Source organism: Rhodococcus sp. JG-3 (genome assembly GCF_000482405.1).
GTDB lineage: Bacteria > Actinomycetota > Actinomycetes > Mycobacteriales > Mycobacteriaceae > Rhodococcoides > Rhodococcoides fascians.
This window is the reverse complement of the sequence record NZ_KI519398.1, coordinates 1,944,588-2,175,273: the sequence shown is the minus strand read 5'-3', so window position 1 is coordinate 2,175,273 and position 230,686 is coordinate 1,944,588. Positions and strand designations below refer to the sequence as shown.

General features: G+C 64.2%; 221 protein-coding genes, 4 tRNA genes and 2 pseudogenes (2 of these 227 only partly in view). 95 read left to right on the top strand and 132 right to left on the bottom strand.

Annotation, left to right across the window (positions count from 1 at the left end):
• Positions 1-1,309, top strand: the 3' portion of a protein-coding gene (locus K414_RS0111795) for an APC family permease (RefSeq protein WP_027496137.1). 245 nt of this gene lie to the left of the window's left edge; the window shows 1,309 of its 1,554 coding nt (coding positions 246-1,554); its start codon lies off the left edge, out of view; it ends in the stop codon at positions 1,307-1,309.
• Between the two features lie 91 nt (positions 1,310-1,400).
• Here K414_RS0111795 and K414_RS26720 read toward each other — a convergent pair whose 3' ends face one another.
• On the bottom strand, positions 1,401-1,811 hold the full coding sequence (locus K414_RS26720) for a MarR family transcriptional regulator (protein ID WP_051365066.1): 411 nt from the start codon (positions 1,809-1,811) through the stop codon (positions 1,401-1,403).
• A gap of 67 nt (positions 1,812-1,878) precedes the next feature.
• Between K414_RS26720 and K414_RS26715 the strand changes: the two genes are divergently transcribed.
• Entirely contained in the window at positions 1,879-2,793 is a 915-nt protein-coding gene (locus K414_RS26715; protein WP_161631799.1) for an SDR family NAD(P)-dependent oxidoreductase, read from the top strand.
• 86 nt (positions 2,794-2,879) lie between these two features.
• Here K414_RS26715 and phnA read toward each other — a convergent pair whose 3' ends face one another.
• From phnA to K414_RS26705, 3 genes are read right to left on the bottom strand one after another with little or no spacing between them, the layout of a single operon-like run.
• Entirely contained in the window at positions 2,880-4,238 is a 1,359-nt protein-coding gene (gene phnA, locus K414_RS0111780; protein WP_027496136.1) for a phosphonoacetate hydrolase, read from the bottom strand.
• Positions 4,153-5,163 carry a LysR family transcriptional regulator gene (locus tag K414_RS28205; protein ID WP_027496135.1) on the bottom strand — a complete coding sequence of 337 codons (1,011 nt, stop codon included), beginning with the start codon at positions 5,161-5,163 and terminating at the stop codon, positions 4,153-4,155. Before K414_RS28205 ends, phnA begins: the two co-directional genes overlap by 86 nt.
• On the bottom strand, positions 5,160-6,551 hold the full coding sequence (locus K414_RS26705) for a cation:dicarboxylase symporter family transporter (RefSeq protein ID WP_161631798.1): 1,392 nt from the start codon (positions 6,549-6,551) through the stop codon (positions 5,160-5,162). Before K414_RS26705 ends, K414_RS28205 begins: the two co-directional genes overlap by 4 nt.
• 299 nt (positions 6,552-6,850) lie before the next feature.
• On the opposite strand from K414_RS26705, the gene K414_RS0111765 reads away from it, so the two are divergent.
• Positions 6,851-8,014, top strand: a complete 1,164-nt coding sequence (locus K414_RS0111765; RefSeq protein ID WP_027496134.1) for an epoxide hydrolase family protein — start codon at positions 6,851-6,853, stop codon at positions 8,012-8,014.
• 53 nt (positions 8,015-8,067) lie between these two features.
• On the opposite strand, the gene K414_RS0111760 is transcribed toward K414_RS0111765, so the two are convergent.
• Both K414_RS0111760 and K414_RS0111755 read right to left on the bottom strand, forming a co-directional pair.
• On the bottom strand, positions 8,068-8,925 hold the full coding sequence (locus tag K414_RS0111760; RefSeq protein ID WP_027496133.1) for a MerR family transcriptional regulator: 858 nt from the start codon (positions 8,923-8,925) through the stop codon (positions 8,068-8,070).
• A 385-nt stretch (positions 8,926-9,310) separates the two neighbouring features.
• Positions 9,311-9,961, bottom strand: coding sequence for a TetR/AcrR family transcriptional regulator (locus tag K414_RS0111755; protein WP_027496132.1), 651 nt, complete (start codon positions 9,959-9,961; stop codon positions 9,311-9,313).
• 86 nt (positions 9,962-10,047) lie between these two features.
• Here K414_RS0111755 and K414_RS26700 point away from each other — a divergent pair, with 86 nt between their 5' ends.
• Positions 10,048-11,484, top strand: a complete 1,437-nt coding sequence (locus tag K414_RS26700; protein ID WP_037219156.1) for an MDR family MFS transporter — start codon at positions 10,048-10,050, stop codon at positions 11,482-11,484.
• 134 nt (positions 11,485-11,618) lie between these two features.
• Positions 11,619-12,254, top strand: a complete 636-nt coding sequence (locus K414_RS0111745; protein ID WP_202595062.1) for a hypothetical protein — start codon at positions 11,619-11,621, stop codon at positions 12,252-12,254.
• A 28-nt stretch (positions 12,255-12,282) separates the two neighbouring features.
• Here K414_RS0111745 and K414_RS0111740 read toward each other — a convergent pair whose 3' ends face one another.
• The 3 genes from K414_RS0111740 to K414_RS0111730 all read right to left on the bottom strand — a co-directional run bounded on the left by K414_RS0111740 (position 12,283) and on the right by K414_RS0111730 (position 15,133).
• Positions 12,283-13,527: a globin domain-containing protein gene (locus K414_RS0111740; protein ID WP_152530405.1), complete on the bottom strand. Its 1,245-nt coding sequence runs from the start codon at positions 13,525-13,527 to the stop codon at positions 12,283-12,285.
• A gap of 41 nt (positions 13,528-13,568) precedes the next feature.
• On the bottom strand, positions 13,569-14,009 hold the full coding sequence (locus K414_RS0111735; RefSeq protein ID WP_027496129.1) for an Rrf2 family transcriptional regulator: 441 nt from the start codon (positions 14,007-14,009) through the stop codon (positions 13,569-13,571).
• A gap of 95 nt (positions 14,010-14,104) precedes the next feature.
• On the bottom strand, positions 14,105-15,133 hold the full coding sequence (locus K414_RS0111730; protein ID WP_027496128.1) for a nitronate monooxygenase: 1,029 nt from the start codon (positions 15,131-15,133) through the stop codon (positions 14,105-14,107).
• A gap of 98 nt (positions 15,134-15,231) precedes the next feature.
• Here K414_RS0111730 and K414_RS0111725 point away from each other — a divergent pair, with 98 nt between their 5' ends.
• Positions 15,232-16,095: a LysR family transcriptional regulator gene (locus tag K414_RS0111725; RefSeq protein WP_027496127.1), complete on the top strand. Its 864-nt coding sequence runs from the start codon at positions 15,232-15,234 to the stop codon at positions 16,093-16,095.
• Here K414_RS0111725 and K414_RS29380 read toward each other — a convergent pair.
• A complete protein-coding gene (locus tag K414_RS29380; RefSeq protein ID WP_027496126.1) occupies positions 16,073-16,306 on the bottom strand; it encodes a hypothetical protein in 234 nt (77 codons plus the stop codon). The genes K414_RS0111725 and K414_RS29380 overlap by 23 nt on opposite strands.
• 134 nt (positions 16,307-16,440) lie before the next feature.
• Complete coding sequence (locus K414_RS0111715) at positions 16,441-16,980, bottom strand: TetR/AcrR family transcriptional regulator (protein WP_027496125.1); 540 nt, start codon at positions 16,978-16,980, stop codon at positions 16,441-16,443.
• Positions 16,981-17,167: 187 nt separating this feature from the next.
• On the opposite strand from K414_RS0111715, the gene K414_RS26695 reads away from it, so the two are divergent.
• Positions 17,168-18,676 carry an MFS transporter gene (locus tag K414_RS26695; protein ID WP_237606474.1) on the top strand — a complete coding sequence of 503 codons (1,509 nt, stop codon included), beginning with the start codon at positions 17,168-17,170 and terminating at the stop codon, positions 18,674-18,676.
• A gap of 74 nt (positions 18,677-18,750) precedes the next feature.
• Here K414_RS26695 and K414_RS0111705 read toward each other — a convergent pair whose 3' ends face one another.
• From K414_RS0111705 to prpD, 6 genes are all read right to left on the bottom strand, one after another.
• Positions 18,751-19,779 carry a methionine synthase gene (locus K414_RS0111705; RefSeq protein ID WP_027496124.1) on the bottom strand — a complete coding sequence of 343 codons (1,029 nt, stop codon included), beginning with the start codon at positions 19,777-19,779 and terminating at the stop codon, positions 18,751-18,753.
• Between the two features lie 26 nt (positions 19,780-19,805).
• Positions 19,806-20,777: a putative oxygenase MesX gene (locus K414_RS0111700; RefSeq protein ID WP_027496123.1), complete on the bottom strand. Its 972-nt coding sequence runs from the start codon at positions 20,775-20,777 to the stop codon at positions 19,806-19,808.
• A 230-nt stretch (positions 20,778-21,007) separates the two neighbouring features.
• Positions 21,008-21,961, bottom strand: a complete 954-nt coding sequence (locus K414_RS0111695; protein WP_027496122.1) for a LysR family transcriptional regulator — start codon at positions 21,959-21,961, stop codon at positions 21,008-21,010.
• A gap of 130 nt (positions 21,962-22,091) precedes the next feature.
• Complete coding sequence (locus K414_RS0111690) at positions 22,092-23,204, bottom strand: bifunctional 2-methylcitrate synthase/citrate synthase (RefSeq protein WP_027496121.1); 1,113 nt, start codon at positions 23,202-23,204, stop codon at positions 22,092-22,094.
• A complete protein-coding gene (gene prpB, locus K414_RS0111685; protein ID WP_027496120.1) occupies positions 23,201-24,115 on the bottom strand; it encodes a methylisocitrate lyase in 915 nt (304 codons plus the stop codon). Before prpB ends, K414_RS0111690 begins: the two co-directional genes overlap by 4 nt.
• The gene (prpD, locus tag K414_RS0111680; RefSeq protein WP_027496119.1) at positions 24,115-25,617 is read right to left on the bottom strand and encodes a 2-methylcitrate dehydratase PrpD; all 1,503 of its coding nucleotides are present in this window, start codon (positions 25,615-25,617) and stop codon (positions 24,115-24,117) included. Before prpD ends, prpB begins: the two co-directional genes overlap by 1 nt.
• 180 nt (positions 25,618-25,797) lie before the next feature.
• Here prpD and K414_RS0111675 point away from each other — a divergent pair, with 180 nt between their 5' ends.
• Positions 25,798-27,225 (top strand): short-chain fatty acyl-CoA regulator family protein, encoded by a 1,428-nt coding sequence (locus tag K414_RS0111675; protein WP_027496118.1) that lies wholly within the window; start codon positions 25,798-25,800, stop codon positions 27,223-27,225.
• Between the two features lie 143 nt (positions 27,226-27,368).
• Here K414_RS0111675 and K414_RS0111670 read toward each other — a convergent pair.
• The 7 genes from K414_RS0111670 to K414_RS0111640 form a co-directional block, all read right to left on the bottom strand.
• Positions 27,369-27,445: transfer RNA gene (locus K414_RS0111670), tRNA-Leu, on the bottom strand.
• Positions 27,446-27,489: 44 nt separating this feature from the next.
• A complete protein-coding gene (locus K414_RS0111665; RefSeq protein ID WP_027496117.1) occupies positions 27,490-28,926 on the bottom strand; it encodes a TIGR00366 family protein in 1,437 nt (478 codons plus the stop codon).
• 116 nt (positions 28,927-29,042) lie between these two features.
• Positions 29,043-29,987 (bottom strand): Ppx/GppA phosphatase family protein, encoded by a 945-nt coding sequence (locus K414_RS0111660; RefSeq protein WP_027496116.1) that lies wholly within the window; start codon positions 29,985-29,987, stop codon positions 29,043-29,045.
• Positions 29,984-30,514 carry a DUF501 domain-containing protein gene (locus K414_RS0111655; protein WP_027496115.1) on the bottom strand — a complete coding sequence of 177 codons (531 nt, stop codon included), beginning with the start codon at positions 30,512-30,514 and terminating at the stop codon, positions 29,984-29,986. Before K414_RS0111655 ends, K414_RS0111660 begins: the two co-directional genes overlap by 4 nt.
• The gene (locus tag K414_RS0111650; RefSeq protein ID WP_027496114.1) at positions 30,511-30,999 is read right to left on the bottom strand and encodes a septum formation initiator family protein; all 489 of its coding nucleotides are present in this window, start codon (positions 30,997-30,999) and stop codon (positions 30,511-30,513) included. The genes K414_RS0111655 and K414_RS0111650 overlap by 4 nt, the downstream gene beginning before the upstream one ends.
• Before the next feature lie 259 nt (positions 31,000-31,258).
• On the bottom strand, positions 31,259-32,545 hold the full coding sequence (gene eno / locus K414_RS0111645; protein WP_027496113.1) for a phosphopyruvate hydratase: 1,287 nt from the start codon (positions 32,543-32,545) through the stop codon (positions 31,259-31,261).
• An 88-nt stretch (positions 32,546-32,633) separates the two neighbouring features.
• Positions 32,634-33,356: a lytic murein transglycosylase gene (locus tag K414_RS0111640; protein WP_152530404.1), complete on the bottom strand. Its 723-nt coding sequence runs from the start codon at positions 33,354-33,356 to the stop codon at positions 32,634-32,636.
• Positions 33,357-33,533: 177 nt separating this feature from the next.
• Here K414_RS0111640 and efeU point away from each other — a divergent pair, with 177 nt between their 5' ends.
• From efeU to K414_RS0111620, 4 genes are all read left to right on the top strand, one after another.
• A complete protein-coding gene (gene efeU / locus K414_RS0111635; protein WP_027496111.1) occupies positions 33,534-34,415 on the top strand; it encodes an iron uptake transporter permease EfeU in 882 nt (293 codons plus the stop codon).
• Between the two features lie 14 nt (positions 34,416-34,429).
• Entirely contained in the window at positions 34,430-35,569 is a 1,140-nt protein-coding gene (efeO, locus tag K414_RS0111630; RefSeq protein ID WP_027496110.1) for an iron uptake system protein EfeO, read from the top strand.
• On the top strand, positions 35,550-36,800 hold the full coding sequence (gene efeB / locus K414_RS0111625; RefSeq protein ID WP_027496109.1) for an iron uptake transporter deferrochelatase/peroxidase subunit: 1,251 nt from the start codon (positions 35,550-35,552) through the stop codon (positions 36,798-36,800). Before efeO ends, efeB begins: the two co-directional genes overlap by 20 nt.
• 96 nt (positions 36,801-36,896) lie before the next feature.
• Positions 36,897-37,538, top strand: a complete 642-nt coding sequence (locus K414_RS0111620; RefSeq protein WP_027496108.1) for a dihydrofolate reductase family protein — start codon at positions 36,897-36,899, stop codon at positions 37,536-37,538.
• A 114-nt stretch (positions 37,539-37,652) separates the two neighbouring features.
• On the opposite strand, the gene K414_RS0111615 is transcribed toward K414_RS0111620, so the two are convergent.
• A complete protein-coding gene (locus K414_RS0111615) occupies positions 37,653-38,021 on the bottom strand; it encodes a metalloregulator ArsR/SmtB family transcription factor (protein ID WP_027496107.1) in 369 nt (122 codons plus the stop codon).
• An 89-nt stretch (positions 38,022-38,110) separates the two neighbouring features.
• Here K414_RS0111615 and K414_RS0111610 point away from each other — a divergent pair, with 89 nt between their 5' ends.
• Positions 38,111-40,090 carry a heavy metal translocating P-type ATPase gene (locus K414_RS0111610; RefSeq protein ID WP_081701696.1) on the top strand — a complete coding sequence of 660 codons (1,980 nt, stop codon included), beginning with the start codon at positions 38,111-38,113 and terminating at the stop codon, positions 40,088-40,090.
• Here the strand turns inward: K414_RS0111610 and K414_RS0111605 are convergent.
• The 4 genes from K414_RS0111605 to K414_RS0111590 form a co-directional block, all read right to left on the bottom strand.
• Positions 40,079-40,993, bottom strand: a complete 915-nt coding sequence (locus K414_RS0111605) for a MazG family protein (RefSeq protein WP_027496105.1) — start codon at positions 40,991-40,993, stop codon at positions 40,079-40,081. The genes K414_RS0111610 and K414_RS0111605 overlap by 12 nt on opposite strands.
• Positions 40,994-40,995: 2 nt before the next feature.
• Positions 40,996-44,661 carry a transcription-repair coupling factor gene (gene mfd / locus K414_RS0111600; protein ID WP_037219143.1) on the bottom strand — a complete coding sequence of 1,222 codons (3,666 nt, stop codon included), beginning with the start codon at positions 44,659-44,661 and terminating at the stop codon, positions 40,996-40,998.
• Positions 44,662-44,848: 187 nt separating this feature from the next.
• Positions 44,849-45,493, bottom strand: coding sequence for a ScbR family autoregulator-binding transcription factor (locus K414_RS0111595; protein ID WP_027496103.1), 645 nt, complete (start codon positions 45,491-45,493; stop codon positions 44,849-44,851).
• Between the two features lie 188 nt (positions 45,494-45,681).
• Positions 45,682-46,320: a TetR/AcrR family transcriptional regulator gene (locus K414_RS0111590; RefSeq protein WP_032364106.1), complete on the bottom strand. Its 639-nt coding sequence runs from the start codon at positions 46,318-46,320 to the stop codon at positions 45,682-45,684.
• Positions 46,321-46,573: 253 nt separating this feature from the next.
• Between K414_RS0111590 and K414_RS0111585 the strand changes: the two genes are divergently transcribed.
• The 9 genes from K414_RS0111585 to K414_RS0111545 all read left to right on the top strand — a co-directional run bounded on the left by K414_RS0111585 (position 46,574) and on the right by K414_RS0111545 (position 55,084).
• A tRNA-Gln gene (locus tag K414_RS0111585) sits at positions 46,574-46,644 on the top strand.
• A 53-nt stretch (positions 46,645-46,697) separates the two neighbouring features.
• Positions 46,698-48,170 carry a bifunctional UDP-N-acetylglucosamine diphosphorylase/glucosamine-1-phosphate N-acetyltransferase GlmU gene (gene glmU / locus K414_RS0111580; protein ID WP_027496101.1) on the top strand — a complete coding sequence of 491 codons (1,473 nt, stop codon included), beginning with the start codon at positions 46,698-46,700 and terminating at the stop codon, positions 48,168-48,170.
• Positions 48,167-49,150, top strand: a complete 984-nt coding sequence (locus K414_RS0111575) for a ribose-phosphate diphosphokinase (protein ID WP_027496100.1) — start codon at positions 48,167-48,169, stop codon at positions 49,148-49,150. Before glmU ends, K414_RS0111575 begins: the two co-directional genes overlap by 4 nt.
• A 148-nt stretch (positions 49,151-49,298) precedes the next feature.
• A complete protein-coding gene (locus tag K414_RS0111570) occupies positions 49,299-49,940 on the top strand; it encodes a hypothetical protein (RefSeq protein WP_027496099.1) in 642 nt (213 codons plus the stop codon).
• A gap of 18 nt (positions 49,941-49,958) precedes the next feature.
• Positions 49,959-51,158, top strand: a complete 1,200-nt coding sequence (locus K414_RS0111565) for a sensor histidine kinase (protein ID WP_027496098.1) — start codon at positions 49,959-49,961, stop codon at positions 51,156-51,158.
• Entirely contained in the window at positions 51,155-51,814 is a 660-nt protein-coding gene (locus K414_RS0111560) for a response regulator transcription factor (RefSeq protein ID WP_027496097.1), read from the top strand. The genes K414_RS0111565 and K414_RS0111560 overlap by 4 nt, the downstream gene beginning before the upstream one ends.
• 81 nt (positions 51,815-51,895) lie before the next feature.
• The gene (locus K414_RS0111555; protein WP_027496096.1) at positions 51,896-52,651 is read left to right on the top strand and encodes an ABC transporter ATP-binding protein; all 756 of its coding nucleotides are present in this window, start codon (positions 51,896-51,898) and stop codon (positions 52,649-52,651) included.
• Positions 52,648-54,030, top strand: a complete 1,383-nt coding sequence (locus K414_RS0111550; RefSeq protein WP_027496095.1) for an ABC transporter permease — start codon at positions 52,648-52,650, stop codon at positions 54,028-54,030. Before K414_RS0111555 ends, K414_RS0111550 begins: the two co-directional genes overlap by 4 nt.
• Before the next feature lie 196 nt (positions 54,031-54,226).
• Complete coding sequence (locus K414_RS0111545; protein ID WP_027496094.1) at positions 54,227-55,084, top strand: DUF559 domain-containing protein; 858 nt, start codon at positions 54,227-54,229, stop codon at positions 55,082-55,084.
• A gap of 107 nt (positions 55,085-55,191) precedes the next feature.
• On the opposite strand, the gene egtD is transcribed toward K414_RS0111545, so the two are convergent.
• From egtD to egtA, 4 genes are read right to left on the bottom strand one after another with little or no spacing between them, the layout of a single operon-like run.
• Positions 55,192-56,157 (bottom strand): L-histidine N(alpha)-methyltransferase, encoded by a 966-nt coding sequence (gene egtD / locus K414_RS0111540; RefSeq protein WP_027496093.1) that lies wholly within the window; start codon positions 56,155-56,157, stop codon positions 55,192-55,194.
• A gap of 9 nt (positions 56,158-56,166) precedes the next feature.
• Positions 56,167-56,907 carry an ergothioneine biosynthesis protein EgtC gene (gene egtC / locus K414_RS0111535; RefSeq protein WP_027496092.1) on the bottom strand — a complete coding sequence of 247 codons (741 nt, stop codon included), beginning with the start codon at positions 56,905-56,907 and terminating at the stop codon, positions 56,167-56,169.
• Positions 56,908-58,212, bottom strand: a complete 1,305-nt coding sequence (gene egtB / locus K414_RS0111530; protein WP_027496091.1) for an ergothioneine biosynthesis protein EgtB — start codon at positions 58,210-58,212, stop codon at positions 56,908-56,910.
• A complete protein-coding gene (egtA, locus tag K414_RS0111525) occupies positions 58,209-59,450 on the bottom strand; it encodes an ergothioneine biosynthesis glutamate--cysteine ligase EgtA (RefSeq protein ID WP_027496090.1) in 1,242 nt (413 codons plus the stop codon). The genes egtB and egtA overlap by 4 nt, the downstream gene beginning before the upstream one ends.
• A 143-nt stretch (positions 59,451-59,593) precedes the next feature.
• Between egtA and K414_RS0111520 the strand changes: the two genes are divergently transcribed.
• A complete protein-coding gene (locus K414_RS0111520) occupies positions 59,594-60,763 on the top strand; it encodes an aminotransferase class V-fold PLP-dependent enzyme (protein ID WP_027496089.1) in 1,170 nt (389 codons plus the stop codon).
• 45 nt (positions 60,764-60,808) lie between these two features.
• Here K414_RS0111520 and K414_RS28545 read toward each other — a convergent pair.
• A pseudogene (locus tag K414_RS28545) lies at positions 60,809-61,639 on the bottom strand (DMT family transporter); the annotation flags it as partial.
• 74 nt (positions 61,640-61,713) lie between these two features.
• Between K414_RS28545 and K414_RS0111510 the strand changes: the two are divergent.
• The 3 genes from K414_RS0111510 to pth all read left to right on the top strand — a co-directional run bounded on the left by K414_RS0111510 (position 61,714) and on the right by pth (position 63,845).
• The gene (locus K414_RS0111510) at positions 61,714-62,322 is read left to right on the top strand and encodes a TetR/AcrR family transcriptional regulator (RefSeq protein WP_027496087.1); all 609 of its coding nucleotides are present in this window, start codon (positions 61,714-61,716) and stop codon (positions 62,320-62,322) included.
• 185 nt (positions 62,323-62,507) lie between these two features.
• Positions 62,508-63,170: a 50S ribosomal protein L25/general stress protein Ctc gene (locus K414_RS0111505; RefSeq protein ID WP_027496086.1), complete on the top strand. Its 663-nt coding sequence runs from the start codon at positions 62,508-62,510 to the stop codon at positions 63,168-63,170.
• 81 nt (positions 63,171-63,251) lie between these two features.
• On the top strand, positions 63,252-63,845 hold the full coding sequence (gene pth, locus K414_RS0111500; RefSeq protein WP_027496085.1) for an aminoacyl-tRNA hydrolase: 594 nt from the start codon (positions 63,252-63,254) through the stop codon (positions 63,843-63,845).
• Here the strand turns inward: pth and K414_RS0111495 are convergent, their stop codons facing one another.
• Positions 63,846-65,480 (bottom strand): fatty acyl-AMP ligase, encoded by a 1,635-nt coding sequence (locus K414_RS0111495; protein ID WP_027496084.1) that lies wholly within the window; start codon positions 65,478-65,480, stop codon positions 63,846-63,848. It lies immediately after the preceding gene.
• Positions 65,481-65,609: 129 nt separating this feature from the next.
• On the opposite strand from K414_RS0111495, the gene K414_RS0111490 reads away from it, so the two are divergent.
• From K414_RS0111490 to K414_RS0111480, 3 genes are all read left to right on the top strand, one after another.
• Positions 65,610-67,292: a peptide chain release factor 3 gene (locus K414_RS0111490; protein ID WP_027496083.1), complete on the top strand. Its 1,683-nt coding sequence runs from the start codon at positions 65,610-65,612 to the stop codon at positions 67,290-67,292.
• 9 nt (positions 67,293-67,301) lie between these two features.
• On the top strand, positions 67,302-67,955 hold the full coding sequence (locus tag K414_RS0111485) for a nicotinamide mononucleotide transporter family protein (protein WP_027496082.1): 654 nt from the start codon (positions 67,302-67,304) through the stop codon (positions 67,953-67,955).
• A 147-nt stretch (positions 67,956-68,102) separates the two neighbouring features.
• On the top strand, positions 68,103-68,714 hold the full coding sequence (locus K414_RS0111480) for a hypothetical protein (RefSeq protein WP_027496081.1): 612 nt from the start codon (positions 68,103-68,105) through the stop codon (positions 68,712-68,714).
• Positions 68,715-68,725: 11 nt separating this feature from the next.
• On the opposite strand, the gene K414_RS0111475 is transcribed toward K414_RS0111480, so the two are convergent.
• From K414_RS0111475 to K414_RS0111460, 4 genes are all read right to left on the bottom strand, one after another.
• The gene (locus K414_RS0111475; RefSeq protein ID WP_027496080.1) at positions 68,726-69,724 is read right to left on the bottom strand and encodes an enoyl-CoA hydratase/isomerase family protein; all 999 of its coding nucleotides are present in this window, start codon (positions 69,722-69,724) and stop codon (positions 68,726-68,728) included.
• Positions 69,725-69,769: 45 nt separating this feature from the next.
• Entirely contained in the window at positions 69,770-70,453 is a 684-nt protein-coding gene (locus K414_RS0111470; protein ID WP_027496079.1) for a DUF4166 domain-containing protein, read from the bottom strand.
• A 79-nt stretch (positions 70,454-70,532) separates the two neighbouring features.
• Positions 70,533-72,329: an ABC-F family ATP-binding cassette domain-containing protein gene (locus K414_RS0111465; RefSeq protein WP_027496078.1), complete on the bottom strand. Its 1,797-nt coding sequence runs from the start codon at positions 72,327-72,329 to the stop codon at positions 70,533-70,535.
• Positions 72,329-73,264 carry a 4-(cytidine 5'-diphospho)-2-C-methyl-D-erythritol kinase gene (locus K414_RS0111460; RefSeq protein WP_027496077.1) on the bottom strand — a complete coding sequence of 312 codons (936 nt, stop codon included), beginning with the start codon at positions 73,262-73,264 and terminating at the stop codon, positions 72,329-72,331. The genes K414_RS0111465 and K414_RS0111460 overlap by 1 nt, the downstream gene beginning before the upstream one ends.
• A 182-nt stretch (positions 73,265-73,446) precedes the next feature.
• On the opposite strand from K414_RS0111460, the gene K414_RS0111455 reads away from it, so the two are divergent.
• Positions 73,447-74,436 carry a YafY family protein gene (locus tag K414_RS0111455; RefSeq protein ID WP_027496076.1) on the top strand — a complete coding sequence of 330 codons (990 nt, stop codon included), beginning with the start codon at positions 73,447-73,449 and terminating at the stop codon, positions 74,434-74,436.
• Between the two features lie 12 nt (positions 74,437-74,448).
• Positions 74,449-75,264, top strand: coding sequence for a DNA/RNA non-specific endonuclease (locus K414_RS0111450; RefSeq protein WP_027496075.1), 816 nt, complete (start codon positions 74,449-74,451; stop codon positions 75,262-75,264).
• A gap of 10 nt (positions 75,265-75,274) precedes the next feature.
• Here the strand turns inward: K414_RS0111450 and rsmA are convergent, their stop codons facing one another.
• The 3 genes from rsmA to K414_RS0111435 all read right to left on the bottom strand — a co-directional run bounded on the left by rsmA (position 75,275) and on the right by K414_RS0111435 (position 78,236).
• Entirely contained in the window at positions 75,275-76,150 is an 876-nt protein-coding gene (gene rsmA, locus K414_RS0111445) for a 16S rRNA (adenine(1518)-N(6)/adenine(1519)-N(6))-dimethyltransferase RsmA (protein ID WP_027496074.1), read from the bottom strand.
• A gap of 28 nt (positions 76,151-76,178) precedes the next feature.
• Positions 76,179-77,306: a resuscitation-promoting factor gene (locus tag K414_RS0111440; protein ID WP_027496073.1), complete on the bottom strand. Its 1,128-nt coding sequence runs from the start codon at positions 77,304-77,306 to the stop codon at positions 76,179-76,181.
• Positions 77,307-77,408: 102 nt separating this feature from the next.
• Entirely contained in the window at positions 77,409-78,236 is an 828-nt protein-coding gene (locus tag K414_RS0111435; RefSeq protein WP_027496072.1) for a TatD family hydrolase, read from the bottom strand.
• Positions 78,237-78,257: 21 nt separating this feature from the next.
• Here K414_RS0111435 and metG point away from each other — a divergent pair, with 21 nt between their 5' ends.
• Positions 78,258-79,808 (top strand): methionine--tRNA ligase, encoded by a 1,551-nt coding sequence (gene metG / locus K414_RS0111430; protein WP_027496071.1) that lies wholly within the window; start codon positions 78,258-78,260, stop codon positions 79,806-79,808.
• A gap of 52 nt (positions 79,809-79,860) precedes the next feature.
• On the opposite strand, the gene K414_RS0111425 is transcribed toward metG, so the two are convergent.
• On the bottom strand, positions 79,861-81,240 hold the full coding sequence (locus tag K414_RS0111425; RefSeq protein WP_027496070.1) for a wax ester/triacylglycerol synthase family O-acyltransferase: 1,380 nt from the start codon (positions 81,238-81,240) through the stop codon (positions 79,861-79,863).
• Positions 81,241-81,427: 187 nt separating this feature from the next.
• Here K414_RS0111425 and K414_RS0111420 point away from each other — a divergent pair, with 187 nt between their 5' ends.
• Together K414_RS0111420 and K414_RS0111415 are read left to right on the top strand one after the other, a co-directional pair.
• Positions 81,428-82,432, top strand: coding sequence for an alpha/beta hydrolase (locus K414_RS0111420; RefSeq protein ID WP_051365061.1), 1,005 nt, complete (start codon positions 81,428-81,430; stop codon positions 82,430-82,432).
• 14 nt (positions 82,433-82,446) lie between these two features.
• Complete coding sequence (locus K414_RS0111415; RefSeq protein WP_027496068.1) at positions 82,447-82,875, top strand: SRPBCC family protein; 429 nt, start codon at positions 82,447-82,449, stop codon at positions 82,873-82,875.
• A gap of 3 nt (positions 82,876-82,878) precedes the next feature.
• On the opposite strand, the gene rsmI is transcribed toward K414_RS0111415, so the two are convergent.
• The gene (gene rsmI / locus K414_RS0111410; protein WP_027496067.1) at positions 82,879-83,703 is read right to left on the bottom strand and encodes a 16S rRNA (cytidine(1402)-2'-O)-methyltransferase; all 825 of its coding nucleotides are present in this window, start codon (positions 83,701-83,703) and stop codon (positions 82,879-82,881) included.
• Positions 83,704-83,810: 107 nt separating this feature from the next.
• Here rsmI and K414_RS0111405 point away from each other — a divergent pair, with 107 nt between their 5' ends.
• The gene (locus tag K414_RS0111405; protein ID WP_027496066.1) at positions 83,811-85,322 is read left to right on the top strand and encodes a phospholipid carrier-dependent glycosyltransferase; all 1,512 of its coding nucleotides are present in this window, start codon (positions 83,811-83,813) and stop codon (positions 85,320-85,322) included.
• Positions 85,323-85,346: 24 nt separating this feature from the next.
• Here K414_RS0111405 and K414_RS0111400 read toward each other — a convergent pair whose 3' ends face one another.
• The 3 genes from K414_RS0111400 to K414_RS0111390 form a co-directional block, all read right to left on the bottom strand.
• Positions 85,347-85,769 (bottom strand): DoxX family protein, encoded by a 423-nt coding sequence (locus K414_RS0111400; RefSeq protein WP_027496065.1) that lies wholly within the window; start codon positions 85,767-85,769, stop codon positions 85,347-85,349.
• A gap of 69 nt (positions 85,770-85,838) precedes the next feature.
• Entirely contained in the window at positions 85,839-86,207 is a 369-nt protein-coding gene (locus tag K414_RS0111395; protein WP_027496064.1) for a GntR family transcriptional regulator, read from the bottom strand.
• Positions 86,208-86,214: 7 nt separating this feature from the next.
• Positions 86,215-86,883, bottom strand: a complete 669-nt coding sequence (locus K414_RS0111390; RefSeq protein WP_027496063.1) for an SDR family oxidoreductase — start codon at positions 86,881-86,883, stop codon at positions 86,215-86,217.
• 63 nt (positions 86,884-86,946) lie between these two features.
• On the opposite strand from K414_RS0111390, the gene arsC reads away from it, so the two are divergent.
• A complete protein-coding gene (gene arsC / locus K414_RS0111385; protein ID WP_027496062.1) occupies positions 86,947-87,294 on the top strand; it encodes an arsenate reductase (glutaredoxin) in 348 nt (115 codons plus the stop codon).
• A 13-nt stretch (positions 87,295-87,307) separates the two neighbouring features.
• Here the strand turns inward: arsC and K414_RS0111380 are convergent, their stop codons facing one another.
• On the bottom strand, positions 87,308-88,546 hold the full coding sequence (locus K414_RS0111380) for an arginine deiminase (protein WP_027496061.1): 1,239 nt from the start codon (positions 88,544-88,546) through the stop codon (positions 87,308-87,310).
• Positions 88,547-88,610: 64 nt separating this feature from the next.
• On the opposite strand from K414_RS0111380, the gene soxR reads away from it, so the two are divergent.
• The gene (gene soxR, locus K414_RS0111375) at positions 88,611-89,111 is read left to right on the top strand and encodes a redox-sensitive transcriptional activator SoxR (protein WP_027496060.1); all 501 of its coding nucleotides are present in this window, start codon (positions 88,611-88,613) and stop codon (positions 89,109-89,111) included.
• Here the strand turns inward: soxR and K414_RS26690 are convergent.
• From K414_RS26690 to K414_RS26665, 11 genes are all read right to left on the bottom strand, one after another.
• Positions 89,027-89,929 (bottom strand): SDR family oxidoreductase, encoded by a 903-nt coding sequence (locus tag K414_RS26690; protein WP_032407705.1) that lies wholly within the window; start codon positions 89,927-89,929, stop codon positions 89,027-89,029. The genes soxR and K414_RS26690 overlap by 85 nt on opposite strands.
• A gap of 74 nt (positions 89,930-90,003) precedes the next feature.
• Complete coding sequence (locus K414_RS29375) at positions 90,004-90,159, bottom strand: hypothetical protein (RefSeq protein WP_167329154.1); 156 nt, start codon at positions 90,157-90,159, stop codon at positions 90,004-90,006.
• A 57-nt stretch (positions 90,160-90,216) separates the two neighbouring features.
• Positions 90,217-90,891 (bottom strand): ScbR family autoregulator-binding transcription factor, encoded by a 675-nt coding sequence (locus tag K414_RS0111360; RefSeq protein WP_027496059.1) that lies wholly within the window; start codon positions 90,889-90,891, stop codon positions 90,217-90,219.
• 190 nt (positions 90,892-91,081) lie between these two features.
• Complete coding sequence (locus K414_RS0111355) at positions 91,082-91,516, bottom strand: AraC family transcriptional regulator (protein WP_027496058.1); 435 nt, start codon at positions 91,514-91,516, stop codon at positions 91,082-91,084.
• Positions 91,516-91,968, bottom strand: coding sequence for a GyrI-like domain-containing protein (locus K414_RS0111350; RefSeq protein ID WP_027496057.1), 453 nt, complete (start codon positions 91,966-91,968; stop codon positions 91,516-91,518). The genes K414_RS0111355 and K414_RS0111350 overlap by 1 nt, the downstream gene beginning before the upstream one ends.
• 163 nt (positions 91,969-92,131) lie before the next feature.
• Complete coding sequence (locus K414_RS28540; RefSeq protein WP_237606169.1) at positions 92,132-92,755, bottom strand: SGNH/GDSL hydrolase family protein; 624 nt, start codon at positions 92,753-92,755, stop codon at positions 92,132-92,134.
• On the bottom strand, positions 92,641-92,901 hold the full coding sequence (locus K414_RS29115; RefSeq protein ID WP_051365059.1) for a hypothetical protein: 261 nt from the start codon (positions 92,899-92,901) through the stop codon (positions 92,641-92,643). Before K414_RS29115 ends, K414_RS28540 begins: the two co-directional genes overlap by 115 nt.
• A 219-nt stretch (positions 92,902-93,120) precedes the next feature.
• The gene (locus K414_RS26680; RefSeq protein WP_161631796.1) at positions 93,121-94,005 is read right to left on the bottom strand and encodes a glycosyltransferase family A protein; all 885 of its coding nucleotides are present in this window, start codon (positions 94,003-94,005) and stop codon (positions 93,121-93,123) included.
• 167 nt (positions 94,006-94,172) lie between these two features.
• Positions 94,173-94,793, bottom strand: coding sequence for a DapH/DapD/GlmU-related protein (locus K414_RS26675; protein ID WP_235580006.1), 621 nt, complete (start codon positions 94,791-94,793; stop codon positions 94,173-94,175).
• Positions 94,790-95,632: a glycosyltransferase family 2 protein gene (locus tag K414_RS26670; protein WP_094714916.1), complete on the bottom strand. Its 843-nt coding sequence runs from the start codon at positions 95,630-95,632 to the stop codon at positions 94,790-94,792. Before K414_RS26670 ends, K414_RS26675 begins: the two co-directional genes overlap by 4 nt.
• Before the next feature lie 261 nt (positions 95,633-95,893).
• Positions 95,894-97,027 (bottom strand): hypothetical protein, encoded by a 1,134-nt coding sequence (locus K414_RS26665; RefSeq protein ID WP_179274384.1) that lies wholly within the window; start codon positions 97,025-97,027, stop codon positions 95,894-95,896.
• 82 nt (positions 97,028-97,109) lie between these two features.
• Here K414_RS26665 and K414_RS0111320 point away from each other — a divergent pair, with 82 nt between their 5' ends.
• Positions 97,110-97,658, top strand: coding sequence for a hypothetical protein (locus tag K414_RS0111320; RefSeq protein WP_027496056.1), 549 nt, complete (start codon positions 97,110-97,112; stop codon positions 97,656-97,658).
• 49 nt (positions 97,659-97,707) lie between these two features.
• Here the strand turns inward: K414_RS0111320 and K414_RS0111315 are convergent.
• The 5 genes from K414_RS0111315 to K414_RS0111295 all read right to left on the bottom strand — a co-directional run bounded on the left by K414_RS0111315 (position 97,708) and on the right by K414_RS0111295 (position 101,790).
• Positions 97,708-97,780 (bottom strand) — tRNA-Ala (locus tag K414_RS0111315).
• A 56-nt stretch (positions 97,781-97,836) separates the two neighbouring features.
• Positions 97,837-98,709 carry a gephyrin-like molybdotransferase receptor GlpR gene (gene glpR, locus K414_RS0111310; RefSeq protein ID WP_027496055.1) on the bottom strand — a complete coding sequence of 291 codons (873 nt, stop codon included), beginning with the start codon at positions 98,707-98,709 and terminating at the stop codon, positions 97,837-97,839.
• A gap of 149 nt (positions 98,710-98,858) precedes the next feature.
• Complete coding sequence (locus tag K414_RS0111305) at positions 98,859-99,506, bottom strand: GNAT family protein (RefSeq protein WP_027496054.1); 648 nt, start codon at positions 99,504-99,506, stop codon at positions 98,859-98,861.
• Positions 99,507-99,543: 37 nt separating this feature from the next.
• Complete coding sequence (glp, locus tag K414_RS0111300; protein WP_027496053.1) at positions 99,544-100,803, bottom strand: gephyrin-like molybdotransferase Glp; 1,260 nt, start codon at positions 100,801-100,803, stop codon at positions 99,544-99,546.
• Between the two features lie 33 nt (positions 100,804-100,836).
• Complete coding sequence (locus K414_RS0111295; RefSeq protein WP_027496052.1) at positions 100,837-101,790, bottom strand: UTP--glucose-1-phosphate uridylyltransferase; 954 nt, start codon at positions 101,788-101,790, stop codon at positions 100,837-100,839.
• Positions 101,791-101,896: 106 nt separating this feature from the next.
• On the opposite strand from K414_RS0111295, the gene K414_RS0111290 reads away from it, so the two are divergent.
• The 4 genes from K414_RS0111290 to mscL all read left to right on the top strand — a co-directional run bounded on the left by K414_RS0111290 (position 101,897) and on the right by mscL (position 104,307).
• Complete coding sequence (locus K414_RS0111290; RefSeq protein WP_051365056.1) at positions 101,897-102,493, top strand: 5-formyltetrahydrofolate cyclo-ligase; 597 nt, start codon at positions 101,897-101,899, stop codon at positions 102,491-102,493.
• 143 nt (positions 102,494-102,636) lie between these two features.
• Positions 102,637-102,981 carry an FmdB family zinc ribbon protein gene (locus K414_RS0111285; RefSeq protein ID WP_027496050.1) on the top strand — a complete coding sequence of 115 codons (345 nt, stop codon included), beginning with the start codon at positions 102,637-102,639 and terminating at the stop codon, positions 102,979-102,981.
• Positions 102,982-103,070: 89 nt separating this feature from the next.
• Positions 103,071-103,733 carry an RcpC/CpaB family pilus assembly protein gene (locus K414_RS0111280; RefSeq protein WP_027496049.1) on the top strand — a complete coding sequence of 221 codons (663 nt, stop codon included), beginning with the start codon at positions 103,071-103,073 and terminating at the stop codon, positions 103,731-103,733.
• A 94-nt stretch (positions 103,734-103,827) separates the two neighbouring features.
• The gene (gene mscL / locus K414_RS0111275; protein ID WP_027496048.1) at positions 103,828-104,307 is read left to right on the top strand and encodes a large conductance mechanosensitive channel protein MscL; all 480 of its coding nucleotides are present in this window, start codon (positions 103,828-103,830) and stop codon (positions 104,305-104,307) included.
• A 109-nt stretch (positions 104,308-104,416) separates the two neighbouring features.
• Here mscL and K414_RS0111270 read toward each other — a convergent pair whose 3' ends face one another.
• The 8 genes from K414_RS0111270 to K414_RS0111230 form a co-directional block, all read right to left on the bottom strand.
• Positions 104,417-104,866: a hypothetical protein gene (locus tag K414_RS0111270; protein ID WP_027496047.1), complete on the bottom strand. Its 450-nt coding sequence runs from the start codon at positions 104,864-104,866 to the stop codon at positions 104,417-104,419.
• A 125-nt stretch (positions 104,867-104,991) separates the two neighbouring features.
• Complete coding sequence (locus K414_RS0111265; RefSeq protein ID WP_027496046.1) at positions 104,992-105,882, bottom strand: MspA family porin; 891 nt, start codon at positions 105,880-105,882, stop codon at positions 104,992-104,994.
• Between the two features lie 565 nt (positions 105,883-106,447).
• Positions 106,448-106,639: a hypothetical protein gene (locus K414_RS0111260; protein WP_027496045.1), complete on the bottom strand. Its 192-nt coding sequence runs from the start codon at positions 106,637-106,639 to the stop codon at positions 106,448-106,450.
• An 8-nt stretch (positions 106,640-106,647) separates the two neighbouring features.
• Positions 106,648-107,145 carry a MogA/MoaB family molybdenum cofactor biosynthesis protein gene (locus K414_RS0111255; protein WP_197077495.1) on the bottom strand — a complete coding sequence of 166 codons (498 nt, stop codon included), beginning with the start codon at positions 107,143-107,145 and terminating at the stop codon, positions 106,648-106,650.
• Between the two features lie 89 nt (positions 107,146-107,234).
• A complete protein-coding gene (locus K414_RS26660; protein ID WP_081701581.1) occupies positions 107,235-108,770 on the bottom strand; it encodes a trypsin-like peptidase domain-containing protein in 1,536 nt (511 codons plus the stop codon).
• Between the two features lie 100 nt (positions 108,771-108,870).
• Complete coding sequence (locus K414_RS0111240; RefSeq protein WP_094621741.1) at positions 108,871-110,265, bottom strand: HAMP domain-containing sensor histidine kinase; 1,395 nt, start codon at positions 110,263-110,265, stop codon at positions 108,871-108,873.
• Positions 110,266-110,321: 56 nt separating this feature from the next.
• Positions 110,322-111,008, bottom strand: coding sequence for a response regulator transcription factor (locus tag K414_RS0111235; protein WP_027496041.1), 687 nt, complete (start codon positions 111,006-111,008; stop codon positions 110,322-110,324).
• A 76-nt stretch (positions 111,009-111,084) separates the two neighbouring features.
• Complete coding sequence (locus K414_RS0111230) at positions 111,085-111,699, bottom strand: trimeric intracellular cation channel family protein (protein WP_027496040.1); 615 nt, start codon at positions 111,697-111,699, stop codon at positions 111,085-111,087.
• Between the two features lie 114 nt (positions 111,700-111,813).
• Between K414_RS0111230 and K414_RS0111225 the strand changes: the two genes are divergently transcribed.
• Positions 111,814-112,095 (top strand): PASTA domain-containing protein, encoded by a 282-nt coding sequence (locus K414_RS0111225; RefSeq protein ID WP_027496039.1) that lies wholly within the window; start codon positions 111,814-111,816, stop codon positions 112,093-112,095.
• Here K414_RS0111225 and K414_RS0111220 read toward each other — a convergent pair.
• Complete coding sequence (locus K414_RS0111220; protein WP_027496038.1) at positions 112,092-112,520, bottom strand: VOC family protein; 429 nt, start codon at positions 112,518-112,520, stop codon at positions 112,092-112,094. The genes K414_RS0111225 and K414_RS0111220 overlap by 4 nt on opposite strands.
• Positions 112,521-112,598: 78 nt before the next feature.
• Between K414_RS0111220 and K414_RS0111215 the strand changes: the two genes are divergently transcribed.
• Together K414_RS0111215 and K414_RS0111210 are read left to right on the top strand one after the other, a co-directional pair.
• Entirely contained in the window at positions 112,599-113,615 is a 1,017-nt protein-coding gene (locus K414_RS0111215) for a magnesium and cobalt transport protein CorA (protein WP_027496037.1), read from the top strand.
• 144 nt (positions 113,616-113,759) lie between these two features.
• Positions 113,760-114,959, top strand: coding sequence for an IS481 family transposase (locus tag K414_RS0111210; RefSeq protein WP_027494531.1), 1,200 nt, complete (start codon positions 113,760-113,762; stop codon positions 114,957-114,959).
• A gap of 91 nt (positions 114,960-115,050) precedes the next feature.
• Here K414_RS0111210 and K414_RS0111205 read toward each other — a convergent pair whose 3' ends face one another.
• Positions 115,051-116,769: a metallophosphoesterase gene (locus tag K414_RS0111205; protein ID WP_027496036.1), complete on the bottom strand. Its 1,719-nt coding sequence runs from the start codon at positions 116,767-116,769 to the stop codon at positions 115,051-115,053.
• Positions 116,770-116,955: 186 nt separating this feature from the next.
• Here K414_RS0111205 and K414_RS0111200 point away from each other — a divergent pair, with 186 nt between their 5' ends.
• Together K414_RS0111200 and K414_RS28535 are read left to right on the top strand one after the other, a co-directional pair.
• The gene (locus K414_RS0111200; RefSeq protein WP_027496035.1) at positions 116,956-117,426 is read left to right on the top strand and encodes a helix-turn-helix domain-containing protein; all 471 of its coding nucleotides are present in this window, start codon (positions 116,956-116,958) and stop codon (positions 117,424-117,426) included.
• Positions 117,427-117,444: 18 nt separating this feature from the next.
• The gene (locus tag K414_RS28535) at positions 117,445-118,455 is read left to right on the top strand and encodes a PIN domain-containing protein (protein ID WP_081701580.1); all 1,011 of its coding nucleotides are present in this window, start codon (positions 117,445-117,447) and stop codon (positions 118,453-118,455) included.
• A gap of 161 nt (positions 118,456-118,616) precedes the next feature.
• Here the strand turns inward: K414_RS28535 and K414_RS0111190 are convergent, their stop codons facing one another.
• The 4 genes from K414_RS0111190 to K414_RS0111175 form a co-directional block, all read right to left on the bottom strand.
• On the bottom strand, positions 118,617-119,681 hold the full coding sequence (locus K414_RS0111190; protein WP_027496034.1) for a VIT1/CCC1 family protein: 1,065 nt from the start codon (positions 119,679-119,681) through the stop codon (positions 118,617-118,619).
• Positions 119,682-119,758: 77 nt separating this feature from the next.
• Positions 119,759-119,926: a 50S ribosomal protein L32 gene (rpmF, locus tag K414_RS0111185; RefSeq protein ID WP_027496033.1), complete on the bottom strand. Its 168-nt coding sequence runs from the start codon at positions 119,924-119,926 to the stop codon at positions 119,759-119,761.
• A gap of 3 nt (positions 119,927-119,929) precedes the next feature.
• Positions 119,930-120,190 carry a type B 50S ribosomal protein L31 gene (locus K414_RS0111180; protein ID WP_027496032.1) on the bottom strand — a complete coding sequence of 87 codons (261 nt, stop codon included), beginning with the start codon at positions 120,188-120,190 and terminating at the stop codon, positions 119,930-119,932.
• Entirely contained in the window at positions 120,187-121,419 is a 1,233-nt protein-coding gene (locus K414_RS0111175) for a GTP-binding protein (protein ID WP_037219133.1), read from the bottom strand. The genes K414_RS0111180 and K414_RS0111175 overlap by 4 nt, the downstream gene beginning before the upstream one ends.
• A 137-nt stretch (positions 121,420-121,556) precedes the next feature.
• Between K414_RS0111175 and rpmB the strand changes: the two genes are divergently transcribed.
• The 7 genes from rpmB to K414_RS0111140 all read left to right on the top strand — a co-directional run bounded on the left by rpmB (position 121,557) and on the right by K414_RS0111140 (position 124,654).
• Positions 121,557-121,793, top strand: coding sequence for a 50S ribosomal protein L28 (rpmB, locus tag K414_RS0111170; protein ID WP_027496030.1), 237 nt, complete (start codon positions 121,557-121,559; stop codon positions 121,791-121,793).
• A complete protein-coding gene (rpmG, locus tag K414_RS0111165; protein ID WP_170944568.1) occupies positions 121,790-121,960 on the top strand; it encodes a 50S ribosomal protein L33 in 171 nt (56 codons plus the stop codon). The genes rpmB and rpmG overlap by 4 nt, the downstream gene beginning before the upstream one ends.
• 3 nt (positions 121,961-121,963) lie before the next feature.
• Complete coding sequence (rpsN, locus tag K414_RS0111160; RefSeq protein ID WP_027496028.1) at positions 121,964-122,269, top strand: 30S ribosomal protein S14; 306 nt, start codon at positions 121,964-121,966, stop codon at positions 122,267-122,269.
• Between the two features lie 14 nt (positions 122,270-122,283).
• The gene (gene rpsR / locus K414_RS0111155) at positions 122,284-122,538 is read left to right on the top strand and encodes a 30S ribosomal protein S18 (RefSeq protein WP_008719028.1); all 255 of its coding nucleotides are present in this window, start codon (positions 122,284-122,286) and stop codon (positions 122,536-122,538) included.
• An 80-nt stretch (positions 122,539-122,618) separates the two neighbouring features.
• The gene (locus K414_RS0111150; RefSeq protein WP_027496027.1) at positions 122,619-123,545 is read left to right on the top strand and encodes an AEC family transporter; all 927 of its coding nucleotides are present in this window, start codon (positions 122,619-122,621) and stop codon (positions 123,543-123,545) included.
• Positions 123,546-123,591: 46 nt separating this feature from the next.
• On the top strand, positions 123,592-124,056 hold the full coding sequence (locus K414_RS0111145) for a hypothetical protein (RefSeq protein ID WP_027496026.1): 465 nt from the start codon (positions 123,592-123,594) through the stop codon (positions 124,054-124,056).
• 25 nt (positions 124,057-124,081) lie between these two features.
• Complete coding sequence (locus K414_RS0111140; protein ID WP_027496025.1) at positions 124,082-124,654, top strand: DUF1707 domain-containing protein; 573 nt, start codon at positions 124,082-124,084, stop codon at positions 124,652-124,654.
• Here the strand turns inward: K414_RS0111140 and K414_RS0111135 are convergent, their stop codons facing one another.
• The 11 genes from K414_RS0111135 to K414_RS0111085 all read right to left on the bottom strand — a co-directional run bounded on the left by K414_RS0111135 (position 124,655) and on the right by K414_RS0111085 (position 137,577).
• On the bottom strand, positions 124,655-126,601 hold the full coding sequence (locus tag K414_RS0111135; protein WP_032365919.1) for a VWA domain-containing protein: 1,947 nt from the start codon (positions 126,599-126,601) through the stop codon (positions 124,655-124,657).
• Positions 126,601-127,986, bottom strand: coding sequence for an ATP-binding protein (locus K414_RS0111130; RefSeq protein ID WP_027496024.1), 1,386 nt, complete (start codon positions 127,984-127,986; stop codon positions 126,601-126,603). The genes K414_RS0111135 and K414_RS0111130 overlap by 1 nt, the downstream gene beginning before the upstream one ends.
• Before the next feature lie 116 nt (positions 127,987-128,102).
• On the bottom strand, positions 128,103-128,972 hold the full coding sequence (locus K414_RS0111125; RefSeq protein WP_027496023.1) for a DUF559 domain-containing protein: 870 nt from the start codon (positions 128,970-128,972) through the stop codon (positions 128,103-128,105).
• 150 nt (positions 128,973-129,122) lie between these two features.
• Positions 129,123-130,679: a bifunctional phosphoribosylaminoimidazolecarboxamide formyltransferase/IMP cyclohydrolase gene (purH, locus tag K414_RS0111120; protein ID WP_027496022.1), complete on the bottom strand. Its 1,557-nt coding sequence runs from the start codon at positions 130,677-130,679 to the stop codon at positions 129,123-129,125.
• The gene (purN, locus tag K414_RS0111115) at positions 130,676-131,290 is read right to left on the bottom strand and encodes a phosphoribosylglycinamide formyltransferase (RefSeq protein ID WP_027496021.1); all 615 of its coding nucleotides are present in this window, start codon (positions 131,288-131,290) and stop codon (positions 130,676-130,678) included. The genes purH and purN overlap by 4 nt, the downstream gene beginning before the upstream one ends.
• 79 nt (positions 131,291-131,369) lie before the next feature.
• Entirely contained in the window at positions 131,370-132,842 is a 1,473-nt protein-coding gene (locus K414_RS0111110; protein ID WP_202595061.1) for a DUF6350 family protein, read from the bottom strand.
• Between the two features lie 72 nt (positions 132,843-132,914).
• Positions 132,915-134,123: a DUF5336 domain-containing protein gene (locus K414_RS28195; RefSeq protein ID WP_051365055.1), complete on the bottom strand. Its 1,209-nt coding sequence runs from the start codon at positions 134,121-134,123 to the stop codon at positions 132,915-132,917.
• A 93-nt stretch (positions 134,124-134,216) separates the two neighbouring features.
• Positions 134,217-135,341 (bottom strand): dimethylsulfone monooxygenase SfnG, encoded by a 1,125-nt coding sequence (gene sfnG / locus K414_RS0111100; protein WP_027496019.1) that lies wholly within the window; start codon positions 135,339-135,341, stop codon positions 134,217-134,219.
• Between the two features lie 107 nt (positions 135,342-135,448).
• On the bottom strand, positions 135,449-136,672 hold the full coding sequence (locus K414_RS0111095) for an acyl-CoA dehydrogenase family protein (protein ID WP_027496018.1): 1,224 nt from the start codon (positions 136,670-136,672) through the stop codon (positions 135,449-135,451).
• Positions 136,673-136,737: 65 nt separating this feature from the next.
• Positions 136,738-137,079 carry a DUF2200 domain-containing protein gene (locus K414_RS0111090; protein WP_027496017.1) on the bottom strand — a complete coding sequence of 114 codons (342 nt, stop codon included), beginning with the start codon at positions 137,077-137,079 and terminating at the stop codon, positions 136,738-136,740.
• A 9-nt stretch (positions 137,080-137,088) separates the two neighbouring features.
• Entirely contained in the window at positions 137,089-137,577 is a 489-nt protein-coding gene (locus K414_RS0111085; protein ID WP_027496016.1) for a hypothetical protein, read from the bottom strand.
• Positions 137,578-137,732: 155 nt separating this feature from the next.
• Between K414_RS0111085 and K414_RS29110 the strand changes: the two genes are divergently transcribed.
• A complete protein-coding gene (locus K414_RS29110) occupies positions 137,733-137,906 on the top strand; it encodes a hypothetical protein (RefSeq protein WP_161631795.1) in 174 nt (57 codons plus the stop codon).
• Between the two features lie 120 nt (positions 137,907-138,026).
• Here the strand turns inward: K414_RS29110 and sucD are convergent, their stop codons facing one another.
• From sucD to K414_RS0111065, 3 genes are all read right to left on the bottom strand, one after another.
• Complete coding sequence (gene sucD, locus K414_RS0111075) at positions 138,027-138,938, bottom strand: succinate--CoA ligase subunit alpha (protein WP_027496015.1); 912 nt, start codon at positions 138,936-138,938, stop codon at positions 138,027-138,029.
• A gap of 8 nt (positions 138,939-138,946) precedes the next feature.
• Positions 138,947-140,110, bottom strand: a complete 1,164-nt coding sequence (gene sucC, locus K414_RS0111070; RefSeq protein WP_027496014.1) for an ADP-forming succinate--CoA ligase subunit beta — start codon at positions 140,108-140,110, stop codon at positions 138,947-138,949.
• A 146-nt stretch (positions 140,111-140,256) separates the two neighbouring features.
• Positions 140,257-142,119, bottom strand: a complete 1,863-nt coding sequence (locus K414_RS0111065) for a hypothetical protein (RefSeq protein WP_152530403.1) — start codon at positions 142,117-142,119, stop codon at positions 140,257-140,259.
• A gap of 232 nt (positions 142,120-142,351) precedes the next feature.
• Between K414_RS0111065 and K414_RS0111060 the strand changes: the two genes are divergently transcribed.
• Positions 142,352-143,356, top strand: coding sequence for a M23 family metallopeptidase (locus K414_RS0111060; protein ID WP_027496012.1), 1,005 nt, complete (start codon positions 142,352-142,354; stop codon positions 143,354-143,356).
• A gap of 74 nt (positions 143,357-143,430) precedes the next feature.
• Here K414_RS0111060 and pcrA read toward each other — a convergent pair whose 3' ends face one another.
• Positions 143,431-145,920, bottom strand: a complete 2,490-nt coding sequence (pcrA, locus tag K414_RS0111055; protein WP_027496011.1) for a DNA helicase PcrA — start codon at positions 145,918-145,920, stop codon at positions 143,431-143,433.
• 328 nt (positions 145,921-146,248) lie between these two features.
• Here pcrA and K414_RS0111050 point away from each other — a divergent pair, with 328 nt between their 5' ends.
• A complete protein-coding gene (locus K414_RS0111050) occupies positions 146,249-146,539 on the top strand; it encodes a chorismate mutase (protein ID WP_027496010.1) in 291 nt (96 codons plus the stop codon).
• Positions 146,540-146,583: 44 nt separating this feature from the next.
• On the opposite strand, the gene K414_RS0111045 is transcribed toward K414_RS0111050, so the two are convergent.
• On the bottom strand, positions 146,584-148,035 hold the full coding sequence (locus tag K414_RS0111045) for an NAD-dependent succinate-semialdehyde dehydrogenase (RefSeq protein ID WP_027496009.1): 1,452 nt from the start codon (positions 148,033-148,035) through the stop codon (positions 146,584-146,586).
• Positions 148,036-148,118: 83 nt separating this feature from the next.
• Between K414_RS0111045 and pgi the strand changes: the two genes are divergently transcribed.
• The gene (gene pgi / locus K414_RS0111040; RefSeq protein WP_027496008.1) at positions 148,119-149,768 is read left to right on the top strand and encodes a glucose-6-phosphate isomerase; all 1,650 of its coding nucleotides are present in this window, start codon (positions 148,119-148,121) and stop codon (positions 149,766-149,768) included.
• 138 nt (positions 149,769-149,906) lie between these two features.
• Positions 149,907-150,875, top strand: coding sequence for a type IV toxin-antitoxin system AbiEi family antitoxin domain-containing protein (locus tag K414_RS0111035; RefSeq protein ID WP_027496007.1), 969 nt, complete (start codon positions 149,907-149,909; stop codon positions 150,873-150,875).
• Positions 150,876-150,940: 65 nt separating this feature from the next.
• Here the strand turns inward: K414_RS0111035 and K414_RS0111030 are convergent, their stop codons facing one another.
• Positions 150,941-152,557, bottom strand: coding sequence for an acyl-CoA dehydrogenase family protein (locus K414_RS0111030; RefSeq protein ID WP_027496006.1), 1,617 nt, complete (start codon positions 152,555-152,557; stop codon positions 150,941-150,943).
• Positions 152,544-153,146 carry a TetR/AcrR family transcriptional regulator gene (locus K414_RS0111025; RefSeq protein ID WP_027496005.1) on the bottom strand — a complete coding sequence of 201 codons (603 nt, stop codon included), beginning with the start codon at positions 153,144-153,146 and terminating at the stop codon, positions 152,544-152,546. Before K414_RS0111025 ends, K414_RS0111030 begins: the two co-directional genes overlap by 14 nt.
• 60 nt (positions 153,147-153,206) lie before the next feature.
• Here K414_RS0111025 and K414_RS0111020 point away from each other — a divergent pair, with 60 nt between their 5' ends.
• Genes K414_RS0111020 through K414_RS0111010 form a run of 3 tightly spaced genes read left to right on the top strand, consistent with a single transcriptional unit; the run spans position 153,207 to position 155,486 of the window.
• Positions 153,207-153,971, top strand: a complete 765-nt coding sequence (locus tag K414_RS0111020) for a crotonase/enoyl-CoA hydratase family protein (RefSeq protein ID WP_027496004.1) — start codon at positions 153,207-153,209, stop codon at positions 153,969-153,971.
• Positions 153,968-155,224 carry a hypothetical protein gene (locus K414_RS0111015; protein WP_051365053.1) on the top strand — a complete coding sequence of 419 codons (1,257 nt, stop codon included), beginning with the start codon at positions 153,968-153,970 and terminating at the stop codon, positions 155,222-155,224. The genes K414_RS0111020 and K414_RS0111015 overlap by 4 nt, the downstream gene beginning before the upstream one ends.
• A 16-nt stretch (positions 155,225-155,240) precedes the next feature.
• Positions 155,241-155,486, top strand: coding sequence for a DUF2630 family protein (locus K414_RS0111010; RefSeq protein WP_027496002.1), 246 nt, complete (start codon positions 155,241-155,243; stop codon positions 155,484-155,486).
• 101 nt (positions 155,487-155,587) lie between these two features.
• Here K414_RS0111010 and K414_RS0111005 read toward each other — a convergent pair whose 3' ends face one another.
• Positions 155,588-156,346 carry an SDR family oxidoreductase gene (locus K414_RS0111005; RefSeq protein ID WP_027496001.1) on the bottom strand — a complete coding sequence of 253 codons (759 nt, stop codon included), beginning with the start codon at positions 156,344-156,346 and terminating at the stop codon, positions 155,588-155,590.
• Positions 156,347-156,375: 29 nt separating this feature from the next.
• Between K414_RS0111005 and K414_RS0111000 the strand changes: the two genes are divergently transcribed.
• The gene (locus K414_RS0111000) at positions 156,376-157,806 is read left to right on the top strand and encodes an NAD(P)/FAD-dependent oxidoreductase (protein WP_027496000.1); all 1,431 of its coding nucleotides are present in this window, start codon (positions 156,376-156,378) and stop codon (positions 157,804-157,806) included.
• Positions 157,807-157,811: 5 nt separating this feature from the next.
• Here K414_RS0111000 and K414_RS0110995 read toward each other — a convergent pair whose 3' ends face one another.
• Positions 157,812-159,218 (bottom strand): APC family permease, encoded by a 1,407-nt coding sequence (locus tag K414_RS0110995; protein ID WP_027495999.1) that lies wholly within the window; start codon positions 159,216-159,218, stop codon positions 157,812-157,814.
• Between the two features lie 60 nt (positions 159,219-159,278).
• On the opposite strand from K414_RS0110995, the gene K414_RS0110990 reads away from it, so the two are divergent.
• Together K414_RS0110990 and K414_RS0110985 are read left to right on the top strand one after the other, a co-directional pair.
• Positions 159,279-159,887, top strand: a complete 609-nt coding sequence (locus K414_RS0110990) for a TMEM175 family protein (RefSeq protein ID WP_027495998.1) — start codon at positions 159,279-159,281, stop codon at positions 159,885-159,887.
• A complete protein-coding gene (locus K414_RS0110985; protein WP_027495997.1) occupies positions 159,884-160,657 on the top strand; it encodes an IclR family transcriptional regulator in 774 nt (257 codons plus the stop codon). The genes K414_RS0110990 and K414_RS0110985 overlap by 4 nt, the downstream gene beginning before the upstream one ends.
• Here K414_RS0110985 and K414_RS0110980 read toward each other — a convergent pair.
• From K414_RS0110980 to K414_RS0110960, 5 genes are all read right to left on the bottom strand, one after another.
• The gene (locus K414_RS0110980; protein ID WP_027495996.1) at positions 160,645-161,634 is read right to left on the bottom strand and encodes a D-glycerate dehydrogenase; all 990 of its coding nucleotides are present in this window, start codon (positions 161,632-161,634) and stop codon (positions 160,645-160,647) included. The genes K414_RS0110985 and K414_RS0110980 overlap by 13 nt on opposite strands.
• Complete coding sequence (locus K414_RS0110975; protein ID WP_027495995.1) at positions 161,631-162,554, bottom strand: hydroxymethylglutaryl-CoA lyase; 924 nt, start codon at positions 162,552-162,554, stop codon at positions 161,631-161,633. The genes K414_RS0110980 and K414_RS0110975 overlap by 4 nt, the downstream gene beginning before the upstream one ends.
• Entirely contained in the window at positions 162,555-163,766 is a 1,212-nt protein-coding gene (locus K414_RS0110970) for a CoA transferase (RefSeq protein WP_027495994.1), read from the bottom strand.
• A gap of 29 nt (positions 163,767-163,795) precedes the next feature.
• Positions 163,796-165,187: an SLC13 family permease gene (locus K414_RS0110965; RefSeq protein ID WP_027495993.1), complete on the bottom strand. Its 1,392-nt coding sequence runs from the start codon at positions 165,185-165,187 to the stop codon at positions 163,796-163,798.
• Between the two features lie 125 nt (positions 165,188-165,312).
• The gene (locus K414_RS0110960) at positions 165,313-165,873 is read right to left on the bottom strand and encodes a hypothetical protein (RefSeq protein WP_027495992.1); all 561 of its coding nucleotides are present in this window, start codon (positions 165,871-165,873) and stop codon (positions 165,313-165,315) included.
• 74 nt (positions 165,874-165,947) lie between these two features.
• On the opposite strand from K414_RS0110960, the gene K414_RS0110955 reads away from it, so the two are divergent.
• Positions 165,948-167,492 (top strand): carboxylesterase/lipase family protein, encoded by a 1,545-nt coding sequence (locus tag K414_RS0110955; RefSeq protein WP_027495991.1) that lies wholly within the window; start codon positions 165,948-165,950, stop codon positions 167,490-167,492.
• Here K414_RS0110955 and K414_RS0110950 read toward each other — a convergent pair.
• Complete coding sequence (locus K414_RS0110950) at positions 167,485-168,351, bottom strand: DNA-formamidopyrimidine glycosylase family protein (protein WP_027495990.1); 867 nt, start codon at positions 168,349-168,351, stop codon at positions 167,485-167,487. The genes K414_RS0110955 and K414_RS0110950 overlap by 8 nt on opposite strands.
• Positions 168,352-168,380: 29 nt before the next feature.
• Here K414_RS0110950 and K414_RS0110945 point away from each other — a divergent pair, with 29 nt between their 5' ends.
• The 3 genes from K414_RS0110945 to K414_RS0110935 are packed head-to-tail and all read left to right on the top strand — an operon-like array spanning position 168,381 to position 170,068.
• Entirely contained in the window at positions 168,381-169,181 is an 801-nt protein-coding gene (locus tag K414_RS0110945) for a thymidylate synthase (RefSeq protein ID WP_027495989.1), read from the top strand.
• On the top strand, positions 169,178-169,687 hold the full coding sequence (locus K414_RS0110940) for a dihydrofolate reductase (RefSeq protein WP_027495988.1): 510 nt from the start codon (positions 169,178-169,180) through the stop codon (positions 169,685-169,687). Before K414_RS0110945 ends, K414_RS0110940 begins: the two co-directional genes overlap by 4 nt.
• Positions 169,688-169,741: 54 nt before the next feature.
• Complete coding sequence (locus K414_RS0110935) at positions 169,742-170,068, top strand: cupin domain-containing protein (RefSeq protein ID WP_027495987.1); 327 nt, start codon at positions 169,742-169,744, stop codon at positions 170,066-170,068.
• Here K414_RS0110935 and K414_RS0110930 read toward each other — a convergent pair.
• Both K414_RS0110930 and K414_RS0110925 read right to left on the bottom strand, forming a co-directional pair.
• Positions 170,061-170,921: a universal stress protein gene (locus tag K414_RS0110930; protein ID WP_027495986.1), complete on the bottom strand. Its 861-nt coding sequence runs from the start codon at positions 170,919-170,921 to the stop codon at positions 170,061-170,063. The two genes, K414_RS0110935 and K414_RS0110930, sit on opposite strands and share 8 nt — an antisense overlap.
• A 103-nt stretch (positions 170,922-171,024) precedes the next feature.
• Entirely contained in the window at positions 171,025-171,930 is a 906-nt protein-coding gene (locus K414_RS0110925) for an acyl-ACP desaturase (RefSeq protein ID WP_027495985.1), read from the bottom strand.
• 334 nt (positions 171,931-172,264) lie between these two features.
• On the opposite strand from K414_RS0110925, the gene K414_RS0110920 reads away from it, so the two are divergent.
• The 6 genes from K414_RS0110920 (at position 172,265) to K414_RS0110895 (ending at position 179,065) form a co-directional block, all read left to right on the top strand.
• Positions 172,265-173,497: a helix-turn-helix domain-containing protein gene (locus K414_RS0110920; RefSeq protein ID WP_027495984.1), complete on the top strand. Its 1,233-nt coding sequence runs from the start codon at positions 172,265-172,267 to the stop codon at positions 173,495-173,497.
• A gap of 74 nt (positions 173,498-173,571) precedes the next feature.
• Entirely contained in the window at positions 173,572-174,276 is a 705-nt protein-coding gene (locus K414_RS0110915; RefSeq protein ID WP_176456678.1) for an ABC transporter ATP-binding protein, read from the top strand.
• A complete protein-coding gene (locus K414_RS0110910; protein ID WP_027495982.1) occupies positions 174,273-176,744 on the top strand; it encodes an FtsX-like permease family protein in 2,472 nt (823 codons plus the stop codon). Before K414_RS0110915 ends, K414_RS0110910 begins: the two co-directional genes overlap by 4 nt.
• 152 nt (positions 176,745-176,896) lie before the next feature.
• A complete protein-coding gene (locus tag K414_RS26645; protein WP_161631794.1) occupies positions 176,897-177,523 on the top strand; it encodes an isochorismatase family protein in 627 nt (208 codons plus the stop codon).
• Between the two features lie 115 nt (positions 177,524-177,638).
• Positions 177,639-177,714 (top strand) — tRNA-Arg (locus tag K414_RS0110900).
• A gap of 124 nt (positions 177,715-177,838) precedes the next feature.
• Complete coding sequence (locus K414_RS0110895; RefSeq protein WP_027495981.1) at positions 177,839-179,065, top strand: hypothetical protein; 1,227 nt, start codon at positions 177,839-177,841, stop codon at positions 179,063-179,065.
• Positions 179,066-179,207: 142 nt separating this feature from the next.
• Here the strand turns inward: K414_RS0110895 and K414_RS0110890 are convergent, their stop codons facing one another.
• Positions 179,208-179,390 (bottom strand): hypothetical protein, encoded by a 183-nt coding sequence (locus K414_RS0110890; RefSeq protein WP_152530402.1) that lies wholly within the window; start codon positions 179,388-179,390, stop codon positions 179,208-179,210.
• 152 nt (positions 179,391-179,542) lie between these two features.
• On the opposite strand from K414_RS0110890, the gene K414_RS0110885 reads away from it, so the two are divergent.
• Together K414_RS0110885 and K414_RS0110880 are read left to right on the top strand one after the other, a co-directional pair.
• Positions 179,543-180,898: an HNH endonuclease signature motif containing protein gene (locus tag K414_RS0110885; protein WP_152530401.1), complete on the top strand. Its 1,356-nt coding sequence runs from the start codon at positions 179,543-179,545 to the stop codon at positions 180,896-180,898.
• Between the two features lie 223 nt (positions 180,899-181,121).
• Complete coding sequence (locus tag K414_RS0110880; protein WP_027495978.1) at positions 181,122-182,504, top strand: DEAD/DEAH box helicase; 1,383 nt, start codon at positions 181,122-181,124, stop codon at positions 182,502-182,504.
• A 29-nt stretch (positions 182,505-182,533) separates the two neighbouring features.
• Here the strand turns inward: K414_RS0110880 and K414_RS0110875 are convergent, their stop codons facing one another.
• Positions 182,534-183,790 carry an MFS transporter gene (locus K414_RS0110875; protein WP_037219122.1) on the bottom strand — a complete coding sequence of 419 codons (1,257 nt, stop codon included), beginning with the start codon at positions 183,788-183,790 and terminating at the stop codon, positions 182,534-182,536.
• 39 nt (positions 183,791-183,829) lie between these two features.
• On the opposite strand from K414_RS0110875, the gene K414_RS0110870 reads away from it, so the two are divergent.
• Together K414_RS0110870 and K414_RS0110865 are read left to right on the top strand one after the other, a co-directional pair.
• The gene (locus K414_RS0110870) at positions 183,830-185,860 is read left to right on the top strand and encodes a DUF2232 domain-containing protein (protein WP_027495976.1); all 2,031 of its coding nucleotides are present in this window, start codon (positions 183,830-183,832) and stop codon (positions 185,858-185,860) included.
• Positions 185,857-186,594 (top strand): energy-coupling factor transporter transmembrane protein EcfT, encoded by a 738-nt coding sequence (locus tag K414_RS0110865; protein WP_027495975.1) that lies wholly within the window; start codon positions 185,857-185,859, stop codon positions 186,592-186,594. The genes K414_RS0110870 and K414_RS0110865 overlap by 4 nt, the downstream gene beginning before the upstream one ends.
• A 1-nt stretch (position 186,595) precedes the next feature.
• On the opposite strand, the gene K414_RS0110860 is transcribed toward K414_RS0110865, so the two are convergent.
• The 14 genes from K414_RS0110860 to K414_RS0110795 form a co-directional block, all read right to left on the bottom strand.
• Entirely contained in the window at positions 186,596-188,251 is a 1,656-nt protein-coding gene (locus tag K414_RS0110860) for a VWA domain-containing protein (protein WP_027495974.1), read from the bottom strand.
• 103 nt (positions 188,252-188,354) lie between these two features.
• Positions 188,355-189,986 carry a substrate-binding domain-containing protein gene (locus tag K414_RS0110855; protein WP_027495973.1) on the bottom strand — a complete coding sequence of 544 codons (1,632 nt, stop codon included), beginning with the start codon at positions 189,984-189,986 and terminating at the stop codon, positions 188,355-188,357.
• Positions 189,987-190,006: 20 nt separating this feature from the next.
• Positions 190,007-190,438, bottom strand: a complete 432-nt coding sequence (locus K414_RS0110850) for an SRPBCC family protein (RefSeq protein ID WP_027495972.1) — start codon at positions 190,436-190,438, stop codon at positions 190,007-190,009.
• Between the two features lie 84 nt (positions 190,439-190,522).
• Entirely contained in the window at positions 190,523-192,157 is a 1,635-nt protein-coding gene (locus K414_RS0110845) for a cation acetate symporter (protein ID WP_027495971.1), read from the bottom strand.
• Complete coding sequence (locus K414_RS0110840) at positions 192,154-192,453, bottom strand: DUF485 domain-containing protein (protein ID WP_081701694.1); 300 nt, start codon at positions 192,451-192,453, stop codon at positions 192,154-192,156. The genes K414_RS0110845 and K414_RS0110840 overlap by 4 nt, the downstream gene beginning before the upstream one ends.
• Positions 192,454-192,654: 201 nt before the next feature.
• The gene (locus K414_RS0110835; RefSeq protein ID WP_027495969.1) at positions 192,655-194,397 is read right to left on the bottom strand and encodes a cation acetate symporter; all 1,743 of its coding nucleotides are present in this window, start codon (positions 194,395-194,397) and stop codon (positions 192,655-192,657) included.
• A 5-nt stretch (positions 194,398-194,402) separates the two neighbouring features.
• The gene (locus tag K414_RS0110830; protein WP_027495968.1) at positions 194,403-194,762 is read right to left on the bottom strand and encodes a hypothetical protein; all 360 of its coding nucleotides are present in this window, start codon (positions 194,760-194,762) and stop codon (positions 194,403-194,405) included.
• A 13-nt stretch (positions 194,763-194,775) separates the two neighbouring features.
• Complete coding sequence (locus K414_RS0110825; protein ID WP_032381697.1) at positions 194,776-195,579, bottom strand: LytTR family DNA-binding domain-containing protein; 804 nt, start codon at positions 195,577-195,579, stop codon at positions 194,776-194,778.
• The gene (locus K414_RS0110820) at positions 195,576-196,748 is read right to left on the bottom strand and encodes a histidine kinase (protein ID WP_027495966.1); all 1,173 of its coding nucleotides are present in this window, start codon (positions 196,746-196,748) and stop codon (positions 195,576-195,578) included. The genes K414_RS0110825 and K414_RS0110820 overlap by 4 nt, the downstream gene beginning before the upstream one ends.
• A complete protein-coding gene (locus K414_RS0110815) occupies positions 196,745-197,944 on the bottom strand; it encodes a lipase family protein (RefSeq protein WP_027495965.1) in 1,200 nt (399 codons plus the stop codon). The genes K414_RS0110820 and K414_RS0110815 overlap by 4 nt, the downstream gene beginning before the upstream one ends.
• A gap of 29 nt (positions 197,945-197,973) precedes the next feature.
• A complete protein-coding gene (locus K414_RS0110810) occupies positions 197,974-199,599 on the bottom strand; it encodes a Na+/H+ antiporter (RefSeq protein WP_027495964.1) in 1,626 nt (541 codons plus the stop codon).
• Between the two features lie 76 nt (positions 199,600-199,675).
• A complete protein-coding gene (locus K414_RS0110805; RefSeq protein ID WP_027495963.1) occupies positions 199,676-199,864 on the bottom strand; it encodes an antitoxin in 189 nt (62 codons plus the stop codon).
• Between the two features lie 41 nt (positions 199,865-199,905).
• Complete coding sequence (locus tag K414_RS0110800) at positions 199,906-202,302, bottom strand: HAD-IC family P-type ATPase (protein ID WP_027495962.1); 2,397 nt, start codon at positions 202,300-202,302, stop codon at positions 199,906-199,908.
• A gap of 20 nt (positions 202,303-202,322) precedes the next feature.
• Positions 202,323-203,438 (bottom strand): MBL fold metallo-hydrolase, encoded by a 1,116-nt coding sequence (locus tag K414_RS0110795; protein WP_027495961.1) that lies wholly within the window; start codon positions 203,436-203,438, stop codon positions 202,323-202,325.
• 94 nt (positions 203,439-203,532) lie between these two features.
• On the opposite strand from K414_RS0110795, the gene htpG reads away from it, so the two are divergent.
• The 4 genes from htpG to K414_RS0110775 all read left to right on the top strand — a co-directional run bounded on the left by htpG (position 203,533) and on the right by K414_RS0110775 (position 208,789).
• Positions 203,533-205,458, top strand: a complete 1,926-nt coding sequence (gene htpG / locus K414_RS0110790; RefSeq protein ID WP_027495960.1) for a molecular chaperone HtpG — start codon at positions 203,533-203,535, stop codon at positions 205,456-205,458.
• 107 nt (positions 205,459-205,565) lie between these two features.
• Positions 205,566-207,008, top strand: a complete 1,443-nt coding sequence (locus K414_RS0110785; protein WP_027495959.1) for a carotenoid oxygenase family protein — start codon at positions 205,566-205,568, stop codon at positions 207,006-207,008.
• Positions 207,009-207,314: 306 nt separating this feature from the next.
• Positions 207,315-208,172, top strand: a complete 858-nt coding sequence (locus tag K414_RS26640; protein ID WP_051365050.1) for a histidine kinase — start codon at positions 207,315-207,317, stop codon at positions 208,170-208,172.
• A 29-nt stretch (positions 208,173-208,201) separates the two neighbouring features.
• Positions 208,202-208,789: a response regulator transcription factor gene (locus tag K414_RS0110775; protein WP_027495958.1), complete on the top strand. Its 588-nt coding sequence runs from the start codon at positions 208,202-208,204 to the stop codon at positions 208,787-208,789.
• Between the two features lie 61 nt (positions 208,790-208,850).
• On the opposite strand, the gene K414_RS0110770 is transcribed toward K414_RS0110775, so the two are convergent.
• Both K414_RS0110770 and shbA read right to left on the bottom strand, forming a co-directional pair.
• Positions 208,851-210,497 carry a membrane protein gene (locus K414_RS0110770; protein WP_027495957.1) on the bottom strand — a complete coding sequence of 549 codons (1,647 nt, stop codon included), beginning with the start codon at positions 210,495-210,497 and terminating at the stop codon, positions 208,851-208,853.
• A gap of 113 nt (positions 210,498-210,610) precedes the next feature.
• Positions 210,611-211,192 (bottom strand): RNA polymerase sigma factor ShbA, encoded by a 582-nt coding sequence (gene shbA / locus K414_RS0110765; protein ID WP_027495956.1) that lies wholly within the window; start codon positions 211,190-211,192, stop codon positions 210,611-210,613.
• Positions 211,193-211,388: 196 nt separating this feature from the next.
• Here shbA and K414_RS0110760 point away from each other — a divergent pair, with 196 nt between their 5' ends.
• Positions 211,389-212,336, top strand: a complete 948-nt coding sequence (locus K414_RS0110760) for an alpha/beta hydrolase (protein ID WP_027495955.1) — start codon at positions 211,389-211,391, stop codon at positions 212,334-212,336.
• A 67-nt stretch (positions 212,337-212,403) separates the two neighbouring features.
• On the opposite strand, the gene K414_RS0110755 is transcribed toward K414_RS0110760, so the two are convergent.
• The 3 genes from K414_RS0110755 to K414_RS0110740 form a co-directional block, all read right to left on the bottom strand.
• On the bottom strand, positions 212,404-213,078 hold the full coding sequence (locus K414_RS0110755) for a hypothetical protein (RefSeq protein ID WP_027495954.1): 675 nt from the start codon (positions 213,076-213,078) through the stop codon (positions 212,404-212,406).
• 192 nt (positions 213,079-213,270) lie between these two features.
• Entirely contained in the window at positions 213,271-214,605 is a 1,335-nt protein-coding gene (locus K414_RS0110745; RefSeq protein ID WP_027495953.1) for an ammonium transporter, read from the bottom strand.
• On the bottom strand, positions 214,602-215,333 hold the full coding sequence (locus K414_RS0110740) for an enoyl-CoA hydratase (protein WP_027495952.1): 732 nt from the start codon (positions 215,331-215,333) through the stop codon (positions 214,602-214,604). The genes K414_RS0110745 and K414_RS0110740 overlap by 4 nt, the downstream gene beginning before the upstream one ends.
• Before the next feature lie 55 nt (positions 215,334-215,388).
• On the opposite strand from K414_RS0110740, the gene K414_RS0110735 reads away from it, so the two are divergent.
• On the top strand, positions 215,389-216,462 hold the full coding sequence (locus tag K414_RS0110735) for an NAD(P)-binding domain-containing protein (RefSeq protein WP_027495951.1): 1,074 nt from the start codon (positions 215,389-215,391) through the stop codon (positions 216,460-216,462).
• On the opposite strand, the gene K414_RS0110730 is transcribed toward K414_RS0110735, so the two are convergent.
• Positions 216,459-217,280 carry a uroporphyrinogen-III synthase gene (locus tag K414_RS0110730; protein WP_027495950.1) on the bottom strand — a complete coding sequence of 274 codons (822 nt, stop codon included), beginning with the start codon at positions 217,278-217,280 and terminating at the stop codon, positions 216,459-216,461. The genes K414_RS0110735 and K414_RS0110730 overlap by 4 nt on opposite strands.
• Before the next feature lie 102 nt (positions 217,281-217,382).
• Positions 217,383-218,231 (bottom strand): aldo/keto reductase, encoded by an 849-nt coding sequence (locus K414_RS0110725; RefSeq protein ID WP_037220022.1) that lies wholly within the window; start codon positions 218,229-218,231, stop codon positions 217,383-217,385.
• Between the two features lie 57 nt (positions 218,232-218,288).
• Between K414_RS0110725 and K414_RS0110720 the strand changes: the two genes are divergently transcribed.
• The gene (locus tag K414_RS0110720; protein ID WP_027495948.1) at positions 218,289-219,953 is read left to right on the top strand and encodes an ABC-F family ATP-binding cassette domain-containing protein; all 1,665 of its coding nucleotides are present in this window, start codon (positions 218,289-218,291) and stop codon (positions 219,951-219,953) included.
• 61 nt (positions 219,954-220,014) lie between these two features.
• Here K414_RS0110720 and K414_RS0110715 read toward each other — a convergent pair whose 3' ends face one another.
• Positions 220,015-220,845 carry an alpha/beta fold hydrolase gene (locus K414_RS0110715; RefSeq protein WP_051365049.1) on the bottom strand — a complete coding sequence of 277 codons (831 nt, stop codon included), beginning with the start codon at positions 220,843-220,845 and terminating at the stop codon, positions 220,015-220,017.
• A gap of 80 nt (positions 220,846-220,925) precedes the next feature.
• Here K414_RS0110715 and K414_RS0110710 point away from each other — a divergent pair, with 80 nt between their 5' ends.
• The 7 genes from K414_RS0110710 (at position 220,926) to K414_RS0110680 (ending at position 226,408) form a co-directional block, all read left to right on the top strand.
• On the top strand, positions 220,926-221,381 hold the full coding sequence (locus K414_RS0110710) for a MarR family winged helix-turn-helix transcriptional regulator (RefSeq protein ID WP_027495946.1): 456 nt from the start codon (positions 220,926-220,928) through the stop codon (positions 221,379-221,381).
• A 64-nt stretch (positions 221,382-221,445) separates the two neighbouring features.
• Positions 221,446-221,718, top strand: coding sequence for a helix-turn-helix transcriptional regulator (locus tag K414_RS0110705; protein ID WP_027495945.1), 273 nt, complete (start codon positions 221,446-221,448; stop codon positions 221,716-221,718).
• Entirely contained in the window at positions 221,715-222,242 is a 528-nt protein-coding gene (locus tag K414_RS0110700) for a hypothetical protein (protein WP_027495944.1), read from the top strand. The genes K414_RS0110705 and K414_RS0110700 overlap by 4 nt, the downstream gene beginning before the upstream one ends.
• Before the next feature lie 4 nt (positions 222,243-222,246).
• Complete coding sequence (locus K414_RS0110695; protein ID WP_027495943.1) at positions 222,247-222,798, top strand: hypothetical protein; 552 nt, start codon at positions 222,247-222,249, stop codon at positions 222,796-222,798.
• 16 nt (positions 222,799-222,814) lie between these two features.
• Complete coding sequence (locus tag K414_RS0110690) at positions 222,815-223,708, top strand: ATP-binding cassette domain-containing protein (protein ID WP_027495942.1); 894 nt, start codon at positions 222,815-222,817, stop codon at positions 223,706-223,708.
• Positions 223,705-224,904, top strand: a complete 1,200-nt coding sequence (locus K414_RS0110685) for an ABC transporter permease (protein WP_027495941.1) — start codon at positions 223,705-223,707, stop codon at positions 224,902-224,904. Before K414_RS0110690 ends, K414_RS0110685 begins: the two co-directional genes overlap by 4 nt.
• A 10-nt stretch (positions 224,905-224,914) precedes the next feature.
• On the top strand, positions 224,915-226,408 hold the full coding sequence (locus K414_RS0110680) for a carboxyl transferase domain-containing protein (protein ID WP_027495940.1): 1,494 nt from the start codon (positions 224,915-224,917) through the stop codon (positions 226,406-226,408).
• Between the two features lie 294 nt (positions 226,409-226,702).
• Here the strand turns inward: K414_RS0110680 and K414_RS29590 are convergent.
• A pseudogene (locus tag K414_RS29590) lies at positions 226,703-226,858 on the bottom strand (diaminopimelate decarboxylase); the annotation flags it as partial.
• 192 nt (positions 226,859-227,050) lie between these two features.
• On the opposite strand from K414_RS29590, the gene K414_RS0110670 reads away from it, so the two are divergent.
• Together K414_RS0110670 and K414_RS0110665 are read left to right on the top strand one after the other, a co-directional pair.
• Complete coding sequence (locus tag K414_RS0110670; RefSeq protein ID WP_037219116.1) at positions 227,051-228,907, top strand: propionyl-CoA synthetase; 1,857 nt, start codon at positions 227,051-227,053, stop codon at positions 228,905-228,907.
• A gap of 70 nt (positions 228,908-228,977) precedes the next feature.
• Entirely contained in the window at positions 228,978-229,880 is a 903-nt protein-coding gene (locus tag K414_RS0110665) for a DMT family transporter (RefSeq protein WP_027495937.1), read from the top strand.
• Positions 229,881-229,886: 6 nt separating this feature from the next.
• On the opposite strand, the gene K414_RS0110660 is transcribed toward K414_RS0110665, so the two are convergent.
• Positions 229,887-230,686 carry the 3' portion of a deoxyribodipyrimidine photo-lyase gene (locus K414_RS0110660; protein WP_027495936.1) on the bottom strand. The gene runs 529 nt beyond the window's last position, so 800 of the gene's 1,329 nt are visible here — the last part of the coding sequence; its start codon lies beyond the right edge, outside the window; the stop codon is at positions 229,887-229,889.

Genomic DNA, 230,686 nt, shown 5'->3' with positions numbered 1-230,686 from the left:
CGAGTCTCCCGATTGCGGCGCGTCGTTCACGTGGTCGACCAAAGCATTCGGACCCTACGTCGGATGGATGTGTGGATGGGGCATGGTGATTGCGACGATCATCGTGTTGTCCAATCTTGCGGCCATCGCGGTGCAGTTCTTCTATCTGTTCATAGCGAAGTTGTTCGACACACCGTCGATCGCCGATCTACCGGGCAACAAGTTCGTCAATGTCGGTACGACGTTGGTGTTCATCGCAGCGGCCACCTGGATCGCCAGCAGAGGCATCACCACGAGCGAAAAGCTGCAGATCGTCACGGTCGGCTTTCAGATGGTGCTTCTCGTCGTCTTCGCCGTCGTTGCGCTGATTCATGTCGGAGCAGGCGACGCCCCGGGCGAGGTCACTTTCGACTTGGACTGGTTCAACCCGTTCACCGGCGTGGCCGTCGGTGCGTTCGTCATCGGACTTACGGGATCCATCTTCGCTTTCTGGGGTTGGGATACGTGCCTGACGCTCGGCGAGGAATCGAAGAACCCGAAGACGACGCCCGGTCGCGCCGGATTGCTCTGCGTGGCAACCATTCTGCTCACGTACCTCCTCGTCGCGGTGGCCGCCATGATGTACGCAGGGGTAGGCGAGGACGGCCTGGGCCTGGGTAACCCGGACAACGCCGAGAACGTCTTCGGCTCTCTGGCCGACCCGGTGCTCGGTAAATGGGGCGGGCTGCTGCTGTTCCTGGCCGTGCTGGTGTCCTCACTGGCGAGCTTGCAGACCACGTTCCTTCCGGCTGCGCGAACGATGCTGGCGATGGGTTCCTACGGTGCCTTCCCCAAGAAATTCGCCGAAGTGTCACCTCGCTTCCTGGTGCCTTCCTACGCAACCGTCGTCGCAGGGGCCATCACCGCAGGGTTCTACACAGTGGTCACGTTCCTGTCCGAGCGCACTCTGATCGACACCATCGCGGCCCTGGGCATCATGATCTGCTGGTATTACGGCATCACGGCTTTTGCCTGCATCTGGTATTTCCGCGGCAGGCTGTTCGACAGCGTCCGTAACACCGTCTTCCGCTTCCTGTTTCCACTTCTCGGTGGCCTCATGCTGCTCGCCGTTTTCGTCATATCACTCGGCGAGAGCATGAATCCCGACAACGCCAGCGGAGCCTCGATCGGCGGCATCGGACTCGTGTTCTTCCTCGGCTTCGGCATCCTCGTCCTCGGCGCGGTGCTGATGATCGTCATGAGGTTCCGCCATCCCGCATTCTTCGAGGGCAAGACACTCGATCGCAATACTTCCGCATTGCGGGACGAAAGCGATCTGGCGGGCAGATAGCCGAGGCCCGAGAACGGCCCGAGTGCCCGACCTCAGTTGTGGGGTCGGGCACTCGCGCACGAGGTGACGATCGACACTGTAGCCAGCGCGATCACCGCACCTTGCTGAGTACGTCCAGAGTGCTCACGAACAACGTCAGTTCCTCCTCGGCCAGGCTCTTCAGCGGACTGACGGACGTCAGCGCCTGGCCGAGGCGTCCTCGTGCGCGCGCTCCTTCATCGGTCAATCCGACGAGTTTGCGCCTCCCGTCGACCGGGTCGGGGGTCCGTTCGACGAAACCGCGGGCTTCCAATTGCTTGACGACGAATGTGGCATTGGAGGCATTGCATCCCAGTTGTGCGGCAACCTCGGACATCGTCAGGTCGGTTCGATCCGGGTGAACTTTCCAGAGTGCATGCGCCGTAACGAGTGTCAGGCCCTCCCGCGTGGCATACGGCAGAAAATCGTCGTTGATCCGAAGCGCAAGTTCTTGCAAGCGCAGGGTCGCCTCGAGAATGTCCACATCAGCAGACTAGCACTCCTTCAAGTCTTGAAGTACCTTGATAGTTCAAGACTTGAAGGAGATGTGGATGTTGAAACTGGATCGACTCGACGGGCGCACGGTCGCCGTCACAGGCGCTACGTCAGGAATCGGATATTTCGTTGCCGAACGGCTGGCGGGCCTGGGTGCCGAAGTTATCGTGGTGGCCCGTTCTCCGGAACGAGGACGACATGCAATCGGTCTCCTACCCCACTCCGGTCGCCACCGGTTCCTGGAGATGGACCTGACGGACATCGACTCTGTCCGTCGGGCGGGCGAAGAGTTACGCAACACCGCACAACTCGATGGTCTGATCATGAATGCAGGCTTGGTTGCTGCACCCGCATCGTTCGAGAGTGGCCCCTTCGGCGTGGAGCTGACTGTGGGCACGAATGCGCTTGCACATGTCGAGCTACTCCGTCTCGCCCTTCCATCCTTGGAACGGGCACCGGGTGCCCGAGTCGTGAGCATCGGAAGCATGCTGACGCAGCGTATTTCGTTCGATCCGAACAACTGGCTGTCACAGCAGTCCTATCGCCCGCGTGCGGCGTACGCCATGTCCAAACACGCGACGGAGATTCTGGGTTTCGAGTTGTCCCGCAGACTTCGGAGCCGGCATTCTTCGGTCGCGTCGATCGTTGCCCATCCAGGCGGAGCAATCGACGCATTGACCGCTGATCGGCCGGGGATCCACACTCGACCTGTCGTTGTCCGAGCAGCTGCCCGGGTCCTCGGGCCCGCATTCACGTCCGTGGTGCAGGGCAAGGACTCGGCTGCCGAATCAGCGGTAGCGGCAATCGCAGCTCGCGATCTACCGCTCGACGAGGTCTACATCGGTCCACAAAGGAGTGCCTCGGGCCCACCGGTGATCACCGAACCCGTTCGTACAAGCCGTGATCCGCAACTCGGCGCATTCCTCTGGAACGACACCGAACGCATCATCGGTGCCTCGATAATCGCATGACGTGGCCCGGACCATTGCCCCATAGGCAATGGTCCGGGTGCGATTCGACCTCTCCCAAGACGCACCGGACGTTGCTTGCCTGCTGCTCAGCCGGCGGCGAGAGCCTCTGCTTCGGCGACCAATGTTGTTGCTATCCAGAACGCGTCGTAGTTGTGCACCACCGCCGGCTCGCCGTAGGGCTCGTCCAGCTGCTCGGGCTGCGGCAATCGGCGGTTGATGATGAACGGGATTTGCAGTTCACCCAGCGCTCCGTGCGAGCGGAGCGGTGCGTCCAATCCGCTGAGATCGTGCCAGTCAGCGTATCGACCCACCGCTGTCCCGGCTTCGGCGAGCAGAATGATGTCTCCGATCCGGTCCGCCGGCTGGTGGTAGGTCTCCACCGCTTCATCTCGGGTGTGGACTGCCTGCACCCCGTCCAATTTCCGCAGTTGTTCGATAACAAAATTCCTGTCCACGTCGGCTGGCAGGTAGATGCTGGCGAACGAACCGAGTGCGCCGTGGTGCACCGTGTACGGGTCGGTGATCGGGAGGATCACGCGAATACCCTCTGCGCCCTCGCTATTGCCATCTGTCGGAGCGACTCCGAGAATGCGACGCACCTCGTCCTCGACATAGACCACACGCGTGACTCCGTCGGCGTCGGTCTTTGCGCTCATTCCGTGGTCGGCAGTCAGCACGACAACTGCTCCCAACGCGTCGAGTCGCGCGGCATAGGAATCGATCATCGCGTAGAAGGCGTTTGCGACGTCGGTCCCGGGGGCATGCTTGTGCTGGATGTAGTCGGTCAATGTCAGATACATCAGGTCCGCACCACGGGATTCGAGGATCTCGACTCCGGCGGCGAGCGCGAATTCCGAGAGGTCCGCCGAATACACCTGCGGCAAGGGCTTTCCGACCAGTTCGAGGACGTTGTCGATTCCATTGTCGGCCACAGTGGCTTGATCGGCCTTCTCCGCCGAGAAGCAGATGCCGGTCCGGGACGGCATTTCGAATGTCCCGCTGCCGTTCATGCTTGGTCCCTCTTCGACGAGCCCGGCACCGAGCAGCCGTCGTAGCTTGTCTTTTGCGGTGACCACCACGACGTCGAGGCCGGCGTCGTTGGCCGCTGCGAAGACGGTGGTTGCCCGGAGAAACCGCTTGTCGTTCATCAATACTTCTTCGCCGGTCGCGGTGTCGTAGATGTAGTTGCCGCTGATTCCGTGCACCTTGGGGGGATGTCCGGTGGCGATGGAGATGTTGTTCGGGTTGGTCAACGCCGGCATAGCGCAGTGCGCGGGCCACGAACTCGACTCACCATCGAGGATGTTGCTCAGCCACGGCATCAGTCCGGCCTTCATCGCCTCGACGTGATAGTCGGGCTCACTGCCGTCGATGCAGATCACCACCACCGGCGCCTCCGGCAGGACATAGGTACGGGAATTGACGCTGAACGTACGGGACTTCATGGTGTAACTCCTTGTTGTGAATGTGTCGTGGTGGGAATGCCATCGGCGACGAGAGCGAGGAAATGCCTTCGGCTCGGCTCAGGTGGCGGTCGTTACGATGTATCAGAGAGACCGGCCGGGGCGATGGCAGCGGGTCCAGGTTCAGCTCGGCAATCCTGTTCGACGCCAACGCATCTTGGCATGCCACTCGCGGCAGGAAGGACATACCCAAACCTTCCGCCACTGCGGATACGATCGCACCGGTACTCGCCAGAGTCCATGTGCGAACCAGTGGGATTTTCCAACTTTCCAGCAGCGATTCCTGGAATCGCCTTGTTGCAGATCCCTCTTCACGCAAGAGGACAACCGAGCCCCGCAGGGTTCGAGAATCACCCGACAACCCTGCCAACGGGTGCGCACGGGAGACGATGACTGTTTGTTCCTCCGGCGCGAGTGGCACGACGGTGAGCAAAGGGCTGTCCACCTCGTCGGCGAGAATTGCCACTCCGACATCACCGTCGAACACTTTGCGTAGCAATGTGGTCGAGTTCTCTACCCGCAGATCGAGAGTGACCTCCGGGTAGGCAGCTGTGAATTTTCGCAACGTAGCGGGCAGGAAAGAGCCTTCGGTGGTTGTCGTCGTTGCCCCTACGACGAGGGCCCCGGTCAACGGCCGCAGGCTCATCTTGGCCAAATCGTCCACAGCCTCGTCGGCGACAACGATCAGGCGACGGGCGTGTGCGAGCAGGACGTTGCCTGCCTCGGTCGGCGCGAAGCGCCGGCCGGTTCGTTCGATGAGCAGTGATCCCACTTCGACTTCGAGCTGCCGCAGCTGTGTCGACGCCGTGGATTGGGTGATGCCCAGAGCGCGCGCCCCGGCGGATACGCTGCCGGCATCCACGATGCCCACGTACACTCGCAGCCGTTGCAGACTGGTGAGCGTCATCGTGCCGAGGGTACAGGTTGTGGATCCGGCACGAGTGCCGTGGTGTCGAAATCCTTTGTCACCTTGTTCGATTCGAGTACGAAGCCCGGCTGGTGTCCGGCCATGATCGCGTGCACCTTGTCCGGTTCGATTTCGCCCTGCCAGCGGGCGACGACGATGCCCGCCACCGCATTGCCGAGCGAATTCACCACTGCGCGGCACTCGGACATGAACCTGTCGACCCCGAACACCAGCATGACACCGGCCACCGGTATCAGGTTCGTCGCGGAAACACTGGTGGTCAGCATGACGAATCCCCCGCCGGTGACCCCTGCAGTTCCCTTGGAGGCCAACAGCATCACCAAGAGCAGGATTACCTGTTGGCCCAACGAAAGGTCGATGCCGAGTGCTTGAGCGATGAATACCGTCGTCAAAGTCAGGTAGATACACGTGCCGTCGAGGTTGAAGGAGTATCCGGCGGTGACACTGATGCCTGCCGTGCCTTTCGTGACGCCGATATTTTCCAGTTTGCGCACGATCCCCGGCAACGCGACCTCCGACGACGACGCACCGACAGCGAGCAGAACCTCGTCTTTGAAGTAACGCAGCACTCGCCACGGCCGCAAGCCGACCAGCATGAGGATGCCGCCCAGGACGACGACGACAAACACCAGGGACGTGGCATAGAACGTCGCAATCAGTTTGGCCAGCGCACCCAACGAAGCGGCACCGAAATTTCCTGCGGTGAAGGCCATGGCCCCGAATACACCGACCGGTGCCGCCCACACCACGATTCTGACGACCTGAAAAAGCGCCTCGCTCAGCCGTTCCACACCGCGAGCGATGTCGCGTCCGCGCTCCCCCATCAGCTGGAGGCTGATGCCGAAGAGAATTGCGAAGAACAGAATCGGGAGGATGGCACCGTCTGCCAAACTGGCAATGATGTTGGACGGGATGATCTGAAGGATGTAGTCGTACCAGGAGAGGTCCTGGCCGGCGGCGATGCCGTCCGCGACCTTGTCGGTCACTTCGAGCGAGTCGACTTCCGTGTTCAGGCCCGCGCCCGGTTCGATCATATTGACGGCAAGGAGGCCGAGGCCGAGTGCGATCGAGGTGACAACTTCGAAGTAGAGAAGCGACCGCAGAGCGACCTTTCCGACCGAACCGAGATTCGCGACCGCGCCGATGCCTGCGACGACCATGCACAGCACCAATGGTGCGAGCGTCATCGTCAGAAGGCTGACGAAGGCGTCGCCCAGTGGTTTGAGGGCTTTGCCGGTCGTGGGCCAGAGGAGGCCGACCGAGGTGCCGAGGGCCATGGCGATCAGAACCCAGATGTACAGATGTCGGTACCACGGGGTTCGTCGCGCTGCGACCACAACCCGTTCCGCGCTCGATGGATATGACATGGCCAGTCCTCCTCGTGGCGATTCGGTACCGCCTGTGACCATGGTCCGAACCGAATCGGGCACACCAGTGAACGAACAATGGCCGGAGCGTGAACGGGACAACCAATCTGACCGACGACCCGATGGGCCCCTATCGCCGAACTGGATGGCCGAGGACTTCGACCCCTTCGGTATCGAATCGATCGGTAGTGGCCGAAGCTCTGTAGCGACGAAACTGACTCTGGCACAGCGGCGGACGTGACCACGTGGTCCCACCGACTCCCCTGACCCCGGCCACATCAGGACGTAGACTCCCCTTCATGACGCGTCCCGAACCATTCGTTTCGACGACTCTTGCTGCGGCGCTGGATGACCTGAGAACACGACTTCGCGCAACACGGTGGCCGGACAGTCCTGCCGATGCTGGGTGGTCACTCGGTGTCGACGTCGGTTTCCTTCGTGAACTCGTCGAATACTGGGCCGACGAATTCGACTGGGGAGCGCAGGAGTCTGCCCTGTCGAAGCATCCTCGATTCCGGGTCGACGTCGGCGATCTGGGCATCCACTTCGTGCACGCGCGGGCAGTGGCACCTGTGGGCCCGGTTCTTCCCGTGGTGCTCAGCCATGGATGGCCGGACTCGTTCTGGCGCTACTCGAAAGTGGTGTCGCTACTGACCGATCCGGGCGCACACGGTGCCGATCCCGCCGATGCATTCGACGTCATCGTGCCCGACATGCCAGGTTACGGCTATTCGGATACACCGGCAGGCACCCCTATGAATTCGATTGCGGTCGCTGGTCTTTGGGCCGAGCTGATGCACATTCTGGGGTACACCCGTTACGGGGCTGCCGGAGGCGACATCGGCAGCGCCGTCAGCCGCTACCTGGCACTCGATCACCCCGACTCTGTCGTGGCCGTCCACCGTATGGATGCGGGACTGCCCGTGTTCACCGGCGACCGCGCCGAACTGTCACCGCAGGAGCAGGACTTTCTCGACAGGTCCGCCGCGTGGGGCAGTACAGAGGGTGCATACGCGGCCATGCACCGCACGAAACCGCAGACCGCTGCCGTCGGGTTGACCGACTCCCCGGCCGGGTTGGCCGCATGGATCGTCGAGAAGCTGCGAGGGTGGACCGACGGCGACGGTGACATCGAGCGCAATTTCACCAAGGACGAGATCCTCACGAACGTCACCCTCTACTGGCTCACCGAGACCATCGGCTCGTCGATGCGTATGTACAACGCCAACGCGTCCATTCCCTCGGAGCAGCACGCCCGCCGCGTCGAGGTGCCGTCGGGGTTCTCGTTCTTTTCGGGTGACCTCTTCACGAATCCGCCCCGCGCGTGGCTCGACCGCGTCGCGAATGTCGTTCGTGTGAAAGAACTTCCGCGCGGTGGGCACTTCGCTCCGTTCGTGGAGCCCGAGCTGTACGCCCGAGAACTACGCGAGTTCTTCCGACCGTATCGCGCAGCCCTTGCGTAGAGCGCCCCAACACACCTGAATTCCTGTGCACCCAGCACCTGATTCCCGAAGCGCTACCGGGGTTCGTCGAGTTCCAGGGCCAATTCCATGCACCGCAGGCGTGCAGGAGAGAAGTCGTACGGCATCATCCGGACGGCCTCGGTGAGGCTCGTCGACCCGCACGCCGGACCGGCGTCGGCGGGAGCGGGGTGCGACTCGTCCCAGGCGTCGAACCGGGCGTCGTCGGCCTGCGCCAGGCCGGAGCTCTCGATGACCGCATGGAGGGCGGTCTCGAAGGCGTGTCGCTCGGCCGCGACCTCCGCCACGCGGGGGTCGTCGACGGAGACCGAGTCGTCGAGCGCCCCTTCGGCGGCGTCGACTCGGTCGGAATACTCCCGCAAGTCCAGGTTGGTGGCCAGGGCGATGACACGCGACGCCTGGACCGACGCGCCGAGCTCGCCGAAGATCCGCTCGGTCACGAGCAGGGTGTCCAGGTCGTCCTGCCGCACCGCTCCCTGGGGCAAGTCGACGAGGCGCTCACTCACGACATCGGAGAGCAGGCCCAACCTGCTCCCCCGCGCACGCATGCGCTGCACGGCGGTCCGTTGCCGCTCGAGTTCGGCCTGCCTGGCGACAATGACCCCTTCGAGTCGGTCGAGGATGCGCGCGACGTCGCTGTCGGAGGTGCCGGACGCGTCGGCCAACGCGTCGCGGATATCGTCGAGGGCAATGCCGGCGTCCGCCATTCGGCGGATCCACATCAGCCGAATCATCTCGTCGTAGCCGTAGCGGCGGCGGTCGTCGCTGCCCCGCTCGGGCTCCGGCAACAGACCCATCTGGTGATAGTGGCGAATCGCTCGCGGAGTGGTGCCGACGAAGGCGGCGGCTGCCCCGATCGTGACTTGGCGCGGCGGGATGAAGGACGAGAACATGTGCGAGCCTTCCTCATTGAGCGGAATATGCTCACTGCACCACATGACCCTACGGAAGGTGCAACTCGCCGCCTGATTTCGTGCGTCGGGCAACGCCGCACCGAAGCCTGAAATCGCCCTCCTGCGTTGCCAGAACAGCAAACTTTCTTGCGTATCTGCCCATCGTCGTCGATCCTGTAAAGGACACCGAACGAGATGGAGATGCCCGACAATGACCTCGACTACGAACAACGACTCGGATCACACAGGCGATGTTGTCGTCACGGAGGGCAGACATGAGCCCTTCTCGGCCGCTATGGAAGCCCTTGTGGCCGAACGCGTTCTCGGAGATCGCCGTCACGGCGTTTCCATGTGACGACTGGACCCGACTGGACAGCAACGGTCTCTAGCGCGGGGAATACGCACGAACGAAGGCGTGCACACCGTCGATCATTGTCTGGCGGATTCCCTGAGCGTCGCGATTGGCCGGGCCGGGGTGTCGGTCGAACGCCAACAGAACAGTCAATGCGAAGAAATGCTCTGCCGCCAATTCCGGACGGTCGGTCTCTACCAACCCAACGTCCACGAAATGCCCGAGACGCTCGGCGAGGGCCAGAACAACGGCGTCCGTTGCGATGTCGTCTTCGGTCGATGGCGTACGCAGTCGTTCTTGTGCGACGAGTGCGAATCCGTCGCTGTAGTCAGCCGAACCGACAACAGATTGCCCCAAGTCGATGGCAACTTCGGTGAGCGTCTGCTGCAACTGCGGCACGGTCGTGATGGGCGCCGTGTCCGACAGATGCTTGTCGAGCGCGAGCTGCACTGTCGTCAGCAGGGACTGCGAAACATCGGCGAGTATGGCCAGGAAAAGGCGGCGTTTGTCGCCGAAGTATTCGTAGACAGTCGCTTTGGACACCTTCGCACTGGACGCAACGGCATCCATGCTGACGCGATCGACTCCTTGCTGGACGAACAGCTCGCGCGCTGCGGCGACGATCGCCGCGCGCTTGAGTGGGGACCCTTCACGGACCGGCTTCGTAGCTCTGGGGTCGTTCATCCGCGTCATCTCCTTCGAATCTGCCTGCGAAGTGAACTGTACCGTACAGTCTTGCGCTACTAAACTGAACCGTCTAGTTTAGCTGCATGACATCTTTCTCACCCCCTTCTGCTGCGGTGACCGACCGCAGACTGAATGCCATCAGCCTGGTACTGGTCCTCGGTGCCTTCACGACGCTTCTCGACACCACAATTGTCAATATCGCTCTCGATCACCTGCATACGGCTTTCGGCGCATCGGTGGCGCAAACCCAATGGGTGACAACCGCATACCTACTCGCGTTCGTCGCGGTCATACCCGTCAGCGGATGGTTCTCCGAGAGAATCGGTTCGCGAAATGCGTGGATGATTGCGGTCGGAACGTTCTTGGCCGGCTCGATCCTCTGCGGAGTGGTCGACTCGCTGCCGGCGCTCATCGGATTCCGAGTGCTTCAAGGAATCGGCGGAGGCATGGTTCTCCCCATCACGATCTCGATCCTCACGCGCGCGGCGGGTAAACCGCGAATCGGTCGCGCGATGATCGCAGTGGCACTGCCTGCCCAACTCGCGCCCATCCTGGGATCGGTTCTCGGAGGGTTGATTCTGCAGTCACTGCACTGGCATTGGCTCTTTTTCGTGAACGTCCCCTTCTGCCTCGCTGCGCTCGCACTGGGACCGTGGGTTCTGCCCGCCACGTCAGGCGGCCGTCATCATCGGTTCGATTTTCTCGGCTTCGCTCTGCTCACCCCCGCGATTGTGGCGATCGCCTATGGCGTCAGCCAGGCACCGGAACACGGAGGATTCCTCGCCGTCGCAGCGTGGTCGCCCATCGCGGGCGGGATTGCACTACTGACAGCATTCACGTTCCACTCGCTGCATGCCCGACGCCCAGCGCTGCTGGACGTCCGGTTGTTCACGCGACGCAGCTTTGGCTTGACCAGCATCATCACTTTCGTCAGCGGATTTTCGGTGTACGCAGTCATGTTCTTGCTGCCGCTCTTCTATCAGCAGGTCCGTGGCGAGTCGGTGCTCGCCACCGGATTGTTGCTCATCCCGCAGGGGCTCGGAACGATGTTGTTCTTCCTCGTCCTACGCAGATTCGCGGCCGCCGTGGACGCCCGGATCGTCGTCGCCACAGGGGTGCTCATGACGATGATCGGGATCCTGCCGTTCGCTCTCGCGGGTGCGGAAGGCGGGACTGCGTTGATGCTGGCCGGCCAGGTTTTGCAGGGTATCGGTTTCGGTGCCGCAACGTTCCCGGTGATGACCCTCGCCTTCGCGAGCCTCGGTCACGACGAAGCGCCGAGAGGCAGTGCTGCATTCAGCGTGGTCCAACGTGTCGGGGCACCCTTCGGCGTCGCAGTCATCGCAATCATCCTCCAAAATCTGCTCAACGATGCCACGACTCAGGCCGGCCAGCTCGCGGCCTTCGCCCATAGTTTTTGGTGGACAATAGGTTTGAGCGCTATCCCCCTACTCATCGCATTCTTTCTGCCGGCAGCCGAAACAAGCAACGAACCGGCACCTTCTGCGTCGGTCGAGTGAAAACCCGTCAACCAACCCCGCGCCACGAGGCATCGGCGCACCCAGTCGAATCGAGGACCCCCGTGCCCCAATCACCAGCATTCATAGGAAATTTGGCACAATCGGCGTTGGGTCGACGGGCTCGCGTGCTCGACGTGAGTGCTCCGGCCCCCGGCTTCATCGAACTACAGCTGGCTGCGGACGCGCCGCCGGGCGGGTGGCACCCAGGCCACGAGATCCAATTTCGAGTGACCCCCACTCTCGGACGCCGCTACACCGTCCGAACGGTAAACAACAGCCAAGAGTTGGAACGCATCGGAATCCTCGTGGACACCACGCCATCGGGACCGGGAGCCACATGGATCAGCCGGCTGCGGCCCGGCGACGACACGACCTTGCTGGCGGGCAGGCACCGCTCGTCGTTCAGGAATGGAACCCGAAACCTCTGTCTCGGTGACGCGTGCTCTCTCGGCACGCTCGATGCCTACGGCCATGACAACCCAGGGGCCGACATAGTCATCGAAGTGAGAGCGAAAGCTCTCCCCTACTTGGCAATACGATGGCCGAAGTATCGCTTCGTGCCCGCAACCGACGCACCCGGTGATGCACTGCAGTCATGGCTGGAGACCGCCATCGTCGCCGGGGACCTCGGGCATATCAGTGGAGCCTGGCTGCTCGGCCACGCCCAATCGATCCAACGCCACAGGAAAGCACTCATCGAGGGGCTCGGCTTGGCAAGGCGCAGCGTGACTGTGCGACCGTACTGGGCCGACGGCAAGTACGGACTTTGACCGAAGGTAGCCCGGGACGCCGGCGCGGCTACCGGCCGACGCTTGCGCCGAGCAACCACTCGTCCGGGGCGAACAGTTCGCAATGGACACGCGACTTGTCGACCCCACAGTCGACGAGTTGCGATCTGACGGCCCGCACGAAACCGATACTGCCGCAGACGAAGAACGTCGCACCCTGAGGAAGTTCGACAAGAGTGAGATCCAACAGCCCATGGTGTGCATCGGCCACATCGCCGGGCTCCTCGTACCAGAGTTCGAGGACGGCGTTCGGCAAGGCGTCGACCAGTTGTCGCTGACGGGCCCGAAGCGGATGGTCGGCGGGGCTACGGTCTGCGTGGACAACCAACACCTCGGATTGCGTACCCGACAGAGCGAGATGTTCGAGAATCCCGTTCATCGGCGTGATGCCGATGCCGGCCGAGATCAATACGGTGGGCCCCGCAGAGATGTCCTCTGTCGGCAGATCACCGAACGGGATGCTGATGTCGACGAGGTCTCCCGGGCGTAGCGTGCTCGAGATCCAGTTCGACACTTCACCTGCCGGGCAGCCACCGCTGGCGACGACAGGCTTGACAGCGAACGTCAATTCGCCTGTGTCACTGCCGGAGATGAGGCTGTACTGGCGGATCTGTCGCGCGCCGTCGGGCAGAGTCACTCCGACCGAGACGTACCCACCCGGGTGCTCCTTTCGAGGCTCGGGCCAGTCGCCGGTCACACCGATCACCACTACCCCGGACGGATCTTCGGTGCGCATAGTGACGATTCCGCGGTGAAAGACCTGGCCCGCAACCACTCCCGCACTCTCGTAAAGGCGGTTCTCGAGATCGACGAGAGTGTCGGCCATCATCCAATACACCCGGTCCCAGGCTTCGGCGACTTCGGTCGTCACTGTCTCGGCACCGAGTACGTCGACGATCGCAGCGAAGAGGTGCTCGTACACGATCGAGTACTGGTCGGCGGTAATTCCGAGAGATGCGTGCTTGTGTCCGATCCGGGACAGCATTTCGTCCGGGTGCGGCAGCGTCGGGTCCACCAGATGAGTGGCGTACGTTGCGATCGACGCGGCCAGAGCTCGTTGCTGCGCTCCCTGTGCCTGATTCCCGCGGTTGAACAGATTTCGCAGCAGCTCCGGTCGTGCGGCGAACATGCGCGCATAGAAGTTTGTTGTGATGGCGTCGATATTGGCACCCACCAACGGCAACGTCGCTCTGACGACGTCGACGTGATCGGGTTGGAGCTCGTGATCGACAGTGAGGGGACCGAACGTGGACATAGGTATTCCTTCCAATGGACCACCGACATCGAAATGGCAGGTCAGGGTGAGGGAAAAGCGACCATTGCGAGTGGAATGGTCGGGGACGCGGCTAGATCGTCGATCGTGTAGCGGTCGAGTTCGCCATAGAACGCTTCCTTGGCGACGGCCAAGGCATGCCGCAATCGGCAGGCGGCAAGAAGTGGGCAGGGCCGGTCCCCTACGCACTCGACAACTTCGCGATCGCCTTCGAGCTGACGGATCAGGTGGCCCACCGATATCGATCGGCCCGTGTCGGTGAGGAAGAGCCCGCCGGTGCGGCCGCGCTGCGCACGAACGCAGCCCAATCCGACCAAGCGTGTAATCGCTTTCGCAACATGGTGTTCGGACGCGTTCACTCGAACTGCAATGGCTCCAGTGGTCATCCGGGGACCGTCCGGGCCGGCGGCTGCCAGCAACATCATCGCCCGTAGGGCCAGATCGCTGAAGCGAGTCAGTTGCATGTCTACGACGGTACTCAATCCCGTACACCCGATGCGGGTTTTGGAGCGTGGGTTCAAACACCACGATCCGTGCGGTTTTTACACCTGGACATTCCTCACAACTCCGAGGCCAATTCTTCGATAATTCGCGCTGCCGGGTCAGCGGAAGCGCTGCGGTGCCCGGCACCGGCCCACAGGTTGATGCAATGAGGGTCGTTCGCTGCGGCCTTGCGGATGCCGCCGGTCAGCGTGTTCACGGCGGGGTACTGGCGTGACGATCCGGTATCGAACCGATCGATGAACTTGTTGCGCAAGGCTCTGGCGGGACGGCCGCTGAAGGCTCGAGTGACCACCGTTTCGGTGAACCGAGGATCGACCAAGGCGGCGGCGTGGGCAGGCTTCGTCCCGGCTTCCGGCGATCGGAGCAGGGCGGTTCCGACCTGAGCCGCCACTGCCCCGTAGCCCAGGACTCGACGGACATCGGACGCGGTGGTGATCCCGCCGGCGGCCACGAGGGGAACCGACACTGCTCGGCGTATCGCAGGAATCAACTCGTCGAGGGCAATGTCCGAATTCTCGGCATCGATGCGAAAGGTCGAGCGGTGCCCGCCGGCATCGGGGCCTTGTACGCACAGGGAGTCGGCACCTGCATCGACCGCCGCGCGGGCGTCCTCTTCGTTAGTGACGGTGACGGTGACGGCGCTCCCGGCCTCGTGCAGGCGGGCGATGATGTCGGCACTTGGGCACCCGAAAGTGAACGACACGACCGGGATGGCTTCGACCACGACGATGTCGAGCTTCTCCTCCCAGTAGTCGTCGATATTTTCGGCAAGGGTGCTGTCGGCGGGGAGTTCGACGCCGAGATCATCGGCGTAGGGCTGGAGCAGCGCGCGATACCGCGCAATGTCCTCGGTGTCGACAACCTGCCCGTCCTCGGGGACGAACAGATTGACCCCGAACGTTTCTATGCCAGCACCGCGAACGGCAACGATGTCCGCGGTCAACCTTTCCGGGGTGAGATAACCCGCGGCAAGGAACCCCAGTCCACCTGAATTCCGTACTGCTGCAACCAAGTCAGGGGTCGTCGGGCCTCCCGCCATCGGCGCTCCGACGATAGGCACCTGCAACGACTCGTATCGAAACATCGAAACTCCTAGAGAAGGGTGGGGCTGTGAGTCCGAGAGTAGGAGCCATCGGCGCAGCAGGCCAATACGCCGAGCACCGGTAGATATACGCTGGACGTATGGAGGTCGAGCTGAGACACCTGCGCGCGTTGGTCGCTCTGGCGGACTGTGGCACTCACACCGCCGCAGCCGCCGAACTGCGCGTTTCGCAGCCGACACTGACGCGTTCGGTTCGTCAACTCGAACAGCGTTGCGGGCGTCAATTGATCGAGTCCCGTACTGCCGAACTGACCGAGGACGGATTGGTCGTGCTGGGGCGTGCACGCAGAATCCTGGGAGAGGTGGATTCGCTGATCGCAGATCTCGACGACCACCCGGTCGTACGGTTGGGCTTTGCATGGTTGCTCCCCGACGGATGGTTCGCCGCCACGCGTGAATCTCTTGTCCGTCAATACGCCGCTGACGTGGACGTGCGCCGAGTCGACGATCCGCTTGCGGCGTTGGATGCGCGCGAAGTCGATGTGGCGCTCTACCGAAGCCGCCCACATCATTTGGCGGCCGGAACGGTGACTCGTCAGCTCGGCAGCGAACGACGGATTCTCGCGGTCAGCCGGTCGAACCTTTCATTCGACAATGCAACCGAAGTGCGGTGGGATGCGCTCCCTCCCGGTCCATTGGTGGTCAATACGCTGTCCGGTTCGACAACAGCCGACTCCATTCCGGTTGCCGCGAACGGTGAACCGCGGGTGGTGATCACCTGCCGGAATTTCGAGGAATGGCTCGAGAACATCGCCGCCGGACGCGGAATCGGCATCGTTCCGGAACTCGCCGCACGACGGATCTCTCACCCCGGCCTACGGTTTCTCCCTATCGACGGTGCTCCGCCGACCCAGGTGCGGCTGGCGTGGCGTGAGGGGCCGATGCCGCCACGAGCCGTTCGATGGTTTCTCGACGTTGCTTTCACCGATTGGCAAAATACTTGAACTGACCGACCGCCTTCCAGTCTGATCTCCGGGGAAGGTTTTTCCGTGCGATGATCACGTAAAGCGCGGTAGCACAGGCGAGTACGACGAACGCAATGGTGAAGGCAACTCCGTAGCCATCGCCGATGACCGGCGCGACCATCAGCGGTCCTAGCATCTGCCCCAAGCCATAGACGGCGGTCAGGGGTGCTGCGGAGTTCGACTCGATCAATGCTTGTCCACATTCATGGCGTGAATCGGGCAGCGTTCGCCCCCGCAAACGGGAGGGACGCCCTTCTGGAGTCACCACCCAGCACTGCTAGCACGGTGTTCATGCAGCGTCGGGCGATGAGCCACGTGCCTCCCTCAGGGACGAGAGTCGATGAGCCTGTGTACGACGCCGACCAACGCTTCGATGTGGTCGGGCGATCGGTAGTCCGTTCCGGCCGATGCTGCAGCGAAGTAGAGGCCGTCGCCCATCAGAAGTACCGCTTCTGCGACCGCCGGATCAGCGATCTGCTCGTTCAACGCGTCCAACCAGGATTGCCGGATCCGCCCCAGGGTCTGCTGCGCGAGCGCATTCGCACCCTGACTCAGCCGCATCGTGGCAACCACAGCACGATCGACAGCAGTGTCGTGGAACGTCGATGTGCGTATGTGGTAATCCGCTGGGCCCTCTGGATGCTCCCTCATCCGTCGAACATCCTCGGCCGCGAGCTCCTCCACGACCCCCATCAAACCCTCCACCAAAGCTTCCTTGCTGGGGAAGTGGTACATCAAGCCGCCCTTCGAGATCCCGGCAGCAGCGGCAACCGCGTCGAGGGTCGCCGCCTTCTCCCCCTGCTCCAGCACGAGCTTGACGAAAGCGTTCAACGACTTGTCACGCGCTACGGGAGGAGGAGGCACAGCAAGAGTTTACGGGCGAATGTGACGTCGACTCGTTACTGCACCGTCCGGTTGGTACAGTAACGACGACCCGCCCACTCTCATCGGAAGACGGCACATGCCTGAACTCACAAGTCCGCCCACTCCAGGTCACCTCTCGCACGGCAGAACGGCGGGGGTTCGCCAATGGTGCGCGCTCGCCGTTTTGATGCTGCCCGTGTTGATCATCGCGATCGACAACACAGTACTGTCCTTCGCTCTACCTTCGATCGCAGAAATTCTCCAACCCTCTGGCGCACAACAACTCTGGATCATCGACGCCTACCCACTCGTCTTGGCAGGGTTGCTCGTCGCGATGGGCAGCCTGGGCGACCGAATCGGACGACGACGCTTACTGCTCATCGGCGCGACCGGCTTCGCAGCGGTATCCGTTGTTGCGGCCTACTCGCAGACGCCCGAGATGTTGATAGCCGCACGTGCCGGCCTCGGCTTTTTCGGTGCCACCTTGATGCCCGCGACCCTGTCTCTATTGCGCAATCTGTTCACCGATCGCTCCGAACGCCGTCTGGCGATCGCGATCTGGTCGGCCTCCATCGGAGCGGGTGCGGCTATGGGACCTGTCGTCGGCGGATTCTTGTTGGAGCACTTCTGGTGGGGTTCGGTGTTCTTGTTCGCGATTCCACTCCTGGTGCCGTTGCTGATACTGGCACCGGTTCTGGTACCCGAATCGAAGGACCCCGATCCTGCGCGTATCGACGGCATCAGCATCGCCCTGTCCCTACTCGCCTTGACCCCGATCGTCTATGCAATCAAGGATTTGGCAAGTGGAGGAAGCTTGTTCGGCACGGCGCTACCCGCGCTGATCGGAGCACTGGCAGTCTGGATGTTCGTACGCAGGCAGCTCCGCCGGCCCGACCCGATGCTCGATGTTCGCCTGTTCACCGTGCCTGCCTTCGCCGGCGCAGTGTTGGTCAACCTGCTCGCGATATTCGCGCTCGTCGGATTCTTGTATTTCGTATCGCAACACCTTCAGCTCGTCGTCGGGTTGAGCCCGATGCAAGCTGGGCTCCGCTTGCTGCCCGGCATTCTGGCGATGATCACCGCAGGCCTCCTGGCAGTCGTACTGGCACGAATGCTGCGGCCTGCCATGATCATCTCGGGCGGAATGATGTTGGCGGCGTTCGGATACGCAACGATCGCGGTGTTCGCCGAGCCGACATCGGTGTGGTCCTTCGTCGCGGCGTTCGCGGCCCTCGGAGCAGGTATCGGAGTTGCAGAGACCATCTCGAACGACATGATCTTGTCCACAGCTCCCCCGGAAAAGGCCGGTGCCGCGGCCGCTATCTCCGAGACGGCCTACGAGCTCGGTGCCGTCACCGGTACGTCCGTGCTCGGTGCAATCCTGTTGGCGCAGTACCGTGCCAACGTCGTCACGCCCGAGAACGCCGGTTTCGACACTTCCGCGGCGCGAGAAACCCTCGGCGGTGCCCAAGCCGTAGCGGACCGACTGCCGGCCGAACAGGCCAGTGGATTGCTCGACTCGGCCGCAGACGCCTTCACCAGTGGCGTGACCATCACGTCTGGTATCGCCGCATGCTTGATGGTCGTCGCAGGCGGCGCCTCCTGGCTGATCATGCGGAAGATCCCAGCAGGCCAACGCGACGACTCCGGTGATCACGCCGACATCGAGGTACACGAAACCAACCGGGCAACCTGACACCGTCGGTCGAACTCGAAGTTGTGGACGGAATCCGTCCGAAATCCATCCACAACTTCGAGTTCGGCAGAGAACTACTCGGACAATTGACGTCGCAGGAGTTCCGCGCCAGCGGTGAGCGCGACCATCTTGTCTCGTGCGACGCGTCGGTCGAGTGGCGCCATACCGCAATTCGTACTTGGGTAGAGCTTTTCTGCGTCGACGAACGGAAGTGCGCGACTGAGGGTTTCAGCGACTTCCTCGACAGTCTCGACGGTGTCGCTTGCTACATCGATCGCACCCAGCATGACCTTCTTACCTCGAAGCAGTTCGATCAAGTCGACAGGTACGCGCGAATTGTGACTCTCCAGCGACACGATGTCGATCGAAGACTGTTGCAACAGTGGGAACGACCGTTCGTACTGGCGCCACTCGGCCCCGAGAGTTGCCTTCCAGTCGGTGTTGGCTTTGATGCCGTAGCCGTAACAGATGTGTACGGCTGTTTCGCAATTCAGCCCTTCGATTGCACGCTCGAGTGTCGCAATTCCCCAGTCTTCGAGCTCGTCGAAAAACACGTTGAATGCGGGCTCGTCGATCTGAATGATGTCGACGCCTGCCGCTTCCAAGTCTTTTGCCTCTTGGTTCAGAAGAGTCGCGAACTCCCATGCCAGCTTCTCGCGACTCTTGTAGTGGTCGTCGTAGAGCGTGTCGATCATTGTCATAGGGCCGGGCAGTGCCCATTTGATCGGCTGGTCGGTCACTGCTCGAAGGCGCGTTGCATCTGCGGCAAACACTGATTGTTCGCGGCTCACCGCACCGACAACCGTCGGAACGCTCGCATCGTATCGGTCCCGAATTCGCACAGTTTCGCGTCGATCGAAGTCGACACCCTCGAGATGCTCGATGAACGTGGTCACGAAGTGCTGACGCGTTTGTTCACCATCGCTGATGATGTCGAGACCGGCACGACGCTGCTCATCAGCTGCGAGCGCCTGAGCGTCGAGTCTTCCTTCGCGCAGTTCGTCGTCTGGTAATTTCCACGGCGACCAGAGCTTCTTCGGCTCACAGAGCCACGAGGGCTTGGGTAGGCTTCCGACGATCGAGGTGGGCAGGAGTGGGAACATCTCTTATACCTTTCGGTCTCGCTCGGTCAGGCGCATCGATCGGTAGCCCACCGCTTCAGGACTGACCCATACGGTTGCATCAGATTCACGTCGGCGAACTCTGCCTGTGTCGTCGCAAGTCGATTGCGCTCGACACGGTCGTAGCTCACCTGCGGAAGTGAATAGTTTTCGTTGTCGAGACTCGGCTGGTAGACCTCCGAGGCAGCAGTATTCGCGTTGTAGATTTCAGGCCGATAGATTTTTTGGAAAGTCTCCATCGTCGCGATCGTGCCCGCGAGTGCCAGGACCGAATAGTCGTTGAGCAAGTCACCGCAGTGGTAGAACGCCAAGGGAGCGACGGACCCCTTGGGCATGAAGTAGCGAACCCCGAGACCCATTTTTCCGAAGTACTGATCGGTGATCGAGGTGCCCTCTGCCCCGTATTCGAGCCCGAGGACCGGGTGATGATTCGTGAGGCGACGGTAGGTACTGGAAGTCGACACACTGATACAGATGACAGGTGGTTGCGAGAACCGTTCACGGTACTCGGGCGAATCGACAAAACGCTGAAAGACCTGACCATGTACATCGCCGAAGTCGTTGGGAATTCCCGTCGCTCGGTGCTTCGGGAGCTGAACAACGAAATCGTGGTCGCGAATGTATGAGGAGAAGTTGTTTCCGACGATGCCCTCTGTGCGGGTGCCGGTAGTGGTATCGACTATTCCGACATCGAGAATTTCGATTACCGGAAATGCGGCTTCGGCCCCGACGGATACTAGTTGCAGATCCACCGAGATGATGTCGAGTTCGAGTGCGTAGCGGTCACCACGTGGATTGTCCCAGTGAACCACCTCGTTGAGACGGGTGTTCATCATCGTCACCGCGTTACGCAAGTTCTGTCGACCATCCTCGCCGCGTGCAAGATTCGCAAAGTTGGTCGTGCGACGCGAGTTCGTCGACGGGGTGTAATCCTCGTCGAAGCGCGTCGTGCTGATGCTGAAAGTACAGTCGTTCCTCATGCTGACTAGTAACCCCAATCACGTGCGGTGAATGTGGCGACGAACGCGTCACCACACGGGTTCACTGCCTGAGCCCTCGCGACCCTTCGACCGAGCTACTCGATGGTCGGGCCGATTTCTCAGGTCCATAGAACCGGGAGGCAGCTGTCCGAAACGGCCTGAGCAACAGCCTAAATCGACCAGTCGACATAGCCTAATCACTCTCGATTATGGCTGACCATAGGCAATGGCTAGGTCAATAGGTCGACGCCGAAACCAGACACGACGTCGCGCATCTCCGCCACGAAGCGCTGAGCCTGGACGGTCAAAGACACCGAGGCATGACCGATCCAACCGATCTCGATGCGATCGTCGACATCGAGCGGAACAGCGACGATGGACGGATCGAGATCATCCGAGACAATGCCGGTGGAGATCGTGTATCCGCCCAGACCGATCATGAGGTTGAAGATGGTGGCACGATCGCTCACCCGGATTTCTTGTTTGGACGAACGGGTGGAGAGTATCTCTTCGGAGAGGTAGAAGGAATTGTTCGCGCCCTGGTCGAACGTGAGACGCGGAAATTCTTCGAGATCACTCAGCTCCACACTCTTTCGCCCCGCCAGGGGATTCGTGCGGGCGATGAAAATATGCGGCGATGCCAGAAACAGCGGCGTGAAAACCAGACCTGCCTCGCGAATCAGCTTGTCGATGACGCTTCCATTGAACTCGCTGCGATAGAGGACACCGAGTTCACTGCGGAGCGTGCGGACATCCTCGATGATTTCCCACGTACGGGTCTCTCGAAGACTGAACGAATACTCCGGAGCCTCGGACGCTTTCACCATGCGAACAAAGGCGTCGACAACGAATGAGTAGTGCTGAGTCGAGACGGCCAGGAGTCGTCGAGCGGGCCCACGGCCGAGGTACCGCTGTTCCAAGAGTTCTGATTGCTCGACCACCTGGCGCGCGTAGCCGAGAAATTCGGTTCCATCCTCTGTGAGTGTCACCCCACGGGTCGAGCGAACGAAGAGGGTCCGACCCACGCGACGTTCCAGGTCTTTCAATGCGGCCGACATGGTCGGTTGCGCGATGTAGAGCAAGTCCGCCGCGGCACTGATGGACCCCTCGGCGGCCACTTCTACGAAGTAGCGCAACTGCTGAAGGGTAATGCCTCGCACCGTGCCCGCGACGTCCCGTGCCATGACAGAAATCATCGCACTTGTTCATCTCTCCGCACCCGAGCCGTCGACAGCGGGCTCGATCCAGCGACCAGGTCGAGAACGGCGGCCGCCCGACGTGCAGTGGGGAATCGGACCAACGGATTGGCCGGCGTCAGGCGACGACAGCGCGTTGCGGCACTCCCGAGTACTGGCTCAGTGGTCGGATCAGCGCATTCGACGCACCTTGCTCGATGATGTGAGCCGTCCAACCGGTGATGCGACTCATGACGAAAATCGGTGTGAACACGTCGATGTCGAAGCCCATCAGGTAGTACGTCGGCCCGGTAGGAAAATCGAGGTTGGGCTTGATGCCGGTGGCATCGTGCATGGTTTTCTCGAGGATGTCGTACATACGCACCCACTTGTCTCCGCCGGTCACCGCGGCGACGTCACGGAATGCTGCGTTCATCGTCGGCACGCGTGAGTCGCCGTTCTTGTAGACACGGTGACCGAACCCCATGACCTTGTCCTTGGCTGCGAGTTTGTTCTGCAGCCACTGCGCGGCCCGTTCGGGGTCGTCGATCTCGAGCATGTCTCGCATGACAGCTTCGTTGGCACCGCCGTGCAACGGACCCTTCAGCGCTCCGATGGCGGCGGTGACGGCGCTGTAGATATCCGACAGTGTCGAGGTGACCACGCGGGCAGCAAAGGTGGAGGCGTTGAAGCTGTGCTCGGCGTACAGGATCAGGGAAGCCTCGAAGGCCGTGACGATTTCCGGTTCGGGAACGGAGCCGAAGCACATGTAGAGGAAGTTCTCCGCGAATCCAAGATGCGAATGAGGGGCGATGGGATCGAGGCCGTGTCGGCGGCGATGGTCGGCGGCGACGATGGTCGGCAACACTGCCGTCATGCGCAGCGCCTTGGCCAGGTTCGCCGACACCGAATTGTCCTCCTCGGCAGGGTCTTCGGCACCGAGATAGCTGATCGCGGTGCGCACGACATCCATCGGATGACAATTGTCGGGCATTTTCGTCACGAGCGAGAGCAACGAGCGGTCTGCTCGCCGTTGGGCTCGCTCGCGCTGAACGAACAGTTCGAGTTGCTGCGGGGACGGGAGCTCACCGTGCCACAGCAAATACGCGACCTGCTCGAAGCTGCAGTGCGCGGCGAGATCCTGCACGGCGTATCCGCGGTAGGTCAGCGAGTTCGTCTCGGGGACGACCTTGGAAATAGCGGTGGTGTCGACCACGACACCGGCCAGCCCCTTGTAGATGGCTTCGGTCATGACTTCGTCCCTAACGTGAAATTGAATATTCCGGTATCGAATTCGTTGTACTTGTCGTACTCGAGCAGTTCGTACAGACGTGAGCGGGTCTGCATCCGGTCGAGGAGTCCCTTTTGCGTTCCGCGGTCGTGGATTTCACGCAGTCCGGTTTCGATGGCACCCATGGCCAGTCGCAACGTGGTGACCGGGTACAAGACGGCGTTGTAGCCGATGTCCTCGAGTCTCTGCGCGGAGATCAGCTCGGACTTGCCGAACTCGGTCATGTTCGCCAGCAGTGGGATGTCCACTGCAGCAGGGAACTTCACGAAGTCGGCTTCCTCGGCGAGCGCCTCGGTGAAGATCAGGTCTGCTCCAGCATCGGCATAAGATCTGGCTCGTTCGATCGCGGCGTCGATTCCGTCGATACCCGCTGCATCGGTGCGGGCGCAGATGACGAAGTTCGGATCTCGGCGCGCGGTGACGGCTGCACGGAGGCGTCGCACCATCTCCTCTGTCGGGACGATCGCTTTACCGTCGAGGTGCCCGCAGCGTTTCGGGTTGATCTGGTCTTCGAGGTGCAGCCCGGCGATCCCCGCATCCTCGGCCGCCAGCACCGTGCGTGCCGCGGACATCGGCTCACCGAATCCGGTGTCGGCGTCGATCAGTACCGGCAAGTCGGTGACCGCCGCGATCTGCGCACTGTGGGCAATGACCTCGGTCAACGTGGTGAGTCCGATGTCGGGCAGACCGAGCCCGGCAGAGAATGCGCCACCGGAGACATACACCCCTTCGAAGCCGATCTCCTGAATCAACTTCGCGGTCAGCGGGTTGATAGCGCCGGGAAGCCGTGTGATCGACGACGACGCAAGCGCGGCGCGCAGCGCAATACGCTTGTCCGTCGCCGAGGTCGAGGCCGCGATGAGGCCCGGCATCAGAAGATGCCCTTCGGGGTCTTCGGAGCCCTCGCGAGGACATCGTCGGCGACCGTGAAGGTCAGCTGATCGAGCTCACCCGCAGCAAGCAAGGGAGCCCGCTCGGCAGCGGAGAGGAAGCGATCCTGTTCCGCGGGGGCGACCACGCCGTCGGCCAACGAACGGAACTTCGCGATGTACTGCTCGCGGGCGAACGGGCGGGCACCGAGGGGGTGCGCGTCGGCGACCGCGAGTTCGTCGACGATGACCGTGCCGTCTTTCAGCGTGATCTCCGCGCGTGCACCGAACGCTTTCTCGTCCGGATCGACCGAGTGGTATCGGCGCGTCCACTCTGGGTCTTCTGCGGTCGAGATCTTGTTCCACAACGCGACCGTGTTCGGCCTCTGCGCGCGTTCGGGGGCGTAGGAGTGCTCGTGATGCCAGATTCCGTCCTCGAGCGCGACCGCGAAGATGTACATCACCGAGTGATCGAGGGTTTCCCGGGAGGCGGTGGGATCGAACTTCTGGGGATCGTTCGATCCGGTGCCGATGACGTAATGCGTGTGGTGACTGGTGTGCAACACGATCGTCTCGATCTGTTCGAGATCGGAGATCTTTTCCCGCATTCGTCGGGCGAGGTCGATCGGAGCCTGGCTCTGGTACTCGGCGGAGTGTTCCTTGGTATAGCTGTCGAGGATTGCATGCTTGGCTTCACCCGGGCTGGGAAGGGGCACATGGTATTCGGCGTCCGGCCCCCCGAGGAGCCACGCGATGACCCCGTCCTCACCCTCCCAGATCGGCGACGGGGCACCCTCGCCGCGCAGTGCTCGATCGACGGCTTCGACGGCGACCTTCCCGGCGAGTGCGGGGGCGTAGGCCTTCCAACTCGAGATCGACCCCTTGCGGGACTGACGAGTGGCCGTCGTGGTGTGCAGCGCTTGCCCCACTGCCTCGTAGATGGTCTCGGTGTCGAGGCCGAGCAGGGTGCCGATACCGGCGGCAGCAGAGGGCCCGAGATGGGCAACGTGGTCGATCTTGTGCTCGTGTAACGAGATTGCGTGAACGAGGTCGATCTGAATCTCGTACCCGGTGGCCAGACCGCGGATCAGATCGCGCCCCGAGCGCCCGGCGTGCTGGGCGACTGCGAGGATCGGCGGAATGTTGTCCCCCGGGTGGGAGTACTCGGCGGCGAGGAACGTGTCGTGAAAGTCCAGTTCTCGCACCGCTACCCCATTGGCCCACGCGGACCACTCGGGTGAGTACTTTCCACCGATTCCGAACACAGTGGCACCGGGGCTGTACGGGTGCGCCTGCGCCTGTGTGCGAGCACTCGTCACTGGACGGCGCACCAGCGAGGCCGCAGCCACCGAGGCATTGTCGATGATCCGGTTGACGATCATCTCGGCCGTCGCTTCGGGTACCTCCACTGCGTCGGTGGCGACCTCGGCGACCTTCCAAGCCAGGTGCTCGGACTGGGGAAAGTCCTCGGCGGATGTACGGGTGCGTACGAGATGGGTCTTCACAGAAAATCCTCCGTGCCGATGAAAGGGCTTACTACGCTTCATTCACAAGCTACGCACGAGTCCGGACCTGCGGAAGACATCGCAAATGCCTATTTCTGCGAGGCAATTCCTGCAAATCGGCAAATGTTGCGAAGTCCAGTTCGGCTACAGTGTCGACACCCGAAGGAGGCAGCGACAAAGATGCAGAAGATCTACGCAGGCGGGCGGCTGCGTCGCCTACGCGAGGAACGACAGCTGACGCAGTCCGCGCTGGCGAAGACACTCGAGCTCTCGCCGAGTTACCTCAACCAACTCGAGAACGACCAACGACCTCTGACCGTCCAGGTACTGCTCAAGCTCAACACAATGTTCGAGCTCGACCCCTCGTTCTTCGCCACCGACACCGACGCTCGCCTCGTCGCCGACCTGCACGATGTACTCACCGAAACCTCCGACCGAGGCGAGGTGTCGATGTCCGACATCCAGGAATTGGTCGCGCGCATGCCGGACATCGGGCGCACCCTCGTGTCGCTGCACCGCAAGCTCCATGCAGCGACCGATCAGGTGGATCGGCTCACGGTCGGACTCGACGGCCCCAAACCCGATGCGCCGACGAGCGGCCATGCCCCGATGCCCTACGAGGAAGTCCGAGACTTCTTCTACGACCGCCGAAACCACATCCCCGAATTGGACACTGCGGCCGAGGAACTCTTCGAGCGAAGTGGGCTCAGTATCGGGGCGCTCGATCTACAACTCGCACGGGTCATCGAAGCGGACCACGGCATCACGGTGACTATCGGCGACGACGATCCCGGCGCACTCGGCCCCAAACGAATCTTCGACGACACCGGCGGGACTCTCCTGCTCGCGCGTCGACTGACCGCCGGGCAACGCGCCTACCAGATCGCAACCCAGCTGGCATTTCTCTCGCAGTCGACGACAATCGACACGATCGTCGATGCCGATACGAACCTGAGCACTCAGGCCCGAGAGCTGGCCCGCGTCGGGCTGGCCAACTATTTCGCCGGAGCCCTGCTGTTGCCCTACGGACGGTTCCTCGCCGCTGCGGAGTCGCTGCGATACGACATCGATCTGCTGTCGCTGACCTTCGAGGTCGGCTTCGAAACCGTGTGTCACCGATTGTCCACGCTGCAGCGACCAGGGGCGAAGGGCGTTCCGTTCTTCTTCATCCGCACCGACCGAGCCGGAAACATCTCGAAACGTCAGTCCGCCAGTGCATTCCACTTCTCACGTGTCGGTGGAAGCTGTCCACTGTGGGTTGTGCACGACGCATTCGCGGCATCGGGGCGAATTCTCACACAGATCGCCACCATGCCCGACGACCGCTCCTATCTGTGGATTGCGCGCGCCACCGACAGTGGCGGACTCGGATACCGATCACCACGGAAAAGTTTCGCGATCGGCCTCGGATGTGACATCGCCTATGCTCACAAACTGGTCTACGCCGACAACCTACCGCTGCACTCCCCCGACGCATCGATTCCCATCGGTCCCGGATGCAAAGTGTGCGAACGCACCTCGTGCTCCCAACGTGCGTTCCCACAACTCGGACGCCAGCTACTCGTCGACGAGGACGTCGACACCGACCTGCCCTACCCATACACGTGACCAGGATGCCGGACGATCCGAGATCGACAGCCGACAGCCCGGCGAAAAACGTCTCGACCAGTATTGCAACTCAACTCAGTCGAACTCGACGTTAGGGACGAAATCCGCCCGAAATCCATCCCTAACTTCGAGTTCGGCGGCACTGGTGCCCCCAGTCGGACTCGAACCGACACTGTGCGAATTTTAAGTCCGCTGCCTCTGCCAATTGGGCTATAGGGGCCACCGCTGGAGTCGCGCTCCGGCGGTGACGATCATATCGGGCTGCTATTGCGCCGGGATGACCGGCGGCACGAAGTCGAAGGTCATGCCGAGGAGCCACACGAGCAGCAGGACCACCGGGAAGTGGAAGATGAACTGCAGGAACGTGAATCCGATCAGATCGCGCGCTCGCAGACCGAGCACCGCCAGCAAGGGCAGCATGAAGAACGGGTTGATCAGGTTCGGTAGCGCCTCTGCGACGTTGTAGATCTGGACGGTCCAGCCGAGGTTCATCTGCACGTCAGTCGCAGATTGCATCACGTACGGCGCTTCGACGAGCCACTTGCCACCGCCGGACGGAACGAAGAGCCCGAGTACGACGGTATAGACCGCGATGACCACGGCGAATCCGCCGCCGCTACCGATGTCGGTGAAGAAATTCGCGAGGTGTTCGGAGATTGTGACGCCTCCCCTGCCCTCCGCTTTGGTCAGCATGGCGGCCATCGCGGCGTACAGCGGGAACTGCACGAGGATCCCTGCAGTGGCGGGGACCGCCTTGCTGACCGAATCGAGGAAGCGCCGCGGGGTGCCGTGCAGCACGAGACCGAGCATCAGGAACACCAAGAGATAGCCGTTGAGACTGCTGACCACCGACAGTACCGGCAGCGTCAACAGCTGGGAGACAAGCCATCCCAGCGTCATCGCGCCGGCGAAGAGCGGAAGGATGCGGCTGTACTCGAGCCACTCCCCCGGCCTGGTGCGCGGTGCCGGCTCCGCGACGGTGTCGTCCAGATCGACCTCCATGTCGGCGGCAGTCTTGATCGCGGCACCCTTCGGGGCAGACACGTGTGCGATGACGACCGTCAACACGATGATGATGACGCACATCAGCAACGACTGCCACGTGAAGATGGTCTTACCGAAGTCCAGCACACCGGTGACCGAAAGCAGTGTCGCCGGAAGCGAACTCGCCGTCGCCTGCAGCTGAGCAGCAGAGGACGACATGCCGAGCGCCCAGACCGCGCCGAGCCCCATGAACGCGGCAGCACCCAAGGCCCGATAGTCGGTGCGCAGATCGTCACGACGCGCGATGGCTCGGGCCAGTAGACCGGCGAACACCAGGCTCAGGCCCCAGTTGAGGAAGGACACCGAGCAGGACAGCAGCGCCACGAAACTGACTGCGCTACTGGAACTCTTGGGCACCTGCGCCAATCGGGTGATCAATCTGGCGACCGGTGGAGAGGTTGCCACCACGTAGCCGGTGAGCACGACCATCGCCATCTGCAGCGTGAAGGCCGTCAGGTCCCAGAAACCGTTTCCGAATGCGTCGACCACATTCTGCGGAGACGACCCGTTGGCGAAGGCGGCAACAGCCACGACCACCACGCCGACGAGGGCGAAGATGTACGCGTCGGGGAACCACTTCTCGGTTCCCTTGGCGAGTGCTTGCGCTACGCGCGCCAGACCTTTCTCGGCCGGGGCCTGCTGGGCGGGTGTCGTCATCGGTGGTCCTAGCCTCGTCGGGAGCAGTGACGCGAGCCACAGCCCCTATCAGGCTTCACCGAAACACGAAGCGATGCAACCTACATCGCCGCAGACCGGGTCTGCAGAATTGCAGATCAGATCTTGATCGACATCGCGATGCCGTCGAGGATGTCGTGCTCACTGACCGTCAACGAGCTGACAGCCCCGCGTCGCTCGAACTCTTCGGCCAGCACGCTGCACACGATCGCTCCGCCGCCGATGACGTCGACCCGTCCGGGGTGCATGGGCCCCAATGCACTTCGCTGCGTGTGGGTCATACCGATCAGGTCCTCGCACACCTCGAAGAGCTGATCGAAGGGCACACGGGACAAGTGCACTGCGTCGGCGTCGTACTCGGGTAGTTCCTTGGCGATGGCCGCGATGGTCGTCATTGTGCCGGCCACACCCACCCAGCTCGACGCGTCGCCGATCGAGACTTCCTCGAATGCCTCCGCCAACTTCTCGCGGGCGTACTCTCGCGCACCGTTGATCTCGTCTGCGGTGGGAGGGTCCGAATGCAGGAATCGTTCGGTCAGACGCACGCAGCCGATGTTCGCCGAGAACGCCGCTTTCACGCCTTTGGCGTCGCCCAGTACGAGTTCGGTAGAACCGCCACCCAGATCGACGACCAGGAAAGGTCCTGCGGCAGAATCGAGTTCACCGACCGCTCCGGCGAAAGACAGCCGCGCTTCTTCGTCTCCGGTGATCACCTCGGCCTCGGCACCGGGAATGACCTTGCCCAGTACCTCACGCACCATCGAGAAGAAGTCCTCCCGATTCGACGCATCACGGGTGGCGGAGGTGGCGACCATGCGCACCGCGGTGGCCCCGGTCTTACGGATGATCTCCGCGTACTCCACCAATGCAACACGGGTCCGCTCGATAGCCTCGGGCACGAAGGCTCCGGCCGCGTCGACGCCTTGCCCCAAGCGCACGACCCGCATCTCACGAGCGACGTCGGCGAGCGTCTTACCGTTGTTGTCTGCGACGAGCAGGCGGATGGAGTTGGTGCCGCAATCGATTGCTGCAACCCTGGTCATGATTTCTCCGCACGTAGTTCTTCGATGGTCGGCCAATCGGCCGGAATAGCTTTGCCGCGCAACGAGTTCTCGGCTGCCAATGCCACCGACTCGTCGCCGAGCGGATTGACTCCTGGCCCCTTGGCCAACGAATGCGCGATCAACACATGCAGGCACTTGACGCGGTCGGGCATACCACCGCCGGTGAAATCCGTTCCGAGAGATTCGATCTCGTTGCGCTCAGCCAGGTACGATTCGTGTGCACGCAAATAGGCGGCAGCCAATTCCGCGTCTGTGCCCAGGCGTTCGGTCATCTCACGCATGACTCCGGCCGATTCCTGCCGACTGGCTTCCGCCGTCAATCGCGGGTCGGTCAAGTAGTACAGAGTGGGAAACGGAGTGCCGTCGGGCAACTTCGGGGCAGTTTTCACCACACCCGGCCTGCCGTCCGGAGATCGATACGCGATTTCGAGTACGCCACGCGGTTCACGTCCGAGCTGCGATGCGACCGCATCGAGATCTTCCTGCGAGACTGCCGAGGAATTCACCCGACGGGTCCCCCTTCTGGTTCTGGCACCGGCGGGGCCGGAGCGGGTTCTGGCTGTACGACGGGCATGGGCGCGGATGTGGGCTCCGACGGTTCGTCCGATCCCTGCGGCTGCACCGCGGTGTTCCACAGGTCGGTGTACCACGGCCCGGTCGGGGTGTTGTCCACCTCGAGATCCTTGGAGCTCGGCGAGTAGTCACCGGGGAGCTGCACCTGATACGGCGTCTCCCCCGGCATGACGAACCGCAGCCGCTCGCGAGCATCGGCGGCGATGCGGGACGGTTCGTTGAGCTGAGATTTCTGGGTCTCGAGCGCGTCGACCTCGTCCTGCAGGGTCTGACGCTCGGCCAACACGGACTCGAGCTCACCGCGCTGCGAGAAGTAGGTCCTGAGCGGCACGGCCAGCGTCAGCGCCAACGCGCACACCACGACACCGAGAATGACTGCGCGTCCGGTGGACAGCCCGAAGAAGGTGCGCTCGGGCATCTTGGGCCTACGAACACCGACACGTCTGGGAGCAGCTCTGCCACCCACCACGGCGTCACGCGCCTGATCCGACGGCTCCGGTGGAGTGGCCGGCCGACCGGAGGCGGTCTCGTCGCGAGACGCACCCCCGGTCGGCTTCGAGCGATTCGGAGAGGACGGACGGCCGCGGGGTCGGGGGTCCCGTCCACCTGGACTGGTCCCGGACCTCCCGCGTCGCGCCATCATTCACTCTCCACTTCGTGCATACGTATCGATTGACTCAGCCCTCGTAATTGAACCGGGGGAAAGCCAGCTCGCCTGCGTAACGCGCCGCGTCACCCAGAGCTTCTTCGATTCGCAGCAACTGGTTGTACTTGGCGACGCGCTCGCTTCGGGCGGGGGCACCGGTCTTGATCTGCCCGCTGCCGACGGCAACTGCCAGGTCAGCGATGGTGGTGTCCTCGGTTTCGCCGGAACGGTGGCTCATCATCGTCTTGTAGCCGTTGCGGTGGGCCAGATCCACTGCATCGAGGGTCTCGGTCAGCGTGCCGATCTGGTTGACCTTGACCAGCAGTGCGTTGGCCGCACCCTTGACGATGCCGTCTTCGAGACGCTCGGGGTTGGTGACGAACAGGTCGTCGCCGACGAGCTGAACCTTGTCGCCGATCGATTCGGTGAGTGCGACCCAGCCGTCCCAGTCGTTCTCGTCGAGCGGATCCTCGATGGAGACCAGCGGGTAAGCGTCGACGAGCTCGCCGTAGAAGGCCGACATCTGCTCGGCGGACTTGGTCTCACGCTCGAAGGCGTAGCCGGTGCCCGCGGTGTAGAACTCGGTGGCCGCCACGTCGAGGGCGAGCGCGACATCCTGGCCGGGCTTGAGACCGGTCTTGCCGATGGCCTCGAGGATCAGGTCGAGAGCTGCCTTGGTGCCGGCGAGATCGGGAGCGAAGCCGCCCTCGTCGCCGAGGCCGGTGGACAGGCCCTTGGCCTTGAGCACTGCCTTGAGTGCGTGGTAGACCTCGGCACCCCAGCGCAGCGACTCCTTGAACGTGGCCGCACCGATCGGCGCGATCATGAATTCCTGCACGTCGACGCCGCTGTCTGCGTGCGCGCCACCGTTGATGATGTTCATCATCGGCACCGGCAGGATGTGGGCGTTCGGGCCACCGAGGTAGCGGAAGAGCTCGAGTCCGGTGGACTCCGCAGCAGCCTTGGCGACGGCGAGCGAGACACCCAGTAGGGAGTTCGCGCCGAGGCGGGACTTGTCGGGAGTGCCGTCGAGGTCCAGGAGGGCCTGGTCGACGGTGCGCTGCTCGATGGCGTCGAGGCCGATGACGGCGGGTGCAATCTCGTCGAGCACCGCGTTGACGGCCTTCTCGACGCCCTTGCCGCCGTAGCGGTCTCCGCCGTCACGAAGCTCGACGGCCTCGTGCTCACCGGTGGATGCGCCGGAGGGAACGGCTGCACGGGTCAACGTCCCGTCGTCCAATGCGACCTCGACCTCAACCGTGGGGTTGCCACGGGAATCGAGGATCTCGCGAGCTCCGACCTGCTCAATGATGGCCACGAATGCTTCTCCTAGTAACGGGGACCGGCGGACTGTGCCGGGTGCAAGACTAGCCGCTGTTGCATGGTGCCCGCGATGCACGGAGTTTCTACGGCCTGGTGCCTACCGAGTACGCGGCCGCTCGATCTCGCACGTCACGCAGATACTGGCCCGAGAGGTTGTACGCCATCAACGCGCTCTCCCACCCCTGCGCCGTCCGCAGATCACCGCCTCGCGCGCAGAGATAACGCGCAGCCGTCAGAGCGGCGTCGTCGATGTTGTCCGGATCTGCGATGCCGTCGCCGTTGGCGTCGACTCCCCATTTCTTCCACGTCTCGGGGATGAACTGCATGGGTCCCATCGCACGATCGAACTCGGCATCGCCGTCCATCGATCCGCCGTCGGTGTCCGGGATCTCGGCGACGCCCGGGCCGCCGTCGAGTGGGATTCCGCGAATCGGGGGTGCGGCGAGTCCGTCGGGTTGCACGGAAGATCCCTGGTAGGTGCCGTGCCGACTCTCGATGTACCCGATCCCGGCCAGTGTCGTCCAGGCGATGCCGCAGTCCGCGTCGGTCTCGGCCATGATCGCGGCAGCGTGCCCGTACGACGCGAGTGCGGTCACCGAGATACCGAGCGCATCGGTCTGCGGCTCTGCCCAGGCAATGAGCAGATCGGCCGTTCGGCCGGGCGCATTGAAGTCGATGATCGGCACCTCCGTGCCTGGGCCGGGCGGAATGCCCTCGGGAATCTCGCGCTTCGGCTCGCTGCTGCCACATGCGGTGAGCGCAAGGAGTACCGATGCGGTGGCGAGCACGCAGATTCGTGAGATCACCTCACCATCCTGCACACGTAAGGTAATAGAAAGCTAAAGGCCGATAAAACCCCAGTACAACGTGCATAAGGACCAGGTTGCAGGGTGTATGTTTCTGTCAACCTTCACGCATGAGGGTCGCCTACCCTTCGCGAGGCAAGGCGTACCAATGTTCGACGCACAACAGGAGCACCTTCCGTGTCCGTACTGGCTGCCGCAGGATCTGCGCCGTCGATCGCTACCCAGATGTTCGGCAGCGGTCTGATCGGTCTTCGCGAGGGTCTCGAGACCGGCATCGTGGTGATGATTCTCGTGGCCTTCCTCGTCAAGGCGAACCGCCGCGACGCCCTCAAGTGGGTGTGGCTGGGAGTCGGCCTGGCCGTCGCGATGGTGGCGGCGATCTTCTTCGTGATCCACTACGGCACGTCCACCGTCACCGGGCTGACGGCCGAGATCATCGCGGGAGCGGCCTCGCTGGTCGCCGTCGTCATCGTCACGGCCATGGTCCTGTGGATGCGCACCGCCGCCAAGAACATCTCCGGCGAGCTGCGGGCGAACATGGAGAAAGCACTCACCGTCGGGCCTGCGGCAGTGCTGACGCTCTCGTTCTTCGCCGTCGGCCGTGAGGGCGTCGAGACGGCACTGCTCATGGTCGGGTACGCCGAGAACACCAACGGCAGCCTGTGGCCACTGCTCGGACTTCTACTGGGCATCGTCGTCGCCGCAGTACTGACGGTGTTCCTGTACTTCGGCGCGGTGCGCATCAACTTTGCCGTGTTCTTCAAGTACACCGGCATCTTCCTCATCGTGGTCGCCGCCGGAATCCTGGCCTACGGCATCCGCGCCCTGCAGATCGGCGGAGTCCTACCCGGTGGCAGCGCTGTCGCCTTCGACATCACCGCACACTTCGATGCCTCGAGCTGGTACGGCACCGTGCTCGCCGGCATCTTCAACTTCCGCCCCGAACCCACTGTCTTCCAATCGATCGCGTGGGTGCTGTACATCGTCGTCGTGTTGTTCCTCTTCCTCCGCCCGGTCCGCGTTCCCGCGGCTCCCGAGCCTGTACTTCAGAACTCCTGAAAGGCACCACCACCATGCGTCGTACCACCTACGCTCTGGCCGCGGTCGCGGTTCTACCGATGGCCCTGGCCGGATGCACCGAGAAGTCCTCGACCGAGGCCGCATCGGGCGATATCGCCGTCACGGCCACCGACTCGTCCTGCGACGTCGGTGCAACCGAGGGCACCACCGGAAACTCCACGTTCCAGATCACCAACAACGGCAGCAAGGTCACCGAGTTCTACGTCTACGGCGAGGGCGACCGCGTCATGGGCGAGGTCGAGAACATCGGACCGGGTCTGACGCGTCAGCTCATCGTCGCTCTGCCCGACCCCGGCACGTACCAAACCGCCTGCAAGGCAGGCATGGTGGGCGACGGCGTCCGCGCCGATTTCGTCGTGACCGGCGATTCGGTTCGCCAGACGGACGAGGACGGCTTGCTCACCGAGGCGGCTGCGGGCTACAAGCGCTACGTCGTCAGTCAGATCGACGCGTTGCAAGAGACCACGACGTCGTTCGTCACCGCGGTCAAGAGCGGCGACGTGGCCGCCGCCAAGGCCCAGTTCCCCATCGCGCGTAGCTATTACGAGCGCATCGAGCCGGTCGCCGAGAGCTTCCCGGACGATCTCGATCCGCGCATCGACCTGCGCGAGCCCGACGTCGAGCCCGGCGCGGAGTGGACCGGCTTCCACCGCATCGAGAAGGACCTGTGGACGCAGGGACTGCAGCCCGACACCAACGCGATGGCCGATCAGCTCGAGGCCGACATCACCGAACTCGCAGACAAGATCAAGGCCGACGACTTCACCATCGACCCCATCCAGGTCGCCGGTGGCGCACAGGGATTGCTCGACGAGGTCGCCAAGACCAAGATCAGCGGTGAAGAGGACTTCTTCTCGCACACCGACCTGTGGGACTTCCAGGCCAACGTCGACGGCTCGCAGGCAGCCATCGCGGCCGTGCGTCCGATCCTCGACGAGCGCAACGCCGAACTGGGCACCGCGATCGACGCCCGCTTCGCAGAACTCGACGCCGAACTCGCCAAGTACCGCAGCGGCGACGGCTTCGTCTTCTACGACACCGTGACCGAACCGCAGCGACAGGAACTGTCGAACAAGATCGACGCACTGTCCGCCGAAGTGAGCCAGGTGCAGGGTGTCGTTGCCGGACAATAAGACTGGACAGTTCTCCCGGCGGCGACTGTTCGGTGCTGTCGGGACCGGGGCTGCACTCGTCGGAGTCGGGGCCATCGCGGGACACGCGACGGCCTCGGGAGCCGAGGTGCCGACGTCGGACGTCGTCGAATTTCGCGGTGACCACCAGGCCGGCATCGTCACCCCGGCACAGGACCGCATGCACTTCGTTGCGTTCGACGTCACCACCGACTCCCGCGACGAGTTCGTTGCGCTGCTGAAGAAGTGGACGCTGATGGCCGAGCGGTTGGTGCATGGCGAGGAGACGTTCGACGGTGGAGCTGTCGACGGCGGCCAGTACAACCCGCCCACGGACACCGGCGAGGCTCTCGGCCTGACGGCATCGTCGCTGACGCTGACGATCGGGTTCGGTCCGACGCTGTTCGACCGATTCGATCTGGCGTCGAAAAAGCCTGCGTCGCTTGCCGATCTGCAGCACTTCCCGGCCGACAACCTCGACCCCCGCCGCTCCGGCGGAGACCTGTGCATCCAGGCCTGCGCCGACGACCCGCAGGTTGCCGTGCACGCCATTCGCAACCTCGCCCGCGTCGGGTTCGGCACCGTGTCGGTCAAGTGGTCTCAGCTGGGCTTCGGGCGCACCTCGTCCACCTCGACCACCCAGGACACCCCGCGAAACCTGTTCGGCTTCAAGGACGGGACCGCCAACCTCAAGGCCGAGGACCCGTCGTTGCTCGACGAGAACGTGTGGGTTGCTTCCGATGACGACCAGGAATGGATGGCAGGTGGCTCCTACCTCGTGGCCCGCCGCATCCGCATGCTCATCGAATCGTGGGACCGAACCACGCTCAAGGAACAAGAGCGAGTGATCGGACGCAGCAAGGGAACCGGCGCGCCGCTCGGCCAGAAGGACGAATTCGACGCACTCGATTTCGAGTCACAGGGACCGGAAGGCACCTTCATCGACAAGACCGCACACGTGCGTCTGGCGTCGAAGGAAAACCTCGGCGGTGTCCAGATCCTCCGTCGGGGATACAACTTCACCGACGGATCGGACGGCTTCGGACACCTCGACGCCGGACTGTTCTTCATCGCCTACTGCCGCGATCCCCTGACCCAATTCGTCCCGATGCAGTTGGCCCTGTCTCGCAAGGACGCACTGAACGAATACATCCAACACGTCGGGTCTGCGGTATTTGCCTGCCCACCCGGCGTCGGAGAATCCGAGTACTGGGGTTCGACGCTGTTCGAGTGATTCAATCGCCGGCCCCACCCCGTCCGGGCGGTGAGTTCGTGCACGCGGTTCGGTCTACACCGTCGTATGTTTTCGTCATCGACATCGGGAGCACATATGGGTCAGCTGGTTCGGGTACAGAATTTCACCGTCTCGAGCGACGGGATTGCTGCGGGCGAGGACCAGAGCCTCGAGAGCCCGTTCGGTCTCGACCATCTGGCACTGATGAGGTGGTACTTCGCCACCGCCAGTTTTCCTGGAAACGCCGGTTCGAGCGGTAGCCGCGGACTCGACGACTACTTCGCCCGCGACTTCGCCCGCAACATCGGTGCCGAGATCATGGGCCGACACAAGTTCGGGCCACAACGCGGACCCTGGGCCGATCACGAGTGGCAGGGCTGGTGGGGTGACGAGCCGCCGTTCCACACGCCCGTCTTCGTGCTCACCCACCACGAACGGCCGTCGATCACACTCTCCGACACCACTTTTCACTTCGTCGACGGCGAGCCCGCCGACGTACTGAAACAGGCGAAGGAGGCGGCCGACGGGAAGGACGTGCGACTCGGCGGTGGCGTCACGAGTATCCGCGAATTCCTCGACGCCGATCTGGTCGACACCATGCACATCGCCGTCACACCCATCGAATTCGGCTCGGGCCTGAAGCTGTGGGATTCACCCGACGAATTGAACGACAGATTCGAGCACGAAGTTGTCCCGAGTAGCAGCGGTATGACTCATCACCTGTTCTGGCGTAGGTAGCCGGGCCGGATCAATGCGCCTTTGTTGCACTCTGACCGACTGAAACCCACATTGATCCCGACCCGAGGGACGAGGAATACCTCCAGCGCGAGTATTGGGGCGAGTGAGAACAACTCAGGCGGAGTCTGCGTCGGAGGGGAAATCCGATGCCGACATTCCGAGGTGCTCGATGTGGTAGACGGCCTCGTCGAGCAGCATCGCGACGTGGTTGTCGTACAGGCGATAGATGACGCTTCGGCCCGAGCGTGTACCGGTGACCAGCCCCATGGCACGTAACAAACGGAGCTGATGAGATACCGCCGACTGCTCCATTTCCACTGCGTCGGCCAAATCGTTGACCCCGCTCGGCCCCTGCCGTAGCTGCGTCAGAATGCGCAGTCGGCTCGGCGTGGCCAGAGCCTGGAGGGTCGCGGCCACCGTGGCGGCAGATTCGGCATCGAGCTGCGCAGGTGGCGTACTGCGTCCCTCGACTCCATGTCCCATGCGACAACTATAGTTTATGTACACATGTAAAGGTCTTCATGTAATCCTGTACGGTGATGTTCGCACTGTCCGACGGAACGAAGGCCCGCATGACTTCCACCAGCACCGCCCCTGCACCGGCCGACGTGCGACATCCAGCCGGCGCAAGCCGCACCCGTCTCGTCGACATCGCCGAAGTGAGATGGGCGCTGGCCGCGACGGCACTGTTCGCCCTCGGACTTCTCGCGCAGTTGATCGACGCGCCGACATGGACGTACTGGGCGCTCTACCTCGCCTGCTACGCCACCGGTGGGTGGGAGCCTGCGCTGGAAGGACTCCGGGCGCTGCGGGATCGAACGCTCGACGTCGACCTGCTGATGATCGTCGCCGCACTCGGTGCCGCCGCGATCGGGCAGATCTTCGACGGCGCACTGCTGATCGTCATCTTCGCCACGTCCGGTGCCCTCGAAGCGGTGCTCACCAGACGCACCGCCGATTCGATCCGGAGCTTGCTGGATTTGGCACCCGAGACCGCGACCGTGCTCGACGCCCCCGGCCACGAACGAACAGTCGATGCATCCGACCTGCGCCCGGGCGACATCGTGACAGTGCGCCCCGGCGAACGCATTTCGGGTGAAGGCACCATCGTCGACGGCGCATCCGACATCGATCAGGCCTCGATCACGGGGGAATCGGTGCCCGTCTCGAAATCCGTGGGCGACGAGGTGTTCGCCGGAACCATCAACGGCACCGGCGCCCTACGGATCAGGATCGACGTCGACCCGTCCGACACGATCATCGCGCGCATCGTCACCATGGTCGAGCATGCGTCCGAGACCAAGGCCGAGAAGCAACTGTTCATCGAGAAAGTCGAGCAGTACTACTCGAAGACCGTCGTGCTCTGCACCGCAGCGATATTCGCGGTGCCGATGCTGCTCGGCAACGACCTCGAATCGTCGTTGCTGCGGGCGATGACGTTCATGATCGTCGCCTCGCCGTGCGCGGTGGTCCTGGCGACCATGCCGCCCCTACTCGCAGCGATGGCCACCGCGGGCAGAAACGGCGTACTGGTCAAGTCTGCCGTGGCGATGGAACAGCTGCGCTCCATCGACACGGTCGCCTTCGACAAGACGGGAACCCTGACCGAGGGAACACCGCGAGTCGAACGCATCGACGCGCTGGGTGAGTTCACCGAGCACGAGGTACTCCGCCTGGCAGCTGCAGCGGAGAACGGGAGTGAGCATCGCATCGGGACTGCCGTCGTCGAATTCGCGAAGGCTAGAGGTGTGTCGATACCGACCGCAACGCACTTCGATTCGACACCCGGCATGGGAGTCACGGCAACGGTCGACGGCCGCATCGTCACGGTCACGAAACCCGAAGCCGCACAGCACAACACGAACGCCCCGGCCGAGCGCACCGCCGCCCGTCGAGAAGCCGAGGGCATGACGGCGGTGATCGTGCACCTCGACGGAGAAGCGATCGCGGTGATCGGACTCGTCGACATCGTTCGCGCCGAAGCCGACACCACGGTCGCAGGTCTCGAACGTCTGGTCGGCACCCGACCGGTGCTCCTCACCGGCGACAACGACCGCGTCGCTCGAGCAGTGGCAGCGCGCGCCGGAATTGTCGACGTACGCGCGGGACTGCTGCCCCAAGACAAGGCCGAGGCCGTCACACAACTGCAGAACGAACGTACCGACGGCGAGACCCCGCGGCGAGTGTTGTTGGTCGGCGACGGCGTCAACGACGCACCGGCGATGGCCACGGCCGACATCGGTGTCGCCATGGGACGTCGAGGATCCGATCTCGCGCTCGACACCGCCGATGCCGTCCTGATCCGCGACGACCTCGGGGCCCTGGCGTCCGTCATCGCGCTTTCGCGGCGGGCTCACCGCATCGTGGTCGCGAACCTGGCGATTGCGGCGACGTTCATCGTAGTGTTGGTCGCCTGGGATCTGATCGGTACCCTTCCGCTACCGATCGGCGTGGCCGGTCACGAAAGCTCCACGGTCATCGTCGCTTTGAACGGGATGCGATTGCTGTCCTCGCGTGCCTGGAAGCAGAAAGCGTCCCGGTCAGCCCCGTAGACCCCAGTGTTCGATCCAATCCAACGCACTCATCTCTCCCGGCGTGACGCCCGCATTGCGGGCCGATGCCTCGGCATTACGGATCAACGCCGCGAAATCGAGTACTCGACGCCGTAATGCGTCCTCGGCACTGTCCCCGCCGTTCGAATGGTCGACGCCGATGTGGACGACCCGTAGACCGTCCGGAACGAGCTCGTCGGGCAATCCTGCTTTGCTGGCGCGTCCGATTACCTTCTGCGCCAATGCAAGTGACGGCTGAGACATCGCGATACCGTCCAGACAGGAGCCCCTGGCTTTTTCCGACGCCTTCTTCTCTTCCCACATCCGCTCCTGCTCGACGATGTCGATCGGTCCGGTGTCGGTTCGGCTCAGATGCGGGCTGCGGTGTGTCAGCTTTCGCACCAGACCTGCGGCAACGTCATCGACGTCGAAGGGGTCCTCGGCGGCGTCCTGAGCGATCCGGGAGTGAAAGAGCACCTGTAACAACAGGTCTCCCAGCTCTTCACGGAGGTCGACCAAGTTGCCGGCGGCGATGGCGTCGAGCAGCTCGTAGGTTTCTTCCAGAAGATAGCCGCGCAGCGACTCGTGCGTCTGCTGAGCTTCCCAGCCGCCGACGCTACGCAAACGGTCCATCAGCTGGACCGCCGCGATGACGTCGTCGCCTGGAAGCTTCTCGGCCGCGACGACGCGTTCGCCGCGGGCGATCCGGTTCTGTACATCGGGATTGGTCCGGTCGGTGCTCACCAATACGGCATCGACGTCGTCGGGCGCGGCGGTGCCGGAGAACAACCAGCGCACCTTCACCGGAACCTCTTCGGTGAACTGCACTGCGCCACCGAGAAATTCGACGGCGTCCACCGGTACCTGAGTAGGACGAACAGGGTCGAGCAGAACGATCGTCACCGTTACACCCCCACAGTTTGCTCCAACAGGACGGACCGAGATGGCTTCCCGTCCAAGGATAGGATGAGATCGGCGATGAACTGCACCAATTCGACATCGCGGACGCGCGCCGCTCCGACACCGCCGCCTTCGACGCGGGGCAACGGCAGCTGCACCACTCCGGTGGTCGCACGGTACGTCGCGCTCGGGTAGAGGCGCTTGAGCCTGATCTGTTTGGAATCGGGCAGGTCCATCGGAGCCAATTTCACCTGTGTCCCTGCCACATTGACGTCGGTCAGGCCGTATTCCTTGGCGATCAGACGCAGCTTCGCGATGGACACCAGGCGTCCGACCTCCTCGGGTAGCGGGCCGTAGCGATCGACGAGTTCGTCGATGACGGCGTCGATGCCTTCCGAGTCGGCCGCGGCGGCGAGTTTCCGGTAGCCCTCGAGCCGAAGCCGGTCGCTGGTGACGTAGTCCGGCGGGATGTTCGCGTCGACGGGAAGGTCGATACGCACTTCCTTGGGTGCCTCGTCCGTCGTGATCGGCTTACCGTCGGCGGCAGCGCGGTAGGCCTCGACCGCTTCACCGACGAGCCGCACGTACAGATCGAATCCGACGCCAGCGACGTGGCCGGACTGCTCGGCTCCCAGAACGTTTCCGGCACCACGAATTTCGAGGTCCTTCATCGCCACGGCCATACCGGCTCCGAGGTCGGAGTTCTGCGAGATGGTCGCCAAACGGTCGTAGGCGGTTTCGGTGAGCGGCTTCTCCGGCGGGTACAAGAAGTACGCGTACCCGCGTTCGCGGCTACGACCCACTCGACCGCGCAGCTGATGCAGCTGGGACAGGCCGAGCGAATCGGAGCGTTCGACGATCAGCGTGTTGGCGTTGGAGATGTCGAGACCGGTCTCGATGATGGTGGTGCACACCAGCACGTCGGTCTCGCGTTGCCAGAAACCCTGCACGGTGCGTTCGAGTGTTTCCTCGTTCATCTGACCGTGTGCGGTCGCCACTCGCGCCTCGGGGACGAGATCCCGAATCTTCTTGGCGGCCTTGTCGATCGAGCTCACTCGGTTGTGCACGAAGAACACCTGACCGTCGCGCAGCAATTCGCGCCGAATGGCGGCGGCAACCTGCTTGTCGTTGTAGGCACCGACGTAGGTCAGCACCGGATGCCGCTCCTCGGGCGGGGTGAGGATGGTCGACATCTCGCGAATGCCCGCCAGGCTCATCTCCAGAGTTCGCGGAATCGGGGTGGCCGACATCGTCAGGACGTCGACGTGAGTACGGAGCGACTTGATGTGCTCCTTGTGCTCGACGCCGAAACGCTGCTCCTCGTCGACGATGACGAGGCCGAGGTCCTTCCAGGCGACACCGGTCTGCAGCAACCTGTGCGTGCCGACGACGATGTCGACGGTGCCGTCGGCCAATCCGGCCATCACTTCTTTGGAATCCGCACCGTGGGTGAAGCGCGAGAGCCCTTTGACCGTCACCGGGAACGACGCCATCCGCGCGGTGAACGTCTGCAGATGCTGTTGAGCGAGAAGCGTTGTCGGGACCAGGACGGCTACCTGCTTGCCGTCCTGAACTGCCTTGAACGCGGCGCGCACGGCGATCTCGGTCTTGCCGTAACCCACATCGCCGAGGATGACGCGGTCCATCGGGACGGCCTTCTCCATGTCGGCCTTGACCTCGGTGATGGCCGTCATCTGATCGACCGTCTCGGTGAACCCGAACGCATCTTCCATCTCGCGCTGCCACGGAGTGTCGGCCCCGAAGGCGTGTCCCGGAGCCGCCTGGCGAGCGGCATACAGCTGCACGAGTTCGCCGGCGATCTCGCGAACCGCCTTGCGCGCCTTGCGTTTGGTGTTCGCCCAGTCGGACCCGCCGAGCTTGCTCAGTGTCGGCAGTTCGCCGCCGACGTAGCGCGAGAGTTGATCGAGCGAATCCATCGGCACGAACAGGCGGTCGCCGGGGTGACCGCGCTTGCTCGGCGCGTATTCGACGACGAGGTATTCGCGCCTGGCACCGCCGATGGTGCGCTCGACCATCTCGACGAACCGGCCGATGCCGTGTTGATCGTGGACGACGCTGTCGCCGGCGACGAGAGCCAGCGGATCGACCTGATTGCGACGCTTCGCCGGTAGCTTGCGCGCCTCCCCCGCCGCCGCGACACGGTTGCCGGTGAGGTCGCTCTCGGTGACGACCACGAGCTTCGCGTCGGGAAACACCAGACCGTCGTGCAACGATCCGCACAGGACGTTGACGACGTCCGGAACTGGGACGGCACCGGAATCGAGGTGTGCGGCAGGCACTTCGGCCTCGGCGAGGCGCTCGATGATGCGCTTGGCGGTGCCGGCTCCGGCCACGGAGATGACGGCCCGTCCCCCGGTGGCGATGTGAGCTCGCAGGGTGGCGTACAGCGCCGTCAACGCTTCCTCGGAACCTCGCACCTCGGGCACGGGATCGACGGCGAGTTCCACTTCTTCGCCGTTGCCCGACGCCAAGGGGCTGATGGTCCACCACGGCCGGCCGTGGACCTGGGCCGATTCGCGTACCTGCCGCAGCGAGCGGTACGCGGAGGCACCGAGATCGAGCGAGGCCCCCTCGAGGCTGGACGTATCGAGGGTGGACGTATCCAGCGGCGCGGCTCCACCGATGGATGCCGCAGTCCAGGACGCTTCGAGGAATTCCTGTCCGGTGCGGACCAAATCGGTTGCGCGAGTCCGGATTCGCTCGGGATCGCAGAGCAGGACGTGGGTCCCGGCGGGCAATGTGTCGGCGAGCAGTTGCAACTCGCCGGGTTGCAGCAGCGGCAGCAGCGCCTCCATGCCCTCCACCGGGACTCCGGCCGACAGCTTGTCCAGCATCTCGACCAACGCGGTGTCACCGGCATTGTCGGCGGCGAGCACGGCCGCGCGATCGCGAACCTCCTGCGTGAGAAGCAATTCTCGACACGGCGGCGCGATGACGAGATCGACCTCGTGATCGAGGAGCGATCGCTGATCGGAGACCGCGAATGCGCGGAGCTCGGTGATCTCGTCGCCCCAGAATTCGACGCGGACCGGATGATCGGCCGTCGGCGAGAACAGGTCGAGAATGCCGCCGCGGACGGCGAATTCGCCGCGCTTGCCCACCATGTCGACGCGCAGGTAGCCGAATTCGACGAGGCGATGGATCAGCCCGTCGAAGTCCAGATCGAGACCGACTTTGAGCGTGACGGGTTCGATCTCGCCGAGACCCGGGGCCATCGGCTGCACCAGCGATCGAACGGTGGTGACGATGACACGCAGCGGATCGCCGTAGTCGCTGTCACCGGGGCGGGCGAGACGACGGAGCACATCGAGCCGCTTGCCCACGGTATCGGCGCTCGGGGAGAGCCGTTCGTGCGGCAGCGTCTCCCACGACGGGAACATGGCGACGCCGTCACCGAGAATCTGGGTGAGTTCACTCGTCAGGTCGTCGGCTTCGCGTCCCGTCGCCGTGACGATCAGCAGTTGGGTGTGCTGTGCGATTGCGGCGGCCACGAACGGGCGCACCGAGTGCGGCCCGATCAACGTGTGCTCGGCCGTTCCGATCGCGTCGGCGACCGCGACCATCGACGCATCCGTCAACGCGACACTGGCGAGCCCCGAAAGGTGAAGCGCCGCGTCGGGAACGATCGGGGCCGGCCCGGACGTGGTCATGGCAGGCAGGGAATCGGAAGACAACAGCAATGCTCCTGAACGAGTCGAGGCGATGGCTGCGCACGCACAGTCCCGTCGAGTCTATGGGAGCGCACCGACACCGTGACACGCGGGAGATGCCGTCGAACCAGGACCGAGCCCGAGAATCAAGGCCTCGAAATCAGAGCCTGGAACTGGGGGGCCCGAACTACGGACCGAAGCGAATGACGCGACGGGCCGCGAATTCGCGGAAGTAGTCCAACTTGTTCGTCGGCACCAGCGCGGGGAGCAGGTAGTACCAGAGTCGCTCCATGCGCGAGGGCAGTTCCTCGGTGGTGGAGGTAGCGACGGCGACCATGTGAACGCCGGTGAGGATTTCGAGCACGAGCGAACCGATGGTGCTCGGATCCGAACTGGGGTCGATGTCACCCTGTGCGATGGCCTTGGCGGCGAGCTTGTCGAACGCGACGCTCCAGCCGGCCATGACGTTGCCCTCGGTGCCGCGGTAATCACCGATCTGATGGCTCAGACGCAGCATCGCCGACACCATCGGGTCGGTGACGGAGAGGTCGACGACGATGTAGGAGATCCCGATCGCAGCTTCCAGGGCCGGGATGCGCCCGTCGTTGAACTGCATGCAGGCCGTGCTCAGACGCGCATTGCCCTCGTCGATGACGGCACGTGCGAGTTCTTCCTTCGAGCCGAAATGGAAGTACAACGCGCCCTTGGTGACCTGGGACTGAGAGATGATTTCACTGAGGCTTGCGTTCGCGTACCCGAGGCGCAGGAAGACATTCGCTGCGCCTGCAAGCACGGTGTCGCGAGTGATCTCAGCGCGAGCCTGCCTGACCATAGGATCCGCCTCTGCGATTGAACTTCCACTGCGCAAATTACGCCCGAACGGTACCACTGAGCAGCTTTACGTTTGACGTCAACATGCATCGGTCCGGATGACAATCGCCCCTGATGTGTTGCGGCCCTCCCGCCCGACAAAGAGGACGATACCCCCTTTTTTCCTCGGTGAGAGCCGAAACAGAGTTGTCATTCCTCGGTCAGTCGAGGGTCCGCCTCCAGATTCGTCAGCCCGTTCCAGCACAGGTTCACCACGTGGGCCGCAACCACTTCCTTGGGCGGCGTTCGCACGTCGAGCCACCACTGGGCCGTCATCGACACCATTCCGACCAACGCCTGCGCATACATCGGCGCGAATTCCGGATCCAGACCGCGTCGCGAGAAATCCCCCGCGAGCATGTGCCCGACGCGTCCCACGGCCTCGTTGAGGAGAGACGAGTACTTGCCGTCCTCGGCCGATGCCGGCGAATCACGGACCAGAATGCGGAATCCGTCGGTGCGCTCCTCGATGTACGTCAGTAGGGCAAGCGCGACTCGTTCGACCCGAATACGCGACCGGTTGAGTTCGAGTGAACTGGTGATCATGCCCAGCAGCGTCGACATCTCGCGATCCACGATGACTGCATAGAGGCCTTCCTTGCCCCCGAAGTGTTCGTAGACCACCGGTTTGGACACGTTCGCGCGTCCGGCGATCTCCTCCACCGACGCAGCCTCGTACCCACGCTCGGCGAACAGCGTGCGCCCCACCTCGATCAACTGCTCGCGTCTCTGTGTCCCCGTCATTCGGACACGAGGTGTGCGTTCCTGCTCGGAGGCTGCGCCTGTCATCGAAAACCGCTTCCGTCACCGACCGTGGGCAATCTGGACGTCGAATCGACGCCTACTACAGACTAACGATGCCCGATCCATCCGATTTATCCGTCGCAGGGGCCGCGCCGGAACGACGCAAGTGGTCTGTTATGCGTCGCGGTTCGACTCACCGCCACCTCTCATGCGAGGATCGGTGCGCTCAGTGGGAGCGCAGCGGCTAACGAAGGCGTCGTTCGATTCGTCGGCCACTGCTGCCACCGCTGGTCGATTATCCGCCGTGGTGTAATGGCAGCACCTCTGATTTTGGTTCAGATAGTTCAGGTTCGAGTCCTGGCGGCGGAGCGAGCAAGACCATTCGTGCATGCCCGTTTCGCGTCATCGCCCCGAGGAGCTCAATGCCTGTGCAGACCGCCGTGGTCGTTCTCGCTGCGGGTGCAGGTACCCGAATGCGGTCCAAGACTCCGAAAGTTCTGCATCCCCTGGCCGGCCGCACCATGCTCGCCCATGCGCTGCACGCCGCCGCCGATCTTGGCCCGGACCACCTGGTCACCGTCGTCGGCCACGATCGCGAACGGGTGAGCGCCGCAGTTCACGATCTGGCCGCCACGTTCGGCCGCACCATCCACACCGCAGTGCAGGACCGACAGCTCGGTACCGGGCACGCCGTCCAGTGCGGCCTTGCGGCGCTACCGGACGACTTCGAGGGCACCGTCCTCGTCACTGCCGCCGACGTCCCGCTGCTCGACGGCCATACCCTCAAAGCTCTGCTCGACGAGCACCTGAGCGCTCCCCGCCCGGCGGCGGCGACGGTACTGACCTTCCTCCCCGAGGATGCCAACGGCTACGGCCGCATCGTGCGTACGAACGACGGCGAGGTGGCCGAGATCGTCGAACATGCCGACGCCACCCCCGCTCAGGTCCTCATCGGTGAGGTCAACTCCGGCGTCTACGCATTCGACGCGGTCGCTCTGCGCACGGCATTGGGCAAGCTCAGCACCGCCAATGCGCAGCACGAGCTGTACCTGACCGACGTCGTCAAGATCAGCAAGGCCGACGGCAAGGCCGTCTACGGCACCCAGCTCGCCGATCCGGACCTGGTGGTGGGCGTCAACGATCGCGTTCAGCTGGCGCACGTCACGTCCGTGCTCAACCGCCACATCATCGAACGACACATGCGCGCGGGCGTGACCGTCGTCGATCCCGCGACCACCTGGATCGACATCGACGTCACCCTCGGCGCGGACGTACGCATCGAACCCGGCGTCCAACTACACGGCAAGACGCACATCGCCGACGACGCGGTCGTCGGTCCCGACTCGACACTGCGGGACGTCGAGATCGGCGAGCGCGCGTCGGTCGTCCGTACCCACGCCGAGCAGGCCGTCATCGGACCGGATGCGACAGTCGGGCCGTTCACCTACCTGCGTCCTGGAACTGTCCTCGGCACGGGCGGCAAACTCGGTGCCTACGTGGAGACGAAGAATGCGACGATCGGCAACCACACCAAGGTCCCGCACCTCACCTACGTCGGCGACGCCACGATCGGGGAGCACAGCAACATCGGCTGCTCCAACGTCTTCGCCAACTACGACGGCGTCAACAAGAGCCGCACGGAAATCGGATCCCACGTACGCACAGGATCCGACTCGACGTTCGTCGCCCCTGTGCACGTGGGCGACGGCGCTTACACCGGTGCAGGAACAGTGGTTCGGGACGATGTTCCTCCCGGCGCACTGGCCGTGTCCGGTGGCAAGCAACGCAATATCGAAGGCTGGGTCGTTCACAACAGGCCCGGAACCGAAGCTGCACAGGCAGCGGCGCGCGCAGATCGTGCTCGGCAAGAACTAAAGGACGGCGAAAAGCAGTGACCACCCCTAATTGGATCGACAACCAGAAGAACCTCATGTTGTTCTCTGGCCGAGCACATCCGGAGTTGGCCGAGCAGGTCGCCAAGGAACTCGGAATCGACGTCACCCCGCAGACGGCACGTGACTTCGCCAACGGCGAGATCTTCGTGCGCTTCGAGGAGTCGGTCCGCGGATCGGACGCGTTCGTTCTGCAGTCGCACCCGTTCCCGCTGAACACCTGGCTGATGGAACAGCTCATCATGATCGACGCACTCAAGCGTGGATCCGCCAAGCGCATCACCGCGATCCTCCCGTTCTACCCGTACGCACGCCAGGACAAGAAGCACCGCGGCCGCGAGCCGATCTCCGCTCGCCTCGTCGCCGATCTGCTCAAGACCGCCGGTGCCGACCGCATCATCACCGTCGATCTGCACACCGACCAGATCCAGGGCTTCTTCGACGGTCCCGTCGACCACATGCATGCACACAGCCAGCTCGCCGATCACATCCGCGGCAAGTACAGCCTCGAACACATCACCGTTGTCTCCCCCGACTCCGGCCGCGTGCGCGTGGCCGAAAAGTGGGCCGACTCGTTCGGCGGCGCACCGCTCGCCTTCATCCACAAGACGCGTGATCCCCTGGTGCCCAACCAGGTCAAGTCCAACCGCGTCGTCGGCGAGGTCGAAGGCCGCACCTGCATCCTCATCGACGACATGATCGACACCGGCGGCACCATCGCAGGCGCAGTCAAGGTACTCAAAGAAGCCGGAGCGGGTGACGTCGTCATCGCCGCCACCCACGGCGTGCTGTCCAACCCGGCTGCCGAGCGCCTCGCCAACTGCGGTGCCAAGGAAGTCGTCGTCACCAATACCCTGCCGATCAGCGACGAGAAGCGCTTCGACACGCTGACCGAACTCTCGATCGCACCGCTGCTCGCCCGCACCATCCGCGAGGTCTTCGAAAACGGCTCCGTCACCAGCCTTTTCAACGGCAGCGCGTAACAGTAGGTCTGTTTCGCTCGATCCGAAACCCGCTCCGCCCGCTCCCCACCTGCACTGCATGAACTACGTCACGCCCGTGGCCGGAATATGCAGCTCGCGAGACGGGGGCGTGCGGGGCGGGTTTTGTTGTCACCTAAGATGACTCGTCGTGATCGACGCACATTCTCTCAACGCCCCGGCCGGAACTACTACCGTCAGAATCGCTCGATGGACGCCGGGCGGGTGCGTCTGGTGCGGCAGCACCGACAGCGTCGAAACCTTCCGTAACGAGCCGCGGTGCGGCCTGTGCCGAGAGAAGGAAGCCGTCATCGACGAGGCGAAGCACTTCATCGGCATGTACGGCCTGCGGCCCCTGGGTGGCACGCTCGCGTCCGACGACGAGGAGGAGCGCGAGTACCGCGTCACCGCCCGCGATGCGCGTGAGGTGCTCAACCGCATTCGTCTCGAGAAGCTCCCCGACCCGGCCGCGGTCCGCAAAGCGTTGCGGCCCAGAGCCGCTGCTGCAGTGAACGCAGCGGCGTCTTCGTCGGCGACGACGTCGGGGTCTGCTCCGGCGAAGGCACCCACCAAGAAGTCGCAGGCCGGTGTCACCGGGATCGACGCGATCGAACTGCAGTCGCGGGTGGAGAAGTTGCTGACTCAACTCACCTCGGTGGACGAACAGATCAGCGCACTGGACGGCGCGCAGGGCCTACCGGCACGCGCACGTATGAAGGATCTCGAGAAGCAGCGGACGACCGTTCTGACGACGCTGGCCGCCCTCGAGAAGGCGCGTCGCCGCACCAACTGATGCACGTAGTCTGATCGAGTGCTGCGCAAGCTATCGATCTCACGGCAGGTACTCGACGCCGCGTACGCGGTCGTGTTCGTCCTGCTGCTGCTGGCGTCCACCGTGAACGGAGTTGCCGGCACCGCAGGTGTGGGCGTTCTGGTCGGGTTCGGCGTTGCACTGGCCATCCGACGCCGATCACCACGATGGTCCTTGGCGCTCGCCTGGGTGCTGGCCGTCGTGCAGATGGTCACCGGAGTGCTGCCGCTGTCTGCGGACACTGCGATCTTCGCAATTCTGTATTGCACGGCCGCGTACGGCGACAACGTGGTTCGACGCCTCGGGCTCGCGTCCGCCGTCGGCGGCGGAGTGATCGCAGCGCTGTATCTGGCGTATGTGGACGGCAATCCGTTCGGCCCGCCGACGGAAGAGGGCTTTCAGGAACCCCGGCTCCTACAGTTCGCTTTCCTCCTCGCGGGCCTGTGGGCGATACTCGGGTTGTCCTGGGCCTTGGGTCGCTTGGCTTACGCGCGGCGCACATCGATCGAATCCGCGCACGCCCGTGAGCTCGCTGAGGTTCATCAGGCCCGCGCCGAGCACGAGGTGGCAATCGAGCAGGAGCGCAACCGAATTGCCCGCGACATGCACGACATCGTGGCGCATTCGCTGGCCGTGGTGATCGCACAGGCCGACGGCGCGCGGTACGTACGCGCTGTCGATCCCGCCGCGGTGGACACCGCACTGACCACCATCTCCGATACCGCTCGCGCCGCGCTGTCCGATGTACGGGTGTTACTCGGCCAGCTGCGGCACAGCCAAGGCGACCTGCCGAACCCGACATCGGAGGACCTGGATCGACTGCTCGCCTCGATGCGGGCCACCGGTCTGCAGATCGACGCCACCATCGACACCACCGGCTCGTCGTTGGGGGCCGGAGCGCACCTGGCGCTGTACCGCATCGCACAGGAATCGTTGACCAATGCGCTGCGCCACGGCGACCCGGACGAGCCGGTGTCCGTCACCATCGAATCCGATTCTGCCGGCGTCGAACTGACGGTCCGCAACAGTGTCCGTCCCGGCCGTTCGGTCACCGAATCCTCCGGCCACGGTGTCGCCGGCATGAAGGAGCGTGCCGGCCTGTCGGGCGGTACGTGCATCGCGTCCGGTGACGACTCGTCGTGGACCGTCACTGCGTGGCTGCCTGCCGCGTCCGAAGCCAGCAAGGGAAAAGTGTCATGAGCGCACGCATCAGAGTGGCCCTGGTGGACGACCAGCAACTGTTCCGGGCGGGCATTCGTATGCTCATCTCCTCCCAGTCCGACCTCGAGTTCGTCGGGGAAGCGGGGAACGGCGTCGAGGCCGTTGCACTCGCTGCGTCCGCAACGCCGGACGTGATGCTCATGGACGTGCGGATGCCGGTGCTCGACGGTATCGCCGCCACCGAGCAGATCCTGGCCGCATCCGAGCACCCGCCACGGATTCTGGTCTTGACGACGTTCGACCTCGACGAGAGCGCTGCACGTGCAATCCGTTCCGGTGCAAGCGGATTCGTCCTCAAGGACGCCGACCCGGAGTTCCTGCTCGCGGCGATCCGCACGGTGCACGCGGGCAACTCGGTCATTGCCGCGTCGGCGACGACCGGCCTGCTCGCGCACTTCACCCCGACTCCCGCTGTACCGAAGGCACCGGCCGAATTCGCCACTCTCACGGCGCGGGAAAAGGAGCTGTTCAGGCTCACCGCACGAGGGTTGAGCAACTCCGAGATCGCCGAGCTGGAGTATCTCAGCGAAGCCACCGTGAAGACACACATCAGCCGCATCTTCGCCAAACTCCACCTGCGTGATCGGGTGCAGTTGGTGGTCTACGCCTTCGGGCACGGACTGACTGGAGACTGACACCGAAGTCATCCTGCAGATGTACGACGCGAAGACTCGCGCCTGATTACTTCGGTCCTGCGAATTCATAGCGTTGTTGCCATGACGATCACAGCAGGCCCTGTTGCACGGGCAATCCAAGTCAGCAAGCATTTCGGCGACTCGTCCAACCCGGTGAGCGCGCTCGACAACGTCTCTCTCGACATTCACGGCGGCAGGTTCACCGCCATCATGGGGCCATCGGGTTCCGGCAAGTCCACCCTCATGCATGTCATGGCAGGGTTGGACACCCCCAGTTCCGGGCAGCTGATGCTGGCCGGAGCCGACATCACGTCGGCGGGCGACGACGCTCTGACGACGTTGCGCCGCAAGCAGGTCGGCTTCATCTTCCAGTCGTTCAATCTCGTTCCGACGCTCGACGTCAGGGGCAACATTCTGCTGCCGTTCGAGCTGGACGGCCGCGCGCCCACCGCTGAGGAGTCGGCCTGGATCGAGCAACTCATCGATACCCTGGGGTTGCAGAGCCGCGTCGGGCACCGGCCCCATCAGCTCTCGGGTGGGCAGCAGCAACGCGTCGCGATCGCTCGCGCTCTGGGTACTAGGCCGCAGCTGATCTTTGCCGACGAGCCCACCGGAAACCTCGATTCCCGCACCGGGCGTGAGGTTCTCGGCCTCCTCGCTGCGGCGGTACATCAGTACGGTCAATCCATCGTGATGGTCACCCACGATCCAGTCGCGGCCAGTTACGCCGACCGCATCGTCTTCCTCGCCGACGGCCGGATCGTCGACGAACTGGGACGTTCGACGCCGGAACAGATCTCGAACTACATGCTGGGAATGGAAGGTGTTCTCCGATGAGCGTGTCCACATCTGCTCGGGCGTCTCGGGAACACGGTGCGAGCATTCTGGTGACGGCGCTCGCGTCGTTCTTCGGCGTCGTGCTGATCCAGGCCACTGCGTTTCTGGTCGACATCTTCGACGACGGCAGCGACAGCACCGGAATCGTGGCGTTGTACTGCGTGGCCCTGGTGTTCATCGGCCTTGCCCTGTATGTCGCGGCTGTCGTCACCTCCAACACGTTCGCGACGATCGTGGCCGGCCGCACCCGCACAATCGCGCTGCTCCGCCTACTGGGTGCCCGGGCTCGCGATCTGCGTCGATCGGTCGCCCGCGAAGGCTTCCTCGTCGGGTTGTTCGGTGGCGCAGTCGGTCTGGTGCTCGGTGTCGGTGTCAGTCACCTGGCCCGCGCCGTCGCGGTCTCGGCCCGTCAGTTGCCGGATGTGCAGTACACGTCCGTACAACCGCTGGTGGTCCTTCCCGTCGTCACCGTGGTTCTGACGACGACGCTGGCGTCGTACGTCGGATCACGGAAAGTTCTGGACGTCACTCCGATTCAGGCGACCGGCGGTGCCGTCGACACCGGGATCGAGACTCCACGGTCGAGGCGGGTACGGACGGTGTTGTCGATCGTGCTCATCGCGGGCGGTGTCGTGCTGCTCGGCCTCGGTGTGCTGATCGGGATGGTCAACCCCGGCGGAGTACTGGTCGCGTTCTTCGGCGGTGTGGCATCGTTCACCGGCATCATGGTGGGTGCGTACCGCATTCTGCCCGGCGTGCTCCGACTCGTCGGAAGGATGGCGGGCCGCGGGCCGGCCGCACGATTGGCGTCCGCCAACGCAATTCGCTATCCGGATCGCAGCACCCGCACTGCAGTGGGCCTGCTCATCGGGGTGACCTTGGTGGTCACCTTCGCAGTCGCGATGTACAGCTATCGATCGATGCTCGTCGACGAGTACGACGAGGAGACCATCGGTCAAGTGCTGACGGTAACCGTCGGAATCATGACCGGCCTCATCGGTTTCTCCGCCGTCATCGCCGCGGTCGGCATGGTGAACAACCTGCTGCTGAGCATCCTGCAACGCACCCGGGAAATCGGTCTGTTGCGCGCACTCGGATTTACCCGCAAGCAGATTCGTTCCATGATCGTCTCGGAGAGCACCCAGATGGTGGTCGCGTCGATGGGCTTCGGGCTGATCCTCGGAATCGGATACGGTTGGGCCGCAGCACAATCGCTGCTGGGTTCGCTGAGCGGCGGCGGCGTGTCTGCTCCGACACTCCCCTGGGCCGTCATCGCAGGCACGGTACTGTGCGGCGGGCTTCTCGCGCTCGGAGCATCGTTGGCACCGGCGCGCCGCGCGAACAAGATCTCGCCGGTACTTGCGTTGGCGGACACCTGACCTCGAGGCTTCGGGTTGGCTACCAGGGGCATGGTTGCGCACTACGGTCGCCGATCGACGGAATTCCGTCGATCGGCGACCGTAGCGTGCAACCGTGCCCGCTCCGCCGGGCAGTCCTGTTGATAACGTCGTCGAGTTATCCACAATTGCGAGATTGCCACTGTTGCGCGGGCCCGTCAGCCGCAACGGTGTAGCAATGGGGGTTTACACAGTGCAGCAATTGCTCGCACAAGGAATCAGCACGAGCACGATTTCGAGGCGGTCGCGGTCGGGTGAGCTGGTGCGACTGCTACCGAAGGTCTACGCGACGGAGAAGCCGGACTATTTCGGACTGTGCCTCGGGGCCACCCTGTGGAGACCGGACGCCGCACTGAGTCACGAAAGTGCGGCATGGTTATGGGGACTGATCCAATACGAACCGCATCCGGTCGACGTCACTGTCGGCCCGACCGGCCAGTCGAGGTCGGTGCCCTGGATCCGAGTTCATCGCCGAGTTCTCGGCGACACCACCACGCGACGCGGCATGCGAGTGGTGTCCCTGGAGCAAACGTTCGTCGATGTCGCGACCTGCTTGTCGACGCCCGATCTCGAGAAGTTCTTCGACAACGCCATCGACAATCACGTGCCGTGGCGTCGGGTCGCTGAACTGTGTGACACGGCAAAGGGCATGGACGGGATGGCTGCAGTGCGCAAGCAGCTCCGAACCTGTTGCCCGAGAACTCTGTCCGAGCCGGAACGGGTGGTGGCGCGGGCACTGAAAGCTCGCCACTTCACAATGGAGATCAATGCGCGCGTAGGTAGGTTCTACGGCGACCTGGTCGACTTTTCCGCACGAGTCATCGTCGAGATCGACGGACGAGAGTTCCACACCGATCCCGCGACGTTCAACAACGATCGTCGACGGCAGAACGAGTTGGTACTCGACGGATGGTTGGTGCTGCGATACTCGGCGGCCACAGCGCTTGCCGAACTCGATCGCGTCGTGGACGAAATCATCACGGTGGTGCGTCGTCGCCGGAAGTCGGTTGCAGCAACGGGACGTCGACTCCCGTGAATACGCGACGTCGACGGGCAGGGTTGCCCACTACCGACGCCGATCGACGGAATCCCGCCGATCGGCGAACATAGTGTGCAGTGGTGCCCGCAATGCCAGCGGTTCGTTCAGACCCTTCCGGCCAGGATCAGAGCGAAGCGCGAATCTGCGTCGGACCACAGATGGAGGACGTCGAAGCCCGCCATCTTCAATTCACCGGCAATGCCGTCCGGCCGGAACTTCGCGGAGATCTCGGTACGTAGATCTTCTCCGGACTCGAAGTGCACGTGCAGGTCGAGATCGTGCAAATACACCTCCTGCGCAGCGGTGGCCCGCAGGCGCATCTCGATCCACTCGTGCTCGGCGTTCCACAGTGCCACGTGCTCGAAGGCCTCGGGGTCGAAGTTCGCGCCGAGCCGAGAGTTCAGGACCGACAACACGTTTCGGTTGAACTCCGCTGTCACCCCGGCCGCGTCGTCGTACGCGGGAACGAGCACGTCCGGATCGATCACCAAGCCCACCCCGAGCAGCAGAAACTCGCCGGGGTCGAGTGCGTCCGCTACAGCCGCAAGGAATTCCTCGCGTTCCTGCGGGATGAGGTTCCCCAGAGTGCCGCCGAGGAAGGCGATGGTGCGGCCTGTTCCGGAGGGAAGATTGTGCAGGGTGTCGGTGAAATCGCTGACGATGCCGTGCAGTTCCAGCGTCGGGAACTCCTTCGAGATCTGCTCGATGGCACCCTCCAAGGCGGTACTGGACACATCCTGAGGCACATACGTTCTCAGCGAACCGTGTTCGATGCCGGCAGACAACAGCAGCTTGGTCTTCTCCGACGAACCCGAGCCCAGCTCGATCAACATCGACGATTCGGTGGCCCGGGCTATGTCGAGTGCATGCTCCTCGATCAGCGCGCGCTCGGTGCGGGTCGGGTAGTACTCCGGCAGCACCGTGATCTGCTCGAACAGCTCACTGCCGACGGCATCGTAGAAGTACTTGGGCGAGAGCCACTTCGGGTCGGCCGTCAAGCCCTCCCGCACGTCCTTGCGCAATTCGTCCAGCAGCGTCGTGTCGGTCAGATGTACGTCCACCGTGCTCATGACTCTCCTTCATTCTTCCAGGGTCGAAACGGTGACACCGGTCGCTGTCGCGACGACGATGCTGCGGTCGTCGATAGAGATCCATTCGGGATCGTCGTCGACGGGTTCGGAGGCGATCGTGACCGAATCCTCGGTCTGCAGTACCGACAGCGAATGATGCACCGCCGTGGCATACATGGACGTGCCGTCCGAGAGCAGAAAATTCAGGCGCGCCTTGGGCGACCTGGCCAGAACCTCTCGAACCAGCATGCGCAATGCCGACTCGGGATCGTGTGTGCGCAACAGGTTTCGCAGCACGATCCACAATCCGGCGGCGTCGGTAGGGGCCGGCAGCATCAACGCATCGGTCGGCGGAATCTCCGACCACAGCTCCGCCAACGATTCCGGCCAACCGAACACGACGCCGTTGTGGCTGAATGCCCAGCGCTCGTCGGTGAACGGGGCACAGGCACTGCGTTCGACCGGCATTCCCACGGTGGCCGATCGGACTGCCGCGATCACCGACGTCGACTGCAGTTGCGGCAGAGCATCGTCGACCGCAGGGTCGGTCCAGATGGGCATCGGATTGCGATAGCTGCGCACGGTGTCGTCGCCGTCCCACCAGGCAACGCCGAACCCGTCGGCGTTGATGGTGCCGCCGCCCCGCATGTCGGTGGGCGCGAACGATTGTGTGCGCAGGGAGTTATGGCCCCGGGTCAGCAGTGACCCGACCGAGGTGGTTGCTCCGAGGTACCCGAGATGACGGCACATTCAGTGCGACTCGACGTCGCGGGCCAACCGGAACCCACTGAAGATCTGCCGACGAATCGGGTGATCCCAATTTCGGAACGTCCCGCGGCAAGCCACTTCGTCGGTGCCGAAAGAGCCGCCGCGCAACACCTTGTAGTCGCCGCGCAGAAACACCTCCGAGTACTCGGCATACGGGAATGCCTCGAATCCCGGGTACGCCTCGAAACCCGAGGACGTCCACTCCCACACGTCACCGATGAGCTGATGGACCCCGGCCGAGGACACACCCTGCGGATACGCCCCCACATCGGCCGGTTCGAGATGTCGCTGATTCAGATTGGCATGTGCTGCAGTGGGTTCGGCGTCTCCCCAGGGATAGGCGCGGGAGGTGTTCGACGCCGCGTCGTACCGCGCGGCCTTCTCCCATTCCGCTTCCGTCGGTAGCCGCTTGCCTGCCCAGCGCGCGTAGGCGTCGGCCTCGAACCAGCACACGTGCACGACGGGCTGCTGCGGACGCACCGGCCTGCGTACCCCGAAGCTTCGACGCCACCAGGTGCCGTCGGAATCGGCCTCCCAGAACTGAGGGGCGGTGAGCTGCGCATCGACGCGGTGCGCCCACCCCTTCTCCGTCCACAACTCGGGGCGCTCGTAGCCACCGTCGGCGATGAAGTTCATGTACTGCGCGTTGGTGATCGGGGCCCGGTCGATGGCGAAGGTCGGCACGTGCACGGCGTGTGCAGGCCGCTCGTTGTCCAACGCCCACGGGTCGAGCGACGTCCCCATCGAGAACGGCCCACCGGCAATGATGGCTTCCCCCGCCACCGGCATCGTGGACGTCGGCGGTGCGGGAGAAGTGAGAACGGCTGGGCCGGAACGTAACTGGTGGGTTGCGAGCATGGTTTCGTCGTGCTGCTGCTCGTGCTGGGCGATCATTCCGAACGCGAACCCGTGCTTCTCGACCGGCCGACCCTCGAACGTGCTGTGCTCCAACACGTCCCAGGCCTTGTCTCGAACGGTATGCACGTAGGCGCGCGCTTCCTCGGGCGTCAGGAGCGGCAGGGACGTTCGCGACGAACGCGAGTGCTTGAACGCGTCGTACAACTCGTCGATGTCCGGCCGCACCGGATCGCGGCCGCCGACATCGCGCACGAGCCAGAGTTCTTCCTGACTGCCGATGTGTGCCAGATCCCAGATCAGCGGGCTCATCAACGGCGAATGCTGAGCCATCAGTTCGGTTTCGTCCACGCACTCGGTGAGCGAGGCGCTGCGGGACCGGCTCCGAGTCAGCACGGTCTCGATTCTGGTCCTGAGTTCTTCGGCGCTCACACCGATTCCTTTCGGCTCTGCGATGTCGGCGACACCGCATCGAATTCGTGGGGCGAAATACCGGCGCGACATCTCCGAGATGCCGCACGCAGCTGCTGGGAGAACTCTCCTCCCGCGGATGATGCGAGATCGAGCACTTCGCTTGCGGCCCTGCGCAACTCGCCATCGGCCAGACCTGCCCGGGCCGCATCGAGCCACCGACCGGCTGTGCCTGCGCCGAGTTCGGTGGCCTGGGAAACCAGATCGGGAGTGGACAGCAGCGCCTCGAACGCGGCGGCCGGTATCACCCATTGCCCGTCGGGTTGCGCGTCGAGGTAACGGATTTCGAGGTGCCCGCAGGCTCGGACATGCGGGAACAGCGTCGTCAGGTGGTAGTCGAGATCGGCGTAGGTTGCCGGGCGACCGACAACGCTCGGATCGTCGAGCCACTGCGCAAAAGTGATGCCGGACGGCGCTTCCCAGTTCTGGGTGGTTCCCCGAATACAGAGGAGCGGAACGTCGAGTGCCCACCGCGCGTAATCGGCGATCGGATCGCCCGTGTTCGGTACCGTGGTCCGACTGGAATCGAGTTCGAGCCAGGTGCGCATTCGCTGCGATGCCCACGCACCCGCCGGTGCCCCGGCGAGTTCGGGAGAGCGCGCGAACGCAGCGACGAAGGCCGGGCCGATGGCGTGCAGCATCTGCCATCGCGAAGTGACCTCGGCCCGATCACGTCCGGCGTCCACACTGACCTGGGTGGCGGCGGTGTTGCACATCATCAGCTTGCCGAAAGGCCCGATGGTGGTGAAACGGTTTTCCATCGCGCAGTAGCGCGGTAAGACCAGTAGTCGTTCGGGATCTCGCACGGCGTCGGCGGGAACTGCGCTGATGGAGATGCCGTCGCGACCGAGCATGTCGTGCAACAGTCGGGCATCGGCGTCGAGCAGCGGTTCGAGCTGGGAAACGGAAATATAAGGCGAACTGGACAATTCGACTTGGCCGCCCGGTTCGACGGTGACGATACTTCCGCCCGGCAACGTCAGGGCGGGTGACTCGGGAGCGATACTGCGCGGGGAGTGATCACCGAGCGCAGCGGCCAGAGCTGACAGGGAGGGCCGCGAACCGTCGTCGAGGGCGGTGAGCCATTCGAGTTCGGCACCGATGAGCGACGGTGGCCCCAGCTTGAAACACACCTTCGACACGTATGCCTCGATGGCTGGGCGCGTGCTCAGCTCGAGGGACTTCTCGTTGGAGGACACATTTCCTTCTTTCCCACTCACCGCGATCCGACTACGCAATGTACCCAGCTGCCAGGATCGAAAACGCCGAGATCCCGCGTCGTATCGAGGCTACCGATTGTGGAACCCTGATGCCCGAGAGTTCGCTACCGGAAGGACTATCGATGCTCGATCACGACCGCATTCGCCGCGACACCCCTGGTGCGTCGGGCCGGGTATTTCTCGACAGCGCCGGCTCCTCGCTGCCGCCCACCGTCGTCGTCGACACCGCGATCGCCCATCTGCGCCGCGAGGCGGAGATCGGCGGGTACCGGGCCGCGAGCGAACGCCTCGACGATCTCGCGGCGGTCAAGACGTCGATCGGAACCCTGATCGGGGCACCGGCGTCGACCATCGCTCTGAGCGATTCCGCCACTCGTGCCTGGACCGACTTCTTCTACTCGGTGCCGTTGTCGGCCGGGGATCGAATCCTGCTGTGCGAGGCCGAGTACGCCAGCAACGCCATTTCCGCGCTGCACCGCGCCGAGGTCTCCGGGGCCACCGTCGAGGTGATTCCGAGCGACGCGTCGGGGTGCATCGACGTGGACGCCCTCGAACAGATGCTCGACGACCGAGTCCGGGTGGTGTCGGTCGTGCACGCGCCCACCAACGGAGGCTTGATCAACCCGGCCCGCGCGGTGGCCGATCTCGCCCATCGACACGGTGCCCTCGTTCTGCTCGACGCGTGTCAGTCCATCGGCCAGCTGCGGGTTGACGTGGACGAACTCGGCGTCGATGCGCTGTCGGCCACCGGTCGCAAGTGGCTACGCGGGCCCCGAGGTACCGGGTTCCTGTACCTGCGTCCGGAATTGGCCGCGAGCTTGCATCCACCGGCTCTCGATCTGCACAGCGCGCAGTGGGAGGACTCGTCCACCTACCGGATGGCCGATGACGCAACACGTTTCGAGTTCTGGGAATGCGACGTCGCAGCCCGCCTCGCCCTCGGCGCGGCCGTCGACTATCTACTCGAACTGGGCATCGACGACGTCGCGGATGCCATCTCCGAGCGCGCCGAGTACCTACGTGCCGGAATGCGACGCATTCCCGGGGTCACCGTCCACGATCTCGGTGACCGCAAGAGCGGCATCGTCTCGTTCACCGTGGACGGTGAGGAGCCGGTGGCCGTCCGCGACCGGCTTGCCGACCGAAACGTGACGGTCACGGTGAGCCATCGCGGTTCCACTCGACTGGACATGACGGGCCGGGGACTCGACGCCGTCGTCCGTGCATCTCCGCACTACTTCGTCACCTTCGCCGAACTGGACACGATGCTCGCTGCCCTCGCCGGTGTGTGAGCGGGCTCTACGGTCCGGATGTGCGCTGAGGTAGGCGGCGACCCCGATCCCCGAGACTGCGAGGCCCGCGAAACCGAACCATGTGACCGCGTCGCCGAACATCACGAAAGCCCAGAGCATCGTCGTCGGCGGTGTCAGGTAGAGCAGCACGCTGGCACGAGTCGGACCACTGCGGCGCACGACGAACAGGTACGCGCCGTAAGCGCCGAAGGTCGACAGCACCACCGTCCACGCCACCGCAGCCCAGAAACCCGTCGTCATCGGCGGTACCGCGTCGCCGGCAAGTGCACTCCACGTCATGAAACCGACTGCGCTGATACCACATTGGATCGCCATGGCCAGCGCGATGGGTTCTTTCGGATCCAGTAGCCGTTGCCCGATCGTCCCGGCCGACAGCGCCAGCATGCCCGCGGCCGGCAGCAGGTAGACCGGCCAGGCGAGATCGGCACCGGACAGGTCACCGACGACGACGAGCGTCACTCCGGCGATACCGACGACGAGGCCGAGAATTCCTCTCGATCCGACGCGTTCGCCGAATATCCTGCTCGAGGCCAGCGCGACCACCAGCGGCTGCAATGCAGCGATCAGGGCGGTGACGCCCGGAGGGACGCCCATGCCGATGCCGGTGATGGTGGCACCGAGGTAGAGGAACTGGCAGAAGAGGCCGAGGACTGCGTGGATACGCAGCGCGTGCCACGTCGGGGTGAGTCGCCGCCATCGGCACCACGCGACGAGGAGCACGACTGCCACCAGGTACCTCCAGGCCAGCAGCGTGTGGGCCGGAGCTTCGGCGGTGCCGAATTCTGCTCCGATGAAGCCCGAACTCCACAGAATCACCAGAGCTGTACCGGCGAGAACGTCGATGCGTGAGGTCATGAGAGCGATGTAAACATACAGGTCTGTATACTCGCAGTGAACCCCACTCCGACCAGCGCTTTCGAAAGGTCGTCATGCACGACAAGCCACTGACCCCGGCAGCGGAACGAATCCTCGCCGTCGCGAGCGAGCTTTTCTACGACCGCGGAATCCGCGCCGTCGGCGTCGACCTGATCGCCGAGGAAGCCGGCACCACCAAGAAGACCCTGTACGACCGTTTCGGCTCCAAGGACGGCCTGGTGCAGCGTTACCTGAAGCGGCGATACGACCTCTGGTGTGCGCACGTGACGCAGTACGTCGACTCCCTCGACCAGGGTGAGCAGCGTGTACTCGGGGTCTACGACGCACTCGACCTGTGGATGCGCGACAACCATCGCGGCTGCGGATTCGTCAACGCATTCGCCGAGTTCGGCGGCACCGACAGCCCGGTGTTGGCCATCATCGAGTCGGAGAAGGCGTGGACGCGATCGCTGTTCGCACGCCTGGCCGCCGATGCCGGATACCCCGATTCAGAAGAACTCGGGACTCGATTGTCACTGTTGCACGAAGGTGCGGTGGTCATGGGAACCGCAGGCGGTCGGGACGACGCCATCGCCGTCGCCCGGTCGGTGGCCGCCGAGTTGCTCACTGCGCTCGCACGTGAGCGGAAGTTCGTAGCAGGGGTCGAACTTCCGCGCACGTGACCTGGTCGTGTATTGTCTTCCAGGTTGTCTCGGCGAGGGTAGATCCGGCTCATCAGGATCCACCGTTATCGACGCGGCTCGGCCCCGTTGGCCGCGCTCGTTCGTGTCCGCCCCGACGAGTTTGACAGTCCGACGAAGTACGCCGCACGAACCACAGATCACAGTTATCAGGAGCATGTAGCACCATGGCATCGAAGGTAAACAACCTCACCGCACAGGTCCGCACCGAATTCGGCAAGGGTGCCGCACGCCGCGCTCGTCGCGACGGCCTCGTTCCCGCCGTTCTGTACGGACACGCAACCGACCCCCAGCACCTGGCACTCGACGCCCGCGCATTCGCTGCCGTGCTGCGTAACGACGGCACCAACGCTGTGCTCACCCTCGACATCGCCGGCAAGTCGCAGCTGGCACTGACCAAGTCGATCGTCGTGCACCCGATCCGTCGCAGCATCGAGCACGCCGACCTCCTCGTCCTGAACAAGGGCGAGCGCGTCACCGTCGAGGTCAACATCATCGTCGAGGGCGACGCCGCACCGGGCACCCTCGTCACCACCGACTCGACCGCCGTCGAGATCGAAGCCGACGCGCTCGAGATCCCGGAGAACTTCGTCGTCTCCGTCGAGGGTGCCGAGATCGGCACGCAGATCACCGCGGCAGACCTGGATCTGCCGTCCGATGTCACCCTCATCTCCGACGGCGAGACCCTCCTGGTCAACGTCGTCGAGGCACCGTCCGAGGAAGACCTCGAGGCCGACGGCGAAGGCACCGAGCCGATCTCCGAGACCGGCGAGGCCGAGACTCAGGAAGAAGCAGCTTCCGAGGACGAAGACAGCTCCGACGAGAGCTGATTCTCTCCCCTGCATCTCGAGCGGCGCGCTGTTCTCCTTCGGGAGACGGCGCGCCGTTCGTTTCGAACCATCGATGGAAGAATGACGCCCGTGAGCACCGAAAACGGCCCCGCCCTGATAGTCGGGCTCGGCAACCCCGGTCCGCAGTACGACAAGACTCGGCACAACGTGGGCTTCATGGTCGCCGACGCACTCGCCGGGCGCGTCGGCTCGTCGTTCTCCTCGCACAAGAAGTCCAATTCCGACATCGTGCAGGCCCGGCTCGACGGCCGTTCGGTCGTCGTCGCGAAGCCGCGAACGTTCATGAACCTCTCGGGCCAGCCGGTGGCGGCACTGGCTCGGTTCTTCTCCGTCGACCCCGCGAACATCGTGGTGGTGCACGACGAACTGGACATCGACTTCGGCGCACTGCGACTCAAGCTCGGCGGCGGTGAGGGCGGGCACAACGGTCTGCGCTCGATTTCTCAGCACCTCGGCACCAAGGACTACCTGCGGGTCCGCGTGGGCGTCGGACGGCCGCCGGGACGGATGGACCCGGCGTCGTTCGTGCTCAAGCCCTTCTCGACGCCCGAACGCAAGGACCTCGGCGTCGTGATCGAAGAAGCCGCCGACGCCGCCGAGCTACTGCTGAAGGTCGGTCTCGAGGCCGCCCAGAATCGGGTGCACCCGCGCTGATCAGTTCAGCAGCGACACCGAATTGGCCCGTCGCAGTTTGCCGCTCGACGTCTTCGGGATGCTGCCCGGCCCCAGGACTGCCACCGTGCGCGGGCGCACTCCTACCTCCGAATGCACCGCGTGGATCACTTCACGCTCGATGCGCTTGACCTCGTCGGGGTTGTCGATATCGTTCGTTTCGACTGCAACAGCGAAGCTTTCGCGTTTGTCGCCGGCGTCGAGGCGGATCGCGACGGCGTTACCGGGCCGAACTCCCGCGACGGTGCCCGCGGCTCGCTCGATGTCGGTGGGATAGATGTTGCGGCCGCCCATGATGATGACGTCCTTGACCCGGCCGCAGACGACCACCAGTTCGTCCTCGGTGATGTAGCCGACGTCGCCGGTATCGAGCCAGCCGTCGGCGTCCTGTGTCGGCACGGGGCCGTCGACGGTGATGTATCCGGGCGTGACGGCCTTGCCGCGGACCTCGATGATGCCGACACCGCGCGCGGTGAGCACCTGCCCTTCCTTGTCCACGACGCGGCCCTCGAGACCGGGAACGAACTTTCCGAGAGTCGCCAGGGATCGGGTGTTGCCGCGGGTGGACGGGACTGCGCGGCCGAGCGTTTCGAGTAGATCCGCGTCGACGACGTCGATCACCTGCCCTTGGCCGGGGTCCGGAATCGACACGGCGAGAGTCGTTTCCGCCATTCCGTACACGGGCGCGAGGGCCGCCGGATCGAGTTTGTACGGCGCACCCGCTTCTGCCAATGCGATCATCGTGTCGGGGTCGACGGGTTCGGCACCGTTCCACGCGTAACGCAGCGTGGACAGATCCAGATCCAGATCGTCCTCCGCCTGACGCAGCCGACGCGCCAACAGCGAATACGCGAAATTGGGTGCAGCAGTGACTGTTCCGCGATACTTGTCGATGAGCTTGGCCCACAACAGTGGCGAGCGCAGGAAGTCCAACGGCGTGATGCTCACGACCTCGGCACCCACCTGCATCGGCACCGACAGGAAGCCCACCATGCCCATGTCGTGGAAGAGCGGCAACCAACTGACCATGACGTCGGAATTGACGTCGAACTCGATGCGATCGATCATCGCGTACGCATTGACGTAGAAGTTCTCGTGCGTGATACGCACGGCCTTGGGCGACCCGGTGGAGCCGGACGTGAGCTGCTGCAGCGCGATGTCGGTCTCGGCCGTCGGCACCGGATCGATGTCGCGACCGGACTTCATGTCGTCGATCTTCAGCACAGTGATGCCGCGCTCGACGAGCACCGGTGCGGCGATGTCGAACGGAGCTCCCAGAATCACCGCCTTCGCGTCGATCATCCGGACGACGGTTTCGGTGTCCTCGCCCCAGACGGCCAGATCGGTCCGCGGGGTGGGCTGATGCAACATCGTCACCGACGCTCCGCGCATCCACGTGGCCTGGCACGCAGGTGCGATGTCGACGGGCTGGCCGGCGAGAATGCCGATCGCGTCGCCGTGTTCGACCCCCGCGTCGGCCAACGCGCCCGCCATCCGCCGCGCCTGCTCGTGGATCTCACCCCACGACTGGCGCAACGCCGCCTCGGGCTCGCCGGTGACCAAACCACGTTTGCTGCTGCTCGCGGTCTCGAACATCTCGTCGGTGAACTTGCTCAACGCGTCATCTCCTCGTTCGACGGTCCTTCCGCGTCCCTCACCCTAAGCAATCCCGCGATGACCGGTGACCGTTACCGGCCGCGTATCCTTGACCTTTGCCGTTGCCGTGACTACGAGATAGAGGCCTTCGTGAGTACCCCGCCCAGTTCCCCCGACGTCGATGCAGCACTCGACGGGTCAGGACCGAACTCCGGCCCCGCTCGACACTCGGCCAGGGAACTCGATTTCGAGGTCGCGAGGCGTCGAACATTCGCGGTGATCTCACACCCCGATGCCGGTAAGTCTACGCTCACCGAGGCCCTCGCCCTGCACGCGCGCGTCATCTCCGAGGCCGGTGCCATTCACGGCAAGGCCGGCCGTCGCTCCACCGTCTCGGACTGGATGGAGATGGAGAAGGCGCGCGGCATTTCGGTGAGTTCGACTGCGCTGCAGTTCAATTACCAGACCTCCCCCGACGCCGAGGTCACCAACGTGATCAACCTCGTCGACACCCCCGGCCACGCCGATTTCTCCGAGGACACCTACCGCGTCCTGACGGCGGTCGACGCGGCCGTCATGCTCATCGACGCCGCGAAGGGCCTCGAGCCGCAGACCCTCAAGCTGTTCCAGGTGTGCCGCCAGTTCGGCATCCCGGTCATCACCGTCATCAACAAGTGGGACCGCCCGGGTCAGTCCCCGCTCGAACTGCTCGACGAGATCGAGTCACGCATCGGCCTGACGCCGACGCCTCTGTATTGGCCCGTCGGCATCGCTGGTGACTTCCGTGGCCTGCTCGATGTGCAGGACGGCAGTTACATCCGCTTCACCCGAACTGCGGGTGGTGCCACGATCGCGCCAGAAGAATTCATGACGGCCGAGGCCGCCGCGCAGCGCGAGGGCGTCGACTGGGACACCGCCGTCGAGGAGAGCGATCTGCTGATCTCGAGCGGCCAGCAACACGACCAGGAGATGTTCCTCGCCGGCCAGACGTCACCGGTGATCTTCGGATCGGCGATGCTGAACTTCGGCGTGCGCCAGATCCTCGACACCCTGGTGGCGCTGGCCCCCGCACCCGGCCCCCGGGCCGACGTCTCCGACGGGGTGCGCGCGGTGACAGATCCCTTCAGCGCCGTCGTGTTCAAGGTGCAGGCCGGCATGGACACCGCACACCGAGACCGCCTGGCCTTCATGCGCGTGGTCTCGGGTGTGTTCGAGCGCGGCATGGTCGTCACGCACGCACAGACCAAGAAGCCGTTCACCACCAAGTACGCGCTCACCGTCTTCGGCCGTGACCGGACGACGGTCGAGAACGCCTACCCCGGCGACATCGTCGGTCTGGTCAACGCCACCGCGCTCGCGCCCGGCCACACGTTGTACACCGACAAGAAGGTCGAGTTCCCACCGATCCCGTCGTTCGCACCCGAGCACTTCTCGGCACTGCGCGTCGACAGCGCCGACAAGTACAAGAAGTTCCGCCGAGCCGTCGAACAACTCGACTCCGAGGGCGTGGTTCAGGTGCTGCGCAACGACATTCGCGGCGACGCCTCCCCGGTTCTCGCGGCCGTCGGCCCGATGCAGTTCGAGGTGGTCACCGCACGAATGAAGACCGAATTCGGCGTCGACGCTCGGATGGAACCGTTGGGTTACTCGCTTGCTCGGCGCACCGACGCGGCGTCGGCCGTCGAATTGGGCCGTCAGCGCGGCGTCGAGATCTTCACCCGGACCGACGGTGCCCTACTGGCTCTCGTCAGCGACAAATGGCGACTGCAGTACATCCAGAAGGAGATGCCCGAGCTGACCCTCGAGCCCCTCGTCGCCGCAGGCGATCAGTAACCTGTCGCGGTGCTGACAGATCTGCTCGACGCCGAATTCAGCGTGCTGGGCCACCCGGTGCTGTGGCGCGAGGTGATCGGGAACGCCTTCGGACTGCTCTCCGCGGTCGGCGGGATGCGTCGAGTCGTGTGGGCGTGGCCGGTGGGAATCATCGGAAATGCGCTGCTGTTCACCGTCTTCATGGGCGGGGTGTTCCACACTCCGCAGGCGTTGGATCTGTACGGACAAGCCGGACGGCAGCTGATGTTCATTGCCGTCAGCGCCTACGGGCTGGCCCGGTGGATGCGCGGCTCGAAGAACTCGGGGGCCGCCGTCGTTCCACGCTGGGGCACTGCCCGTGAGCGACTGGTGATGATCACTGTCGCAGTCGTCGGAACGATCGTGTTCGCGCAGCTGTTCGGGTACCTCGGTTCGTTCGGCAAGTGGGCCGATGCGTGGATCTTCACCGGTTCGATGCTGGCGACGTTCGGCATGGCCCGCGGGCTCACCGAATTCTGGCTTATCTGGATCGCGGTGGACATCGTGGGCGTCCCGCTGCTGGTGATCGCCGGTTTCTACCCGTCCGCTGTCCTCTACTTGGTATACGCCGGGTTTGTGACCTGGGGTTTCGTGGTGTGGTTCAGGATCCAGAACAAGCCTTTGGACCAAAAAATGGCGATCTAAACAATCGTGATGCTACTCTCAGGCTGTCCGAACAAACTTCGAGTACGTTTTGGCGTGCTCGACGCCGAGTTGGGCGTCATGTGAGTTCTCCGATCATGGCGTCTCGGCGCGGAACCACCCGAGAATCACGATGAAGTGGAAAACGACATGACTAAGGGAACGAACTACCCATTGGCCGGGATCAAGGTCGGTGGCGCTCCCGCGCATCGTTTGGCGACGCCGCCGAAGTCCGATTCCACTCCGTCCAACGGTGCCCGCACCGACAGCTCGGTAGCTGCACCCGCCGAGAAGGCGGCCGAAACCACCACCGATTTCCCGGCGGCAGTGGTCACGTCCACCGACACGGCATCCGCTCCACAGCCCGCAGCATCAGAGAAGCCCGCCACGGAATCGAACGAGGTTGAAGTGACCACCAGCGATCAGATCTCAGAACACGGCCTGCCCACCAACGGCCGTTCCACCGCTCACGCCTCCAGCGGCAGCACGTCGCCGTCTCTCGGCCGCGGCCAGGCACCCGACCGTCGTACCGCCATGGGCGTCGCCTCGGTTCGTATCGCGGGTCGACTGACCCAGAACGAACTCGGCAGCCGCACCGGCGACATCCGCACCCCCGACACCTCCGTCGGCCCCGACGAGCTGCTTCAGCTCCTCGGCGAATACCTCGTCTCCGGTGGTCTGCAGAACCCGGAGATCCACGTGCGTTCCAACGGCCAGACCATCGTGCTGGACCTGCAGAACCCCGCCAAGGGTTACCGCTGACCCACTGACGGTCACAGCAGCTGCTGGAAGGCCTCTGGTCGCACCATCTCGAGCACCAGAGGCTTCCACTGCGGCGCGCGGTCCTTGTCGACCAGCACTGCGCGCACCCCCTCGGCGAAGTCCGGTTCCGTGATGATCCATGTCGCCAGCCGCAACTCGCGATCGAGGCACTCCCGCAACGTACTGTCCGCAGCCCGCTCGATCAGGGCATCGGTGGCCATCAAGGACGTCGGCGACAGCGTTGCCAACTGAGTCTTGGTCGTGCGAGACCACGCGGTATCGCACTCCAATGCATCGATGATGTCGACGAGCGAGGTCTTCTCGAACACCGTGGCCACCGCTTTCGCGTCGAACGACAATTCCGTCGTCGGCGGCGGGGTCGTGTGTCGCGCGAGCGCTGCACCGAGATCGGTGCTGCCGAGAATGTCGTCCTTCAGCGCCTGAACGGATTCGCTGGGACAGAAGTGTGTCGCCAATCCCAGTGTCACAGCGTCGGATCCGGTGATCCGGGTGCCTGTCAGTGCCAAGTAGCGTCCGATGTGATCGGGCAACCGGGACAGAAAGTAGCTCGAGCCCACATCGGGAACAAATCCGATCGCCGTCTCCGGCATCGCCAGAAGAGCGTTCTCTGTCACGATCCGCACGCTGCCGTGCACCGAGATTCCCAGCCCTCCCCCGAACGCCGCGGCCTCGATGACCGCCACATACGGCTTGGGGTACGTCGCAATGATCTCGTCGAGGTCGTACTCGGCAGAGAAGTAGCGCGGTCCGGCTTCTCGGTCGCCGTCGATCACGGCCTGCCTGATGGCCTTGATGTCTCCGCCGGCGCAGAACGCGCGCGGTGAACTGCTCGTCACCAGAACCGAACCGACGGTGTCGTCGTCCCGCCACGCATCGAGTGCCGCACGAATGCCGTGGATCATGGCCTCGTTCAACGAGTTCAGGGCCTCCGGCCGGTTCAGGACGATATGCCCGACACCACCGACTACCTCGGCTTCGACTACGGCCACTGCGGACTCCCTTTCACCTGCTTCGATCGACGCGTAACAGTAGCGCTATTCGCGTGATTCGATCGAGCGCGGCCGCGCGTCGGACGGTATGTCGGCGGGACGGCACTCGCGCTCCTCGGCGGTGAACCACCCGCGATACAGGAACAACTGGCCGAGCATCGGGCTCTTGACTTCGATCTCGATGCGGTGCCGTTCCTCTGCCGCGTCCCACCATTCCCGGCCGATCGTGACCGCAGAGGCCACCTTCGGCAACTTCGGCGCAATGGGACCGAGCAGAAACCGCGGCACCTCGCTCTCGAGCACCAACCCGCCGTCGGAGTCGACCGCACACGTGGTGTGCACCACCATGTCCGACGAGAACCCCAGGTAGTCGAGCGCATATGCGTCGGATTCTGCCGACGACACCATCACCGAATTCATCCCCTGCGGACGCGCGGCGAACGCGAAGCGACGCACGAAAGACATTGTCTCGCGGCCCAATTCGTCGACGTACGCATAGTTGGCAATGGTGAAGGGCACATCCTTGCCCACCCCAGCAGGAAACAGGCCTCGCTTACGACCGGCCCACAGCAGCGGCGGAGGAACGAGACGAGAGTGAGTCATCTCCTCCATCACACCGACCCCGAACTGAGCCCGATGATCCGAGGACTGCAAACCGAAACGCCATTGGACCTTGGGATGCAGACGAGCGAAATCCGAACCCATCACTTCTGCGACGACCGATGCCATGTGCACAGTATGCGCTGCGCGCATGTGCATGAAACTTCGTAGCAGGTTACGAGTTACCACTCACATGCGGCGGAGCCGCTCATTCCAGTTCGGCGGCCAATTCCATCCAGCGTTCCTCGGCGACGTCCTTGTCGGCGAGGACCTGCTTGAGTTCGGTGTCGAGGGCCACGAGCTTGTCCGGCGCAGTGGCAGCCTCGGCGAGTTCGGCGTGCAGTTCGGTCTCCCGCTTGGACAGGCGAATGACGAGCTTCTCGAGCTTGCTGAGTTCCTTACGGGCAGCGCGCTCCGAAGCCGCATCACGGGTTGCCTTCCGCGGCACCCCGCCGGTGGTCAACGAGTCCGGCGTCGCGTCGGCGGCGAGGACGGCCCGCCTGCGCAGGTAATCCTCGATGCCGCCGGGCAGGTTGGTGAGCTTGCCGTCACCGAACAGTGCCCACGTCGAGTCACAGATGCGCTCGATCAGGTACCGGTCGTGACTGATGACGACGAGCGTGCCCGCCCAGCCGTCCAGGATGTCCTCGAGCTGCTGCAGGGTGTCGATGTCCAGGTCGTTGGTCGGCTCGTCGAGCAACAGCACGTTCGGCTCGGCCATCAGGACTCGCGTCAACTGCAGGCGGCGTCGTTCGCCACCGGACAGGTCTCCGACGGGCGTGCGCTGGCGAGCGGGGGTGAAGCCCAGCCTTTCCGCGAGCTGCCCGGCAGAAATCTCCTTGTCGCCCAACGTGATCCGCTCGGCCACCTCCTTGACCGCGTCGAGGACCCGCAGCTTCTTGGGTAGGTCGTCCAATTCCTGCTTCAGCCACCCGATCTTGACGGTCTGGCCCTGGATGCGCTTGCCCGCAGCGGGCTGCAGTTCACCGGCGAGCGTACGCAACATCGTCGTCTTACCCGAGCCGTTGACGCCGACGAGACCGACGCGCTCGCCCGGAGCCAGACGCCACGTGAAGTCCTTGACCAGCTCACGGCCGTCGGGAGTTTCCAGGCGCGCGTCCTCGAGTTCGATGACGACCTTGCCCAGACGGCGCTGCGCAAAGGAGGACAGCGCGACGGAGTCACGAGGCGGCGGTACGTCGGCAATCAGCGCCTCGGCGGCCTCGATGCGGTATTTGGGCTTGGACGTTCGCGCGGGAGCACCGCGGCGCAGCCATGCGAGTTCCTTGCGGGCGAGGTTGCGACGCCGCTCCTCGGATGCGTCGGCCTGACGGGAGCGCTCTGCACGCGCGAAGACCCAATCGTTGTAGCCACCCTCGTAGGTTTCGATACCACCCCCGACGACCTCCCACGTCTGATTGGCGACGGTGTCGAGGAACCACCGATCGTGCGTGACGACCAGTAGCGCGCTCCGACGGCTCACCAGGTGCGCGGCCAGCCACTGCACGCCCTCGACGTCGAGGTGGTTGGTGGGCTCGTCGAGCACCAACAGATCCAGATCTTGAACGAGGGCTGCTGCCAACGCGACTCGTCGACGCTCGCCACCGGAGAGGTTGTCGATCGGCGCGTCCAGTCCGGAGCTACCGGCCGGACCCAGATCGGCAATACCGATGCCGGTCAGAATGTTTCGTACCCGCGAATCGCCGGCCCACTCGTGCTCGGCCATCCCGAGCGGATCGAGTACCACCTGACCGACCGTCGACCCGGGCGGCAACACACCACGCTGAGTGACGACGGCCATCCGCAGTCCGTTCACTCGGCTGACGCGTCCCGAATCGGGGGGTTCGATGCCGGCGAGAACCTCGAGGGTGGTGGTCTTGCCACCGCCGTTGAGGCCGACCATGCCGATGCGTTCGCCCTCCTGCACACCGAGCGAGACGCCGTCGAGCAGAGGCTTGACGCCGAAGGACTTACTGACGTTTTCGAGATTGACGAGATTGACCATCAGGAAAAACCATTCGATTCACTAGTGACCACACGAGCACCGGGAACCGGTCCACTCGCAACACGGACGGTGCGGCACACGCCTGCACCGGACAATTCTGCGCTCACCGACACCGCCGCATCGGCGTCGGCGCACAGGAACGCACACGTGGGGCCCGAGCCGGACACGATGCCCGCCAACGCACCCGCAGTGACACCCGCTCTCAGTGTGCGACGCAACTGCGGCATCAGCGAGACCGCAGCGGCTTGCAGATCGTTGCCCAACAGCGGGGCGAGGGCCCGCGCATCACCCGACGCGAGGGCATGCATCAAATCCTCGGTGCCGCCGAGCCTGGGCGGATCGCCCTTGGCCCGCAACTGATCGAGCTCGCCGTACACGGCGGGGGTCTGCAGACCACCCTTCGCCAATGCCAGAACCCAATGAAAGTTGTTACGCGAGAGCACCGGAAGCAACTTCTCACCGCGGCCGGTACCGACGGCAGTCCCGCCGTGCAACGAGAACGGCACATCGCTACCGAGTTCGGCCGCCACCTCGTCGAGCTCGTCACGCGAGAGTTCGAGATGCCACATCGCGTTGAGCGCAACCAACGTCGCGCCAGCATCGGCACTACCGCCCGCCATGCCGCCGGCGACCGGAATGCCCTTGTCGATGGTGATCTCCACCGACGGCTCGCGCCCGACCCGACGGCCCAACAACTCGGCGGCCTTCCAGACCAGGTTCCGCGCATCCGTCGGAACGACCTTCGCGTCGTCGCCGCGCACCCGAACCGACAACCCCTTTGCCGGAACGACCGACAACTCGTCGGAGAGAGACAGCGCCTGGAATACCGTCGTCAACTCGTGAAAGCCGTCGGGACGCAGGTCACCGACCGAAAGATGCAGATTCACCTTCGACGGGGCCCGAACGACAACGGGCGTGGGAACGACAGACAGCACGTTTAACCACAGTAGTGGAGAAACATGGGCCGGGTTCACCATCAGACGGCCCACCTGGGGGGTACTCAATGTCACGTTCGGTGGACTTTTCGGGTGTCAATGTCACGTTGAGTGGACTCCGGTGGGGGGTCGGGTCGGTAAAGAGGACCGAAGATGTCCGCATTCGGTGGCATTGTGTGGACATGAAGGAAACCTCGGCCCGGCTGTTGCGGCTGTTGTCGCTTCTGCAGACCCGGCGCGATTGGGCGGGTGCAGAGCTGGCGGAACGGCTCGACGTGACGCCTCGCACGCTGCGGCGCGATGTCGACAAGTTGCGCGATATCGGTTATCCGGTCAATGCGACGCCGGGCGTCGGCGGCGGCTATCAGTTGGGGCCGGGTGCCGAGATGCCCCCGTTGTTGCTCGACGACGACGAGGCGTTGGCGGTGGCGTTCGGTTTGCAGTCGGCGGCCGGTGGGTCGGTGGCGGGGATCGGCGAGGCGTCGTTGCGTGCGTTGACGAAGCTGCGGCAGGTGATGCCGTCGCGCATCCGGCATCGGCTCGACGCCCTCCGGATCGACGTGGTGGAGCACACGCCGCGGTCTGCGGTGGATGCGGCGGTGTTGTCGACGGTGGCTGCGGTGTGCCATGGGCACGAGCGACTGAGATTCGACTACCGCAAGCACGACGGTTCCGAGTCCCGACGTGAGGTGGAGCCCTACAGCTTGGTTCGAGCGGGAGCGCGGTGGTATCTGCTGGGTTGGGATGTGCTGCGCCAGGATTGGCGGTCGTATCGGGTGGACCGGCTCACTCCGAAGATTCCCACCGGCCCGCGGTTCACCCCGCGAGAGTTGCCTGCAGGCGGGGCGGCGGCGTTCGTCTCGAAGGGAATCGACCGCGCGTTCACCCAGGTTCAGGCGCGCATTCGCTTGCATGCGCCGATCGAGACGATCGCCCCGATGATCGACGAGCACTGGGGCACAATCGAATCCATCGACGACACCTCGTGTGCGGTGGTGCTCTCGGGCGACTCCCTGCCGTCGATCGCCCGCTGGCTGGCGGCGTTCGACACCGACTTCACCGTGCTCGACCCGCCGGAACTGAAAGAGGAATGCCGCGTGGTCGCCGCGCGTCACGCGGCCCTCGAACGGCGATACCTCGCCGCGGTTCACCCTCCGGTAACCGACGCGTGAGTCAATGGGTCCATGACGACCCCACTCGGTTTCGACCCGACCTTCCTGGCCGACATCGACGTTCCGCTGCCGGGTCGAGCAGGCCTGGTGGTTCTTCCGTACACGCATTTCTCGGTGTCCATGGATCCTGCCCGACGCCTCGCCGCGGTCACCGGCGTGAACATCGACGGCTCGAGCCTGAAAGACGTGGAGCGAGGCGATGATTGGCGTCTGGACGAGCGGCTCCCGGCAGCGCAGCAGGCGGGGAACGAGTTGTACTCGAACAACGACCTCGACCGTGGACATCTCGTTCGCCGACGAGATCCGGTGTGGGGTGAGCTGTCGGTGGCGACACGTGCCAACGCCGACACCTTCCACTACACGGTGTGCGCCCCGCAGACGGCCACCCTGAACCAGTCGAAAACTCTGTGGCTGGGGCTCGAGGATTACGTACTGGGCCATGCCGAGCAGTACGGGCAACGGCTCTCGGTGTTCAGTGGCTGCATCTTCGCCGACGACGATCCGATCTACCGAGGCATTGCCATACCGCGTCGCTTTTTCAAGATTGCCGCGTGGTCCCAGGATTCGGCACCGGCGTGCACTGGATACGTGCTCGATCAGTCGCCGTCACTCGACCCGATTCTCGACAAGCCGCTTCGGGTCGAGACCGATCCCCCACCGCTCGGCCCGTACCGCACGTATCAGGTTCCGGTAGCAGACATCGCGTCGGCGACCGGCTTGGAGCTGGGAAGTCTCACCGAGGCCGACCGGTACGCACCTGTCGCAGCGGCACGCGCCGAGGCGTCGAAGTGGACCGAACTGACGCGACTGTCGGACATTCACCTGTAAGGACGAAACGTCAGGCCTCGGTAGCCGCCAGACGAACGAACGCTGCCGCGTCGATCGTTTCGCCGCGGGCCGTGGGATCGATTCCGGCCTCGCGAAGTCTTCGCTCCGCGGCGACGGGTGAACCGGCCCACCCTGCGAGGGCTGCTCGTAAAGTCTTGCGGCGCTGGGCGAATGCGGCGTCGATGACGGCGAATACCGACTTTCGGTGTGCAGTGTCGGTCGGCCACGGCGGCTCGGCGTAGCGATCGATGCGCACCAGCCCCGATTCCACTTTGGGAACCGGCCAGAACACCGAACGGCCTACTGCCCCGGCCCGTTTGACGTCACCGAAGAATCGGGCCTTGACGCTGGGAATGCCGTAGATCTTGCTTCCCGGTCCCGCGGCGAGGCGATCGGCGACCTCGGCCTGGACCATCACCACGGCCACCCGCAGGCTGGGTAGCTCCGAGAACAGGTGAATGAGCACAGGCACCGCGACGTTGTACGGGAGGTTCGCCACCAATGCCGTCGGGTGTCCCGGAATGTCCTCGGCCCGTACGCGCAACGCGTCGGCTTCGATGACCGTCAACCGTTCGGCGAGGGTGGGGGCGCGGTCGGCCACCGTGATGGGCAGCCGGGTCGCGAGCTTGGGGTCGATCTCGACCGCGACAACGGCGTCGGCCACATCGAGCAGAGCGAGCGTCAACGATCCGAGGCCGGGACCGACTTCGAGGACGGTGTCCTGAGGTCCGACACCGGCGGAGGCGACGATGCGTCGCACGGTGTTGGCGTCGTGCACGAAGTTCTGGCCGAGTTGTTTGGTGGGACGCACGTCGAGCTCGGCAGCGAGAGAGCGGACTTCGGCAGGACCGAGCAGAGCCGCAGCTCCCCTCACATGTTCGGACACGGTGCGAACTCTACGGGCGGGCAGGTGATCAGCGGTAACCCAGACGCGAGGTGCATGCCGGCCATGCGCCCCAGCCCTGCGACTTCTGCGTCACCGATGCGATGGCGATCTGTTCTTCGCGGGTGGCGAGGTCGGCGCGCGGTGCGTATTTCAGGCCGCCCTGGCGTTCCCAGGTGTTCTGGTCGAATTGCACGCCGCCATAGAAACCGTTGCCGGTGTTGATGGCCCAGTTGCCGGTTGCCTCGCATTGAGCAAGCGCGTCCCAGATCGCACCGTTCTCCACGGGTGGGACCTCGGTGCCGGGCTTGGCTCCGACTCGAACGGTCTTCGGCTGCGCCGGCACCTTGACCACTTCGTCGATCTTCTCGCGCCCGGCCTCGACCCCGTTGACCATGTTGATCTTCCAGGTGATGTCGGAGACGCCGGGAGCGCCGGGGTTCTCGACGACGGTCTTGCTCATGTTCATCGTCGGATCTTCGATGCGCTGTTCCGGGGCATCGGTGTCGGTGGTCTCGGTCTTGGTGACGGTCCGGTCGCGCGTGACGACGATCTCGGCACCGTCGGTGACGGCGGCATCCGGATCCGGCGACACGGTGTCGGCCTCTTCCAACGGCTTGCCCGCTGCTTCGAGGAATTCGCGCACGGTCGGAGCGGCGAGCGTCACCGGCGTTGCCGGACTGCCTCCGTCGACCAGCGAGACCTGCTTGGGCAGGGCCACGTCCAGTTCGGTGCCGTCGAGGGGCAACCGCTCGGAGCGAGACGCCGACACGTGGACGTCCTCGGCGAGGCCCGTCTGCTGCAAAGCTTCCTCGACCGTCAACGCAGTGGTCCAGATCTCCTCCGGCTTGCCGTCGACGTTCAGGGTGATCTCGCGAGCGCGGCGCAGCACGACGGTGTCGCCGTCACTCAGCCCGGAGTCGGGCGCGGGAACGACCAGATCCTTGTCCGACGGCGTGTAGCCGGCATCGACGAGAGCGCTGTTGACGTCGGTCTTCATCGTGCTCAGCGAAATCATGTCGCCGTCGACGTCGATGGTCACGGTTTTGTGACGGCTCACCGCCATCACGCCCCCGGCGACCAGCGTCATCAACAGGGCCGCAATGACCAGGTAGAGCGTGGTCGAACGAGCGGAGTTGAGGCGTCTGATAGTCGACAAGTTTCGTATTCCTGGCGGTTGCAAGCGTGACTTCGGGGTCGAAACGCCCGAGTTCGGTCACGGTACGGTAACGAATTAGTACCTCCGCCGCAACCCAAGGAGCTAGAGCCCGTACACCCGCTCCGCAGTCGCCGTGGCATGCGCCGCCAGTTCGGCCGGGTCCTGGCCACGAACCTCGGCCAGCGCCCGGGCGGTGTACGGCAGGCAGTACGGCTCGTTGGGTGCACCGCGAAACGGATGCGGCGTGAGAAACGGAGCATCCGTTTCCACCAGCACCAACTCGTCGGGCACCAGCACTGCGGCCTCACGCAGCGCATGCGCGTTCTTGAAACTGACCGTCCCCGAGAAGCTGAGAACGTAACCGGCGTCGACGCAGGCCTTGGCGGTCTCGGGCCCGCCGGAGAAGCAGTGGAAGATCACCGTCTCCGGAGCGCCCTCGGCGACCAGGACCGCGAGCAGATCCTCGTCGGCCTCGCGGTTGTGAATCATCAGCGGCTTCCCGAGACGCTTGGCGAGATCGATGTGCCAGCGGAATCCCTCGTGCTGCTCCGGGACCGTCGCACAGTCGTCGAGCTTGCCGGGCCAGTAGTAGTCCAGACCCGTTTCGCCGATGGCGACCACACGCGGATCGGCCGCGAGTCGTTCGATCTCGGCCTTCGCTGCGTCGTCGAGCACGTTCGCGCGGGTGGGATGGATCGCGACCGCCGCCCACACCCGTGGATCCCAGGATGCAGCGTCGACGGCGAAGCGCGCAGCGTCGAGGTCGTCGGCGATCGTGACCACCCGGGTGACCCCCACCGACTCGGCGCGATCGACGATCGCGGCCACGCTCGCGGCATCGGTCGCTCCGCAGGCATCGAGGTGGGTGTGGGCGTCGACGAGGGTGCCGACGGCATCGGGCAGCGGTGGCGCGGGACGTTCTCTACTCACGCTGGATAGAGTAGGCGCACCATGAATGCGCCAGCTGATGCCTCACGGCCACCCTTCTACGTCACCACGGCAATCGCGTACCCCAACGGAGCACCCCACATCGGGCACGCGTACGAATACATCGCCACCGACACGATCGCGCGCTTCAAGCGCCTCGATGGCTACGACGTGCGCTTTCTGACGGGAACCGACGAGCACGGCCTCAAGATGCAGCAGACCGCGCAGAACGAGGGCATCGACGTCCGCGAGCTCGCGGCGCGCAATTCCGACGCCTTCCAGGCGGCGCACGATCTGCTGCAGAGCTCCTACGGCCGCTTCATCCGCACCACCGATGCCGACCACCATGCCGCCAGCCAGGAACTGTGGCGACGGATGGAGGCGAACGGCGACATCTACCTCGACTCCTACTCCGGCTGGTACTCGGTCCGCGACGAGGCGTTCTACACCGAGGCCGAGACCACCCTGACCGAGGACGGGTCCCGCGTCGCGACCGAGTCGAACACACCCGTCGAGTGGACCGAGGAGTCGTCGTACTTCTTCCGGCTCTCGCAGTACCAGGACAAACTGCTCGAGATGTACGACGCGTCGCCCGATTTCATCGCGCCGAACACGCGCCGCAACGAGATCGTGAACTTCGTCAAGGGCGGTCTGCGCGACCTGTCGATCTCTCGGACCACATTCGACTGGGGTGTGCCGGTACCCGGCGATCCCGCGCACGTGATGTACGTGTGGGTCGACGCGTTGACCAACTACCTCACCGGTGCAGGTTTCCCCGAGACCGACTCGGAGGCGTATCGGAAGTTCTGGCCCGCCGATCTGCACGTCATCGGCAAGGACATCACGAGGTTCCACACCGTCTACTGGCCTGCATTCCTGATGTCCGCAGGCATCGAGCTACCCAAGCGGGTGTTCGTGCACGGGTTCTTGAATGTCAAGGGCGAGAAGATGTCCAAGTCTCTGGGCAACGTGCTGACCCCCGACTCGTTGGTGGAGAACTACGGCCTCGATCCGGTGCGCTTCTTCTTCCTCCGCGAGGTCTCGTTCGGGCAGGACGGCAGCTACAGCCACGAGGCAATCGTCGCCCGCGTCAATGCCGACCTGTCCAACGAACTGGGCAACCTCGCGCAGCGTTCGCTGACGATGGTGGCGAAGAACCTCGAAGGACAGCTCCCGACACCGGGTGCATTCACCGCCGAGGACGAGGCGATGCTGGCCCGCGCGGACGCTCTACTGGAGATCTGCCGCCGCGAATTCGATGTGCAGGCAATTCATTCCGCGCTCGAAGCGATCTGGTCGGTACTCGGCGAGACCAACCGCTACTTCTCGCTGCAGCAGCCATGGGTGCTGCGCAAGACCGACCCCGATCGCATGGCCACCGTGCTGTACGTGACGATCGAGGTGTTGCGCATCGTGAGCATCCTGGCCCAGCCCGTCATGCCCGATTCCGCGTCGCGCATCCTCGACCTACTCGGGGCGTCGAACCGCGAATTCGCGGACATCGCAACACGTTCGGTGCCCGGCACCGCTCTCCCGGCCCCGACGCCGGTGTTCCCCAAGTACGAGGAGAAGTAAGCCCTCGTGAGTGGAACTTCGTAGCCCACTACGAGGTTCCACTCACATGGGGCTACGCCGCCTTTTCGAGTTCCTCCAGCGTGTTCTCCAGATGCGTGAGCATTCGCTGCAGGTGCGGCACACTGCGTCGGCACCCGATGAGCCCGAAGTTCAGCGAATCGCCGTTGCTGGCGACGGTGATGTTCAGCGCCTGTCCGTCGCACACGATGGACGCCGGGTAGATGCCATCGAGTTTCGCGCCGTTCCAGTAGAGGTCCTCTTTGGAACCCGGCACGTTGGAGATGATCACGTTGAACGGCGGTGGGGTGTAGTCGACGAATCCCGGCACCGGCCCGAACAACAACGGGGCCATGGTGATTGCACCGACGGCAAGCGCTTCGAGGGTGTTGAGCTCCCCCATCATCTGCTTACCCCGAACAGTGGACTCCTTGATGCGTTCGAGGCGAAGCAGTGGATCGGATTCGTCGGTCCCCAGGTTGCACAGAATGGTCGTCACGGAGTTACCGGCGTCCTTGCTGTCACCCTCCTTGCGCAGCGAGACCGGCACCATGGCAATCAGTGGCTCCTCGGGGAGCGCGTTCTGATCGATGAGGTAGGCACGCAACGCACCGGCGCACATCGCGAGCACCATGTCGTTCAGCGTTGCATCGAGGGCGGTACCGACCTTACGAATTCGCTCGATCGACCAGCTCTCCGCCGCGAAGCGTCGAGCGCCGCCGATGGGCACGTTGAACATCGTCCGCGGTGCCCGCAGCGGTAGCTGTGCGCCTTCTTTCTTCAACGCGCGCAACCCTATTCGCGCGGAGGCAGGGGCGAAGTCCACCAGGTCGCCGGCAATCTTGCGTCCCATGGACAGGCCGCTGCCCAGTTGCGCCAGCCGCCCGGGCTCGGCCTTGTCGACCTTCTTTCTGCCGCGACCGAACAACGACGGGTCCCAGGTCGCCACTCCGCTGCGATCCTCGGGGTCCGTCGAGAGTGTGCGCTGCATGAGCTTCAGCGCGCTGACGCCGTCGACCAGCGAGTGATGCACCTTGGTGTACAACGCAACTCGGCCGTCGGCCAGACCCTCGATGATGTGCAGTTCCCACATCGGCCGGTAGCGATCGAGCGGGGCACTGTGATTGAGCGAGAGAAACTGGAACAGCTCGCGTATGCGTCCCGGCGAGGGCAAGACAGCGCGCCTGACGTGGTACTCGAAGTCGACGTCCTGATCGAAAGCCCACGCGAGAGTTCCCATGATCTGCACCGGGCGGGCCGGCCGCTTGCGGAACAGCTCGTGCACTTCACCAGTGGTGAACTTGCGATGCACTTCCTGTGCGAACTCGTGCGGATCGCCGGGCGGTACGAACAACTCCAGTCCGCCCACGTGCATCGGGTGCTCCCGCGATTCGGCGATCAGAAACATCGATTCGGTGATGGGCATGAGTGCCATGAGCTGTCCTTTTTCCATTTGTTTTATGTCACGGTACGGCACCGAATGTGACTCAGAACACGACCTTACGTGCGCTCACGAAATCCCACCCGCTATTGTCCGTTACCAGGGGTTCCAAACAGAACGGGGATCCGACGCACGGCGCACACGCGCCCTGCAACAGCCAACGGGGATGGAGGCGACGGCTATGAATCCGGCGCTCACCGTAGTGAAAACGTCCGACGCGGCAGCCACTGCGCGCCGCCGCGATATCCGCGGAGCAAGTCTGCAGTCGCAGATCCTGTCCAAGTACCTGCAGTTCACCGTGCGCCCGTTCCTGACGGTGTGGGCGCAGGCACCGTCACTGCCGTGGCCGATGGGTTTGGTCGATTACGCGGGTCTGCTCGTCCCCCAGATCAGCGGCACCACCCGCAGTCGCGTCATGCTCTCCGAATGCGAGGCCGAGTGGATTCGGGCCGAGGGCAGCGGCACCGATCGTGTCGTTCTGTACATGCACGGCGGCGCCTTCGTGTGCTGTGGACTGCGGACTCATCGGCGGATGACGTCACGCGTCTCCAAGAGCGTCGACGGCGCAGTTCTGTCGGTGAATTACCGCATGATGCCGCGTAACCCGATCGCACACGCCGTCGAGGACGGGGTCGACGCCTACCGCTTCCTCCTCGATTCCGGCTATCGCCCGGACCAGATCATCATGGGCGGGGATTCGGCGGGCGGATATCTCGCTTTCATGGTCACCTTGGCTCTGCGTACCGTCGGCCTTCCGGCACCTGCCGGCATCTTCACGATGTCGCCGCTGACCGACATGGATCCCACCGGCAAGCTCACCCACGAGAACGCGGACAAGTGTTCGGTGTTTCCGTCCAACGCCGTTCCCGCACTGACCGCCCTCGCCGATCGGGTCGACGCACGGATCGTCATCGAAGGTGAACGCGGCCCTCGGGTCTCACCGGTCGACGGTGATCTCGCCGGCCTGCCGCCGGTGCTGATCCAGGTCGGATCGACCGAAATGGTCTATGCCGACGCCGAACTCATGGCGGAGCGCCTCGCCGTCGCCGGCGTCGACTGCGAACTACAGGTCTTCGAGGATCAGGTGCACGTGTTCCAGGCCGCCGATTTCGTTCCCGAAGCGCGTCGCGCACTACGCGCCATCGGCGAGTTCGCCCGTAACGTCAGCCCCAGTACAGAAAGCTGAGATACCTTCTCCCCATGGCAGTCACAGTGAACAAGTCCGTCGACATCGAGGCGGACGCAGCGACAATTCTCGACGTCCTCGCCGACGTCGAAGGCATCCCCTCGTGGTCTCCCGTGCACAAGAAGTGCGAGGTGGTCGACCGCTTCGACGACGGTCGGCCGAACCACGTCAAGATGAAGGTCTCGATCATCGGTATCAACGACGAGCAATTGGTCCAGTACACCTGGAGCGAGAACGAGGTGTCGTGGAGCTTGGTGGAGAGCACCCAGCAGAAGGCCCAGGAAGGCCGATACACGTTGACGCCCAAGGGTAACGGGACGCACGTCGAATTCGAGCTGACCGTCGACCCGAAGGCTCCCCTGCCCGGCTTCCTCGTCAAGAAGGGCACCAAGACCATTCTCGAGGCAGCGACCGAAGGGCTACGCCAGCACGTGGTGGGCTGAGCGTCACTGATCCTTGCGGGCGGCGAGAACGGCCTCGTACACCTCGCGCTTGGACACGCCTGCGACGGCCACCTGAGCGCAGGCGTCCTTCAATCGCATGCCCGACGCCACCAGCGATTCCACCTCGGCCACGAGATCCTCGGGTTCCTCGGCGACGGCGACCGCTCCTTCGAGTACAACGGTGATCTCACCGCGCACTCCGTCACGTGCCCAGTCGAGCAGCTCACCCAGTCCGCCGCGGCGTACCTCCTCGTAGGTCTTGGTGAGCTCTCGGCACACCGCAGCGCGGCGGTCGGGGCCGAGAACGTGCACCGCGTCCTCGAGACATGCGACGAGCCGATGCGGGGCCTCGAAGAAGACGATGGCACGCGGTTCGGCGAGCACCGACTGGAAATACGTGCGCCGCTGTCCCTGCTTGCGCGGGGCGAATCCGTCGAAGCAGAAGCGCTCCACCGGCAGCCCCGACAGTGCGAGGGCGGTCGTGACGGCCGACGGTCCGGGCAGGCAGGTCACCGGCAGGTCGGCGTCGACGCAGGCCGCGACCAACCGGTAGCCCGGATCGCTCACCGACGGCATGCCCGCGTCGGTCACCAGCAGTACGGTCTTTCCCTCGGCGACGGCCTCGACCAGTGCGGGTAGCCGCGCCGTTTCGACCTGGTCGTAGAAACTGACGACCCTGCCCCCGATCGTCACGCCGAGGGAGGACGCCAGTTGTTTGGTGCGTCGGGTGTCTTCGGCGGCCACGACATCGGCACTACCGAGGGCATCACGCAGGCGCTGCGAGGCATCTCCGACGTCGCCCATCGGGGTGGCAGCAAGGATGAGCATGTCTCCAGTGTCTCCCATGCGGTGCAGCGGCCTGCCGCCCACTCCGGAACACCGCCTACGATCGGTACGTGACCTTGCTGACCTCTGAGCGCTCCGGCGACCGGTCGATGGTCAGTCCCGGGCCCACCGTTGCCGCGCGCGACTGGTTCCACGACACCGATGTACGACGCGGCTGGATCGTCACCCTCGTCGTCACCGCCATCTGCGCGATCACGCGCTTCACGATGCTTCGGTACCCCACCGACGCCGGAACGCCGGTGTTCGACGAGAAGCACTACGCACCGCAGGGTTATCAGGTGCTCACCGGCGGCGGGCTCGAGGACAATCCGGCCTACGGACTGGTGGTGCACCCGCCGGTCGGCAAACAGCTGATCGCCGTCGGCGAGGCGTTGTTCGGCTACAACGGTTGGGGATGGCGTTTTTCGTCCGCGGTGGCCGGAACGCTGTTGGTACTGCTGGTGATTCGCATCGTCCGACGCCTCACCCACTCGACGCTCATCGGTGCGATCGCAGGGATTCTGCTCATCGTCGACGGCGTCACGTTCGTCAGCAGCCGCATCGGCATGCTGGACATCTTTCTGGCCCTGTTCGTCACCGCTGCTCTGGGTTGCCTGGTCGTCGACCGCGACGACGTGCGAAAGCGACTGTGGACGGTGCGAGCCGAGGGCCGCATGGACGTCAGCGATCTCGGCCCTCGAATGGGTGTGCGGTGGTGGCGTTTCGGGGCCGGCATCATGCTGGGTCTCGCATGTGGCACCAAGTGGTCGGGTCTGTATTTCATCGCGTTCTTCGGCTTGCTGAGCGTGGCGTTCGACCTGGCTGCTCGTCGCTCGTACGGGGTTCGCCGACCGTGGCGCGGAACTGCGGTGCGCGACATCGGACCCGCGCTGTACGCGCTGGTGATCGTTCCGATCGCCGTGTACCTGATGACGTACTGGGCGTGGTTCACCTCCGAGACCGGTGTCGACCGACACGAGGTGGGCAACGGAATCGGATTCGGCGGACCGTTCTCCTTCGTCCCCGGCGCCCTGCGGTCGCTGTGGTACTACAGCGGCAGTGTGCTCGATTTCCATGAGGGACTGACCAATTCGGCAGGCAATCGGCACCCGTGGGAATCCAAGCCCTGGACGTGGCCGATGGGCCTACGCCCCATGCTGTACTACTTCGCCGACGGCGAGAGCGTGTCGGGTTGCTCGGCGTCGTCGTGCGTGAAGGCGATCATGCTGATCGGCACGCCCGCGATGTGGTGGTTGGCCTTGCCGATGCTCGCCTGGACGCTGTGGTCCGTTCTCGTACGACGAGATTGGCGCTACGCCACGGTTCTCGTCGGTTACGGTGCCGCACTGTTGCCCTGGTTCGCGACCCTCGACCGGCAGATGTACTACTTCTATGCGGTGGCGCTCGCGCCGTTCATGGTGATGGGCTTCGCACTGGTACTGGGCGACATCATCGGAAAAGCGAGCGCCTCGGCCGAGAGACGCGGCACCGGACTGCTTCTGGTGTGCCTGTACATCGCGGTGGTGATCGCCAACTTCGTGTGGCTGTGGCCGATCCTCACCGCGATGCCGATCACCCCGCAGATGTGGCAGGAACAATTGTGGTTACCGAGTTGGCGCTGAGCGCCCCACTCGGCTCGCTACCGACTACTGCAGAATTGCGGTCTTGCCCTTGGTGATTCCGTCGATGCTGATGCGACCGGCACCGAACGCCGCGAGCATCAAGGCGCCGACGCCGAGAGCGACGACGAGCTCGTAGCCGTTTTCGGTGGCGAACACCCCGTTCTCGAAGTGGACGAGGAATGCAGCTCCCAACATGTCGGCGAACAGCAGCAGACCGGCGATCGGGGTGAAGATGCCGAGAACCAATGCGCCGCCGCCGATGAGCTCGACGAACGTTGCGAAGTAGGCAGACGCCGTGGGTACCGGAATGTTCATCGCCTCGAAGCTGGCAGCAGTGCCGTCGAGGCCGAAGGTGTTGAGCTTCTGCCACCCGTGGGCGATGAAGACGACTCCCAGGCCGATACGGGCTACGAGGGCGACGGCGTCACGGACGAGTGTTGAGTTCATTGATAGGCATCCTTCTGGCGCGGCTGAATGGGCAGCACCACCCTGACAGAAGGAGGTTGAAGCGTCAACTTACCGGCCGCCTGCCCCTTTCAGAGCAGCTTCGAGAAACGTTCGCGCCTGGTCGTCGTCGAGACCGATAGATCTGACGGCCCGGACGAATTCCGTTGCGGCCCTGGCTGCAATATCTCGTGACGGGTCACCGCCGGACGCCACGAACGATCCGGACCTACCCCGCGTCTCGATGATTCCCTGCTGTTCGAGCTCCCGGTAGGTCTTCGCCACCGTGTTCGGCGCGATCTTCAGCTCTTCGGCAAGCCCACGTACCGTGGGGATCTTTGTTCCGGCGATGAGATCCCCGGACCGCACCAATCCCAGAATCTGCATCCGCAATTGCTCGAACACCGGGGTCGTGTTCGACGGATCGATGCTTACGCGCACGATCGCCTCATCGAACCGCGTCGACAGCGTCGGCGATGGACGTCGATCCGGACGTGAGCATCAGCGTTTTGCCGATGGCACTGCCGGTGTCGATCAGACGGGCGACGACCGCTGCCACGTCGGCACGGGTCACCTCGCCCGGGTCGAGTGGAGGCTCGGTGAGCGAAACCGAGTCCGTCGCATCCTCGTCGGTCAGCTTGCCGGGGCGAAGAACGGTCCAGTCCAAGCCCGCGCGGGACGAAACATCTTCTTCCGCAGCAGTTTTGGCCCGGATGTATGCTTTCCATCCCTCGTCGAGGTCGTCCGCGACCGGCTCACCGGCCCCGAAGGAACTGATCAGCACGTAGCGGCGAACGCCGGCCTTCTCGGCGGCATCGGCCAACAACACCGCACCGGCCCGGTCGACGGTGTCCTTGCGCTCGGGACCGCTGTTGGGACCTGCACCGGCCGCGAACACCACTGCGTCGGCACCGGAGAGAACGTCGGCCAACTCGTCGACGGACGCAGACTCCAGATCGATGACCTGCGGCAGCGCACCGAGGGCCGTGACGGCATCGACGTGATCGCTGTTGCGAATGAGCGACACAGCGCGGTCACCGTGCGCCGTGAGAACCTGCGTGAGATGTTGGGCGATCTGGCCGTGCCCACCTGCAATGACAATGCGCTTGTCGGTCATGCGACTACTCCCGTTCCTGACGTGATCTGTCGCGTTGGCTACCCGCGTGACAGGATTGCAAACATGACCCGGGCCGCAACCATCTATCACAACCCACGCTGCAACACCTCCCGCACCGTTCTGAAGACGATCGAGGATGCGGGCATCGTCCCCCAGGTCGTCAAGTACCTCGAGACGCCGCCGACCGAAGACGAACTCCGCACGCTGCTCGCCGACGCGGGACTCTCACCACGTCAGGCTGTTCGAACCCGAGAGAGCATCTACAAAGAACTCGAACTGGCGGAGGCCGACGACGAGACCTTGATCGCGGCGATGGCGGCGCACCCCATTCTGATCGAACGCCCGATCGTGGTCACCGACAAGGGAACCGTGTTGGCTCGCCCCGCCGACAAGGTCCTCGCCGTCCTGTAGAAACGCCTGTCGGTCAAAGCCTTTCGCGAGACACCGGGCACGACATACACCGGGGGCCACCCCGGCCCGAGCCCAACTCGGACCCGGAGATTCGCAACACCTCGATGCCCGACGCCTCGAGCCGCGCATTGGTCTCGACGTTGCGCTCGTAGGCAACGACCACCCCCGGGGAGATGGCGAGGGTGTTGTTGCCGTCGTCCCATTGCTCGCGTTCGGCGGTCACATGATCGAGTCCGGTGTCGATCAACCGGAGTTTGCCGATTCCCATCGCATCGGCGGCGGCTTCGAGGAACGGGTCGGCACCGCGAATACTGACGCCGGCATCCTCGCGGTGAATCGTGAACGCGGACAACGTGTCCTGAATAGCCGGATACATCACGACCGCGTCGGTGTCGACCATGGTGCAAACGGTGTCCAGATGCATGGACGCACGCTCCTGCGCGATCGGTACCACCAACACGCTGTGCGCCAGATCGTCCTCGAAGAGACTGCGTGCCAACGCTTCTGCGCCCGCAGGGGTGGTGCGCTCCCCCACACCCACCGCGACCACTCCAGGAGCGAGCAGCAACACGTCACCGCCTTCGACCGGAGCGGTACGGGATTCGTACGCACGTCGCACGCCTTTGAACATGGGATGGAATGCGTAGATCAAGTCGGTCAGCGACGTTTCCCGTACTCGCGCAGGCAAGGCGAGGGAGGTGATCGCCACTCGGTTGTCGATCCAGAACGACGAGTCACGGGTGAACAGCAGATTGGGCAGCGGATCGATGACGAAGTCGCCCCCGTGATGCATGCGGCGAACCAGCGAGGCACCACTGGGCTCGGCCTCACCGGACTCGGCTTCGAGCAACTCGTCGAACGTCATGCCCGCCATCAGGATCTGAGCCAGTTCGGCTGCCGGGATACCGCGCAGGTACTGGGCGAGATCCTCGGCGAGAGCCCGTCCGAGCCGCCGAGCGTCGACGGCAGCCGAGATGCCCTGCATCCGAGCGGCACCGCTGACCGTCATCGCTTCGGTGAGGAGTTCGCCCAGCAGCAGCACCGTCACGCCGCGGCTGCGCAGCAGCTCCGCGAACGCATCGTGCTCGTCCTGTGCCCGGTCCACCCACGGCAATCCGTCGAACAGCAGTTGGTCGTTGTTTCTCGGAGTCAGGCGCCGCAGCTCGTCGCCCGGGCGGTGCAGCATCACGGTGCGGAGCACACCTACCTCGGAATTGGCTCCCAACGGGCCCGCAGCGGAGTCGACGCTCATGAACGAACGGTAAACCCATTCGTCGTTCAGCGCTGGCATCCGGACCTGAAGTAATGTCGAGGTCGTGCCGATGCCCGAGTGGAACGTCCGTGAACTGACTCCAGGCCAGCTGTCGGAGCGCAGCGGCGTCGCCGTGTCCGCGTTGCATTTCTACGAGAAGCAGGGCTTGATCAGCAGTCGACGAACATCGGGCAACCAGCGCAGGTTTCACCGCGAGACTTTGCGCAGAGTGGCGTTCATTCGTATCTCGCAGAAGGTGGGAATCCCTCTCGCGACCATCCGTCAGGCGTTGAGCGAACTTCCGGACGAGCGAACGCCCACCCGCGAGGACTGGGCCAGGCTGTCGACGCGGTGGCATCGCGAACTGGACTCGCGCATCGAGCAGCTGGTTCGCTTACGGGACGACCTGACCGGGTGCATCGGCTGTGGTTGTCTGTCGTTGGCCGGCTGCGCTCTGGCCAACCCACACGACCGGCTCTCCTACTCCGGCCCCGGTGCCCGCACACTGGACGTCGACTTCGACGCCCCGTCGGTGCGACGCGGCTCGAGCAGCTTGGAGAACTGATCGTTCGCTCGTTGCAGCACGAACTCGTACGGTGGCGCGAACTTTCGCGAGATCCAGTAACCGAAGCGAATGTCGTTGGAGGAGTACACGAGGTACTTGCGTTTGGCGATACCGGCGAGAATCGCATCGGCCACGACCGACGGTTCGACAGCACGCTTCTCGAACCGGTGCTGCAGCTTCTGCACCCGAGGATCGTCTCGATCGATGCCGGCAATCTGCAGCGTCTGCACCAGGCCGGTCTTGACCCCACCGGGCACGACGAGGCTGACGCCGATTCCGTGACGTTTGAGGTCGTATCGAAGAACTTCGGACACGCCACGAAGGCCGTACTTGCTGGCGCTGTACGCAGCGTGCCAGGGCAGAGGAATCAATCCCGCCGCGGACGAGACGTTGACCAGATGCCCACCGCGGCCCGCCTCGATCATCGGCGGGAGGAATTTCTCGATGACATGGATGGGACCCATGAGATTGACATCGACCATGGACTTCCAATGCCGATGCTCCAGATTCTCGACGGTGCCCCACGCCGAGATGCCCGCGACGTTCATCACGACGTCGAGGCTGCCGAACTCGGCGTGAATATCGTCCGCGAAGGCGGTGACCGCTTCGAAATCGGAGACGTCGAAGGGCAAGGAGTGACTGACCGTTCCGCCCGCTCGACCGACCAGGTCCACGGTCTCGGCAAGCCCGGAGGCATTGATGTCGGTCAGGAACAGTTCAGCTCCCACAGCTGCAGCCGCGATGGCCGTCGCCCGGCCGATTCCGCTGCCCGCTCCCGTGATCAACGTCTTCTTGCCGCGCAGATCGTATGTAGCCATCGAAGCTTGTTCCCCCACCGGTTGCCACGTGTCAGGTCGATTCCGACCCTACGCGGTGACGACCGACAGGGCCGTCACAATCTCTGCGACATCTCGTCTCGGTAATCGGCGACGGTGTTCTCGATACGCGTCGCCTCGTCGTCGGCACCTCGCTTTCGCGCGTCGTCCGCGCGGTGCTGCAGAGTGCCGATCGCTTTCCGGAGCTCGTTGTCCGACATTCTGTGTTCCATGTCACATAGTGTGCGCCTCACGTCGGCGCGCAGCAAGCACCCCGGGCGACGAGAACGTCAGACGGTGACCGAGCTCGAATCGATGTTCTCGCGCACGAAGCTCGAGAGGCTGCGAGCTGCGAATTCTCGGAAGTAAGCCAGCTTGTCGGCAGGCACCAACGACGGCAGCACGGTGTTCCACACCTTCTCCATACGAGACGGCGCATCCTCCAGACGCGACTGCGCCTCGGACACCATCAGAACCCCGGCCAGCATTTCGCACACCAGCAGTGCCGCGTTGCCTGCGTCCAGGTGGTCGGCGACGTCGCCGTGCTCGATGGCCCGCTCGAAAAGATGCTCGAAGATGTTGCCCCAGGTGCCGAACACGCTTCCGCGAGCGGTGTCGGACCCGTCGATCTCCATCTGCAACCGGTACATCACACGAACGAGCGGATCCGACGCTGCCAGTTCGAGAACCGAGTACGAGATTCCGATGACGGACTCGAGGGCTGGGCTGCGGCTGTCCACCAGCCCCGCGCAGGCCGTGGACACTCGCTCGTGACCTTCGTCGACGATGGCGCGAGCGAGTTCTTCCTTGGACGCGAAATGGAAGTACAGCGCGCCCTTGGTCACGCCGGACTGCGCCGACACCTGACTCAGCGTGGCATTGGCATGCCCGACGTCGAGGAAGAGATCTGCTGCAGCGCGCAGCGCCGCCGCGCGAGTGGCTTCTGCCCTGAGTTGTCTCACCATGTTGCTACACCCCTGCTCAGTCGATCGTGCGATGACATCGACACCTTGTGGTCCGCGCTGGCTCCCGGGTGCTGAACCCACGAACTCGAATTCACGTTCCCTATACGGGCTTGTCAGCGCTTGCCAATAGTAACCGGTTCGTCGGCGATTTTGTGATTCGAAAGTGACAAAAACATGAAGAAGACCTCGTTTACAAAACGATCGAAACGAAAAGTTCCACTTCTCCAGCATTCGTAACGACTTCTACTTCCTCGGCGTAAGCACGGAATAGCGTCCCGGATCGAACGCACTCGTCGACTTGCGCCCAGACGTCTTCGATCGGATCCGCGAGACCACCACTGGGCTCGAACACTGCAAACACACCAGTCGGTATGGATACGAACACATCTCCCACAGCGACGTCACTCGGAGAGTCCAGCGGGACACCGACGAGTGCATTGACGGTGCCGTGCGCATCGGGGACATACACGGTGGTCACCTCCGTGGCGTCGATGTTCTTCTCGCGCACACGATCTCGGAGGAATCCCATCCATTCGCTGCAACTGGCCTCGGCACCGGGCTCCACCCGCGGTGCCACCAACCCACCGAACAATTCGGCACTGCGCGCGGTGATCCGAAAGCTCATCACGAACCGCCGGGCTGCGTGATGGCCAAATACAGGTCGACTTTGTAGGCGTGCGGGTAGCACTCGTAATCACCGGTGAACGATCGCACTATCTCCCCGTTCTCCTCGGCGTGATCGATCTGATTCCACAATCGAGTGAGAACGTCGGGAAAATAACCCACCGCGGAGAATCGGGCATATTTTGCAGACGGCACTTTTGCGATCAAATGCCCACGCGTCACCTGCCCGAGCGACGAGCACTGGTAACCGACTATCTGTGTATTGTACGATCCGATTCCAGGGGCGAAGTCCGTGTAGATCGACGCAAGCGGTCCGGCAGTCTCCTGATTGAGCACTGCGGACCACGCCTGGTTGAGGGCAGGATCGTTCAACCGCCCGAGTGCTCGTTTGGGACTGCGAACGGGGAGACCGGCGACCCACGTTTCGGGGAGGTCGACGATCTCGAACGACATTCACACTCCGTATGGAAGTTGCAGGGGCAGATCCAGCGCTCGGATCGTCGGTTCACGATATAACCCGTCAATCTACCGGGCCGACCGGTACGCAGATGATCGTTTGTTCAACAGGATGTGTCACTGGGTCTTGTCCCCGCGCATTGTGACCGACGAAGCGACGTCACCGACCGATTGCGTCGAGCACCAATCCCGCCATCGCAGCGCTGCCCAGCGGGGTCGGATGCAAGAACGGTGTCGGACCGAACGTCATCGAGCCCGTGAACCAGCGCTCTGCAATCGGTGCGCATGCGTCGTGGCCGACGGCCGGCCCCGCCACATCGACGAACGTCGCCCCATGTCTGACGGCACTGTCTCGAAGCACGGAATCGAACCGGACGAAGAAATCCTGCACGAACGCCGCATCGGCACCGTGCAGATTCGAGTCCGGGAAACAGCCCTGATGGTCGAAGTAACCACCGTGGCCGACCAGCACGACGACGGCGTGTGGTGAACGCTGCGTAATCGCGTCGAGTACGCCGTCCAACACCGGCCCCAGCTCCCCCAGCCTCTGGTCTATCTCCTGGAGGACCACGGGGTTGTTTCGGCACCGAGGATCTTCCTGCGGCACAGGTTGCAGGCACGGCCCGATCAACTGCGCCCAATTCAGGTCGTTGCCGCCTATCGAAAGGGTCACCAGCGTCGTATGAGGCCGCAGTGCATCGATCTGAACCGGGACACGATGATCATGGCCGGATACGCCGCGTCGGATCGTCCACAACCGTCTCCGCCGGCATAGGACAACCACGCGGGCCCGGCAGCCCCGGAGTCGCCCAGAGCGACGTAGTGGACGGGGTTGTCGACGACGACGTCCGCCGACGCAGTCCCGACGAGCTGTCCCGTCAGCAGAGACAAGGCAAGACCGACGACGAACGTCCGAACATCGAAGCGCACGACACGCCCCGCCTGCTATGCGGCCGCCCGACCGGCCACCCCGACTCGACTCTCGGATACCCGCGGGTCGAAGAACTACGAGACAGTAACACCGCGTCGGCGATCACGCGGGCCTGTATCGAACCGTGGGGCCGGTTCCGGGGGCGGCAGCAGATACAGCGAGTAGATCGGCGCTACCGACCGGACAATCGTCGCGTACCGCTCGAATCAGCCGTGAATTTACTCGGCCGACGCCGTGGTGGCATATTCGCCATCGCGAACAGGTGACGAATATTGTTGCGATGTCACGCCCTCGTTCGAATGCGACACCGGCAGAATTCGCGGCTCGCATCCGGACAAAATTCGAGTCAACGGCCAATGCACGGTATGCAGAATCATGTCCGCGATCAACAGTCGACGCAGCGCCTTGTTCGCCAAATCGTGGTGGGCCCATGTTCGGTAGGAACTCAGCACATAATGACGATATTCGAGGGGCGGAGTCAGCAGCCGCCGACCGGACACCTCGACGCACATCGTTTTGATCAGCGCGATCTGGAGACCGACGCGGTACAGGCACAGCGAGAGATCGATATCCTCGTGCAGGTCGGTACGCAGACTCACGCGGTCGCGGGCGGCTTCCCAAGCGGAGCGGCGAATGGCGAAGTTGTTACCCGAGGCCGCCGAGACCCGTAACTCGTCGGGTTTGCGCTTGGTGGAGTAGTCCACGTACGCGCCGTACGGTGCAGCCCACGGGGAGTCGTACAGGTAGATCGGCCCGGTCACCGCCGCGTAGTCCAGTCTGCGGTCGAAGAAATCCAGAATCGACTCGGCCCAATCCGGAGCTACCCGAGTGTCCGCATCGATACGTCCGATGATGGATCCTTCGGCCCGATCGAAACCGGCGTTGCGCGCATGAACGACGCCTCGCTTCGACTCCCGGACCAGAACTATCTCCGGAAACCGGCGGCTGTAGCTCGCTACCACGCCGGCGGTATCGTCGGTGGAATTGTTGTCCACCACGATTATTTCGTAAATGTGTTCACGTTGCGCCAATAAAGCGTCCAGGCATCCACCCAAATGCGCCTGTTCGTCGAATGCGGGCACAACAACAGAAAGAGTGTTCACAACGCCAACCCCTGACACCTTTTTGGCAATGCGTAGCTCGACAATTTCCGAAGCGAATGCAAAGAGTGCCGAGCCTCTGACGCAGATGATGCTACATCATCAATTCGACGAAATAAGTCGTCCAATTTCGGATCGATAATAGCCTTTTGTCGATATCGACAAGCGCTTTATCGATCGTTCGTCAGAGTATTGCTCTCGAAATCAGGCGTCGCGCCCGCTATGGCTCGCGCGTCGGGTAGATCGTTCAACTCCCGGCGACGAGCGGCTGGACTGCCGACGTACACCGCGTCCGGTTCGCAATCCTTGGTCACCAACGAGTTCGCCCCGATGATGCATCCCTCACCGATGCGGACCCCGGGCATGATCACCACACCGGACCCGATCCACGTGCCTCGCCCGATGGTGACCGACTCGCCCCTCAGCAAGCCTGCCCGTCGCCACGACGGTCCGACGTCATGGGTACTGGTGATGATCCGAACGTGGTCCGCCAGGAACACATCGTCACCGATCACGATGTCGGCAACAGTGTCGAAGTGGCACCCGAAATTCACGAAGACCCCGGTGCCCATCCGTACCGACCCGCGACCCTGGATCATCGCGCCGCCGTATATCAAGCACGGCCCGTCCGTCCGGACTCCCGCCGGCCGCAGCAAGGTCGCCCGCAGTACCGCCGGAACGAACGGCAGGTTCGCCACCGACACGAGGGTTGCCTGACGCATCTGAAAGAGGGCCCACTTGACGTTCGACGAGTCGCTCGCCCAGGTCGGGATCAGGGAGCGCAGGTTCACGCGGCCTCTCGCATCCGTTCGTCGGAGAGCGCACGGTCGTCGACGGGTAGCGCGCGCGAGGGCACCGCCGAGAACATTCTCGAGATGGGCCAGCGCAGCGTGTGCAGGAGCCAATCGATCGCAACGATCCGGGCCAGCTTGGCCGATGCGAGCCCGTGCTCCTTGTAGGAGCGGTAGCCCGCGATCGCGTAGTTCACGTACTTCACCGGAGAGGTAGCCGATCGCCGGCCGGAGACCGCAGCCTTCATACGGCCGTTCTGAGCAAGCGGCAACTTCTTGCCGACCAACGACAAGCACAGATCGATGTCCTCGTGCACGCAGGTCTTGTCGCTGACGACATCCCGAACCTCGTGCCAAGCAGATGCGCGGATTGCGAAATTGTTGCCCGATACCGCCAAGGCGCTGCGCACCGACGGGTCGCGCTGCTCCGCTCGAGCATGTTGCCACGCCAGAGGCCGGGCCCACGGCGACTCGTACAAGTAGGTTCGCCCGCCCGCTGCCGCAACCGTGGAGTGCTCTCCGAAGAATTCGATGATGGAGCGTGCCCACCCGGGCCGGACGCGCGTATCGGCGTCTATGCGGCCGATGATGGACGACTGCACGAGATCGAAGCCTGTGTTCCGGGCATGCACGACGCCCCGATTCGGCTCGTGCACCAACTGCACCTTGTCATTGACCTCGCACAGGGTCTCGACCAGATCGAGCGTCCCGTCGGTCGAGCCGTTGTCCACCACGACGATACGGTCTATGCAGTTTCCCTGATCGAGCAGCAGATTCAAGCATTCGCCGATGTGGTCGACCTCGTCGAGCACCGGAATTACCACACTGAGAGTGTTCATTTCGATCCCCTGATTGAATTCGACACCTACCGAACGCGCAGGCACGCGTATAAAGATACGACATCAGCCACGCGAACACTAAAGTCAGCCGAAGAAGCAGCCCCAGCTCAGAGCGCCGAAAACTGCAGCGTGACGCGATTATCGGCGCTAAGCAATCCAAAAGACCGTTTCGGGTCAATGGTGCTCATAAGACGTTCGAAAGAATTCGATTCCCGTTAATAATCGAATGTTGTTCGAATCCGCCATATTGCCGGAAATGCCTCAGCTCACGCGACGACGTATGAGGCCGATGGATATCGATCGTGCTCGTCGTAAATACGACGCAGCCTGTCGCCAGCGCCTTCGGCGGATCGCCGTGTCTACTGCCGCAACCACACCATCGTCGGTCACGCCTGCCTCTTCCATGGCAGCAAGCCCGTTTCGCAGGTGGTGGCACTGACGGTTCGTCAACGTCAAGGACCTGACCGCATGGAGATCGATGGGTCCTGGAAGGGCAGCACTCTCCGCACCTGCAGCGGCCAACCCGATCTTCGTCCTGATGCACTTGAAGCACACTCCGCAGTTGAATCGACCGTCGCGATTCTCCCAGCACACCCGTAGATGCTTCATCGCCGTCTCGTCCAGGCCTATCCGCCGGAGCTTGCCGAGCCGATTCACCTCCAACTCGTGGTGATCGAACGTGACACTGCTACTCGACCACAGCGGGTCCAGATCGGGATGGGAACCCCACGGCAGCAGATCCCAGCGACTGTTGGACGACGGAATCATGACGGTGCTCACATGCTGCGACAACGCCAGCCCCACGTGAGCCAGGGCGGCTCCGTGAAGGTCGTATCCCCAATCGAGCGGCAATCGGTCTCCGAACGCCGACCTCAACGTGGTCTTGACCTCGATCAGCGGCTTGCCGAGCTCCGCGGCCGCGTCTCGGGCACTGGCCAGTGCCCGAGAGGCCAAATCCTCGTTCCCGGCGGAGATGTCGAAACCGTGAACGAATATCAAATGGGTGATGCGATCGGATTGGGTGATTGCCGAATAGAAGCTGTCCACGCCTCCACTGAAGAAGCAACCCACCCCTCGGCCGTCGGACAGTGCATCGGAAGGTTCAGCCGATACCGATATCCCATGAAACCGTCTGGGATACCAGTCGAGAAACACTTTCTGCGCCTCGGGAGCGCCTCGAAGTGCCGTCGAATCCACCGGGCCGTCGAAAGCGATACTCCACTTCTTTCGCATTCCCGCTACCAGCATCGGAGGAAGCCACGGAGTCGCCGAATGGTCCAACTCGTAATTCGACGCGGTGGTCACCACAGCCTCTTTGCCGAGAGGCGTCACTATCCGGGCCGCAATTCGATGAGCCTCGGTGTCCTCGACATGCACGGTCATCTGGCTGGTCACCGTATGAAGTGTGACACAAGCGCCGGCGACGTAACGCCGCACCGACAACTTACGGAACCGGCTGGTCGGTAGGGTCGGATGTGTGCACACGGTCAGGATCGAGACTGCCCTGTACGACGACGTCGAACTCGTCTATCAGGACGACTCCGTGGCCGGCTACTACCTGTCGACGCCATCCAGTCGCGTCACGTTCGTTCGCACCGGACCGCAGACCGCGGACAGGACTCCCCTAGGCACCCGACGGTCCACAGATATTCGCGCGACGGTCGGCGGTGACCCGATTGCGGTGCAACTGGGGTCCGCACGAGTCGTGAAACGCTCGTATCGAGTACGTCTGGCCTACCGAGACCGCGTACTAATGCTTGCCGCGAAAGACCTCGAGTCCAGCGCACTGATCCGCGGCGACACGGACCGCGGCAACGACTCGTTCGGCGACCTCACTCGCGAGTACGACGGCGGAGTGAGCGCGTTCTGGGGCCTACCGTTCACGTTCTTGCGCACGAAGCTCGAACCGCCGACGCCGACGGCGGACGAAGCGTTGGTCGGCATGACCGCCGCAGCGGCATTCGGCACCGGAGGACTGTCCGTCACCACGATCGCAATGAGTGCACTGAGCTCTGTATTGCCTTGATTCACAACGAAAGCCGCCACTCGAGGTGAGTGGCGGCTTCGTTTCGGGGTGGAGCTGAGGGGAATCGAACCCCTGACCTTCTCGATGCGAACGAGACGCGCTACCAACTGCGCCACAGCCCCGTTTGCCGTCGTCTCGACCGGCTGGGCAACTCTAGCAAAGCCCCTCGGGACCGCTGTTACGCGCCCTGCGCCCGACGGAAATCGCCGTCATCGTCGCGGCGTGCCTGGAACGGCTCCTCGTAATGATCGAGATGCTCGAACTCCGGGTCCTCGTCGTCGATCTCTAGCACTACGGCTCCGGGGCGACGCAGACGCTGCGGCACGAGTTCGAGCTCTTCGTCGGTCTCCGATTCCACACCGAGGCGCGAGCGACCCATGCGTGTGAGTCGTCGTCGACGAATCTCTTCTTCGATCTGCACCTGCCTGCGCAGGTAGTACAGGTATCCGACGAGGACTGCGACGGACAGCCCGCACAGCCACCACACCGTCGGGGAGATGATGAACGCCAGTGCCGCGGTCGTGATCGCGGCGAACACCAGGCCGAGAACCGCGCGCTGACGGAAGGCGTATCGGGCGGCCCTGGCGATGGCGTCGGCCTCGGGATCGAATCCGCCGCGGCCGCGTCGGCGAGGCACGAAGTCGTCGTCGACGACTCCCGGCTCGTGTGCGGGAGATTTCGCGCGAGGTGCGTCGTGGACCGGTTCGTCGCGTTCGAGGTCGTTTTCTTCTTCTGCGTGAGTGTCCATGGGGTCCTCCGCGGTACCGGGTAGATCGGGTGAGTCCGAACGAATCGACGCGAATTTCGGGCCGAAGATCTCGCTGGCGGGCGCGGAGACCCGTAGGTCGTCCTCCGGCCGCCAGTCGGGATCACTGCGGTGGCCGGTCGCGGGGCCGCGCTGCTTGCGCTTGGTGCCACCCCGATGCAACACGCGCGTGGCGAGTGCTGCGTCCGTGGTCTGCATGATCTGCGGACGCTTGGTCATCAGCATGGGAAGAAGAACGAAGAGCCAGACGGCCACGAGACCGATCCAGATGATCGAGTTCGGCATCGGCGATGTTCTCCTTCCTCAGGCGACAGCGACAGTCGAGACGCCCTCAGGTTATGTGGAGCAGGTGCGAGAACCCCGCAGACGCGCCGACCCGAATTACACTCCTGTCACTTTGACAACATCTGCAACCGCAAACCGTGGCGCGAGCGCTATGCCCACGCAGCCCTGCCCGCACGGACCAATCGATCGACGACCGATCCCTGCACCTCGCCCGAGGTGATCGCGACGAGCTTGTGGTCGCGCCACTCGCCGTCGACGTCGAGGTACTTGTAGAGCAGGCCCTCTTCGCGGAATCCGACGTTGCGCAGCACGGCCTGGCTGGCGAGGTTCTCCGGACGCACCGTCGCCTCGACGCGGTGCAACCCGACCGGCCCGAAACAATGATCGAGTCCGAGCGCCAGCGCCGCGGTGGCGACACCTTTGCCGTTGACTTCCTTGGACACCCAGTACCCGATCCACGCCGACCGGAGCGCGCCGCGCACGATGTTTCCGGTGGTGATCTGCCCGCAGAATTCGCCGTCGACCTCGATCACCATCGGCAGCATGTGCCCCTTGCGTGCCTCGGACTTCAGGCCCGAGCACAGCGTCGGCCACGAGGATATGTGGTGTCGGGAATTCCAACTGCCCTCACCGCTCGGCTCCCACGGCTCGAGGTGGGCGCGGTCCTGGGTGCGGATTCGACTCCAGGAGGCTGCGTCGCGCATGCGGACGGGCCGAACCGTCACCGTTCCCCCGGCCACTTGCACTGGACCCAATTTCGCCGGCCAACCCGGGTGGCTCGACCACGTTCGCGGCATCAGTCGATCGTATGCGCTGCGCGTGTGAGCGCGTGCGTCAGCCGCGCTGAGCGAGGAACGAGACCTTCACTTCTTCGCCGGTTCGGATCTCGGTGACGTCGGGATCGATGACGACCAGGCAGTTCGCCTCCGCGAGTGTCGCGAGCAGATGAGACGACGAGCCCGGTGCACCGCCGAGAGCCTGGACGAGATATTCGCCGGTGCCCTCGTCGCGCATCAGTTGTCCTCGCAGGAACCCCTTGCGGTCCTCGATCGATGTGATGGGTGCGACGGTCCGCGCGGTGACGGTTCGGCGCAGCGGCTGGCGACGACCGAGCGCGATGCGAATGAGCGGACGGACCATCACCTCGAACACCACGAGTGCGCTGACGGGGTTGGCAGGCAACAGGAACGTGGGCACCTCGTCACGTCCGAGCTGGCCGAATCCCTGCACCGAGCCGGGGTGCATGGCAACCCGCTCGACTTCCATGTCGCCGAGTTCGCCCAGTGCCTCTCGGACGCCATCGGACGCGCCGCCGCCGACCGCTCCTGCGATGACGACGATCTCGGAGCGGATCAACTGGCCTTCGACCACTTCACGCAGTCGCTTGGGGTCGGTGCTCACGATGCCGACTCGGTTGACGTCGGCTCCGGCATCGCGTGCCGCAGCGGCGAGCGCATAGGAGTTGACGTCGTACACCTGACCGGGCCCGGGAGTCCGATCGGTATCGACCAATTCCCCGCCCACCGAGATGACCGACAACCGCGGACGCGGGTGCACCAGCACCTTGTCGCGTCCGACGGCGGCCAACAGGCCGACCTGCGCGGCACCGATGATCGTTCCCGCCCGCACGGCCACGTCGCCGGGTTGAACGTCGTCGCCGATCTTGCGCACGTAGTCACCCGAGCGAACCGGACGGAACACCTTGACACGGGCGCGGCCGTTGTCGGTGCGATCCAGCGGCAGGACTGCGTCGGCCAACGTGGGCAGCGGCGCGCCGGTATCGACCCGCACGGCCTGACGCGGCTGCAGCCGGATGGGCTGACGCGAACCCGCGGAGACCTCGCCGACGACGGGCAGCGTCAGGTCGATGCGCTCGTCTTCCTCGTTACGCAGGTCGGTACCCGCGGAGGCGACGTCGACACTGCGTACGGCATAACCGTCGATCGCGGCCTGGTCGAAGCCGGGAAGGGGACGCTCGGTGACCACTTCCTCGGCGCAGAGCAGACCCTGCGCTTCCGAGATGGCGACCCGAACAGGCCGTGGAGCCACCGCCGCTGCGGTCACCCTGGTCTGTTGATCTTCGACCGAGCGCATCTGGCCCTTCCTCTATGGCATCGACCCGCGATGCTATTCGTACGTCGTCAGTTCCGGTGCCCAGCTGTCGCTCAAGCGTTCGTTCAGCCATTCACGCAGCGCGGGACCGTAGTCGTCGCGCTGCAAAGCAAAGTCAACCGCAGCGCGTAGGTATCCCCCGGGATTTCCGAGGTCGTGTCTCGATCCACGATGCACCACCACGTGAACGGGATGGCCCTCCTCGATCAGAAGTGCGATGGCGTCGGTCAGCTGCAATTCGCCGCCGGCACCGGGCTCGATGCGTCGCAACGCGTCGAAGATCGCGCGGTCGAGCAGATAGCGGCCCGCGGCAGCCAAGTTGGACGGTGCCTCTTCCTTCTTGGGCTTTTCGACCATGCCGGTGACTTTGAGGACGTTCGGATTGACGGCATCGGGCACGATTTCGACGGAGAAGACGCCGTAGGACGAGACCTTGTCGTCGGGAACCTCGATGGCGCACAGCACCGAGCCGCCGCGCTTGGCGCGCACCCGGGCCATGACGTCCAGCACGCCCCGCGGCATCACCAGATCGTCGGGCAGCAGCACCGCGACCGAATCCTCGTCGTCGTCGAGTGCTTCCTCGGCGCATGCGACGGCGTGACCGAGTCCGAGCGGTTCGTGCTGAATGACCGATTGCACGTCCAGAAGCTTGGGGGCGACGCGTACCTTCTCGAGCATTTCGAGCTTTCCGCTCGCTTCGAGCTTCTTTTCCAGAACGAGGTCCTCGACGAAGTGGGCGACGACGCCGTCCTTGCCGGGAGAGGTGACGATGACCAACCGTTGTGCACCGGAATCTGCCGCTTCTCCGGCGACGAGCTCGATACCGGGAGTGTCGACGACCGGAAGCAGTTCCTTCGGAACGGTTTTCGTGGCCGGCAGGAACCGGGTACCCATGCCTGCGGCGGGGACGATGGCCGTGCGGAAGTGCACAGGCGTGGCGGCGGTCGTCGCTGAAGCGGCTTCTGTCATGGTGCTCACCCTATCCGTGGTTTCTGGAAATTGGCTCGGCGTGTGCCCTGTTCGACCCCCGAGTACATATCGTTGAACGACAGCACGAGAGGGAGAGTGAACCGTTGTGAGCGTTCCCGAATTTTCGGAGAACACGCCGAAGGATCTGTGGCGGGAGCATGTCCTCGCCGAACGCCGACTGCTCGACGATGCGCAACGCGCGATGGAGTCCTCCGCACTCTGTCACGTCGTCGGCGAATTGGCGGCCGAACACTCGGTGGTGGCCGCGTATGTTCCGATCGGCCGAGAGCCGGGGTCGGTCGAGATGCTCGACGCGATGGCCGCGGCGGGTGCCACGGTGCTGCTCCCGAGCGCTCATGAGCCGGGGCCTTTGAGGTGGGCGCGGTACGAGGGGCGCGATTCTCTGGTGCGGGCTCCGTACGGGCTGCTCGAACCGTCGGGTCCTCTTCTCGAGCCCGAGGCCGTCGAGCAGTGCTCATTGGTGCTGCTACCCGCGTTGGCGGTCGATCGCCGTGGTGTCCGGTTGGGCCGCGGGGCCGGGTTCTACGATCGCACTCTCGACCTGTGCAGTCCCGAGGCCATCCTGGTCGCGGTCGTGCGTGACGACGAGGTGTTCTCGCGGCTACCGGCCGAGGCGCACGACCGCCGGGTGACGCATGCGCTGACTCCCGGCGGTGGGCTCGTACGCTTGGGTACGGAATAACGCTAGGATTCGATTCGTTGGCACTCCTGACTGTAGAGTGCTAATGCTCTCCCCAGTTTCGACGAACAGACAAGACACCGGCGGTGTTCGGCCTCGGCCAGCAGAGCGCGAACCTCCTCGGTGACCAGCGCGGAGGAAACACGATGCCCACCTACTCATACGCCTGCACCGAGTGCGACAACCGCTTCGACATCGTCCAGTCCTTCACCGACGACACGTTGACGGTATGCCCGGCATGCTCCGGCAAGCTTCGCAAGTTGTTCAATTCGGTCGGCATCGTCTTCAAGGGCAGCGGCTTCTACCGCACCGACAGTCGGGGCAACTCCGGCACCGCCAGCGAAGGCGCGAGCGAGAAGAAGTCCGACGCCGCGGCCACGAAGTCGGAGACTAAGAGCGACTCGAAGCCTGCCGAGAAGAAGTCGTCGGATTCGTCCTCGTCGAGCAGCTCCTCCTCGTCCTCCACCACGAAAGCTGCTGCCAGCCAGTAGTTTTCGGATCCATCCACAGGCCGGCCTGTTATCCACAGGCCGGCCTTTTCGGTCTCTTCAGGCCAGTTGGGACCGCTACCGTTCCGGTCATGGCTGCCCGCAAGAACCGACTGGACTCGACGCTGCTCGACCGCTTCGCTCAGCGTCCCGCGTGGGTGGGATCGGTGAAAGTTCGACGCATCGCCGCGGGCATTCTGGTGGCCGTCGCAGTCCTGCTGTTCGTCGACGACGCCGCAGGCGACGATCGCGTCCGCGTCGTCACGGCCGGCCGCGACCTGACTCCGGGAACGATACTGTCGGCGGCCGATGTCGTCGTCGCAGAATGGGATTCGGCCACGGTGCCCGAGGGAACATTGTTCGATTCCGCGGGCGTGGACGGACGGACGCTGACCGGTCCGGTTCGAGCAGGTGAACTGCTCACCGACGTCCGGCTGTTGGGCTCCCGAACAGCCTCCGCGGCGCTGGGGGCCGAGGCACGCGTCGTACCGGTGCATCTCGCCGATGCGGGCGTGACCGACCTACTCAGAGAAGGCGACCGGGTGGACGTCCTGACCGTCGAAACTCAGGAGAATCCCGACGCCCCACCTGCAGCTCGGATACTGGCATCGGGGGCGATGGTGGTGCTCGTCTCCGCCGAGGCCGGCGGGGGTCGGCAACGAGATCGGGTGGTGCTGCTCGCCCTACCGACCGAGGATGCGACGACGGTGGCGGCCGCGTCGCTGGTGAGCGCTTTGACGGTGACATTGCATTGAGTCGGTGCCCGGGCGATTCACGGGGTCCGAAGTCGATCGATCTGGGTTAACGTCTGGCGAGACCGAAACATACCAAGAGATCGGAGAGCGGCTCATGCTGAAGGGATTCAAGGACTTTCTGTTGCGAGGCAACGTGGTCGACCTCGCGGTCGCAGTCGTCGTCGGCGCAGCATTCACGGCAATCGTCACCGCGTTCACCACGAACATCATCAACCCGTTGGTCGCCGCTGTCGGTGGCAGCAACGAACTCGGGTGGGGAATCAAGATCCTCAGTAGTAACGACGCCACGTTCATCAATATCGGCGCGGTCATCACGGCGATCATCAACTTCATCATCATCGCCGCGGTCGTGTACTTCGTGCTGATTCTGCCGGTGAACACCGCGAAGAAGCGCTTCGTCAGCCAGCCGGAGAAGGAACTGAGCGACGTCGACGTGCTGGTGCAGATCCGCGACATCCTCGCAGGGGGAACCGCTGCAGGACAGAAGCTTTCGACCGCGGCCGACACCACCGGCGGCAGCGGCGAAGCAATCGATTCGCCCTCCCCCGACCTCGGTAAGCACTCGAAGGACTGACACCGGTCTGCTTCGACGAATGAATGCGCCATTCACGCTGTCTGACAGCGTGAATGGCGCATTCATTCGTTGTGGGGCGTGCGACAGGCCGAGAGGGCCCGTCAGGCGATCAGTTAGTGAACGTGGTCAGCGGTAGCTCATCGAGCGTGATCGAGGTGCCATCCGCCTCGCAGGCGGACTTCACTGCTGCGCCGTTGTCGACGAACGCCTTGCCCGACTCGCTGTCTGGCTCCGACAGTTCGAGCGTGTCAGCCGGAATGGCGTCCGCGAACGTCGTGATCGCACTGGCCACATCACCGGACGCGGTGCCGGACAGTGACTTCACCTTGTCGACGGCCGCCTGCTTGTCGGCTGTCCATGGGTCGAGGTTTTCCGCAGTCCCTGGTCCGGCCTTGACGAGCGCGACAAAGGCGTTGTGATCGGCTGCGAAACTGTTGCACACTTCTGCGTTCTGGCCGGTAGCTGCGGAGTCGTCGGAGCTACTGCAGCCAGTGGTCAACAGAACCATAGCTGTGGCAGCACCGGCCGCGGCAACGATGAAGCGAGTAGTCGAGCGCATGTATCTCCAGAACCTCTCGATGGGAGCCAGTCGAATTGGCCCAAACGTAATTCAGGCCCGCACGGAGTGATCCGTACGGGCCTGAATTGGTAGAACTAAGTCACACCTGGTTCAACCGATCGAGATCAGTTGAAGCGAACCGGCTGACCGTATGCAACTGCGGCGACGTCGCCCGCGCTGCTGACGACCTTGACGTACGGACGGACCGTGACGTTTCCGATGACGTTGGTGACCGAGCCGTGCAGTCCACGAACCTGGATCGAACCCGACGTGCCTGCAGCGTCTGCAGTGCTGCCCTGGCCGTCATCATCGTTCGTGATCGGGATGGAGTCAGACGTGACCGACTGGATTCCGCCGCCGGGGGTCAGCGCGCCGCTGCCCTCGATGGTCGGGAGCAGGTCAGCGTGGAATTCGATGCCGGAGGTAGCTTCGCCGACGCCCTCGAGCCCGAGGGATTCGCCGGAGGGAACAAGCTGGCCCGCGTAGGGGTTCGGGACCTTAACCTTCTTCGGGTTGGTGGACGACTCCGGCAGATCCTTGTTGTAGGCAGGATTGTCGATCTCGACGGTGTCATTGGCGGTTTCGACGCCCGTCTTCAGCGTCCCGGTCGACGTGTTGCCCGAACCGATGTCGAGGCCGAGGGTCGGGGTGGCCCAGGAGAACGCAACCTGAGGATCGGCAATGGCCAGCGGGTAGCCGACCTGGAAGCCGATCTGGAAGGTGCCTTCGAAGTCGTCGGCCGACGGGCCGGTGACGGTGAACGCAGCGTTCTCGTCGACGAACCACTCACGAGTGAGCGGGTTTCCGTCGAGCGACGGAACGCCGTTGATGAACGTGTCGGACAGGGTCACGTTGATGGTGTTTCCGCCAGCATCGACGACAGAAACCTGTCCGTCCACGCCTGCAGAAGCGGTTCCGGTACCGAGCACCAGGCCGACAACCGATGCACCGGCGACGGTCGCGACACTCATGGACTTGAGTCCCCGGCTGCGCCGCGACTTCTGGATCTCCGTCATTTATTCCTCATCATGTTCAGTCCCAGCGCGGTGTCGCACGGGGAAGCTTGTGGCTTTCACCCTCGAACTAGATCGCACGCAACGGTGTGTGCGAGCCCGAGCCAGATGGAGCCTGAAGGCCACATCCTCTATCGATCTGTTCCGAGATGAAGGGCGCGGCACCGTTTCGGTCCCACGCCCTGATCCTTTGGAAGCTGAGGGGAACATTAGAGGAGATGCCTGAGCGTGACAATCCCTACGATCGACGCCCAAACGTTGCCATCTCGTGATGTGTTTCGTCGGCGTGAACATCTTTCACACCCGTGTTAGCGATAACCTGCGTCACAGCATCTCCCGAGAAGTGGAAACCGTTACAGGTTCCGATCAGGAGTAAAACGACTCTGATATGGGAAGACGCAACGGAAGCCCTGTCCGGATTGCACGATTGGACCGTTCAGCAATCCGCTTGCAGTGTCCGTTTTCGACAGCTTCGCCCGGCACTACCGCCGGGTAGGTCGCTAACGACAGGTAAACGACTAACTAACAGAGCTGTCATTCCAGCCAACAAAATGTGTTGTGGATCACACTAAAAGTAATGGGGTGGTCGCTGCTGCTTCAACCAATCGACCGACAAGGAGTCGCCATCGGGCCCGTCGGCCCGGTCGTCTCCCGTGGTCTCCGGCAGCACGTCTCCGAAGATACGAGCGAGCCGGGCCCGTTCTGCTCGGGCCCGGCTCGCTTCGTCGTCCGGTCGATTCTCGATCGGCTCGTCGTTCATCGCAGTGACTACGCGTCCAATCCCGACAGCTCGGCGATGACCTGACTCGCCAGTGGCGTCAATGTCGCCATACCGTCACGGATGGCCGCACGGGACGACGCCAGGTTGACCACCAGAGTGCTGCCCGATACTCCGACCAGTCCCCGCGACAGGCCTGCGTCCAACGATCCGGCTGCCAAACCGGAAGAGCGCAGCGCCTCACTGATCCCCGGTATCTCGCGATCGAGCACCTCGGCCGTGACGTCGGGAGTCACGTCGCGAGGCGAGACACCCGTGCCGCCGACCGACACCACCAGATCGACGCCGCCGATCACCGCGGTGTTCAGCGCGTTCCGCACGTCCACTTCGTCGGCCGTCACTGCCACCACACCGTCGACCAAGAAACCGGCCTCGGTCAACAGTTCGGTCACCAGCGGACCCGTCGAATCCTTCTCGTTGCTGTGAGCAGTCCGGTCGTCCACGATGACGACCAACGCGCGGCCGGCCAAAGGTGCGTCGAGTTCCATACCGCTCACCGTAGTAGTAAGGCCCGTACCCGGCTCACGCTGTGCGTAAATAGTTGCAATGGTTCCGTGCCTGCCGGCTTCCCTGAGCATCAGCGACCGCCCGGGAACGATGGGATCTGAAGTGAAGGAACCTGCGCAGCGGGTGCCGCAGCCGGCTCGGCCGTGCCCAGCGTCACGTCGACTGTCTTCTCACTGCCGCCGTCCGTGTAGGTGATCTTCACCGAATCGCCGGGTGCGTGCGAACGCACCGCGGCGATCAGCGCGTCACCGCTGGCGACGATCCGATCGTCGACCTTGGTGATGACCGCGCCCTTCGGGATGCCTGCCGCCGCAGCCGGGCCACCCTCGGTGACCTCGACGACGGTTGCGCCGTTGGCATCGTCCTTGGACGGCACCTGCACACCGATCATCGCTTGAGTGGCTTTGCCGGTGGTGGTCAGCTCGTCGGCGATCCGCTTGGCCTGATCGACCGGGATCGCGAATCCGAGACCGATCGATCCGCTCTGAGCGCCGGAGCCCTCACTGCCGCCGAGTGTCGCGATGGCGGTGTTGATGCCGATCAGTTGCCCATCGGTGTTGACGAGAGCGCCGCCGGAGTTACCGGGGTTGATGGCCGCGTCGGTCTGAATGGCGTCGATCACCGAGTTCTGGTTGCCGGACTCACCGGACGTCGATACCGGGCGGTTGAGCGAGGAAACGATGCCGGTGGTGACGGTGCCGGCCAGGCCCAGAGGCGAGCCGATGGCGACGACCTGCTGGCCGACCTCGAGGTTGGACGAGCTGCCCAACTCGATCGGCGTCAGATTCGTCTTTCCTTCGGCCTTGATGACGGCCATGTCCGAGACGGAGTCCGCACCGACGATGGTGGCGTCGGCCACCGACCCGTCGGCGAACGCGACGGTCAGCTTGCCGTTGGCTCCTGCGCCGGTGGCGACGTGGTTGTTCGTCAGGATCAGGCCGTCACTGCTGAGGATGACGCCGGAGCCCTCACCTTCCTGCTGCGAGCCCTTCACCTGAATCTGCACGACACTCGGCAGCACCTTGTTCGCGACGGCCTGAACGGAACCGTCGGGGAAATTGGCGGCCGGCTGAGCGGCGGTGATCGGTGAGTTCAGCGAATTGGTGACACCGGCGTTGTTGCCGTTGGCGTTGTTGGTCGCGATGGCACCGACCGCGCCGCCGATTCCGCCGCCCACGAGAACGAGAGCAATCGCTCCAGCCACCAGAGCAGACCGACCCGGGCGAGTCTTCACGGTGCCGGATGCCGAATGGGGTTGCGGCGCAACCTGTTGGGGCTGCGCATGCTGGCCGGGGTTGTGCTGACCCGGGTTGTGCTGACCGGCCTGCGAGTCGCTGTGCTGGCCATAGGGGCCGTAGCCGGGCTGGTACTGATTCTGCCCGTAGCCCGCGTACTGCTGCGGGTAGCTCTGCTGGGGATGCGCCTGCTGGGGCGGAAACTGCTGCGTGGGATTCTGCTGGGTGGGCTGCTGAGCCGGCTGCTGCTGGGTGGGCTGGTGCTGAGTCGAGGGATCGTGCTCGCCGCCGTGTGAAGCCCGGTCCGCAGGATGATGCTGTGCACCGGCATCCCGTCCGGGCTGTTCTGGTTCGTTACGGTCGTCGCTCATCGCTGTTGCTTCCTTCGATAGAGACCTCGGCTTCGAGGTCGCCCGCCTTCTTGCTACTCACTGTGCAGGGCGGTACTGAGAGCGCGCTGAGACTCGCCTATCAGTTTGCCGAGAGTGTCTCGTGGTCCGCGGCACCCTCACCGGGCAACACGATTCGAATGAGAGCTCCACCCCGCTCGGACACCTCGACGGCAATCGTGCCGCCGTGTTTGACGACCACCTGTCGCACGATGGCAAGTCCCAGACCGGATCCGGGCATCGAACGCGATGCCGTCGAGCGATAGAAACGCTCGAAGACGAGTTCGCGGTCTTCCTCTGGAATGCCGGGGCCCGCATCGTCCACAGTCAGCTCGAGCAGGCCGTCACCGATCTGCCGCATGGCAATTCGGACTTCTCCGCCGCTGGGGCTCCACTTGGCCGCGTTGTCGAGCACATTGAGCACTGCCCTCGACAGGCCCGCCTGATCTCCGTAGACGAACCACGGCATGAGCGTGGCATCGAAGTCGATCTCGTTGCGACGCCTGCGAGCTCGTTCGAGGCTGCGCTCGACGGCATCGGCCAGGTCGACCCGCTCGAACACCGTCTCGGGTGCATCCTCGCGTGCAAGGTCCACCAGATCACCCACCAGCGTGGACAATTCCTGGATTTGCGCCACCACGTCGGTTCGCAGCTCGGCCATGTCCTCGTCGGGAATGGACGGTGCGCCCGGACGCCCGGCCGCGATCAACAGTTCCATGTTGGTGCGCAGCGACGTCAACGGCGTCCGAAGTTCGTGCCCGGCGTCGGCGACCAATCTGCTCTGCCTGCCCCGAGATTCGGCCAGTGCTCGGAGCATCGTGTTGAAACTCTCGGTCAATCGGGCCAATTCGTCGTCGCCGGTCACCGGAATCGGCGTCAGATCGTCGGTACGCGCCACTCGCTCAGCGGCCGCAGTCAATCGTGCGATAGGCCGTAAACCGGTGCGCGCCACGGCCATGCCCGCACCCGCCGCCAGCACGACACCACAGGCTCCCACGATCAGCAGAACCCACGCCAAACGATCCAGCACTTCTCCGGTGGGCAGCAGTCGCTGCGCCACGATCAGGGTGCTGCCGTCCTTGGTACGCAGTGCGAGCACCCGCTGATCGTCGAGAGTGCGCAGCGACGAAGCCTGCTCTCCGCGCACCACAGCAAGTTCCGAATCGCCGACGGGCACCTTTGGCCCGGGCGGGTTGTAGCTGGTCATGTCGGGGTAGATCAACGCCACACTGACATCGGTGCTGTACAGCGTGGCACCGGCCACGAACCGTGGGTCGTAGGACACCAGGTCCGATTCCGCCAATGCCGATGCGCGAGAACGCAACTGCGTGTCCACGTCGCCGTACAGCGCGCGCGAGACCACGGTGTAGGCAGCGATGGCCATGACGGCCACCGCGATCGCCACGACGGACGCAGCCAACAGCGTCACCCGCCACCGTAACGACACCGATCTCGTCAACGGCGTCGGTGGCCGCATCGGTGCCGGCGGAAGTGCGACACCGTCGGGCGTCTTGCGCCCGAACGAACTGCCTATCACGGGGGCGTCTCGCGCAGGACGTATCCGACACCGCGAACGGTATGGATCAGCCGCGACTCCCCTTCGGCCTCGGTCTTGCGCCGCAGATACCCGACGTACACCTCGAGCGCGTTGCCGGAGGTCGGGAAGTCGTAGCCCCAGACCTCTTCGAGAATGCGACTTCTGGTGAGCACTCGGCGCGGATTGGTCATGAGCATCTCGAGCAACGAGAACTCGGTTCTGGTGAGACTGATCGAACGCTCGCCGCGCGAGACCTCACGGGTGACCGGGTCCAGCGACAGGTCCGCGAACGTCATGGTCTCCGAGTCGATGCCGGCTTCCATCGCTGTGCGCCGCAATAATGCCCGCAGCCGAGCCAGGAGCTCCTCGAGCGCGAACGGCTTGGGCAGGTAGTCGTCGGCGCCGGCGTCGAGACCGGCTACGCGCTCGGACACCGAATCACGTGCCGTCAGCACCAGGATCGGCAGGTCGTCGCCCACGCTGCGCAATCGCCGACACACCTCGAGGCCGTCGAGACGCGGCATCATCACATCGAGCACCAACGCATCGGGACGCGCCGCAGCTACCTGTTCCAGGGCATCGAGGCCGTCGACCGCCAGGTCCACGGTGTACCCGTTGAACGTGAGCGACCTGCGCAGCGATTCGCGCACCGCTCGATCGTCGTCGACCACCAGTATCCGCATCGGTACAGTTTGTCCTGGTCGACTGAGACACGGCTGAGAGGGGTGGTCGGTCGGTACGCGCTCCGGCAGTCGAAGCTCACAACGTAGGTAGGTTCCGAGCCTGCGGCAGATTCCATTTACGCCACAGAGCGAGCAATCTCAGGCCGGTCGCCAGTATCGTCCCCGCGACCAACCCGACGTTCTCCGGCAGAGTGAGCGCCTCGGCCACCACGACGGCCGTCGCGCCGAGCAGCGCAGGTAGGGCATACAGGTCGCGGTGCAGCAGCAGGGGCACGTCGTTGACGAGGACGTCCCGGATCACGCCACCGGCTACGGCCGTCGTCGTCCCGATGAGCGCCCCCGACAGGGAGCTACCGCCGACACCCAGGGCGATCGTCGCGCCGGTCGAGGCGAACAGGCCCATCCCAAATGCGTCGAGCACGAGCACGCCTCGGCGCACCTTGCCCATCTGCCGATGCGCGACGAACACCACGAGCGAGGCGAAAAACCCGACGGTGACGTTCGGCCAGGTGTCCAGCGACGTCGGCGGATGGATACCGAGCAGCAGATCGCGAACGATGCCGCCCCCGATGCCCGTCGTGATTCCGACGACGCAAACCCCGAACAGGTCGAGTCGTCGATATACCCCGACCAGTGCACCCGACGCCGCGAAGACTGCGATACCGATGTATCCGAGGAGGTCGAGAAGCACCGAACGAGCATGTCATGCGACTGACAGCTGCTTCACAGCAACATCGAAACGCTGTCACAGCCTCCAGGAGCACGGTTGCGTTGTCAGAGAGCGCCGCCGAGTAAGGACGAAGACATGGGTATCGGATTCAAGAAGACGATCGCCACCCTCGCGGTGGCTGGGGCACTGACCCTCGGCGGCGGCGCTATCGCCGACGCAGCACCCGACCGCTCGACGCTGCCCGCAGTGGCCGGAATGACCGAATCGGACGCGGTGCAGGCGTTGTCGGATGCAGGCTTCTCCGACGTCAGCTCCGACTACGGCCGTCCCGACGCGACGGTCGTCGGAACCAACTTTCAAGCCGGTGACAAGGTCAGCGAGAACGCCGCCCTTCTACTGATAGTCGGTGCGGGCTAAGACAGCCGAACCGTCCCGTCGTCGTCGACGCTCCAACCGGGGTTGTGGCAGATTTCCCAGATGACTCCGTTGGGGTCGGCGATGTGGGCGTGATAGCCACCGAACGGTGTTCGCTGAGGTGTCTTGATCGATGTCGCGCCCGCCGCGAGAGTGGCGGCGAACATCGCGTCGACGGCTGCTGCGTCGTCGACGTTGTGCGCCAACGTGACCGAGCCGAGGTCGTGCTCACGCGGCGGCCGTCCCAGATCCCCGTCGAACGCAGTGGCGTCGTACAGACCGAGCACCGCACCGGGTCCGATCTGGAAGAACAGAATCTCGCCAGGAACGTCCAGCAATGGCGTCCACCCAAGCCCGTCGCAGTAGAACGACCGGGCTGCATCGAGATCCGCAGTGGCCAGAGTGGTGAAATGAACTTGCTGCTGCATCGCCCCATTGTTTCAGGCGATAGTCTCGATCGGGTGCCGTCCGGCACATTCGAAGTTCTCGAACCGAGGTGACCCGAAGTGCCGATCGTCGACAATGCCGTGTACGTCGAGGGAAAGCGGACCGCGAATCCGGAAAGTCTCGACATCACGTTCGAGTGCATGCGAGACCGCCACGGCATGGCGTGGATCGGCCTGTACCGTCCCGAGATCAGCGAAATCAACGCGGTGGCTACGGAATTCGGGCTTCACCGACTCGCCGTCGAGGATGCCATCGCGGCACATCAGCGGCCGAAGCTCGAACGCTACGCCGAGCAACTGTTCGTCGTGCTGCGGCCCGCCCGATACATCGACGAGACCGAAAAGGTCGAATTCGGTGAATTGCACATTTTTCTCGGAGCCGATTTCGTCGTCACTATCCGTCACGCCGAATCACCCGAACTCGGCCTCGTCCGCCACCGGCTGGAGGAATCGCCCGAGTTGCTCGCGCTCGGACCCGAAGCCATCCTGTACGGAATCCTGGACCAAGTGGTCGACGAGTACGTCCCCGTGGTGAAGGGACTGCAGACCGACATCGACGAAATCGAGGATCAGCTGTTCACCGGCGATCCCAGCGTATCGCGGCGCATCTACTCCCTACTGCGCGAGGTGTCCGAATTCGACCGTGCGGCAAAGCCTTTGGTGGAGATGATCGAGTCCCTCAAGCGCGGGTCCGACAAGTATCACGTCGACGTCGAACTGCAGCGAAACCTTCGTGACGTGTTGGACCACGCAATCCGCATCTCCGACCGCATCGAATCGTTTCGATCCAACCTACAGAACGCGATGACGGTGCACTCCACCATGGTGGCGCAGCAGCAGAACGAAGAGATGCGAAACATGACGCAGGTCAGCCTGGAGCAGAACGAACAGGTCAAGCGCATTTCATCGTGGGGTGCAATACTTTTCGCGCCCTCGCTCATCGCCGCGATCTACGGCATGAACTTCGAGGACATGCCGGAACTGAAGTGGCACTTGGGTTATCCACTGGCGCTGGTCGCCATGGTGATCTGCTCCAGCGCGCTCTACGTGGTGTTCAAACGCCAGAAGTGGCTGTAGAGCGGCTGCGCCGCACGTGAGTGGAAGTTCGTAGCAGGGGTCGTGTTCAGTCCGGGGACATATGAGACACGAGATGTCCACGGACATGTGACACACGGGCTGTGATGATGCTGCGGGGCACTGTGACCGGCTATGGAGTAATCCATGGCCAGATCGGATGCCCGGATGAACCTGCTCGACGCCACCTTGACCGCATGGATCATCGAGGGAGCCGACGTCTTCGACGAACGAGGCCTGTCAGGCTTCTGCGCCGACCACGGGCTCTCCCGCAGTACCGCCAACCGTCACGCCGCCCGGATCCGAGAACGGGGCCGGTGGGAACTCGACTCCCGCCGGCCCCGCTCGAGCCCGACACGCACCCCCGACACCATCGAAGCCCGCATCATCGCGCTCCGCGGCAAATTGGGCCGCGACAACGGTGCCGACAACATCCGCTACGAGCTGACCAAGATTGCCGCCGAACATGATTGGGCCGGCAAAGGCTGGAAGGTCCCGGCCCGATCGACCATCAACAACATCCTCACCCGCCACGGCCTGGTGACCCCGGAACCCAAGAAGCGACCCAAATCGTCCTACCGCCGATTCCAATACGCCCGACCCCGTGACTGCTATCAGATCGACGCCACCGAAGTCGTACTCGCCGACGGCGGGAAAGCCACCGTCTTCGAGGTTCTCGACGACTGCACCCGCACCCTCGTCGCGACGTACGTCTGCCACGCCGAGACCACCACCGGAGCCATCACCGCCATCGGCAGAGCGTTCACCGACTACGGAGTACCGGCAATCGTGTTGTCCGACAACGGAATGGCATTCTGCGCGACCGCGTCGAAGGGCCGCTCGAAGTTCGGCGCGTTCGTCACCGGGTCCGGTGCCCGGCTCATTCACTCGAGCCCGTACCACCCGCAGACCAACGGCAAAGTCGAACGCCACCACCGCACCTTCAAACAGTGGCTCACCGACCAACCCACCCGGCCCGCCACCACCGCCGAGTTGCAGACGTCGTGCAACCGCTACCAGACGTTCTACAACACCGACCGCCGCCACAGTGCCGTGAACATGCCCCCGCAGCAGGCATGGAACCGCGCAACAACCCTGGGCGGCCCGCAGCACCTACCCGCCCAGGTCGACGCCACAGTCGGCACCCACTCCGTCTCCGGCTCCGGCGTGATCTCCGTCGGCGACCACACGATCTCGGTCGGACGGCCCCACGCACACACTCGCGTGACCGTCCTGCGCGACGGCAACCACATCACCACCTACACGGCCAGCGGAGAAGTCCTCGGCCACTTGCACCTGAACACCGACAAGCGCTACCAAGGACAACTCCACCGCCCCGCAGCCTAGAATCGTGTCTCACATGTATCGAGACACCCGTGTCCCACATGTATCAAGACAGCACACGTAGCAGGGGTCGAAGTTCCACTCACATGGGCAGTCAGGAGGAACCGAAGATCGGGCCCACCGGGATGTCGCGCTCGAAGGTGAGGCGATCGAATTCGTTGCCGTATTCGTCGATCGCTCCGATGGACATCGTGCTGGCCTTGATACCCGGAATACCGGGCACCACATCGACTCTGACGAACGAGTAGTTCAGGAATCTCACGCGCGACCACGTGATCGACTCCGCCGACTTGGTGCCGTCGGGTGCCCAGACGTAGCTGTTCGGAACAGCCGTGTCCGGCAACTCGTGGCCCCGGTAGCTGACGCCCTCGCCGTCCTGGAACGTGTAACGCGGACGGCCACCCCCGCCGACGGTGTAATACACGGTGCCGTCGGTCTTTCCGCGAACCGTGGCGTTGTCGCCGGCGACCCGCGTCGCACGGTTGGCGCGAATCGGATCGGTGCGCTCGAACACGTGGTTGTGCGCCTGGAGCACCACGTCGACCTCGTACTTGTCGAACAGCGATACCCACGCGTCACGTACGCCGCCGTCGCTCGCGTGCGTCGACGTGGTCGAGTAGGCGCAGTGATGAAAGAAGCAGACGATGAAGTCGATGTTCGGGTCTGCCCGATACTTGGCGAGAGTCTGCTCCACCCAGGTGTTCTGGGCTCCGCCGCTGTAGCCGGTGTTGGCCTTGATCTCGTAACTGACGTCGTTGGCGTCGAGCGAGAGCACCGCAGTGTTGCCGTACACGAACGAATACGCCGACGGGCACCCCTTCGGGCCAGTACTGGGCTGATCGAGACGTGCCGCGTGGCCACCGTATCCGTTGGGGCTGTACAGCGCCTCCATGTCGTGATTGCCGGTGGCGAACAACCACGGTGCCGTCGATGCGCTGGCCTCGATGGCCTGAAAATAGCCGTCCCAGACGAAGGGATTGAACTTGTCGAACCCCTTCGGCGGCGTCTTGCCGTGGCCGGCGAACTGCGGTGGCAGACCGGCACCCGACGGATCCGCGTAGGCGATATCGCCGGCAAGAATGTGGAAGTCCGGACGCGACGCCTCGATCTGACGATTGATGTTGCGCGCGTGCTTGACCGACGGTTCGTTATCGGCCTTGTAGTACAGGTCATCGTAGTCGCCGGCCATCAGACCCGCTGGCTGCGAGGGTGTTTCATCGACGCCCTGGTCCCCCATCATGGTGAACCGGAACGGAGCAATGCGTCCGGTCGGCAGCGCGGGAGATGCGCTGCGAATGTCGCTGACGAAACCGTCCGCGGTACGCCATCGGTAGTAATGCGGCAGCTTTGGCGTCAGATTGTCGACGGGCACATGCACGTAGTACTGCTCGGCCGACAGAATGCCGCCATCGGTCTGCGGGACTTGGCTGACGAGGTTGCGCACCTCGGCGGAGGTCGTCGCTCCCAGTGCAGGCGTCGGGCCGTGATCGAGAAAGACACCGGTGATGCCGGGATTACGGGAAAGCTGAGCGGAGAATCGCAACTGTGTCGCCGGGTCGTTGCCGAAGCCCATGTGTCGACCGGCCACCGCCAGCGGGGCATCCTGCGCATAGGCGGTGCGCGTGAACGCCGAATTACCGACGCCCACCGCGGCTGCCGTCGCTGCGGCACCGACCAGGAAGTTGCGTCGACTCACCGGGTGTCGCCGCAGGAACGACCGATGCCAGTCGTGCTGCTCGGCCATCGTCATGTTCTCGGCGAGCGTCCCCGGAATACCGGTCGCGACGGTCTCGCCTGCGGGATTGAGCGTCATGAATCGATGGTGACCGTGAAGGCCCCTCGGGCGCTGAACGGAACGAAGCACTTCAGGTGAACAAGTGGAGAACACCGATGCACAACGGGACGAACGTGGACAATCCAGTCGAGCCTTGGCTAGGACCGTCCGTTCCGCCTCCTCGTCGACACTTACGCTTTCGAAATTTTCGATTTATACTGAGCTATGACCATTCTCGCTGAGCAGACCGTAATGCCGCCGACCGGAGCAGATGCCGTGGCCACGCTTCGAGATCTGGTCGAGCTGCTCGAGAGGAGCCGGAGTGTCGTCCTGACGAACAGCGAGGATGGCACACGTCATGTGCTGCCAGACAGCGTCCGCGACGTTCTTCGCAAATCCTTGGCCGCGATGGTCGAGCATCAGGCAGTCACTATCGCCGGCAGCAACACTGTCCTCACAACCCAGGACGCCGCCGAATTACTGGGAATCTCCCGCCCCACACTGGTCCAATTGCTCGAAACCGAGAAGATTCCATATACCAAGCCCAACCGCCACCGCCGCATCCTCCTCGAAGACGTACTCGCCTACCAACGGCAGCTGACACAGAATCGACGCCTGGCCCTCGACGCTATGACCGCCGAAGCGGCCGAAGACGACTCGTACAGAACAGTCAACGGCTTTACCGCCACCCGCTGATCCGGCGGACCGACCCGTATGCCATTCCGAGTAGTACTGGACGCGTGTGTTCTGCTGCCCATGCAGCTGTGTGACTTGCTGTTACGGCTGGCCGAGACCAATATTTACGATCCGTTGTGGTCTGACGACATTCTGGACGAGGTCGAACGCAACCTCGTATCAAAATTCGACCAGCCACCGGCTCGAGCGAACCGACGCGTCGGCCAGATGCGGGAGGCCTTCCCCTTTTCTGCGGTGGAGGGTTACCAGGAGCTGGCACCGACGATGACGAACCACCCGAAAGATCGTCACGTCTTGGCTGCCGCGGTACGGGGAGGAGCGGCAATGATCGTCACCTTTAATCTCAAAGATTTCCGCCCGGATGCTTTACGCCGATATGACATCGAAGCGATCCACCCAGACGATTTCCTACAGGATCAACTTGATCTCGATCCTGCGCGCACTCTGCGCTGTCTCATCGGGCAACGGGATGCCTACACGCGGCCAGCATTTTCAATCAACGAGTTCTACCGCTCCTTGGCCAAGACTGTCCCGGTGTTCGCCGCAGAGGCTGCGAAAGCAGAAGCTGCGCAGATAGACCCAGACGCACCTCTGCCCCTCGAAATCGTCGCCGGCGAAGATGCAATGCTAGCCTTTTTCCCTGATGGCGAACCGACCCCCGAGACCCCCCTCGGTGCAGCGTTCCTGTGGTGGACGGCCCTCCTCGACATTGACGAGTGTGAGGCCGTGCTCCGATATCTCAGCACCAATCCGGGCAATTGGGGAGATTACCGAGCGATCGCCGAGACGCTTGACGGCTGGTCGATGATGCAATTTGTCGAAAACTGCACAGAGGCAACTGATTCCATCGCATACATCAAATTCATGCCAGATTCTGGCCACACGATGCGCGCCTTCGGACCGGTCCTGCTCGAACGGGTACAGGTGCTCACCGTCGTAAAGTGCCCAGATGGGTGTTGGCGGGTGTGGGGACTATCTGAGAACCATTTCCCCTCCGCGGCAACAGTTCTCCACGGCACCGACGAGTAACATCCGTTTGCACTGTCAAACGAAGGCCCCGCCACGGCAGCGAATTAAGTCGAACGACGGGGATGACGGAACAGCGGGACAGAATGCACAGAAGTGCGCCGCTCGGACGGGATCCCGTCGATGTGCGTCGCTATTGTGCACTCCGGCCCAAGAAGCGGAACCTACACTCCCCCACCGAATGCGAGTCCCAGCAAATACGTCGCCCCGGCCGCGCCGTATCCGATGGCGAGTTGTCGCAGTGCGCGCTTGACGGGCGGACCGCCGCTGAGCAGTCCGACGATCAGGCCCGTACAGATCAGCGCCAGTCCGACGAGCACTGCAGCAACGGTAAGGGCCACATAGCCTTCGAGACCGAACAGGTACGGCAACACCGGGATGACGGCACCGGAGGCGAAGAAGCAGAAGCTCGCTGCGGCGGCACCGAGTCCGGTTCCGATGGATTCGTGCTCGTCGATGTCGGTGGCCGGTTCTTCGACGGCGGGGAGTAGTCGGATGACGTCCGCGGCTTTCGCGTCGGCTTCCTCGTGGGTCATTCCGCGAGCGCGGTAGACGAGGGCGAGTTCGTTGGCGTCGACGTCGAGGTGTTGAACGGCCTCATTCGCGGCGCTGTCGGGCGACGATGCCTCGAGCAGTTCGCGTTGTGAGCGCACCGAGACGTATTCGCCTGCTCCCATCGATAGCGCACCGGCAAGCAGGCCGGCGAGTCCGGTGACCAACACGATCTGGTTGGACACTCCGGATCCACTGATGCCGAGCACCAAGGCGAGGTTGCTGACCAATCCGTCGTTGGCACCGAACACCGCGGCGCGGAAGGTTCCCGACAGCCGATTTCGGCCACGGGCAGCCAGTGCCCGGATCACCTCGGCGTGAATTTGCTCGTCGGCCGTCATCGCGTCGGTGGCATCCGCGTCGGTCGCGTAGGGCGAGCGGGTCTCGGCGCGTTGCGCGAGGGCGAGCACGAACACCGATCCGAAGCGGCGCGCCAGCACGCCGAGGATCCGGGTACGGATGTCACCTTTGAGCGGCATCCCGACGCGATCGCCGAGCAGATTGCGCCAATGCTGTTCGTGGCGACCTTCCGCGTCGGCCAACTCGAGCAGAATGTCGCGTTCCTCACCGCTGCGCCTACCCGCCAGGTCGCGATAGACGGCGGCCTCGGCCCGCTCGTCGGCGAGGTACTGCCGCCATCGCTTGACGTCCTTCGACGAGGGTTCCGTTCCGTCCATCGAGCAAACGTACCGGGCTCCGCCCTCGTGCGCGTTGTGCGTACCTGGAAGGACGCACAACGCGCACGAGCGGGGGGTCAGCTCGGGTCGTAGACGCCGGCCTGAACCGCTTTGACCAACCTGCGCGGCACTCGGAACTCTCGGCCCTGAAAACGCACGGTCACGAGATCCGGGGCGACGGCTTTCCACTGTGCCCGTCGGCTACGCGTGTTGGAACGCGACATCTTTCTCTTCGGAACAGCCATGTCTCACGCCTCCTTTCGGCTTCGACGGCCGTAGCGCTTCTCGAACTTCTCGACGCGTCCCTGGGTGTCCATGACGCGTGTCGCCCCGGTCCAGAAAGGATGCGATTCGGACGAGACGTCGACGACGATCAGGGGGTAGGTGTTGCCGTCTTCCCACTCGGTCTCGCGGGCGGACGTGACGGTGGATCGAGTGAGAAATTTGTTTCCGGTGCTCGAGTCCTGGAACACCACCGGATAGTAATCGGGGTGGATGCCTGGCTTCATTCTGTTGCCTCTCGTGACTGGTCTGCGTACGGGGATTCGCTGCTCTCGCAGGGGTCTTCGTGCCACTGTCCGAACGGGTCGGTCCACGTGGCCCACTGAGCGGGATCGGTCATCTCGTCGTCTGACACCAACGCCCACTGCAGAGTTCGGTCGATCTCGGTGGGGTCGGCCTGATGTACCAAAATCACCAACGACGTGTCTCGATCGCCGAACTGCTCGTCCCACCGCAGCGCAGCCATCGCTCGTCTGGTCGTGTCGATGCGATCCTGTTCCGCCGGAGTCATTGCCGCAAGCCACTTTCCGGCGCTCGCCACCCGTAGTCCGCCGCCGGCCGATTCGATCCAGAGCGCTTCGTCGGGTTGCGTGGCCACCCACGCCCGTCCGCGGGCGGTGACGACGCCGTCGAGCAACACGTCGATGGCCTCGTGCAGTCGTTCGGGATGGAACGGCCGAGTTGCGGTGAACTCCACGAGTGCGACTCCGCAGTCGACGGACAAGGGCGGCTGGCCGCGCAACAGCGGAGAGTGGGCGTCGGTGATCTCACCGCGCCGGGCATCGAAGGGAACGGACGCGAGAACTGCTGGGCCGTCGACCATCGAGTCCTGAGAAACCCAGACGACGGGTGCGTTCGGCGCCAACCGCGCGAGGACAGCCGCAAGCCTGGCACGCTCCCAGGCGTCGACTTCGGGATCTGCGGTGACGACGAGCGCGTCGGAATAGTCCACCTGGCCTACCACCAGCTGCGCGACGGTTCGATCGTCGTCGCCGCTGGCGACGATGCCGCGGTCGGCCAAGGTGTCGTCGCCGGTGGCGTCGGCCAGCCAGGTTGCGGCGTCGAGGCAGCCGATCACGGCCTCGATACGGACGTCCCTCGAGGCAGGTCCGTCGATCTGCCCCACCACGTCGGCGACGATGACGTTGTCCACCGCCCAGCACAACGCCTCGGGCTCGAGTGCGGGGTCCAGAACGAGCACGATGCGATCGACACTGCTGCGACTCGACAGTGCGCGTAGCAGCGGCAGCAGGTCCTCGCGCAGCGTGCAGGAGACACAGCCGTGCGCCAGTTCCAAGATCGTCTCGCGCGGGTTCTCACCCAGGACGAACAACGTTCGGCGTACGACGCCCTCGGTGACGCGGCTCAGGTCGTGGCGGACTGCGACAGTTCCCGGCGCGAGCAGCGATGTCACGACAGCGTCCATGGCTCCGGTCCAGTCGGAGACGAGGACCATCGGGGTTCGATCGTCCGGTGATGTGTTCACGAGCGCCTTTCTTCTCGACAACGATTGTCATTCTCTGAGGATGCACGCTACATTCGCTTGAACGCTTTGTCGAAAACGATTGTCATAACGGCAAGAAAGGAGTGCTCATGTCAGCGCACTGCCAGGTCACCGGCCGCACCCCCAGCTTCGGAAAGTCGGTCTCGCACTCCCACGTGCGCACCAGCCGCAGGTGGGATCCCAACATCCAGCGCAAGACCTACTACGCCCCCAGCCTCGGACGCCGCGTCACCCTCACGCTCTCGGCCAAGGGCATCAAGACCATCGACCGCGACGGCATCGACGCCGTGGTGGCCAAGATCCGCGCACGTGGGGAGAAGGTCTGATGGGCAAGAGCACCGACGTCCGCCCCATCGTCAAACTCAAGTCGACCGCCGGCACCGGCTACACCTACGTCACCCGCAAGAACCGCCGCAACGATCCCGACCGACTCGTGATGAAGAAGTACGACCCGGTCGTCCGCAAGCACGTCGATTTCCGAGAGGAGCGCTGACCGGTGGCCAAGAAATCGAAGATCGCGAAGAACGAGCAACGCAAGGTCGTCGTCGCCCGCTGGGCAACGCGTCGCGCAGAGCTCAAAGAGATCATTCGCAAGCCCTCGAGCAGCGATTCCGAGCGCGCGGAGGCCCAGGCGGCACTGCAGCGTCTGCCACGCGATTCGAGTCCGGTACGATTGCGCAATCGTGACGCTGCGGATGGACGTCCGCGCGGTTACCTACGGAAATTCGGGCTGTCCCGCGTGAAGATGCGCGAGATGGCTCACCGCGGGGAGCTGCCAGGCGTCCACAAGTCGAGCTGGTAAGGGAAAAGGTAGAGATGGCAGTCAAGAGAGCACCGTCGAAGAAGGTCCGCGCAGAGGCGGGTCGTCGACCGAAGAAGAACCCGTTGAACGCCGCCAAGGTCACCACGGTGGACTACAAGGACATCAACCTTCTTCGTCAGTTCATTTCCGACCGCGGCAAGATCCGTAGCCGCCGGGTCACCGGGCTCACCCCGCAGCAGCAGCGCCAGGTCGCCGTCGCAGTGAAGAACGCTCGTGAAATGGCATTGCTGCCGTTCACCAGCCGCTGAATCAGCTTTCGAGAAAGGCCACGTAGCCCTGGGCTACGTGGCCTTTCTGTCGTTCCTAGCAAGAAACGAGCAGTTCTACGATGTCCGGCGTTCTCGAAGGCTTCACCGTCATCTTCGTCGTCATCGCATTGGGCTACCTGCTCGCCCATCTGAAAATTCTCGGCGAACACGGCCAATTCGTTCTGAGCCGACTGGTCTTCTTCGTGGCGACGCCGTCACTGCTGTTCATCACGTTGGCCAGGTCGGATCTGTCGGTCATCCTGTCCCCCGTACTGGCCGTCGCCGGTTCCACTGCGCTACTCGTCGGGGCCATCTACTTCGTCATCGCGAAGCTCGCGCTGAAACGCGCCGTGCCCGACGCGACCGTCGGCGCACTCGCGAGCTCCTACGTCAATGCCGCGAACCTCGGTATCCCGATCGCTGTGTTCGTGCTGGGCGACGCCAACTTCGTCGCACCCCTGCTGCTGTTCCAGATCATGATCTACACGCCGATCGCCGTGACCGTCCTCGACATCTCCACCAAGATCGACGAGGTCTCCCTGTTCAAGACGGTCACGACGCCGTTCCGAAACCCGATCGTGCTGGCCGGGGCCGCGGGTCTCGTACTGTCGATCACCGGATTCGAGCTCCCCGAGGCGCTCATGCAGCCGTTTCAACTCGTCGGCAACCTGTCCGTTCCGGGTGCACTGCTCGCGTTCGGACTGTCGCTGTACGGCGCGCGGGTGCTGCAGAAGGGCATCAGCCCGCGACGGGACGTAGCTCTGGCGACCCTGTTCAAGATGGCGCTGCAGCCCCTGCTCGGGTATCTGATGGCCCGATTCGTCTTCGGCCTCGACGGGCACGACCTGTTCGCCATCGTCGTTGTCTCGGCACTGCCCACGGCGCAGAACGTCTTCGTCTTCGCGAGCCGCTACCAGCGAGGGGTCGTTCTGGCCCGCGACACGGCATTCGTCACGACCCTGGTCTCGATTCCCGTCATCGCACTCGTCACGGTGCTGCTGGCATGAGACGAACGCAAAGGTTCTCCTCAGCTCCCAGCGCTACTTTGGGTTCATGAGGTTTCTCGCTGCAGGTGTCATGCTGTGCCTGCTCCTGGCCGGCTGCAGCACCGCCGCCGGTGACGACGACGAGACGACACCGACAACGAACTCCACCACCCCCATCGGGTTCGTCCAGCAACCCAGCGCGCCGCCCGTCCCCCACGAGGTTCCCGTCGGCGACGTCGGCACGATGTTCGAGTCGACCCCGGATCTGATCCGCGCGACGACCACTCCGTTCGAGTCATGGAGCCAGGTCTCCCCCAACACCATCGCGGTGCACTTCGTCACCGGCACGCCCGAGTGCTACGGAGCCGACGCGACGGTGACCGAGACCGATACGGCCGTCACGATCGAACTGCGTACCGGGACCAGACCGGACGCCGAGGACAAGTCCTGCATCATGGTTGCCGTCTACGCCACCATGCAGATCACGCTGGCGTCGCCGCTGGGTCATCGCGCAATCCTGAATGCGGCCTGACCCGGTCGCCGGTAATGTCCGACCGGTGAGCGACCAACTACCCGACCGAAATCGAAGTACGGTGCGCGCTGCCGATGCCGATCGCAACCTCGTAGCGCAGCTGCTGAGCGACGCGTTCGCCAACGGTCAACTGACCGTCACCGAGTACGACGAGCGGACGGCCGCGGCGTACCGAGCGAAGACCTACGGCGACTTGGACCTGTTGACCGACGATCTGGCCCTCACCCCACCTCCGCAGACGACGCAGACCGGTGCGCCCCAGACCGATCGGGCCATCGCGATCATGAGCGGATCGGTTCGCAAAGGCGAATGGACCGTCGCCGCACGCATCGACGCGCTCGCCTTCTGGGGCGGAGTGCAACTCGACCTACGCCGAGCGACGTTCTCGGCCCAGGAAACCACGATCAACTGCGTCGCGATCATGGGCGGCATCGAGATCACCGTGCCGCCCGGCATCGGCGTCGAGGTCCGCGGCACCGGAATCATGGGCGGATTCGAGCACGTCAGCGCTACGCACCCCGGTGCGCCCCGAGTGGTCATCACCGGACTCGCCTTCTGGGGCGGAGTCTCGGTGGACATCAAGGCAGCAGAGAAATGACTACGATCGCCGACGCTTGAGGTAGTCGCTCACCACCGCAGCACCCAATCCGTCCAGATCCGGCGCGATGACCCTGCCGCCGACCCGCTCGGCCATCTTGTCGACCACCCGGGCCAGACCGGGATCGTCACCGAGACGGAAAATCGTCACCTGCGCACCGAGTTTCGCGACGGTATCGAGCTCACGCACCGTCAACCCCAACGTCTTCGACGACGGCGGGTAATCGAAATACGCATGACCGTCCGGCTCGAGATGAGCCGTCGGCTCACCGTCGGTGACGATCAAGACCACCGGCTGTGCATTGGGATGACGACGCAGATGCCGCACCGCGAGCATCAACGCATGATGCAGATTGGTGCCCTGATCGTAGGCACCGTCCAGTCCGGCGAGCTCCGAGGCCGTCAAAGTCTGTGCATGCCTGCCGAATCCGATCAGCTGCAGATCGTCCCCGCGGAATCGAGTGCTCACCAGATGATTCAGAGCCAGTGCGGTGCGCTTCATCGGTACCCAGCGGCCGTCCATCACCATCGAGAACGACGTGTCGACCAACAACGCCACCGCAGCCTGCGTCCGGGTTTCGGTCTCGCTGATCTCCACATCTGTCACCTGTAGCTGCACCGGAAAGCCCGATCCCTGTGCAGCCGTACGCAAGACGGCATTGTTGACCGTGCGGGTCACGTCCCACGGTTCGGTGTCGCCGAATTCCCAGGTGCGCGACGCTCCCGTCGGCTCACCCATCGCGCCGGCCTTACGAGTATCTCGCTCGCCGCCGCGTCGAGATAGCTTTCCAGCGACATCCTTCAACGCCGACTGCCCCAACTGACGCATCGCCTTCGGCGACAGACGCCACTGACCGTCGGCACCCTTGTCCATGAAACCCTGCTGCTGCAGCGCCTTTTCGAGCTCCGAGAGCATCCGGGCGTCGGCAGCAGCCTCCGGTCCGAGCTGTTTCAGCAGGGCATCGGCGTCGATATCGTCCAGCGCCGCCCCGTTGTACTGCTGCGAGAGCTGATTGCCCAGATTCTCGAGATCGGCAATGTCCTGCAGTGCCCCGGTACCGTCACCGAGGCCCATTCCGTTCTCGCCGCGGAAGTTCTGCGAACCGTCCCAATCCTCACCGGGCCGGGCCTGCTGCAGATTCTGATCCAGTTGATCGAGCTGATCCAGCAGGTTCGAATCACCGAAGGCCTGCTGGGCCAACGCATCCAACTCGGCTCGCTGCTCGGGAGTCAGAGAGTTGCGTAGTCGCTGCGCGGCGGCAGCCCTTTCCGCCAGTGAATCGAGTAGCTCGTCGACATTCTTCGGATTCTCCGGAAAATGCTGACCGTGCTTGTTCATGAACTCGTCGAACTGCTCGTCGGTGTTCTCGCCCTTGTTGTGGGCGTCGAGCAGTTCGTTGAGGTCCTTCAGCATCTCGCTGATGGCCTGACGATCCTGCTCGGTGGCACCTTCGAGAGCCTGCTTCATGCCGGCGAATCTCTGATCGAGCATCTCGCGGCCGAGCAGATCCTTGATCTTCTCGTAGTTCTCGCGCCCCTCCGACGAACGCCAGTCGTAGTCCGACAGCTCCTGCACCGCTTGCGCGGTGGACGGCGAGAGATCCCCGATCTGCATCTCCTGGAACCGCGCATCGTCGTCGAGGGCACGCGCCAACGCTTTACGCTCCTCGAGCACCGCCTTGTCCAGCAGCTCACGCACTTCCTGCAGCGTGCCGTCGAGGTTGTTCTGCTTCAACAGATCTCGGCGACGCTTGGCAGCCTGGGCCGCGAGGTCGTCGAGCCCGCGCATGTTCTTCGTTCCGCGCCGCAGCATCTCCTGCAACGCCCGGCGAGGCGACGCCCCCTCGAGGACGTCCTCGCCGATCGCATCCAAGGCCTCCCGCAGATCGACGGGAGGAGCCAGTGGATCCGGGCCCTCGTGATAGCGCCCGTACCTGGAGCGACGCATCAGCTGTACACCGTCTGGCCGTCGTCGTCGGGATCCTTGGAGATTCGCCGCGCGAGGTAGAGACCTTCGAGTGCCAGTTCGACGGCGGCTGCTTTCTCGCCGTCCGAGGTTGCCTTCAACCGCTCGGTGATGTCCCCGATCACGGCCACGTCGGGCAGCTCGTCGAGCAGAGCTTTTGCGGTGATGCGATCGCCGGTGACGATCGGGTCGCCGGTCTCGACGGCCGTCACCAACGCCGCGAGGTTCAGGCCGCCCAGGTGTGCCCGGACGGTATCGGCCGTCGCGCGTCGAAGCATGTGCTCGAGGACCTCGATTTCGCGGCCTTCTTCGCCCGACTCGAACTCGACCTTGCCGCGCAGCACCTCGATGATCGTTCCCAGATCCACCGGCCGCGCCACGGCGTCCGCTTCGCCGAGTATCGCGGCGCGGTGAACCGCTGCGGCAGCGATCGTTTCGGCAGCGGCGATCGCGAATCGTGCCGAGACGCCGGAGCGCTGGTCGACCGACGGCGATTCGCGCAGCAGTCGAGTGAATCGAGCGAGCACCTCGAGCAGGTATGCCGGGACCTCGGCCTGCAGGTCCGCTTCCTGATCGATGACGGCTACCTCGTCGTCCAGCTCGAGCGGGTAGTGCGTTCTGATCTCGGCACCGAAGCGGTCCTTGAGCGGGGTGATGATGCGTCCGCGATTGGTGTAGTCCTCGGGGTTGGCGCTGGCCACCAACATGACGTCGAGCGGGAGCCGCAGGGTGTAGCCGCGGACCTGAATGTCGCGCTCCTCCATGACGTTGAGCAGCGACACCTGGATGCGCTCCGCGAGGTCGGGAAGTTCGTTGATCGCCACGATGCCGCGATGACTCCGCGGAACCAGACCGAAGTGAATGGTCTCCGGGTCGCCCAAGCTGCGGCCCTCGGCGACCTTCACCGGATCGACATCGCCGACGAGGTCGGCCACCGAGGTATCCGGGGTCGCGAGCTTCTCGGCGTACCGCTCGCTGCGGTGCCGCCACTCGATGGGCAGGTCGTCGCCCAGTTCCTTCGCTCTACGAATACTCGCAGGGGTGATGGGCTCGTACGGATGCTCGCCCAGTTCGGCACCGGCGATCACCGGCACCCACTCGTCGAGGAGCAGGTTGAGGGTACGCAGCAGACGCGTCTTGCCCTGCCCACGCTCACCCAGCAGAACGACGTCATGACCGGCCAGAATCGCGCGCTCGAATTGCGGCAGCACCGTCGACCCGAAGCCGACGATCCCCGGCCACGGATCTTCGCCGTCACGCAACGCCGTCAGAAGATTTTCGCGGAGCTCTTCCTTGATCGACCGCTGCCGATGTCCGGATGCCTTGAGTTCGCCGAGAGTGGAGATGCCAGGTTTGGTGGAGGTCACTTCTCCACGCTACGAGCGTTTGACGATTGCTGCCATCTAGTGGTCCGTTGTGGTTCCGTCGAGTTCGCACTTATGCCACCCGAACTGGACAAATCCCCTGCACAACTGCGATCTCGCTAGATCGGTGCTCCTGCCTCACGGAGCTTGGCCCGAACTCGACGGACGACTTCGTCGGGACGACGGCGGAGTTGTTCGGAATTGACCCGAACGATATGCCAATCGCACTGCTGCAAGTCCTCGTACCGCTCGATGTCGCGGGTCCGCTGACGCTCGTCGAGCCAGTGCTGCACCCCCTCGTATTCCACCCCGACACGCCACCTCTCCCACCCCATGTCGATCCGCGCGACAAATCGACCACGCGCATCTCGAATGTCGATCTGGGTGGTGAGTTTCGGAAGTCCAGCGTCGATCAGCAACAGTCGGGTGCGCGTCTCCTGCGGCGATTCCGCGCCTCCATCCACCCGACCGAGGGCGTCGAGCAGCACCCGGATACCCCGACACCTCGGACGCAGTGACGCGAATGCACTCACCGCATCCCGCTCGAGGCCGGTCGCGGCCATGAGTGAATCGAGGAAGATCACGGACTGCGGTGGCGGAACCCATCGCCCTATATCGAACGCGGTTCGTACGGGGTTGGTCACCGCCACCCCGCCGACAACGAGCACATCGGCGGGCTCGATCGAGTCGCGCCGGAGGATCAGCCCTGGTATTCGATGTGATTTTTTCGGCGCAAGCACAGTGGGCGGCACCGAGGCGTCGACCCATCGCGCGCCATGTATGGCGGCCGCCGAAGTACCCGCGACAATTGCGCTGTTGCCGACGCACACAGATGCCGCCACAGCCAGGGTCCGCGCATCCAGGGTGGTTCCCGCGGGCACATACGTGTCACGGAACACTCGTACATAGTCGCGGCTCAGTCGGTGACGGCTCAACGAACCGGACTGCACTGCAACCGACCCACGAAACGGTCCTGACTCGATCCCCATCGCTCAACCCTGGCAGGGTCGAGCCCCTCGACACGGCCGGCAGGCCAATCTGTGGATTATGGTTTCGTTCATCCACAGATCGCCGAGATCGCAGTTATGCGAGCGGAAATGGTGTAAAAGGCTGCACAACTGCGATCTCGACGGAACAAGCTAGTGGGCGAAGTGCCGCGAACCCGTCATATACAGCGTCACGCCCGCGTCCTGGGCAGCAGCGATCACTTCGTTGTCGCGGACCGAACCACCGGGCTGCACAACGGCTTTGACGCCCGCCGTCATGAGAACCTGCAAGCCGTCGGGGAACGGGAAGAAGGCATCGGAGGATGCGACCGAACCGACGACGCGATCCCCGGCACGCTGGACTGCGAGGTGGGCGGCGTCGACGCGGTTGACCTGGCCCATTCCGACGCCGACCGACGCGCCGTCGTGGGCGAGCAAAATTGCGTTGGACTTGACGGCTCGTCCTGCGCGCCAAGCGAATTCGAGATCCTTGAGGGTCTGCTCGTCGGCGGGTTCGCCCGCAGCCAGGGTCCAGTTGGCCGGATCGTCGCCGTCGGCGTCGATGACGTCTCTCTGCTGCAGCAGTGCCCCGCCGGAGATCGGCTTGAGTTCGACGCCCGACGTGGGCGGCGCTTCTGCGAGCAGAACTCGAATGTTCTTCTTGCGCTGCAGCACTCCCAGCGCGCCGTCGGCGTAGGACGGCGCGATGATGACCTCGGTGAAGATCTCGGCGACCTGCTCGGCCATCTCGACGGTGACCTCACGGTTGGCCGCGATGACGCCGCCGTAGGCGCTCACCGGATCGCACGCATGCGCCTTTCGGTGCGCCTCGGCGATGTCGGTGCCGACGGCGATTCCGCACGGGTTTGCGTGCTTGATGATCGCGACGGTGGGCTCCGAGTGATCGAACGCTGCCCGCCAGGCCGCATCCGAATCGGTGAAGTTGTTGTACGACATCTCTTTTCCGTGCAGCTGCTCGGCCTGCGCGATGCCGGCAGCAGCGGAGGAGTCGACGTACAGGGCAGCCTTCTGGTGCGGGTTCTCGCCGTACCGAAGTACTGCGGAGCGGTCCCAGGTGCCGCCGATCCACTCCGGGAAAACGGTCTCGGTGTCGGGGGTCAGGACGCTCGACATCCACGACGCCACTGCGACGTCGTACGCCGCGGTGTGCTGAAATGCCTGCGCGGCAAGAGATGTGCGCTCGGCGAGCGTGAATCCGCCACCGGAGACAGCGGTGAGTACGTCGTCGTACCGACTCGGGTCTACGACAACCGCGACCGAGGGGTGATTCTTGGCTGCGGCGCGCACCATCGACGGGCCACCGATATCGATCTGCTCGACGCATTCGTCGGGTGTCGCACCGCTGGCCACGGTCTCGGTGAACGGGTACAGGTTGACCACGACGAGCTCGAACGCCTCGATGCCAAGCTCATCCAGCTGAGCCAGGTGCTCGGGCTTGCGGGTGTCGGCGAGGACCCCGGCATGGACGCGAGGATGCAGCGTCTTGACGCGACCCTCGAGGGTTTCGGGGAATCCGGTGAGGTCCTCGACCTTGGTGACCGGGATTCCGGCGTCGGCGATCTTGCTCGCCGTCGATCCGGTGGACACCAGAGCGACGCCCGCGGCATGCAAACCGGTCGCAAGTTCGATCAGTCCGGTCTTGTCGTAGACACTGACCAGTGCGCGGCGCACCGCTTTACGTTCACTCATCGGATTATCTGAGCCTTTCGTCCATCGGAGGTGACACCTTTGGCTGCGACCGCTGCGATCACGTCGACCAGCAACCGTCGTTCCACAGTCTTGATGCGTTCGTGCAATGCCGCTTCGTCGTCGCCGTCGAGAACGGGCACGGCTTCCTGAGCCAGGATCGGCCCGGTGTCGACACCGGAATCGACCAGATGCACCGTCGAACCGGTCAGTTTCACGCCGTGGTCCAGCGCGTCTCGAACGGCGTGCGCACCGGGGAACGACGGCAGCAGCGCGGGGTGCGTGTTGACGATTCGGCCGGCGAACGCGTCGAGAAATCGAGGACCGAGGATCTTCATGAACCCTGCGGTGACGATCAGATCGGGCTCGAACCCCAGTGCAGCGTCGGTGAGCGCCTCATCCCAGGCAGACCGATCGGCGAAGTCTCGCAAGCCGATACGAAAATGTGGGATCGCGGCATCGTCGGCATGACGAGCGGCCGCGCACTCTCGATCGACTCCGACGGCCACGATGCGTGCCGGGTAGTCCTCGGCAGTTGTCGCGGCGACGAGCGACTGCAGGAGCGAGCCGGTCCCCGACGCGAGGACGACGACCCGCGCGGGTGTCTCACGCAAGGCAGTCAGCGCACTACTCCTGAGGTATCGAGGGGATCGTTCGAGCCAGCAGAAAGCCTAGTCGCTCCGACCCGCGCCCCTACCGGGCAGGTCCGTCCTCCGCAGTGCTCGACGCGTCGTCCTGGGCCGGGGGCGGAGCGACGATCTCGGCCTCGAGCGGTTCCTCGGATTCGGCGTCTGCCGCGATCGGATCGTCTGCTTCCACTGTCGCGACCGGCTTCTCGTCGACGACCTCGGCCTCGACGACGGTGTCCGCGACAGCCTCGTCCGGCTCCGACGCAGGCGCTCGAATGGCCAGGTCTACTGCGGGCACGGTCGCCGGCACGGGCTGCTGCTCGGTACCGGATCGGTCGTGGGGTTCGTGGTCGGGTTCCGGGTCTGCTCGACGCCACACGACGATGGCCGCCGAAACGGATCCGACGACGCCGAGCCAGGCGAAGGTCAACAGTGCGAAGCTCCACACGGTGACTTCGACTGTTCCGAACGTGCCGAGGTTCCCGCCTGCGGCGTAGCCGAACACCGCGGCGAGGGCTCCGGTGACGGCGGCTACCGCCCACACCGAGGAGACCGCGACCTGGACGTCCACGCTTCGGATCGCGCAGTCGCGTCCCAGGAGTAGCCCGGCTGCGATGGGAACGACGAGCATGACGACCCAGATCGTCTGCGCGGAGCCCTCGGGGAGGACGGCGAGGATCGGGAGCGGTGGGAGCGGCCCGCCGGTCGTCGAGAACAGGCTGACCGATGCGTCTCCGAAACTCGCTGAGGACCCCGTCGCGACGGCGAGGGCACCGAGGACGATGTTCGGCAGGTACAGCACCGACAGCACGGTCAGTCCCAGCATGCCGACGAGGGTGCGTCCGTTGTCGAGCAGTGAACCGGCGGTGTCCCAGGAAGCGAGCAGAGCCAGCAGCACGATGGCGGCACCGCCTGCCGTCAGCACCGAAACGGACCGCACGAGCGGCGCGACGAGTGCGCGTACCCAGTCTGGAAGGTGTCGATCGATCACCAGGGCATCCCAGCGAGCCAGGACCAGGCCGGTGCCCGACGCCGCTGCGTGTACCCCGGCCACCCACGAGAAGGCGACGAGTGCGTTGGGGCTCGACAGTCCGATAACCGTCGACGCATCCTTGGCGACGGCCAGAGCGATGGCCGTGAAAGCGAGGGGTCCGGCCATCGACGCGGCGAACACCCACCTGACCATGCGGCGGTCGGTGGTCTCGTCCACCGCGTGGTGAACCGTGCGTGCGACGGACCAGGCGACGACGAGGGTGGGAAGCATCGGGGCGACGCCCATCGACGTGCCACCGATACTCAGCGGCACCAGGTGCACCGCGAACCAGGAACCGGCGATGGCACCGAGGGTTCCGGTGAGATCACTGTTGACCGAGACAAGGGTGATCAGGACCAGAGTCGTGGCGATGACCACCACCAACCCGGAGGTCTTGAAGGCCACTGCAGCGAGCGTTCGTGACTGATCGGGCGTAGGCCCGGTGCTCACACGGGAACTGCGTGCGGCCGCGCGTCGAGTATCTCGGTTCAATAGATCGCTCATCACTACGAGATTCGCATCAACGACGCGGCACGCCGGTCAGGCGCGCCGCGAAGTCGAGTGTGACGTGCGAAATCAGTCGCGCTTGTTGTCGTCTTCCGCGGGAGTCGCGCCGAACGATTGAGTCGGTGCGCCGTACGGCGTCGACTGTGAGCCCGACTCGGACTCGTCTGGTGTGCTCGACGGCTGACCGTAACCGGACGGCTGGTTGCCGTACTGGTACTGGTTCGGCGGGTACGCCTGCCCTGCGGGCGGACCGCTCGGACCGGTGTAGGGCGGCGGCGCATAGTCACCCTGCGGTCCCGTGTTCGGCGCAGGCTGATTGCCGTACGGCGACTGTGCGCCGGGACCGTAGGAATGCTGGCCGGACGTCTGTCCACTCGGCGTTTGCCCGAAGTTCGACGAGCCCGCTGTGTTCGACGGGGCCTGACCGTAGGCCGGCGGGTTGCTGTAGTTCTGCGGTCCGGACGGTCCACCGAACGACGTCGTCGGCGCGTTGTACGGATTCTGCTGGCCGTAACCGGACTGCTGACCCTGGTTCCCGAAGCCGGACTGCTTGGGTGCCGGGGCCTTGACGATGCCTGCATCGAGCAGCAGCGCAACCACAGCGGCAGCCGCCTGCACGAAGCCCAACACGAGCACCAGGATCGCGCCGATTCCGAGCGAACTGCTGGTGCTGGCGAACTCGTTGCCCTCGGCACTGGGCAGGCTGAACGACTGGAAGACGAGCACCAGGAATCCGGCGATGGCCAGTGCCGCGATCACGGCCTGGTTCCGGGCGTCTTTCTGCAGCAGCGACGCACCTGCGATCAGACCGGCGGCGAGCAGGAACGCGATCGACGCCGCACTTCCGCCGGACTCGAAGAAGTTGGTGCTGAACGAGGTCTGGATGCCGCTGGGCAGTTGCTCGGACGACGACACTTCGGCGGTGACGAAATCGAGCAGGCCGAGCAGGAAGTTGACGATACCGAGACCGAGCACCACGAAGGTCAGAATCTTCGGCAGTTGTGCGACCCCGGCACCGGACGACTTCGTCGAGTGCCCGGACGTGCCCGGCGCGGACCCGCTCGGTGCGGAGGTTCCTGGCACGGGCGGGCCGAACGGGTTGGATACCGACGGCTGGTGGAACGGCTGGTTCTGACCGGGCTGTGTGTAGGCACCGGATGACGGCTGATTCGGCGTGGACTGATTCGGCGTGGACGGGGGGCCGTAGGACGGTCCGCCTCCGCCGTAGCCACCAGAGTTGGAGCCCCCGTTGTCAGGGCTGCCGGGCGAGTAGGTCATCGCGTCTCCTCATCCTGATAGTGCCGTACCCAGGTCGGTCGGGTCCGAGATCTCACGCTACTGCACGGACCCGACCGCTCGAGGAACTCCAGGTCAGTGGGACGTGACCAACTCGTGGTCGTTCGATTCGGCCGCTTCGAGCTCCCGCACCAGCGGCAGCACCTTCGCTCCGAAGTATTCGATTTCCTCCTGAAAGTGCAGGAAGCCACCGAGAACGAGGTCGACGCCGAGGCGTCGGTACGCGACGATGCGTTCGGCAACCTGCTCCGGGGTGCCGATCAACTGCGTCTTGAACCCGTCGTTGTACTGAACGAGGTCCTCGAACGTCGAGTCGGCCCACATCCCCTTCTTGTCGGCCGTCGAATTGCCCGCCTGCTGCACCGCACCCCTGAAACCCTCGACGGCAGGCTTGTTGGCCTTGTCGATGATCTCTCGCAACGTATCTCGTGCTTCCTTCTCGCTGTCTCGCGCGATGATGAAGCCGTTGAGCCCGAACTTGACCTCACGCCGGTGATCGCGCGCGACCCGACGCAGGTTGTCGAGCTGCTCGGTGACGCCGTCGAAATCCTTGCCGTTGCTGAAGTACCAATCGGAGTACCGGCCGGCATTCTCCTGCGCGGCGGACGAGTTACCACCCTGGAAGAGTTCAGGATTGGGCCGTTCCGGGGTGTTGAGCGGCTTCGGCTTGAGCGTGAAATCGTGGATCCGATAGAAATCGCCCCGGAAATCCACGTCGTCCTCGGTCCAGATCTTGCGCAGTACCTGCAGGAATTCGGCACTGCGACGGTATCTTTCGTCGTGCTCGAGCCATGGCTCACCGAGGTGGGTGAATTCGTCCTTGAACCAGCCACTGACGACGTTGACCGCAAAACGGCCGTTCGAGAGGTGGTCGGCCGTCGCTCCCAACTTGGCCAACACGGCAGGCTGCCAGAGCCCGGGATGCACGGCGGCAATGACTTTCAGACGTTCGGTGGCCAACAGCAACGCGAGCGAGAAACTCGTCGACTCGTGCTGGAACTCGGCCCCGTAGCTCGCCTCGTAACGGACCTGGCTGAGGGCATACTCGAAGCCGTTGTTCTCGGCGGTCTGCGCCAGCTTCTTGTTGTACTCGTAGTCCCAACTGGTCCGTTGCTCGATGGTGCTGGTGACCAGGCCACCCGAAACATTGGGAACCCAGTACGCGAACTTGATTGCGTCGGCGATCTTTTCGGTGCTCATGTGTGCGTCATCCTTTGTCGGATGAATGTGCCACCCACGCACTCAGATGGCGTGGATGGCACATTCATCCGGAAATCGGGGGTCGGATCGGGGCCGGAAATTTGGGACTACGAGTACCAGGTGGGCTCGGGCAGCTCACCGGTGAGCACCCAGCGGCCGACTTCGCGTCGCTTGTAGGCAACCGGATCGTGCAGGGTGTGGGTACGGACGTTGCGCCAGAAGCGATCGAACCCATACTTGCTGGCCGTGGCGCGGGCACCGAGGGCCTCGAACACGGTCGAGGTGATCTCGAGCGAGACGTCGGTGGCGCGAGCCTTGACTGCGGCCACCCGCACCTCGTGGTCACCACGCTCCTCGGCGGTGACGTTCCACGCGTTGTCGTGAATCTTCTGTCCTTCCAACGCAACTGCGTCGGCCAGAGCTTCGACGGCCCACAGTTTGGCGGTCAGATCGCCGTAGATGTCGATGATGTACGGCTCGTCGACTGCTTTGTCCACCGTGCTGTGCAGCCACGCGCGAGTCTTGTCCTTGGTGTACGACGCGGCTTCCTCGAGAGCACCCCTCGCGATTCCGAGGTAGAAGTTGACGAACACCAACTGAATGGTCGGCACGTTGAGGGTGTTGTAGACGCGTGGCTGAAACACTTTGTCCACGAACCCCGCTGCACTTGCCCAGTCGACGCGAACCTTGTCGATCGTGACGCTGCCACTTTCGGTCTGACGCTGGCCGATGTTGTCCCAGTCGTCGTGGAAGGACAGACCCTCGATGTTCGACGGCACGATTGCGAACACGTGATCGGTGCTGCCCTCGAGCGCACCTTCGAGCACGGTCACGTCCGAGACACGACTGCCGGTGGAGAACGTCTTGGAACCGTCGAACACGATGGTGTCGCCCTCGTCGGTGACCGACACGTCGTTGTCGCGGGGATTGACGGCACCGCCGAAGAACCACTTGTTCTTCGTGGCGTCGGCCTCGACGGCCTCGATCTGCTCGGGTGTGCCCACGAGACGCGCAGCCCAGAACCAGAGAAGGTGGTAGCCCAGCAGCTGACCGATCGAGCCGTCGGCCTTCGAGACGGTGCGAATCACCTGGTAGGCCGTGGGCCAATCCTGGCCGCCGCCACCGTGCTCGACGGGACCGAGCAGCGTGACGAGCCCGGCGTCCTTGAGCAACTGAACCTCTGCGGACGGAAGCTCACGACCCTTGTCACGGGCAACGGCGTCGACAGCGAGAAGCTGCGCTACCTCACCTGCGCGGGACACCCATCCGGCGGCAGTGGTGGGAGCGTCGGGCCAGTTCTTGGCGAGTGCACGATTTTCGGTAGTTGTCATGACGCACAGTGAAGTCCCGCGTCGAAGCAATGACCACAGTTCGATTCAGCGTGATTCTAACGGGATCACCCACGCAGAATTTTCTCCATCTTCTTGCCCTTGGCCAGCTCGTCGATCAGCTTGTCCAGCAATCGGATTTTCTTCATCAGGGGATCTTCGACGTTCTCGACGCGGATGCCGCAGACAACTCCGGTGATCAGCGTCGCGTTCGGGTTGAGGTTCGCCGCCGCGAAGAAGTCCTCGAATGTCGTCTCGGCCTCGAGGTGTTCCTTCAGCGTCGCTTGATCGAACCCGGTGAACCACCGGACGATCTCGTCGACCTCCGCTTCGGTGCGGCCCTTTCGCTCCACCTTGTTGATGTAGAGCCGATGGACCGTCACGAAGGCGGTGGTGAAGATGTTGTGCACGGGGCCAATCTAGTCCACCGACGCGCCCGCGAAGTAGGCCCGCACACGAGGCGTGAACAGCAGCACTGCGACCGCCAGCAGGATGACCATTTGAACCGCTTGCACCACGTGGGTCCACGGAAGATTCGGGGTGAAGATCAGGTAGGAGTAGGCAGCAACTCCGAAGATGCTCCAGCTCAACAAGAGCCGATGTTCGGATGGACTGCGCCTGGAGAGTCGCTGGACAAGATACGAGTAGCCGAAGATCAGGCTGACCACAGTGATCACCCGCAGCGAGTAGGCCCCGTAGACGATCGCTTTCGCCGAGGCCGGAAGGGAGTCGTCGTCCATGCCCTGTCGATGCATCTGGAAATCCGCCAGCGACTTCGCCAGCGCCACCGAGGCGAGTGCATACAGACACGAGACCACCATGGCCGCGATCATCAACCGGCCGACCGGTCGTACAGCCGGGTCCGCGTGCCACCCCTGTCGATACAGACGGTGCAGAAATTCCGACATCAGCCCTCCCCGAACGGTGTCACAGAGATTGTGACATGATGTCGTTACTTTAGCTATTGACTCCCCTCTACCTTTACTGTGAATTTCAATTACTATGCAACACAACACTTTTCAGGAAGAATGGGCAGCGACATCGTCGAACGGGAGGGCAAGACATGACACGCAAGAGGTTCGAGTACTTCAAAGTCGCGTTGTTTCTGATGTCCGCGATCGTCCTGGCATGGGCTGCAGGAACTTTCGAATCGCTCTACTACGCACTCGCGGCGGCGCTGTTCGGAGCGATGACAGTGTTCGTCCTGTGGCGAGTGGACAAGTTCGAGGCCGAATAGCGCTGCCCATACGTCGTGCGCGTTTTGCGTACCTTCAGGTACGCAAAACGCGCACAAGGGAATTGGGGCACGAAAAAGCCCGCCACCGAAATCGGCGGCGGGCTCTTTCAGAAGCGAGTCCTACTTCACGGACAGCGATTCCAGGATTTCGCGCGCGAGGGCAGCGGTCTCGGACGGCGTCTTGCCGACCTTGACGCCTGCGGCCTCGAGTGCGTCCTTCTTCGCCTGTGCCGTTCCCAGCGAGCCGGAGACGATGGCACCGGCGTGGCCCATGGTCTTGCCCTCGGGAGCGGTGAAGCCTGCGACGTAGCCGACGACCGGCTTGGTCACGTTGGCCTTGATGTAGTCGGCTGCACGCTCTTCGGCGTCGCCGCCGATCTCGCCGATCATGACGATGATCTTGGTGTCGGGGTCCGCCTCGAACGCCTCGATGGCGTCGATGTGGGTGGTTCCGATGACGGGGTCGCCGCCGATGCCGATGGCCGTCGAGAATCCGAAGTCACGGAGCTCGAACATCATCTGGTAGGTCAGGGTGCCACTCTTGGAGACCAGGCCGATGGGGCCGGTTCCCGAGATGTTGGCGGGCGTGATGCCGACCAATGCCTCACCGGGAGTGATGATTCCGGGGCAGTTCGGCCCGATGATGCGGGTCTTCTTGCCCTTCTCCACGTTGTAGGCCCACGCGTATGCGGAGTCCTGCACGGGGATGCCCTCGGTGATGACGACGAGCAGCGGGATCTCCGCGTCGATCGCTTCGACGATGGCGTCCTTGGAGAATGCCGGCGGCACGAACGCGATGGACACGTCGGCTCCGGTCTTCTCCATGGCCTCGGAAACCGAAGCGAACACCGGCAATTCGATGTCGTTGCCCTGTGCGTCGACGTGCTTGACCGTGGTTCCGGCCTTACGTGCGTTGACGCCACCGACGACCTGGGTGCCGGCCTTGAGCATCAGGGCGGTGTGCTTGGTGCCTTCGCCGCCGGTGATGCCCTGGACGATGACCTTGTTGTCCTTGTTCAAAAAGATAGACATTGTTTCCTCTACTTCGCTGCCAGCTCGGCGGCCTTGTCGGCGCCCTCGTCCATGGTTCCGGCGAGCGTCACCAGCGGGTGCGCGGCGTCGGCGAGAATCTTGCGGCCCTCTTCGACCTTGTTGCCGTCGAGACGGACGACCAGCGGCTTGTTGGCGTCGTCGCCCAGCTTCTTCAGCGCGCCGACGATGCCGTTGGCGACTGCGTCACACGCGGTGATGCCACCGAAGACGTTGACGAACACGCTCTTGACCTGCTCGTCACCGAGGATGACGTCGAGGCCTGCGGCCATGACCTCGGCCGAAGCGCCGCCGCCGATGTCGAGGAAGTTGGCCGGCTTGACGCCGCCGTGTGCCTCGCCTGCGTATGCGACCACGTCGAGGGTCGACATGACCAGTCCGGCACCGTTTCCGATGATGCCGACCTGTCCGTCGAGCTTGACGTAGTTGAGGTCGTTCTCCTTGGCCTTGGCCTCGAGGGGATCGGCTGCGTCCTTGTCCTCGAACTCGGCGTGGCCGGGCTGGCGGAAGTCTGCATTGGCGTCGAGCGTGACCTTGCCGTCGAGGGCGAGGATCTGATCGTCGGGGGTGCGAACCAGCGGGTTGACCTCGACCAGGAGAGCGTCTTCGTTGATGAAGACCTCCCACAGCTTCTGGATGGTCACCGCAGCGGCGTCGAGCACCTCGGCGGGCAGCTTGCCCTTCTCGGCGATCTCACGAGCGAACGCGAGGTCGACGCCCTTGACTGCGTCGACGGGGATACGTGCGAGTGCGTCGGGGTTCTCCTCCGCCGTCACCTCGATCTCGACTCCACCTTCGACCGAACACATCGCGAGGTAGGTGCGGTTGGTGCGATCGAGCAAGAAGGAGATGTAGTACTCCTCGGCGATGTCGGAGGCTTCTGCGACGAGAAGCTTCTTGACGACATGGCCCTTGATGTCGAGTCCGAGAATCGCTTCTGCGTTCTCGGTTGCTGCTGCGACGTCCTTGGAGTACTTGACTCCGCCGGCCTTGCCGCGGCCGCCGACCTTGACCTGCGCCTTGACCATTACTGGCTTGCCGATTTCTTCGGCAATCTGTGTTGCTCCGGCGACCGTGTCGGTGACACGACCGGCGGAGGTGGGTACGCCATGCTTGGCGAACAATTCCTTCGCCTGGTATTCGAAGAGATCCATCAGCTCACCGTCTCGTCTACGTTGACGCCCGCTCCAGGGGTGTGAGCGGGTCTGAGCATGGACTTTATCCAGGTGCCCCGACGGCGCATCGGGCGCATGGATGCTATGTGGTCTATCTCACCGCTGCGGCCGCAGTGAAACCGGCGTCACCGATCGGTGCGACGAGCCGAAAGTGCCGCCGCGACACCGAGAACGACGATTCCGGCGACCGATGGCACCACACCGGGTCCCATCTCCGGGTCGGCTGCACGAGCGGACGTCAGTGGCCACGACGCGAGATGAACGACACCCGCGGCGGCCGCACCGACGAGCAGAACGCTGCCACGCGCGGGGCGGGCCCGGGCAGCAACGAGGGCGGCGACGACGACGCCGACAGCGAGCAGCAGCTGCCCCCAGGTGTCCCAACCCCACGGGAACTCGGTGATTGTCGCCGCGGTCAGATCGCTGCCTCGATACAGGGGCAGGGCCAATCCGACTGCCAGTAGAAGGGCCCCGACGAGCGCAGTTCCCAGCACCGGGAAGTAAGTGGCCGCATCCTCGGACGTGTCGACGTCGTCACGCTCGGCCGATCCGGCGAACAGGGCCAGCAGTCCGGCGACGGCCGCGAACACGACGCCCGCGATGATCAGCAGAGCACCCGTCCCGGTGTCGACGCCCGCGAGGTCCTCGGCCAGCACCACCGACTGCAACACGGCCGCCGCGGCCGACACCGCGGCGAGCCAGAAGACGGACAAGAACGGACGAGCCGCCGCAGCGAACTCGGAGAACAGCAGCGGCACCGAGGCCAGAATCGAGACGAAGCCCGCTATGAGCACCACGCGGGTCGCCAGGATCGTGGGCGCAGTTCCCACGGCGTCGGTCTCGAGAATCGGCAACAGCGACCCCACCACCAGCAGTACGCCGGCAACTACGCCCGCACTGCCTGCTGCCGCATGCCACCTCGTGGTGCCGGGCCCCGAGACCCCGCGCGGACCCCGACCACCCTCGGCGACGGATCGCGCCGCCGCCAGAGCACGGCGATCACGGCCGGAGGCAACAGGTGCGAGTACAGCGCCTCCGACGGTCAATCCGAGCCCGGCAACGGTGCCGAGGTACGCCCCGAGGCCGGCCTCGATCCGAGCACCGGTAGCCACTCCAGCGAGCAGACCGACACCCGCGAACGAGAGGACCCCGAGACCCGCACCGACGGCGGCACCGGACGCGACCACCGGCGACAGCGACGCCAACGCCGAGGCGGTGACCACGAGTGCGCCGATCCCGACCACCGCGGACCCCACCGCCACGAACACCGGCGACTCCACCACCGCCGAGACGATCACCACCGGATCGGCCGACCGGTACAGCGAGGCGAATGCCGCTGCGACGGCCACGACACCGAACGCTCCGAGCAGGATCGACAACATCGGACCCACCCGGCCCGCCGTCGCCCGTCCCACGTGCTCCGAGTAGACCGAATGTCCGTACCCGTCACCGAGCGCTGCGCGATGCACTGCCGACCACCCCGCCGCACCCGCCAGAACCGACGCAGCGTGACCGGCGAGCAGAACATGAGAGCCGAGGGTGGCGTCGAGCATCGCGGCGCTCAGGGGACGGAACAGCTCGAGCCGGTTCGCATCGATCGGATCGGACAGCACAGCGAGATCGAGGATCGCGATTCCGAGCGTCACCGCGCCGAAGCCCGCGAGCAGCGCAGCACCGAATTCGACGCGTCGCATCGCAGCACTGACGGCGCCGGCAACCGCCACCACGACCGGGAGTGCAACGGCCAGCACAGCGGCCGACGAGACTCCGCCGCCCACCGGCGAACCGTCGACGGCCTGGGCGACGCCGATCAACGGAGCTGCAGCGGCACACAGTGCGGCGACGACAGCGAGCACGACGGCGACGACGATGCGCGACGTGGGCGAATGATCCTCCACGCCGCCGCGGGCATCCTGCGGCGCGATACGTTGCGGTTCGGCTCGGTCGGAGCCGTGGGCGGACGAGTCGTCGAAGGTGGGGGTCGGCACCCGTAGGACGGTATCGGCTCGGTCGCGTCCCCAGCCGTCGGTCACGGTGCGTGCCGCATTCGTGTCCGATTACGGATGTGGCGTGTCACCACATAAACCCTGGTCACCCTGTGAGCCATCTCACATATTGCCCTGGTTTCGGCTGTTAACTTGCGCGCGCCGCAACCATTTCGTTACCGTCTGCCGAGTCTTTCAGTAACGGCCAGGTCACAGATATCGGAGGTTGTAGGTCTTGCAGCAGCACCGCGCGTCCTTTACTTCCAGCCGATTCTCTCGCCCGACGGCGGACGACGCGACCACGGTGTACAGCTACGAGCCCACCACCGAGCCGAGTGCATACGAGGCCTATTCCTACCCCACGTACGAGTACGTCGAAGCCGATTTCGCCGGTGCAGTAGCAGCCGACGAGACACCGACCGTCGTCACGACCTACGCAACCACCGCAGACGCCGCACCCGTGGCTCGTCGCGGCGGAGCACATCGCATCCCCGTTCCTCCGACTGCACTGAAGGGTCGCGCCGCCGTGCTGGCCGTGGCCGCCGGTGCCGTCGTTGCCGCAGGGCAAGCCGTCATCAACGACGATGCACCCACCGCAGTCGCCACCTCCGAGTACGCACTCGCCGCGGGTGAAGCACCGGCCGCCGCAGCACTCGCAGCCACCACCGCACCACAGGCCGACGAGCCGGTAGCCGACGCTTCGAGCGCAACTCCCTCGCAGGCACCGCAGATCCTCAGCGTCGCCGCACCGGTCGACCTCAGCCAGTTCAACGACCTGCTCGCCAAGGGCCAGCGTTTCAGCGAAGAGCGGGCCGCACGCGAGGCCGCGGCCCGTCGCCCGCTGTTCTCCCTCCCGGCTCAGGGCACGTACACCTCCAACTTCGGCACTCGATGGGGCGTCCTGCATGCCGGCGTCGACGTCGCCAATGCCATCGGAACCCCCATCTACGCCGTCGCCGACGGCAAGGTGATCGATTCCGGTCCCGCGTCGGGCTTCGGAATGTGGGTTCGCCTGCAGCACGCCGACGGCACGATCACGGTTTACGGCCACATCGACACCTCGACAGTCACTGTGGGCCAGAACGTCATGGCCGGCGACCAGATCGCAACCATGGGCAACCGTGGCTTCTCCACCGGCCCGCACCTGCACTTCGAGGTTCATCTCCCGGGTGAGGTCAAGATCGATCCCCTCCCCTGGCTCGCGTCCCGAGGAATCTCCCTCGGACCCGAAATGGACTGAGTCCTTCTCCACCGCTTCACAACAAAGCCGGACCCCGCTTTCGCAGGGCCCGGCTTTCGCGTTGTCGGGACTTTCTACAGCTTGGTCATCGGGACGCCGCCGATGAGCATCATCTTGACGCGACCTGCCGAGCCGAAATCGATCAGCACCATAGCCTTGACTCCGGCACCCGTGGATTCGAGCACCGTACCCAGTCCATACTTGTCGTGGCTGACTCGATCACCCACGGCCAGAACCAGATTGGAGTTTCGGCCCTTCGCGGCACCGAAGCTCGGAGACGAACTCTGGCCACGACTCGACGACCCGCCGTAGCTACCGGAGCCGTAGTTGCCCGAGCCGTAACCGCCGCCCGAGCCGTAACTGTTCGATCCGTAGCTGCCGGATCTACCGCCGCCGATTGCGCGGCCGCCGCCGGTGCCCGGGTCTTCGCGACGCCAGTCGATCAGATGTTGCGGAACCTCTTGCAGGAAGCGTGATTCCGGGTTGGCGATGGGCTGACCCCACGCCGACCTCATGATCGCGCGCGTGAGATAGAGCCGCTGCCGCGCGCGAGTGATGCCCACGTACGCCAGCCGTCGTTCCTCGGACAGCTCGTTCGGATCACCGAGCGCACGCATGTGCGGGAACTGGCCGTCCTCCCACCCGGTGACGAAGACGACCGGAAATTCCAGCCCCTTGGCGGTGTGCAGCGTCATCAACGTCACGACGCCGGTGCCCGAGTCGGGGATCTGATCGGTATCGGCAACCAGAGAAACCCGTTCGAGGAACGCGGCCAACGAACCGGGCTCGGCCAGACCGTCGACCCCGCCGTCGTCGTCGTTTCGGTCGTCACCTGTCTCGAGCGCCTCTTCCGCCACTGCGGCCTGGTTACGCGCCTCGGACGTGAACTCCCGTGCGACGCTGACCAATTCGTTGAGGTTGTCCAGGCGAGTACCGTCCTGCGGGTCGCTGCTGGCTTCGAGCTCGGCGCGATAGCCGGTGCGGTCCAGAACTGCTTCGACCACATCGCCGATATCGGCGATGTCGTTGCCGTCTCCGTCGGTGGCCGTCAGTACGGCACGCAACTCGTCGAGTAGTTCCATGAACTGAGCGATCAACTTCTGCTGCCGCGAGTTGAGCAACGCCACCTTGCCCGCGGCGGCGTCGTGCAGCGCTCGCGAGAAGCTGATGTCGCGTTGCTCGGCGTGTACGGCCACACACGCCTCGGCGCGGTCTCCGATGCCGCGTCGGGGGGTATTGAGGATGCGCCGCATGCTGACGGTGTCGTCTTCGTTGGACAGCACGCGCAGGTACGCAACGAGGTCACGGACCTCCTTGCGCTCGTAGAACCGGACGCCGCCGACGACTTTGTACGGCAGACCCAGACGAATGAAGATCTCTTCGAGCGCGCGCGAGGAGTTGTTCGTCCGGTAGAACACTGCCACCTCGTCGAAACGCACATCCCCGCTGTCGACGAGACGATCGATTTCCGACGCGACGAACGACGCCTCGTCGTGCTCGTTGTCGGCGACGTACCCGACGATCAGTTCGCCTTCACCGGTGTCGGTCCACAACTTCTTCTCGCGTCGTCCGATGTTGCGCGAGATGACGGCATTGGCCGCCGACAGAATGTTCTGCGTCGATCGGTAGTTCTGCTCGAGCAGAATGGTGCGAGCGTCGGGGTAGTCGCGTTCGAACTCCTCGATGTTGCGAATGGTCGCGCCGCGGAATGCGTAGATCGATTGATCGGCGTCACCCACCACGCAGAGTTCACCCGGCGCGACGGTGCCCTCGAGCGCGCCGTCTGCATCGGGCGTGCCGACGAGTTCGCGAACCAGCATGTACTGGGCGTGGTTGGTGTCCTGGTACTCGTCGACCAGTACGTGCCGGAACCGGCGTCGGTAGTACTGCGCCACCTGCGGGAAGGCCTGCAGAATTCCCACCGTTTCGCCGATGAGGTCGTCGAAGTCCATGGCGTTGGCTGCGCGCAGACGCTGCTGATAGATGCGATAGACCTTCGCGACGAGTCGGGGCAGCTCGGCAGGGTCGCCGTCGGCGTCCTCGGCGGCCTTGTCCGGGCCGATCAGCTCGTTCTTGAGGTTGGAGATCGCCGTCGAGAGCAGACGAGCCGAGAACTTCTTGGTGTCGATCTGCAGGTCTTTGGAGATCATCGTCAGCAGCCGGCGTGAGTCGTCCGCGTCGTAGATCGAGAAGTTGGAGTTCAATCCCGGCAACAATGCCGCCTGGGCGCGCAGGATGCGCACGCAGCTGGAGTGGAACGTCGACACCCACATGGCGTTCGCCCGCGGCCCCACCAGACCTGCCACTCGCTCGCGCATCTCGGCGGCGGCCTTGTTGGTGAACGTGATCGCCAGGACCTGCCCCGGCGACACCCCCCGCTCCGCGAGCAGATATGCGATGCGACGCGTCAGCACCGCTGTCTTGCCCGAGCCTGCACCGGCCACGATGAGCAGCGGCGATCCCGTATGTACGACGGCCTCGCGCTGCTGAGGATTGAGCCCCTCCAGCAGCGCGTCGGACGAGGAGTTCTTACGGGACTCGAGGCCCTGGAGGAATGTGTTCATCGTCTGGCCAGGCTACCGGCGCGTACCGACAAACCCACATCCCGTGGTCGTCGGCGTCATCTCCGACTTTTCAGGACGGTTACCCCGTGGCACACTGGATCGGTGATCGAAAAAGTCGTGCGTCATCGCTTGCGTCGGATCGGCCACTGCGCAGCCGGACGAGCGGGAGCCTGTCGACAGTCGTAACGCCCCAGCTTTCCCGGCGGGAATCTCGTCGATCTCGGTCCTTCGAGACGAAACCCAGCCGACAGCCGCTGCAGTTCCGAATACGAAAGGCGTAACGGTGCCGGACGACGCAACGATCCAAGATGTGACCCGAGGAGAGACGATGGCTATGACGACGAAGATCGATTCAGAGACTGCATTGCCTTCCAGCGAAGCCGAGATCAACGATCTGCGTCAGGAGATCGATCGTCTCGACGCCGAGATTCTCGCGGCAGTGCGGCGTCGCTCCGAGGTCTCGCAGATCATCGGACGCACCCGCATGGCGTCCGGCGGCCCGCGCCTCGTGCACAGCCGTGAGATGAAAGTTCTCGAGCGTTTCAGCAGCCTCGGTCAGGAAGGCCACACGCTGGCCATGCTCCTGCTCCGCCTCGGCCGCGGTCGCCTCGGCCACTGATCGAACCCCGGTTGGGCGCGCAGGATGCACGCCCAACCGATGCTCTACTTCAGTGCGATGTACTTGGTCTCGAGGTATTCCTCGATTCCCTCGGATCCGCCCTCACGGCCGAATCCGGATTCTTTGACTCCACCGAACGGTGCTGCCGCGTCCGAGATCACTCCGCGGTTGACACCCACCATGCCGCTGTCGATCGCGTCGGCCACCCGGAGCGCACGGTCCAGGCTCTCGGTGTAGATGTACGACGCCAATCCGTACTCGGTGGCGTTGGCTGCGTCGATTCCTTCCTGTTCGGTGTCGAATCCGACGATCGGGGCCACCGGGCCGAACACTTCTTCCTTCAGAATGCGGGCCGACGTCGGCATGTCGGTGAGCACGGTCGCCGGGTAGAAGTAGCCGTCGCCACCCGGTGCGCTACCGCCGAGCGCTACCGTCGCACCCTTCTCCACTGCATCGTCGACGAGCTCCTGCACGGTCTCGAGCTGGTCTGCGTTGATCAGCGGTCCGAGCTTGGTGTCGGGGTCGACGCCGGGTCCGAGCTTCATCTCGGACATCTTCGCCACCAACTTGGTGGTGAATTCCTCACGCACGCTGTTGTGCACGTGCAGACGGTTCGCCGCCGTGCAGGCCTCGCCGCCGTTGCGCATCTTCGCCAGCATCGCGCCGTCCACCGCGTCGTCGATGTTCGCGTCGTCGAACACGACGAACGGGGCATTGCCACCGAGTTCCATCGACGTCCGCAGCAACCTCGTCGCGGACTTCTCGACGAGCGATTTGCCGACGCCGGTGGATCCGGTGAAGGTGAGTTTGCGGAGCCTCGGGTCTTCGAGCAGCGGCCCGGTGACGTCGCCGGACTTCGAGGTCGTCAGCACCGAGAGCACGCCCTCCGGTAGACCCACCTCGTCGAAGATCTGCGCGAGCAGCAGCATCGTCAGCGGGGTCTCTCGTGCCGGCTTGACCACGATTGTGCAGCCGGCGGCCAGGGCAGGGCCGATCTTCCTGGTGCCCATCGCCAACGGGAAATTCCACGGGGTGATCGCCAGTACCGGGCCGACCGGAGCCTTGGTCACGAGAATGCGGCCGTTGCCCGCCGGGGCCGGGGTGTAGCGACCACCGATGCGCACCGCTTCCTCGGCGAACCACCGGAAGAACTCCGCACCGTATTTCACCTCGGCCTTCGACTCCGCAAGGGCCTTGCCCATCTCCAGGGTCATCAGCAGCGCGATGTCGTCGGCACGTTCGGTGACCTTCTCGAACGCCGCTCGAAGAATTTCACTGCGTTCGCGGGCAGGTGTTGCCGCCCAGCTCTTCTGCGCCGCAGCAGCCGCGTCGAGGGCCTTCATCGCGTCGGCCGGGGATGCGTCGGCCACGTCGGTCAACGGCTTACCTGTAGCGGGATCGTTCACCGGGAACGTCTTACCGCCCTCGGCGTCGACGGCCTTGCCGCCGATCCACAGTTTTGCCGGAATCGATTCGATCAATGCACGTTGGTCCATACCGTCCATGATGCCTCCGCAGTGCCCGTCGCAAACGACAAACGACGCGCGCGCGGCACCGGCCCGCATTACTGTTGGATCGTATGAGCGTCGATATCACCGGCACGGATGCCTGGCAGAAACTGACCGATCACCACTCCGAGATTGCCGATACTCATCTCCGAACTCTGTTCGCCGATGACGCCGACCGAGGGCGCACCTTCACCCTCGCCGCCGCGGATCTTCACATCGACTACAGCAAGCACCGCGTCACCAGCGAGACTCTCGCCCTGCTGATCGAACTGGCCCGCACCGCAGACGTCGAAGGCAAGCGCGACGCCATGTTCGCAGGCGAACACATCAACACCTCCGAGGATCGCGCTGTTCTGCACACCGCGCTGCGCCTTCCCGCCGACGCGTCGTTGACCGTCGACGGCCAGGACGTCGTCGCCGATGTACACGAAGTCCTCACGGCCATGGGCGAATTCACCGATCGCGTGCGTTCGGGCGAATGGGTCGGTGCCACCGGCGAGAAGATCTCCACCGTCGTCAACATCGGTATCGGTGGATCCGATCTGGGCCCGGTCATGGTCTACAACGCACTCCGTCACTACGCCGACGCGGGGATCTCGGCGAAGTTCGTCTCCAACGTCGACCCCGCCGATCTCGTCGGCGCACTCGACGGACTCGACCCGGCATCGACGCTGTTCATCATCGCCTCCAAGACGTTCTCCACTCTCGAAACGCTGACGAACGCCACCGCCGCCCGACGCTGGCTCGTCGACGCGCTCGGTGAGGACGCCGTCGCCAAGCACTTCGTCGCCGTGTCCACCAACGCCGAACGCGTCGCGGACTTCGGCATCGACACCGCCAACATGTTCGGCTTCTGGGACTGGGTGGGCGGACGCTATTCCGTGGACTCGGCAATCGGACTGTCGGTCATGGCCGTTGTCGGCAAAGAGGCATTCGCCGAATTCCTCGACGGTTTCCATCGGATCGACGAGCACTTCCGGTCGACGCCTCTCGCCGAGAACGCACCGGTTCTGCTCGGCCTCATCGGCCTGTGGTACAGCTCGTTCTTCGGTGCGGAAACCCGTGCGGTGCTGCCGTATTCGAATGACCTCTCCCGTTTCGCGGCTTACCTGCAGCAGCTGACCATGGAGTCCAACGGCAAGTCCGTCAAAGCCGACGGTTCTCCCGTCACCACGCCGACCGGCGAGATCTTCTGGGGCGAGCCGGGCACCAACGGCCAGCATGCCTTCTACCAATTGCTGCACCAGGGAACACGTTTGGTGCCTGCGGACTTCATCGGATTCGCCGAGCCCACCGACGATCTGCCCACCCGCGACGGCACCGGCTCGATGCATGATCTGCTGATGAGCAACTTCTTCGCCCAGACCAAGGTGCTCGCCTTCGGCAAGACCGCCGAGGAAATCGCCGCCGAGGACACACCCGCAGATGTGGTGCCGCACAAGGTGATGCCCGGCAATCGGCCGTCCACCTCGATCCTCGCCCCCAAACTCACCCCGTCCGTCGTCGGACAGTTGATCGCCCTGTACGAACACCAGGTCTTCGTCGAAGGCGTAATCTGGGGCGTCGACTCCTACGACCAGTGGGGCGTCGAACTCGGCAAGACCCAGGCACTCGAACTGACACCGGTGCTCACCGATTCCGAAGCCCCTGCCGTGCAATCGGATTCGTCGACCGACGCCCTGGTGCGCTGGTACCGCGATCAGCGGGGTCGCGCGAAGTAGGTCGGTCGGTGCCGGCCGGGACGCAGATCAGCTCCCCAGTTTCGGATTTATGCCTCCGATCGGCGTCGGATATCCGAAACTGGGGAGCTTTTTCGCTGCATACGGATCCGAATCGACGGTCGGCGCGTCCAAGCATCCATGGACCTACCTCACACCGACCTGTTCACCAGAGCTGACGCACTTACCTTCGGGTTGACCGACGACGACCTTAAAAGGCTGCGCCGCGCCGGTGAATTGTCGGTGCTGCGACCGGGCTTCTATGTGCCTACCACGCTGATGGACGAGGCCAGCCCGACCGAACGTCATTTCCTGCTGGCGCGGTCGTATCTGATGTCCGCACCGGCGGACGAAGTGCTCAGCCACGTCTCGGCGGCCATCGCCTGGGGCTTCGACGTCTGGCAGCTGCCGCTCGACAAGGTGCACATGACACACGGTCTCGATTACGCGAGCAAGCGTCGCCCGCTCCGAATTCTCCACGGGACTACATTGAACCCCGCCGAACGCACAACCATCAACGGCTACCCGGTCACCACCGCGGCTCGAACGGTCGTGGACATCGCTCGAACCAGCAGTGTGGATCGATCGGTATGCGTCGGCGACAGTGCACTGAGATCCGGCCACACGGACTCGGACACGCTGGCCCACGCGGTCGAATCCGCCCGATTCCGAACCGGCATCGCGGCCGCCCGACGCGCGGTGTCTCTTATAAACGGGCGCAGTGAGAGCGTCGGCGAATCGCGCAGCCGAGTGCTGTTCGAAACCCTCCCGCTCCCCACACCTCTGCTCAACCAATGGGTGCACGACGGAGCCGGCCGCTTCGTGGGAAGAGTCGACTTCCTGTTCTGGGAGCTGGGTGTCATCGGCGAATTCGACGGTGAATCGAAGTACGACTCGAAACGCGTTCTGCTGGATGAGAAGTATCGCGAGGACCGACTTCGCGAACTGGGTTGGGTCATCGTGCGGTGGAACTGGCGAGAACTCGACGATCCCCGAGCACTGCTTCGCCGCTTCGAGCAGGCCTTCGCCCGCGCAGCTGCGCTACCGGCACCCAGCGGATGGTTCGGCGACCAGAGGATGGCGGCGGATCAGCTCCCCAGTTTCGGATAACTGACTCCGATCGGCGTCACATTTACGAATGTGGGGAGCTGATCCGCAGGACACGAGCCAAATCGTCACACCCGACCCAACACAGCTGAGGTATCGACTCCGACGGGCAGGGTGCCGAAGGCAATGCCCCAGTCTCGGTCGAGTCGGCTCGCGCAGAAGGCGTCGGCCACTGCGGGGTTTCCGTGCATCACCAGCTGCGCACCTTGGAAGGTCAGTGCCATCAGTTCGACGACGCGGCGGGCGCGGTATTCCATGTCGGAGGTGTCGGAGAGTTCTTTCCCGACGCGGGCGATGGCGTCGTCCAGTCGAGAGTCCACACCCGACGCCTTGCCGATCTCACCGAAGAACGCCTCGACGCTGTCGGGTTGACGGGCCAAGGCACGCAGGGAATCGAGTGCGGCGACGTTGCCCGACCCTTCCCAGATCGACATCAATGGCGATTCGCGGAACAACCGAGGCATGCCCGATTCCTCGACATAACCGTTGCCACCGAGACATTCGAGTGCTTCGGCCGCGTGTGCTGGTGCGCGTTTGCACACCCAGTACTTGGTGATGGCCAACGCAATTCGGCGTAGCGCACTCTCCTGCTCGTCGCCGCGGGCGGAGCCGTCGGTGGCCTGTGCCAGGCGAATCATGGCGGCGGTCGCCGCTTCGGATTCGATGGTCAAGTCTGTCAACACGTTTCGCATCAGAGGCTGATCGATCAGTTGCGCACCGAAGGCAGCTCGGTGACGTGCGTGATGCACCGCGCGGACGGTGGCATTGCGGATACCGGCAGCAGAGCCGATGACGCAGTCCAATCTGGTCATGTTCACCATCTCGATGATGGTGCGCACCCCGCGGCCCTCCTCGCCGACGAGCCAGCCGGTCGCACCGTCGTATTCCAGTTCTCCCGAGGCGTTGGACTTGTTGCCGAGCTTGTCCTTCAAGCGCTGCAGCATCATTCGGTTACGGGTGCCGTCGGGCAGCACCCGCGGCAACATGAAGCACGAGAGCCCGCCGGGTGCCTGGGCCAACGTCAGGAACATGTCCGACATCGGCGCAGACGTGAACCACTTGTGGCCGACGATCGAATAGGTGCCGTCCGACGACGGGGTGGCCGTGGTGGTGTTGGCGCGAACGTCCGAGCCGCCTTGCTTCTCCGTCATCGACATACCGGCGATCAAGCCGCGTTTGCTAGACGGCTCGCGCAGCCCGAAATCGTATTCCCGGGACGCGAGCAGAGGTTCGAACTGCGCGGCGAGAGAGGGGTTGTGCCGCAATGCGGGTACGACGGCGTAGGTCATCGAGATCGGGCACATGTGGCCTGCTTCGGCCTGTCCCCATACGTAGAATTTCGCGGCGCGGGCCACGTGCGCACCCACTCGATCGTCCGTCCACGGGCTGGCATGCAGTCCGTGCTGCACCGCGACGGTCATCAGATCATGCCAGTGCGGGTGGAATTCGACCTCGTCGACGCGATGGCCGTACCGATCGTGTGTTCTGAGCACCGGTGGGTTCTCGTTCGCGAGCCTGCCCCACTCCTGGGCCTCGACTCCGCCTGCGAGAGCGCCCAATTGACGCACCTCCTCGCGCGCCCAGCCGCCGCCGGCTCGGTCGAGACCGTCCAGCAGCGAGGCGTCGTCGGACACGTCGTAGGGCGTCAGGTCGGTCGCCTGATTGAAGACCTCATGTGTGTTCATCTCGAACTCCTAACGCACGCAACGAATAAGCGACGAGACCGGGGACTACGTCCACGGACTCGTGCGAGGACAACGGACCGACCAGCACTTCGCCGACGGCACCCACGAGGCCGGCGGCCGAGATCGCCGCGTCCTGATCGGGAATTTCCCCGGCCGCGATTCCTGCCACGATCGCGTCGGCGAACGCAGCGGTGAATTTGCGCCGGAACACCAACCGCTCGGCGTCCACTGCTGGATCGACCGGTTCGGCGAGCAGCGCGTAGGCCATCGTGCGGTTCTTCAGGGCCCGCCCGGCGAAGGTCTGCACCACCGCGGCGACTCGCTCGGATGTGCTGCCGTGTGCGGCGACGGCGACCACCGCAGCCACTTCTCGGGTGCAGACCTGCCGGAAGATCTCGACGACCAGGTCGGATTTGCCGTCGAAGTGCGTGTAGACGCTGCCCGCGGACACGCCGGCGGCAGCGGCGACCGAGGCCACCGACAGGCCGGCGTATCCCTTGGTGGACAGGACCTCGACGGCGGCAGCAAGCAGTTTCGTTCGGCCGGCATCGAGCCGGGCCTGCACTGCGGGTGTTCGCCGGTAGGGCATTGAAGGATTGAAGCACTGATTCAGTGCTTCACGCAAGGGGACTCGAGTAGGTTCGTAACCATGCCGGTACGGATCGAACGATCAGGCCCCGTCACCACCGTGGTCCTCTCACGCCCGGAGGCTCGCAACGCCGTCGACGGGCCCACTGCTCAGGAACTCACCCAGGCCTTCGAGGAATTCGATGCCGACGAATCCGCGTCGGTCGCCGTGTTGTGGGGCGAAGGAGGGACCTTCTGCTCGGGTGCCGACCTGAAGGCGCTCGGCACACCCAGGTCGAACCACGCGACCGAACACGGCGACGGTCCGATGGGCCCGACGCGAATGCGGTTGTCCAAGCCGGTCATCGCCGCGGTGTCGGGATACGCCGTCGCGGGTGGGCTCGAACTCGCCCTGTGGTGCGACCTACGCATCGCGGAGGACGACGCCACGTTCGGCGTGTTCTGTCGGCGCTGGGGCGTGCCTCTGATCGACGGCGGCACAGTGCGACTGCCGCGCATCATCGGCACCGGACGAGCGATGGACATGATTCTCACCGGACGCGCCGTGGCCGCCCAGGAGGCGTTGGACATCGGCCTGATCACCCGAGTGGTTCCGGTCGGCCGTGCCCGATCCGAGGCCGAGGCGCTGGCCGCCGAACTGGCGTTGCTGCCCCAGACCTGCATGCGCGAGGACCGGCTGTCCGTCCTCGAGCAGGACGGCCTCGACGAGGAAGCCGCGCTGAAGAACGAGTTTCGGCACGGTGCCATCTCGATCACCGCCGACGCGCTCACCGGAGCGAGTCGGTTCGCCTCGGGCGCGGGGCGACACGGTACCCCCAGTCCGTGATCTCGACCCGCCTGTCGGTGATCGACGAGATCTTTCTCCGCACACATCGCGGGTACGGCACACCGATTGCACTGCAGGGTATTTGGCGTACTGCCGAGTCGGTGACCCAGGACGAACTCGAACGGGTACACGCTGCGCTCGCACGCGGGCAGCTGGGTCGACAGGTCGGCGTGCCTCGCATCCCCGGTGCCCGGCTCCGATGGGACGTCTGTTCCACCTCGCTGCCGCTGACGGTCGCCTCCGAGCCGGTCGACGACGCCATCGAGTGGGCCGACCACCAGGCCGATGTGCAGTTGGATCCGCAATACGGACCGGGGTGGCGGTTGACGGCAGCTCCGCTGGCCGGCGGCGGTACCGTCGTATCGCTGGTGTGCTCGCATGCGCTCGCCGATGCCCGTGGGCTCATCGACGCTGCCGCACAGTCGTTTTCGGGCTCGGTAGAAACCGAACCGATCGCCTCCCCCGGTTCGGACGCAGCGGACGCTCTGCGCATGATCGTCACCGTGCTCGTGCGGTCGATCGTCGCGACCGCTCGACTGTGGGTGAGTGCGAAGGCTCGGGCCGAGCTGCGCGCATTCACGGCATCCGACTCGAATCGCACACGCCCCCACCGTGTTCGACGGGCCTCCTCGGTGGTCGTGGACGTCGATGCAGCGCAGTGGGATTCGGCTGCCGAGCTCGGTGGCGGCTCACCCAATTCGTTGTTCGTGTGCGTCGTCGCCGCGACCATGGCAGAACTCGGCTCACCCACGGTGACCGTCGACATCCCCTTCCGCACCGGATCCGGCGACGCGAACTCGATCGGGATGGCCACCGTCGACGTTCGCGGAGACGATTCGCCGACGGCAGTGCGCGCGGCGTGCAAAGCTGCCTTCGCCGCGCCCGTCGGAGCCCCCGCGGGGTACCCGCCCGAGGTTGTCCAACTGCTCCCCCACCGCCTTGCGGCGAAGTTGACCTCGACGCCGGGGCGCGGAGAAGTGTTGTGCTCCAACATCGGCGACATTCCGCATGCGCTGACGACCCTCGGGCCGCATCGATCCTGCGGTCTGGCCACCCGCGCGATCCACCCCGCACCGACGGGACCGATCCCGCTGTCGACGATCAGGCTGTCGACCTACCTGTCCCGGATGGACGGGCGCTACACACTCTCCCTGGTGTGCACCGACGACGCGCTGGTCGGATCGGCGGCAGAGCTCACCGCAGCGGTGCACCGCGCTCTGGCGCGGCGAAACCTGGCCGGTACACCCTGGTAGGTCTACCGTTGCAGCCATGAACGAGCACGATATCCACACCAAGATTCAGCAGCTGATCGCCACCGAGCACAAGCTGCGCACCGACACCCAGGCCGGGGAGATCGACCCCGACACCGAAAAGGCGCAGCTCGCGTCACTCGAACACGCTCTCGATCAGTGCTGGGACCTGCTCCGGCAGCGCCGCGCACGCATCGACGCAGGCAAGGACCCCGACTCCGCGACGGCCAACAGCGTCAACCAGGTCGAGGGATACCTGCAGTAACGTCCGGCCATTCCGCAGGCTCCACTCCTGCAGTAACCGGGTCATTCCGCAGGCTCCACTCCTGCAGTAACCGGGTCATTCCCCAAGCTCCAGTCCTGCGCTCAGACCATTCGATCCGTCAGCACGTTCGGCAGGAACCGCAGCGCCGCGTCGATGCCTCGCCATTTCAGGCCGGGCAGCGCGGCGCGGCGCGTTTCGCTTTCGATGGCCCGGACCATCGCGGTGACGCCCTCGTCCAGAGTGGCTGTGAGAGCAGCACTGTCACCTGCGCCGGCCGACATGTCGGTGGCGATGAAGCCCGGCAGCAGCGTCGTGACGACGATGTCGGTGCGAGCCAGCTCAGTGGCCAACGATTCTCCCAGAGAGGCCACCGCCGCTTTGCTGGCCGAGTAGGTCGCCTTGGCACCGGGCAGACCCCGATCGGCGCTGATGGACGAGACGAACACCAGGTGCCCGTGCTTCTGGGCCCGGAATATCGCCAACGCAGCCTCGGCCTGCGACAGCGCACCGACGAAATTGGTGCGCGCGGTCTGCAGATTGGCGTCCGCACGACCGGATCCGATTTTCGCACCCTTGCCGAGTCCGGCATTGACGACAACTCGATCCAGGCCGCCCAACTCGTCGCGCAGTTCGCCGAACACCGTCACCACGGCATCGTGATCGGTGACGTCGAGGGCGCGTACCGCCACGGTGATCCCGGGATGCTGCGTCATCAGTTCGGAACGGAGCTCGTCGAGCCGCTCGACCCGTCGCGCACAGAGCGCGAGATCACGGCCCATGGCCGCGAATCGATGCGCCATCTCCTCGCCCAGTCCTGAACTCGCGCCGGTGATCAGAATCTTGCTCCGAGTGGTCGCCATAAGCGGGGAGCCTATGTCACTGTGGAGCAATGGCCCCAGAGAGCTCGGAATTCGATGTGATCGTCATCGGCGGAGGACCCGTCGGTGAGAATGCCGCGCAGTACGCGATACAAGGCAGCAGCCGCACCGCCGCCATCGTCGAACACGAACTCGTCGGCGGCGAATGCTCGTACTGGGCATGCATGCCCAGCAAGGCGCTCCTGCGGCCGAGCGAGGTGCTCGATACCGCCCGAAACATGCCGGGTGTGAAAGAACTGGTCGGCGATCAGCCCCTCGACGCCGACGCCGTATTGGCCCGACGCGAATCCTTCACTCACGGCCTTGACGACTCGTCGCAGGTGTCGTGGGCCGAGTCCGCGGGCATCTCGGTGATCCGTGGCCACGGACGGCTCAGCGGGGTCAAGACCGTCGACGTCGACGGCAGAACGCTCACAGCTCGGCACGCGGTGGTTCTGGCTACCGGCACGACCGCGTCGGTACCGAACACGCCTGGTCTTCGCGACGCCCGGCCGTGGATCTCCCGTGACGCCACGAACATTCACGAGACCCCCGGCCACGTGGCCATCATCGGCGGCGGTGTCGTGGCAAGCGAGGCAGCGACGTGGCTGCTGTCCCTCGGGGCGAAAGTCACGATGATCGTGCGCGGCTCGTCCCTGTTGGCCGGCTCTGAGCCGTTCGCCGGACAACTCGTCGCCGATGCACTGAAACAACGCGGCGCAACGATCATGCTCGACGCGTCCCTGACGGCCGTGTCGCGGCAAGATCCCGCTGACACCGGCGTCGGCCGAATCCACGGTGGTCCGGTCACTCTCACAGTCGGCGGCGAGGACCTCGTCGTGGACGAGGTGCTGGTCGCGGCGGGCCGCTCCCCGGCGAGCTCGGATCTGGGACTGTCCTCCGTCGGTCTTCCCGACGGCAGATACGTCGACGTCGACGACCACCTCACTGTGGGAGACCACGACTGGCTCTATGCCGTCGGCGATCTCAACGGCCGGGCACCGTTGACGCACATGGGCAAGTATCAGGGACGGGTGGCCGGTGACGTCATCGCCGCCCGGGCCGAGGGAAAGCCGCTCGATCACAGGAAGTTTCGCGCCACCGCCGACCACGGACAGATTCCCCAGGTCGTGTTCACGCCCCTCGAGGTCGCCTCGGTCGGGCTCACCGAGGCCAAGGCGCGCGAAGCCGGTATCGACGTCGAGATCGCGGCCCAGGACATCGCCGTCGCGGGTTCCTCCCTACAGCAGGACGACTACTCGGGTCGTGCGCAGTTGGTGATCGACAGGGCCACCGACACTCTCGTCGGGGCGACCTTCGTCGGGCCGGGGGTGGCGGAATTGGTGCACGCGGCCACCGTTGCCGTGGTCGGGAAGGTATCGCTCGACGATCTGTGGCATGCGGTGCCGTCGTACCCGACTGTCAGCGAAATCTGGCTCCGACTACTCGAATCGCGCCGGTGACAGGTTCAGCTCCGCGCATATGCCGCAGCTATGCCTGCGTAGGTTGTCGGGTCGGTTCGCCTCAGGCGTAGAGCCACCAGGACCCCGAGGATCGCTGCGAGGATCAACACCACCGGTACCGCGTTGACGACGGCAGAATCGGATCCGGTGAGCACGCTGTAATGCGTTCCGGCGAGGATCAATCCGGTCGTGAACCCGAGAAATCCGATGCCCGGGGCAATCGCGGTGCGCCACACGGATCGATCGGGATGGCCGATGAAGAACACGACCACCGACAGTGCCGCGGCGGCCTGCAGCGCAATGACACCCAGAGTGCCGAGGCCGATGGCACCGGCCGCGTAGCTCAGGTAGGGGTCGGCACCGGCCACCGCGAAGCCCGTCAGCGATACCGCTGCCACCACCGATGCGGTGATGCTCCCGATATGCGGGCTCGCGTGCCGCGGGTGAATTCGGCCGAGCCACACCGGAAGTACCCGCTCACGCCCCAGCGCGAACAGATAACGACTGGCGGCGTTGTGCACCGCCAGATACGACGCGAGCACGCTGGTGCACAGCAGCACTGCGGTTCCGTCGTACAGCACTGTTCCGCCGTACTCACGCGCCAGCGTGAACAGTAGGTTGCCCAGTTCGGTCTGGGCCAGCGCCGGAGCGTCGACGCCGCCTGCCGCACCGACGACGATCCAGCTCGTCGTGACGTAGAAGACCGCGATGATCGACACCGCAATGAACGTCGCACGCGGGATACTTCGCCGCGGGTCCTTGGTCTCCTCCCCGTACAACGCTGCGGATTCGAACCCGATGAAGCTCGAGAAGGCGAACATCATGGCGATACCGAGCGAACCGGAGAACACCTGAGTGGGTGTGAACGACTCCAGTGGCACTGCGGCAGCACCCTTCTGCACGACGACCAAGCCGTCGAACACCACCAGAAAAGCGAACTCCAGCACCATCAATGTCCCCAAGACCTTGGCCGAGAGGTCGGCATTTCGAAACCCGAGAATTGCCACGATCACCACGGCAACGCCGGTGAAGACGTACCACGGAATATCGATGCCCGAATCGGCGAAGACCAAATGGGTGAAATAGCCGAATGCTCCCGAAAGCCCGCACGCGAGTGCCGTATACGCGACAACTGCGACATATGCGGCAGCAATTCCCGGCGGTTTACCCAACGCAAGACCGATGTAGGTGTAGAACGCCCCGGTGCTGTACACCTGCTGTGCGATCGCCGCGAACCCCACCGAGAAGCACAGCAGCACAACTGAACTGATCGCGTACGCGGCAGGCAACCCAGCCCCGTTCCCGCGAATCAATGCCAGTGGCACATTACCGATCATGGCCGCCATCGGTGCTGCGGCAGCAACCACCAGAAACACCACTCGCCCGGTGGTCAGAGTACGTCGCTCGGACATCGTTGGGACGCTACCCGTACTGGGAGCACAATGCTGACATGGAATACGAGATGGGCTGACATGGAATATCAACGCGGTTTCGAGAGACTGGTCAATTTCAGCGATGCCGTGGTAGCCATCGCGGCCACGCTGTTGGTTCTACCGCTCGTCGAGTTGGCCGACCCTGGCCGGAGCGACAGCTTCGTGGACGTCTTTCGTGAGCACGGTGTGGAATTCTATGCATTCGTCCTGAGCTTTCTGGTGATCTTCACTCAATGGCTCAGCCACCACCGCGTCTTCCGAAATCTGATCGGCTACACACCTGCACTGATGTGGATCAATTTCGTGTGGCTACTGTCCATCGTGTTCCTCCCCTTTCCGACGAAGCTGATCGCCGAGAAGAACGGATACGACTCGAGTTCGTCGACGCTGTACGTCGCCACAATCGCTGTCTCCGTCATCGCCATGTTCGTCGCGGACGTCGTCGTCTCGCGGCACCCGTCGATCGTGGCCGCTGACTCTCGCGACGTGGAACGAGTCCGCACCGGCGCCGTCGGCTCGGCGTTGATCCTGATCGCGTTCGGTCTGGCGTTCACACCACTCGGCCTGTGGTCACTGCTGATCCTGCTGCTGGCCAAGCCGATCAACCACTTCGCCGATCGACGCACTACACGTAGATTGGTCGAGTGACCGAGAATTCACCGAAGCAGCAGCCGCTTCTCGTGCTGGGCAAGATCACCGAGATTCTCGATGTGTTCTCGTTCGATCGCCCGGCCATGACGCTGGGCGAGATTCAGCAGAGCACCGGGCTGCCCACCTCGACGGTGCAGCGTCTGGTCACCAACCTGGTTCAACAGGGCTTTCTGGATCGAGTCGGCGATCGCATCCGCATCGGGGTGCGGATGGCGTACTGGGCCGCAACGGCGACCAAGGATCTCGACGTGTTGTCGGTCGTCAACCCGATCCTCAAGGACATGCGCGATCTGACGACCGAGACAGCGTGCTTCTTTCGGCCCGAGCAGAACTACCGCGTGTGCGTGGCCATTGCCGAGACGCGGCATGCGTTGCGACGAGACATGTACGTCGGCAAGGTCATTCCGCTCAGCGCAGGATCGGCCAGCCGTGTCCTGCTGGCCTGGGACTCGGAACTGGCCGAGCGTGTTCTGTCCCGCGAACTCGAATCGTTGACCGAGCAGACGGTGACCGAGGCCGAGACGATGCGGGAACTGTTGGCGCAGACAAGGTCCCACGGCTACGCGATCACCACCGGTGAGCGCGAAACCGGCGCATCGGGGCTGTCCGCTCCGGTGTTCGATTCGGCCTCGGACATCGTCGGTGCCGTCACCATCAGCGGCCCGACATTACGGATGCCGCAGTCGCAGTGCGAGGCCTGGGTGGACCTGCTGATCTCGCATGCCGAACAGATCACCCGGACCCTCGGCGGCCGCTACCCTGCCTGACCCCAGGCCTCGGGATTGACCGGGTGCGGCGGGAGCTCACCGCGCAGCATCGCCACGGCATTGGTGGCGCACAGGCGCGCCATCTCCGAGCGCACCGAGACCGTCGCGCTGCCCACGTGCGGTAGGAGCACGGTATTGGACAGTTCGGCCAGGCCCGGTTCGAGCGCAGGTTCGCGTTCGTAGACGTCCAATCCTGCTGCAGCGATCGATTTCTCACGTAGAGCAATCACCAGCGCTGCCTCGTCGACCACTGGCCCACGCGCGGTATTGATCAAAATCGCCGACGGCTTCATGGCCTCGAACACGGCAGCATCGACCAGATGCCGGGTGGAGTCCGACAACGGGACGTGCAGCGACAGAAAGTCACTCGTTGCGACGATCTCGTCCCACGCCGCATGTTCGACGCGGCCGGCGAACTCACCGAGTTCGTCGTCGGAGACCTCGCGGTCGCCGGGCGGCCGGGGGCAGAACTTCACCGTCATGCCGAAACCCAGTGCCCGCCGAGCGGTGGCCCGCGCGATCCGGCCGAAACCGGCAAGGCCGAGCACACGGCCCGAGACATCGCTGCCCAGCAGCAGTTCGGGCTCCCACCCGGTGAAGGATCCGGACCGAACGAAGGCATCGGCCTCGACCGCGCGGCGGGCCGTGGACAGAATGAGGAGCATCGCGATGTCTGCGGTCGAATCCGTCAGCACACCTGGAGTGTTCGCGGCGGTGATTCCGTGGCGTGTGGCGGCCGCGATGTCGATGTTGTCGAATCCGACGGCGTAGTTGGAGATCCCGGTGATCGACGCCGTAGCGAGAAGTTCCGCGTCGAACCGGTCGCGCAACTGCGAGACGACCACGGAATACGTACCCGATGCGCAGGCGTCGAGAAGTTGCTCGTGGTCCAGCTCGCGGAGGTCGACCTCGCCGGCGGCCCGCAGAATGTCCATTCCGGGAGCCGGGATTTCCGATGTGACGAGAATGCGGCTCATACGACCCACTCGAACACGTGCGCCTCGGACCTGGCACCCTGCACGGTTTTCGATCGCATGGGCTCCTCCAGTTCGGCCAGCAGGCCCTCCGACAGAGAGACCATGCGTGCCAGCGTCTTCGGCTCGAACCAGTCCGGCCTCGTCGCGAAGAGAATGTCCTCGGACGAGGTGTTCCCACTGGCACCGGGGGCGAAGGGGCAGCCGCCCAGTCCGCCGAGCGAACCGTCGACCATCGCGGCTCCGGCCGAGATGGCGGCCAGAGTGTTCGCGACGCCCAGACCCCAGGTGTCGTGACCGTGGAACACCACCCGGCGATCCGGCGTTTCCGCGCGCACCCGTGAGATCAGCGACGACACCTGAACCGGTACTGCCTGTCCGAGGGTGTCGCAGATGACAATATCCGTTGCGCCCGTGGCTCGTTCGTCGTTGGCGATCTCGATGACCCGATCGGGCGGTACCTGTCCCTCGAAAGGACAGGTGAACGACGTTGCGATACACAGCTCGATCTGTCCGCCCACCGAGCGGGTGATGTCGACGGCATCGGGCATCGCGGCCAGCGATACCTCGGTGGTGCGCCCGATGTTGGCCTGGTTGTGCGAGTCCGACGCGGAGAAGCAGTACTGGAAGTTGCGAGCGCCTGCAGCAGCGGCCTTCTCGACGTGGCGTGGAGTGGCGACCCACACCCAGCATCGCTCGAGTTCCTCGGCGGTCAGCTCGCCGATGACCTCGAGGGTGTTGGCCATGGGCGGCACTTTGTCGCCGCGTGCCATCGAACCGATCTCGAGGGCCGGCACGCCGAGTTCGATGAGGGCCCTGACGATCTCGAGTTTGCGTTCGGTGGAGAGCATCTTGCCGGTGAGCTGCAGTCCGTCGCGCATCGTGACGTCGCGTAGCTCCGCGGTGGGGGTGAAACCGTACATCTACAGGCCCATCTCTTCGTCGGTCCGGCCGAGCAGCGTCGACAGTACTTCTCTGGTGTGCTCGCCCAGATCCGGCCCGACCGAACGGATCGGCAGGGATGCGTCACCGATCACCGGGACGACTCCGACGAACCCGACGTCGGTGGGCTCTTCCTGGCCGGTGTCGACCGGAAAGTGCTGAATCATGTTGCGGGCCGCGTACTGTTCGTCGGCGACGATGTCCGCGGCGGTGTAGATCGGACCCGACGGCACCCCCGCGGCATCGAGTATCTTCAATGCCTCGGCGCGCGAACGCAATCCGGTCCAGGCCGAGATCGCGGCGTCCAGCTCGTCCCGGCGACGCCACCGGCCGGCGTTGGTCGCCAGGTCCGGATCGGCTCCCAGATCGGGACGGTCGATGGTCTCCATGTAACGCTGGAAGATGGCGTCGCCGTTACCGGCGATGATGATCGAGTGACCGTCGTTGCACGGGTACGCATTCGAGGGCGCGATGCCCTCCATCCGGCCGCCCGTCCGTTCGCGTTCGACGCCGTACGCCAGATAATCCGGGATCAGAGACTCCATCATCGACAGGATGGATTCGTTCAAGGCCACGTCGATGGAACGCTGTTCGAGCGACAACGGGTCCGATGTCTCTGCTGCACGCTGCGTCTGTCGTTGGAACAACGCCATGACACATCCGAACGCCGCATAGAGACCGGCGATCGAGTCACCGATCGACACACCGACCCGCACCGGCGGCCTGTCCGGATCACCGACGAGGTTGCGGAAACCGCCGTACGCCTCTGCCACAGCGGCAAATCCGGGTCGCTGCGACATCGGACCGGTTTGCCCGAATGCAGAGATACGCGTGATGATCAGCTCCGGATTGGCGGCACTGAGAACCTCGGGCGAGATCCCCCACTTCTCGAGTGTGCCGGGTCGGAAGTTCTCGAGCACGATGTCGCAGTGCGCGGCGAGGTCGACGACATCCTTACGGCCCTGCTCGGTGCGCAGGTCCAGCACGATCGACTTCTTGTTCCGGTTGATCGTGCGGTACAGCATCGACGTCGTACCGGAATACAGCCGCCAATTGCGCAATTCGTCGCCGGTACCCGGCCTTTCGACCTTGATCACCTCGGCACCGAAATCGGCGAGCATCCTGGCCGCCGTGGGTGCGGCGATGTAGTTGCCGAGTTCGAGAACTCGAACTCCACTGAGCGGCAATGCCATTGTGTTCCTTTCGATATTCGCGGAAGAGGTCACAGGATCCAGCTCATCGGCACGATCAAGGCAATGGCAATGACCGATGCCACCGACACACCCACCGAGCACGTCTTGAGTGTGCCCCTCGTCGACTGGCCCATCAAGGACTGCAGCAGCCAGAACGTGTTGCTGGTGACGTGCACGGCGAACAACGAACCGGCACCGGCGGCAAGCGCGATGAACACCGGATCGAGGCCGATCAGCGGAGCAACCGGGGCGAGGATGCCGGCCGAGGTGATGGCCGAGATCGTCACCGATCCGACGGCGATGTGCAACGCGGCCGCAATGACCCACACCATCAACAGTGGTGCCGCGGTACTGGCCGTGAAGTACTGGCCGAGTATGTCACCGAGACCCGCCTCGTTGATGACGGCTGCGAGCGATCCACCGACACCGGTGAGGATGAGGATCTGACCGCTCTCGGCGAAACCACGAGCGAGAGCTTTCTCCACCCGCGCCTGACCGACGTGGTAACGGCCGATGAGGCACGTCCCGACCAGTCCGAGGAGCAACGCGATGACTGGGCTGGCGATGAATTCGACCACCGGAACCGAGATCTCGGCGACTTCGAGAACGGCACCGATCGCGATCAGGACGAGCGCGAGCAGCAACGGCGAGAGCAACACCAGCAGCGAGGTCTGCTTCTCGGTGCGCACCTTCTGGGCCACGCCGCCGCCGGCATCGAGGGGCTCGTCGTCGGACTCGACGGGCTCCGAGACCACCGGCTCCGACACCGCGATGATCTGTTGCTCGTCCTTCTCCTCGTTCCACCAACCGTGCCGGAAGACGAACGACATGATGGCCACCGACAGCACAACGACAGGAACGATGAGGATCAGGCCGTAGATCATCATCTTGCCCAGCGGCACGCCGAGCAGTCCGGCCAGCGCGAGCGTTGCGACACCGGGGACCATGAACACGATTCCGCACTCGAGCGCGATGGCCAGCGCTGTGGCCATCCTCGCCGTGCCGTACTTGCCGATCTTGGGGGCGAGGTTGCGGGCGAGCGGTGCGGAGATCACGAGCAACACGTCGAGGAAGATGGACTGCAACAGAGTCGCGATGGTCAGCGACAGCGCGTACGGGAGCCGCTTGGGGCCGAAGGCTCTCAGCAAAGTGCCGACTAGACGCTGGATGGCGCTCATCTCCTGCAGCACCGAACCCATCAGGACGCCGAACGCGATGAGCAATCCGACCTCGGCCATGATCTCGCCGAATCCGCCGGTGATCGTGTCGACAGTGGTCGACACTCCCAGCTTGGTCGCCAGGCCCAGGTACGCAGCCCCGAGCACCAGCGAGATCACCGGGTTGAAATGGAAACGAACGATGAAGACCACCACCGCCAGTACAGCGACGACGGTGTTGATCACGATCCACAAATCGGACATCGGTAGGTCTTTCCACCAGAGAGTGACCGCCGCCATGCATGACGGGCCGGTGTGATGCGTCGCACCATTGCTCACATTATGGGCACAGATTTACTTCGTGAGCAAGAGCGACCCCCGGCTTCGCGTCAGATGGGCTGCGCGCGTCGAATCGACAGCGCAGCTCGCGAGGCATCCAGTTCGACCGGGGAACGCACCGACAGCGGCCCGACTCGCAGGATTCCGTCCGAGAGCGGCTCGACCCGCAATCCACCGCGACCGATCAGTGCCTTGCGAGCGCCGTCGACCACCATGCGGTCCATCCACGCGCACGGATGGGCAGGTCGGCCGCCCCGGAAGCGAATCCAGCCGTCACCGGAATCGAGCTCGAATTCCAGTCCGCGCAGTGGGTCGAGTTCCAACCCGCGGACCACAACGTTTCGTCTGGCCACGGCCGGGTCGGGAACTTCGACGCCCAGTACCTCGCCGACGGCGTCCCAGGCTTCGAGTGCCAGAAAGCTCACCGCTGCCTCGGTATGAGCCTTGACCCCGAAGAACCGATCGCCGCGGATGCCCTTGTGGGCGACGATCTCGACGCTGTCCGGCAATTCGGTCGGCACCTCGGCTGGGCCGTCCTTGGATCTCCCGAAGTACGCGTGCGTGGGCGCTCGCAGCAGCTCCACTATCTCGGCTCGATACTCGAAAGGCATGCTTTCGAGTCTGCCCGGTACCCGACCCTGCCGGTTCTTACCACCGGGTAAGAAGCGCCCGGTAGTATCGCGAAATGGCTGTGAAAACACGCGTGACCACTACGGACGGCATGATCGAGGGAAAGCCGGTCGGCAATCTCACCACCTGGCGGGGCATTCCCTACGCCGCCCCTCCCGTCGGTCCGCTTCGGTTTCGCGCACCTCAACCCACCCAGCCGTGGCAGGGCGTGCGCGACGCGACCGAGTGGGGCAACGCATCCGTTCAGCACAAGCGGGGCACGATGCTCGCAATCGGCAAGTACCAACCGTCGAGCGAGGACTGCCTGACACTCAACGTCCTGGCACCGAGCACGCCGAGCACGACACCCAGACCGGTCATGGTGTTCATCCACGGCGGTGCGTACACCCTCGGCACGTCGGCCACCCCGCTGTACGGCGGAGGTTCGCTGGTCCGGCGCTCGCTGCAGGACGGCAACGGCATCATCTACGTGTCGGTCAACTACCGACTCGGCGCTTTGGGCTACCTCGACATGTCGCGATTCTCGACCCCCGAGCGGCCGTTCGATTCCAACCTGGGACTACGCGACCAGGTGGCGGCATTGGAGTGGGTACAGCGCAACATCGCCGAGTTCGGCGGAGATCCCGACAACGTCACCGTCTTCGGCGAGTCCGCAGGCGGCAATGCCGTCACCACCCTGATGACAGTGCCCGCCGCGAAAGGCCTTTTCGCCCAGGCAATTGCCGAAAGCTCGGCACCGGGCATGACGACCGCCAAGCATCGTGCGGACCAGTGGGCGAGCGAGTACGTCGGGTACCTCGGAGGCACCGCCGAGACCGCGGTGGAAACCCTGGAGAACGCCGAGGTACTGGCACTCGGCCGAGCAGGCACCAAGCTCGGACTCACCACGCTGCACCGCACTCCCGGCCTGCTCCCCTTCGGCCCGGTGATCGACGGTGATTTCCTTCCTGTCGATCCGGTCGAGGCGTACGCGAACGGCACCGCACACAACGTGCCGCTGATCATCGGCACCAATGCCCGTGAGGGAACACTGTTTCCGAAGTTTCTGGACGCGTTGCCCACCAACCCCGAACGCATTTCCAAACTCTTCTCCCTTACCGATCCCGCGGCAGAACCGGTTGTCACCGGCGGATACCGTGGATACCCGAGCGAGCGGGCCGCCATCGACTTCGGCGGGGATTTCACGTTCTGGAAGCCGTCTCTCGAAGTGGCCGAAGGACATTCGCGTCACGCACCGACGTACTTCTATCGCTTCGACTTCGCCCCTCGGTCGATGAAGTTGCTGGGCCTCGACGCCACTCACGGGTTCGAGTTGTTCGCCGTCTTCGGCATCAACGAGACGTTGTTCGGCAAGGCCCTGACCGCGACAGGGGGACGAAAATCGTTCGCGGAGGTCACCGAGCACGTGCAGTCACACTGGATTGCGTTCGCCACCAACGGAAAGCCGTTGGAATCGTGGCCGGCCTACGACGAAGCCGAGCGCAAGACACTGATCTTCGACACGCGCACTCGGGTGCAGAAAGATCCGCGCAGCGATCGCCGCAAAGCGTGGGAAGGCTATCGCGGCTACGCCAGCCAGACGCTCGAACCCGCTACTTGAGCAACCGCGACATCCGGCGGTCGGCAAGAATCTTGCCGGCCGTCTGGCACGTCGCGCAGTACTGAAAAGAGCGGTCCACGTAGGCGACCTCGCGCACCGGATCTCCGCACACCGGGCACGGCAGCCCGGTTCTGGCGTGCACCCGCATGCCGGATCGCTTCTCCCCCTTCAGACGCGCCGCATCCTGCCCGGCCGAGCGGTCCACCGCGTCGGACAGGACCGAGCGCATCGCGGCATAGAGAACCGCGACGGATTCCGCGTCGAGCTTGCTCGACGACGCGAACGGCGAGAGCTTGGCGACGTGCAGAATCTCGTCCGAGTAGGCGTTGCCGATTCCGGCGAGCAACGATTGGTCCACCAACGAGGTCTTCAGACGCGCTGTGGTGCTGCCCAGTATCTCGGCGAATTCGAGCTCGGTGACCGTCATCGCGTCCGGCCCGAGCCGGGCGATGCTCGCAACCTGCTGAGGATCACGGACCACCCAGACCGCCAATCGCTTTTTGGTACCGGCTTCGGTCAGGTCGATGGCGGGCGTCGCGCCCTCGGGAGTGAAGAAGTGGATCCGCAACGCCAGCGGCCCCTTGCCCGGTTTCGGCGGAGCAACACTGGGGTTGTCCACCCATCGCAGCCAACCCCCACGCGACAGGTGGGTGATCAGCCACAGGTCACCCGCCTGCAGCGCCAGATGCTTTCCAAAGCGCGCGGCATCGGTGACGTCGCGACCCTGCAGATCGGTGATCGGCGGATCGAATGTCTTGAGAACACTGAGTGCCGCGATGTCGATGCGGCCGATCACGGCACCGACGGCATGCTCGCGCAAGAAACCGGCAAGGGCTTCCACCTCGGGTAATTCCGGCATGCGTCCAGTATGCAGCTACGATGGCCGTCGTGATGGTTCCGACTCCGTACGAAGATCTGCTGCGCCGCATCCTCGACACCGGTACAGCCAAATCCGACCGGACGGGAACCGGGACGACCAGCGTGTTCGGGCATCAGATGCGCTTCGATCTGGCCGCGGGCTTCCCGTTGATCACCACCAAGAAGGTCCATCTCAAGTCGATCGTCTACGAACTGCTGTGGTTTCTGCGCGGAGACTCCAATGTCACGTGGCTGCAGGAACACGGCGTCAGCATCTGGGACGAGTGGGCAGCGCCGGACGGCGAGCTCGGCCCCGTCTACGGAGTGCAGTGGCGTTCGTGGCCGACCCCGTCGGGCGAGCACATCGACCAGATCAGCCAGGTCATCGAGACCTTGAAGACCGATCCGGATTCGCGCCGGATGATCGTCTCGGCGTGGAACGTCGGTGAAATCCCGCAGATGGCCCTGCCTCCGTGCCATGCGTTCTTCCAGTTCTATGTCGCCGACGGCAAGCTCTCGTGCCAGCTGTATCAACGCAGCGCAGACATGTTCCTCGGCGTCCCCTTCAACATCGCGAGCTACGCACTGCTCACCCACATGGTCGCCGCACAGACCGGCCTCGACGTCGGCGAGTTCGTGTGGACCGGCGGCGACTGCCACATCTACGACAACCACCGCGACCAGGTTGCCGAGCAGCTCTCCCGCGAGGCGTACCCCTACCCGACTCTGAAACTGGCACAACGGGATTCGATCTTCGACTACACCTTCGACGACGTCGAGATCGTCGACTATCAGCACCACCCTGCAATCAAGGCCCCGGTAGCGGTGTGAGTGCATCGAGAGAAGTCGGCCTGATCTGGGCGCAGAGTTCCAACCTCAAAATCGGCGAAGCCGGCAGGATTCCGTGGGAAGTACCGGAGGACATGGCCCGGTTCAAAGCCGTGACGATGAACCACCCGGTCATCATGGGACGCAAAACCTGGGAGTCTCTGCCCGAAAGGTTTCGACCGCTTCCGGGCCGACGCAATATTGTGGTCACTCGCAACCGCTCGCTGGAGGTGCCGGGTGCCGAGACATGCGGCGGGGTGGACGAAGCCCTGGCCCTGGTCGGGGACGAGACCGTGTGGATCATCGGCGGCGGTGAAATCTACCGATCGGCAATGCCATTCGCCACAACCCTGCATGTGACCGAGATCGATGTCGAGGTACCGGGCGATACGGATGCGCCATCGGTGGAAGGCGATTGGATCAAGAAGACGGGCGACTGGCTCACCAGCAGAGTGGACGGTAGGCAGTTCAGATATGTGGAGTACGGGAAGCCTACCCAAACTGTTTGAGCGCGTTCATGATTCCCCCATCGCGGCTGCGGGTGGTGCGTCATACTGGCGGCTATGGACAAGAAGTCACTCACCGCACTTGCCCGTCAGCAACTCAAGCTCGCAGTCGGCGCGTCGAGTGGCCGCAGTTCGCAGACGGTGTACGGCGGCCACAGTCGCAAATTGAGGCAGACCGTCGTGGCGCTGGCCGCGGGTAACAAGCTGGCCGAACACGATCTCAGCGGTGAGTCGACCGTCCTCGTCCTCAGCGGCAAGTTGGAGCTGATCAGCGGTGAGAAGACCTGGAAGGGCTCCACCGGCGATCTCCTCGTCATCCCCGACGCACGGCACAGCGTCGAAGCTCTCGAAGACGTCAGCTTCTTGCTGACCGTCGCTATGTGACCGCTTTCCTGACGACCAACACCGGGCAATCTGCGGTGTTGACCAGAGCGAAGCTCGTCGACCCGAGCAGCATTCCTCCGAATCCGCCGCGCCCCCGGTTACCGACCACGATCACCGCTGCCGTTTCGGACAGTCCGCTGAGTACTCGAACGGGGCGATCCTGGGCGACGACGCGTTGGACGTCGACCTCCGGGAACCGCTCTTGCCACCCGGCGAGACTTTCCGCCAGCAACGCTTCCTCGGTGTCGGCGATGGCCTGCCAGTCAGCAGGCGCGCGACCGAACGAGCGTGTCAGATCCACGTCGGACCACACGTGCACCGCGATCAACGGAGCATCACGTGCCGAGGCCTCGGCGAACGCCCACTCGACCGCTGCCTGATTGACGTCGGATCCGTCCACGCCGACGACGACCGGGCCCTCGGCGACGGGACGGCCGTCGATGTCCCGGCCGCGTACGACGGCGACGGGTGACACGCTGTGGGCGGCCAGAGAGAGTGTGACAGCGCCCGTTTCGCTCGCTCCGATCACCAGGAGCTCGGCTTGGGCCGACACGCCGATGAGTACGTCCATCACGCCGCCCTCGACGGCACTCGAGGTCACCTCGAACGTCGGGTCGTCGACGACCGACACGGCCAGCGTTTCGGCCGCTGCGAGACGCGATTTAGCCGTGGCGACGAATTCCGTTGCCTCGCCTGCGAATTCGCTCAGATCGACAACGCCCGGCATGTCGACGGCCGTCACGATGTGCAATCGCCGATCCCGTCGCCGAGCGCACAGGGCCGCCCAGATCACAGCCTTGTCGGCCGCAGCGGAACCGTCGATGCCGACGATGATCGGTCGATGCCCTGTCACGTGTCGGCCTCCGGTAGTAGCCCCGAGCCCGGTGGCTCGGTGAATGACGAACAGGGGTTCAGGCTAGTCGATGAATGGTCGCCGAAGGCGTGATGCACTCACGTCAGCTGGCGCGCAGCGCGTCTGCGTACCCCGGAGTTCGGGTGCGGTTCGCCTCGGCTGCCGCGGCCCGGGTGTCGAGATGGACCAGGTAGTCGGCCAATTGGTCGCGGCTGCGGACACCGACGCCCAGGTCGGTCCGCTCGAAGACGCGCCACCGAGCGAGCGTCGGCAGCAGCACCTCGTCGAGATGACGTCGAAGATCGAAGATCCCGTCCCGCTCGATGAGCATGGCGCTCCGACCGAAGCCGGGCAGGTTGGTACCCGGCAACTGCGCGTTCATGACTACTTCGGTGATTGCCGTGACGGTCGGAGCGGGGGCGACGTCGAGCGCTGCCGACACCAGATTCGCAAAGAAGGTGACGTGCAGTTTCTGGTCGTCGACTATCCGGCCGAGCAAGCGATCGGCAACCGGATCGTGGCACTGGTGCGCGGTATTCGTATGGCAGACGCTACTGATCGTTTCGTCGAGGGTCACCTGCGCCAGAGAGCGAAGGAGGTGAGCGCCGTTCATCGGGGAGTCGAATCCCACCGTCTTGCACTGTGCGCGAGCTCGACCGAGTGCCGTCGGATCGACACTGCGGGTGGCGACCAGATAGTCGGTGACGGCTGCAGCATGCCGGGTGCGCTCGGCGCTCCACTCGGCGAGCCAGGCAGGCCACGAGCCGGTGCCCGACGCCGCGACCTCGCACCGATACAGCGGAATGTTCTGCTCGGTGAGGAGATCGGTGACCAGTGCAGCCTTGGCGGCTTCCGTCAGCGGTGACGTACGCGTTCCCCAGTACATCTCGGTCCGGACGAAATCCGTGGGCTGCCAGGAGACAGCTGTCGAGCGGTGGCGCGCGAGGTTGTCGTCGATCGTCGGCTGCAGTTCCCGTAGAACCGTGAACTGCCCGATGTCGCTGCGCATACTCGTCCTCTCACCCCGCTCGTCCGGACCGATCCGAGATCAAAGTAGGCGCGTAGCGCAGGCGATGGGACCGCCTTCTGCATTGTTTAGGGCAAGTCGCAAGGCCCCTCGTGGCCCGCTCGAGATAAATCACAACGAGTTTTGCCGAAACCATGGATCACACGTAGATAACAACCTATGATCGATCCTGTTAGAGGCCAGGAAACAAACTCAAAGTTTGAAAAACCTGCCATTTCGGCTGAAGTTGCATACATTCACGACAGGAAGCGCGTTTCTACGCGTGAGTACGTTAGCTCTCTCAAAACCTGAAGAATCCAACACGAAGGGTTGATCTGTGACCGTTCACAACTCGACTGGCCTCGGAATCATGGTCGCAGGGCAGCCTGCTTCGGCTCCCCTTCGCGATTTTCGCGCAGTGGCGCGCCTCCTGGTAGGCCACTTCGCCGCCAATACTCCCTGCGGTTCACTTCCCGGTGAACAACTCCACGGAGACGTCACCGAATTCACAGTCAAGTGCATCAGCATCGCCGTGCAGATGCTCGACGAGCGGCGCGCACCTGCCGAGTCCGACTTGGCCGAACTGCGTGCCAAGGCCAGTCAATGGGCTCGTGAGGGTGTCCCGCTCGAGTCCGTCCTCAGCGTCTACCACGAGGGCATTCAGATCGGTTGGAATCTGGTGTCCAAGCGGGCAGGAGAAGGCGACGCCGCCCAGTTGATCGAGGCTGCACGCATGTTCGTGCTGCTGTCGGAGAAGGTCTCGATCGCGGCCAGCAAGAGCTACGTCGAAGAGCTTCAGGCAGTGGCGAGCGAGCATCACACAGCCGCGCACACGCTGGTCACCTCGTTGCTGAGCGGACACAACGCCGTCTCGATGGCCCGCCAGTCGGGCATCGAACTCGCCGACAGTTACCTCGTGCTCGCACTGTCGGTACCGCCGCACCCCGACGAGAACGACCCCAACATCCAGAAGACGGTGGCTGCACGACGCAAGCTGCGTCGCGTGCAGGCCGAACTGGCCACCGTGTGCGGACGCACTCCCCTGTCGCTGCTCAGCACCGAGGGCGGAACCGTCCTGATCCCCGGCGTCCACGACGACGAGTGGGTCGAGGCGCTGGTGCACCGCATCGGTACCGCCGCAGAGGTCCCCGTCACCGCCACCGCCGAGCAGGCTGCGACAGCCGACATTCCCACCGCAGCAGACCAGGTCCACGAACTGCTGTCCCTGGCTCATCAGCTGCACCGCCCGTCCGGGTTGTACCGGATGGACGACCTGGTGCTCGAGTACCAGCTCACTCGTCCCGGACCGGGTCGACGCCACCTCACCCAGATCCTCGAGCCACTCGATTCGTCACCCGAATTGCTCGAGACCCTCGAGATCCACATTTCGCACGACCTCAACCGTCAGCGCTCCGCCCGGCAACTCCATCTGCACACCAACACCGTCGACTATCGCCTCAAGCGAATCGCACAACTGACCGGGTTCGACCCGACTCGTCCGTCCGGTATCCGCCACCTGCAGGCGGCACTGGTGGCCAGGCGGCTCGAATCCTCGCGCGGCGCAGCGTGATCTGAGAACTCCGACCGGTTTCTCGACCCGACGGCAGGTAGCGTCGGAAGTATTCGAGAAGCAGGGGATCATGCATGACGAAGTTGAAGCTCCAGTTGTCCGGCGTGGTCAAGGAGTACCCCACCGGCGAACAACCGGTCCGCGCGTTGGACGGCATCGATCTCACGATCGACGGTGGTCAATTCGTGTCGCTGGTCGCGCCGTCCGGAGCAGGTAAGTCGACACTGCTGCACATGCTCGGCGCGCTGGACACTCCGACGGCCGGGTCCATTCGATTCAACGACGTCGAGGTCACCACCCTCGACGACAACGCACAGTCCGATTTCCGACGCCATCAGGTGGGCTTCGTCTTCCAGTTCTTCAACCTGCTGCCGACCATGTCGGCGTGGGAGAACGTCGCCGTTCCGAAGCTGCTCGACGGCACCCCCATCAAGAAGGCGAAAGCCGATGCAATGCGGCTGTTGGACATGGTGGGGTTGGCGCAGCGATCCGAACACCGCCCGGCGCAACTGTCGGGCGGCCAGATTCAACGTATCGCCATAGCCCGAGCCCTGATGATGGACCCGGCGCTGCTGATAGCCGACGAACCGACGGGCAACCTCGATTCCAAGACCTCCCACAACGTCCTCGAGATTCTTGCCGACGTCGCCCACGGCAGCGAGGGACGTCGGGCAGTGGTGATGGCAACCCACGATCTCGAGGCGGCTCGATCGACCGATCGCGTCGTCAGCATGATCGACGGCCGCGTCGACACCGACACCGCTGGTACACCTCGGTGATCGGTACCGCGCTCAGCAGATTTCGCGTCATCAGCCTCCGAGACCTCCGAATGCACTGGGTGCGTTCGCTGGTCTCGGCGGGAGTCGTGGCCGTCGCCGCGGGTTTGCTCATCGCCGTCCTCGGCACCTACGGATCGCTGACCGGATCAGTCGAACGTCTGGCGGTGTCGATCGCAGGCAACGCGCAGTACGAAGTGGTCGGCGTGACCGATTCCGGATTCGACCAGAACGAACTCGACGTCGTACGCGGTGTTGCGGGCGTCGATGCGGCGGTACCCCTGCTCCGCACCATCGTGCGATCCGATGTCGGCGAGCTGACGGTACTGGGTGTCGATTCATCGATCACGGCACTGCAGTCCGATCTGCAAGGTGCCGTGGGCAACGCAGCGGGTCTGCTGTCCGACCCGTCGGGCGTATTGGTCGGAGCAGCAACGGGATTGACGCAGGGTGACACGGTCACGATCGCCGACCGACCCACTGCGGTGGTGGGCGTGATCGACGGCCCTGGTACGCAGCGCATCGGTGGGGGCATGTTCGCGGTCACGTTGCTGCCCACCGCGCAGGCGTTGACCGACCGTCCGGGTCAGCTCGATTCCATCTTCGTTCTCGGTGGCGGGGATTCGCTACGGTCCGACCTGGACGCAGCGTTGGCCGGCCGAGTCTCGGTGATGAATCCGGAATTCCGGGCCGACAGAGCCGATCAGGCCATGAGTCTGACGCGCAATGCGACGCTGATGGTCTCCCTCATCGCGTTCGTCGTCGCGGCGTTCCTGGTGTTCAACGTCATGAACATGGCCATCGCCAAGCGTCGCCCCACCATCTCCCTGCTCCGAGCGGTCGGCGGTCGGCGCGCGGACATCGTCCGCGACCTGTTGTTCGAGTCGGTACTGGTGGGTCTCGTCGGCGGTGCCGTCGGGGTACCTCTCGGAATCATCATGGGCCGCATCGCCATCGAGAGCCTGCCGCCGTTCCTGTCGCAAGCATTCGATGCGCGAATCGAATACGTGTTGCCGAGCTTCGCCATTCCCGTCGCGATCGTGGCCTGCGTGCTGGCCTGCGTCGGCGCGTCCGCTCTGGCTGCCGTTCAGGTGTATCGCATCTCGCCGATCGAAGCATTGGCGGTCGGCGGCGGAGAAACAACCGGCGGTCCGAAGCTGTCGTTCACGTTGGCCGCCACGGTGTTCGGTCTGCTCGCCATCGCCGGATCGTTCGTGTTCGCCGTCAACGTGGACGGGCAATTGACCCTCGGTGCCGGTGCCCTGTTCATGTTCGGCGTCGTCGCACTGTGCGTCGGCGGAACCGGGCCGATCGTCTGGGCCACCGGCGCTGTGCCCCGCCGATGGGGTGGTGCCGGACGCCTTGCCACCGCGACCATCGAACGCGCTCCGCGGCGCATCTGGGCGACGGTGATGACCATCGTCATCGCCGTGGGAGTCAGTGTGGGAGTGTCCGGTTCGTTGACGAACATGACCGACTCCGCCGCCGAGTCACTGTCGTCGCTCGCCGACACGGACCTGTACGTATCGATGAGCTCACCCGACGCCATACCGTCGGGCCCGATCGTTCCCGCCGCCGTCGACGAGGCCGTGCGGGCGACACCCGGCGTCTCCCGCGTCGTCGAAGGGCAGTGGGCCTACGCGACCATCGACGACGAGCTGGTCTCCATCCAAGGCGTCGCCGACGGAAGCAACGCGGTGACGCTGGCCTCGCTCCCCGCAGACGTACGCGCGGGATTGCTCGCGGGCGACGGGGTGGTGCTCTCGAAGGCGCTCGGTACGACGCTGGGAGTGACGGCGGGAGACTCCATCGATCTGCCGACGCCGACCGGAGTGCAGAACGTACGCGTGCTCGATCTCGTGGACTACATCAACGCCGCCGGCGGCACGATGGCGATCTCGCTGGAGTCGATGCAGCGCTTCTACGACCGCCCGGGTGCGACGTACCTCGAGATCACCGTCGACGGAGACGTTGCTGCCGTGCAGGATTCGCTGCGATCTACTCTGCCGCCCGAAGCATTCGTGTACACGGGCGCCGCGGCACTCGAGGGCACCAGCGCGGCCATCCGCCAATCCGGTGCGCTCGCCATCGCACTGCAGTGGATCGTCGCACTGGTCGCTGCCGTCGCATTGCTGAACACATTGACGCTGTCGGTACTCGAACGTCGACGTGAACTCGGAGTACTGCGCGCCATGGGCGGCGGCCGAGGAACCCTGGCACGAATGGTGTTGGCGGAGGCACTGTCCGTGGGGATTGTCGGCGGCATCCTGGGGCTGATCATCGGTGCCGGCCTGCAATACCTGAGCACGCTGATCCTCGGTGCCAGCATCGGAATTCCAGTGCAGTACAACGCCAGTTGGACGGTGCTGCTGTACGGACTCGTCGCGTTGGGCCTCTCGCTGTTGGGATCAGCTCCGCCTGCGGTACACGCATCACGCCTGAACATCGTGGATGCAATTGCCGCGGATTGAGTGGTGGGGATCGGGCTCGTTCTGCGGTGCTGGGGCCTAGGGATCCGCAAACGCGCGCGCGTTTGTCAGGTGCGAGCGAAATAGACAGCCAGCGGCTGACGACTCTGCGCGCGTCTGGCAAATGCGCGCGCGTTTGTACGAGGATGACCGACGTGGCCACATTCAGCGTCGAAGTAGAGAAGTACGCGGTCGAGACTCTGCGCGACTGTGTGGGTGGTCCCGAGTGGGAGTTGCGGCCCGAGCGCGCGGCACTTCTGGTCCACGACATGCAGCCGTACTACCTGAACGTGCTGCACTCCTCGGTTCGTGCGCGGGTGGCCGCAGAAGCGTCGGCGGTGCTCGCGTGCGCCAGGTCTGCCGGAGTGCCGATTCTGGCGAGCGGTCCGCGGGCGGCTGAGGCGATCGAACAGCGTGGACTGCTGGGGCCGATGTGGGGGTTGGGCCCGTCTGCCGAGGACGTGGCGGTCACCGAATCGGACTTCGTTCCGATCGCGAAGCGCAGCTACAGCGCGTTCTACGCGTCCGATCTCGAGGTCGAACTACGCCGACGAGGCCGTGACCAGCTGGTCATTGTGGGTGTCTTCGCCTCGGCGGGAATTCTCGCGACGACGTTCGACGCTTTTGCCCGAGACATTCAGTGCTTCGTCGGCATCGAATCGGTCGCCGATTACACCGCCCACCAGCACCGCACCGCCCTGAATCTGATCACATCACTGACCGGTGTGGTGACCAGCAGCGCGAACCTGCTTCACGATCTGCGGTGCGGACCGCTAGACTGACGACCGCGATGTGGGCCCGCTGTGCAGTACGACAGCGACCCACCCGCGACCCGATTGTTCGATTGATCGAAAGACCTTGCTGGCCAGGGACTTTGGAGCACTCGTTCGATCACCAGCCTTCGTAGCTCAGGGGATAGAGCAACCCTCTCCTAAAGGGTAGGTCGCAGGTTCGAATCCTGCCGAGGGCACCACAGACCGCCTGGTCAGGGCGCTTACACTGAGTGACAACCTGGTCGCCCACAGCCACCCCGCTTCTAACCCGGTACACGGCGCGGCAGATGTCGCCATGTCGGTACCTCTCGGTACTGTTCGCTCATGAGTCAGTGGGAGACGCGGTTCGAGGACAACGCGGTTTGGGTGCGAACGGCAGAACTTGGTCAGATTTTGAACGACCTTCCGGCCGCTGATGGAAGTGACGAGATGCTGTACATAAATCGCATTCGACAGTTGCACGGCCTGATTCTCGAGCATCGCGAGAACGGCAACAAGGATGTCTACAGCCCGAGGATGTTCTCCACACTTGACAGCGTGTTGGTCAACCAAGTGAACAACTATGTAAATAGCTTCAAGGATTCGCCGGATTCACACCAGGACCACCTTCGTATGGCAGCAGTAGACGGAGTCGATGCAGCACTAGATGCAATCGCTCAATGGCCAGCGATCCCCGCGACAGGTCTCGCCCGCGCCGCAGGCAAAGCCTTCAAAGAGCACGAGAAGGTTGCTGTCGAAGCGCTTGACGAAACCAACAGGCTGTACCAAGAGCTGTCCGGTGCATTTTCGACATTGAAAACCGACGCCGCAACACTAAGGGACCAGTTCGACTCCGTTATTGCTCAATTTACGAGTTCGCTTGAAGAACGTGAATCGGAGTATACGAATGCCATCAGCATTGTTGAACAATCAGGAGCGGACGCGTACGACAAAGCGATTCGCCGCGATTTGCAAGCGCGAGCCGCAGCGCTAGACAAGATATTGCAGGACGCAAAGACTGAGCTAGCTGAGGTTGAGACATCCGCGAAACAAGCGAGCGAATGGGAGGAGTCCAGCAAATCATCGGCGAACTGGCTTTCCGAGCAGGCAGTCGCCACTGACTTTGGACGGCAAGCACGCAGGAAGTCCGCCGCTGGATGGCTCTACGACATTCTCGGAGTTGCCGCGGGCGGCGTCCCTCTGGTTCTCGTGCTGATTCACTTCTTGAACGACACGACGCCGGGCGGCAGCGCGGTCTCTACGACTATTGCACGTGCCAGTGTGACTGTGGCAGCACTGGTAGTCGCGGGTTACCTATTTAGTCGAGGTTCAACGAACCACCGGCAGGCACGAAATAGCAAGAGTGCCGATATCAGGCTGCGAACTCTCGAAGCTTTTATTTCAAAGTTGAGCGCCGACGATGCTGCGGAAATACGACGAGGTATGGCAGAAAACATCTATTTGAACGGAAAACTATCGGACGAAGAGCCAGATAAGAAACAAACCCTGTTGAGCTCCTTCATGAGCCGCACATCCTCAGACAAGCCCGATGAGGCGGAGAATGACAAATGATGACCTCACCCTCTTACAGGGCCTTCACCAGCGTCGATTGAAGATCAGCACCAGCTAGGCGGGTCCGCACTCAGCTTGACTTACGAGGCGCGCCCCGATGACTTACTTGGCGGCCGGAATGCTCATCCGGCGATGGTGACGGTCACAGGCCCGGCATGTAGTCGGCCAAGACAGATGGCTTCACATCAGCACGAATGTCGGTGTCGCTGCTCGCGCGTGGCACGCGCAAGTCAATCTCGTTGCTGCGTCCCTCGCCGGACTCCTCGACGAACGCCGTCCATATTTCGTGGCCGGGTGCTATGCACCCTCCGGTCAACTCAGTCATGTTGTTTCCCTTGGCAGTTGAGGCGCTAACGTCCATTCCTGCCTTACGCCCCACGCGGTTGATTGAAGATCCGTTGACTCAAGATGGACCCTTGCGGACTCCCGAAAAGCTGCGTATTATCGAACATGCATTCGAGTACTGGGGAGGAACTCGTGGTCACAGCTGTACAGCAATCACCGCTCACATCCGCTGAGGTGTTGAGGTTCGTTGCGCGTCTTCAGGCGTCCGACATCGTTGTCGACGCAGCAGCGGGCATCGATCTCATCTCTGCTCTAGAAACGATCAAGTGCGTCAGCGTGGCAACCCAAGCCGTGGTGACCGATGCCGTTGCAACCGTGATCAGCACCGAACGTCGTGAACGTGGCAAACCGAAAGCGCAGTGGCGCACAGGAATTGCGTCGCAGATCGGCCTGGCTCGACGAGAGTCACCCAACCGCGGCGGCACTCATCTCGGGCTTGCTCGTGCGCTCGTTCACGAAATGCCACACACCCTGGCCCGCCTGAAAGCCGGCGAACTCAACGAGTGGCGCGTCATGATTCTCGCCCGCGAAACCGCGTGTCTCACCGTCGACGATCGCCGAACCATCGATGAACGCCTGTGCGCAGACCCCGCCACCCTCGCCGGTGCAGGAGATCGCACCATCGAGGGTCGCGCCCGCGCACTGGCCAACGAACTGGACGCGGCCTCCCAGGTCAAGCGACGCGCAAAGGCATACGCCGCACGCCGAGTCAGTACGCGCCCCGCACCCGAATCGATGGGATTCTTCACCGCGCTCACCTCGATGGAGAAGACCGTCTGCATGTGGGCGACCCTGCGGCGCGACGCCGACACCGTCATCAACGCAGGTGGCGACACACGCAGCCGCGACCAGATCATGGCCGACCTAGTGTTCGAGCGAGTCACCGGCGCATCGGCCGCTCAAGGTCCACCGGTCACCGTCGACATCGTCATCTCGGATTCGACCCTGCTCGCCGGTGGCGACACGTCCGCATATCTGCACGGCTACGGCGACATCCCGTCGGACGTCGCACGCCAACTCGTGCGCGACGCACTCGACGATGCGCAGGGCAATGAGACGCGCGTCGCATTACGTCGCCTCTATGCCCACCCGAAAACCGGCGCACTGACAGCAGTCGAATCCACATCCCGCGCATTTCCCACTGCATTGGGACGCCTCATCGATCTCCGCGATCGTACGTGCCGCACCCCGTGGTGCGACGCGCCCATCCGGCACCACGACCACATCATCGCGCACACGGCGGGCGGAGCGACCAGCGCCGAAAACGGCGCAGGCCTGTGTGCCGCATGCAATTACGCGAAAGAAGGCGACGGCTGGACGGCCGAAGCACTACGAGACAAACGGAACGCGCGACATCGCTACAGGCTCATCTCACCCACCGGGCACACGTACGATTCGAGCGCGCCGCCGATGCCGGTGGTCGAGCTCTACAGCTCGCCGGCGGAGAATGTCTACATCGACGGACTGTTCGGCTCCGACGCCGCGTGACCGTCGACCGCGGGAAGAGATCGGGTCCGCACTCGGTTACACTCGGTATCGACGCGCGTAACTGCACGTCAGACGTCGTGGAATGCTCCCGAATCACCATGTGCACCCCGCACAGGCTTCTCTTACGGCGATCGAAACTGCCCACCGGCAGTCTCGCCACCTTGCATCTCGGCCCGAAGGCCCGCAGGTGCAACACCCTGCCCGAAAGGCACTTTTCATCACAATGACGACCCCACAGACTTTTGCTGCACTCGGAGTACCCCAGGCCATCGCAGACGTACTCGCGAGCCAGGGCAAGACCGAGGCCTTCCCCATCCAGGCCGACACGCTCCCCGACACACTGCAGGGACGCGACGTACTCGGACGCGGAAAGACCGGCAGCGGAAAGACACTCGCATTTTCCATCCCCATGGTCGCGCGCCTCGCCGGCCAACTCCCCGGCAACCGCAAGCCCGGCCGCCCGCGCGGACTGATCCTTGCGCCGACGCGTGAGCTCGCCACCCAGATCGCCGTCGCGATCGAACCCCTCGCCGCCGCATACTCGTTGAAGGTCACGACGATCTTCGGCGGTGTCTCGCAGGTTCGCCAGGTGTCCGCACTCAAGTCGGGTGTCGACATCGTCGTCGCCTGCCCCGGACGCCTCGAAGACCTCATGAAGCAGCGCCACCTGACGCTCGACGGCGTACAGATCACCGTCCTCGACGAGGCAGATCACATGGCCGACCTCGGGTTCCTGCCCGTCGTCACCCGGATCCTCGCCGCTACCCCCGACAAGGGTCAGCGGATGCTGTTCTCGGCGACCCTGGACAACGGTGTCGACAAACTGGTCAAGCGCTTCCTGCACAACCAGATCACGCACTCCGTCGACGAGGCGACCTCACACGTCGAGGCCATGACACACAGCGTCTTCGAGGTAGACGGCGTCGAAGCCAAGAAGAAGCTGGTCCACCAGCTCGCCTCCGGCACCGGACGTCGCATCCTGTTCATGCGCACCAAGCACCAGGCCCGCAAGCTCGCCAAGCAGCTCACCGACGCCGGAATCCCGTCCGTCGACCTGCACGGCAACCTCTCGCAGGCCGCACGTGACCGCAACCTCGCGGCCTTCTCCTCCGGCCAGGCCCGCGTGCTCGTCGCCACCGACGTCGCGGCCCGCGGCGTGCACGTCGACGACGTTCAGCTGGTCGTCCACGTCGATCCCCCAGCCGAGCACAAGGCGTACCTGCACCGCTCCGGCCGCACCGCGCGCGCCGGCAGCGCAGGTGACGTCGTGACCGTGGTTCTGCCCGAGCAGCGCAAGGACACCGCAGTGCTGCTGCGCAAGGCCGACATCAAGGTCACCCCGATCCGCGTCACCGCCGACTCGCCTGCAGTGGCGAACCTCGTCGGCGAGCAGGCCCGCTACGTCGAGCCTGCACCGAAGGCAGAGCCGGCACCGGCACGCACCGGAGCCCCGCGCAACAACAACGCGCGACGCGGCGGCCCGGCCCGCTCGGGTGGTCAGCCGCGCAGTGGTGGACAGCCGCGCAGTGGTGGACAGCCGCGTAGCGGTGGCGGCGGCCACAGCCGTCGCGCAGCAGGCCCGGCCACGAGCCAGCGCAGCCGCTGACCCGAAGTTCGGAATCAGGAAAGCCCTCGCTACGAGGGCTTTCCTGTTCTGATGCTCACCACGGCAGCAACCGCGCACAAGCCGGCCGCGCCGAACCACGCCATCGTGTACGCACCGGTGGCGTCGCGCACGATGCCTGCGACGACGGACGCGATGCCCGCTCCGATCTGGTGTGAGGCGAACACCCACCCGAACACCAGAGAACCCTTGTCGCCGAACACCTCTCGGCACAGAGCGATCGTGGGTGGAACCGTTGCCACCCAATCCAATCCGTAGATCACCACGAAGATGACGATCGACGGTTGGATGGTCGCCGACAGCAACCACGGCAGAAACAACAGCGAGATCCCGCGAAAGCCGTAATAGGCTGCCAACAGATACCGCGGATTCACTCGATCGGTCAGCCAACCCGATGCGATCGTCCCGACGATGTCGAAGATTCCCACCACCGCCAGCAGACCCGCTGCGGTGGTTTCGTGCATTCCGTGGTCGTGCGCCGACGGTATGAAGTGAGTTCCGATGAGCCCGTTGGTCGTTGCGCCACAGATCGCGAATCCGAGCACCAACGCCCAGAAGGTTCGTACTCGGCTCGCGTCGCGTAGAGCCTGTACCGCTGCGCGCGCCGGGTTCACGGTCGACACCGCCGCCGGCGGGACGTAGTCGGCGGGTGCGCCGTACGGAGTCACGCCGACATCGGTCGGCATGTTGCGCAGCCACCGCAACACGAACGGCACCACGATCAGCGAGCCCCCGGCGATGAGGAACGATGCTGCGCGCCAACCGGATCGGTCGACCAGCTGAGCGATCAACGGCAGAAAGATCAACTGCCCCGTCGCGCTGCCCGCGGTCAACACGCCCGAGACGAGCCCTCGACGCTGTACGAACCATCTATTCGTCACCACCGCCGCGAACACCAGAGCCATCGACCCCGTGCCCAACCCGATCATGACGCCCCACGTCAACACCAACTGCCATGCCTGGGTCACGAACACACTCAGAGCGCTGCCCGCGGCCACGACGACCAACGCCGTCGACGTCACAGCTCGGATCCCGAAACGCTCCATCAACGCCGCGGCGAACGGTGCCGTCAGACCGAACAGCACCAGGTTGACGCCCACCGCCAGCGACAGCATCGACCGCGGCCAACCGAACTCTTCCTGCAGCGGCACCATCAACACACTCGGTGCGGCCCGGAACCCCGCCGCACCGACGAGAGCGAGGAAGGCCACCGCGGCGACGATCCATGCCGGATGAAGTCGCCTGCGGGTCGCGATCTCGGAAGTCACGCAGACAGTGTGCCTCAGTCGAGCTGGCACACTGGAGCGGTGACCGTCAGCGCTGCCCACCGTCCCGAGTCCGGGCCCCTCGGTCCGCAAGAATTGGCGACCGCTGCGGTGATGAGCAGCTTCACCGTCGCGCTGACGGTGATCGGCGTGCTGGTGCCGATGGCAGCGATTCTGCAGGTAGTCGCCGCTATTCCCATGTCGGTGGTGGCCCTGCGCTATCGCACGCGAGCATTGGTCACCTCAGCGGTGGCGGGCATACTCGTAGGATTCGTCGCGGCCGGCACTCAGACGGCGCTCACCGTGGCCAGTGCGGCATTGCTGGGCGGTCTGGTCGGCCGGGCGAAGCGCCGGAAACAAGGCCTGTTCGGCGTGCTCGTCACGTCGGCAATCGTCGGACCGGCACTCGGAGCCCTCGCGGTGCTGTTGCTGCTGATCCTCGTCCCGCTACGGCAGCTGTTTCTCGAGACGCTCCGCAACACCATCGAAGGCATCTCCCGACTGTTCGAGCGCGTATCCGCCCCGCAGGTCATCCCCGATGTCATTCGCAGCAGCAGCACAGCGGTACTCGACAACTGGTGGTGGTGGGTCGGCGGGTCCATCGCATTCGGCATCGTCACCGGAACTCTGTTCGCGTGGCTGATCCTCACCGCCATCCTCGATCGCCTCTCGGCCATCCCCACACCGGAGCCGTTCGTCTCGGGCATCGACGACGAGATCGCGCCACTGCCCGTCACCCTGACCGCCGTCGGCTACCGATATCCCGGCAGTAGATCGGCAGCGTTGAGCGGCATCGACCTGCACATCGAACAGGGTGAATTCGTCGCGATCGTCGGCCACAACGGATCCGGCAAATCTACGCTGACGCGAATTCTCGCAGGCCGTGAGCCCTCCGAGGGCTCGGTGACTCGTCCCGGCTCCACCGGACTCGGCCGGTACGGCGGCACCGCAGTGGTGTTGCAGCGACCCGAAAGTCAGATCCTCGGTACCCGCGTCGCCGACGACGTCGTATGGGGACTGCCACCCGGCGACTCTCGCCCCGACGTCGACGCCTTGCTCGACGAGGTGGGGTTGAGCGGCATGGGTGCTCGCGACACGGCCTCGCTTTCCGGCGGCGAGATGCAGCGACTTGCCGTCGCCGCTGCCCTGGCTCGTCGCCCCGCTCTGCTGATCGCCGACGAGGCAACCGCCATGATCGACGCCTCGGGCCGCGAGCATCTGGTCTCGCTACTCGCGGCACTGCCCCGTCGGCACGGGATGTCGGTCGTACTCGTGACCCATCATGTCTCGGAAACTGTTGCCGCTCATCGCGTCGTACACCTGCACGAGGGCATGCAGGTGGAGCACGACACTGCATGGATGCAGACCAGGACCGGCAACGCTGCTGTGCTGCACGACAATTCGAGCCCGCGCCTGCTCGAACTACGCGACGTGCGGCACGTCTACAACAGACGCACCCCGTGGGCACAATCGGCGTTGAACGGCGTCGACATCACCGTCAAGCGAGGCGAGGGAGTTCTCGTTCTCGGCGGAAACGGTTCGGGCAAGTCGACTCTGGCGTGGATCATGGCCGGGCTTACCGGGCCCACCACCGGCGTCGCGCAACTGGACGGCAAGGCGATGACGTCGCGAGTCGGCGACGTCGGGTTGGCCTTTCAGCATTCGCGCCTGCAGTTGCAGCGGCGGACCGTCTCCGAGGACATCGCCGCGGCCGCGGGGCCCGAAACCGGTTCTGCCACAGTGTCGGCCGCGATGGATGCCGTCGGCCTCGACCGGTCACTGGCCGCACGCAACGTCGACTCGCTCAGCGGCGGGCAAATGCGACGCGTGGTGCTGGCCGGTCTGATCGCTCGTCGACCCCGCATCTTGGTGCTCGACGAGCCGCTGGCCGGACTCGACCCGCCCGGCCGCGACGACATCATCGGCGTCCTCGCCGGCCTGCGTGAGCGCGGCGTCTCGATTGTGGTCATCTCGCACGACGTGGACGGTATGGACGCCGTCTGCAGTCGAACCATCACGATGGCCGACGGCCATATCGTCTCCGATTCGATTCATGGGAGCGTGCATTCGTGACGACCGTCGTACTGCGCCAGGTTCCGCGGTTCTCACCCATTCATCGACTGTGGGCGGGCACCAAGCTCATCGTGGTGTTGCTGCTCAGCATCACCCTCGTCGTGGCTCCGACGTGGCCTGCCCTCGGCATCGTGTTCGCGCTGCTGATCGTCGCGGCTGTCATCGCCCACATTCCGATCACAGCACTACCGCGCCCGCCGTGGTGGATCTGGGCGCTGTTCGGCGTCGGAGCACTGATCAATCTGCCCATCGGTGGCGCAGCGGTTCTGCTGTACTTCCGTGCCACGCTGTTCGTGTTCGTTCTGCTGGGCGCATCGATGATGATCGGGTGGACGACGTCGATGAGCGACATCGCTCCGGCGGTGTCGAAACTCGGTGCACCGCTCAAGAAGCTGAAGCTGCCGGTGGACGAGTGGGCGATCGCCGTGGCGCTCAGCCTGCGGTCGCTTCCGCTGCTCATCGAGGAGATGCGCACCCTCAACGCCGCCCGGCGGCTGCGACCGAAGCCGGTGGTCAACAGTGCGTCGGACAATTCACTGGTCGACATCGTGACCACGGTGATGTCGGTGGCTATCAGGCGCGCGGACGAGATGGGTGAGGCCATCACCGCACGCGGGGGCACCGGCATGATCACCGCCACCGAGGCACGTTTCAAGGCCTCGGACGCGGCGACTCTGGTGGTGGTGACGCTGGCCTGCGCGGCCGCGATCGCGATCAGCTTCCTGCTGCGGTGAGCTACTCCCCCGCGAGACGCTCGGTGCGCGAGTTCAACGCCTTGACGAACACGTCCGGGATATCGCGGGGATCCTCGGCGACATAGCTCGTACCACCGGTGGCCGCGGAGATCTGCTGCAGCGCAACCGGATCGGCATCACTGGTGACGCCGACTGTGATGATCACGATGGGACGCACCGGATCCTGCTCCTTCTGCAGGGCGGCGAGAAGCTGGTCCAGGGAGATGCTGCCGTTGTCCTCGTTCGCGCCGTCGGTGAGGATGATGACGCTGTTGACGTAATCGGGGTCGTAGCCCTCCTTGACACGTCGGAACGCCGCCAGCGTCGTGTCGTAAAGTCCGGTCCCGCCTCCGACCAGAGCCGGTAGCCCACGGACTGCATCGAGAATAGCCTGACGCTGCGGCTTACCGTCGAACGTGTTGCTCACCGGGCCGAGCGGCACCAGTTCTCGATAGTCCTGCTTTCCACCACCGAGCCCGATGGAGAAGGCCCACAGCCCCATCTGCGTCTGGTCGCTGAACAGATCGTTGGCACCGAGCGAGGCATCGACGGTCAACGCGATGCGGGTGGAGTCGCCGGATTTCGCCGCCATCGAACCCGATACGTCCTCGACGACGAGGGTCCGGAGCGGCAACGCGAGCACCGCCCAGTCGCGCAGCGTCGTCTCGATCGACAGCGGATTCTTGATTTCCAACGCGGCGACCGAGCCGACGCCTCTGCCGTCGGCCAAGGGGGTTCCACTCGACGTTCGGAAGCCGGCTGCAACGAGTGTGTCCGTCGCCGACTGCGAGGCCAGCACCGACGCCAACGCGGCCCCGGCGGCCTTGACGCGGTCGTACTCCGGCCCGGCCGGAGCCGTGACGGCGAGGGGGTAGTTGAGGAAGTAGCTGCCCGTCGGCGGCACCGACTCGGTGAGCGACGATCCGGGGTTCGCTGCCTCGTAGGCCAGCACGGCCTGTTCGGTGGCGACGCTGGTTCCGCCCTCGGTCGCCACCTGGGCGACGAGGTCCGGGGTGTCGTGGGGCGTGTCGGCTATCCGGCCGAAGTCCTGTGCCATGGGCACCAGAGCGGCGGACACTGCTTTGGCGTCGGAGATCGCGACCTCGGACTCGGCCAGCGCACCGAGGATCGCAGCGTTGGACGCACTACTGGTGAGCGGATCGCCGATGCGTTGGCCCGGCATCTGCAGCACGCTGAGCCAGGTGTCGGTCACCGGGGCACCGTCGGAGGCCGACACCAGCACGGGCAGTGTGTTCGCCACCGACGTCTTGGCGAGTTCGGGCAGGGCTCCGGTCGAACGCAAAGTCTTGAGCAGCCACAACGTCGAGTCCGGGATCCACAGGTCGGGGCGGTTCTCGTCGGTACCTGCGATCTCGGTCGCCGTGTCGGTGGGGCGCTCGGCCCGCACCTCGAAGTCGACGCAGCCGCGGTCCACCTCGCCCGCCTGGGCCAGGATCTGCTGCACCGGTTCGGCGATCGAGGTGTCCACCGCGAGCGAGACCGTGTCCAGCGATTCGCACGAGTCCGAACCCGCTGCGCGTACGGCCTGGACGCCGAACCAGCCACCGGCCGCGACCACGACTACTGCCAGCGCGGCCGCGCCCCAGGTCACGGCAGGACTGAACCTGCGACTACTGCCGCTGTGACGTCCTGACATCGCTGACTCCCCTACCTATACCCCCGACACGACTGTGTTGCGGGACTTCTCCGCACTACCCCACGTGACGGAGAGCACGCGGCGCACAGCATAGCCGCTCCCGTCAGCGACCGGAACGGCTTCTCAGTGCATTGACGAAGACGTTCGGTATTTCGGCGGGGTTTCGCGCCACGAAGCTGGTACCCCCGGTAGCAGCAGAAATTTGTTGCAGCACACCCGCATCGGCGTCGTCGGTGATACCGATGGTGACGATGACGACCGGACGAGACGGGTCCTGTTCGGTACGCAGTGTGGCCAGCAACTCGTCGAGCGAGATGCTGTTCGGATCCTCGTTGGCACCGTCGGTGAGGATGATGACGCTGTTCACCGCATCGGGGTCGTAGCCCTGCTGCACGGTACGGAACGCGGCTAACGTGGTGTCGTACAGTCCGGTTCCACCACCGACCAGGGACGGAAGGGTGCGGGTCTGCTGCAGCAGCACTTCACGCTGGGTCGTGTCGCCGACCTTCTCGTCCATGCGCCGGATCGGTGCCAGCTCACGGTAATCCTGATCGCCGCCGCCGAGCCCGATGGAGAAGGCCCACAATCCCATCGACGCGTTGTCGGGAAACAGTCGATTCCCGGTCTCGCTGGCCTGCACCGTCATCGCGATCCGGGTGTTCGCCCCGGCGCTGTAGTTCATCGAGCCGGACACGTCTTCCATCACGAGCGCTCGCGACGGGAGCGCGAGCACCTGATATTGACGCAGCACCGATTCGGCAGCCTGCTGGTCGCCGATCGCCAGACTCTCGACGGCACCGATACCACGATCGGACTCGAGGGGCGCGTTGTCTTCCGACCGAAAACCGGCCTCGGACAACATCTCCCGACCTCGATCGGATTCGATGACCGCGGCCAGCGCGCTGCCGACCGACTTCGCGCTGTCGTGCCGCTCGCCTGCAGGCTCGGTGACGGCCAGCGGGAAGTTCAGAAAGATGCTGCCCGTCGGCGGCACCGTCGCACCGAGTTCGGCACCGGTGTCGTTTCGGTACTCCAACATGGTCTGCTCGGACACCACGGCCACGCCGCCGTCGGCCACCAGATCGTCCAACCGGGTGGTGGGATCGGCTTCGCCGCGGGTGGCGGCCTGAGCCTGAGCGATCGGCACGAGCGCCGTCGACACCGCATCGAGGGCCTTCTCGTCTCCACCCGCCTCGGCTACCGCCCCGAGGATCGCCGCGTCGGAGATGGTGTTGGCCAACGGATTACCGATGCGCAAACCTTCGAGCTTCAGTGCGGTGAGCCACGTGTCGAAGAACGGAACCTCGTCCTTGCGGGTTGCGAGGACGGCCGGGGTGCTTGCCACCGACTGGCTCGCCAGGTCGATCAGCGACGCGGTCGATCGCACGGTCTTGCCGACCCACAGCGACGAATCGGGAATCCAGAGCGAGGGAACGTCGTCGCCTTTGGCCACTGCGGCCGACACCTGACCCGACTCCATCGCCGTCACCGCCACCTCGGCACAACCGAGATCCTCGGGCGCGGAGTCGTCGACGATCTTCTGCAGTACCGGCGCGATCGCGGGGTCGGCAGCCAACGTGTAGTTCGACGGGTCACCGCAGTCGCTGCCGAAGACCTTCTGCGCCAAGAACAATCCGCCTGCGACGATCAGAAGCAGGACGACGGCAACGACGACGTACTTGGCGAACCCTCTGTTGCCCGTCGCGGACGACGGCGCACTGTGCCTACCGGGCATGCATCTCCACTCCTACACCGTCAGGCGTAGATCTTGACGAACGTCTTCAGCGAGTTCTCGATGTCGCCCTTGAGTGCGCGAGCGACACCGGACCCGATGGGTCCGAACAACGGGGCACCGCCCAGATTGACGTCGATCGTGATCTCGGACCCGTCACCCTTGGACTTCACCGACAGGTCGAGACCGATCTTCACTCCGCCCTTACCGTTGCCCTTGAGCTCGAGCTTCCGGGGCGGATCATAGGACTCGATCTTCCACGAGACGCGGTTGCGCATGCCCTTCACGCTGGCGATGGAGTCCAGGGTGGTGCCGACGGCCAGCTGCTCGGGCAGCTCACCGCGCCACGCTTCGTGGATGGAGAGCCACTGCTCGTAGCCGGACAGATCGGACGCATGCGCCCACGTCTGCTCGGGGGTCAGCGGGACGTCGAGGGAAACCTTCAGCTTGGCCACAGCAGGGATGGTAACCGCTGGACGAAAAATGCCCGTGTGAGGCCTTGCTCACACGGGCACTTCGCGAACAGTTCTACAGGTGGATCAGTGGGCGCTGGCTTTCTCCGCACCGATGCCGGTGAGAGAGCGAACCTCCATCTCGGCCTGCTTGTCGGTGTTCTCGGTGTCCTTCGAGATCAACGTTCCGACGATACCGAGAATGAATGCCAACGGGATCGACACGATGCCGGGGTTGGACAGCGGGAACCACGCGAAGTCCGAGCCGGGGATCATCGACGTCTTCGATCCCGACACGGCCGGGGAGAAGATGATCAGCACGATCGTCGAGATCAGGCCGCCGTACATGCTGAACAGTGCGCCCGTGGTGGTGAAGCGACGCCAGAACAGCGAGTACAGGATGGTCGGCAGGTTCGCTGCTGCCGCGACGGCGAACGCCAGCGCCACGAGGAAGGCGATGTTCTGCCCGTTCGCGAGGATGCCGAGGCCGATGGCCAGGATGCCGATGACGACGGCCGTGATCCGCGAGACCTTGACCTGCTTCTTGTCGTCGACCTTGCCCTTCTTGATGACGCTCGCATAGATGTCGTGAGCGAACGACGCCGACGCGGTGATCGTCAATCCGGCGACGACGGCGAGGATGGTCGCGAAGGCGACCGCAGAGATGACGCCGAGCAGAATGACGCCGCCGAGCTCGAAGGCCAGCAGCGGAGCCGCGGAGTTCTGACCACCGGCGGAGGCCAGGATGCGGTCGGGTCCGACGATCGCTGCGGCACCGTAGCCGAGCACGAGGGTGAAGAGGTAGAACGCACCGATGAGCGCGATGGCCCACACGACGCTGCGACGAGCTTCCTTCGCGGTGGGCACCGTGTAGAAGCGCATCAGCACGTGCGGCAGACCCGCGGTGCCGAGCACCAGGGCGATACCGAGCGACAGGAAGTTGATCTTCGAGGTGGCGCTGCCGCCGTACTGGGCACCGGGCTCGATGACGTCACGTGCGGCCACGGCATCGGTCGCCGAGCTCGACACCATCGCCTGCGCGCTGCCGAGAAGCTCGGAGAAGTTCAGGCCGAACTTGGCGAGCACGAGCACGGTCATGAATGCGGCACCGGCGATGAGCAGAACGGCCTTGATGATCTGCACCCACGTGGTGCCCTTCATACCGCCGATGAGCACGTACGCGATCATCAACACACCGACGATGGCGATCACGATGGACTGCCCGGTGCGATCGGAGATGTCGAGCAGCAGTGCGACGAGTCCGCCAGCACCTGCCATCTGTGCCAACAGGTAGAACAGCGAGACGGTCAAGGTGGACAGTGCGGCCGCGGTGCGAACCGGGCCTTGCTTGAGCCGGAAGCTCAGCACGTCCGCCATCGTGAATTTGCCGGTGTTCCTGAGCAATTCGGCGACAAGCAGGAGTGCGACGAGCCAGGCGACGAGGAACCCGATGGAGTACAGGAAGCCGTCGTAGCCGTAGACCGCGATGGCACCGGCGATACCGAGAAAGCTTGCGGCCGAGAGGTAATCACCGGCAATGGCGACGCCGTTCTGCGGTCCGGAGAATCCGCCGCCCGCGGTGAAGAACTCCGCAGACGTCGCGTTCTTCTTGGAGGCGCGAATGACGACGGCCATCGTGATGAGAACGAACGCGCCGAAGATCGCGATATTGACGAGCGGTTCACCGACGGTGGTGTCGGCGGCCTGGGCTAGTACATTCACGACTTCGCTCCCTGGGAGGCTTCCATCTCGGCGCGCAGGGCTGCGGCGCGAGGATCGAGTTCACGGTTGGCGAACCGCACGTAGATGCCGGTGATGGCGAACGTCGTGATGAACTGGCCGAGGCCGAGCAGCAGACCGACGTTGATGTTGCCCCACACCTTGGTCGACATGAAGTCGACGGCGTAGGTGCTGAGCAGCACGTAGATGACGTACCAGACCAGGAAGAACCCGGCCATCGGGAACACGAAGCTACGCAGGCGGTGCCGGAGTTCCTGGAACTCGGGACTGGCCTGCATGTCGACGAACGCTTGCGCGTCCGGTGGCGAATTGGTTTCCGGTGCGGTCACCTTGGACTCCTGAAGTTGATGTGAGCTGTAGCTGACTCGGAACAGTAGTGAGAGTCAGGTCACAACATCAGGGGGTGGCGGCGATCACACGACGGGCTGCGGGAGTGTGCGACGAGCGGTAGCGCAGACCCGACGAACGGCCTCCTCTCGCTACAGCTCGCGCTCTCGGTCTTTGCCCATGTCGAGGCCTTCGGGCAGGTGCAGTCGGGCGAAGATTCGGGAGATGTCCGACGGCACTGTTCGCCGGGTGGCGAGGCTGACGACGATCATCGCGGCGAAGGCCACGGGAACGCTGACCGCGGCCGGGTAGCCGAGTATCGCTGCCGCCCAGCCTCCGAGGACGCCGTCGGAGATGGGGGTGACGACGGAGATCGACGCGGCGACGAGGGAGAGTCCGCCGCCGAGGAACAGCCCGGCCGCGGCGCCTGCTGCGGTGAGTCCGCGCCACCAGATGCCGAGCACGAGCAGCGGACACAGCGTGGACGCGGCGACGGCGAACACGAGCCCGACGGTACGCGAGAGATCCAGTGAGACAACGCCGATCGACAGTGCAAGTGGCACTGCGCCGGCAAGGACGGCCGCGACACGGAAGTCTCGGACCTTGCCCGAGAGCACGTCGGTGCTCAGGACACCCGCGATGCTGACCAGCAGGCCGGACGACGTGGACAGGAAGGCGGCGATGGCACCGGCGGCGACGAGTGCGGCCAGCAACTGGCCCGGTACCCCCGACAGCACGGAGCCGGGCAGCAGCAACACTGCGGCGTCGGAGGCACCGGTGATCAGCAGTTGCGGCACGTAGAGCCGGGCGAACACTCCGAGGACAGTCGGGAACAGATAGAACGTACCGAGCAGCGCCAGCACGGTCAGCGAGGTCAATCGCGCCGCTCGGCCGTCGGGGTTGGTGTAGAACCGCACCAGCACGTGCGGCAGCCCGAGGGTGCCGAGGAACGTGGCCAGGATCAGTGAATACACCTGGTAGAGCGGGTGCTGACCGCCCAGTCCCCCGCCGGGCATCGCCCAGGCGCGGTCGGTGGTCGGTGCGCCGGCGACCACCGGAACCGGCGAGCCCGCGTCGAGGGTGAGCAGTGTCCCGGACCCGAGCCGGTGTTCGCCTGCATCGAGATTCACACGTCCATCGACGCTCTGCTCGTCCAGGGTTCCTGTCACGGACACCACGATCGGCGAGTCGACCTGCACGAGCACGTCGGTGGTGATGTCGACCCGGGTCTGCTCGGCGACGGTCGGCGGGGCCGCGCTACCGACGCTGCGGTCGTCGGCGACGAAGTGGACGGTCAGCACCAGTGCGGGGATGGCGATCGCGGTGAGCTTGAGCCAGTACTGGAACGCCTGCACGAAGGTGATCGAGCGCATTCCGCCGCCGACGACGTTCGCGATGACGATCAGACCGACCGCGAGCGCTCCCACCCAGCCCGGCACTCCGAGGAGGATGTTCAGAGTCAGGCCTGCGCCCTGGAACTGCGGCACCAGATACAGCGCGCAGATCACCACCACCACGAGCATGGCCACGGTACGCAACCATGGTGCGCCGAGCCGGAATTCGACGAAGTCGGGCACCGTGTACGCACCGCTCCTGCGCAGTGGAGCGGCGACGAAGAGCAGTAGACCGAGATAGCCTGCCGTGAAGCCGACGGGATACCACAGCGCATCGGCACCGTACTTGGCGATGAGACCGGCAACACCGAGAAACGATGCGGCAGAAAGGTATTCACCCGAGATGGCCGCGGCGTTCCACCGCGGTCCGACGGTCCGCGAGGCCACCAGGAAGTCGGACGTGGTGCGCGCCAATCGAACTCCGTAGACACCGATGCCGACGGTTGCCACCGCGGCCACGATCAACGCAATCAGTGTCGCGACGGGTATCGATCCGTTCACCGGCGCTAGTCCTCGACCAGGCCGACGAACTCGGCCTCGTTACGCTCGGCGCGGCGCACGTACGCGCGGCCGACGCCGAACAGCAACGGATAGATGGCCACCCCCAGCAGCAACCACGGCAACCCGATACCGAACGGCGCGACATCGGTGAAACGGGTGAGCAGCATGCCCAGCAGGGGAATCGCGAACAGGATCGACAACGTCATCACTGCCAGGCGCAGCGACAGCAAGAGTTGCGCACGCACCAGGCTTCGCACCAGCGCGTCACCCACCTCGGTTTGCTCCTGCACCTCGACGCGGGTGCGCACCAGGCGCGCGCCGCGGCGCTGCGAGAGCACCACCCGCTCCCGGTGCGGCTGACTCACCGCGCACCTCTCGTCACCGCGACGACCACGACTGCAGCGGACCGCGCACGAGCCGGTCCTTGAGTTCTCTGGTGTGCCGCCGGCTCACCGGTAGCTCGCAGGCCGGCAGCGCGCCGGTGGCGCGCAGACACACCACCAAGCCCGAACCGACGCTTCTGATTCCGGTGACCAACGGAAGCGAAACCAGATACGAACGATGCACTCGCAGGAAACCGGCATCGGCCCAACGACTTTCGAGAGCCGAGATGGGAATGCGCACCAGGTGCGAACCGGTGGCGGTGTGCAGCCGCGCGTAGTCACCGTCGGCCTCCACCCACGCCACCGACGACCGATGTACCAGCGTGGTGGTTCCACCGAGCTCGACCGGGATGACCTCGTCGGCAGCCGATTCGGCCGACTCGGCGGGCCGACGACGGGCGAGCAGAACCCGTCGGACGGCCTCGGCCAAGCGGTCGTCGCGCAACGGCTTGAGGAGGTAGTCCACCGCGCCCAGATCGAATGCAGCCAATGCTCGATCGTCGTGAGCGGTGACGAACACGACCGCAGGTGGCCGAGCGAACGCCGACAGGATTCCGGCGAGCTCGAGGCCGTCGAGGCCGGGCATGTTGATGTCGAGGAACACTGCATCCACCACGGATTGACCGGAGGTCTGCTTGAGTTGGCGCAGGGCTGTGGTCGCGTCCTGCGCGGTGTACACCTCGGCCACGGCCTCCTGCTCGCGCAGCAGGAAAGCCAGCTCGTCCAGGGCAGGCCGCTCGTCGTCGACCGCCAGCACGACCAGCCCGCGCGCCGAACCGGAGTTCGCTGGATGCGTCATGCCCGCACCCCCGGCCTGAACTTGGGCACCCGAAGGCTCACTTTCGTGCCTGCTCCCGGTGCGGTGTCCACGACGAGACCGTAGTCGTTTCCGAAGGCCGCCCGCAGCCGATCGTCCACGTTCGCCAGTCCGACGTGGGCCGCATCCTCGGTGTGCAGGCTGCCCGATCGCAGTACCTCGGGGTCCATTCCCACTCCGTCGTCCTCGATGCTGATCACGGCGTCGGTGCCCTCGTCGGCGGCGATGATCGTGACGCGACCGCCGTCGGCCTTGCCCGACAACCCGTGCCGGACGGCATTCTCCACCAGTGGCTGCAGCGCCAGAAACGGCAGGGCCACCCCGAGCACCTCGGGAGCCACCTGCAGGGTGACCTGCAGCGAATCGCCGAACCGGGCCCGTTCGAGCGTCAGGTACCGATCGATATTGCGTAGTTCGTCGGCGAGCACGGTGAATTCCCCGGCGTTGCGGAATGAGTACCGGGTGAAGTCGGCGAATTCGAGCACCAGTTCCCGTGCCCGATCCGGATCGGTACGGACGAACGACGCGATGGTGCCCAGCGCGTTGTAGATGAAGTGCGGGCTGATCTGGGCCCGGAGCGCACGCACCTCCGCTCGGTCCAACCGCGCCCGCGATGCGTCGAGTTCGGCGAGTTCGATCTGACCGAACGCGTAGCGCGCGACCTCCGCGATGGCCCCGAGCATGCCGGGCCCTGGTTCGGCCACCACCGCGGCACCGAGTACCCCCACCACCGGCGAATCCTCGTCGATCAACGGCTGCACCACCAGCGCTTTGACCTCGTGAATCGAGCCGAGCGGAAGCCGCACGAGCACGCGGCGCTGCCCATCGACGGCACGTCTGGCCGCCTCCACGAACGCCGGAGTCAACTCCGGCCACGGCCCGTCCCAGGCCAGCAGCGACGTACTCGGATCGCAGATACCCAATGCATCCGCCCCGGTCAGGACTCGAAGATGGGGAGCAGCGGCGGCAGCCGAGCGGGCGTCGAGACCGTTCCGCAGCGGCTTCGCCGCCAACGACGCGGTATGCAGGGTGGCGTGAACCGCACGCTCCTCGGGGGTGGTCAGATCGCGTCGGCCACGCAGGCTGATCAGCGCGATGGCGGTGACGATCGCCGCCACGATGACCGCCATCCACGCCAGTGCCGCGGTCATCGTGCGCAGGTCCCGGTGGTCGGAACGTTCAAGAAGCGCTCGACGAGCCAGTCGACGCCGATACCGTTGGCGGCCAGATCCGCGTGCCCCTGCTCGGGTTCCGAACGCAGTTCCACGTCGTCGCCGAGTCCGCAGGCTTTCGCCACGGCGTCGCGAGTCCACTGCGGATCGATCAGGTCGTCGCGCTCGCCGACCAGAACGAACAGCGGAACATCGGTGCGAGCCGTCGGCAGTGCGACCGTTCCGAGCCAGTCCGCCATCCGATTCGCGGACCGGTCATCGGCAGGGACGGCATCGGCCGGATCGATGACGGCTCCGGCGTCGGCCTTGGAGAATCCGAGCAGGTCGCTGCAGGCCGTCAGCGCGGTCACGTTGTCGGCGAAGGTGCCACGGATGTAATCCGAGCGCTCGACGCTCGGATCCGTGACGTGCAGACCCTCGTAGAGAAACGGCACCAGCAACTGACGGGACAGGGTCTGTTCGGTGTCGGCTGCGAAGTACCGCGTCAGATCGGCTGCGGGCGACAGCGCGGCGACCCCGACCAGTTCCAAACCGTCGCCGTACTCCGCATTACGCTCGGCAGCGGCCCAGACTGCTTGTCCCCCTTGAGAAGTGCCGATGGCACCCCATCGGGTTCCGACGTCGGGCACCACGGTGCGCGCGGCGCGCACGGCATCGATGACGTCGTAGGCCGCAGCATCGATGTTCAGATACGCCGGATCTCCCGGGGTTCCCAGACCCTGGTAATCCGTCACCACCACGACGGTGCCGCGCTCGAGGAACGGCGTCACCAGGCCGATGGTGCCCAACAGGTTCGGATACAGCGAGGGCGCACACTCGTCGGTGACACCGGTGGTGCCGTGCCCGACCGAGACGATCGGCCAGCCACCGGCAGGCGCAGAACCCTTGGGCACGAACACCGTTGCCGATGTCTCGGTTCCGCCTCCGGTGACGCCGTCGGTGGTGCGGTAGACGATCTTCGTGGCAGACCCGCCCAGAAAGGCGACACCGATGTCGACCTGACCGAGCGGCATCGACGAGACGATCGACCCGCGGTCGGAGCCCTCGGGTGCCGGATTCGACGTGGGTGCCGGATTCGACGTGGGTGCCGGAGCCACGGGAGGCACGGCAGGCGAACTGCACGCGGCGAGGGCGAACACGAGTGCCGCGGCGGCCACCAGTCCGGTCGACCTCACTGTCTCAGCGCTCCCACTGTGTTCGTCGTCTACGTCGTGCGTCGTTCGATGCGTGCCTCGGCCGCGATCTCTTCCACGTCCAGACCATTCAACACTGCGCGTAGGGCTTCGTCGTCCAACTCCCCCGAGTCGCGGGCGGCGATCAGTGCGGCCCGCTGCGCGACCAGGACATTGTGCCGCAGGGTGTCGAACAGCGCGCCGGCCGCCGCGATTCGCTTCTCGCGGTCCTCGGTCTCGTCCGCGTCCATCCGGGCTCGCACCGACCGCCGCACGCGCGCGATCACCTCGGCTACCCGGTCACTGTCGACGCCGGAGATGCCGTCCTTCGCGGCCCGCTCGAGGTAGGTCTCGGCAGCCGTGCGGGCGATGGCCTGCGAGAGCAATCGTTGGTTGTCGTTGCGTTGCTGCTCGAGTGGATCGGCGACGTCCAACCGCCGAATAAGGAGCGGAAGCGTCAGGCCCTGCAGCAGCAACGTTCCGACTGCGACGACGAACGCGACCGCTTGAATCACCGCCCGCCCGGGAAATTCGTCGCCGAGCACGGTGGTGAACGGAACACCCGCGGCTGCGGCGAGAGTCACCACCCCGCGCATCCCGGCCCACGACAGCACCAGGTTCTGCTGCCACGTCAGGCCGTCGGCCACCCCCTCGCGGCGAAACACCGTGCGAAAGAGCAGGTTTCTCCCCGAGTTGAAGAAGATCCAGGCCGGACGAACGACGATGACCACGAGCAGCACCAGCAGCGCGTACCCGAAAATGTGATGCACCGGAAGACCCTCGCGCTGCACCTCGGAGATGACGAACTTCAGCTGTAAACCCATGTACGCGAACACGAATGTTTCCAGCAGCAGGTCCACCGTGGGCCACACCTGGCGCTCCTGCACCCGGGTCGAGACCGACACGTCGGCCGTGACACGGCCCAGTACGAAACCTGCGGTGACGACGGCCAGCACGCCGGACGCGTGAATCTCTTCCGCTGCCAGATAGGCCGCGAACGGTAGGACGAGTCCGAGCACCGTCTCGAGCGCCGAATCGGCGATCCGGTTTCGCACGAAACGAACGATGCGCGAGAGGACGAATCCGACGAGCACGCCGCCGACGATCTCGTACAGAAAGAACAGAACCGGTGAGCCGAGTTCGATACGACTGCCCGTGACCGACGCAACGGTCAAGGTGAACAGGGTCAACGCAGCCGCGTCGTTCACCAGGCTCTCCCCGGTGAGGATGGCCATCATTCTCGCGGGCAGGCCGAGCTTGCGGCCGACGGCGATCGCAGAGACCGCGTCGGGTGGGGCCACGACGGCACCGAGCACAAGGGCCGCACCCAGAGTCAGCTCGGGAACGAGCAGGTTGGCGAAGTACCCGACGGCCACGGTCGTCACGACCACCATCACCAGACCGAGGCGCAGGATCTGGCCGATGTTGCGGCGAAAACTGACGAAGGAGTAGTTCAGCGCCGCGGAGTACAGCAACGGCGGCAGCACGACACCGAGGATGAGCTGGGGCGAGAGACTGATGTGCGGTACGCCGGGCACGAACGATGCGATGGATCCGACGGTCACCAGAACGAGCGGGACCTGCAGGTCCAGACGCTTGGCGAATCCCGCGACTGCGATCGCGAAGATGACTACGAGAAGAAGTACCGGTCCGTCCACCCGCCCGATTCTGCCGCCCGCAGCGCCCTACGGCACCACCGACGACCCGAACACCGGGTGGACGGCCCGAATCGACCTACTTGTCCGGAATTGCCTTCTTGGCGGCTTCCTGCACCTTGTCGATCTTGTCGGCGTACTTGCCACCGGTCTTGTTGTCGATGAAGTCCCCGGCCTTCTCCACGACGTCGTCGATCTTGTCCGAGTTCTCTGCCGCAAGGTTCTTGCCCTTGTCGACCATGCCCTTCAAATTGTCTGCGAAGCCCATGAAACTCTCCTGCCAGTCGGGTGAAACGGAACACCTGCAGTTTACGTTCGCTCCTGCCGGTTGCGCAGTACCGATCCGAATCGGTGGGCAATCTCGACGAGTGCGATACCGACAGCGCCGATGATCAACGCGCTCGTGGTGGCACCGACGTTCGAGGGATCGAGCTTGAAGAAGGTGCGGCAGAACGGGATTGCGAACAACAGCAGGTATCCGCCGACGGATCCCGCGAGCAGCACCACCTTCCACCAGGTGTACGGCCGCGCGACGACGGCCAGTACCCACAGCGCGATCATGATCAACGTGATCAGTGCGGTGGTGCTCGCCTGGGTCACCTGAGTCTCGGTGGCGTTCGGACCCGCGTAGGCCAGCAGATACGACACGAACGTGCACGAGCCGACGATCAACCCGGACGGAACGGCCAACCGCATCACCCGCGAGACGAACCCGCTGCGTGCCCGTTCGTTGTTCGGGGCCAGCGAGAGCACGAACGCCGGAATGCCGATGGTGAACCACGCGGCGATGGTCACGTGCCTCGGCAGGAAGGGATACGGAATCGGCTCGAAATGGAAGACCTGCGACAGCACTCCCGAGAGCCCGATGAGAAACGCCAGCAACACCGAGTACACGGTCTTGGTCAGGAACAGGTTGGACACGCGCTCGATGTTGCCGATGACGCGTCGCCCCTCCCCCACCACATAGGGCAACGTCGCGAACTTGTTGTCCAACAACACGATCTGCGCGACGGCACGCGTGGCCGCACTACCCGAGCCCATCGAGACACCGATATCGGCGTCTTTCAGTGCGAGCACGTCGTTGACGCCGTCACCGGTCATTGCAACGGTATGACCTCGAGACTGCAAAGCGCCCACCATCGCACGCTTCTGGTCCGGCCGAACGCGGCCGAACGTCGTCGAGTTCTGCACGGAGTCGGCCAGTTGCTCGGAATCCTCGGGCAGGTCACGTGCGTCGATCGGGGCGTCGCCACCGGGAAGTCCGAGCGAGCCGGCGACCGCGCCAACCGACACGGCGTTGTCCCCGGAAATGACCTTGACCTGAACGTGCTGACTTGCAAAGTACTCCAACGTGTCTCGGGCGTCCTCGCGCACCTTCTGCTCGAGAATCACCAGAGCCCGCGGGGTGACGACTCCCGGCGCCGCGGTGTCGTCGACGGCGAGGTCGCTGCTGGCGAGCAGCAATACCCGGAGCCCCTTGGAGCCGGCATCTTCGGCCTGTCGAGCGGTCTCCGAGGTCGGGTCGAGCAACACGTCCGGGGCACCGAGCAGCCAGTTACCGTGCTCGCCGTACGACAGACCGCTCCACTTCTTGGCCGAGGAGAACGGAGCTACCGCGCTCTGCGTCCACCCCGGCGCGTCGGGATAGGCCTCACCGACGGCCTGCACACTGGCATTGGGACGCGGGTCGTCGTGCGCCAGAGACGCCAATACTTTTGTCACCGAGTCGGAGTCGCGCTCGTCGATCAACACCAATTCCGAGAGCCGCATGCCGTTCTCGGTGAGAGTGCCGGTCTTGTCGGCGCACACCACGTCGACGCGCGCGAGCCCCTCGATGGCAGGCAACTCCTGCACCAGGCACTGCCGTTGTCCGAGCCTGATGACACCCACCGCGAACGCGATCGACGTCATCAGCACGAGACCCTCGGGGACCATCGGGACCAGGGCCGCGACCATGCCGTTCAAGGCAGGCCGCAGAGCCTGCCCGCTGGAGAACAACTGGTTGTAGATGATCAGCGCCCCGGCCGGAATCATCAGGTAGGTGATGAATTTCAGGATCTTGTCGATACCGCTGCGCAGCTCGGACTTGACCAGGGTGAACTTGCTGGCCTCCTCGGCCAGCTTGGCCGCATAGGCGTCGCGTCCAACCCTCGTCGCCCGGTAGGCCCCGCTGCCCGAGACGACGAAGCTGCCCGAAAGCACCTGCGCTGCTTCGAGTTTGTGCACCGTATCGGCCTCGCCGGTGAGCAGCGACTCGTCGATCTCCAGGCTTGCCGTCTCGATCACCTCGCCGTCGACGACGATCTGATCACCCGGTCCGAGTTCGACGATGTCACCGAGGACGACCTCGTCGGGCGGAATCTGTTGCGAGACACCGTCACGTCTCACCTGCGGCTTGTTCTGACCGACGATGGCCAGCCGATCCAGCGTGCGCTTCGCGCGGATCTCCTGAATGATTCCGATGCCACTGTTCGCGACGATCAACAGCCCGAACATGCCGTCGATCACCGAACCGGTCGAGAGCACGATGATCAGCAGCACCCCGAGAATTGCGTTGATTCGGGTGAACACATTGCCCCGGACGATGTCGCGAACCGAACGTGAAGCACGAGCGGGAACGTCGTTCGATTTCCCGTCGGCCCGCAGTGCGGCGACCTCCGCCTCGGTCAGCCCGGTATCCCGCTGTGCATCGGCGTCGATAGACATGGGTGCAGCCTAGTGCTGCCTCAGCCCAGACGGGTCCACCAGCGATCGTCGTGCAGGGCCCTCGTACCGTCGACGCGTTGACCCGGCATCGGTACCGCAACCTGCACACCCACGTCCTGAGCGGCGGCGTGCAGTCGCACGATCGGCTCGGACCACGGGTGAAAAGCCAGGTTGAACGTCGCCCAGTGAATGGGCACGAAGATGCCCGACGTCGTCAGATCGACGTGCGCCGTGACAGCCTCCTCGGGATTCATGTGAATGTCCGGCCAGCGCACGTCGTAGGCCCCGACCGGAAGAAGCGTCAGGTCGAACGGTCCGTAGTTGCTGCCGATCTCGGCGAACTTCGGTGTGTAACCGGTGTCGCCGCCGAAGAAGACACGCCGCACCGGACCGGCGAACGCCCAGGACGCCCACTGCGTCGAATCGCGAGTCAGGCCGCGGCCGGAGAAGTGACGAGCCTCGGTACACGTGACGGTGAGGCCACCGATCGCCGTCTGCTCGTCCCAATCGAGTTCGATGATGCGTTCCTCGGGCACCCGCCACTTGCGCAGGTGCGCGCCGATGCCCAGAGGCACGACGAAGGGAGCCGACTGCGTGCTCGCCAGCTTCTGTACCGTCGCCTTGTCGAGATGGTCGTAATGATCGTGGGAGATCACGATGGCGTCGACCCGAGGTAGGTCCGTCAGGTCGACCGGCGTCGGATGCAGCCGTGCCGGGCCCACCACCGAGGACGGGGACACGCGATTGCTCCACACCGGATCGGCCAGAATGCGATACCCGTCGACCTCGACGAGCACACTCGAATGTCCGTACCAGGTGACCGCCAGCTCGCCCGCGTCCACCGGCGCGATCGGCGGTGCCAGTGGGATCGGCCGCTGCGGCCTGCCCTTACCTCGCTCGGTGAACAGCGAGACGAGCATGTTCTTCTGCCCCTTCTCGCCGCGACCCGGGACGTAACTCGAACTGGGGTCGGAGTTGTGGAACCGGCGATCGCGGTATCGCGGCGACCCGGCCGCGTAGGGAGTGATGTGCACTCTCCTGGCACCGATGGCCGACGGAAGCCCCCACAGCGCACGCGCCAACCATGCCCCGCCCAACGCTGCGGTTGCTCCTGCTGCCAACTTCGTCTTCGTCACGGGCACCACAGTAGGCGGCGCCGACGTCTTCGCAGCTCACCCGTAGCCTTGCCGTAGAATATTTGCGTCGGTTTTGCTGCTAGAAGGGGAGACATTGAGTACCGAACAGCTCGAATTCCAGGCGGAGACGCGTCAGCTCCTGGATCTGATGGTGCACTCCATCTACTCCAACAAGGACAGCTTTCTCCGTGAACTGATCTCGAACTCCTCGGACGCGCTGGACAAGCTGCGCCTGGAGTCGTACCGCAACAAGGATCTGGACGTCGACGTCTCGGATCTGCACATCGAGATCGACATCGACTCCTCCGCTCGTACCCTCACCATCCGGGACAACGGCATCGGCATGTCGCGCTCGGAGGTCATCGACCTCATCGGCACACTCGCCAAGTCCGGCACCGCAGAAGTTCGCAAGAAGCTCAAGGAAGCCAAGGACGCCGCCGCCTCCGAGGAACTGATCGGCCAGTTCGGCATCGGCTTCTACTCCACGTTCATGGTGGCCGAGAAGGTCACGCTGCTCACCCGCAAGGCAGGCGAGAGCACTGCCACCAAGTGGGAATCCACCGGCGAGGGCACCTACGAGATCACCGACGTCGACGACGCCCCGCAGGGTTCCTCGGTCACGCTCGCTCTCAAGCCCGCCGACGAGGAAGACCACCTCCACGACTACGCGTCCGAGCGCAAGATCAAGGAATTGGTCAAGAAGTACTCCGACTTCATCGCCTGGCCCATTCGCATCGACGTCGAGAAGCGCGTCAAGAGCGAAGAGGAAGGCGGCGAGGACACCGTCACTATCGAGACGGAAACGATCAACTCGCAGAAGGCGCTGTGGACCCGCTCCAAGGACGAGGTGTCCGAGGAGGAATACAAGGAGTTCTACAAGCACGTCAGCCACGCCTGGGACGAGCCGCTCGAGGTCATTCCGTTCAAGGCCGAGGGCACCTTCGAATACCAAGCGCTGCTGTTCATTCCGTCGCAGGCACCGTTCGACCTGTTCATGCGCGAGAGCAAGGCCGGCGTACACCTGTACGTCAAGCGCGTGTTCATCATGGACGACTCGCAGGAACTGCTGCCCGAGTACCTGCGCTTCGTCAAGGGTGTCGTGGATGCAGCGGACCTCTCGCTCAACGTCTCTCGCGAGATCCTGCAGCAGGACCGGCAGATCCGCGCGATCCGCCGACGCCTGACCAAGAAGGTGCTCTCGACCGTCAAGGAGCTGCAGAGCGAGCAGCCCGACAAGTACAAGACGCTGTGGTCGCAGTTCGGCACGGTCCTCAAGGAAGGCCTGATCTCCGACTCCGACAACCGCGAAACTCTGTTGGGCATCTCGTCGTTCGCGTCCACCCACTCCGAAGAGGGTCTGACGACCCTCGCCGAGTACGTGGATCGGATGAAGGACGGCCAGCAGCAGATCTACTACATGACGGGCGAATCGCGTCAGCAGATCGAGAGCTCGCCGCACATGGAGGCGTTCAAGGCTCGCGGGCTCGAGGTGCTGCTGCTCACCGATTCGGTCGACGAGGTGTGGGTCGGCAACGTCACCGACTTCGACGGAAAGTCGTTCCAGTCCATCGCCAAGGGCGAGGTGGACCTCGACACCGAGGAAGAAAAGAAGGAGTCTGAGGCCAAGCGCGAGGAGCAGGACAAGGAATTCGCGGACCTGCTCACCTGGCTGACCGACACCCTCGGCGAGGACGTCAAGGAGGTGCGTCTGTCGACGCGCCTGACGACGTCACCGGCCTGCGTCGTCGGTGACGAGTTCAGCTTCTCCCCGCAGCTCGAGAAGATGTACAAGGCGTCGGGCCAGTTCGTGCCGACCTCCAAGCGCATCCTCGAACTCAACCCGAACCACGACCTGGTGACGGGACTGAAGAAGGCCCGCGAGGATCGCAGCGACGATCCGCACCTCGCCGAGACCGCCGAATTGCTCTATGCGACGGCACTTCTCGCCGAGGGAACCGAGCTGAAGGATCCGGCGAAGTTCTCCAAGCTCCTCGCCGATCGCCTCACCCGCACGGTGTAGGGCTTCGCCCTCGTGCGCGTTTTGCGTACCTCTGGATACGCAAAACGCGCACGAGGGTCCACCGGTCGGTGGACGCGAAACCGTCCGCAAGTGTCGAGTATCGATACATGCACTCCACTCGCTTTCTCGAAGGAAACTATGCCCCGGTCACAACCGAGGTGACCGCCACCGACCTCCCCGTCACCGGGCAGATTCCCGACTTCGTCGATGGTCGCTACCTTCGCATCGGGCCCAACCCCATCGAACCGAATCACGCTCGCTATCAGTGGTTCACCGGGGCCGGGATGGTGCACGGAATTCGTATTGCCGACGGCCGCGCGCACTGGTACCGCAACCGCTGGGTGCGCTCGGCCGCGGTCAGTCGATCGCTCCGTGAACGTCCCCGACGCGGACCACGCCTGAGCGGAATGGATTTCGCGTCCAACACCAACATCCTCGAACATGCCGGGCGGACTCTTGCGGTCGCCGAAATGGGAACACGGCCCTATGAACTCACTCATGACCTCGACACTGTGGCTCCATCGGACTTCGACGGAACGCTGCGCGGCGGATACACCGGCCATCCCAAGAAAGATCCATTGACGGGCGAACTTCACGCAGTGTCCTACAACCCCATGTGGGGCAACGCAATTCGGTACACGGTGACCGGTATCGACGGACGGGTACGTACCTCTCGCACGATTCCGATGCCAGCCAACACGATGATGCACGACTTCTCCCTCACCGAGAAGTACATCGTCCTGTACGACCTACCCGTGGTGCTCGACCTGTCCGCTTTGGCTCATTCTCGGTTCGGGCAAAGGGTGGCGTCGATGTTCACGGGGGTCGCGTCGCGGCACGCTCTACCCGACGCCGTCTCTCGCGCCCTCATGCTGGGGTCGGGTCTGGCGCAACCCGACATCGGTGTGCCGTATCGATGGAACGACGGGCACAACGCGCAGGTGGTGGTCATCGAGCGCAACGGACGGGGTATTCGTCGATTCGACGTCGAACCGTGCTTCGTCTACCACACCCTCAATGCGTACGACTGCGAGAACGGAGTCGTCATGGAACTGGCTCGCCACCCGCGTGCTTTCGATGGCGACTCCGACCCTCTGCCCACATCTCCGACTCTCGATCGATGGACCGTCGACTTCCGCACCAGCACAGTTCGATCGGAGCGACTCGACGACCGCTCACAGGACTTCCCTCGCATCGATGAGCGAGCGCAGGGCCGTCGTCACCGGTACGGGTACACGATCGCGTCGACCCAGTCGGCCGATCGCGGGCAGGTACCCACGGCTCTGTTGAAACACGATATGCACACGGGATCGGTCGTGACGCGAGAGTTCGGTGCCGGTACCGAGCCCGGCGAGTTCGTCCACGTTCCGCGGACACCCGACGGCCCCGAGGACGACGCCATCGTCATGGGACCGGTGTACGACGCGAGCACCGACCGTACAGATTTGATGCTTCTCGACGCCGCGACGTTGGATTTCGTCGCAACGATCCACCTACCGGTACGGATCCCGCACGGATTTCACGGCAATTTCGAGCCGTCGTCCGGTTAAGGTGTGCTCATGGCGACGGGACCACGTGCGCAGTGGATCTGGTTTTCCGTCATCGGTGTCGTTGTTGCAATTGCAGTCGTGCTTCTTCTCGATTCGACACTTCCCGGAAATACTTCGGTAGCTCTCGCATCGCTGAGCGCACTCGCCCTGTGGGTGTTGGCCATTGGACTTTCTACAATGAAATCGCCTCTGTATCGCAGAGAGTGAACACTGTTCGCGTGCGGTGTCATCGCGTTCGCGACCGGAGCAATAGTTGCGGCACCCGCCGCCACCGCAGTCTTTCCTGCTGTCTTTCCACTGCTCTTCATGTCGCTCCCCCTGCGATGGGCGGTGGTGTCCTCGATCGCCATCGACATCGTCGGGTTCGGCACGTTGGCGGCGACCGGAAGAATCGAAGCTGGCGACTTACCGTTGGCTGTCGCGGTGGCACTGATCGCGTCTACCGTGGGACCGGTTGTCGGATGGGTGGTGGTAACGGCTGCACGGCGCACGGAGAATCTGGACCGCCTCGTGGTCGAGCTCGCCGAAAGCCGAGCAGAAGCAGCCCTGCTCTCTCACGCGGCGGGCGTCGCGACCGAGCGTGAACGCCTTGCTCGCGACATCCATGACACCCTCGCGCAAGGCTTCATCAGCATCGTCACCGTCGCTCAGGCGCTCGAACCGCATCTGGCATCGGCTGCCCCGCACCTCCAGCATCACCTGGACCTGATCGAAGGGACCGCGCGGGAGAACCTCGACGAGGCCCGCACCATGGTCGTGGAATCGACCCCGCCATCTTTGGCGGTGAACCCTTTGCGCGACGTGCTGCACCAGCTGACCGACAGCTTTTCCGCCACAACTGGTATCCAGGCCAATTTCGGCGCCGTGGGGCGACCTCCGAGAAGTACCGATATTGCCGTCGATGTCGTCCTGCTTCGCTGCGCACAAGAATCCCTCCACAACGTCCGACGCCACTCGGGCGCAACTGCCGTGTCGATTCTTCTCGAGTATCTCGATCACTCGATACGAATGACATTGTCGGACAATGGAATTGGGTTCAAGGACCATCAAGAGGGGCACGGGCTACACGGCATGCGCGCCCGCGTCGGCGACGTCGGCGGCACCTTGACGCTGCCCACCGCCCATGTCGGTGGAGCAACGGTCCACATCGAGATTCCGCTGTGACACCTACCGCTGCGAGACCTACCGGTGCGGTGCTACGGGTACTGCTGGTCGACGATCATCCGGTGGTACGCACCGGCATCCGGGGAATGTTGGAGCCATTCTCGGACCTCGACGTAGTGGGCGAGACCGGTTCGGGAGCCGAGTCCGTCGAACTTGCACAATCGCTGCGACCGCATGTCGTGCTGATGGACCTGAGGCTCCCCGACCTGGACGGGGTGTCCGCCACACGCGAGATACTTGCCGTCGTTGCGACGAAGGTGGTCATCGTGACGACCTACGACACCGACGCCGACATCGTGCGGGCGGTGGCGGCCGGCGCCTCGGGATATCTGTTGAAGGATTGCACCGCATCGGAATTGGCGGCCGCAATCAGGTCCACCGCCGGCGGCGGCACGGTGCTCGCACGGCGCGTCGACCGCCGAACGACAGCCCTGACAGTGCGCGAGATCGAAGTGCTGGGTCGCGTTGCCGCGGGCCTGTCCAACTCGGAGATCGGGCAGGCCCTGTACATCGGAGAGTCGACCGTCAAAACACACCTGCTCCGGATCTTCACCAAACTCGAAGTTTCGGACCGTACTGCTGCGGTGATCACAGCAGTGCGGCTCGGAGTTCTGTAGGGCTTCGCCCTCGTGCGCGTTTTGCGTACCTCTGGATACGCAAAACGCGCACGACGGGGGGTTACTGCGGAGGGAGAATGTGCTCCCCCGTCTTGTCGGTGCTCAGTGACAGCGAACTGATGTACTGCTTCTCCCCGTTGGGCCCCGGCACGTTGGACGCGATCATGTCGGGTCGCTCGAATTCCATGCCGCTGACGTGGCACATCACGAGTTCGTCGGACGGGTTGCCGTGCTCGTCGAACATCGGCAGGTCGATGCCGTCGTCGGTGCGTCGCAGGTAGTACCTGCCCTTGGTCGCCACCGCCAGGATGGGCGGAAGCACCAGTGCGAGAACGAGAGCCACGATGGGCGAATACGGTTTGATCGCAGATCCGAATGCGCCGAAGAACACCAGAATCGACAGGATCGCCGACACCGCCATCGATCCGAAGCCCACCGGGTTGATGTTGTACAGCATGCCGCGTCGGAACTCGGGCACCTTGGGCGACAGCTTGAGGATGTACTTGTTGAAGACGATGTCCGAGGCCACCACGGCAATCCACGCGATACCGCAGTTGGCGTAGAAGCCGAGGATGCTGTTGAGGAAGTCGAACATGTTGGCTTCCATCAGGATCAGCGCGATGGCCAGGTTGAACAGTACGAACACCATGCGGCCCGGATACGTCTTGGTGAGGCGGGTGTACGAGTTGGTCCACGCCAGCGACCCGGAGTAGGCGTTGGTCACGTTGATCTTGATCTGGCTGATGACGACCAGGATCACCGCGAGAGTCATGGCGAGCCAACCGGGCATGAAGTTTTCGTAGATCTCCAGGAACTGGTGCACCGGCTCGTTGGCGATGCTGGATCCGTCGACGACGTTGGCGATCAGGTACACGGCGAGGAAGAGACCAACGACCTGCTTGAGGGCACCGAAGATGACCCAGCCGGGGCCGGCGAGAAGCACTGCCGTCCACCAGCGTCGGGAATTCTCGGGAGTCTTGGGCGGCATGAAACGCAGGTAGTCGATCTGCTCAGCGATCTGCGCGATGAGTGAAAGACACACGCCTGCGGCGAGCATCACCGACCCGACGTTGACGCCCTTGCCGTCGGCCCCGTCCTGACCGCCGTAGGCGAAGAACTCCCCCACCGAGTCGGGATTGCTGATCACCAGGTACACGAACGGCAGCACCATCAGAACGAGCCACAGCGGGGTGGTCCAGACCTGAAGTTTGGCAAGGGCTTTCATGCCATAGATGACCAGCGGGATCACCATGATGGTCGAGACCGCGTACCCGATGGGCAACGGGATGCTCAGCCCCAGTTCGAGTCCCTGCGCCATGATCGAACCTTCGAGCGCGAAGAAGATGAACGTGAACGTCGCGAAGATGACGTTGGTGACGACCGACCCGTAGTAGCCGAAACCGCTTCCACGCGTGATCAAGTCGAGGTCGATGTTGTATCGGGCCGCATAGTAGGCAAGCGGAAGGCCGGTCAGGAAGATGACGACAGCGAACACCAGGATGCCCCACAGTGCGTTGCCGGTTCCGTACGAGATTCCGATATTGGCACCGATCGCGAAATCCGCGAGATACGCGATGCCGCCGAGCGCGGACGTCGCGACAACACCGGTCCCCCACTTACGGTAGCTACGCGGCGCAAAGCGCAGCGTGTAGTCCTCGAGCGTCTCTTTCAGCGCGGTATCTGTCGGCGCTGGCTGTACGGCGGTCATGGATCAACAACGTAGAACCGCCACGTTGCCGACGTGTCTTGAGCCGATGTAGCTGGTGTTACTCAATCCGGCGATTCGGACATACGTCTCGGACACCCATCCACCGGGCGGTGTCAGGCGGCTGTGCGGGCCGCCAGTAGCGAGAAGTTCGACAGTTCGGCGCGCAGCATGTTCATCGCCCGGTGCTGGGCGACCCGCACTGCACCGGCCGTCATTCCCAGAGCTTCGCCCGTCTGCGGTGCCGTCAGGCCCCACACCACTCGCATCAGGATGATCTTGCTGTACTTCGGGGGCAGGGTGTTCATCAGGGCCTGCGCATGGGATCGGAGTTCGTCGCCCAGCGCGACCTGCTCGGGACCGTCCTCACCCGACACTTCCTCGGGCAGCTCGGCCGTCGAGAACGTCTGCCGCAGAGCCGATCGTCGGCCGGCATCGGCCAGTTTGTGAGCAGCGATTCCGTAGACGAATGCCATGAACGGTTTGCCCATGTCGCGGTACTTGGGTATCGCGGTGACCAGAGCGAGGCAGACGTCCTGCACCACGTCGTCGGCCGCGACATCGAGATTGCCGATCCGAGAGGCGCAGTAGCGGCGAATCGGAGGCTGAATCAACACCAGCACGCGTTCGAGTGCGGCGCGGTCACCCGCGACGGCCCGCGGTACGACGTCTTCGAGCGTGTCCATGGAAGTGCTCATGGCCGATCTCCTTCTTGGCAACGCGCGCCCTCACCTGAACGCTCACCAGTACTTCGAGGCAGCCGACCGTTCGGCTTGGTCGGATCGGTTACCACAATCGAGAAGAATGTGACTCAGGTAACACGGCGTGTCGTACGAGCGACGTACCGGACAACATCCACGTCGCGTCACGTGACCCTGACACCGCGGAGCGCACATGAGTACGAGTGAGCAGAACCACCTGGTCGGTCGCCGGAGCACCGTCGCCGCAGGGGACGGAACCACGCTCGCAGTGCGCGAGTTCGGACGGCCCGATGCGGCTCTGACCGTGGTGTTCGTCCATGGACACTGCCTGCGGATGCAGTCGTGGACCGAGCTGCGCACCCACGTCGAGGATGTCTGGGGCGAGAACACGCGAATCGTTCTGTACGACCACCGCGGCCACGGCGAATCCGGTGCCGCAACGCCCGACAGCTGCACCATCGATCAGCTCGGCGAGGACCTGGCCGACGTGATCCGCGCTGTCGTACCGGTCGGGCCGTTCGTTCTGATCGGACACTCGATGGGCGGCATGACGGCGCTCTCCTACGCGCGTCAGTACCCGGATGCCGTCGGCTCGCGCCTCGTCGGGGTCGGGTTGATCGCGACGTCCGCAGGCGGGATCACCGACGACGGGCTCGGTCGCTGCCTCGCGCATCCGGCCGTGTCGGCGTTTCAGGCAGCTGTTCGACGGGCCCCTCGATTGATGTCGGGTGCCAAGAGGCTCAGTCGCGGGGTGTGCGCGCCCATCGTCAGGACGGCGGGATGCGGCTCCCACAAAGTCAGCCCGCGGGTGGTCACTCTGGCGACGGCGATGCTCGGCGACACGTCCATCGTGACGATGGCCGGCTTCCTCGGCGCGTTCCGCGGACTCGACGAGGTGGCCGGTCTGGCCGCGCTGGCCTCGATTCCCACGCTGGTGCTGTGCGGTTCGGACGACCTGATGACGCCGATGCGACACTCGGAAACCCTTGCATCCCACCTGCCCGACGCACGGTTGGTACGTATCGCGCAGGCCGGACACATGGTGATTCTCGAACGAGCACACGAGGTGGCGGACGCCATCGTCGAACTCGTGACGGCAGCTCGGCGAGCTCACGTGGGAGATCTCGCCCTGGCTCGCTAGACCTTTCGACGACTGTGGCCCGCACCGGATATCCGATGCGGGCCACAGCACTGCTGTCGAGGCGGTGTTACTTCTTCACTGCGGGAGGAGCGTTGAGCAGCTGGATGAACTGTCCGGCGTTACCGATGACTGCGCCGAGGCCACCGGCGGAGGTGCCGGCGAGCGATCCGATGGCACCGAGGGCGATTGCGCCGATGACGCAGCCGCCGATGGGGCCTGCTCCGAGAAGAGTCGCGACCGGTGCGGTCACGACGACTCCGGTGATGATTCCGAGGATGCATCCGCCGACGATTCCGGTTGCAGCACCGAGGAATCCACCGACGGAGGCGGTGAGGCTGAGGTTGTCCTTGACGCCTGCGACTGCGGCGGGCAGGTCGACCTGCTGCAGGCCGGGGAGGGAGGTGGAGACCGGGGTTGCCGCGGCAGGCGAGACATCAGCGGTCAGAGTGGCGTGGTTGCCGTCGATGTCGGCAGCGACGGGGTGCGAGAATCCGTCGGCGGCGATGGCGAGCGGTACGGAGTCGACGAGTGCGCCGTTGGCGTCACGGACGACCAGGTGGTTGTCTTCGTTGCTCAGGGTGCCGGCCGTCGTGTCGACGAGGACCTGGTTGCCGGCCTGGGTGACGTTCCACCCGACGGCAGCGGCGGGAGCCGGTGCCGGATCCGCATAGGCGGTGCCCATGGCGGTCGTCATCGCTGCAATGACCAATGCGGACGTTGCCGCGAATCGAGTCAGCTTCATGTTCCTCAGTCTTTCGTCGTGTCCATCTCTCGATACCGAGCAGCGAAAAGCTATGGGCACAACGAGCGTGAAGAGCGAACCGAAGATGAACGAGAGGGGTCGAACCGAACAACGATCGATCGCATCAACGCGAAAGGGACAGAACGACTTTCAGCGACCGATCGGTTCGTAAAGGACGCGCAGGGTTTGCCCCTACTTACCGAAAAGACCAGGCTTGTTGCTGCCTCCGTGGCCCACTCCGAAGTCGTAGGCGGACTCGGCGTGCTCGTGCTCGTCCAGGCCGTCGGCCTCGTGCTGCGCGTCGGCGCGCACGCCCATGACGGCCTTGATTGCGAACGCGATAGCGGTGGTGACGACTGCCGTGTACGCGAACACCGCCACGACGGCGATGGCTTGCACCCAGAGTTGATGCAGACCGCCGCCGTACAACAAACCGTCCTTGCCCGCCGGCATCTGCGCACTGGCGACGAGTCCGATCATCAGCGTTCCGACGACACCGCCGACGAGATGCACACCGACGACGTCGAGTGAATCGTCGTAGCCGAAGCGATATTTGAGGCCGATCGCCAACGCGCACAACGCGCCCGAGACGATGCCGATCGCGGCTGCACCGATCGGTGTGACGGCAGTACACGACGGCGTGATCGCGACGAGTCCGGCCACCACTCCGGACGCCGCGCCGAACGACGTCGCGTGCCCATCCCTCCATTTCTCGACGACGAGCCACGCCGCCATCGACAGCGCGCCCGCGCCCATCGTGTTCACCAGCGCCACTGCGGCGACGCCGTCGGCCGCCAACGACGAGCCCGCGTTAAAACCGAACCAGCCGAACCAGAGCAGTCCGGCTCCGAGCATGACGGCCGGAAGATTGTGCGGACGCATGGGATCTCGCGGCCACCCGCTCCGCTTGCCGACCACGAGGGCCAGCACCAGCCCGGCCACACCCGCGTTGATCTCCACGGCCGTGCCACCGGCGAAGTCGATCGCGCCGAGCCTGTTGGTGATCCACCCGCCGAACTCACTGGTGAGCCCGTCGAGCGAGAAAACCCAGTGCGCCACAGGGAAATACACCAGCGTGGACCACAGGGCCGCGAACAGCACCCACGGCACGAAACGCATCCGGTCTGCGACGGCACCGGAGATCAGCGCGACCGTCACCATGGCAAATCCTGCCTGGAACGCTGCGAACACCAACGCCGGGACGGTTCCCACCAACGGAATCGACACCGTGCCCGCCGCCGAGGTGTACACGCCGCCGAGCAAACCCTCGAAACCGGCGTACTGCAACGGGTTTCCGACCCAGCCGCCGATCACGTTGTCGCCGAACACCATCGAGAACCCGAACACCAACCACAGCAACCACACGACGGCGATGGCCGACAGGCTCATCATCATCATGTTCAGCACGCTCTTCGAGCGCACCATGCCGCCGTAGAAGAAGGCCAGGCCCGGCGTCATCAGCAAGACCAGCGCGGTGCTCGCCAGCAACCAGGCCGTGTCGCCCGCGTCGGGCGCTCCGTTGATCACTTGCCCACAAATTTCGGTGCGCGCTTCTCGGCTCGCGCGCGGCGCGCTTCCTTCATGTCCGCACTGCTCCACGCGGCCTCGAATGCCGCGCGCTGTGCGGGCGTCGGATCGTCGTGCGCGCCGTCGTCGTTGAACACCAGCTTGAGGTGTCGCAGCGCCAGGGGTGCAAGGGCAGTGATCGAGTGCGCCCACTGCACGGCAACATCGCGATCGCCGAGCTTGTTGGCCAGACCGCATGTATACGCCTGATCGGCGTGCACCCGTTCGCCGCCGAGCAGGATCGTGCGCGCCACGCCGCCGCCGGCCAATGCCGCCAGCCGCTTGATCGTCCAGTTGCTCACTGCGATTCCGAGACGCGTGGAGGGAATCTCGAAGAATGCCTCGGGTGCGACCACCCGCAGGTCGCAGGCAATGGCCAGTTGCGTCCCCGCTCCGACGGCAGGCCCGTTGATCGCCGCCACGACGGGAACGGACACTCGCTCGATTGCGTTGAGCATGCCTTCCAGCGTCTCGCCGAACGCGTCGGGAAACGCATCTCCGGTCAGGTCGGCACCGGCGCAGAAGCTGCTGCCCTGCCCGGTGATCACCACGACCCGCGCGCCGTCGGCATCCGCCTGCTCGACTTCGCGTCGTAGCGCGACACAGAGATCCGTGCTCAGCGCATTGCGCTTGTCCGGTCGCTGCAATTCCAGGATGACGACATCGCCGTCACGAGTGTGTCCGATCACGCCGAGCAGGTTACCGGCTGGTAGCGGCGGTCACAGGGCGGGGCCTGATCTACTGATACTCGTGATCGACACTCGGGTTGCTGTCATCGGTGCCGGCCAGGCCGGGCTCTCGGCCGGCTACCACCTCCGGCGGGCCGGACTTGCCGCAGGTGCGGGCTTCGTCATGCTCGACCGCTCCCCCGGACCCGGCGGTGCCTGGCAGTTCCGGTGGCCGTCGCTGACGCTCAGCACCGTCAACGGAGTGCACGATCTGCCCGGGATGCCGTTCGCCGACACGCTGGGAGATGAGCCACCCGAATCCATCGCGGCAGCCGACGCGGTTCCCCGCTACTACCGCGCGTACGAGGAACGGTTCGAACTGAATGTCCGACGCCCCGTCACGGTGACCGTCGTGTGCGACCGCGAACCACTCTTTCGGGTCGAGGCCGGCGACACGGTCGTCATGGCCGAGGGCCTCATCAATGCGACCGGAACGTGGGAGAAGCCGTTCGTTCCGCACTACGACGGAGCCGAGTCCTTCACCGGTAGACAACTGCACACCAAGGACTACCGAACCGCGGACGAGTTCGTCGGCAAACACGTCGTCGTGGTCGGCGGCGGAATCTCGGCCGTGCAGCTACTCGACGAGATCTCGCAGGTCACCACCACAACATGGGTGACGCGTCGACCACCGGTGTTCCGGGACAGCCAATTCGACCACGACGCCGGACGCAAAGCCGTCGCCATGGTCGAGGAGCGGGTGCGAGCGGGCCTGCCACCGGGCTCGGTCGTCTCGGTGACCGGCCTGTTGCTCACCCCGTCGCTGGCTGCCGCACGCGAACGTGGCGCTCTCGAACGCAAGCCGATGTTCTCCTCGATCACCGCCGATTCCGTTGTCTGGGAGGACGGTTCGACCCAGCACGCCGACGTGATCCTGTGGGCCACCGGATTTCGCAGCGCCCTCGATCACCTTGCCCCACTGCGACTGCGCGGGCACGGCGGCGGAATCGTCATGGACGGCAGGCTGACCACCCGGGTCGCCGCGAACCATCGCGTCCACCTGCTGGGGTACGGCCCGTCCGCGAGCACGATCGGGGCGAACCGGGCCGGGCGAGCAGCGGTGACGGAGTTGCTCGAGACTCTGGGTTAACCCAGCTGCTCGACGACGAACTTGGCCAGGGAACCGAGACGCGCACGGCCCGGCATCGACGTCGGAACGCCCAACGCATCCAACGGGGCCGACGTCACCGGCCCCACGCAGACCGCGGCGACGGGGCCTCGAAGTGCGGCGAGGAAGGCGTCGAGCATGCCGTTGTCCTTGGCCGTCGACAGCAGGGAGGCGACGGCGGGAGCGCTCGTGAACGTCACTGCGTCCACTCGATGCTCGATGATCTGTGCCAACAAGTCGATGAGCGGGGCCTGATCGACGGGGCGGATCCAGCGGTACACCGGGATCGGTCGCACATGCGCGCCGAGGTCGCTCAGAGCATCGCTCAGATGAATCGTCGGTTCCCATTCGGTGATGACGCCGTGCAGTTGCACGGCGATGTCGGCACCCGAAACACCCTGGGCAGCAAGATGATCGGCGACTTCCTGCGATGCTTCGGTGGCGGGCGACCATTCATCACGCAGCCCGGCACCCCGGATCGCACCACGCGCTTTGGGGCCACGCGCAATGATTCGCGTGTGCCCGAGCGCTGCCAGGAGGTCGTCGCGCACACCCCATTCGGCCGCCGCGTCGAGCCAGCCACGGAAGCCGATACCGGTGCTGATCACCACGATCTGCGGGGGACGATCGACGATGCCTTCGGTAGCCGACTTCAGCTCCGAGTCGTCGATCAGGGGCAGAACATGAATCGCCGCGGCGTGAACGATGTTCGCGCCGCGGCGTTCGAGCATGGTGGCCAATTCGTCTGCACGCCGCTCGGCGGTGAGGGCAACGGTCTTGCCTGCGAGCGGTTCCGACATGGGTACAGACTAGGCCCCCATGTGCGCGCTGTGCCCGCGGTCGTTCCGCAGGCTCCACTCCGGACTTCGTAGTCCACTACGAAGTTCCACTCACATGGCGGGTCAGCTGCTGAACTTGTCCGGGTCCGGGCCGGTGCGGCCGTCGGCGGTGTCCAGAGCGTTGATCTGCTGAATCTCGTCGTTGCTCAGCTCGAAGCCGAACACGTCGAAGTTGCTCGCGATCCGCTCCGGGGTGACCGACTTGGGGATCACGACGTTGCCGAGCTGGATGTGCCAGCGCAGAATCACCTGCGCCGGGGTGACGCCGTGTGCCTCGGCGATGGGCGCGAAGGCCGGGTCGTCCAGCACGGTGCCGGAGCCGAGCGGGCTCCACGCCTCGGTAGCGATGCCCTTCGAGGTATGGAAAGCGCGCAGTTCTTCCTGGATGAAGCGCGGATGCAGCTCGATCTGGTTGACCGACGGGACCTCACCGACGGCGTCCATCAGCTTCTCGAGCGTGGGGATGGTGAAGTTGGAGACGCCGATCGAACCGATGCGGCCGTCCGACTTCAGCTTCTGGAACGCCTTGAACGTGTCGATGTACTTGTCGCGATCGAGCTGCTGCCAGTGAATCAGGTACAGGTCGAGGTACTCGAGGCCCAGACGATCCATGCTGGCGTCGAAGGCCTTCAGGGTGGAGTCGTAGCCCTGATCGTCGTTCCACAGCTTGGTGGTGACGAACAGTTCGTCGCGCGCGATGCCGGACTCCGCGATGGCCTTGCCGGTGCCGGCCTCGTTCCCGTACACCTTGGCGGTATCGATGCTGCGGTATCCGACCTTCAACGCCTCGGAGACTGCGGCCTGGGCACCGTCGTCGGGAACCTGCCACACACCGAACCCGAGCTGGGGAATCGACGTGCCGTCGTTGAGCACGATGGTCGGGACAGTACTGGTCTCGGCTGAATACGTCATACGAATGCCAACGGACGGCGCTGTGAATCTGTTCCCGGTCCCGGGGATACTGGTCCGGTGACTGCCACGCTCCGCATCGACGATCTGGCCGCCTTTCACGGCGATCGAACCCTGTTCTCCGGCCTCGATCTGACGGTGACCGAGGGTGATGTGATCGGGTTGATCGGTGCGAACGGTGCCGGTAAATCGACGCTGTTGACGCTGCTGGCGGGCGTGGGAACGGCCGATCACGAGGGTGAGATCTACACCAGCCCGCCCGACGCGACCGTCGGTTATCTGGCGCAGGAGCCCGAGCGCATCGCCGGGGAGACGGTGTTGGATTTCCTCGGCCGGCGGACCGGGGTCACTTCGGCCGAAGCTTCCATGAACGCAGCCGCCGAGGCGTTGGGTGGCAGCGACTCCGGTCACTCCGCAGGCTCCGCTCCTGCCGACGAGGACCTCTACACCCCTGCGCTCGAGAAGTGGCTGGCGCTCGGCGGTGCCGATCTGGCGGAGCGGACGGCGAAGGTACTCGCGGATCTGGGCCTCGATGTCGACGGCGGCGCATTCATGACGGATCTATCGGGTGGGCAAGCCGCCCGAGCCGGGCTCGCCGCGATTCTGCTCGCGCGTTACGACATTCTTCTGCTCGACGAGCCCACCAACGACCTGGACCTCGCAGGCCTCGAGCAACTCGAACAATTCGTCGTCGCGACACGGGCGGCCATCGTCGTCGTCAGTCACGATCGCGAGTTTCTGGCGCGGACGGTGACCGGTGTCGTCGAGCTCGATCGAGCGCAGCGTCACATCGATGTGTACGACGGCAGCTACCAGTCCTATCTCGCGGAACGAGAAATTGCGCGCCAGCATGCACGGGAGAAGTACGACGAGTTCGCAGACACCAAGTCCGCGTTGGAGTCTCGCGCGCAGATGCAACGAAACTGGATGGAATCGGGCGTCCGCAATGCGCGACGCAAGGCCACCGACAACGACAAGATCGCCCGCAAGACCCGCGCCGAGTCGACCGAAAAGCAAGCCGCGAAAGCCCGTCAGACGCAACGCCGCATCGAGCGACTCGAGGTGGTCGAGGAACCCCGTAAGGAATGGGAACTGCGGATGGAGATCGCGGCGGCTCCTCGCAGCGGGACCGTTGTCGCGGTGTTGGGCGGAGCCGTCGTACGCCGATCGGAGTTCACCTTCGGTCCGGTGACGACGCAGATCGACTGGGGCGATCGCATCCTGATCACCGGACCCAACGGCTCCGGCAAGACGACGTTGCTCTCGGTACTGCTGGGCCGGTTGACGCCGGACGAGGGAACGGCCTCACTGGGTTCGGGTGTGGCGATCGGCGAAATCGACCAGGCACGAGCCTATTTCGTCGGCGACGGAACAGTGTCCGACGCCTTGAGTGCAGCAGTTCCCGAGTGGCCCGACGCCGAGGTCCGCACACTGTTGGCCAAGTTCGGGCTGCGCGGCGACGATGCACTGCGGCCGGCGTCCTCGCTCTCGCCCGGTGAGCGAACCCGAGCGGCACTCGCTTTGCTGCAGGCCCGTGGCGTGAACCTGTTGGTGTTGGACGAGCCGACCAACCACCTCGACCTGCCTGCCATCGAACAACTCGAACGCGCGATGGAGAACTTCGAGGGCACGCTGTTGCTGGTGACCCACGACCGCAGAATGCTCGACACCGTTCGCAGCACTCGTCATTGGACGATGGCCGACGGGCAGTTGTCGGAGCTGTAGGTCGCAGTGAAATCGGGTGCAGCTGACCGCGGTGAGCGCGGTCAGCTGCACCCGATTTTCGTCATCTGAAAAGGATTTCGTTCACCTCGGCGGCGGGACGCATCGGCAACGTGTGATGTGTGGCTCCGTCGAGTATCACGGTCCGCGCTGCAGGCAGGACGGTTCGGACCGCAGATTCGATCCGAGCGGCATTGTGCACCTTGCCATTCCCTGCCAGCACCACGGTTGTCGCTACACCGAAGTTCGCGAACGCAGCAGGTTTCGGCCGTTTCGGAACAATGGTTTTTGTGGTCGGAGCATGCGCGACTCCCAGAGCAAGTACGTCGAGCCAATCCGGATCCAACTGCGCGTCATCGGTTTCCCATCGGACGAAAGCTCGCTGCCGTTTCTCGTTGGAAGCGAGCAATATCGGCAGGGCATGCAGCAGATACCGCGGACTCATGGAGCCGAAGCTAGCATTGGGATCCAGGAGCGTGAGTGCATCGACGCGGCTCTCGTTGCGCAAGGCGTACGCCAGGGCAATCATCGCGCCGTAGGAATGGCCGCACAGTGCCACAGCTCGAAGGCCCAGTTCATCCAGCACCGCTGTCACCCAGTTCAGCAGCTCGACCACGGAGTCGATGGACTGCTCACCGGGAACACTGCGCCCGACATCGCCCATGAGGTCGACCGCGTACACCCGATATCGCTGCGAGAGTGCCTCGACGTTGGCGAACCAGACGGTCGACGTCGCACCCGCGCCCGGCAGCAACACCAATGCCGGGCCGTCGACGGGTCCGCAGGCGTTGATTCGCGTGGTGCCGTGCACCGTGTTCACGTCGATTGCTTGGGTATCCGCCGGCCACTTCTGCAGCACCCGGTCGTAGGCGGTGAAGAATCCGTCGAGCGTCACTGGTAACCCTATTCTCTCGATGATCGAGATAGTAGACAATAGAGAGACATCTCGTCCAGCATCTCTCGAGGGATCAGCACATGACCGAACCTGTCGCCGCCGTGCATCAGCTGCGAGCGCTCACCGTCGAGCTCGATCTCCTCGGCGCAGACTTCGCTCAGAAGCACTCACTTCACCCGACAGACATCCGCGCGCTGATCTGCCTACTGGATGCGGACCGAGCCGGAACGCGTGCCACACCCGGCTGGCTCGGCGGACAGCTGGGCCTGGAATCCGCGTCGATCACTGCCCTGATCGATCGAATGAGCAAGCGAGACTTGGTGTCACGCGAAGCAGACCCATCCGATCGCCGGCGAGTATTGCTGCGCGTGACCGCGCATGCGTCGGAACTCGGGACGACATTCTTCGGCCCCGTCATCGGCCGAGCAGTCGACGAGCTGGCGCGTTTCACACCCGAGCAGCGGGCAACGATCGACCAGTTTCTGATGACGATGCGTGCCATCGTTGCCTCCACTCGGGAGCAGCAGACCCCGTAGACAAATCAGCCATTTTGTTCGCACTGGTTGACACATCGTTGGGTTTATACAACACTTCATTGTCATGAGCCCCGTCAAGCGCGGTACCGCGCTCCCGATCTTCAACAGGGTGGGTGTTCTGCGGGCAGAACGAAAGATGAGCCGCGCGCAACTGGCCGAACTCGTCGAAGTCAACCCCCAGACCGTGGGCGCCCTCGAACGAGGCGACCACTACCCGAGCTTGGACCTCGCGATGCGCATCTGCGACGTCTTCGATCTGCCGATCGAAGCAGTGTTCTCACGCACCGAACTCGGACCACTCTCGGCCGAACTCTTCCGAAAGGAAAAGGATCGATGAACACTGGTCCCAGCATCTTCAGCAGATATCAGGAAGCCCGGACGAGAGTATTCCTGGAGAACGAAAAGACCTATGCGAATTGGCTACCGGGACTGCGACCCCAGAAACGACGCCGAGCCTTCGTTGCGTTCCTTCTGGTACTGCTCGCGGCATCTGCGGGATTCGCACTCTCGGAACCGGTGTTCGACTGGGCGATCGGATCCTGGGGGATCTGCTACATCGTGTTCACGTTCGCGGCAATCGTCCTCGGCATCGTGTCGAATCGGCGCGCCGAAGCCCCCGTGGATGCGCTCGACGAGCTCGAAGTCCAGCTCCGCAACGAAGCCCGATCCATCGGCCTGACGGTTACTCAAGCGTTGGGCACCGCTGCCGCGGCGTACCTGTTCCTCGGATCAATTTTCGGGGCAACGAATTTCGGGATCTCCGGCGGCGCACTGATGCTGACCGCATTGAGCGCTGGAGGGGCCACCCCCGCAATGCTTCTCGCGTGGACTACTCCGGACTACGACCCAGAGGACGGCTGAGACCATGACCCCGCAACCCGACATCCTCACCCGCTATCAGGCCTATCGCACCCGGCGATTCCTCGAGAACGACGCCAACACGAGACACTGGCTTCCGAAATGGCGCACGCAACATCGACGCCGCATTCTCGCCATCGCAGTGATGGCTGCCGACATGACGTTCCTCGTCATAAGCATCTCGACGCTGTTCTTCTCGTGGGCCGCAATCGCCTGGATTCCCGCCGCACTCATCTTCATACCGATCTGGACCGCTCTACAAACGGTCTCCGGCCGCCACAGCGATGCACCCGTCGGAGCACTGGACGAATGGGAAGTACAGCAGCGCAACGAAGCTCGATCCATCGGCCTCACCGTCACGCAGGGGTTGGTCATGGCTGCGGCCTTCGCGCTGATCGTCCTGTCCACGACCTTTCCGGACCTCCCCCGTCTCGCCTACGCCGGCGGCGGATGGACTCTCGCAGCCTTGATGATCGGAATATCGACCCCGGCAATCATTCTCGCGTGGATAACCCCTGACCCCGAACCAGAAGACACCGAAGAGTTCGAACAGCAGTAACGACCGAAAGGGCACCATGAGCACCCTCACGATCGACTCCGTCTCCAAGAGATACGGCGACAAGATCGCCCTCGACAACCTGAGTTTCGACGTCCGGCCGGGCGAACTGTTCGGCTTCGTCGGCAGCAACGGCGCGGGCAAGACCACCACGATGCGCATCGCGCTGGGCGTGCTGTCGGCAGATTTCGGCCAGGTTCTGTTGGGCGGCAAGCCCGTCGACCTCGACGTCCGCCGGACTATCGGCTACATGCCCGAGGAGCGAGGCCTGTATCCGAAGATGAAGGTCGGCCCGCAACTGGCGTACATGGCCGAGCTGCACGGCCTCTCGTCGAAGGATGCCAAAGCCGCAGTGATTCGCTGGACCGAACGCCTCGGCATCGACGAGCGCGTCAACGACACCGTCGACGCATTGAGCCTGGGCAATCAGCAGCGTGTACAGCTGGCAGCAGCGCTGGTGCACGACCCCGCGGTTCTCGTGCTGGACGAACCGTTCTCCGGCCTCGACCCCATCGCCGTCGATGTCATGAGCGAGGTACTGCGCGAAAAGGCCGCTGCCGGAGTGCCGGTGGTGTTCTCGAGCCACCAACTCGATCTGGTGCAACGCCTGTGCGACCGCGTCGGCATCATCGCCGCCGGCTCGATGAAAGCCGTCGGTACCGTCGACGAACTACGCGGATCAGGAGATTCGCACCTGCACGTCCACGCACCGAACGCTGCGCCCGGATGGGCGTCGGGCATCGCCGGAGTGAGCACACTCGGGCACAGCGACGGCGTCACCGTTCTCGGGCTGGCACCGGGAGCCGATGATCAAGAAGTCCTGCGGGCCGCTCTCGCGACCGGACCGGTCCACGAATTCTCCATCCAGAAACCTTCCCTGAGCGACCTGTTCCGAGAGGCGGTAGTGGCATGAGCTCACAACTGAATTCCTTCAGCGCGGTCTCACTGATCGCCAAGCGCGAGTTCACCGTTCAGGTGATGAAGAAGAGCTTCGTCATCAGCAACGTGATCATCCTGGCCGTCATCGTCGGCGGCATCATCGCGTTCTCGATCTTCTCCGGCAGCGGCGACGAGGAACGCGACGTGATCGGCGTCGCCGGAGATCAGTCGATCGCGGCTGTATTGGAGGCGACCGGCGACGCCGTCGGAAGTCCCGTCGAAGTCCGTGACGTTGCCGACGCGGCGGCCGCGCGCAGTGGCGTCGAATCCGGGGATCTCGACGTGGCGTTGGTTCCGGACGGCAACGCAGGCGCATACACCGCCGTCACCGAGTCCGATCTGACCGGCACGTTGCGCGCCGTCGTCGAGGGCAGTGTCGCGACGCAAGCCACGAATGCTGCACTGGCGCAACAGGGTGTCGATCAGAACGAGCTTGCCGCAAGAACGGGCGCCGCAACGGTCACCGTCGACGCAATCGATCCGCCCGACCCCGAGGCCGGTCAGCGGACCGCCCTGGCTCTGTCCGCCGTGTTCCTGCTGTACGCACAGATCATCGGTTTCGGCATGTACGTCGCGATGGGCGTTGTCGAGGAGAAGTCCTCACGCGTCGTCGAACTACTGCTGTCCACCGTCCGCCCGCTGCAATTGCTCTGGGGCAAGATCCTCGGCATCGGTGCGGTCGGCATCCTGCAGCTCGCCCTGTACGGAATAGCCGGCGTCGGTGCAGGATTGGGCACAGGGGTTCTCACCGTCACCGGTGCCGCGGTGAGTGTCTTCGCGGCCACACTCGCGTGGTTCATTCTCGGCTTCGCGTTCTTCGCAGTGCTCTATGCAGCGGGCGGATCCATGGTCTCGCGGCAGGAGGACGTGAACTCGACGACCATGCCACTGCTGATCCTGATCATGGCCATGTTCTTCGCGGCCTTCTATTCCGTCAGCGATCCGGAGAGCACTCTCGCCAACACGCTGAGCTGGGTTCCTCCGTTCTCCGCGATCATGATGCCGCTGCGGATTGCGGCCGGCGTGACCTCGCCGGTGCAGATCGTCGGCTCGGCGGTCCTGATGATCGTCACCACCGCGATTCTGGCCATGGGCGCGGCGAAGATCTACCAGCGCTCCATTCTCCGGATCGGCAAGACCGTCTCGTGGAAGGAAGCTTTCGCTCGATAGAGTTCGCGCCATGAGCCCACGGACATCCGCCGCCGAGATTCTCGATTCCGTTCTCGACGGCGGATCGTTCGTGTCGTGGGACTCCACGCCCGTGGACGTCCATCCTGGGGAGTCCTACCAGAAGGATCTGGCCAAGGCTCGCGAGAAGAGTGGCGTCGACGAATCGGTGTTGACCGGCGAGGGCACCATCGACGGCCGACGCGTCGCGTTCATCGCCTGCGAGTTCGCGTTTCTCGCCGGATCGATCGGAGTCGCGGCGGCCGAGCGCATCACCTCCGCAATCGAGCGCGCCACTGCAGAGGGCCTGCCACTCATTGCCTCCCCTACCTCCGGTGGCACGCGCATGCAGGAGGGAACGTTGGCCTTCGTGCAGATGGTCAAGATCGCCTCCGCCGTCACCGCACACAAAGCGGCGCACCTGCCGTATGTGGTGTATCTCCGCAATCCGACGACGGGAGGCGTTTTCGCATCCTGGGGTTCACCGGCCCACGTCACCGTCGCCGAACCCGAGGCCCTCATCGGGTTCCTCGGCCCGCGGGTGTATCAGGCCCTGTACGACAAGCCATTTCCCGATGGCGTCCAGACCGCCGAGAATTTGTACCAGCACGGTGTCATCGACGGTGTGGTGCCGGTCGAGCAATTGCGTCACTTGCTGATCCGCACGCTGCGAGTGATCGTCGACGCATCCGTGTGGACGGACGTTCCCGAAGTCGAACGTACGAGCATTCCCCAGCAATCGGCCTGGCACTCGGTGCAGTCGTCGCGCCGCGCCGATCGTCCAGGGATTCGGCAGATCATCGAACATGCTGCGGCCGAACATGTTCCGCTCAGCGGCACCGGCCAGGGCGAGGCCGACACCTCGATCCTGTTGTCCCTGTGCCGCATTCGCGGTGTCTCCTGCGTGCTGTTCGGCAACGACCGAAGCAGCAGCACCGCCACGGCAACGATGGGTCCGGCAGCACTACGAGAAGCTCGCCGCGGCATGCGCCTGGCCGAGGAACTCCGGCTACCTCTGGTGCTCGTCATCGACACATTCGGCGCAGCACTGTCCAAAGAAGCCGAGGAGGGTGGTCTCGCTCCCGAGATCGCGCGGTCGATCTCCGACCTGGTCACCGTGAACACCCCGACGGTGTCGGTACTACTGGGCCAGGGCACCGGCGGCGGAGCACTCGCATTGCTGCCCGCGGACCGCGTCCTGTGTGCCCAGAATGCCTGGCTCGCACCGCTTCCACCCGAGGGAGCCAGCGCCATCGTGCACCGCGACACCGCCCATGCACCGGACATGGCCGAGGCTCAGGGCATCAGGTCGGTCGACCTGCTGCGAGACGGCATCGTCGACGCCATCGTTCCCGAACTCCCCGACGCGGCCGACGAACCGGCCGCGTTCTCTGGTCGCATCGCCGATGCCATTGTCCGCGAACTACGCGAGCTGTCGACCCTCGAAGCGGCAGCTCGGACGAGTGCGCGACTCGGTCGCTACCGCACTCTCGGGGTCGCCTTGTGAGTGGAAACTCAACCCCTGCTACGAGACCGGAGTGGAGCCTGCGGAACGACCGCAGGCTCCGCCGTGCACGTGCGAGGTCACGAGCGCCAACACATCGCCCGCCCGAAGGTCCGCGGGCAACTCGACCGGACTGACGCAGCAGCGCCCCGGACCGTGCACGTCGACCTTGACCACCGGGCCCACCGAATGCCGATTGACCACGACGGCCTGCAGCAGATCCCCGAACTCGGCGTCGACGCCCACTTCGCCTGCGATCACCGAACGCACCCGAGTCACCAGAATCGAGCCCCACTGCACCGGAGTGCCCTCGGCATCGGCCACATCCTCCAACGCAACGCCGTCGACGGTGATGCGACCGCACACACAGTGAGTGTCCGCCGGCCAGAGCGCTGGATCGCACCGCGAGACGTAGGCGGCACCGAGAGACGGAAGTATGTCCACAAGAGTCATGAGAAGAAGTCTTGCGCCGGGCGGTGGCGTCGAACAGGGGTGTTGACGCAATCTTGACGCCCCAGCGGTGAATCTTGACGGCGTGTGGGCACCGATGCACATTCCGACCGCCGGTCGACGGGATTCCGCCGGTCGTCGCCGGTAGTGCGCAACCCGGCCCGGACCACCCCACCTCGAACTACGCTCGCAGACATGAGTGGCGAGTATCGGCAGGCGTTCGACAGCAGCATCGACAACCGCGAGGACTTCTGGCTGGCGGCCGCGTCGGGAGTCGACTGGGACACCCCTCCCACCACGGCGTTCGACGGTTCGCAATGGTTTCCCGAAGCCCGTCTCAATACATGCGTCAACGCACTCGATCGGCACGTCGACGCCGGCCACGGCGATCGCACCGCGCTGATCTACGACTCGGCGATGCTCGGGCTCACCCGGAGCTACACCTACGCCGAACTTCTCGACGAGACCGCGCGCTTCGCCGGGGTGCTGCGCGCGCAGGGCGTCGGGCCGGGCGACCGCGTGGTCATCTATCTGCCGATGATTCCCGAGGCCGTCATCGCGATGCTCGCGTGTGCGCGACTCGGTGCGGTGCACTCGGTGGTGTTCGGCGGATTCGCCGCCAAAGAACTCGCCGCGCGCATCGACGACGCCGAGCCGGTGCTGCTGATCACCGCGAGCGGTGGGTTCGAACCGGGGCGCGTCATCGAGTATCTGCCGTTGGTGCAGCGCGCCCTGACGCTCACGACCGCGAACACACCGGCCGTGATCGTGAAATCACGAGAGGGCATTCCCGGCGAACACGAGTGGCTGGATTGGGACACCCTCATCGCCGACGCGTCAGCCGCACAACCGGTTTCGATGGCGGCGACGGATCCGCTGTACATCCTCTACACGTCGGGTACGACGGGCAAGCCCAAGGGCGTGGTGCGCGACAACGGCGGTCATGCCGTCGCGTTGACGTGGTCGATGCGCAACATCTACGACGTGAATGCCGGTCAGGTGATGTGGACGGCCTCCGACGTCGGGTGGGTGGTGGGACACTCGTACATCGTCTACGGCCCGCTGTTCGCCGGTGCCACAACGGTTCTCTACGAGGGCAAGCCCGTCGGGACTCCCGATGCAGGCGCGTTCTGGCGGGTGATCCAGGACCACGGTGTGCGGGCTCTGTTCACCGCACCGACCGCGCTGCGCGCCATTCGCAAGGTCGATCCCCACGCTGCCGAGCTCGAGAAATACGACACGTCCTCGCTGGAGACACTGTTCGTCGCCGGTGAACGCCTCGATCCCGATACCTACGAGTGGATTTCACGCACCCTCGATCGACCCGTCGTCGATCATTGGTGGCAGACCGAGACCGGGTGGGCCATCTGCGCCAATCTTCGCGGGCTGGAACCACTTCCGATCAAACCCGGATCGCCGACCGTACCGGTACCGGGATTCCAGGTCGGTATCCTCGACGCGTCCGGTAATCCCGTGGACGCAGGCTCGGAAGGCAACATCGTCGTGCAGCTACCACTGCCGCCCGGTGCGCTGGTCGGACTGTGGAACGACGAATCACGTTTCCAACGTTCGTATCTCGATACGTTCCCCGGTTACTACCTCACCGGCGACTCCGGTTACATCGACGCCGACGGTTACGTCTACGTACTCGGTCGCAGCGACGACGTCATCAATGTCGCCGGCCACCGCCTGTCCACAGGGTCGATGGAGGCGGTGCTCGCGGGCCATCCCGCCGTCGCCGAATGCGCCGTCATCGGTATCCACGACGACCTCAAGGGCCAGCGTCCCAGCGGGTACGTGGTTCTCAAGGCCGGCGAGGACATCTCCGAGGAGCAATTGCGTACCGAACTGGTGGCCATGGTCCGCGATCAAATCGGTGCACTGGCGACGTTCCGCGATGTGACGATCGTCGGAGCTCTGCCGAAAACCCGCTCGGGCAAGATACTCCGAAAGACGATGCGACAGATCGTCGCCGGTGAGCAGTACGGGGTCCCGTCGACCATTGAGGATCCCGCAGTCCTCGATGCACTGGAGAAGCTACTCGGCAGATAGGCGGAAACCGAAGCAACCATGGCCGAAACCCGCGCGCCATGGGGCACTCCCGCACGATAGCGTCCTCGGCATGACAGATCTCGACACTCGCCCCGCCGTCGACTGGCTCGCCCTCGGTGCGGTCACCGTCACGGTGATCTCGTGGGCCTCGGCCTTCGTCGCCATCCGCGGCGTCGGTGAATCGTTCGGTGCCGGCCCACTCGCTCTGGGCCGGCTCCTCATCGGATCGTGCGCCCTCGGCGCGATCGTGCTGGTCAGGAGACAGTGGGTCAAGCCGAACCGCACTCAGTGGTTACAGATCGCCAGCGTCGGCGTGTTCTGGTTCGGCGTCTACAACGTCGCCCTCAACGCCGCCGAGCAACGTGTCGACGCCGGAACGACGTCGATGATCATTCAGATCGGCCCCATCCTGGTGGCGCTGTTCGCCGGTCTGCTTCTGGGCGAGGGCTTTCCGAAGTGGTTGGTGATCGGTGCCGGTATCGCGTTCGCCGGTGCCGTCATGGTCGGCGTCGTCACCGCCGTGACCACCACCTCGACCACCAGGACGGACGCCGACTTCCTCGGCATCGCACTGTGTCTCGTATCCGCAGTGACCTATGCGATCGGAGTACTCAGCCAGAAGCCGGTACTGCGCACGGTCCCCGGCCTGCAGGTCACCTGGATGGCCTGCACCATCGGCGCGGTCTGCACGCTTCCGTTCGCGCCTGCTCTGCTCGACGACCTGTCGACCGCCTCGGCCGGAGCCACCGGCGGATTGCTCTACCTCGGCCTGGTTCCCACCGCGCTGGCGTTCAGTACCTGGGCTTACGCGCTGACGCGCATGAACGCGGGCAAGCTCGGCATCACCACATATGCGGTACCGCCGATCACCATCACTCTGGCCTGGTTGTTGCTCGGCGAGATACCGCACATTCTCGCCGTCGTCGGCGGTGTCATCTGCCTCGTGGGTGTCGGATTGTCCCGCAGGAAATAGCAGCCGTTACAGCGCCTTGAACCGCGCGATAGCAACCTCACGCTCGTGCTTGTGGTCGACGATCGGATCCACGTACTCCTTGGGTCGGCCGAACTTCAACGTGTGCACGGCTTTTCCCTCCTCGCCGCGTAGCTCCGGTACCCAGCGCCGGACGTAATCGCCCGTCGGATCGAATTTCTCACCTTGGGTGATCGGGTTGAACACCCGAAAGTACGGCGAGGCGTCGGTACCGGTGCCGGCGGTCCACTGCCAGCCGTGCTGATTGTTGGCCAGATCGCCGTCGACGAGATGCTGCATGAAATAGCGGGCACCTCGCCACCACGGCAGGTGCAGGTCTTTGACGAGGAACGACGCGACGATCATACGGACCCGGTTGTGCATCCACTTCTCCGAGTTCAATTGCCGCATACCGGCATCGACGATCGGAAAGCCGGTCTCACCCTTGCACCAGGCGTCGAACAGCTCGTCGGCGTGCTTGCCCGAGTCCAGTTCGATCTTGTCGAACTTCTTGACGTAATTCTCCCGCGCGCTGTCGGGGCGCTGAAACAGGATGTCGGCGTAGAAGTCTCGCCAGCAGATCTGCCTCCGATACGCAGCGGCACCCTCGTTGCGGAGCTTGCCCAGGTCCGCCAGCATGGTGCGCGGATGAATGGTGCCGTATTTCAGATGCACCGACATCCGGCTCGTCGAATCCAGGTCGGGGCGGTTGCGTTCGTCGTCGTACTTCGAGACGTCGTCGAGAAAATCCTCCCACTGCGCCCGTCCGGCCTTCTCCCCTGCGTCGGCGTCGGAGGTTTCCGTCTCGC

What these genes read in the sequence shown, in the direction of transcription:
- K414_RS0111285 (WP_027496050.1), top strand. Translation starts at nt 102,637, where the DNA reads ATGCCCACCTACTCATACGCCTGCACCGAGTGCGACAACCGCTTCGAC.
- K414_RS26705 (WP_161631798.1), bottom strand. Translation starts at nt 6,551, where the DNA reads ATGTCATATCCATCGAGCGCGGAACGGGTTGTGGTCGCAGCGCGACGA.
- K414_RS0110665 (WP_027495937.1), top strand. Translation starts at nt 228,978, where the DNA reads ATGACAGATCTCGACACTCGCCCCGCCGTCGACTGGCTCGCCCTCGGT.
- K414_RS0110695 (WP_027495943.1), top strand. Translation starts at nt 222,247, where the DNA reads ATGACCCCGCAACCCGACATCCTCACCCGCTATCAGGCCTATCGCACC.
- K414_RS0110725 (WP_037220022.1), bottom strand. Translation starts at nt 218,231, where the DNA reads ATGACGTATTCAGCCGAGACCAGTACTGTCCCGACCATCGTGCTCAAC.
- rpmB (WP_027496030.1), top strand. Translation starts at nt 121,557, where the DNA reads ATGTCAGCGCACTGCCAGGTCACCGGCCGCACCCCCAGCTTCGGAAAG.
- K414_RS0111390 (WP_027496063.1), bottom strand. Translation starts at nt 86,883, where the DNA reads ATGACCGACAAGCGCATTGTCATTGCAGGTGGGCACGGCCAGATCGCC.
- K414_RS0111425 (WP_027496070.1), bottom strand. Translation starts at nt 81,240, where the DNA reads ATGGCACTCATGCCCATCACCGAATCGATGTTTCTGATCGCCGAATCG.
- K414_RS28205 (WP_027496135.1), bottom strand. Translation starts at nt 5,163, where the DNA reads ATGACGCTCACCAGTCTGCAACGGCTGCGAGTGTACGTGGGCATCGTG.
- K414_RS0111615 (WP_027496107.1), bottom strand. Translation starts at nt 38,021, where the DNA reads ATGGGACATGGAGTCGAGGGACGCAGTACGCCACCTGCGCAGCTCGAT.
- pgi (WP_027496008.1), top strand. Translation starts at nt 148,119, where the DNA reads ATGAGCGTCGATATCACCGGCACGGATGCCTGGCAGAAACTGACCGAT.
- K414_RS0110800 (WP_027495962.1), bottom strand. Translation starts at nt 202,302, where the DNA reads ATGTCTATCGACGCCGATGCACAGCGGGATACCGGGCTGACCGAGGCG.
- rsmI (WP_027496067.1), bottom strand. Translation starts at nt 83,703, where the DNA reads ATGCTCATCCTTGCTGCCACCCCGATGGGCGACGTCGGAGATGCCTCG.
- K414_RS0111665 (WP_027496117.1), bottom strand. Translation starts at nt 28,926, where the DNA reads ATGACGACACCCGCCCAGCAGGCCCCGGCCGAGAAAGGTCTGGCGCGC.
- K414_RS0110705 (WP_027495945.1), top strand. Translation starts at nt 221,446, where the DNA reads ATGAGCCCCGTCAAGCGCGGTACCGCGCTCCCGATCTTCAACAGGGTG.
- K414_RS0110710 (WP_027495946.1), top strand. Translation starts at nt 220,926, where the DNA reads ATGACCGAACCTGTCGCCGCCGTGCATCAGCTGCGAGCGCTCACCGTC.
- K414_RS0111420 (WP_051365061.1), top strand. Translation starts at nt 81,428, where the DNA reads ATGAATCCGGCGCTCACCGTAGTGAAAACGTCCGACGCGGCAGCCACT.
- shbA (WP_027495956.1), bottom strand. Translation starts at nt 211,192, where the DNA reads ATGAGCACTTCCATGGACACGCTCGAAGACGTCGTACCGCGGGCCGTC.
- K414_RS0111085 (WP_027496016.1), bottom strand. Translation starts at nt 137,577, where the DNA reads ATGTCGGAATTTCTGCACCGTCTGTATCGACAGGGGTGGCACGCGGAC.
- K414_RS0111550 (WP_027496095.1), top strand. Translation starts at nt 52,648, where the DNA reads ATGAGCGTGTCCACATCTGCTCGGGCGTCTCGGGAACACGGTGCGAGC.
- K414_RS28535 (WP_081701580.1), top strand. Translation starts at nt 117,445, where the DNA reads ATGCCATTCCGAGTAGTACTGGACGCGTGTGTTCTGCTGCCCATGCAG.
- glp (WP_027496053.1), bottom strand. Translation starts at nt 100,803, where the DNA reads ATGCGCTCGGTCGAAGATCAACAGACCAGGGTGACCGCAGCGGCGGTG.
- metG (WP_027496071.1), top strand. Translation starts at nt 78,258, where the DNA reads ATGAATGCGCCAGCTGATGCCTCACGGCCACCCTTCTACGTCACCACG.
- K414_RS0111260 (WP_027496045.1), bottom strand. Translation starts at nt 106,639, where the DNA reads ATGAACGACGAGCCGATCGAGAATCGACCGGACGACGAAGCGAGCCGG.
- K414_RS0110785 (WP_027495959.1), top strand. Translation starts at nt 205,566, where the DNA reads ATGCACTCCACTCGCTTTCTCGAAGGAAACTATGCCCCGGTCACAACC.
- K414_RS0111700 (WP_027496123.1), bottom strand. Translation starts at nt 20,777, where the DNA reads ATGAGGAACGACTGTACTTTCAGCATCAGCACGACGCGCTTCGACGAG.
- mfd (WP_037219143.1), bottom strand. Translation starts at nt 44,661, where the DNA reads ATGACCACGTCCGGGCCGGCCCCGATCGTTCCCGACGCGGCGCTTCAC.
- K414_RS0111620 (WP_027496108.1), top strand. Translation starts at nt 36,897, where the DNA reads ATGGGTCAGCTGGTTCGGGTACAGAATTTCACCGTCTCGAGCGACGGG.
- rpsR (WP_008719028.1), top strand. Translation starts at nt 122,284, where the DNA reads ATGGCAGTCAAGAGAGCACCGTCGAAGAAGGTCCGCGCAGAGGCGGGT.
- K414_RS0111735 (WP_027496129.1), bottom strand. Translation starts at nt 14,009, where the DNA reads ATGCAACTGACTCGCTTCAGCGATCTGGCCCTACGGGCGATGATGTTG.
- egtD (WP_027496093.1), bottom strand. Translation starts at nt 56,157, where the DNA reads ATGAGCACGGTGGACGTACATCTGACCGACACGACGCTGCTGGACGAA.
- K414_RS0110995 (WP_027495999.1), bottom strand. Translation starts at nt 159,218, where the DNA reads ATGTCCGAGCGACGTACTCTGACCACCGGGCGAGTGGTGTTTCTGGTG.
- K414_RS0111190 (WP_027496034.1), bottom strand. Translation starts at nt 119,681, where the DNA reads ATGGACGGAACGGAACCCTCGTCGAAGGACGTCAAGCGATGGCGGCAG.
- K414_RS0111145 (WP_027496026.1), top strand. Translation starts at nt 123,592, where the DNA reads ATGAGGTTTCTCGCTGCAGGTGTCATGCTGTGCCTGCTCCTGGCCGGC.
- K414_RS26640 (WP_051365050.1), top strand. Translation starts at nt 207,315, where the DNA reads ATGTCGCTCCCCCTGCGATGGGCGGTGGTGTCCTCGATCGCCATCGAC.
- K414_RS0111180 (WP_027496032.1), bottom strand. Translation starts at nt 120,190, where the DNA reads ATGAAGCCAGGCATCCACCCCGATTACTATCCGGTGGTGTTCCAGGAC.
- K414_RS0111045 (WP_027496009.1), bottom strand. Translation starts at nt 148,035, where the DNA reads ATGGACCAACGTGCATTGATCGAATCGATTCCGGCAAAACTGTGGATC.
- K414_RS0110680 (WP_027495940.1), top strand. Translation starts at nt 224,915, where the DNA reads ATGAGCCCACGGACATCCGCCGCCGAGATTCTCGATTCCGTTCTCGAC.
- K414_RS0111465 (WP_027496078.1), bottom strand. Translation starts at nt 72,329, where the DNA reads ATGGTCAATCTCGTCAATCTCGAAAACGTCAGTAAGTCCTTCGGCGTC.
- K414_RS0110840 (WP_081701694.1), bottom strand. Translation starts at nt 192,453, where the DNA reads ATGCAGGCCAGTCCCGAGTTCCAGGAACTCCGGCACCGCCTGCGTAGC.
- K414_RS26695 (WP_237606474.1), top strand. Translation starts at nt 17,168, where the DNA reads ATGCTGCCCGTGTTGATCATCGCGATCGACAACACAGTACTGTCCTTC.
- K414_RS0111660 (WP_027496116.1), bottom strand. Translation starts at nt 29,987, where the DNA reads ATGACCAGGGTTGCAGCAATCGATTGCGGCACCAACTCCATCCGCCTG.
- K414_RS0111110 (WP_202595061.1), bottom strand. Translation starts at nt 132,842, where the DNA reads ATGAGCGATCTATTGAACCGAGATACTCGACGCGCGGCCGCACGCAGT.
- K414_RS0111220 (WP_027496038.1), bottom strand. Translation starts at nt 112,520, where the DNA reads ATGCAGCAGCAAGTTCATTTCACCACTCTGGCCACTGCGGATCTCGAT.
- K414_RS0111760 (WP_027496133.1), bottom strand. Translation starts at nt 8,925, where the DNA reads ATGTTCTCGTCCTTCATCCCGCCGCGCCAAGTCACGATCGGGGCAGCC.
- sucD (WP_027496015.1), bottom strand. Translation starts at nt 138,938, where the DNA reads ATGTCTATCTTTTTGAACAAGGACAACAAGGTCATCGTCCAGGGCATC.
- K414_RS0111265 (WP_027496046.1), bottom strand. Translation starts at nt 105,882, where the DNA reads ATGACGGAGATCCAGAAGTCGCGGCGCAGCCGGGGACTCAAGTCCATG.
- K414_RS0111020 (WP_027496004.1), top strand. Translation starts at nt 153,207, where the DNA reads ATGCCGGTACGGATCGAACGATCAGGCCCCGTCACCACCGTGGTCCTC.
- K414_RS0110670 (WP_037219116.1), top strand. Translation starts at nt 227,051, where the DNA reads ATGAGTGGCGAGTATCGGCAGGCGTTCGACAGCAGCATCGACAACCGC.
- K414_RS0110935 (WP_027495987.1), top strand. Translation starts at nt 169,742, where the DNA reads ATGGACAAGAAGTCACTCACCGCACTTGCCCGTCAGCAACTCAAGCTC.
- K414_RS0111000 (WP_027496000.1), top strand. Translation starts at nt 156,376, where the DNA reads ATGGCCCCAGAGAGCTCGGAATTCGATGTGATCGTCATCGGCGGAGGA.
- K414_RS0111350 (WP_027496057.1), bottom strand. Translation starts at nt 91,968, where the DNA reads ATGTCGTTCGAGATCGTCGACCTCCCCGAAACGTGGGTCGCCGGTCTC.
- K414_RS0110960 (WP_027495992.1), bottom strand. Translation starts at nt 165,873, where the DNA reads ATGCCTTTCGAGTATCGAGCCGAGATAGTGGAGCTGCTGCGAGCGCCC.
- rpmF (WP_027496033.1), bottom strand. Translation starts at nt 119,926, where the DNA reads ATGGCTGTTCCGAAGAGAAAGATGTCGCGTTCCAACACGCGTAGCCGA.
- K414_RS0110895 (WP_027495981.1), top strand. Translation starts at nt 177,839, where the DNA reads ATGAGTCAGTGGGAGACGCGGTTCGAGGACAACGCGGTTTGGGTGCGA.
- K414_RS0111135 (WP_032365919.1), bottom strand. Translation starts at nt 126,601, where the DNA reads ATGCGTCGCTCCAGGTACGGGCGCTATCACGAGGGCCCGGATCCACTG.
- K414_RS0111510 (WP_027496087.1), top strand. Translation starts at nt 61,714, where the DNA reads ATGCACGACAAGCCACTGACCCCGGCAGCGGAACGAATCCTCGCCGTC.
- K414_RS26670 (WP_094714916.1), bottom strand. Translation starts at nt 95,632, where the DNA reads ATGAACACTCTCAGTGTGGTAATTCCGGTGCTCGACGAGGTCGACCAC.
- prpB (WP_027496120.1), bottom strand. Translation starts at nt 24,115, where the DNA reads ATGCCGGGCCTCATCGCGGCCTCGACCTCGGCGACGGACAAGCGTATT.
- K414_RS0110825 (WP_032381697.1), bottom strand. Translation starts at nt 195,579, where the DNA reads ATGACGCATCCAGCGAACTCCGGTTCGGCGCGCGGGCTGGTCGTGCTG.
- phnA (WP_027496136.1), bottom strand. Translation starts at nt 4,238, where the DNA reads ATGAAGTCCCGTACGTTCAGCGTCAATTCCCGTACCTATGTCCTGCCG.
- efeO (WP_027496110.1), top strand. Translation starts at nt 34,430, where the DNA reads ATGCGTCGTACCACCTACGCTCTGGCCGCGGTCGCGGTTCTACCGATG.
- K414_RS0111650 (WP_027496114.1), bottom strand. Translation starts at nt 30,999, where the DNA reads ATGCCCGAGCGCACCTTCTTCGGGCTGTCCACCGGACGCGCAGTCATT.
- K414_RS0110820 (WP_027495966.1), bottom strand. Translation starts at nt 196,748, where the DNA reads ATGACCGCGGCACTGGCGTGGATGGCGGTCATCGTGGCGGCGATCGTC.
- K414_RS0111595 (WP_027496103.1), bottom strand. Translation starts at nt 45,493, where the DNA reads ATGGTCAGGCAGGCTCGCGCTGAGATCACTCGCGACACCGTGCTTGCA.
- K414_RS0110970 (WP_027495994.1), bottom strand. Translation starts at nt 163,766, where the DNA reads ATGGCATTGCCGCTCAGTGGAGTTCGAGTTCTCGAACTCGGCAACTAC.
- K414_RS0110685 (WP_027495941.1), top strand. Translation starts at nt 223,705, where the DNA reads ATGAGCTCACAACTGAATTCCTTCAGCGCGGTCTCACTGATCGCCAAG.
- K414_RS0111740 (WP_152530405.1), bottom strand. Translation starts at nt 13,527, where the DNA reads ATGTCCACGTTCGGTCCCCTCACTGTCGATCACGAGCTCCAACCCGAT.
- K414_RS0111675 (WP_027496118.1), top strand. Translation starts at nt 25,798, where the DNA reads ATGCAGAAGATCTACGCAGGCGGGCGGCTGCGTCGCCTACGCGAGGAA.
- mscL (WP_027496048.1), top strand. Translation starts at nt 103,828, where the DNA reads ATGCTGAAGGGATTCAAGGACTTTCTGTTGCGAGGCAACGTGGTCGAC.
- K414_RS0111235 (WP_027496041.1), bottom strand. Translation starts at nt 111,008, where the DNA reads ATGCGGATACTGGTGGTCGACGACGATCGAGCGGTGCGCGAATCGCTG.
- K414_RS0111025 (WP_027496005.1), bottom strand. Translation starts at nt 153,146, where the DNA reads ATGCCCTACCGGCGAACACCCGCAGTGCAGGCCCGGCTCGATGCCGGC.
- egtC (WP_027496092.1), bottom strand. Translation starts at nt 56,907, where the DNA reads ATGTGCCGTCATCTCGGGTACCTCGGAGCAACCACCTCGGTCGGGTCA.
- K414_RS29375 (WP_167329154.1), bottom strand. Translation starts at nt 90,159, where the DNA reads ATGGAACACAGAATGTCGGACAACGAGCTCCGGAAAGCGATCGGCACT.
- K414_RS26660 (WP_081701581.1), bottom strand. Translation starts at nt 108,770, where the DNA reads ATGAGCGACGACCGTAACGAACCAGAACAGCCCGGACGGGATGCCGGT.
- K414_RS0111520 (WP_027496089.1), top strand. Translation starts at nt 59,594, where the DNA reads ATGCTCGATCACGACCGCATTCGCCGCGACACCCCTGGTGCGTCGGGC.
- K414_RS0111050 (WP_027496010.1), top strand. Translation starts at nt 146,249, where the DNA reads ATGGCTATGACGACGAAGATCGATTCAGAGACTGCATTGCCTTCCAGC.
- K414_RS0110980 (WP_027495996.1), bottom strand. Translation starts at nt 161,634, where the DNA reads ATGAGCCGCATTCTCGTCACATCGGAAATCCCGGCTCCCGGAATGGAC.
- K414_RS0110760 (WP_027495955.1), top strand. Translation starts at nt 211,389, where the DNA reads ATGAGTACGAGTGAGCAGAACCACCTGGTCGGTCGCCGGAGCACCGTC.
- K414_RS0111210 (WP_027494531.1), top strand. Translation starts at nt 113,760, where the DNA reads ATGGCCAGATCGGATGCCCGGATGAACCTGCTCGACGCCACCTTGACC.
- K414_RS0111355 (WP_027496058.1), bottom strand. Translation starts at nt 91,516, where the DNA reads ATGAGCTTTCGGATCACCGCGCGCAGTGCCGAATTGTTCGGTGGGTTG.
- pth (WP_027496085.1), top strand. Translation starts at nt 63,252, where the DNA reads ATGACGCCCGTGAGCACCGAAAACGGCCCCGCCCTGATAGTCGGGCTC.
- K414_RS0110925 (WP_027495985.1), bottom strand. Translation starts at nt 171,930, where the DNA reads ATGCGCAGCGACATCGGGCAGTTCACGGTTCTACGGGAACTGCAGCCG.
- K414_RS0111095 (WP_027496018.1), bottom strand. Translation starts at nt 136,672, where the DNA reads ATGACAACTACCGAAAATCGTGCACTCGCCAAGAACTGGCCCGACGCT.
- K414_RS0110990 (WP_027495998.1), top strand. Translation starts at nt 159,279, where the DNA reads ATGGAATATCAACGCGGTTTCGAGAGACTGGTCAATTTCAGCGATGCC.
- K414_RS0111560 (WP_027496097.1), top strand. Translation starts at nt 51,155, where the DNA reads ATGAGCGCACGCATCAGAGTGGCCCTGGTGGACGACCAGCAACTGTTC.
- K414_RS0111405 (WP_027496066.1), top strand. Translation starts at nt 83,811, where the DNA reads ATGGTCAGTCCCGGGCCCACCGTTGCCGCGCGCGACTGGTTCCACGAC.
- K414_RS26690 (WP_032407705.1), bottom strand. Translation starts at nt 89,929, where the DNA reads ATGGCTACATACGATCTGCGCGGCAAGAAGACGTTGATCACGGGAGCG.
- K414_RS0110700 (WP_027495944.1), top strand. Translation starts at nt 221,715, where the DNA reads ATGAACACTGGTCCCAGCATCTTCAGCAGATATCAGGAAGCCCGGACG.
- sucC (WP_027496014.1), bottom strand. Translation starts at nt 140,110, where the DNA reads ATGGATCTCTTCGAATACCAGGCGAAGGAATTGTTCGCCAAGCATGGC.
- K414_RS0111225 (WP_027496039.1), top strand. Translation starts at nt 111,814, where the DNA reads ATGGGTATCGGATTCAAGAAGACGATCGCCACCCTCGCGGTGGCTGGG.
- K414_RS26715 (WP_161631799.1), top strand. Translation starts at nt 1,879, where the DNA reads ATGTTGAAACTGGATCGACTCGACGGGCGCACGGTCGCCGTCACAGGC.
- sfnG (WP_027496019.1), bottom strand. Translation starts at nt 135,341, where the DNA reads ATGAGCACCGAAAAGATCGCCGACGCAATCAAGTTCGCGTACTGGGTT.
- K414_RS0111415 (WP_027496068.1), top strand. Translation starts at nt 82,447, where the DNA reads ATGGCAGTCACAGTGAACAAGTCCGTCGACATCGAGGCGGACGCAGCG.
- K414_RS0110755 (WP_027495954.1), bottom strand. Translation starts at nt 213,078, where the DNA reads ATGAAGCTGACTCGATTCGCGGCAACGTCCGCATTGGTCATTGCAGCG.
- K414_RS0110955 (WP_027495991.1), top strand. Translation starts at nt 165,948, where the DNA reads ATGGCTGTGAAAACACGCGTGACCACTACGGACGGCATGATCGAGGGA.
- arsC (WP_027496062.1), top strand. Translation starts at nt 86,947, where the DNA reads ATGACCCGGGCCGCAACCATCTATCACAACCCACGCTGCAACACCTCC.
- K414_RS0111035 (WP_027496007.1), top strand. Translation starts at nt 149,907, where the DNA reads ATGGACCTACCTCACACCGACCTGTTCACCAGAGCTGACGCACTTACC.
- K414_RS0111555 (WP_027496096.1), top strand. Translation starts at nt 51,896, where the DNA reads ATGACGATCACAGCAGGCCCTGTTGCACGGGCAATCCAAGTCAGCAAG.
- K414_RS0110950 (WP_027495990.1), bottom strand. Translation starts at nt 168,351, where the DNA reads ATGCCGGAATTACCCGAGGTGGAAGCCCTTGCCGGTTTCTTGCGCGAG.
- glmU (WP_027496101.1), top strand. Translation starts at nt 46,698, where the DNA reads ATGCCTGTGCAGACCGCCGTGGTCGTTCTCGCTGCGGGTGCAGGTACC.
- pcrA (WP_027496011.1), bottom strand. Translation starts at nt 145,920, where the DNA reads ATGAACACATTCCTCCAGGGCCTCGAGTCCCGTAAGAACTCCTCGTCC.
- glpR (WP_027496055.1), bottom strand. Translation starts at nt 98,709, where the DNA reads ATGCCGAACTCGATCATCTGGATCGGTCTCGTGGCCGTCTGGCTCTTC.
- K414_RS0111125 (WP_027496023.1), bottom strand. Translation starts at nt 128,972, where the DNA reads ATGGGGATCGAGTCAGGACCGTTTCGTGGGTCGGTTGCAGTGCAGTCC.
- K414_RS26700 (WP_037219156.1), top strand. Translation starts at nt 10,048, where the DNA reads ATGACATCTTTCTCACCCCCTTCTGCTGCGGTGACCGACCGCAGACTG.
- K414_RS0111730 (WP_027496128.1), bottom strand. Translation starts at nt 15,133, where the DNA reads ATGTTTCGATACGAGTCGTTGCAGGTGCCTATCGTCGGAGCGCCGATG.
- K414_RS0111295 (WP_027496052.1), bottom strand. Translation starts at nt 101,790, where the DNA reads ATGACAGAAGCCGCTTCAGCGACGACCGCCGCCACGCCTGTGCACTTC.
- purH (WP_027496022.1), bottom strand. Translation starts at nt 130,679, where the DNA reads ATGAGTGAACGTAAAGCGGTGCGCCGCGCACTGGTCAGTGTCTACGAC.
- K414_RS0111175 (WP_037219133.1), bottom strand. Translation starts at nt 121,419, where the DNA reads ATGGTCCTCGTCTCCGACTGGACCGGAGCCATGGACGCTGTCGTGACA.
- K414_RS0111705 (WP_027496124.1), bottom strand. Translation starts at nt 19,779, where the DNA reads ATGTTCCCACTCCTGCCCACCTCGATCGTCGGAAGCCTACCCAAGCCC.
- K414_RS0111280 (WP_027496049.1), top strand. Translation starts at nt 103,071, where the DNA reads ATGGCTGCCCGCAAGAACCGACTGGACTCGACGCTGCTCGACCGCTTC.
- K414_RS0110805 (WP_027495963.1), bottom strand. Translation starts at nt 199,864, where the DNA reads ATGGGCTTCGCAGACAATTTGAAGGGCATGGTCGACAAGGGCAAGAAC.
- K414_RS0110890 (WP_152530402.1), bottom strand. Translation starts at nt 179,390, where the DNA reads ATGACTGAGTTGACCGGAGGGTGCATAGCACCCGGCCACGAAATATGG.
- K414_RS0110770 (WP_027495957.1), bottom strand. Translation starts at nt 210,497, where the DNA reads ATGACCGCCGTACAGCCAGCGCCGACAGATACCGCGCTGAAAGAGACG.
- K414_RS0111765 (WP_027496134.1), top strand. Translation starts at nt 6,851, where the DNA reads ATGACGCGTCCCGAACCATTCGTTTCGACGACTCTTGCTGCGGCGCTG.
- K414_RS0111480 (WP_027496081.1), top strand. Translation starts at nt 68,103, where the DNA reads ATGACTAAGGGAACGAACTACCCATTGGCCGGGATCAAGGTCGGTGGC.
- K414_RS0111470 (WP_027496079.1), bottom strand. Translation starts at nt 70,453, where the DNA reads ATGGCATCGGTCGTCGCAGAAGTGATGGGTTCGGATTTCGCTCGTCTG.
- K414_RS0111755 (WP_027496132.1), bottom strand. Translation starts at nt 9,961, where the DNA reads ATGAACGACCCCAGAGCTACGAAGCCGGTCCGTGAAGGGTCCCCACTC.
- K414_RS0111305 (WP_027496054.1), bottom strand. Translation starts at nt 99,506, where the DNA reads ATGCCGCGAACGTGGTCGAGCCACCCGGGTTGGCCGGCGAAATTGGGT.
- K414_RS0111200 (WP_027496035.1), top strand. Translation starts at nt 116,956, where the DNA reads ATGACCATTCTCGCTGAGCAGACCGTAATGCCGCCGACCGGAGCAGAT.
- K414_RS0111240 (WP_094621741.1), bottom strand. Translation starts at nt 110,265, where the DNA reads ATGCGGCCACCGACGCCGTTGACGAGATCGGTGTCGTTACGGTGGCGG.
- K414_RS0110855 (WP_027495973.1), bottom strand. Translation starts at nt 189,986, where the DNA reads ATGCCCGGTAGGCACAGTGCGCCGTCGTCCGCGACGGGCAACAGAGGG.
- K414_RS29110 (WP_161631795.1), top strand. Translation starts at nt 137,733, where the DNA reads ATGACACGCAAGAGGTTCGAGTACTTCAAAGTCGCGTTGTTTCTGATG.
- K414_RS0110965 (WP_027495993.1), bottom strand. Translation starts at nt 165,187, where the DNA reads ATGTCCGATTTGTGGATCGTGATCAACACCGTCGTCGCTGTACTGGCG.
- K414_RS0111030 (WP_027496006.1), bottom strand. Translation starts at nt 152,557, where the DNA reads ATGAACACACATGAGGTCTTCAATCAGGCGACCGACCTGACGCCCTAC.
- K414_RS0111590 (WP_032364106.1), bottom strand. Translation starts at nt 46,320, where the DNA reads ATGACAGGCGCAGCCTCCGAGCAGGAACGCACACCTCGTGTCCGAATG.
- K414_RS0110975 (WP_027495995.1), bottom strand. Translation starts at nt 162,554, where the DNA reads ATGTACGGTTTCACCCCCACCGCGGAGCTACGCGACGTCACGATGCGC.
- K414_RS0111360 (WP_027496059.1), bottom strand. Translation starts at nt 90,891, where the DNA reads ATGGTGAGACAACTCAGGGCAGAAGCCACTCGCGCGGCGGCGCTGCGC.
- K414_RS0111505 (WP_027496086.1), top strand. Translation starts at nt 62,508, where the DNA reads ATGGCATCGAAGGTAAACAACCTCACCGCACAGGTCCGCACCGAATTC.
- K414_RS0111400 (WP_027496065.1), bottom strand. Translation starts at nt 85,769, where the DNA reads ATGAACTCAACACTCGTCCGTGACGCCGTCGCCCTCGTAGCCCGTATC.
- K414_RS0111725 (WP_027496127.1), top strand. Translation starts at nt 15,232, where the DNA reads ATGGAGGTCGAGCTGAGACACCTGCGCGCGTTGGTCGCTCTGGCGGAC.
- K414_RS0111610 (WP_081701696.1), top strand. Translation starts at nt 38,111, where the DNA reads ATGACTTCCACCAGCACCGCCCCTGCACCGGCCGACGTGCGACATCCA.
- K414_RS0111270 (WP_027496047.1), bottom strand. Translation starts at nt 104,866, where the DNA reads ATGCGCTCGACTACTCGCTTCATCGTTGCCGCGGCCGGTGCTGCCACA.
- K414_RS0111150 (WP_027496027.1), top strand. Translation starts at nt 122,619, where the DNA reads ATGTCCGGCGTTCTCGAAGGCTTCACCGTCATCTTCGTCGTCATCGCA.
- K414_RS0111255 (WP_197077495.1), bottom strand. Translation starts at nt 107,145, where the DNA reads ATGGAACTCGACGCACCTTTGGCCGGCCGCGCGTTGGTCGTCATCGTG.
- K414_RS0111205 (WP_027496036.1), bottom strand. Translation starts at nt 116,769, where the DNA reads ATGACGCTCAATCCCGCAGGCGAGACCGTCGCGACCGGTATTCCGGGG.
- K414_RS0110690 (WP_027495942.1), top strand. Translation starts at nt 222,815, where the DNA reads ATGAGCACCCTCACGATCGACTCCGTCTCCAAGAGATACGGCGACAAG.
- K414_RS0110915 (WP_176456678.1), top strand. Translation starts at nt 173,572, where the DNA reads ATGACGAAGTTGAAGCTCCAGTTGTCCGGCGTGGTCAAGGAGTACCCC.
- K414_RS0111380 (WP_027496061.1), bottom strand. Translation starts at nt 88,546, where the DNA reads ATGAGCGTCGACTCCGCTGCGGGCCCGTTGGGAGCCAATTCCGAGGTA.
- K414_RS0111695 (WP_027496122.1), bottom strand. Translation starts at nt 21,961, where the DNA reads ATGGCACGGGACGTCGCGGGCACGGTGCGAGGCATTACCCTTCAGCAG.
- K414_RS0110860 (WP_027495974.1), bottom strand. Translation starts at nt 188,251, where the DNA reads ATGTCAGGACGTCACAGCGGCAGTAGTCGCAGGTTCAGTCCTGCCGTG.
- K414_RS28195 (WP_051365055.1), bottom strand. Translation starts at nt 134,123, where the DNA reads ATGACCTACTCGCCCGGCAGCCCTGACAACGGGGGCTCCAACTCTGGT.
- K414_RS0111005 (WP_027496001.1), bottom strand. Translation starts at nt 156,346, where the DNA reads ATGGCGACCACTCGGAGCAAGATTCTGATCACCGGCGCGAGTTCAGGA.
- K414_RS0111010 (WP_027496002.1), top strand. Translation starts at nt 155,241, where the DNA reads ATGAACGAGCACGATATCCACACCAAGATTCAGCAGCTGATCGCCACC.
- K414_RS0110880 (WP_027495978.1), top strand. Translation starts at nt 181,122, where the DNA reads ATGACGACCCCACAGACTTTTGCTGCACTCGGAGTACCCCAGGCCATC.
- K414_RS0110730 (WP_027495950.1), bottom strand. Translation starts at nt 217,280, where the DNA reads ATGTCGGAACCGCTCGCAGGCAAGACCGTTGCCCTCACCGCCGAGCGG.
- K414_RS0111545 (WP_027496094.1), top strand. Translation starts at nt 54,227, where the DNA reads ATGGGGGTTTACACAGTGCAGCAATTGCTCGCACAAGGAATCAGCACG.
- K414_RS0111450 (WP_027496075.1), top strand. Translation starts at nt 74,449, where the DNA reads ATGACGACCCCACTCGGTTTCGACCCGACCTTCCTGGCCGACATCGAC.
- K414_RS0111455 (WP_027496076.1), top strand. Translation starts at nt 73,447, where the DNA reads ATGAAGGAAACCTCGGCCCGGCTGTTGCGGCTGTTGTCGCTTCTGCAG.
- K414_RS0111690 (WP_027496121.1), bottom strand. Translation starts at nt 23,204, where the DNA reads ATGACCGAAGCCATCTACAAGGGGCTGGCCGGTGTCGTGGTCGACACC.